At 73.3% G+C, this 228,090-nt stretch carries 200 protein-coding genes, 11 pseudogenes and 1 riboswitch (2 of these 212 cut by a window edge); of the genes and pseudogenes, 107 read left to right on the plus strand and 104 right to left on the minus strand.

Going from position 1 to position 228,090, the window contains the following annotated elements:
• On the plus strand, positions 1-105 hold the final stretch of the coding sequence (locus O7602_RS17980; protein WP_281590377.1) for a HAMP domain-containing sensor histidine kinase. It extends 1,284 nt beyond the left edge of the window; 105 of the gene's 1,389 nt are visible here — the last part of the coding sequence; its start codon lies off the left edge, out of view; its stop codon occupies positions 103-105.
• Between the two features lie 256 nt (positions 106-361).
• Here the strand turns inward: O7602_RS17980 and O7602_RS17985 are convergent, their stop codons facing one another.
• Together O7602_RS17985 and O7602_RS17990 are read right to left on the minus strand one after the other, a co-directional pair.
• The gene (locus O7602_RS17985) at positions 362-1,387 is read right to left on the minus strand and encodes an adenosine deaminase (protein ID WP_281583792.1); all 1,026 of its coding nucleotides are present in this window, start codon (positions 1,385-1,387) and stop codon (positions 362-364) included.
• Positions 1,384-2,089, minus strand: a pseudogene (locus O7602_RS17990) (methyltransferase domain-containing protein). The gene O7602_RS17985 and the pseudogene O7602_RS17990 overlap by 4 nt, the downstream one beginning before the upstream one ends.
• Positions 2,090-2,176: 87 nt before the next feature.
• Here O7602_RS17990 and O7602_RS17995 point away from each other — a divergent pair.
• Positions 2,177-3,160: an aldo/keto reductase gene (locus O7602_RS17995; RefSeq protein WP_281583793.1), complete on the plus strand. Its 984-nt coding sequence runs from the start codon at positions 2,177-2,179 to the stop codon at positions 3,158-3,160.
• Between the two features lie 91 nt (positions 3,161-3,251).
• Positions 3,252-3,440 (plus strand): hypothetical protein, encoded by a 189-nt coding sequence (locus tag O7602_RS18000; protein ID WP_281583794.1) that lies wholly within the window; start codon positions 3,252-3,254, stop codon positions 3,438-3,440.
• A gap of 89 nt (positions 3,441-3,529) precedes the next feature.
• On the opposite strand, the gene O7602_RS18005 is transcribed toward O7602_RS18000, so the two are convergent.
• The 7 genes from O7602_RS18005 to O7602_RS18035 form a co-directional block, all read right to left on the minus strand.
• Complete coding sequence (locus O7602_RS18005) at positions 3,530-3,733, minus strand: cold-shock protein (protein WP_088962828.1); 204 nt, start codon at positions 3,731-3,733, stop codon at positions 3,530-3,532.
• 265 nt (positions 3,734-3,998) lie between these two features.
• A complete protein-coding gene (locus tag O7602_RS18010; RefSeq protein ID WP_281583795.1) occupies positions 3,999-4,271 on the minus strand; it encodes a DUF4235 domain-containing protein in 273 nt (90 codons plus the stop codon).
• Positions 4,268-4,621 carry a DUF3618 domain-containing protein gene (locus O7602_RS18015; protein WP_281583796.1) on the minus strand — a complete coding sequence of 118 codons (354 nt, stop codon included), beginning with the start codon at positions 4,619-4,621 and terminating at the stop codon, positions 4,268-4,270. Before O7602_RS18015 ends, O7602_RS18010 begins: the two co-directional genes overlap by 4 nt.
• Entirely contained in the window at positions 4,618-5,052 is a 435-nt protein-coding gene (locus tag O7602_RS18020; protein ID WP_281583797.1) for a phage holin family protein, read from the minus strand. Before O7602_RS18020 ends, O7602_RS18015 begins: the two co-directional genes overlap by 4 nt.
• Before the next feature lie 320 nt (positions 5,053-5,372).
• Positions 5,373-6,569, minus strand: a complete 1,197-nt coding sequence (locus O7602_RS18025) for a mechanosensitive ion channel family protein (protein ID WP_281583798.1) — start codon at positions 6,567-6,569, stop codon at positions 5,373-5,375.
• 73 nt (positions 6,570-6,642) lie between these two features.
• A complete protein-coding gene (locus O7602_RS18030) occupies positions 6,643-7,464 on the minus strand; it encodes a DUF1206 domain-containing protein (RefSeq protein ID WP_281583799.1) in 822 nt (273 codons plus the stop codon).
• A 67-nt stretch (positions 7,465-7,531) separates the two neighbouring features.
• Positions 7,532-7,897, minus strand: coding sequence for a hypothetical protein (locus O7602_RS18035; RefSeq protein WP_281583800.1), 366 nt, complete (start codon positions 7,895-7,897; stop codon positions 7,532-7,534).
• Positions 7,898-8,029: 132 nt separating this feature from the next.
• Between O7602_RS18035 and O7602_RS18040 the strand changes: the two genes are divergently transcribed.
• Positions 8,030-9,256, plus strand: a complete 1,227-nt coding sequence (locus O7602_RS18040; RefSeq protein ID WP_281583801.1) for a cysteine desulfurase-like protein — start codon at positions 8,030-8,032, stop codon at positions 9,254-9,256.
• On the plus strand, positions 9,253-9,540 hold the full coding sequence (locus O7602_RS18045) for a GNAT family N-acetyltransferase (protein WP_281583802.1): 288 nt from the start codon (positions 9,253-9,255) through the stop codon (positions 9,538-9,540). The genes O7602_RS18040 and O7602_RS18045 overlap by 4 nt, the downstream gene beginning before the upstream one ends.
• Positions 9,541-9,586: 46 nt before the next feature.
• Here the strand turns inward: O7602_RS18045 and O7602_RS18050 are convergent, their stop codons facing one another.
• Positions 9,587-11,086: a glycoside hydrolase family 3 N-terminal domain-containing protein gene (locus tag O7602_RS18050; RefSeq protein ID WP_281583803.1), complete on the minus strand. Its 1,500-nt coding sequence runs from the start codon at positions 11,084-11,086 to the stop codon at positions 9,587-9,589.
• A gap of 139 nt (positions 11,087-11,225) precedes the next feature.
• Here O7602_RS18050 and O7602_RS18055 point away from each other — a divergent pair, with 139 nt between their 5' ends.
• From O7602_RS18055 to O7602_RS18070, 4 genes are all read left to right on the plus strand, one after another.
• Positions 11,226-11,348: a hypothetical protein gene (locus O7602_RS18055; RefSeq protein WP_281583804.1), complete on the plus strand. Its 123-nt coding sequence runs from the start codon at positions 11,226-11,228 to the stop codon at positions 11,346-11,348.
• A 56-nt stretch (positions 11,349-11,404) separates the two neighbouring features.
• Positions 11,405-13,036, plus strand: coding sequence for an ATP-dependent DNA helicase RecQ (locus O7602_RS18060; protein WP_281583805.1), 1,632 nt, complete (start codon positions 11,405-11,407; stop codon positions 13,034-13,036).
• Positions 13,037-13,099: 63 nt separating this feature from the next.
• Positions 13,100-13,603 (plus strand): hypothetical protein, encoded by a 504-nt coding sequence (locus O7602_RS18065; protein WP_281590379.1) that lies wholly within the window; start codon positions 13,100-13,102, stop codon positions 13,601-13,603.
• A gap of 104 nt (positions 13,604-13,707) precedes the next feature.
• The gene (locus O7602_RS18070) at positions 13,708-14,793 is read left to right on the plus strand and encodes a helix-turn-helix domain-containing protein (protein ID WP_281583806.1); all 1,086 of its coding nucleotides are present in this window, start codon (positions 13,708-13,710) and stop codon (positions 14,791-14,793) included.
• Between the two features lie 135 nt (positions 14,794-14,928).
• Here O7602_RS18070 and O7602_RS18075 read toward each other — a convergent pair whose 3' ends face one another.
• From O7602_RS18075 to O7602_RS18110, 8 genes are read right to left on the minus strand one after another with little or no spacing between them, the layout of a single operon-like run.
• Positions 14,929-15,918 carry a DNA topoisomerase IB gene (locus O7602_RS18075; protein WP_281583807.1) on the minus strand — a complete coding sequence of 330 codons (990 nt, stop codon included), beginning with the start codon at positions 15,916-15,918 and terminating at the stop codon, positions 14,929-14,931.
• Positions 15,902-16,870, minus strand: coding sequence for a glycosyltransferase family 9 protein (locus tag O7602_RS18080; RefSeq protein ID WP_281583808.1), 969 nt, complete (start codon positions 16,868-16,870; stop codon positions 15,902-15,904). The genes O7602_RS18075 and O7602_RS18080 overlap by 17 nt, the downstream gene beginning before the upstream one ends.
• A complete protein-coding gene (locus tag O7602_RS18085; RefSeq protein WP_281583809.1) occupies positions 16,867-17,568 on the minus strand; it encodes an SDR family oxidoreductase in 702 nt (233 codons plus the stop codon). Before O7602_RS18085 ends, O7602_RS18080 begins: the two co-directional genes overlap by 4 nt.
• Before the next feature lie 55 nt (positions 17,569-17,623).
• A complete protein-coding gene (locus tag O7602_RS18090) occupies positions 17,624-19,108 on the minus strand; it encodes a PfkB family carbohydrate kinase (protein ID WP_281583810.1) in 1,485 nt (494 codons plus the stop codon).
• 11 nt (positions 19,109-19,119) lie between these two features.
• The gene (locus tag O7602_RS18095) at positions 19,120-19,794 is read right to left on the minus strand and encodes an SIS domain-containing protein (RefSeq protein WP_281583811.1); all 675 of its coding nucleotides are present in this window, start codon (positions 19,792-19,794) and stop codon (positions 19,120-19,122) included.
• Complete coding sequence (locus tag O7602_RS18100; protein ID WP_281583812.1) at positions 19,794-21,011, minus strand: glycosyltransferase; 1,218 nt, start codon at positions 21,009-21,011, stop codon at positions 19,794-19,796. Before O7602_RS18100 ends, O7602_RS18095 begins: the two co-directional genes overlap by 1 nt.
• Complete coding sequence (locus O7602_RS18105) at positions 20,996-21,970, minus strand: glycosyltransferase (protein WP_281583813.1); 975 nt, start codon at positions 21,968-21,970, stop codon at positions 20,996-20,998. Before O7602_RS18105 ends, O7602_RS18100 begins: the two co-directional genes overlap by 16 nt.
• Positions 21,967-23,604, minus strand: coding sequence for an HAD-IIIA family hydrolase (locus O7602_RS18110; RefSeq protein WP_281583814.1), 1,638 nt, complete (start codon positions 23,602-23,604; stop codon positions 21,967-21,969). The genes O7602_RS18105 and O7602_RS18110 overlap by 4 nt, the downstream gene beginning before the upstream one ends.
• Before the next feature lie 125 nt (positions 23,605-23,729).
• Here O7602_RS18110 and O7602_RS18115 point away from each other — a divergent pair, with 125 nt between their 5' ends.
• Positions 23,730-24,167 carry an SRPBCC family protein gene (locus O7602_RS18115; protein ID WP_348651286.1) on the plus strand — a complete coding sequence of 146 codons (438 nt, stop codon included), beginning with the start codon at positions 23,730-23,732 and terminating at the stop codon, positions 24,165-24,167.
• 91 nt (positions 24,168-24,258) lie between these two features.
• Positions 24,259-25,026 carry a polyprenol monophosphomannose synthase gene (locus O7602_RS18120; protein WP_281583816.1) on the plus strand — a complete coding sequence of 256 codons (768 nt, stop codon included), beginning with the start codon at positions 24,259-24,261 and terminating at the stop codon, positions 25,024-25,026.
• Between the two features lie 28 nt (positions 25,027-25,054).
• On the opposite strand, the gene O7602_RS18125 is transcribed toward O7602_RS18120, so the two are convergent.
• Positions 25,055-26,653 (minus strand): NAD(P)/FAD-dependent oxidoreductase, encoded by a 1,599-nt coding sequence (locus O7602_RS18125; RefSeq protein WP_281583817.1) that lies wholly within the window; start codon positions 26,651-26,653, stop codon positions 25,055-25,057.
• A 72-nt stretch (positions 26,654-26,725) separates the two neighbouring features.
• Here O7602_RS18125 and O7602_RS18130 point away from each other — a divergent pair, with 72 nt between their 5' ends.
• The gene (locus O7602_RS18130) at positions 26,726-28,159 is read left to right on the plus strand and encodes an aldehyde dehydrogenase family protein (RefSeq protein WP_281583818.1); all 1,434 of its coding nucleotides are present in this window, start codon (positions 26,726-26,728) and stop codon (positions 28,157-28,159) included.
• 69 nt (positions 28,160-28,228) lie between these two features.
• Here O7602_RS18130 and O7602_RS18135 read toward each other — a convergent pair whose 3' ends face one another.
• A complete protein-coding gene (locus O7602_RS18135; protein WP_281583819.1) occupies positions 28,229-28,633 on the minus strand; it encodes a ChaB family protein in 405 nt (134 codons plus the stop codon).
• Between the two features lie 144 nt (positions 28,634-28,777).
• Here O7602_RS18135 and O7602_RS18140 point away from each other — a divergent pair, with 144 nt between their 5' ends.
• From O7602_RS18140 to O7602_RS18165, 6 genes are all read left to right on the plus strand, one after another.
• Positions 28,778-29,746 (plus strand): YihY/virulence factor BrkB family protein, encoded by a 969-nt coding sequence (locus O7602_RS18140; protein WP_281583820.1) that lies wholly within the window; start codon positions 28,778-28,780, stop codon positions 29,744-29,746.
• Between the two features lie 84 nt (positions 29,747-29,830).
• Positions 29,831-30,247 carry a DUF2795 domain-containing protein gene (locus O7602_RS18145; protein ID WP_281583821.1) on the plus strand — a complete coding sequence of 139 codons (417 nt, stop codon included), beginning with the start codon at positions 29,831-29,833 and terminating at the stop codon, positions 30,245-30,247.
• Positions 30,248-30,302: 55 nt separating this feature from the next.
• Complete coding sequence (locus O7602_RS18150) at positions 30,303-30,764, plus strand: SRPBCC family protein (RefSeq protein WP_281583822.1); 462 nt, start codon at positions 30,303-30,305, stop codon at positions 30,762-30,764.
• Positions 30,765-30,869: 105 nt separating this feature from the next.
• Positions 30,870-31,133, plus strand: coding sequence for a hypothetical protein (locus O7602_RS18155; protein WP_281583823.1), 264 nt, complete (start codon positions 30,870-30,872; stop codon positions 31,131-31,133).
• 161 nt (positions 31,134-31,294) lie between these two features.
• Positions 31,295-31,507, plus strand: coding sequence for a hypothetical protein (locus O7602_RS18160; RefSeq protein WP_281583824.1), 213 nt, complete (start codon positions 31,295-31,297; stop codon positions 31,505-31,507).
• A 132-nt stretch (positions 31,508-31,639) separates the two neighbouring features.
• Complete coding sequence (locus tag O7602_RS18165; protein ID WP_281583825.1) at positions 31,640-32,002, plus strand: DUF6401 family natural product biosynthesis protein; 363 nt, start codon at positions 31,640-31,642, stop codon at positions 32,000-32,002.
• Between the two features lie 60 nt (positions 32,003-32,062).
• Here the strand turns inward: O7602_RS18165 and O7602_RS18170 are convergent, their stop codons facing one another.
• A complete protein-coding gene (locus O7602_RS18170; protein ID WP_281583826.1) occupies positions 32,063-32,920 on the minus strand; it encodes a hypothetical protein in 858 nt (285 codons plus the stop codon).
• 200 nt (positions 32,921-33,120) lie between these two features.
• Here O7602_RS18170 and O7602_RS18175 point away from each other — a divergent pair, with 200 nt between their 5' ends.
• From O7602_RS18175 to O7602_RS18185, 3 genes are all read left to right on the plus strand, one after another.
• Positions 33,121-35,205, plus strand: a complete 2,085-nt coding sequence (locus tag O7602_RS18175) for a SpoIIE family protein phosphatase (protein ID WP_281583827.1) — start codon at positions 33,121-33,123, stop codon at positions 35,203-35,205.
• 39 nt (positions 35,206-35,244) lie between these two features.
• Positions 35,245-35,922, plus strand: coding sequence for an HAD family hydrolase (locus O7602_RS18180; protein WP_281583828.1), 678 nt, complete (start codon positions 35,245-35,247; stop codon positions 35,920-35,922).
• A gap of 102 nt (positions 35,923-36,024) precedes the next feature.
• Complete coding sequence (locus O7602_RS18185) at positions 36,025-37,311, plus strand: cation:proton antiporter (RefSeq protein ID WP_281583829.1); 1,287 nt, start codon at positions 36,025-36,027, stop codon at positions 37,309-37,311.
• Positions 37,312-37,364: 53 nt separating this feature from the next.
• Here O7602_RS18185 and O7602_RS18190 read toward each other — a convergent pair whose 3' ends face one another.
• Positions 37,365-38,330: an FAD-dependent oxidoreductase gene (locus O7602_RS18190; RefSeq protein ID WP_281583830.1), complete on the minus strand. Its 966-nt coding sequence runs from the start codon at positions 38,328-38,330 to the stop codon at positions 37,365-37,367.
• Between the two features lie 80 nt (positions 38,331-38,410).
• On the opposite strand from O7602_RS18190, the gene O7602_RS18195 reads away from it, so the two are divergent.
• Complete coding sequence (locus O7602_RS18195) at positions 38,411-38,632, plus strand: DUF3072 domain-containing protein (RefSeq protein WP_281583831.1); 222 nt, start codon at positions 38,411-38,413, stop codon at positions 38,630-38,632.
• An 87-nt stretch (positions 38,633-38,719) separates the two neighbouring features.
• On the opposite strand, the gene O7602_RS18200 is transcribed toward O7602_RS18195, so the two are convergent.
• The 3 genes from O7602_RS18200 to O7602_RS18210 form a co-directional block, all read right to left on the minus strand.
• Positions 38,720-39,220, minus strand: coding sequence for a metallophosphoesterase (locus tag O7602_RS18200; protein WP_281583832.1), 501 nt, complete (start codon positions 39,218-39,220; stop codon positions 38,720-38,722).
• Between the two features lie 123 nt (positions 39,221-39,343).
• Positions 39,344-40,123: an SDR family oxidoreductase gene (locus O7602_RS18205; RefSeq protein WP_281583833.1), complete on the minus strand. Its 780-nt coding sequence runs from the start codon at positions 40,121-40,123 to the stop codon at positions 39,344-39,346.
• Positions 40,120-41,955 (minus strand): glycoside hydrolase family 15 protein, encoded by a 1,836-nt coding sequence (locus tag O7602_RS18210; protein WP_281583834.1) that lies wholly within the window; start codon positions 41,953-41,955, stop codon positions 40,120-40,122. The genes O7602_RS18205 and O7602_RS18210 overlap by 4 nt, the downstream gene beginning before the upstream one ends.
• A 111-nt stretch (positions 41,956-42,066) precedes the next feature.
• On the opposite strand from O7602_RS18210, the gene O7602_RS18215 reads away from it, so the two are divergent.
• Complete coding sequence (locus tag O7602_RS18215) at positions 42,067-42,654, plus strand: general stress protein (RefSeq protein ID WP_281583835.1); 588 nt, start codon at positions 42,067-42,069, stop codon at positions 42,652-42,654.
• Between the two features lie 52 nt (positions 42,655-42,706).
• Here the strand turns inward: O7602_RS18215 and O7602_RS18220 are convergent, their stop codons facing one another.
• Positions 42,707-43,294, minus strand: coding sequence for a DUF1684 domain-containing protein (locus O7602_RS18220; RefSeq protein WP_281583836.1), 588 nt, complete (start codon positions 43,292-43,294; stop codon positions 42,707-42,709).
• Positions 43,295-43,416: 122 nt separating this feature from the next.
• Between O7602_RS18220 and O7602_RS18225 the strand changes: the two genes are divergently transcribed.
• Together O7602_RS18225 and O7602_RS18230 are read left to right on the plus strand one after the other, a co-directional pair.
• Positions 43,417-43,911, plus strand: a complete 495-nt coding sequence (locus O7602_RS18225; RefSeq protein ID WP_281583837.1) for a MarR family transcriptional regulator — start codon at positions 43,417-43,419, stop codon at positions 43,909-43,911.
• Entirely contained in the window at positions 43,911-44,897 is a 987-nt protein-coding gene (locus O7602_RS18230; RefSeq protein ID WP_281583838.1) for a pirin family protein, read from the plus strand. The genes O7602_RS18225 and O7602_RS18230 overlap by 1 nt, the downstream gene beginning before the upstream one ends.
• Positions 44,898-44,949: 52 nt before the next feature.
• Here O7602_RS18230 and O7602_RS18235 read toward each other — a convergent pair whose 3' ends face one another.
• Positions 44,950-45,078, minus strand: a complete 129-nt coding sequence (locus O7602_RS18235; protein WP_255292629.1) for a hypothetical protein — start codon at positions 45,076-45,078, stop codon at positions 44,950-44,952.
• Between the two features lie 144 nt (positions 45,079-45,222).
• Between O7602_RS18235 and O7602_RS18240 the strand changes: the two genes are divergently transcribed.
• Positions 45,223-46,812, plus strand: coding sequence for a phospholipase D-like domain-containing protein (locus O7602_RS18240; protein WP_281583839.1), 1,590 nt, complete (start codon positions 45,223-45,225; stop codon positions 46,810-46,812).
• Here O7602_RS18240 and O7602_RS18245 read toward each other — a convergent pair.
• The gene (locus tag O7602_RS18245) at positions 46,761-47,495 is read right to left on the minus strand and encodes a hypothetical protein (protein ID WP_281583840.1); all 735 of its coding nucleotides are present in this window, start codon (positions 47,493-47,495) and stop codon (positions 46,761-46,763) included. The genes O7602_RS18240 and O7602_RS18245 overlap by 52 nt on opposite strands.
• Before the next feature lie 298 nt (positions 47,496-47,793).
• On the opposite strand from O7602_RS18245, the gene O7602_RS18250 reads away from it, so the two are divergent.
• Together O7602_RS18250 and O7602_RS18255 are read left to right on the plus strand one after the other, a co-directional pair.
• The gene (locus O7602_RS18250; protein WP_281583841.1) at positions 47,794-48,594 is read left to right on the plus strand and encodes a SigB/SigF/SigG family RNA polymerase sigma factor; all 801 of its coding nucleotides are present in this window, start codon (positions 47,794-47,796) and stop codon (positions 48,592-48,594) included.
• Between the two features lie 1,209 nt (positions 48,595-49,803).
• Positions 49,804-51,672: pseudogene (locus tag O7602_RS18255) on the plus strand (ATP-dependent helicase C-terminal domain-containing protein); the annotation flags it as partial.
• A gap of 10 nt (positions 51,673-51,682) precedes the next feature.
• Here the strand turns inward: O7602_RS18255 and O7602_RS18260 are convergent.
• Complete coding sequence (locus O7602_RS18260) at positions 51,683-52,408, minus strand: protein phosphatase 2C domain-containing protein (protein WP_281583842.1); 726 nt, start codon at positions 52,406-52,408, stop codon at positions 51,683-51,685.
• A 213-nt stretch (positions 52,409-52,621) separates the two neighbouring features.
• Between O7602_RS18260 and O7602_RS18265 the strand changes: the two genes are divergently transcribed.
• The 4 genes from O7602_RS18265 to O7602_RS18280 all read left to right on the plus strand — a co-directional run bounded on the left by O7602_RS18265 (position 52,622) and on the right by O7602_RS18280 (position 56,764).
• Entirely contained in the window at positions 52,622-55,231 is a 2,610-nt protein-coding gene (locus O7602_RS18265; RefSeq protein WP_281583843.1) for a glycoside hydrolase family 9 protein, read from the plus strand.
• A 250-nt stretch (positions 55,232-55,481) separates the two neighbouring features.
• Positions 55,482-56,231, plus strand: a complete 750-nt coding sequence (locus tag O7602_RS18270) for a DUF5753 domain-containing protein (RefSeq protein ID WP_281583844.1) — start codon at positions 55,482-55,484, stop codon at positions 56,229-56,231.
• Entirely contained in the window at positions 56,219-56,419 is a 201-nt protein-coding gene (locus tag O7602_RS18275) for a DUF397 domain-containing protein (RefSeq protein ID WP_281583845.1), read from the plus strand. The genes O7602_RS18270 and O7602_RS18275 overlap by 13 nt, the downstream gene beginning before the upstream one ends.
• 24 nt (positions 56,420-56,443) lie before the next feature.
• Positions 56,444-56,764: a multidrug efflux SMR transporter gene (locus tag O7602_RS18280; RefSeq protein WP_281583846.1), complete on the plus strand. Its 321-nt coding sequence runs from the start codon at positions 56,444-56,446 to the stop codon at positions 56,762-56,764.
• Here O7602_RS18280 and O7602_RS18285 read toward each other — a convergent pair.
• Entirely contained in the window at positions 56,742-57,269 is a 528-nt protein-coding gene (locus O7602_RS18285; RefSeq protein ID WP_281583847.1) for a DinB family protein, read from the minus strand. The genes O7602_RS18280 and O7602_RS18285 overlap by 23 nt on opposite strands.
• Before the next feature lie 115 nt (positions 57,270-57,384).
• Here O7602_RS18285 and O7602_RS18290 point away from each other — a divergent pair, with 115 nt between their 5' ends.
• The 3 genes from O7602_RS18290 to O7602_RS18300 are packed head-to-tail and all read left to right on the plus strand — an operon-like array spanning position 57,385 to position 59,418.
• Positions 57,385-58,047: an HAD family phosphatase gene (locus O7602_RS18290; RefSeq protein WP_281583848.1), complete on the plus strand. Its 663-nt coding sequence runs from the start codon at positions 57,385-57,387 to the stop codon at positions 58,045-58,047.
• A gap of 38 nt (positions 58,048-58,085) precedes the next feature.
• Positions 58,086-58,832 (plus strand): hypothetical protein, encoded by a 747-nt coding sequence (locus O7602_RS18295; protein ID WP_281583849.1) that lies wholly within the window; start codon positions 58,086-58,088, stop codon positions 58,830-58,832.
• Positions 58,833-58,884: 52 nt separating this feature from the next.
• The gene (locus O7602_RS18300; RefSeq protein WP_281583850.1) at positions 58,885-59,418 is read left to right on the plus strand and encodes a GNAT family N-acetyltransferase; all 534 of its coding nucleotides are present in this window, start codon (positions 58,885-58,887) and stop codon (positions 59,416-59,418) included.
• A 12-nt stretch (positions 59,419-59,430) separates the two neighbouring features.
• Here O7602_RS18300 and O7602_RS18305 read toward each other — a convergent pair whose 3' ends face one another.
• From O7602_RS18305 to O7602_RS18325, 5 genes are all read right to left on the minus strand, one after another.
• The gene (locus tag O7602_RS18305; protein WP_281583851.1) at positions 59,431-59,688 is read right to left on the minus strand and encodes a UBP-type zinc finger domain-containing protein; all 258 of its coding nucleotides are present in this window, start codon (positions 59,686-59,688) and stop codon (positions 59,431-59,433) included.
• Positions 59,685-61,265: a Na+/H+ antiporter gene (locus tag O7602_RS18310; RefSeq protein WP_281583852.1), complete on the minus strand. Its 1,581-nt coding sequence runs from the start codon at positions 61,263-61,265 to the stop codon at positions 59,685-59,687. The genes O7602_RS18305 and O7602_RS18310 overlap by 4 nt, the downstream gene beginning before the upstream one ends.
• 37 nt (positions 61,266-61,302) lie before the next feature.
• Positions 61,303-62,268, minus strand: coding sequence for a TIGR03885 family FMN-dependent LLM class oxidoreductase (locus tag O7602_RS18315; RefSeq protein ID WP_281583853.1), 966 nt, complete (start codon positions 62,266-62,268; stop codon positions 61,303-61,305).
• Positions 62,269-62,366: 98 nt separating this feature from the next.
• A complete protein-coding gene (locus tag O7602_RS18320; protein WP_281583854.1) occupies positions 62,367-63,779 on the minus strand; it encodes an NADP-dependent succinic semialdehyde dehydrogenase in 1,413 nt (470 codons plus the stop codon).
• A 12-nt stretch (positions 63,780-63,791) separates the two neighbouring features.
• On the minus strand, positions 63,792-64,055 hold the full coding sequence (locus O7602_RS18325; RefSeq protein ID WP_281583855.1) for a DUF6343 family protein: 264 nt from the start codon (positions 64,053-64,055) through the stop codon (positions 63,792-63,794).
• A 184-nt stretch (positions 64,056-64,239) separates the two neighbouring features.
• Here O7602_RS18325 and O7602_RS18330 point away from each other — a divergent pair, with 184 nt between their 5' ends.
• Positions 64,240-65,085, plus strand: a complete 846-nt coding sequence (locus O7602_RS18330; RefSeq protein ID WP_281583856.1) for a GDSL-type esterase/lipase family protein — start codon at positions 64,240-64,242, stop codon at positions 65,083-65,085.
• A gap of 40 nt (positions 65,086-65,125) precedes the next feature.
• Here O7602_RS18330 and O7602_RS18335 read toward each other — a convergent pair whose 3' ends face one another.
• The 3 genes from O7602_RS18335 to O7602_RS18345 form a co-directional block, all read right to left on the minus strand.
• Positions 65,126-65,866 carry an EcsC family protein gene (locus O7602_RS18335; RefSeq protein ID WP_281583857.1) on the minus strand — a complete coding sequence of 247 codons (741 nt, stop codon included), beginning with the start codon at positions 65,864-65,866 and terminating at the stop codon, positions 65,126-65,128.
• 38 nt (positions 65,867-65,904) lie between these two features.
• Positions 65,905-66,054, minus strand: coding sequence for a hypothetical protein (locus O7602_RS18340; RefSeq protein WP_281583858.1), 150 nt, complete (start codon positions 66,052-66,054; stop codon positions 65,905-65,907).
• A gap of 92 nt (positions 66,055-66,146) precedes the next feature.
• Positions 66,147-67,025, minus strand: coding sequence for a peptidase M23 (locus O7602_RS18345; RefSeq protein WP_281583859.1), 879 nt, complete (start codon positions 67,023-67,025; stop codon positions 66,147-66,149).
• Positions 67,026-67,416: 391 nt separating this feature from the next.
• Here O7602_RS18345 and O7602_RS18350 point away from each other — a divergent pair, with 391 nt between their 5' ends.
• From O7602_RS18350 to O7602_RS18360, 3 genes are all read left to right on the plus strand, one after another.
• Positions 67,417-68,337 carry a PAC2 family protein gene (locus tag O7602_RS18350; protein WP_281583860.1) on the plus strand — a complete coding sequence of 307 codons (921 nt, stop codon included), beginning with the start codon at positions 67,417-67,419 and terminating at the stop codon, positions 68,335-68,337.
• 83 nt (positions 68,338-68,420) lie between these two features.
• Complete coding sequence (locus O7602_RS18355) at positions 68,421-69,218, plus strand: exodeoxyribonuclease III (RefSeq protein WP_281583861.1); 798 nt, start codon at positions 68,421-68,423, stop codon at positions 69,216-69,218.
• A gap of 20 nt (positions 69,219-69,238) precedes the next feature.
• The gene (locus tag O7602_RS18360) at positions 69,239-69,550 is read left to right on the plus strand and encodes an antibiotic biosynthesis monooxygenase (protein WP_281583862.1); all 312 of its coding nucleotides are present in this window, start codon (positions 69,239-69,241) and stop codon (positions 69,548-69,550) included.
• Positions 69,551-69,783: 233 nt separating this feature from the next.
• Here the strand turns inward: O7602_RS18360 and O7602_RS18365 are convergent.
• Both O7602_RS18365 and O7602_RS18370 read right to left on the minus strand, forming a co-directional pair.
• Positions 69,784-70,416 (minus strand): annotated as a pseudogene (locus tag O7602_RS18365) (class F sortase); the annotation flags it as partial.
• A 542-nt stretch (positions 70,417-70,958) separates the two neighbouring features.
• Positions 70,959-71,546: a hypothetical protein gene (locus O7602_RS18370; protein WP_281583864.1), complete on the minus strand. Its 588-nt coding sequence runs from the start codon at positions 71,544-71,546 to the stop codon at positions 70,959-70,961.
• Between the two features lie 149 nt (positions 71,547-71,695).
• Between O7602_RS18370 and trmB the strand changes: the two genes are divergently transcribed.
• The 3 genes from trmB to O7602_RS18385 all read left to right on the plus strand — a co-directional run bounded on the left by trmB (position 71,696) and on the right by O7602_RS18385 (position 75,676).
• Positions 71,696-72,322: a tRNA (guanosine(46)-N7)-methyltransferase TrmB gene (gene trmB / locus O7602_RS18375; protein WP_281590383.1), complete on the plus strand. Its 627-nt coding sequence runs from the start codon at positions 71,696-71,698 to the stop codon at positions 72,320-72,322.
• 82 nt (positions 72,323-72,404) lie between these two features.
• Positions 72,405-74,909, plus strand: a complete 2,505-nt coding sequence (locus O7602_RS18380; protein WP_281583865.1) for a DEAD/DEAH box helicase — start codon at positions 72,405-72,407, stop codon at positions 74,907-74,909.
• 119 nt (positions 74,910-75,028) lie between these two features.
• The gene (locus O7602_RS18385; RefSeq protein WP_281583866.1) at positions 75,029-75,676 is read left to right on the plus strand and encodes a hypothetical protein; all 648 of its coding nucleotides are present in this window, start codon (positions 75,029-75,031) and stop codon (positions 75,674-75,676) included.
• A gap of 97 nt (positions 75,677-75,773) precedes the next feature.
• On the opposite strand, the gene O7602_RS18390 is transcribed toward O7602_RS18385, so the two are convergent.
• Positions 75,774-76,241, minus strand: coding sequence for a cytidine deaminase (locus tag O7602_RS18390; protein WP_281583867.1), 468 nt, complete (start codon positions 76,239-76,241; stop codon positions 75,774-75,776).
• Between the two features lie 132 nt (positions 76,242-76,373).
• Between O7602_RS18390 and hrpA the strand changes: the two genes are divergently transcribed.
• The gene (gene hrpA / locus O7602_RS18395) at positions 76,374-80,369 is read left to right on the plus strand and encodes an ATP-dependent RNA helicase HrpA (RefSeq protein WP_281583868.1); all 3,996 of its coding nucleotides are present in this window, start codon (positions 76,374-76,376) and stop codon (positions 80,367-80,369) included.
• On the opposite strand, the gene O7602_RS18400 is transcribed toward hrpA, so the two are convergent.
• Entirely contained in the window at positions 80,366-81,295 is a 930-nt protein-coding gene (locus tag O7602_RS18400; RefSeq protein WP_281583869.1) for a LysR family transcriptional regulator, read from the minus strand. The two genes, hrpA and O7602_RS18400, sit on opposite strands and share 4 nt — an antisense overlap.
• 134 nt (positions 81,296-81,429) lie before the next feature.
• Between O7602_RS18400 and O7602_RS18405 the strand changes: the two genes are divergently transcribed.
• The 6 genes from O7602_RS18405 to O7602_RS18430 all read left to right on the plus strand — a co-directional run bounded on the left by O7602_RS18405 (position 81,430) and on the right by O7602_RS18430 (position 89,029).
• Positions 81,430-82,062: a succinate dehydrogenase cytochrome b subunit gene (locus O7602_RS18405; RefSeq protein ID WP_281583870.1), complete on the plus strand. Its 633-nt coding sequence runs from the start codon at positions 81,430-81,432 to the stop codon at positions 82,060-82,062.
• Between the two features lies 1 nt (position 82,063).
• Positions 82,064-83,998: a fumarate reductase/succinate dehydrogenase flavoprotein subunit gene (locus tag O7602_RS18410; protein ID WP_281583871.1), complete on the plus strand. Its 1,935-nt coding sequence runs from the start codon at positions 82,064-82,066 to the stop codon at positions 83,996-83,998.
• Positions 83,995-84,756, plus strand: coding sequence for a succinate dehydrogenase/fumarate reductase iron-sulfur subunit (locus O7602_RS18415; RefSeq protein ID WP_281583872.1), 762 nt, complete (start codon positions 83,995-83,997; stop codon positions 84,754-84,756). The genes O7602_RS18410 and O7602_RS18415 overlap by 4 nt, the downstream gene beginning before the upstream one ends.
• Positions 84,757-85,613: 857 nt before the next feature.
• Positions 85,614-86,798 carry a zinc-dependent alcohol dehydrogenase gene (locus O7602_RS18420; RefSeq protein WP_281583873.1) on the plus strand — a complete coding sequence of 395 codons (1,185 nt, stop codon included), beginning with the start codon at positions 85,614-85,616 and terminating at the stop codon, positions 86,796-86,798.
• A complete protein-coding gene (locus O7602_RS18425) occupies positions 86,795-87,772 on the plus strand; it encodes an SDR family NAD(P)-dependent oxidoreductase (protein ID WP_281583874.1) in 978 nt (325 codons plus the stop codon). Before O7602_RS18420 ends, O7602_RS18425 begins: the two co-directional genes overlap by 4 nt.
• Before the next feature lie 111 nt (positions 87,773-87,883).
• Positions 87,884-89,029 (plus strand): MBL fold metallo-hydrolase, encoded by a 1,146-nt coding sequence (locus tag O7602_RS18430; protein WP_281583875.1) that lies wholly within the window; start codon positions 87,884-87,886, stop codon positions 89,027-89,029.
• A gap of 6 nt (positions 89,030-89,035) precedes the next feature.
• Here O7602_RS18430 and O7602_RS18435 read toward each other — a convergent pair whose 3' ends face one another.
• The 5 genes and pseudogenes from O7602_RS18435 to O7602_RS18455 form a co-directional block, all read right to left on the minus strand.
• A complete protein-coding gene (locus O7602_RS18435; protein ID WP_281583876.1) occupies positions 89,036-89,710 on the minus strand; it encodes a PIG-L deacetylase family protein in 675 nt (224 codons plus the stop codon).
• Positions 89,707-90,636: a methionyl-tRNA formyltransferase gene (locus tag O7602_RS18440; protein ID WP_281583877.1), complete on the minus strand. Its 930-nt coding sequence runs from the start codon at positions 90,634-90,636 to the stop codon at positions 89,707-89,709. Before O7602_RS18440 ends, O7602_RS18435 begins: the two co-directional genes overlap by 4 nt.
• A gap of 90 nt (positions 90,637-90,726) precedes the next feature.
• Positions 90,727-92,238: a dGTP triphosphohydrolase gene (gene dgt / locus O7602_RS18445; RefSeq protein WP_281583878.1), complete on the minus strand. Its 1,512-nt coding sequence runs from the start codon at positions 92,236-92,238 to the stop codon at positions 90,727-90,729.
• A gap of 66 nt (positions 92,239-92,304) precedes the next feature.
• Positions 92,305-93,197 (minus strand): annotated as a pseudogene (locus O7602_RS18450) (IS5 family transposase).
• 131 nt (positions 93,198-93,328) lie between these two features.
• Entirely contained in the window at positions 93,329-94,591 is a 1,263-nt protein-coding gene (locus O7602_RS18455; RefSeq protein WP_281583879.1) for a nucleotide sugar dehydrogenase, read from the minus strand.
• Between the two features lie 169 nt (positions 94,592-94,760).
• Here O7602_RS18455 and O7602_RS18460 point away from each other — a divergent pair, with 169 nt between their 5' ends.
• From O7602_RS18460 to O7602_RS18470, 3 genes are all read left to right on the plus strand, one after another.
• Positions 94,761-97,217: a Tex family protein gene (locus O7602_RS18460; RefSeq protein WP_281583880.1), complete on the plus strand. Its 2,457-nt coding sequence runs from the start codon at positions 94,761-94,763 to the stop codon at positions 97,215-97,217.
• A gap of 188 nt (positions 97,218-97,405) precedes the next feature.
• Positions 97,406-97,840, plus strand: coding sequence for a hypothetical protein (locus O7602_RS18465; RefSeq protein ID WP_281583881.1), 435 nt, complete (start codon positions 97,406-97,408; stop codon positions 97,838-97,840).
• A gap of 132 nt (positions 97,841-97,972) precedes the next feature.
• Complete coding sequence (locus O7602_RS18470; RefSeq protein WP_281583882.1) at positions 97,973-98,611, plus strand: GNAT family protein; 639 nt, start codon at positions 97,973-97,975, stop codon at positions 98,609-98,611.
• Between the two features lie 47 nt (positions 98,612-98,658).
• Here O7602_RS18470 and wecB (O7602_RS18475) read toward each other — a convergent pair whose 3' ends face one another.
• Genes wecB (O7602_RS18475) through O7602_RS18490 form a run of 4 tightly spaced genes read right to left on the minus strand, consistent with a single transcriptional unit; the run spans position 98,659 to position 103,173 of the window.
• Entirely contained in the window at positions 98,659-99,783 is a 1,125-nt protein-coding gene (wecB, locus tag O7602_RS18475; RefSeq protein ID WP_281583883.1) for a UDP-N-acetylglucosamine 2-epimerase (non-hydrolyzing), read from the minus strand.
• The gene (locus O7602_RS18480) at positions 99,780-101,015 is read right to left on the minus strand and encodes a glycosyltransferase family 4 protein (protein ID WP_281583884.1); all 1,236 of its coding nucleotides are present in this window, start codon (positions 101,013-101,015) and stop codon (positions 99,780-99,782) included. Before O7602_RS18480 ends, wecB (O7602_RS18475) begins: the two co-directional genes overlap by 4 nt.
• On the minus strand, positions 101,012-102,139 hold the full coding sequence (locus tag O7602_RS18485) for an NAD-dependent epimerase/dehydratase family protein (RefSeq protein ID WP_281583885.1): 1,128 nt from the start codon (positions 102,137-102,139) through the stop codon (positions 101,012-101,014). Before O7602_RS18485 ends, O7602_RS18480 begins: the two co-directional genes overlap by 4 nt.
• Positions 102,136-103,173: an SDR family NAD(P)-dependent oxidoreductase gene (locus O7602_RS18490; RefSeq protein ID WP_281583886.1), complete on the minus strand. Its 1,038-nt coding sequence runs from the start codon at positions 103,171-103,173 to the stop codon at positions 102,136-102,138. Before O7602_RS18490 ends, O7602_RS18485 begins: the two co-directional genes overlap by 4 nt.
• A 202-nt stretch (positions 103,174-103,375) precedes the next feature.
• On the opposite strand from O7602_RS18490, the gene O7602_RS18495 reads away from it, so the two are divergent.
• The 5 genes from O7602_RS18495 (at position 103,376) to O7602_RS18515 (ending at position 108,974) form a co-directional block, all read left to right on the plus strand.
• Positions 103,376-104,518 carry an aminotransferase class I/II-fold pyridoxal phosphate-dependent enzyme gene (locus tag O7602_RS18495; protein WP_281583887.1) on the plus strand — a complete coding sequence of 381 codons (1,143 nt, stop codon included), beginning with the start codon at positions 103,376-103,378 and terminating at the stop codon, positions 104,516-104,518.
• Between the two features lie 16 nt (positions 104,519-104,534).
• On the plus strand, positions 104,535-105,617 hold the full coding sequence (locus O7602_RS18500) for a GNAT family N-acetyltransferase (RefSeq protein ID WP_281583888.1): 1,083 nt from the start codon (positions 104,535-104,537) through the stop codon (positions 105,615-105,617).
• Positions 105,618-105,744: 127 nt separating this feature from the next.
• Positions 105,745-106,374 (plus strand): sugar transferase, encoded by a 630-nt coding sequence (locus O7602_RS18505; protein WP_281583889.1) that lies wholly within the window; start codon positions 105,745-105,747, stop codon positions 106,372-106,374.
• Positions 106,371-107,507, plus strand: a complete 1,137-nt coding sequence (locus O7602_RS18510; protein ID WP_281583890.1) for a hypothetical protein — start codon at positions 106,371-106,373, stop codon at positions 107,505-107,507. The genes O7602_RS18505 and O7602_RS18510 overlap by 4 nt, the downstream gene beginning before the upstream one ends.
• 156 nt (positions 107,508-107,663) lie before the next feature.
• Complete coding sequence (locus tag O7602_RS18515; protein WP_281583891.1) at positions 107,664-108,974, plus strand: hypothetical protein; 1,311 nt, start codon at positions 107,664-107,666, stop codon at positions 108,972-108,974.
• Here O7602_RS18515 and O7602_RS18520 read toward each other — a convergent pair.
• Together O7602_RS18520 and O7602_RS18525 are read right to left on the minus strand one after the other, a co-directional pair.
• Complete coding sequence (locus O7602_RS18520) at positions 108,946-110,196, minus strand: glycosyltransferase (RefSeq protein WP_281583892.1); 1,251 nt, start codon at positions 110,194-110,196, stop codon at positions 108,946-108,948. The two genes, O7602_RS18515 and O7602_RS18520, sit on opposite strands and share 29 nt — an antisense overlap.
• A 1-nt stretch (position 110,197) precedes the next feature.
• The gene (locus O7602_RS18525) at positions 110,198-111,346 is read right to left on the minus strand and encodes a glycosyltransferase (protein ID WP_281583893.1); all 1,149 of its coding nucleotides are present in this window, start codon (positions 111,344-111,346) and stop codon (positions 110,198-110,200) included.
• An 83-nt stretch (positions 111,347-111,429) separates the two neighbouring features.
• Here O7602_RS18525 and O7602_RS18530 point away from each other — a divergent pair, with 83 nt between their 5' ends.
• Entirely contained in the window at positions 111,430-112,695 is a 1,266-nt protein-coding gene (locus O7602_RS18530) for a glycosyltransferase (RefSeq protein WP_281583894.1), read from the plus strand.
• Positions 112,696-112,709: 14 nt separating this feature from the next.
• Here O7602_RS18530 and O7602_RS18535 read toward each other — a convergent pair whose 3' ends face one another.
• The 5 genes from O7602_RS18535 to glgC all read right to left on the minus strand — a co-directional run bounded on the left by O7602_RS18535 (position 112,710) and on the right by glgC (position 118,885).
• Positions 112,710-113,660, minus strand: a complete 951-nt coding sequence (locus tag O7602_RS18535; protein ID WP_281583895.1) for an NAD-dependent epimerase/dehydratase family protein — start codon at positions 113,658-113,660, stop codon at positions 112,710-112,712.
• Between the two features lie 109 nt (positions 113,661-113,769).
• Positions 113,770-114,240, minus strand: a complete 471-nt coding sequence (locus O7602_RS18540; RefSeq protein WP_281583896.1) for a DapH/DapD/GlmU-related protein — start codon at positions 114,238-114,240, stop codon at positions 113,770-113,772.
• A 182-nt stretch (positions 114,241-114,422) separates the two neighbouring features.
• Positions 114,423-115,877 carry a lipopolysaccharide biosynthesis protein gene (locus tag O7602_RS18545; protein ID WP_281583897.1) on the minus strand — a complete coding sequence of 485 codons (1,455 nt, stop codon included), beginning with the start codon at positions 115,875-115,877 and terminating at the stop codon, positions 114,423-114,425.
• 100 nt (positions 115,878-115,977) lie between these two features.
• A complete protein-coding gene (gene pgm / locus O7602_RS18550) occupies positions 115,978-117,618 on the minus strand; it encodes a phosphoglucomutase (alpha-D-glucose-1,6-bisphosphate-dependent) (protein WP_281583898.1) in 1,641 nt (546 codons plus the stop codon).
• Between the two features lie 34 nt (positions 117,619-117,652).
• Positions 117,653-118,885 carry a glucose-1-phosphate adenylyltransferase gene (gene glgC, locus O7602_RS18555; protein ID WP_281583899.1) on the minus strand — a complete coding sequence of 411 codons (1,233 nt, stop codon included), beginning with the start codon at positions 118,883-118,885 and terminating at the stop codon, positions 117,653-117,655.
• 94 nt (positions 118,886-118,979) lie between these two features.
• Here glgC and glgA point away from each other — a divergent pair, with 94 nt between their 5' ends.
• The 3 genes and pseudogenes from glgA to O7602_RS18570 form a co-directional block, all read left to right on the plus strand.
• Positions 118,980-120,185 carry a glycogen synthase gene (glgA, locus tag O7602_RS18560; protein ID WP_281583900.1) on the plus strand — a complete coding sequence of 402 codons (1,206 nt, stop codon included), beginning with the start codon at positions 118,980-118,982 and terminating at the stop codon, positions 120,183-120,185.
• Between the two features lie 79 nt (positions 120,186-120,264).
• Positions 120,265-120,819, plus strand: coding sequence for a Uma2 family endonuclease (locus O7602_RS18565; RefSeq protein WP_281583901.1), 555 nt, complete (start codon positions 120,265-120,267; stop codon positions 120,817-120,819).
• A 125-nt stretch (positions 120,820-120,944) separates the two neighbouring features.
• Positions 120,945-121,037 (plus strand): annotated as a pseudogene (locus tag O7602_RS18570) (methyltransferase domain-containing protein); the annotation flags it as partial.
• Positions 121,038-121,182: 145 nt separating this feature from the next.
• Here the strand turns inward: O7602_RS18570 and O7602_RS18575 are convergent.
• Positions 121,183-122,280 (minus strand): helix-turn-helix transcriptional regulator, encoded by a 1,098-nt coding sequence (locus O7602_RS18575; RefSeq protein ID WP_281583902.1) that lies wholly within the window; start codon positions 122,278-122,280, stop codon positions 121,183-121,185.
• On the minus strand, positions 122,277-122,435 hold the full coding sequence (locus O7602_RS18580) for a hypothetical protein (protein ID WP_281583903.1): 159 nt from the start codon (positions 122,433-122,435) through the stop codon (positions 122,277-122,279). Before O7602_RS18580 ends, O7602_RS18575 begins: the two co-directional genes overlap by 4 nt.
• A gap of 170 nt (positions 122,436-122,605) precedes the next feature.
• Here O7602_RS18580 and O7602_RS18585 point away from each other — a divergent pair, with 170 nt between their 5' ends.
• The 6 genes from O7602_RS18585 to glgB all read left to right on the plus strand — a co-directional run bounded on the left by O7602_RS18585 (position 122,606) and on the right by glgB (position 130,058).
• Entirely contained in the window at positions 122,606-122,833 is a 228-nt protein-coding gene (locus O7602_RS18585) for a winged helix-turn-helix domain-containing protein (RefSeq protein WP_281583904.1), read from the plus strand.
• A gap of 136 nt (positions 122,834-122,969) precedes the next feature.
• Entirely contained in the window at positions 122,970-123,620 is a 651-nt protein-coding gene (locus O7602_RS18590) for a DUF433 domain-containing protein (RefSeq protein ID WP_281583905.1), read from the plus strand.
• Positions 123,583-123,996, plus strand: coding sequence for a hypothetical protein (locus tag O7602_RS18595; RefSeq protein ID WP_281583906.1), 414 nt, complete (start codon positions 123,583-123,585; stop codon positions 123,994-123,996). Before O7602_RS18590 ends, O7602_RS18595 begins: the two co-directional genes overlap by 38 nt.
• Positions 123,997-124,176: 180 nt before the next feature.
• Positions 124,177-125,772 (plus strand): FAD-binding oxidoreductase, encoded by a 1,596-nt coding sequence (locus O7602_RS18600; protein WP_281583907.1) that lies wholly within the window; start codon positions 124,177-124,179, stop codon positions 125,770-125,772.
• A 90-nt stretch (positions 125,773-125,862) separates the two neighbouring features.
• On the plus strand, positions 125,863-127,968 hold the full coding sequence (locus O7602_RS18605) for an alpha-1,4-glucan--maltose-1-phosphate maltosyltransferase (protein WP_281583908.1): 2,106 nt from the start codon (positions 125,863-125,865) through the stop codon (positions 127,966-127,968).
• Positions 127,956-130,058: a 1,4-alpha-glucan branching protein GlgB gene (glgB, locus tag O7602_RS18610; RefSeq protein ID WP_281583909.1), complete on the plus strand. Its 2,103-nt coding sequence runs from the start codon at positions 127,956-127,958 to the stop codon at positions 130,056-130,058. Before O7602_RS18605 ends, glgB begins: the two co-directional genes overlap by 13 nt.
• A 1,380-nt stretch (positions 130,059-131,438) precedes the next feature.
• On the opposite strand, the gene O7602_RS18615 is transcribed toward glgB, so the two are convergent.
• Positions 131,439-132,476 carry a phosphatase domain-containing protein gene (locus O7602_RS18615; protein ID WP_281583910.1) on the minus strand — a complete coding sequence of 346 codons (1,038 nt, stop codon included), beginning with the start codon at positions 132,474-132,476 and terminating at the stop codon, positions 131,439-131,441.
• Positions 132,477-132,678: 202 nt separating this feature from the next.
• Here O7602_RS18615 and O7602_RS18620 point away from each other — a divergent pair, with 202 nt between their 5' ends.
• Both O7602_RS18620 and yaaA read left to right on the plus strand, forming a co-directional pair.
• Positions 132,679-134,241 (plus strand): hypothetical protein, encoded by a 1,563-nt coding sequence (locus tag O7602_RS18620; RefSeq protein WP_281590385.1) that lies wholly within the window; start codon positions 132,679-132,681, stop codon positions 134,239-134,241.
• A gap of 21 nt (positions 134,242-134,262) precedes the next feature.
• The gene (yaaA, locus tag O7602_RS18625; protein WP_281583911.1) at positions 134,263-135,060 is read left to right on the plus strand and encodes a peroxide stress protein YaaA; all 798 of its coding nucleotides are present in this window, start codon (positions 134,263-134,265) and stop codon (positions 135,058-135,060) included.
• Here the strand turns inward: yaaA and O7602_RS18630 are convergent.
• From O7602_RS18630 to O7602_RS18640, 3 genes are read right to left on the minus strand one after another with little or no spacing between them, the layout of a single operon-like run.
• Complete coding sequence (locus tag O7602_RS18630; protein ID WP_281583912.1) at positions 135,057-136,667, minus strand: hypothetical protein; 1,611 nt, start codon at positions 136,665-136,667, stop codon at positions 135,057-135,059. The two genes, yaaA and O7602_RS18630, sit on opposite strands and share 4 nt — an antisense overlap.
• A complete protein-coding gene (locus O7602_RS18635) occupies positions 136,664-137,695 on the minus strand; it encodes a glycosyltransferase (RefSeq protein ID WP_281583913.1) in 1,032 nt (343 codons plus the stop codon). The genes O7602_RS18630 and O7602_RS18635 overlap by 4 nt, the downstream gene beginning before the upstream one ends.
• The gene (locus O7602_RS18640) at positions 137,692-138,819 is read right to left on the minus strand and encodes an FAD-dependent oxidoreductase (RefSeq protein ID WP_281583914.1); all 1,128 of its coding nucleotides are present in this window, start codon (positions 138,817-138,819) and stop codon (positions 137,692-137,694) included. Before O7602_RS18640 ends, O7602_RS18635 begins: the two co-directional genes overlap by 4 nt.
• A 56-nt stretch (positions 138,820-138,875) precedes the next feature.
• On the opposite strand from O7602_RS18640, the gene O7602_RS18645 reads away from it, so the two are divergent.
• The 5 genes from O7602_RS18645 (at position 138,876) to O7602_RS18665 (ending at position 143,030) form a co-directional block, all read left to right on the plus strand.
• On the plus strand, positions 138,876-139,643 hold the full coding sequence (locus tag O7602_RS18645; RefSeq protein ID WP_281583915.1) for an NAD-dependent epimerase/dehydratase family protein: 768 nt from the start codon (positions 138,876-138,878) through the stop codon (positions 139,641-139,643).
• Positions 139,640-140,452: a sugar phosphate isomerase/epimerase gene (locus O7602_RS18650; protein ID WP_281583916.1), complete on the plus strand. Its 813-nt coding sequence runs from the start codon at positions 139,640-139,642 to the stop codon at positions 140,450-140,452. The genes O7602_RS18645 and O7602_RS18650 overlap by 4 nt, the downstream gene beginning before the upstream one ends.
• Positions 140,449-141,255 (plus strand): glycosyltransferase family 2 protein, encoded by an 807-nt coding sequence (locus tag O7602_RS18655; protein WP_281583917.1) that lies wholly within the window; start codon positions 140,449-140,451, stop codon positions 141,253-141,255. Before O7602_RS18650 ends, O7602_RS18655 begins: the two co-directional genes overlap by 4 nt.
• A gap of 119 nt (positions 141,256-141,374) precedes the next feature.
• Entirely contained in the window at positions 141,375-142,028 is a 654-nt protein-coding gene (locus O7602_RS18660) for a hypothetical protein (RefSeq protein WP_281583918.1), read from the plus strand.
• Positions 142,029-142,076: 48 nt separating this feature from the next.
• Positions 142,077-143,030, plus strand: coding sequence for a TAXI family TRAP transporter solute-binding subunit (locus tag O7602_RS18665; protein WP_281583919.1), 954 nt, complete (start codon positions 142,077-142,079; stop codon positions 143,028-143,030).
• Positions 143,031-143,036: 6 nt separating this feature from the next.
• Here the strand turns inward: O7602_RS18665 and O7602_RS18670 are convergent, their stop codons facing one another.
• Both O7602_RS18670 and O7602_RS18675 read right to left on the minus strand, forming a co-directional pair.
• Entirely contained in the window at positions 143,037-144,488 is a 1,452-nt protein-coding gene (locus O7602_RS18670; RefSeq protein WP_281583920.1) for an ATP-binding protein, read from the minus strand.
• A 10-nt stretch (positions 144,489-144,498) separates the two neighbouring features.
• Positions 144,499-145,155, minus strand: coding sequence for a response regulator transcription factor (locus tag O7602_RS18675; RefSeq protein ID WP_281583921.1), 657 nt, complete (start codon positions 145,153-145,155; stop codon positions 144,499-144,501).
• Positions 145,156-145,239: 84 nt separating this feature from the next.
• Here O7602_RS18675 and O7602_RS18680 point away from each other — a divergent pair, with 84 nt between their 5' ends.
• Positions 145,240-145,578, plus strand: coding sequence for a DUF952 domain-containing protein (locus O7602_RS18680; RefSeq protein WP_281583922.1), 339 nt, complete (start codon positions 145,240-145,242; stop codon positions 145,576-145,578).
• A 68-nt stretch (positions 145,579-145,646) separates the two neighbouring features.
• Positions 145,647-146,189: an acyltransferase gene (locus O7602_RS18685; protein ID WP_281583923.1), complete on the plus strand. Its 543-nt coding sequence runs from the start codon at positions 145,647-145,649 to the stop codon at positions 146,187-146,189.
• A gap of 57 nt (positions 146,190-146,246) precedes the next feature.
• Here O7602_RS18685 and O7602_RS18690 read toward each other — a convergent pair whose 3' ends face one another.
• From O7602_RS18690 to O7602_RS18705, 4 genes are all read right to left on the minus strand, one after another.
• A complete protein-coding gene (locus O7602_RS18690; protein WP_281583924.1) occupies positions 146,247-148,001 on the minus strand; it encodes a CDP-glycerol glycerophosphotransferase family protein in 1,755 nt (584 codons plus the stop codon).
• A 186-nt stretch (positions 148,002-148,187) separates the two neighbouring features.
• Complete coding sequence (locus O7602_RS18695) at positions 148,188-149,471, minus strand: nucleotide sugar dehydrogenase (RefSeq protein ID WP_281583925.1); 1,284 nt, start codon at positions 149,469-149,471, stop codon at positions 148,188-148,190.
• Positions 149,468-151,048 carry a glycosyltransferase gene (locus tag O7602_RS18700; protein WP_281583926.1) on the minus strand — a complete coding sequence of 527 codons (1,581 nt, stop codon included), beginning with the start codon at positions 151,046-151,048 and terminating at the stop codon, positions 149,468-149,470. The genes O7602_RS18695 and O7602_RS18700 overlap by 4 nt, the downstream gene beginning before the upstream one ends.
• A complete protein-coding gene (locus tag O7602_RS18705; protein WP_281590387.1) occupies positions 151,045-152,586 on the minus strand; it encodes a glycosyltransferase family 4 protein in 1,542 nt (513 codons plus the stop codon). The genes O7602_RS18700 and O7602_RS18705 overlap by 4 nt, the downstream gene beginning before the upstream one ends.
• A gap of 286 nt (positions 152,587-152,872) precedes the next feature.
• Here O7602_RS18705 and O7602_RS18710 point away from each other — a divergent pair, with 286 nt between their 5' ends.
• Positions 152,873-154,048 (plus strand): hypothetical protein, encoded by a 1,176-nt coding sequence (locus O7602_RS18710; protein ID WP_281583927.1) that lies wholly within the window; start codon positions 152,873-152,875, stop codon positions 154,046-154,048.
• A 13-nt stretch (positions 154,049-154,061) separates the two neighbouring features.
• Here O7602_RS18710 and O7602_RS18715 read toward each other — a convergent pair whose 3' ends face one another.
• The 4 genes from O7602_RS18715 to O7602_RS18730 all read right to left on the minus strand — a co-directional run bounded on the left by O7602_RS18715 (position 154,062) and on the right by O7602_RS18730 (position 160,695).
• Positions 154,062-155,915 (minus strand): hypothetical protein, encoded by a 1,854-nt coding sequence (locus O7602_RS18715; protein WP_281583928.1) that lies wholly within the window; start codon positions 155,913-155,915, stop codon positions 154,062-154,064.
• A 75-nt stretch (positions 155,916-155,990) separates the two neighbouring features.
• Positions 155,991-157,247, minus strand: coding sequence for a nucleotide sugar dehydrogenase (locus tag O7602_RS18720; RefSeq protein WP_281583929.1), 1,257 nt, complete (start codon positions 157,245-157,247; stop codon positions 155,991-155,993).
• 79 nt (positions 157,248-157,326) lie between these two features.
• On the minus strand, positions 157,327-158,913 hold the full coding sequence (locus O7602_RS18725; RefSeq protein ID WP_281583930.1) for a glycosyltransferase family 4 protein: 1,587 nt from the start codon (positions 158,911-158,913) through the stop codon (positions 157,327-157,329).
• Positions 158,914-159,009: 96 nt separating this feature from the next.
• Positions 159,010-160,695: a glycosyltransferase gene (locus O7602_RS18730; RefSeq protein WP_281583931.1), complete on the minus strand. Its 1,686-nt coding sequence runs from the start codon at positions 160,693-160,695 to the stop codon at positions 159,010-159,012.
• A 414-nt stretch (positions 160,696-161,109) separates the two neighbouring features.
• On the opposite strand from O7602_RS18730, the gene wecB (O7602_RS18735) reads away from it, so the two are divergent.
• Genes wecB (O7602_RS18735) through O7602_RS18745 form a run of 3 tightly spaced genes read left to right on the plus strand, consistent with a single transcriptional unit; the run spans position 161,110 to position 165,782 of the window.
• Positions 161,110-162,207, plus strand: coding sequence for a UDP-N-acetylglucosamine 2-epimerase (non-hydrolyzing) (gene wecB / locus O7602_RS18735; protein ID WP_281583932.1), 1,098 nt, complete (start codon positions 161,110-161,112; stop codon positions 162,205-162,207).
• Between the two features lie 12 nt (positions 162,208-162,219).
• Entirely contained in the window at positions 162,220-163,644 is a 1,425-nt protein-coding gene (locus O7602_RS18740; protein ID WP_281583933.1) for a glycosyltransferase, read from the plus strand.
• Positions 163,641-165,782 (plus strand): glycosyltransferase, encoded by a 2,142-nt coding sequence (locus tag O7602_RS18745; protein WP_281583934.1) that lies wholly within the window; start codon positions 163,641-163,643, stop codon positions 165,780-165,782. The genes O7602_RS18740 and O7602_RS18745 overlap by 4 nt, the downstream gene beginning before the upstream one ends.
• An 81-nt stretch (positions 165,783-165,863) precedes the next feature.
• Here O7602_RS18745 and O7602_RS18750 read toward each other — a convergent pair whose 3' ends face one another.
• From O7602_RS18750 to O7602_RS18765, 4 genes are all read right to left on the minus strand, one after another.
• Positions 165,864-167,414, minus strand: a complete 1,551-nt coding sequence (locus O7602_RS18750) for a glycosyltransferase family 4 protein (RefSeq protein WP_281583935.1) — start codon at positions 167,412-167,414, stop codon at positions 165,864-165,866.
• 163 nt (positions 167,415-167,577) lie between these two features.
• Positions 167,578-168,609 carry a Gfo/Idh/MocA family oxidoreductase gene (locus tag O7602_RS18755; RefSeq protein WP_281583936.1) on the minus strand — a complete coding sequence of 344 codons (1,032 nt, stop codon included), beginning with the start codon at positions 168,607-168,609 and terminating at the stop codon, positions 167,578-167,580.
• Positions 168,606-169,718: a DegT/DnrJ/EryC1/StrS family aminotransferase gene (locus O7602_RS18760; protein WP_281583937.1), complete on the minus strand. Its 1,113-nt coding sequence runs from the start codon at positions 169,716-169,718 to the stop codon at positions 168,606-168,608. The genes O7602_RS18755 and O7602_RS18760 overlap by 4 nt, the downstream gene beginning before the upstream one ends.
• A gap of 132 nt (positions 169,719-169,850) precedes the next feature.
• Positions 169,851-170,483 carry a TetR/AcrR family transcriptional regulator gene (locus tag O7602_RS18765; RefSeq protein WP_281583938.1) on the minus strand — a complete coding sequence of 211 codons (633 nt, stop codon included), beginning with the start codon at positions 170,481-170,483 and terminating at the stop codon, positions 169,851-169,853.
• 154 nt (positions 170,484-170,637) lie between these two features.
• Here O7602_RS18765 and O7602_RS18770 point away from each other — a divergent pair, with 154 nt between their 5' ends.
• The 4 genes from O7602_RS18770 (at position 170,638) to O7602_RS18785 (ending at position 175,646) form a co-directional block, all read left to right on the plus strand.
• Positions 170,638-171,540 carry an ABC transporter permease gene (locus O7602_RS18770; RefSeq protein WP_281583939.1) on the plus strand — a complete coding sequence of 301 codons (903 nt, stop codon included), beginning with the start codon at positions 170,638-170,640 and terminating at the stop codon, positions 171,538-171,540.
• Complete coding sequence (locus O7602_RS18775; protein WP_281583940.1) at positions 171,533-172,333, plus strand: ABC transporter ATP-binding protein; 801 nt, start codon at positions 171,533-171,535, stop codon at positions 172,331-172,333. Before O7602_RS18770 ends, O7602_RS18775 begins: the two co-directional genes overlap by 8 nt.
• A 126-nt stretch (positions 172,334-172,459) precedes the next feature.
• Positions 172,460-173,959 (plus strand): bifunctional cytidylyltransferase/SDR family oxidoreductase, encoded by a 1,500-nt coding sequence (locus O7602_RS18780; protein ID WP_281583941.1) that lies wholly within the window; start codon positions 172,460-172,462, stop codon positions 173,957-173,959.
• A gap of 13 nt (positions 173,960-173,972) precedes the next feature.
• On the plus strand, positions 173,973-175,646 hold the full coding sequence (locus O7602_RS18785) for a CDP-glycerol glycerophosphotransferase family protein (RefSeq protein WP_281583942.1): 1,674 nt from the start codon (positions 173,973-173,975) through the stop codon (positions 175,644-175,646).
• A 25-nt stretch (positions 175,647-175,671) separates the two neighbouring features.
• Here O7602_RS18785 and O7602_RS18790 read toward each other — a convergent pair whose 3' ends face one another.
• Positions 175,672-176,610, minus strand: a complete 939-nt coding sequence (locus O7602_RS18790) for an alpha/beta fold hydrolase (RefSeq protein WP_348651287.1) — start codon at positions 176,608-176,610, stop codon at positions 175,672-175,674.
• A gap of 921 nt (positions 176,611-177,531) precedes the next feature.
• Here O7602_RS18790 and O7602_RS18795 point away from each other — a divergent pair.
• A complete protein-coding gene (locus O7602_RS18795) occupies positions 177,532-178,095 on the plus strand; it encodes a hypothetical protein (protein WP_281583943.1) in 564 nt (187 codons plus the stop codon).
• Between the two features lie 65 nt (positions 178,096-178,160).
• On the opposite strand, the gene O7602_RS18800 is transcribed toward O7602_RS18795, so the two are convergent.
• From O7602_RS18800 to O7602_RS18815, 4 genes are all read right to left on the minus strand, one after another.
• Entirely contained in the window at positions 178,161-179,006 is an 846-nt protein-coding gene (locus O7602_RS18800) for a C39 family peptidase (protein WP_281583944.1), read from the minus strand.
• A gap of 202 nt (positions 179,007-179,208) precedes the next feature.
• A riboswitch (cyclic di-AMP (ydaO/yuaA leader) is annotated at positions 179,209-179,350 on the minus strand.
• 418 nt (positions 179,351-179,768) lie between these two features.
• Positions 179,769-180,533 (minus strand): hypothetical protein, encoded by a 765-nt coding sequence (locus tag O7602_RS18805; RefSeq protein ID WP_281583945.1) that lies wholly within the window; start codon positions 180,531-180,533, stop codon positions 179,769-179,771.
• Between the two features lie 148 nt (positions 180,534-180,681).
• Positions 180,682-181,104, minus strand: coding sequence for a hypothetical protein (locus O7602_RS18810; protein WP_281583946.1), 423 nt, complete (start codon positions 181,102-181,104; stop codon positions 180,682-180,684).
• Between the two features lie 78 nt (positions 181,105-181,182).
• Positions 181,183-182,352 (minus strand): acyltransferase, encoded by a 1,170-nt coding sequence (locus O7602_RS18815; RefSeq protein WP_281583947.1) that lies wholly within the window; start codon positions 182,350-182,352, stop codon positions 181,183-181,185.
• A 146-nt stretch (positions 182,353-182,498) separates the two neighbouring features.
• Here O7602_RS18815 and O7602_RS18820 point away from each other — a divergent pair, with 146 nt between their 5' ends.
• Together O7602_RS18820 and O7602_RS18825 are read left to right on the plus strand one after the other, a co-directional pair.
• A complete protein-coding gene (locus O7602_RS18820) occupies positions 182,499-183,824 on the plus strand; it encodes a polysaccharide pyruvyl transferase family protein (RefSeq protein ID WP_281583948.1) in 1,326 nt (441 codons plus the stop codon).
• A gap of 40 nt (positions 183,825-183,864) precedes the next feature.
• Positions 183,865-184,500 (plus strand): alpha-ketoglutarate-dependent dioxygenase AlkB, encoded by a 636-nt coding sequence (locus tag O7602_RS18825; RefSeq protein WP_281583949.1) that lies wholly within the window; start codon positions 183,865-183,867, stop codon positions 184,498-184,500.
• A 107-nt stretch (positions 184,501-184,607) separates the two neighbouring features.
• Here O7602_RS18825 and O7602_RS30985 read toward each other — a convergent pair.
• The 6 pseudogenes from O7602_RS30985 to O7602_RS31010 form a co-directional block, all read right to left on the minus strand.
• Positions 184,608-186,689: pseudogene (locus tag O7602_RS30985) on the minus strand (DNA gyrase subunit A); the annotation flags it as partial.
• 441 nt (positions 186,690-187,130) lie between these two features.
• Positions 187,131-187,952: pseudogene (locus tag O7602_RS30990) on the minus strand (LAGLIDADG family homing endonuclease); the annotation flags it as partial.
• Between the two features lie 27 nt (positions 187,953-187,979).
• Positions 187,980-188,387 (minus strand): annotated as a pseudogene (locus O7602_RS30995) (DNA gyrase subunit A); the annotation flags it as partial.
• Positions 188,388-188,419: 32 nt separating this feature from the next.
• Positions 188,420-189,058: pseudogene (locus O7602_RS31000) on the minus strand (toprim domain-containing protein); the annotation flags it as partial.
• 30 nt (positions 189,059-189,088) lie between these two features.
• Positions 189,089-190,492: pseudogene (locus tag O7602_RS31005) on the minus strand (DNA topoisomerase); the annotation flags it as partial.
• 18 nt (positions 190,493-190,510) lie between these two features.
• Positions 190,511-191,986: pseudogene (locus tag O7602_RS31010) on the minus strand (ATP-binding protein); the annotation flags it as partial.
• A gap of 282 nt (positions 191,987-192,268) precedes the next feature.
• Here O7602_RS31010 and O7602_RS18840 point away from each other — a divergent pair.
• Positions 192,269-193,525: a hypothetical protein gene (locus O7602_RS18840; RefSeq protein ID WP_281583952.1), complete on the plus strand. Its 1,257-nt coding sequence runs from the start codon at positions 192,269-192,271 to the stop codon at positions 193,523-193,525.
• Between the two features lie 106 nt (positions 193,526-193,631).
• On the opposite strand, the gene O7602_RS18845 is transcribed toward O7602_RS18840, so the two are convergent.
• Both O7602_RS18845 and O7602_RS18850 read right to left on the minus strand, forming a co-directional pair.
• Complete coding sequence (locus O7602_RS18845) at positions 193,632-194,264, minus strand: class I SAM-dependent methyltransferase (protein WP_281583953.1); 633 nt, start codon at positions 194,262-194,264, stop codon at positions 193,632-193,634.
• Positions 194,264-194,701 (minus strand): Rrf2 family transcriptional regulator, encoded by a 438-nt coding sequence (locus O7602_RS18850; RefSeq protein WP_281583954.1) that lies wholly within the window; start codon positions 194,699-194,701, stop codon positions 194,264-194,266. Before O7602_RS18850 ends, O7602_RS18845 begins: the two co-directional genes overlap by 1 nt.
• Positions 194,702-194,851: 150 nt before the next feature.
• Here O7602_RS18850 and O7602_RS18855 point away from each other — a divergent pair, with 150 nt between their 5' ends.
• Genes O7602_RS18855 through O7602_RS18865 form a run of 3 tightly spaced genes read left to right on the plus strand, consistent with a single transcriptional unit; the run spans position 194,852 to position 197,678 of the window.
• Entirely contained in the window at positions 194,852-196,066 is a 1,215-nt protein-coding gene (locus tag O7602_RS18855; protein WP_281583955.1) for a globin domain-containing protein, read from the plus strand.
• A gap of 59 nt (positions 196,067-196,125) precedes the next feature.
• A complete protein-coding gene (locus O7602_RS18860; RefSeq protein ID WP_281583956.1) occupies positions 196,126-196,995 on the plus strand; it encodes an alpha/beta fold hydrolase in 870 nt (289 codons plus the stop codon).
• A 53-nt stretch (positions 196,996-197,048) separates the two neighbouring features.
• Positions 197,049-197,678 carry a hypothetical protein gene (locus tag O7602_RS18865; protein WP_281583957.1) on the plus strand — a complete coding sequence of 210 codons (630 nt, stop codon included), beginning with the start codon at positions 197,049-197,051 and terminating at the stop codon, positions 197,676-197,678.
• Between the two features lie 91 nt (positions 197,679-197,769).
• Here the strand turns inward: O7602_RS18865 and O7602_RS18870 are convergent, their stop codons facing one another.
• Positions 197,770-198,660 carry a DUF72 domain-containing protein gene (locus O7602_RS18870; RefSeq protein WP_281583958.1) on the minus strand — a complete coding sequence of 297 codons (891 nt, stop codon included), beginning with the start codon at positions 198,658-198,660 and terminating at the stop codon, positions 197,770-197,772.
• A 90-nt stretch (positions 198,661-198,750) separates the two neighbouring features.
• Between O7602_RS18870 and O7602_RS18875 the strand changes: the two genes are divergently transcribed.
• Together O7602_RS18875 and O7602_RS18880 are read left to right on the plus strand one after the other, a co-directional pair.
• Positions 198,751-199,665, plus strand: a complete 915-nt coding sequence (locus O7602_RS18875) for a hypothetical protein (RefSeq protein ID WP_281583959.1) — start codon at positions 198,751-198,753, stop codon at positions 199,663-199,665.
• Positions 199,666-199,674: 9 nt separating this feature from the next.
• A complete protein-coding gene (locus tag O7602_RS18880) occupies positions 199,675-200,376 on the plus strand; it encodes a Pr6Pr family membrane protein (RefSeq protein ID WP_281583960.1) in 702 nt (233 codons plus the stop codon).
• A 10-nt stretch (positions 200,377-200,386) separates the two neighbouring features.
• Here O7602_RS18880 and O7602_RS18885 read toward each other — a convergent pair whose 3' ends face one another.
• Both O7602_RS18885 and O7602_RS18890 read right to left on the minus strand, forming a co-directional pair.
• Positions 200,387-202,468, minus strand: coding sequence for a glycogen debranching N-terminal domain-containing protein (locus O7602_RS18885; RefSeq protein WP_281583961.1), 2,082 nt, complete (start codon positions 202,466-202,468; stop codon positions 200,387-200,389).
• Positions 202,465-202,848, minus strand: a complete 384-nt coding sequence (locus tag O7602_RS18890) for an SCP2 sterol-binding domain-containing protein (protein WP_281583962.1) — start codon at positions 202,846-202,848, stop codon at positions 202,465-202,467. The genes O7602_RS18885 and O7602_RS18890 overlap by 4 nt, the downstream gene beginning before the upstream one ends.
• A 131-nt stretch (positions 202,849-202,979) precedes the next feature.
• Between O7602_RS18890 and O7602_RS18895 the strand changes: the two genes are divergently transcribed.
• On the plus strand, positions 202,980-203,960 hold the full coding sequence (locus O7602_RS18895; protein ID WP_281583963.1) for a glycoside hydrolase family 88 protein: 981 nt from the start codon (positions 202,980-202,982) through the stop codon (positions 203,958-203,960).
• Here the strand turns inward: O7602_RS18895 and O7602_RS18900 are convergent.
• Positions 203,944-204,453, minus strand: a complete 510-nt coding sequence (locus O7602_RS18900) for a DinB family protein (RefSeq protein ID WP_281583964.1) — start codon at positions 204,451-204,453, stop codon at positions 203,944-203,946. The genes O7602_RS18895 and O7602_RS18900 overlap by 17 nt on opposite strands.
• A 245-nt stretch (positions 204,454-204,698) precedes the next feature.
• Between O7602_RS18900 and O7602_RS18905 the strand changes: the two genes are divergently transcribed.
• From O7602_RS18905 to O7602_RS18955, 11 genes are all read left to right on the plus strand, one after another.
• Positions 204,699-205,808 (plus strand): hypothetical protein, encoded by a 1,110-nt coding sequence (locus O7602_RS18905; protein ID WP_281583965.1) that lies wholly within the window; start codon positions 204,699-204,701, stop codon positions 205,806-205,808.
• Positions 205,809-205,831: 23 nt separating this feature from the next.
• Positions 205,832-206,653: an MEDS domain-containing protein gene (locus tag O7602_RS18910; RefSeq protein ID WP_281583966.1), complete on the plus strand. Its 822-nt coding sequence runs from the start codon at positions 205,832-205,834 to the stop codon at positions 206,651-206,653.
• Positions 206,650-207,612 carry a sensor histidine kinase gene (locus tag O7602_RS18915; RefSeq protein ID WP_281583967.1) on the plus strand — a complete coding sequence of 321 codons (963 nt, stop codon included), beginning with the start codon at positions 206,650-206,652 and terminating at the stop codon, positions 207,610-207,612. The genes O7602_RS18910 and O7602_RS18915 overlap by 4 nt, the downstream gene beginning before the upstream one ends.
• A 119-nt stretch (positions 207,613-207,731) precedes the next feature.
• Positions 207,732-209,279 (plus strand): hypothetical protein, encoded by a 1,548-nt coding sequence (locus O7602_RS18920; RefSeq protein WP_281583968.1) that lies wholly within the window; start codon positions 207,732-207,734, stop codon positions 209,277-209,279.
• A gap of 54 nt (positions 209,280-209,333) precedes the next feature.
• A complete protein-coding gene (locus O7602_RS18925) occupies positions 209,334-209,738 on the plus strand; it encodes a hypothetical protein (RefSeq protein ID WP_281583969.1) in 405 nt (134 codons plus the stop codon).
• 42 nt (positions 209,739-209,780) lie between these two features.
• Positions 209,781-210,737, plus strand: a complete 957-nt coding sequence (gene pip / locus O7602_RS18930; RefSeq protein ID WP_281583970.1) for a prolyl aminopeptidase — start codon at positions 209,781-209,783, stop codon at positions 210,735-210,737.
• 50 nt (positions 210,738-210,787) lie between these two features.
• Positions 210,788-211,621, plus strand: coding sequence for a metallophosphoesterase (locus O7602_RS18935; RefSeq protein ID WP_281583971.1), 834 nt, complete (start codon positions 210,788-210,790; stop codon positions 211,619-211,621).
• A complete protein-coding gene (locus O7602_RS18940; RefSeq protein WP_281583972.1) occupies positions 211,618-212,292 on the plus strand; it encodes a 4'-phosphopantetheinyl transferase superfamily protein in 675 nt (224 codons plus the stop codon). The genes O7602_RS18935 and O7602_RS18940 overlap by 4 nt, the downstream gene beginning before the upstream one ends.
• A gap of 74 nt (positions 212,293-212,366) precedes the next feature.
• Complete coding sequence (locus tag O7602_RS18945; protein WP_281583973.1) at positions 212,367-214,628, plus strand: catalase; 2,262 nt, start codon at positions 212,367-212,369, stop codon at positions 214,626-214,628.
• Positions 214,629-214,788: 160 nt separating this feature from the next.
• A complete protein-coding gene (locus O7602_RS18950) occupies positions 214,789-216,468 on the plus strand; it encodes a discoidin domain-containing protein (protein WP_281583974.1) in 1,680 nt (559 codons plus the stop codon).
• 102 nt (positions 216,469-216,570) lie between these two features.
• The gene (locus O7602_RS18955; RefSeq protein ID WP_281583975.1) at positions 216,571-217,947 is read left to right on the plus strand and encodes a glycosyl hydrolase family 18 protein; all 1,377 of its coding nucleotides are present in this window, start codon (positions 216,571-216,573) and stop codon (positions 217,945-217,947) included.
• A 61-nt stretch (positions 217,948-218,008) separates the two neighbouring features.
• Here O7602_RS18955 and O7602_RS18960 read toward each other — a convergent pair whose 3' ends face one another.
• Complete coding sequence (locus tag O7602_RS18960) at positions 218,009-218,767, minus strand: peptidylprolyl isomerase (protein ID WP_281583976.1); 759 nt, start codon at positions 218,765-218,767, stop codon at positions 218,009-218,011.
• Between the two features lie 242 nt (positions 218,768-219,009).
• Here O7602_RS18960 and O7602_RS18965 point away from each other — a divergent pair, with 242 nt between their 5' ends.
• Positions 219,010-219,825 carry a DUF72 domain-containing protein gene (locus tag O7602_RS18965; protein WP_281590391.1) on the plus strand — a complete coding sequence of 272 codons (816 nt, stop codon included), beginning with the start codon at positions 219,010-219,012 and terminating at the stop codon, positions 219,823-219,825.
• An 89-nt stretch (positions 219,826-219,914) separates the two neighbouring features.
• Here O7602_RS18965 and O7602_RS18970 read toward each other — a convergent pair whose 3' ends face one another.
• Together O7602_RS18970 and O7602_RS18975 are read right to left on the minus strand one after the other, a co-directional pair.
• Complete coding sequence (locus O7602_RS18970; RefSeq protein ID WP_281583977.1) at positions 219,915-221,333, minus strand: ATP-binding protein; 1,419 nt, start codon at positions 221,331-221,333, stop codon at positions 219,915-219,917.
• 35 nt (positions 221,334-221,368) lie between these two features.
• Positions 221,369-223,027 (minus strand): FAD-dependent oxidoreductase, encoded by a 1,659-nt coding sequence (locus tag O7602_RS18975; protein ID WP_281583978.1) that lies wholly within the window; start codon positions 223,025-223,027, stop codon positions 221,369-221,371.
• Positions 223,028-223,125: 98 nt separating this feature from the next.
• Between O7602_RS18975 and O7602_RS18980 the strand changes: the two genes are divergently transcribed.
• Entirely contained in the window at positions 223,126-223,599 is a 474-nt protein-coding gene (locus O7602_RS18980) for a DUF5709 domain-containing protein (protein WP_281583979.1), read from the plus strand.
• A gap of 19 nt (positions 223,600-223,618) precedes the next feature.
• On the opposite strand, the gene O7602_RS18985 is transcribed toward O7602_RS18980, so the two are convergent.
• The 6 genes in view from O7602_RS18985 to O7602_RS19010 are tightly spaced (at most 6 nt apart) and all read right to left on the minus strand, a layout consistent with a single transcriptional unit that may run on beyond the window.
• Positions 223,619-224,470, minus strand: coding sequence for a methyltransferase domain-containing protein (locus tag O7602_RS18985; RefSeq protein ID WP_281583980.1), 852 nt, complete (start codon positions 224,468-224,470; stop codon positions 223,619-223,621).
• Between the two features lie 6 nt (positions 224,471-224,476).
• On the minus strand, positions 224,477-225,274 hold the full coding sequence (locus tag O7602_RS18990) for an ABC transporter ATP-binding protein (protein ID WP_281583981.1): 798 nt from the start codon (positions 225,272-225,274) through the stop codon (positions 224,477-224,479).
• Positions 225,274-226,017 carry an ABC transporter ATP-binding protein gene (locus O7602_RS18995; protein ID WP_281583982.1) on the minus strand — a complete coding sequence of 248 codons (744 nt, stop codon included), beginning with the start codon at positions 226,015-226,017 and terminating at the stop codon, positions 225,274-225,276. Before O7602_RS18995 ends, O7602_RS18990 begins: the two co-directional genes overlap by 1 nt.
• Complete coding sequence (locus O7602_RS19000; protein ID WP_281583983.1) at positions 226,014-227,060, minus strand: branched-chain amino acid ABC transporter permease; 1,047 nt, start codon at positions 227,058-227,060, stop codon at positions 226,014-226,016. The genes O7602_RS18995 and O7602_RS19000 overlap by 4 nt, the downstream gene beginning before the upstream one ends.
• A complete protein-coding gene (locus O7602_RS19005; protein WP_281583984.1) occupies positions 227,057-227,929 on the minus strand; it encodes a branched-chain amino acid ABC transporter permease in 873 nt (290 codons plus the stop codon). The genes O7602_RS19000 and O7602_RS19005 overlap by 4 nt, the downstream gene beginning before the upstream one ends.
• Before the next feature lie 5 nt (positions 227,930-227,934).
• Positions 227,935-228,090 carry the end of an ABC transporter substrate-binding protein gene (locus O7602_RS19010; protein ID WP_281583985.1) on the minus strand. The gene runs 1,038 nt beyond the window's last position, so the window shows 156 of its 1,194 coding nt (coding positions 1,039-1,194); the start codon falls outside the window, past its right edge; it ends in the stop codon at positions 227,935-227,937.

The following is a 228,090-nucleotide window of genomic DNA, read 5'->3' on the forward strand; positions in this document are numbered from 1 at the left end:
CCGGACGCCGCGCCCCGTCAGGTCAACCGGTTCGGGCTGGTCGGCCGGATGGCCCGGGAGGCCCGGGAGCCGCGCGCCGGGCGGCGCTGGCCGCGTCCGCGTTGACGCCGTGGCTGTGCGGCGGCGCAAGTTCTCCTTAGGAGTGTGTTAACGACCGCCGTCACGGGGGCGCGGAATGTCAGGATCTCCGACAGAACCCATCAGTTCCGTCGGCCGGGACGCCCCGTAACACCTTCCGGCCGGCGGATCCGTGCGCGCGGCGGGAGTTCGGTCCCCCCACACCTCGCTCCCGTCGCGCGCCGCTCTCGTACGAGTCGCCGGCCGCTACGACTGTCCCGGCGGCCGGCGGCCGTACGGCCGCTCAGCGTGCCGCGCTCGCCAGGTACGCGTCGATGTCGGCGCTGATCCGGGCCGCCTCGGCCGGCGCCAGGAACGCGGCGGCCACCGCGTCCCGGGCCAGCGCGGCCACCCCGACCGGGTCGAGGTTCAGCAGCCGGGCGGCGACCGCGTACTCGTCGTTGAGCGTGGTGCCGAACATCGGCGGGTCGTCGGAGTTGATGCTGACCGGGACGCCGGCGGCGACGAGTTGCGGCAGCGGGTGCTCGTCGAGGCTGGCCACCGCCCGGGTCCGTACGTTCGAGGTCGGGCAGACCTCCAGCGGGATCCGCCGCTCGGCCAGGTGGGCCAGCAGCGCCGGGTCGAGCGCGGCGGAGATGCCGTGGCCGATCCGTTCGGCGCCCAGCTCGCGCAGCGCGTCCCAGATCGTCTCCGGGCCGGTGGTCTCGCCGGCGTGCGGCACCGAGCGCAGCCCGGCCGCCCGGGCCTGGTCGAAGTACGGCTTGAACTGGGGTCGGGGCACCCCGATCTCGGGGCCGCCGAGGCCGAAGCTGATCAGCCCGTCGGGCCGTTCGTCGAGCGCGATCCGCAGGGTCTGCTCGGCCGCCGGCAGCCCGGCCTCGCCGGGGATGTCGAAGCACCAGCGCAGCGCGATGCCGAAGTCGGCCTCGGCCCGCTTGCGGGCGTCCTCGATCGCCTCGCAGAACGCCGGCGCGGGGATGCCCCGGTGCACGTGCGAGTACGGCGTGACGGTCAGTTCGGCGTACCGGACCTGCTGGCGGGCCAGTTCGCGGGCCACCTCGTGGGTGAGCAGCCAGACGTCGTCGGTGTCCCGGATCAGGTCGACCACGCTCAGGTAGACCTCGACGAAGTGGGCGAAGTCGCGGAACGCGAAGTAGTCGGCGAGCGCGTCCGGGTCGGCCGGGACGGGGCTGCGCCCCTCGTGCCGGGCGGCCAGCTCGGCGACGATCCGGGGCGAGGCGGAGCCGACGTGGTGCACGTGCAGCTCCACCTTGGGCAGTCCGGCGATGAAGGTGGGCAGGTCGGTCACGAATTCTCCTCTGCGTGGGCGCCGGTGCGGGCCACCACGAAGATCCGGCGGAACGGGAAGTACACCTGACCCTGCCGCACCGGGTACGCCTCGGCCAGCGCCACGCCCAGCTCGGCGCGGAAGTCGGCCCAGCCGGCGGCGTCCAGCGCGGCGCGGACCGGGCGCAGGGCCGTGCCCTCCATCCAGGCCAGCACCGGGTGGTCGGCGCCGGCGGCGGGCAGCAGGTGCACGTAGGTAGTCTCCCAGGCGTCGACCGCGCAGCCCGCCCCGGTCAGCAGCGCGGCGTAGCCGACCGGCTCGTCGACCGGGGCCGCGCGCAGCAGCCCGGCGAGGGGTTCGCGCCAGCGGCCCCGCCCGGCGACCTCGTGCAACGCCAGGTGGGACGGCGCGGCGAAGTTGCCCGGCACCTGGAACGCCAGCCACGCGCCGGCGGGCAGCTCGGTGGCCCAGCGGGCGAGCAGGTCGCGGTGCTCCGGCACCCACTGGAGCACCGCGTTGCCGACGAGCACGTCCACGTCCGGCGCCGGCCGCCAGTCGCGGAGGTCGCGCACGCCGAACGTGACCGGGACGTCCAGGGCGGCGGCCCGCGCGATCATCTCGGGCGAGGAGTCCAGGCCGGTGATCCGGCTGCCGGGCCAGCAGGTCGTGGAAGGGGCGGGAGCGCTCGTCGCCGTAGCGCAGGTAGGTGCTCGGGTCCCACATGGCATTTCTCCAAACCGTACGTACGTCTTGTTGGAGACCGTACGGCCCGACGCGCGCGACGGCAACCCGCTCACTAGGCTCGACCGGATGGAACAGCGCAACTTCGACCGGCTCGGCCGGCACGTCGGCATCATCGGACTCGGCGCCTGGCAGCTCGGCGCCGACTGGGGCGACGTCAGCGAGGACGCGGCGCTCGACGTGCTGGGCGCCGCGGTGGACGCCGGCGTCACCTTCCTGGACACCGCGGACGTGTACGGCGACGGCCGCAGCGAACAGCTCATCGGGCGGTTCCTGGGTGCCCGCCCGGGGCACGGGCTGACCGTCGCCACCAAGATGGGCCGCCGGGTGCCGCAGACGCCGGAGGCGTACACCCTCGACAACTTCCGGGCCTGGACCGACAGGTCCCGGGCCAACCTGGGCGTCGACACGCTCGACCTGGTGCAGCTGCACTGCCCGCCCACCGCGGTCTTCGCCGACGACCGGGTCTTCGACGCCCTGGACACCCTCGTCGCCGAGGAGCGCGTCGCCGGGTACGGGGTCAGCGTGGAGACCTGCGAGCAGGCGCTCACCGCCATCGCCCGGCCCGGTGTGGCAAGCGTGCAGATCATCCTGAACGCGGTCCGGCACAAGCCGCTGGACGCGGTGCTGCCGGCCGCCGCGGCGGCCGGCGTGGGCATCATCGCCCGGGTGCCGCTGGCGAGCGGCCTGCTCTCCGGCCGGTACGACGAGCACACCACGTTCCCGGCGAACGACCACCGCACCTTCAACCGGCACGGCGAGTCGTTCGACGTCGGCGAGACGTTCGCCGGCGTCGACTACGACCTCGGCCTGGCCGCGGTGCGCCGGCTCGCGCCGCTCGTCGGCGACGACCGCACCATGGCGCAGTTCGCGTTGCGCTGGATCCTCGACCAGCCCGGCGTGACCGTGGTGATCCCCGGGGCCCGCTCCGCCGAGCAGGCCCGACGCAACGCCGAGGCGGCCGGCCAGCCGCCCCTGAGCGAGGCGGAGCGGGCCGCGGTGCGGGCCACCTACGACGAGCTGATCCGGTCGCGGGTGCACGACCGGTGGTGACCGGTCCGACCCGACCCGCCGGCGCGGCGCCGCCGGCCCCGCGCGACGGCGGGCATGCTGGATCGGGGCGCACGTCGGCGGAGGGGACGCGATGAGGGGTTGGTTCCGGCTCACCATGGGGCTGGTGGGCGTGGTGCTCGGTGCGCTCTGGACCGTCCTGGGGCTCGGCTACGTCGAGGGCAGCGCGCTCACCGACGTGCGGATCGGGGCCGTGGTCGGCCCGGCGCTCGTCCTGGTCGGACTCGTCGCGCTCTGGTGGGGCATGCGGGCACGCCGCTGAGCCGCCGCGGGTCGGCATGGAGAAGCCCCGCCTCCCGGTGGGAATGCGGGGCTTCGCGCGCCGGCCCGCCCGGCCGGCGCTCCGTCAGCTCAGATGGGGCGGACCTGCTCGGCCTGCGGACCCTTCTGACCCTGGGCGATCTCGAACTCCACCCGCTGGTTCTCCTCCAGCGAGCGGTAGCCGCTGGACTGGATGGCCGAGAAGTGGACGAACACGTCAGCACCCCCGCCGTCGACGGTGATGAAGCCGAAGCCCTTGTCAGCGTTGAACCACTTCACGGTTCCCTGCGCCATGTGCAACTCCTTCTAAAACTGGCGGCCGAGCACGCCGTGCGGCCGATTGGCCGTTTTCGAGCAGCGGCGCCTGAGGTGGCCCCCCATGCAGGGAACGTCTCTCAACCCACGCGTCTCGCAACAGCGTGAGACAGCAAACCACGTACGCAAAAACTTCGCACAGCCTACCGGACGAACGTCTCCGACATGTGACCTGAAGGTCGCCCGAAGCCACGCCGAAGACCCCTCCCCCAGCGTGCGGGGAAGGGGTCCGTTCCGGATCTGATCAGTCCGGCCAGTGCCCGGTCAGCCGTCGCACACCGACCGCGCCGCCCCGGTCCACGGCCGCCCGGACCGCCGAGAAAATCGCCCCCTGGAGGGCCGCGGCGGCGAGCACCTCGCCCCAGTGCCGGTCCTCGTCGGTGGCGCTGGGCGCGTCGTCGTCGCCCGCCGCCAGCTTCCAGACCTGCCGGAAGACCATGCCCGCGACCGCGCCGGCGGCCAGGCCGAGCAGCACGCCCACCGGCCGGTACGCCACCTTGCCGATCTTGCCGCTCACCCGCGCCTCCCTCGGATCACCAACAACACCACCACGGTCGCCACCGCGCCGGCCGCGACCGCCGCCCACGGCACCGGGCTGCGCCCGACCGCGCCGCCGGAGCCGTACGCCTGCGCCCGGACCGACCGGACCCGCTCCGCCGCCCGCCCGCGCGCCCGCGCCACGGTCAGCGCCGCCTGCTCGCGCATCCGCGCCTTGGCCTGCTCGGCGGAGTGCCGCACCAGCGCCTTCGGGTCGGCCCGGGCGGCCAGCAGCTCCATCGTCTCACCGAGTTCCACCCGGGTCCGGCGGATCTCCTCCCGGAGCGCCGCCACATCCCCGGTCCCGTTACCGGTTCCGTTGCCGGTCATGCCCGCCTCCCGTCCTTCACCGCGGCGGTGACCGTGTCGACGTCCGCGCGGACACTGCGGACCGCCGCCTCCGGCACCGGCGGGACGGCACGGCTGACCTGCTTCTTGCCCACGAGCGCGAGGATCCCGGCGAGCAGGAACAGCGCCACCGCCACGATCAGGGCGGCCAGCCACGCCGGCATGACAAGCGCCAGCAGCAGAATCACGGTGGCGACGAGCGCACCGGCGCCGTAGAGCGCCATCACCCCGCCACCGCCGAACAGACCGATCCCGATCCCGGCGTGCTTGCCCTTCTGGGTCAGCTCCGCCCGGGCCAGGGCCAGTTCGTCCCGCACCAGGCGGGTGACCTGCTCGGTGGCCCGTTGCACCAGTTCCGCGGTGGACGGCTCGGTCCCGGGCCGGGACGTGCTGGGACTCGCGACGTCAGCCATGCTGTCCTCCTTTCGTCATCACCGCGCTGTATGCCCGGAGTCGCCGCCCGTCAATCCTGCGCGGAACGGCCGGTCGGCCCGGCCGCCCGCCGCCGGAGCCCGGCGGCGGATGGCCGGAACCCGGGGCGTGGCCAGCAGGTCCCCCGGAACACGACCGATCAAACCCACTCGGCCCGAGACTCCGCGAACCGGTCCGACCGGCCGCGTACCGTCCCCGACTGGGACAACGCGCCGGGCGACGCCGGGGTCACGGACCCACCGGGCGCGCGGAGCCCCCGGCGCCGCGCGGGCGGCCGGGGGCTCCGATCGGGTACGCGGGGTCAGCGCCGGGCCTCGGCGTGGTCCTCCCGACCCACGAACGCCTCGCTGCGGGCCTCACCGTCGTCGCTGCCGCCGAAGACCCGCGCGTCGTCGGGGGCCTCGGTGTCGGCCGGCCGGCGCACCGACCGGCGCAGCGGCGCCACCTGCCAGGCCAGCGGACCGGTCGCCTCGCCCACCTCGGTGCGCAGCCGGGGCAACGCGGTCGGGCGGTGGTCGCGTACCCAGGCCACCAGGTTCTCCCGGACCAGGCAGCGGAGGTCCCAGAGGCTGCCCGCGTCGGCGGCGCTGACCACCGCGCGGACCTTGACCAGGCCGCCCGTGGCGTCGGTCACCTGGAGGACGCAGACCCGGCCGTCCCAGAGGTCGGTGCCCTCGCAGAGCCGCCGCAGCTCCTCCCGCACGGCCTGCACCGGGACCGCCCAGTCCAGGTCGAACTCGGCGGTGCCGAGCACCTTCGCCTCGGTCCGGGTCCAGTTCTGGAACGGCCGGCTGGTGAAGTACGAGGTGGGCAGGATCAGCCGGCGGTCGTCCCAGACCTGCACCACCACGTAGCTGAGCGTCATCTCCTCGATCCGGCCCCACTCCCCCTCGATCACGACCACGTCGTCCAGGCGCACCGCGTCGCTGAAGGCGAGCTGGAGGCCGGCGAAGACGTTGCCGAGCAGGCTCTGCGCGGCCAGCGCGGCGACCGCGGCCACCACACCGGCGGAGGTGAGCACCCCGGCGCCGACACCGCGTACGGACGGGAACGTCATCAGCATCACGCCGACGGCGAGGATCACGATCACCGCTATGGTCAGCCGGCGCAGCAGCACCACCTGGGTCCGCACCCGCCGGGCGTGCCTGTTGTTCGGCACGTCCGTCCGGAACCGCGCAAGCGCGGTGTCCTCCGCCACCACCAGCAGCGAGGCCACCAGCCAGGCGAGCGCGGCGATCATGGCCAGCACCAGCGTGTGCAGGACGAACCGCCGCCACGGGCTACCCACCGCGTAGAGCGTGGTGAACCGGATCGCGAGCTGCACGCCGACCACTGTCGCGGCGACCTGGAACGCACGGTGCGAGTGCTCGGTCAGCTCGGTCATCAGCAGTGAGCGGCGGCCCAGCCGGCGGGTGACCCGGTGGGCCACCTGTACCAGCACCAACGCGACCGCCGCCGCGACGAGCGCGGCGGCGACGGTCACCAGGTAGCTCTGCACGACATCTCTCCCTCCGCCCGGCGGAATCGGGCAAAGGCCCAATGGTGCCCGGCGGTCCGGATATCGACCAGGCTCAGACCTTGCGGTACCGGGACTGGAAGAAGCAGTAGACGCCGAACGCGGCGATGCCGAGCGCCATCAACGACAGCAGCCACGGGCCGTACGCCTGGTCGCGCAGCGTCCGCAGGGCGGCGTCCAGGCCGCGCGCCTTCTCCGGGTCGTACTTCACGGCCGCGACCACGATGAGCAGGCCGGTGATGGCAAAGACCGCGCCCCGCGCGGCGTACCCGACCATGCCGAGGCGACGGGTGAGCTGGTGTGTCTTGCGGCTCATCTCGCCGGTCTTGAGGTTGCGCTCGAACTTCTTCTTCAGGCCGTAGATCACCATGCCCACGCCGACCGCGGCGAGCACCAGACCGGCCAGGCCGACCAGCCACCGGCCGCCGTCGGAGGCCATCAGCTTCTCGGTGAGCTGCTGCTGCTGGTTCGAGGAGTTGGCGCTGGCGTCCCGGACCACCTTGATCGCGGTCCAGCCCAGCCAGGTGAAGACGATCACGCGCACGACCGAGGCGATCCGCTCGAAGATCCGCTCCTTGCCGGTCTTCGACTGGTGGCCGATCACCGCCTGGAACGCTTGCCAGATGGCCATGGCGAACAGCCCGACGGCGATCGCGACCAGGACGAACTTGCCGAGCGGCTGCTCGCCGAGCGTGCGCAGGGCGCCGTTCTGGTTGCCCTCCTCGCCCGACTTGCCGAAGGCGATCTGCAACGCCAGCCAGGCGAGGAGGAGGTGCACGATTCCGTAGCCGATGAACCCGACACGGGTCAGCAGTTCGAGCCAACGGCTGTTCTTGGCCTGGGCGGCGGTGGCGCCGGCGCTTCGGGTGACAGACATGCGCCCTCAATCTCCCGACGTGCGATTTTCCAAACGTCACCGCCCGCCGCCGCCCGGCCGAATCCGATCAGCTGTTGGGGTTGCGAGCCACCCGCAGCACGACGTTCTGGTCGGTGACGCTGTCCAGGCTGACCTGGAAGCCGCCCACCTCGGTGGCCTGCTGGCCCGTGGTGAGTGACAGCTGTTCCCCGGCCACCTCGACGGTGACCTGGTCGTCCTGGGTGCCGATGAGCTTGGCCTCGACGCCGAGGATGCTGGCGCTGGCTTCCACCCCACGGTCGAAGGTGATGGTGCAGGCGTCCAGGCCGCAGTCGGTGTCGGCGCCGTTCGAGCTGCATCCGGCGAGCAGCGCGGCGCCGAGGGCGAGACCGGCGAGCATCCCGGCGGCGCGTCGGGCGGAGGTCGGGGCGAGGGTGGCGCGTCGGTTCGTCACCTCCCCAAGGGTACGGCGCGCCGGCCACCGCCCCGGGGTGGCCGCGCGCGCCGAGGTGGGGTGTTAAGAAGGGGCCCCGCCTCTACCGAATGCGTTAAGAAGGGCCCCCGCCTTCCGCGCTAGGGTGCGGGAATGGCTTTTGATGTTGCCCGGGTGCGGCGCGGATACCCCGCGCTGGGCGAGGGTTTCGCGCACTTCGACGGCGCCGGTGGCACCCAGACCGCCGCCGGGGTGATCGAGGCGGTGGCCGACGCCATGCGTACCGCCATGGGTAACCGCAGCACCGCCTTCGCCCCCGGCCGGCGCGCGCTGGAGCTGGTCGCCGGCGCGCGGGCCGCGGTCGCCGACCTGCTCGGCGCGGACCCGGCGGGCGTGGTGCTGGGGTCGAGCGCCACCGCGCTCACCTACACGCTGGCCCGCACGCTCGGCGCGGGCTGGCGGCCCGGCGACGAGGTGGTGGTGTCGCGGCTGGACCACGACGCCAACGTCCGCCCCTGGGCGCAGGCCGCCGAGGCGGCCGGGGCGACGGTGCGCTGGGCCGAGTTCGACCCGGACACCGGCGAGCTGCCCGCCGGCCAGTACGCCGACCTGGTCACCGCGCGCACCCGGCTGGTCGCGGTGACCGCCGGCAGCAACGCGATCGGCACCGCGCCGGACGTGGCGGCGATCGCGAAGACCGCGCACGCCGCCGGCGCGCTGGTCTGCGTGGACGGGGTGCACTCGGTGCCGCACGGCCCCACCGACCTGGCCTCGCTCGGCGCGGACGTGCTGGTGACCAGCGCGTACAAGTGGTCAGGTCCGCACCTGGCGGCGATGGTCGCCGACCCGTCGTGGTGGGCGACGCTGCGCCCGGCGAAGCTGATCCCCTCGGCCGACGGGGTCCCGGACCGCTTCGAGTACGGCACCCCGAGCTTCCCGCTGCTGGCCGGCGTGGCCGCCGCGGTGGACCACCTGGCCGGTCTCGACCCGGCCGCGTCCGGCGACCGCCGGGAGCGGGTACGCGCCGGCCTGGCCGCCGCCCAGGCGCACGAGGAGGCGGTCTTCGACCGGCTGCTCACCGGGCTGACCGCCCGGCCGTTCGTCACCGTCTACGGCGCGCCGGCCCGGCGCTGCCCCACGGTGTCGTTCCGGCTGGCCGGGCAGGCTCCGGCGCGGACCGCGGCGGCGTTGGGCGAGGCGGGCTTCTGCCTCTCCTCCGGCGACTACTACGCCTACGAATACTTCCAGGCCATGGGGCTGCGCGACTCCGGCGGCGCGGTGCGGGCCAGCGTCTACCACTACAACACGGCCGACGAGGTGGACCGGCTGCTGGCCGAGATCGACCGGGTGGCCGACGACGAGAGGACGATGGTCAGGTGAGCTTCCTGGTCGAGGAGAACCCCGCGAAGCACCGCTTCGAGATCCTGGTCGACGACGCGCTGGCCGGCTTCAGCGCGTACCTGCCGCGCGGCGAGGTGCTGGTCTTCACGCACACCGAGGTCGACGACCGCTACCAGGGGCAGGGCGTGGGCGCCGCGCTCGTCGGCGGCATGCTGGACCAGATCCGGGCTCGTGGCGGTCGGGTGGTGCCCCGGTGCCCGTTCGTGGCCGCGTTCGTCGAGCGCCACCCGGAGTACGCCGACCTCGTCGTCGACGCGCCCTGAGACCCGGCCCGGCCGGGGGACCTCCCCACCCGGCCGGGCCGGGAGTTCACCTGGTGCCGGCCAGCAGCTCGGCGGCGGCCCGGGCCGCCGCCGCGGTGGCCCCGTGGGTGGCCAGGTGCACCCGGCCGGTGGCCAGCTCGGGCACGCCCAGCTCGACCACCACCGCGTCCGGGCGGACGGCGAGCGCCCGTGCCACCGCGTCCCGCATCCACTCGTGCCGGTGCAGGTCCCGCACGACGAGCACCAGCGGCCGGTCGGCCGGGCCGGTCGCCGGGTCGGCGGGGACGGCGTCGGCGGCGTACCGGGCGGTGGTGGTGCCGGGCGCCAGGTGGGCCAGGGGCGCGGCGACCCCCCACGGCGTCTCCTCGCCGATGGCGATGTTGCGGGGCGGCGCGAACTCGACCACGTGTGCCGGCCCGGCCAGCGGCAGCAGTCCGGCCTCGCCGGTGACCCGGACCGCCCGGCGGGCGGCGGCCAGGCCGATGGGTGAGTCGCCGGGGGACGCCGGGCCGGCGGCGCGGCGGGCGCGGGCGGCGACGCTCCACGCGGCCAGCTGACCGACCCGCTTGGCCGCCTCGGCCAGCCGTTCCTCGGGCAGCTCCCCGCTCGCCACCGCGGCCACGATCGCGTCGCGCAGCTCACGGGCGTCGGCCTCGGTGGCGCGTTCCCCGCCCACGCAGATGGCGTCGGCGCCGGCGGCGAGCGCGCGCACCGCCGCGCCGGCGAAGCCGTACCGGTCGGACACCGCCCGCATCTCCACCGCGTCGGTCACCACCACGCCGCCGAAGCCCAGCTCCTCCCGGAGCAGCCCGCCCAGGATGCGCGCGCTGAGCGTGGCCGGCAGCTCCGGGTCGAGGGCCGGCACCAGCAGGTGGCCGGTCATCACCGCCTGCGCCCCGGCGGCCACCGCGGCGCGGAACGGGGCCAGCTCGACGGCGTCGAGGCGGGCCCGGTCACCACCGATGCGGGGCAGGTCGTGGTGGGAGTCGACCCGGGTGTCGCCGTGCCCGGGGAAGTGCTTGGCGCAGGCGGCGACGCCGCCGGCCTGGAGGCCGCGTACCCAGGCGGCGGTGTGGCGGGCGACCAGGTCCGGGTCGGCGCCGAAGGAGCGCACCCCGATGACCGGGTTGGCCGGGTTGGAGTTGACGTCGGCGTCCGGCGCGTAGTCGAGCGTGACGCCGACGGCGGCCAGCTCGGCGCCGAGGTCGCGGGCGACCTCCTCGGTCAGCGCCGGGTCGTCCACCGCGCCGAGGGCGAAGTTGCCGGGCCGGGAGCTGCCCCGGGCCGACTCGATCCGGGTGACGTCGCCGGCCTCCTCGTCGATGGCCACGATCACGTCCGGACGTTCCGCCCGCAGGGTAGCGGTGAGCGTGGCGACCTGTTCGTGGTCGACGACGTTGCGGGCGAAGAGGACCACCGAGCCGAGCCCCTCGCCGAGCCAGCGGCAGACCCAGGGTGGTGGGACGGTGCCGACGAACCCGGGTTGCAGGACGGCGGCGGCGAGCGCCGCCAGGTCTCCGGTGGCTCCCATGTTCCGCTCGCTCATGTGCGGTAGTTCCCCCGTCTCCCCACGGACCCGCCACGACCGACGGGTGCTCACATGGTCACACCGCGCAGCTAAATAGTCAACAATCCTTACTGTTAGCCGCTGGCGTTCCCGGCCCGGCCCGTGGGAGAGTTCCGGCATGTCCGCCCTGCCGCTCGCCGACGCCACCAGCGCCGCCGACATCCCCGGCGTACGCCTGCTCGGCCTGGTGGTCGGCGCCCTGTTCCTGCTGATCGCGATCCGGGCGATGTTCCGCCGCTGACGGCCCGCCCCGCCCCCGGTTTCGGGTGGTGACGCCCGGGGTAGCTGTGGCCGTTGATGAAGCTGACCACGCACGCCACCAACCTGCGCCGCGCGGCGAAGAACCTGTTCGGCTGGACCGCGCTGCGGCCCAACCAACTGGCCGCCATGCGCGCCGTCATGAAGCGCCACGACGCCCTGGTGGTGCTGCCCACCGGCGCCGGCAAGTCGGCGATCTACCAGATCCCGGCCAGCCTGATCCCCGGCCCGACCGTGGTCATCTCCCCGTTGCTCGCGCTCCAACAGGACCAGATCGCGGCGCTCAACGAGCGGCAGCGGCCCGAACTGCGCGCGGTGCGGATCAGCTCGGACGAGAGCGCCGCGCAGCAGGCCGAGGCGATCGAGGAGATCCGGGCCGGCCGGGCGGAGTTCCTGTTCATCACGCCCGAGGCGCTGAGCAACCCGGACCGGCTCGCCGAGGTCCGCTCACTGGGCCCGGCGCTCGTCGCGATCGACGAGGCGCACTGCATCTCGTCCTGGGGCCACGACTTCCGGCCGGACTACCTGGCGCTCGGCCACCTGATCGACGGACTGGGCCGGCCCCCGGTGGTGGCGCTCACCGCCACCGCGTCCCCGCCGGTCCGCGACGACATCATCGCCCGGCTGCGGCTGCGCGAGCCCGAGGTGGTCGTCTCCGGGCTGGACCGGCCCAACCTGTTCCTCGAGGTGGCCTACTGCCCGACCGACGACTACCGGTGGCGGCGGCTGATCGCGCTGCTGCGCGACGACGAACGCCCCGGCATCATCTACGTGCCGACCCGGCGCGCCGCCGAGGAAATGGCCGGGCGGCTGACCGACGCCGGCTTCCCGGCCGAGTTCTACCACGGCGGCATGCCCACCGGCGCCCGCCACGAGCTGCACGAGGCGTTCCTCGCCGACCGGGTCCCGATCATGGTGGCCACCTCGGCGTTCGGCATGGGCATCGACAAGCCGAACATCGCCTGGGTGGTGCACATGGCGCTGCCCGACTCGCCGGACAGCTACTTCCAGGAGATCGGCCGGGCCGGCCGGGACGGCTCACCGTCGCGGGTCCTGCTGCTCTGGCGGTCCGAGGACGTCGGCCTCCAGCGCTACTTCAGCGGCGGCCTGCCGGACGAGCAGGAGCTGACCGACCTCGCCGCGGTGCTGCGGAGCAAGGCCCGCACCCGCAAGGAGCTGCGCGAGCTGACCGGGCTGGGCCCGCGCAAGCTCGGCCAGTATCTCTCCCTGCTGGAGCAGATCGGCGCCGCCGTGCCACGCGCCCGGCAGCGCGTCGGCGCGCCCCGGTACGCGCCGGACGCCGTCGAGTCCGGGCGGGCGGCGCGCGCCGAGGCCGAGCGGCAGCAGACCGTGACCCGGTCACGGACCGACATGATGCGCGCCTTCGCCGAGACCACCGGCTGCCGCGGGCAGGTCCTGCTCGCCTACTTCGGCGAGCAGATGACCGACGTCTGCGGCCACTGCGACAACTGCCACGCCGGCACCAGCGTGGCGAACGACGGCGCGGTCGGTCCGTTCCCGGTGCACAGCCAGGTCCGCCACGCCGAGTGGGGGTCCGGTCTGGTGCTCAACTACGAGGACGACCGGATGACCGTGCTCTTCGACGAGGTGGGCTACAAGACGCTGTCCGTGCGCGTGGTGTCCGAACAGGGCCTGCTGGAACTGGACTAGCCTGACCCGGGCACCGTGGCGGTGCCCGTCGACAACGACGACCACGGCGAAAGGAACCTGATCGTGATCGAGCAGCCGGCGTACACCCGTTTCGGCGTCTCCGACGAGGAATGGGGGTTGCTGGTGGGTCTGCCGCAGGCGGTGCTCACCGCGGCGGCGGCGGCCGAGTCCGACGGCACCCGGCGGACCATGGCCGAGAACGCCGCCGGGTTGGAGACCATCGCCGCCGGCCGCGAGTCGGCAAGCCCGCTGGTGGCGGCCGTGGCCGGCGAGGTCGTCTCCCGGGTCGGCGACCCGGAGACCGGCGCGGAGCTGCCGGTGATCACGCCGGACGACCCGACGGCGATGATCGAGGACGTGCTCGCCCGCGCCGGCCAGGCGTCCGCCCTGCTCACCGGCAAGGTGGATGAGGGGCAGTCCGGGGCGTACCGGCACTGGCTGGTGGAGATCGCCGACCAGGTGGTGGGCGCCGCCTCCACCGGCGGCATCCTGGGCATCGGCGGTGACGTGGTGAGCGACTCCGAGCGTCGCTTCCGGGACCGGCTGTCCCAGGTGCTCAACGACTGACCTGCCGTCTGCCTATGACGGACGTCACGCCCCACGGGTGGTCGCATTTCCGACCCGTGGGGCGTCGTCTTTGGTGAAGGGCAGACGAACCACGGGGGTCGTTCATGGACATCGCGATGCAACCGCAGGTCTTCGACACGGCGCAGGTGCCCGCCGCGGACCGGTTCGGGCTGTGGCTGGACATGCTCGCCCGCACACCGACGCTCATGCGGGTGCGCACCGAGCACGCCGACAACTTCACCGCCCGGGCCGAGTTCCTCGACCTGGGGCCGATGCAGCTCATCCGGCACCGCTACCCGTCGCTGGACGGGATCCGCACCCGCAAGCTGATCCAGCGCTCGGACGCGCCCTGCTACGTCCTCGCGCTGCCCCTGACCGGCACCGGGGTCACCGACCAGGACGGGCAGCGCGGCGTCTGCCCACCCGGCCACTTCACCTTCTACGACTGCGCCCGCCCGCAGGAGATCAGCCACCACGTCGACGGGGCCCGGGACCGGTCCGCCAGCTCGGTGGTGGCCCTCATCCCGTACGACGCGCTGCCGCTGTCGCACCGCCAGCTCGCCCCACTGTTCGCCGGCCGGATGTCCGGCGGCGAGGGCGTCGGCGCGCTGCTCGCCGACTACCTCATCCGGCTCACCGGCCACCCGGAGCAATACCACGCGGCCGACGCCGAGCGGCTCGGCGCGGTCGCGCTCGACCTGACCGCCACGCTGCTCGGCCGCCACCTGGTCTCCGAGGACGCCGTCCCCACCGAGGTCCGGCGCCGTGCCCTGCTGGCCCAGGTGCGCGCGTACGTCCGCCAGCACCTCGGGAACGGCACGCTGGACCCGGCCACGATCGCCGACGCGCACCACATCTCGGTGCGCTCCCTGCACCGGCTCTTCGAGTCCGAGGCGACCACGATCGCGGCGTACATCCGGGACGAACGGTTGGCCCGATGCCGCCGGGACCTCGCCGACCCGGCGTTGGGCGGCCGGTCGATCCAGGCGATCGCCGGCCGCTGGGGTTTCCGGGACAAGGCCCACTTCAGCCGGGCCTTCCGGGCGGCGCAGGCGGAGACGCCGCAGGCGTACCGCGCGCGTCACCTGGAACGGGCACGGATCGTCAACAACGCGGCGTCCGAAGTCAACCCGACCGGGACACACTGGACCCGGGCCGGCGCCGGGAACCCGGCGACGACCCACCGGTAACGGGGGGCCGCGGCGTGGCGCCCGCGGCGGTCCAGCCGCGGGCGACCCCGCCCCGGCGGTGGCCTCCCGCGCCACGCCGCACGGCCCCGGTTTCCGGCCCCGCCGCTTCCCCCCAGGACCGGCGGGGCCGGTCGGTCAGTCGGCCTCCTCCTCCAGCAGCGTCAACACCGACTTCTCCACCGCGTCGCGCGGCATCTCCGGCTGGACCGGCGCCAGCACCCCGTCGTGGTAGAGGTCGACCACGCGCGGGTCCACATACGACGTCCGGGCCACCGTCGGCGTGTTGCCGAGCAGCTCGGCAACCGAACGCATCACCGCCGCCACGGCCCGTCGACGGGCGGTGACGGACCGCTGCGGGCCCACCGTGGCCAGCTCGGTGGCGGCCAGCACGGTGGCGTGCCAGGTGCGGAAGTCCTTCGCGGTCATCTCCCCGCCACTGGCGTCACGCAGGTAGTCGTTCACCTCGTCGCTGCGCACGTCGCGCCAGGCCCGCCCGTCCCAGTAGCCGAAGAGCCGCTCCTGCGCGCGCCGCCGTCGACGCAGGTTGAGCAGCACATGGCACAGCTCCGCGTCCTCCACCCGGCGGACCTGTTCGATGCCGCCCTTGGCCGGGAACTCGAAGACCACGCACCCGCCACGGGACCGGGCGTGCTCCGGGCGCAGCGTGGACACGCCGAACGTGGGTTCCTCGCCGGTGGCGTACTGGTCGCTGCCGACCCGGAACGCCCCCATGTCGAGCAGCCGGGCGACGGTGGCCAGCACGCGCTCCCGCCGCAGCCCGCGCAGCGCCAGGTCGTGCGCGACCCGGTCACGCAGCACCGGCAGCCGGTGGGCCACCTCCAGCACGTGGTCGAACTTGGCCTCGTCCCGCTTCTGCCGCCAGCCGGGGTGGTAGAGGTACTGCTTGCGGCCGGCCACGTCGATGCCGGTGGCCTGGATGTGCCCGTTCGGGTACGGCGAGATCCACACGTCCCGCCAGGCCGGCGGGATGACCAGCTCACGCAGGCGCGCCAGCTCGCCGGCGTCGCCCACCGGCTCGCCCGTCGGGTCGAGGAAGAGCCAGCCCTTGCCGCGCCGCCGCCGACCGTAGCCGGGCCGGCCCGGATCGCTACGCCGCAACCGCACCGGAGACCCGTTCCACCTCGGCCACCGCCGCCACCACCTCGTCGACCCCGACGGCGGCCAACGCCGGGTGCGCTCCCGTCCCGCCCGCCGGATCCCGCTCGACTCCGCCGGCCTCGACTCCGCCGGCCTCGGTGCCGCCGAGCGCCCGGTGCCGGGGCCGGTCGGCCGGCGGACCCCAGTGCGCCGCCGGCACCGGCCCGAACAGCACCACCGAGGCGGTGCCGTAGCCGGTGGCGAGGTGGGCCACCCCGGTGTCGCCGCTGACCACCAGGCGCGCGCCGGCGACCAGCGCGGCCATCTCGGCCAGGCCGGTGCGGCCGGCCAGCACCGCCGTCGGCGGCAGTCCGGCGTCGTGGGCCACCCGGTCGGCGAGCGCCCGCTCGTCGGCCGAGCCGGTGAGCACCACCCGGTGCCCCCGCGCGGCCAGCGCCCGGGCCAACCCGACGAAACGGTCCGCCGGCCAGCGCTTCGCCGGCACCTTGCCGCCCGGGTGCAACACCGTCACCCCGCCGGGTACGCCGGCCACGGCCGGACGCCGCAGCGCCAGGTCGCCCGGTTCGGCCGGCAGGTCGTACGCGTGCAGCAACCGGCACCAGCGGTGGACCTCGTGCTCGTCGTCCGTCCAGGCCGGACCGTCCAGGTGGCCGGCCGACGGGTTCCGGTGGGCGAGCAGCCGGCCCGGCCGGGTGGCGGCCAGCGCCAGGTGCGACTCGGGCCCCCGGCCGTGCAGGTTGACCGCCACCTCCGGCGGCGGACCGGTCCAGGCGATCCGGCCCGGCCCCGCGGTGGGCAGCACCCGGTCCACCGCGCCGGTCAGCTCCGCCAGCGGCGCCAGCCAGGCCGGCGCGGCGAGCACCAGTTCCCGGCCGGGCAGCCCGGCGCGCAGGCCCCGCAGGGCCGGGACGGCGGTGGCCAGGTCGCCGACCCCGAGCGCGCGCAGCACCAGGATCACGGGTACGACGACTCCTGTTCGGCGCAGACCACCATCTCGCGGACCGCGCAACCGGCCGGTTGGGACAGCGCGAACATCACCGCGGCGGCGGTGTCGGCCGCCTCGTTGAGCACGGCGTCCGGGCCGGGACGGTACTGGGCGTCCCGCTCGTCGAAGAAGGCGGTGCGCATGCCGCCGGGGATCAGCAGGGTCACCCCGACCGCGCCGGCCAGCTCGGCGGCGAGCGCCCGGGTGAAGCCGACCACCCCGAACTTGGCCGCGCAGTAGGCGGTGGCGTCGCCGACCGCCTTGACCCCGAGCGTGGAGGCGACGGTGACGATGCTGCCCCGGGACGCCGTCAGGAAGGGCAGTGCGGCCCGGATCACCGCGGCGGTGGCGAGCAGGTCCACCGTGACGATCCGCTCCCAGGTCTCCGCCGGCACGTCGGCCAGCTTGCCGGGCACGTCCACGCCGGCGGCGGTGACCACCGCGTCCAGCCCGCCGGAGCGTTCCGCGAGGTCCCGGGTGGCGCTTTCGGCGGCGCGGGTGTCGGCCAGGTCGCACTCGGCCCAGGGCACCCCGTCGGCGGGGCGCTGCCGGTCCAGCACGAGGGGCCGGCCGCCGGAGCGGGCGACCGCGGCGACCACCGCCGCGCCGAGGCCGCTCGACCCGCCGGTGACCAGGACGGCGGGACCGACGCCGTGCGGGCCGGCGCTCATGCCGCTTCCCCCGGACGGGTGGGCGTGACCACGCCGGGCCGGACGCGTCGTATGTTCATCGTGCCTCCTTCGCCGTGGACCGGACGACCGTCGCGGGCCCGGTCTGCGCCGTCGCCGGGCGACCGGCCCGGCCGCGTCCGGCGCGGGCCGCCGCGATCATGTCGGTGGTGGACCGCCCGTCCAGGTACGGCACGACCACCGTGTGCCCGCCCCAGCGGGCCAGGATCTCCGACTCGGGCAGCGTCTGGGCGCCGCCGCCGCTGGCGTAGTCGCCGCCCTTGACCCAGATGTCCGGGCGCAGCCAGGACAGGGCCGCGTGCGGGGTGTGCTCGTCGAAGATCAGCACCGCGTCGACGCAGCCGAGCGCGGCGAGCAGCCGGCCCCGGTCGCCCTGCGGCACGACCGGACGTTCCGGTCCCTTCAGCCCGGCCACGCTCGCGTCGGAGTTGAGGCACACCACCAGGCAGTCGCCGAGCTGCCGGGCCGCCTGGAGGGTCGCCACGTGGCCGGCGTGCAGCAGGTCGAAACAACCACCGGTGGCCACCACCGTGCCGCCGGACGCACGTACCCGGGCCACCACCTCGCCCGCGGCCACCGCGCCGATCCGGTCCCCACCGGCCGTGACCACCGCCGGGGGCACGGCCCGGACCGGCGCCGGCAGCGCGGTCGCCACGCCCCCGCCGGCCACGTACGCGGACGCCTCGGTGACCGCCTCCTGCACCGCCTCGGACACCAGCGCGCCCCGGGCCAGCGCCAGGGTGGCGGTCGCGGCGAACCGGTCCCCCGCGCCGCAGGTGTCCCCCTCGGCGGCCGGCGCCGGCACCACCAGCGGGGTGGAACCGGCGTGGCAGAGCAACGCGCCGTCCCCACCGAGCGTCACCGCGACCGCGCCGGCCTGCCAGCGCCGGCGCAGCGCCTGCGCGCTGCGGGACGCGGTCGCCAGCCGGGAACCACCGGGCGGCGTCTTCGCCAGCTCCCGCGCCTCCGGCTCGTTCGGGGTGGCCAGATGGACCCCGGGCACGGCCGCCGGGCCGCGTGGGTGCGGGTCCCACACCACGGGCGCCCGGGTCGCGGCCAACGCGGCACGCAGCGCGGGCTGGCCGGCGACGCCCCGACCGTAGTCGCTGACCAGCACGGCGGACGCGGAGGCGAGCAGCCGCAGCACGGCCTCGCTCGGTTCACCGGGCACCCCGATGGCACCGCCCCGGTCGTGGCGCAGCAGCACCCGGCCGCGGACCCGCAGCCGGACCTTCTCCGGCGTGGCGCCGGCGAGCGGGAGCGCGTACAGCTGCACCCCGGCGGCGGCGAGCAGGGCGCCGAGCCGGGCCCCGCCGGCGTCGTCGGCCACGGCGGTGACAAGCGCGACCTCGGCGCCCTCCGCGGCGGCGAAGACGGCGGCGAGGCCGGCGCCACCGGGACGGTCGACAGACGTGGTCTCGTCCAGCACCGGCACCGGGGAGTCCGGGCAGAGCCGGTTCACCAGCCCCTCCACGTCCCGGTCCAGCAGCGTGTCACCGAGCACCACCACGGGTCCCGTCATGCTCGACCTCCTCATCGGGCCTGCACCTCCGGATCCGGGTCGCCGAGCACCACCTCGACGCCGCTTCGCACGTCACCGGCCGAGGGCCGGGCGGCGAGCGCCGCCGGCAACGCCCGGTCCACGTACTCACAGAGCACGTGCACGGCGACCAGGTGCAGTTCCTGCACCACCTGGCCGTCGGGCGAGTCCACCGCGAAGTGCTCGTGGCAGAGGTCGGCCAGGGGGTTGGGGGCCGGGCCGGTGAAGGCCCAGCAGCGCAGGCCGGTGGCGTGGGCTGCCCGGGCGGCGGTGAGGAGGTTGCTGCTGGCGCCGCTGGTGGACAGGAGCAGGAGGAGGTCGTCGGGGCGGCCGTGGGCGCGGACCTGGCGGGCGAAGACCTCGTCGTATCCGTAGTCGTTGCCGATGGCGGTCAGCGCGCTGGTCTCGGCGTGCAGGGCGATGGCGGACAGGGGTCGACGGTCGTGGCGGAGTTTGCCGACGAGTTCGGCGGTGAGGTGTTGGGCTTCGGCGGCGCTGCCGCCGTTGCCGGCCACCAGCAACCGGCCCCCCGCGGCGAGCCGGTACGCCAGCTCACCGCCCCAGCGGGCGAGCAGGTCCTCCGCCCCGTGCAGCGGCAGCAGCGCGGCGGCCAGCCGGGTCAGGTGCTCCTCCAGCACCGTCTGACCGGCCGCCGGCGTGGCCGCCATCAGGCGACCACCCGGGTGGGCCGGCGCACGGTGGCCACCTCCTCGTACAACTCGCCGAGGCGTTCGGCGGCGGTGGCCCAGGAGTAGCGGGTGCGGGCGCGGTCGAGCGCCGCGGTGGCGTAGGCGAACCGGCGGATCCGGTCGCCGAGCAGCGCCCGGATCGCCGCGCCGAGCGCCGCCGGATCACGAGCCGGGACCAGGTCGCCGGTTCGTCCCGGCACCACCGTGTCGGTCAGCCCGCCGACCGCCGTCCCGACCACCGGCACGCCGCACGCCATCGCCTCCAACGGGGTGAGGCCGAACGGCTCGTACCAGGGCGCGGCGACAAGCACGTCCGCCGAGCGGTACCAACGGGCCATCTCCTCGCGCGGCACCGCGCCGACGAGGCGCACCCGGTCGCCGATGCCGAGCGAGTCGGCGAGCGCGCGCAGCCGCACCGCGTACGGGTCGGTCTCCAGCAGCCCGGCCGGTGGCCCGCCGACCACCACGCACTCGGCGTCCGGCACGTCGGCGACGGCCCGGACGACGTCCTGGAAGCCCTTGCGTTCCACCAGCCGCCCGACGGTGAGGATGCGGGCCCGGCCGCCCGCCGGTTCGGCGACCGGGCCGAGCGGGCCGAAGGTCGACAGGTTCACCCCCGACGGCACCACGGTCACCCGGGACCGCGGCACCCCCATCCGGACCAGCTCGGCGACCTCGTCCTGGCACTGGGCGACGACCCGGTCCACCGAGCGGCCCAGGTCCCGCTCGTGGTCGATGCGTCCCGCCGGGCTGGTGTCCTGGGTGCCCTGGTGGCGACGCTTGACCGTGCCGAGCGCGTGGTACGTCTGCACCACCGGCACGCCGACCCGCCGGGCCGCGGCGAGCCCGGCCAGCCCGCTCATCCAGAAGTGCGCGTGCACCACCTCCGGCTGCCAGTCGCCGGTGCGCCACCTGTCGGCCAGCCAGTCGGAGAACGCCGGCATGTACGGCAGCAGGTCGTCCTTGGCCACCGGCTCGGCCGGGCCGGCGGGGACGTGCGCGACCTCGTACCCGTCCGGGGTATGGACGGAGGCCGGGAGGTCCACCGCGTCGAGTCGGGTGTAGACCCGGACGTCGTGGCCGGCGGCGGCGAGCGCGGCGGAGAGCTCGGCGACATGCGTGTTCTGGCCACCGGCGTCCTCCCCGCCGAGGACGGCGAGCGGGCTGGCGTGTTCCGAGATCATCGCGATGCGCATACTTCCTCCTCCAGCAGCCGGTCCCAGTCGGTGAGGAAACGCTCCAGGCCGTAGCGGTCGCGGGCGGCGGCCCGGGCGACGGCGCCCGCCCGCCGGGCGGCGGCCGGGTCGTCGAGCAGGGTCCGGGCGGCGTCGACGAGCACGTCGACCCGGGTGGAGAGCGCGCCGGCGTCGGGGGGCACGGCCTGCACCGCTTCGGTGGTGGCCAGGGCGATCACCGGCATGCCGATGGTCATCGCCTCGACGAGGCTGAGTCCGAGCGAGGTCCATCGGCACAGGTGCAGGTAGGCGCGGCGTTTGGCGAGTTCGGCGTGCATGGCGTGCTGCGGCACGTCGTCGTGGCTGGTGAGGCGATCCTCGGGCAGCCCGAGGTGGGCCGCGAGCCCGGCCACCTTCATCCCGTAGACGTCCAGCGGCGCCAGCTCGGCGAAGCGGGTGAGCAGGTCGGTGCCGGTGACCCGCCAGCGGCGTACCGGCTCGTTGATCACCACGGCGAGGCGGTTCAGTTCGCCGGTCCACTCGGTGGCGGGTGGGACGACGCCGTGGTCGACGACCGTGGTGCGGGTGGCGCCGGTGTCCCAGAACAGGTCGTTGAAGTGTGTGACGTGGGTGAGGAGCAGGTCGTCACGGTCGGCCATGGGGTGGCGGGTGTTCGGGACGTCGCCCTTGGGGGTGTTGTGTTCGACGTAGATCGCGGGCAGGTCGCGTCCCGGCCGGCGGCCCAGCCACTCGGTGGCGAGATCGAGTTCCTCGGGTCGTTGCAGGATGACCACGTCGACGTCGGTGGCGCGCAGGTCCTGCGGAGTGACCTCGACGGCGGTGTCGGGCCAGGGGTAGGTGCGGGCACGGCCCAGTCCGTAGGCGTCGCGTTGCGGGTTGACCGGGATGAGGTAGCGGTGCTTGCCGTGCACGAACGACGTGGTCCAGGAGCCGTGCACGTGCCAGAGCAGGATGTTCATCCGACCACCCCGAGCAACCGCAGCGCCTCCAGCACCCGACCCGGTTCGACCGCCGAGAGGCAGGGATGTCCGGGGACCGGGCAGACGGTGGCGCGGGTGTCCCGGCAGGCCGCCGCGGCGTCGCCGAGGCGGACGGTCGGCACCCGGTACGGTCCCCACTGGCCGAACGGGACGGTCGGGGCGAACAGGCTGACCACCGGCACGCCAAGCGCCGCGGCCAGGTGCGCCGGGCCGGTGTTGCCGACCACGAGCGCGCCGGCCCCGCCGACCACGGCGGCCAGCTCGTCCAGCCCGGTGCACCCGCCCAGGTCCACGCCGCCCGCCGCGGCCACCCGGGCGGTCAGCTCCCGCTCGTCCGGCCCACCCGTGACCACCACCCGGTAGCCGGCGGCGCCGAGCACCCGAACCATCCGGGTGGCCAGCTCGACCGGGCAGGCGCGGGTCTCCACCGAGGACCCCGGGTGCAGCACCACGTAGCCGGGCGGTCCGGCGGCGGCCGGCACCGGCGGCAACCGGTCGACGCGCAGCCGCAGTCGCGGTTCGTCGTGGTCGGGCAGGGCGAAGCCGGCGGCGGCGGCGAGGGACAGGGCGCGTTCCGGTTCGGGTACGCCGACCGGGACGCGGTGGCGCACGTCGAGCAGGGCGCCGGGGTAGTCGTCGCTGATCGCGCTGATCCGGGGCACTCCGGCGATGCGCAGCAGCAGGGCCAGGGGCAGGGGTGACTGGTGGAATGAGGTGAACACGACCGCCTCGTCGGCGCCGACGGCGGCCAGCCGGTCGGTCAGCGCGCGCATCGCGTGCGGGTCGACCGCCGGGGCGGGGGCGTCGATCCAGGGCAGCGGCCAGTCGATGATCTCGTCGACGCCGGGCAGCAGTTCGGCGGCGGCGCGTCCGCGCGGCCCGCAGAGCAGCACCACCCGGCGCGCGCCGGCCGCGACCGCCCGGATCCCGGGTCCGGTGACAAGCACGTCACCCGCCGCGTCGCTGCGCGCCACGAGCACGGTGCCCCGACTCGGGCCGCGAGCCGGTTCCGGCGCGGCCACCAGCCGCATCCGGGCCAGCACGATGTCCACCGCGTCCGGCAGGTCGGCGGCGACGGTCGGCGCGGCGGCGACCTCGGCGTCGCGGGTCGCAGGCGTGGGCACCAGCACCGCGGCGGCGCCGGCCGCCGCGGCGGCCCCCATGTCGGCGCCGATGTCCCCGATCAGCACGCACCGGCCCGGTGTGGTGCCGAGCGTGTGGGCGGCGGCGTGCACCAGGCCCGGCGCCGGCTTGCGGCAGGCGCACCGGTCCGGCTCCGCGTGCGGGCAGATCTGCCAGGTGTCGAAGGGCCCGAGCAGTTCCTCCACCCGGGCGTTCACCCGGCGCAGGTCGTCCGCGGTGAACAGGCCCCGGGCCAGCCCGGACTGGTTGGTCACCACGGCCAGTCGCAGCCCGGCCGCGCGCAGCCGGTCCAGCGCCTCGCGCGCGCCCGGCACCGGCCGTACCTTCTCCGGATCGCCGTTGTACGGCACATCCTCCACGAGCGTGCCGTCCCGGTCCAGCAGCACCGCGTCGTACAGGCCCCGGCGGGACCGGTCACCCGGGTCAACCCCGGCTGACCTGCACTGATCCCGCTCGTGGTCCGGCTGCACGGGCGGCGGGTTCCCGACCCCCCGAGGAGTAAACGTCGGCCCCGGTTACCCGCCGCCCCCGAGAAGCTAACCCGGCCGCCGTTAGCGAGCCCCTCGGCGGGGGTACCGGCTTGGGCGTGGCGGTAGTGGACAGGGTCATCGACGTTCCCCCGGAGCGGGTCTTCGCGGTGCTGGCCGACGGATGGACGTACAGCGACTGGGTGGTGGGCACCACGCACGTGCGCGACGTGGACGAGACCTGGCCCCGGGTCGGCAGCCGGCTGCACCACCGGGCCGGGCCGTGGCCGTTCTCCCTCCAGGACACGTCCACCGTGCTGGAGTGCCAGGCGCCGAGCCGGCTCGTGCTGCGCGCCGGGCTCTGGCCGGCCGGCGAGGCGATCGTGGTGTTCGCGCTGGAGCCGCTGGCGGACGGCCGGACCCGGGTGACCATCGGCGAGGACTTCGCCGTCGGCCCGCTGCGGTGGGCCCGGACCAAGCTCAACGACCTCGTCCTGCACCTGCGAAACAAGGAGACGCTGGCCCGGCTGTCCGACATCGCGACGCGGCAGCGGCCGGACGGTTGAGCGCACCGATCGCGGGGCGTCTGTGCGGACGCCACGAATCGGACTGGCTACCCTCTCAGATGAACCTGTCGGCCGACCGAGGAAGTCCGTGATGATCGAACCCGTGCAGTTGCCCTCCCCGTGGGCGGACGCGCGCCTGACTGTCGTCGTTCCGACCTACAACGAGGCGGGCAACCTCCCGGTGCTGGTCGAGCGCCTCCTCGCGCTGCCGCTGCCGGGGTTGAAGGTGCTCGTCGCGGACGACAACTCCCCCGACGGCACCGGCGAGGTCGCCGACAAGCTGGCCGTCGAGCACCCGGACCGGGTGCTGGTGGCGCACCGTCCGGGCAAGGAGGGCCTCGGCCGGGCGTACGTGGACGGCATCGGTCGCGCGATCGACGACGGCGCGGACTACGTCGCCCAGATGGACGCCGACCTGTCGCACCCGCCGGAGGCGCTGCCCGGCATGCTCGGCGCGCTGCTCTCCACCCAGGCGTCCGTGGTCATCGGCTCGCGTTACGTGCCCGGTGGGGAGCTGGACGAGAACTGGCCGCTCTACCGCCGCGCGCTCAGCGGCTGGGCCAACCTCTACGTGCACACCTTGCTGCGGGTGCGGATCCGCGACCTGACCGCCGGCTTCAAGATCTGGCGGGCGGACGCGCTGCGCGACATCGGGCTGGACCGGGTCCAGTCCAACGGCTACAGCTTCCAGGTGGAGATGCACTACCTCGCCACCAAGCTCGGCCACACCATCCTGGAGGTGCCGATCCGCTTCGAGGAGCGCCGCGACGGCGACTCGAAGATGACCACCGCCACCAAGATCGAGAGCGCCCTGATGCCGTTCATGCTGCGCACCCGCCACCGCAACATCGAACCCTGACCCCTCTCCGGGCCGGCACGCACGGGGGTCACGGGGTGGGGTAGATGGCGCGGTGGGCGGCGGCGATCGTGCGGGCGTACAGCCCGCCGGTGAGGGCGCGGTCACGGGCCAGGGCGGCGCGGGCGGCGTTCGCGCCCGGCGCGCCGTGCACCCCGCCGCCCGGATGGGCCGAGGCGCTGGCCAGGTAGAGCCGGTCCACAGGCGTGTCGGCGCGGCCCAGCCCGGGGATCGGCCGCAGGAAGAGCTGCTGGTACGCCGCCGCGGTGCCGCCGCCCAACGCGCCGCCGACCAGGCTCGGCTCGGCCGCCTCCAGGTCGGCGGGGCCGGCCACGTGCCGCCCGACGATCGACGCCCGGAAACCCGGCGCGGCCTCCTCCAGCACCTCCTCCATCCGCTCCACGTGTTCGGCCACCTCCTCGGCCCGCCAGTGCCGCCGGAACGGAAGATGGGTGTAGGACCAGAGCGACTCGGTGCCCGGCGGCGAGTGGCTCGGCTCGGCCACCGTCATCTGGCCGACGAGCAGGAACGGATCGCGCGGCACCTCACCTCGGGCCAGCGCCGCGGCGTACGTGGTGAGCCCGTCCATGTCCGCGCCGAGGTGCACGGTGCCGGCGCCGGCCAGGTCCCGGTTGGTCCACGGCATCGGCGCCGACAACGCCCAGTCGACCTTGAGCGTGGAGCCGTCCCACTTGAAGTGCGCCAGGTCCTCGACCAGTCGGGGCGGCAGCGCTGCGGCGCCCACCAGGTCCAGGTAGAGCGCCGGGGCGGGCACGTCGGCGAGCACGGCGCGGCGGGCCCGCCAGTCCGTCCCGCCCGCGGTGCGCACGCCCATGGCCCGCCCCCGGGCGGTGAGCACCCGCTCGACCCGGGCGCCGTAGGAGATCCGGCCGCCCCGCTCGACCAGGCGGGCCACCAGCGCGTCGGTGATCCGCTGCGCGCCGCCGACCGGCACCGGCCAGCCGACCTGCTGGCCGAGCATGGCCAGCAGCCAGCCGTACACCCCGGAGCCGGCCTCCTCCGGGGACAGGTCGGTGTGCAGGGCACAGCCGGCCAGCAGCACCGGCCCGCCGGCCCCGTCGAAGAGTTCGTCGCCGAGCTTGCGCACCGGGAGCACCAGCCGGCGGGCCAGCCGCAGCGCGCCGGCGACCCGGAGCTGGCGCAGCAGGCCCAGCCCGCCGCGGACCGGCGGGAACGGGCTGGTGATGGCGTCGAGCATCGGCTCGGCCACCCGGGTCCAGTCGGCGTACGCGTGCCGCCAGCGCTCCCCGTCGCCCGGGGCGAACGTCTCCAGCGACGCGGCGGTGGCGTCCAGGTCGCGGTTAATCACCGCGGCCCGCCCGTCCGGGAGCAGGTGCGCCAGCACGTCCGGGGCGTTCGTCCAGGACAGTCCGTGGCCCTCCAGTCCCAGCCCACCCAGCACCGGGGAGGCGAAGCCGAGCGGGTAGAAGGAGCTGTACAGGTCGCTGAGGTAGCCGGGGGCGGTCACCTGCGCGGAACGCACCGCGCCGCCCGGCGCCTCGGTCGCCTCCAGGACGAGGACGTCCCAGCCCGCGTCGGCAAGCAGGTTCGCCGCCACCAACCCGTTGTGTCCCGCTCCGATGACGACGGCGTCGGCGGTGGACCTCATCCGGATCGCCTACCCGGCCGGTCACCTGGCAAAACGCGTTTGCCTCGCCGGGACCGGGGCATGCACGGCCGCATGTACACCGTTGCGCAGCTCATAGGTGGGGTATGGGGCGCCGGGGGTGACGGCGGCGAGATGGTCGTCCACGATCCGGCCGACGGAACGGCTGTGGCCCGGGTCCCGGTGGCCTCCGCGGACGAGGTGGCCAAGGCGGTCGAGGCGGCCCGGGGGGCGGCGGCGGAGTGGGCGGCGACCGCACCGGCCGAACGCGCCGCCGCGTTGCACCGGGCGGCGGACGCGATCGAGGCGGCGGCCGAGGAGCTGGCCGTGGCGACCACCGCGGAGATGGGTAAACCGCTCGACGACGCGCGCGGTGGTGTGGCTGCGGGCATCGGCACGCTGCGACAGTACGCCGAGCTGGCCCCGGTGCGGGGCGGCCGGACGCTGCACGGCGACCACGCCGCGCTCGACTTCATGACGCCCGAACCGCGCGGGTTGGTCGCCGCGATCACGCCCTGGAACGACCCGGTGGCGGTCTCCTGCGGTCTGCTCGGCGCGGCGCTGGTGACCGGCAACGTGGTGCTGCACAAGCCGAGCGAACGCGCCCCGGCAACCGGGTGGCTGCTCGCCCGGGCGTTCGACTCGGCGTTGCCGGCCGGGGTGCTGTCGCTGCTCACCGGCGGTGGCGAGGTGGGCGCGGCGCTTGCCGGCCAGGACGTGGACGTGGTGGCCCACGTGGGTTCGACCGCCACCGGGCGGTCGATCGCCGAGGCGGCCGCCCGTACCGGGGCGAAGGTGCTGCTGGAGAACGGCGGCAGCGACCCGCTGGTGGTGGACGCCGACGTCGACCCGGTCTGGGCGGCCGGGCAGGCGGCGCTCGGCTGCTTCGCCAACGCCGGGCAGATCTGCGTCGCGGTGGAACGGATCTACGTGCACCGCGACGTGGCCGAGGACTTCGTCGACGCGCTCGTGGCCCGCGCCGGTGCGCTCACGATGGGCGCCGGCCGCGATCCGGGTACGCAGCTCGGCCCCCTCGTCGACCGCCGGCACCGGGACCACGTGCACGGGCAGGTCACCGCCGCGGTGGCGCAGGGCGCCCGGATACGCGCCGGCGGCGCGCTGCCGGACGGGCCGGGCGCGTTCTATCCGGCCACCGTGGTGGAGGGCTGCCGGCACGAGATGGCGCTGGTCCGCGAGGAGACGTTCGGCCCGGTCGCGCCGGTGGTGGTGGTCGACTCGTTCACCGAGGGGTTGCGGTGCGCGGCGGACTCCCCGTACGGCCTGGCCGCCACCGTGCTGACCGGTTCGATGAGCCACGCCCAGCGGGCCTGGCGGGAACTGCCGGTGGGCACCGTCAAGGTCAATTCGGTGTTCGGCGGCGCGCCGGGCGGGGCCGCGCAGCCGCGCCGGGGCAGCGGCCAGGGCTTCGGGTACGGCCCGGAACTGCTCGACGAGTTCAGCGCCGTGAAGGCGGTGCACCTGGAGGCGCCGGGCGGCGGCCACTGGTGAGCCGACACGGGCGGGCCCGGGACCGCACCGGTCCCGGGCCCGTTCCTGGTCCGGCGTACCCGCGGCGGGTCAGCGACCGCCGCGCGCCTTGCGGGTGGCGTTGTTGTTGGCCTTCTCGATCGCCGTCACCAGTTGCGGCTTGGTCATCCGGGAACGCCCGCGCACGTCAAGCTTCTTCGCCACCTCCATGAGGTGGTCCTTGGTGGCGTTGGCGTCCACTCCGCCGGCCGTCGGGGCCCGCCGGGCCGGTCCGCCGCCGGCGGCCTGCTTGTCGCTCGGCCCCTTGCGGCCCTTGGCCTCCCAGTGGTCGCCCACCTTCTCGTACTCGTGCTTGACGGCGGCGAACGCGACGCGGTGCGCACGTTCCCCCTCGCCGTACGTCTCGACCGCCGAGTCGTGCGTCTTCTCCCAGGTCCGCTGCGCCTTGGCCGGCGAGCGCTTCAACGTGCTGGGCATCACCTCGCGCCCGGGCATCTCGTCCACCTCCGTCTCGGTCCGGTGTCTCCTGTCGTTCCCGCCCGCTCCCGGGGCAAACCACCTGACGGTTTGTCGATTTCCGCTCCGGGGTACCGCCCGGCCACGCCCCGGTGGCGCACCCGGCGCGTGGAGGAGGCGGTCATGACGGCGACGACACCAGCCACGGTCGGCGGCCGGCGCTTTCCCCGGCGGATGCGCCAACTCAACTGGCGCACCTGGCGGGGGGTGCTGGTGCGCAGCAGCAAGGGCTTCGTCAAGGACAACTGCGCCGACTGGGCCGCCGCGCTCACCTACTACGGGGTGCTCGCGCTCTTCCCGTCCACGATCGTGGTGGTCGCCCTGGTCGGCCTGGTCTCCGACGGCCCGCGCACGGTGGACACGGTGATCGACCTGGCCCGGGAGATCGGCGCCGGCTCGGTGGTCGGCAACGACGCATTCGTCGGCGTGGTGCGCAACGTGGTCGAGCAGCAGGGCCCGGCGAAGGCGCTGCTGAGCTTCGGCCTGCTCGGCGCGCTCTGGTCGGCCTCCGGGTTCATCGGCGCGTTCACCCGGGCCTCCAACGCGATCTACGGGGTGGAGGAGGGCCGGCCGTTCTACCGCCTCCGCCCGTTGCAGATCGGCATGGCCGCGGTGACCCTGCTGCTGCTGGCGGTGGTCGCCACCGGGCTGATCGTCAGCGGCCCGGTCACCGACGCGGTGGGCGACCGGCTGCACGCCGGCGGCCTGACCCGGACCACCTGGTCGGTGACGAAGTGGCCGTTGCTCGCCCTGGTCGCGATGACGCTGCTGTCGTTGCTGTTCTGGATCGCGCCGAACGTACGGCAGCCGCGGTTCCGCTGGCTCACCCCCGGTGGCGCGCTGGCGCTGCTGGCCTGGGTCGCCGCCTCCTTCGGCTTCGGCCTCTACGTCGCCAACTTCGGCTCCTACGACGTGACCTACGGCAGTCTCGGCGCGGTGATCGCGTTCCTGGTCTGGCTCTATCTGTCCAACTGCGCGCTGATGCTCGGCGTGCAGCTCAACGCGGAGGTGCAGCGGGGCCGGGCGATGCAGGCCGGCGTCGAGGAGCCGGCCGAGCCGGTGCTGCCGCCGCGCGCTCCGGCCGACTCCTGAGTTGCCGTCCGGTTCCGGCCCGGATGCCGGGCTCCGGCGGACGGCCCCGGTTTACCGGCGGTCACCCGGGGCATCTGGATTGGCATGGAACGTGGCAGCAGCAAGCACTCGCCCAGGGTCGACGAGCAGATGAGCAGCGAGGTCAGCGGTCTGGTCCAGGGGCCGGGCGCGGGCGGCGCCAGGGTGGACGAGTTCCGCCAGCCCGAGCCGTCCGGCGAGGACCAGCCCGAGGCCACCACGGCTCCGGCCGGTGAGTTGCGCACCGGCTCCCCGCAGGGGATGAGTTCGGAGGACGTGGAGGCGCGCAGCCGCCTGGGCCGGTTCATCGGCATGGCGGCGTTGCCCGGCGACCGCGACACGTTGGTCACCAACGCGCGGGAGAACGAGGCGCCGGCGGACATCGTGGCCGCCCTCGAGGGCCTGCCGGAGGGCACCCGTTACCAGACGGTTTCCGAGGTGTGGGCCGCACTCGGGCACAGGAACGAGACGACGCGCTGGTGAGCGGACCGGCCCACGGTTCGCGACACGACACCGGCGGAACAGGAGGAACCCCGACATGAGCGGCGTTATGGAACACGTGGATGTGGACGTCCCGATCCGGACCGCGTACGACCAGTGGACCCAGTTCGAGGAGTTCCCGCACTTCATGGAGGGTGTGCAGGAGGTCCGGCAGCTCTCCGAGAAGATGACGCACTGGACCGTGGAGATCGCCGGCGTGAAGCGCGAGTTCGACGCCGAGATCACCGAGCAGCTTCCCGACGAGCGCGTGGCCTGGACCTCCACCGGGGGTACGCAGCAGGCCGGCGTGGTGACGTTCCACCGCCTCGACGAGGGGCACACCCGGGTCACCCTCCAACTGGAGTTCGAGCCGCACGGGGTGGTCGAGCAGGCCGGCGACAAGCTGGGCGTGGTCGACCGCCGGGCCAAGGGCGACCTGGAGCGGTTCAAGCAGTTCATCGAGCGGCGCGGTCAGGAGACCGGCGCCTGGCGCGGCTCGGTCGACCGGCCGACCCCCTGAGGCTCCGCACCCCCGCACCGAACGTCGACGGCCGCCGGATCACCGGCGGCCGTCGACGTGTCCGGGCGGCCGTTTGCGATCATCGACGCCGGGTACCGCAGGGGAATGACCGACAACGACAGCCACGTGTGGCGCGACGAGGACCGCACTCCCCTGCACGAGCTGGACCAGGCGATCGCCAGGTCGACCCTGGACGGCCAGGCCGACGACGCCACCGGCAACGACGCCGGCGAGGAGGCCGCGTTCGGCCACGGCCCGGAGGCGGTGGACCGGGGCGCCGGCCCGGAGGCGGAACGGCGGGAGATGACCGACGCCGACCGGGCGTACCGGCCGTCGACCACCGGCCGGACCGGGCCGGACACGCTCTGACCAGTCAGCTCCGGGCACCGGACCGGCGCCCGGAGCTGTTCCGGTCACGCTCGACCGAAACGACAAGAAGTGCGGTACGGACGGTCGGGGAAACGGACAGCCCATCCAGAATCGGCCGAACGGCTGACGGCGCTCCCGGGCACGCGCGTAAGAATTTCGGGATGGATCAGGGTTCCTCTTTCCTCTCCAAGCGTCAGCGCCGCCTCGCCTGGCTGGGCTTCCTGCTCGCCGCCGTCCAGGCTCCGGTGGCGGCGAAGTTCAGCGACGACAGCTCCTGGCTGTTCAGCGTGGTGGTCGCGCTGATGGTCGCGACCGTGATCATCGCCGACGACGGCGCCCGTCGCCGTCCGGCCGAGGCCCGCTCCTCCGACTGATCACCCGTTCCGTTCCGTCCGCCGTGGGCGGCTCGATCCCACCGTCCGAGGTCGCGAGGCCGGCCGGATGATCCGGGTATCGGCCGGTCGGCGGAGCCCACCCCGGTCCACCCGGGACTACCCTCGGTCACCATGCGCGTGTCGAACAACCGGGTCGCCACCCCGTCCGCGGCGGTAGCCGCGCGATCGACCCTCATCACGCTGACCACAGTCGTCGGCACCGCCGGCCTCGCCGCGGCCCGCGCCATTCCCGGGCTGCTCGCGGAGGTCGACCAGCACGCCGCCGGGGTACGCGACAGCCTGCACGGCGACCGCCGCCCACTGACCGTGGCGGCGCTCGCCGGATACGCCGAAGGGCTGCGGGACGCGGCCACGGAGCACGGCTGGACGCCGCCGGCCGAGCCGGTCGACTGGTCCGCCCCCGACTGGCTGCTCACCCGGTTGCTCGCGGTCTGCCTGCTGGCCCGCGCGCTGGATCCGCGCCAGCTGGCGTAGGCGCACCGGCGCGGGGTGCCCGCGATCAACCCGCGGACACCCCGTCACCGTCCGTCGCCGTCAGCCGCCCGGCCGGCGGAACTGCTCGGTCTGGTCGCCCATCTCGCCGGAGCGGTAGGTGCCCGCTCCCGACATCGACTGAGGTCCGGTCGAGGTGGGCTGTCCACCCCGGTCGGCCATCCGCCGCTCGTAGTCGCTGCGTCCGACCTGTTGCCCCTGCCGCTGCTCCCGGATCGCCCGGGATTCCTCCGCGGCCCGGTCCAGCCAGCCGTCCCAGCGGTTCTGCATGGGCCGGATCAGGCCGCCACCGACACCGACGATCAGGATCCCGGCCACGGTGGCGAGGAACGCGATGAGCACCGGCGTGGTCACCGTGGTGGCGATGCCCACCTGGTTCAGCGCGGCGATGATGCCGAGCGCCAGGATGAAGACCGCCGCCACATCCGCCAGCAACCGGCCGTACGAGAGCCCGCCGAGCGCACCGGAGACCAGGTCCCGGACAGCGTTGGCGATGGCGGCCGCGACCACCACGATGACGATCGCCACGAAGGCCCGCGGCAGCCAGGACACCACCCCGCGGATCAGGTCGCTGATCGCGTTGGGTCCCCACACCCCGAAGGCGAACTGCAGGGTGAACAGCAGGACCGCGTAGTAGGCCAGCCTGGCCAGGATGTCACTGGCGTCGTACTTGGTGCGTTCGAGGGCCCGTTTGATCCCGCCGCGTTCCACGGCGCGGTCGAACCCGACCCGTTCCAGTGCCGCGTCCACGATTTTGAGGACGGCTCGGGCGATGAGCCAACCCACCACGAGGATCGCGATGAACGCGATCGCCCTCGGTACGAAGAGCAGCACCGACCTCCAGAAGTCGGTCCAGGCCGCGCTGATGTCGACCTGGCCGACCGCGAGGGTTTTCGGCATGATGTCCCTCCTGTCGCGTGAACTGCGCCGCCCGCATACCCGGTGCTCTCGGCAGCACGCCGGGCCGGACCGGGGCAATTTCCCGACAACACCCGCCGAAAGGGCTCTGACCTGCCCTAACGTCCGCAGCTCGGAGGTCCGCAGCCCGGACCGGACGCATGATCGGAACCACTCGGCCACGCTCCGGTTAGGCTGCGGGCATGCCAGGCACCGTCGGTCGGATTCCCACGCCGTCCGCTCCCACGCCGGGAGCGAGCGCCCACCCGTGGGCCGGCACGCCGCTGGGCGTCCCGGAGAGCTGGGACCCGGCGGTCCGTGCCGTGGCGGACGTGGTGCTCTCCTCCCCCGTGCCGATGGCCCTGCTCCTCGGTGACGACCTGGTCCTGCTCTACAACGACGGGTATGCCGAGTTGATCGGCGACCGGCACCCGGCCGCGCTGGGGCGACCGGCGGCGGAGGTGTTCGCCGAGGTGTGGCGGGAGGCCGGCGCCGGCGAGGCGCTGGAGCGGGTGTACCGGCTGGGCGAGCCCTTCCTGGAGCGGGAGGCGGTGCTACCGGCCGACCGCCAGGCCGAACCGGCGGTGTTCACCCGCGGCCACTCCCCGGTCCGGGACTCCGCCGGCGACATCGTCGGCGTGCTCACCGTCTCCGCGCAGACCACCCAGCTGACCCGGCAGTTGCAGAGCCTGAGCGACTTCGCCGCGGCGCTCTCCGGCACGCTCACCCTGGACGACGTGGCCCGGGTGACGCTGCGCTACTGCCTGCACTCGTTCGACGCCGACCGGGTCTCCTTCGTGGTCGACGAGGGCGCCACGTGGCGGCTGGTCCGCCGGATCCGCGGGGAGCTGCTCGACGAGGCCGACGAGCGGCTGCCACCGCTGTGGCGCCGGATGGGCACCGACACGGCGATGCCGGCGGTGGTGACCGCACGCAGCGGCGTACCCTCGTTCGTCGCCGACGGCCAGCCGCTGCGCGAGGTCGCGGTGGACCGGCACGACGAGAAGATCCGGGCGATCGCCGCGCTGCCGCTGCGCTCGACCGTGGTCCGGGGCGCCCTCACCGTGGCCTACCAGGCGTCGCGGCCCTGGTCACCCGCGGAGCGGGCGCTGCTCGCCGCGTCCGCGGAGCTGATCGGCCAGGCCGCCGAGCGGGCCCGCCGGTTCGAGACCCAGCACGGCACCGCCCAGTTGCTGCAACGCAGCATGCTGCCGGAGCAACTGCCCGACCTGCCCCGGTTGCGCATCGCCGCCCGCTACGACCCGGGCGTCGACGGCAACGCCGCCGGTGGCGACTTCTACGACGCGTTCCTGCTGCCTACCGGCACGCTCGGCGTGGTGCTCGGCGACGTGGCCGGCCACGACGTGCAGGCCGCCGCCCGGATGGGGCAGGTACGCGCGGCGTTGCGCGCGCTCGCCCTGTCCGACCCCCGGCCGGACGCGGTGCTCGGCGGCCTGGACCGACTGGTGGCGAGCCTCGGCACCGAAGGCGGCACGCACGAACTCTTCGTCACCGTCGTGTTCGGCGTGGTCGACGCCGACCGGGAACTGGTCACGCTGGCGAGCGCCGGCCACCCCGCGCCGCTGATCCGGCGCGGCCGGTCCGACACCGGCCCGGCCGCGGAGTTCGTCGAGGTGCCGCCCGGCCCGCCGCTGGGCCTCGGCGGCCGGACCCGAACGGTCACCGTGCCGTTCCGCCCCGGCGACACGCTGCTGCTCTACAGCGACGGCGTGGTGGAGCGGCGCTGGCAGGACCTGGCCGCGGGGCTCACCGGGCTCGGCGCGGCGGTCAGCGCCGCGGGCGGCGGCGACCCCCGGGCGCTGTGCGCGGTGGCGACCGCCGCCGTGCCGGGGGCCACCGAGGACGACGTGGCGGTGCTGGCGGTGGAGCACGCGGTCCGGCCCAGCCGGTCGGCGGGCATGGAGGTGCCGGCCGAGCCGACCGCGCCGAGCCGGGTCCGGCACTGGTTGACCGCCCAGCTCACCGAGTGGCAGGTGCCCGAGGCGGTGGTCGGCGCGGCGGTGCTCTGCACCAGCGAGCTGACCACGAACGCCCTGCTGCACGCCGGCACCGCCGCCCGGGTCGAGATCGACCTGAGCGCCGAGCGACTGCTGGTCTCGGTCGCCGACTCGGGCACCCGGGGGCAGGTCACCCGCGCCCAGACGGACACGCTGAGCAGCCGTGGCCGCGGGCTCGGCCTGATCGAGGAGCTGAGCGACACCTGGGGCACCGACCCGACCGTACGCGGCTCGACGGTCTGGTTCGAGATTCTCATTCCCCCGGGGTGAGCGCGCGTCGGTCGCACCCCACGCGGGTAGGAGGCAGCCATGGCCGACGACAACCGCTACGGCGTCCTCTTCGACGTGGACGGCACCCTGATCGACTCGACGTACCTACACACGGTGAGTTGGTGGGAGGCGCTGCGCCAGGGTGAGCACCGGGTGCCGATGGCGCGGATCCACAGGTCCATCGGCATGGGGTCGGACAAACTCCTCGACCACCTGCTCGGCGCCGAGCGGGACCGGGACGCCGACGGGCGTCTGCGTGACGCGCACGACGCGCTCTACGCGGAGTACTGGGAGCGGCTGGGGCCGCTGCCCGGGGCGCGGGAGCTGCTGCGTGCCTGCGCGGACCGGGGCCTGCGGGTGGTCCTGGCCACCTCGGCGGCCGAACACGAGGCGGCCGTGTTGCGGGCGGCGCTCGACGTCGACGACGTGATCGACACGGTCACCTCCTCCGCCGACGCGGAGCAGAGCAAGCCCGCGCCGGACATCCTGGCCGCCGCGCTGGACCAGTCGGGCCTGGCCGCCGAGCGGGTGGTGTTCGTCGGCGACTCGGTCTGGGACGTGGTCGCCGCCGCCAAGCTGGACATCCCCTGCATCGGGCTGACCTGCGGCGGCACCGGCCGGGCGGAGCTGGCCGGCGCGGGCGCGGTGGCGGTGTACGAGGACCCGTCCGAGTTGCTGGACGCCCTGCCACAGAGCGCGATCGGGTCCCTCGGCTGAGCCGTCGGTCACCCGGGCGCGTCGACAGGCTTAGCCGGCCCCGGTTCGGGGCACTGCTGATCACCTCCGCCCGGCCGCCGGGCGGCGGTGAGGGGTGGGGTCGTGGAACCGGTCGATGTCGGGTTCGCTCTGCTGGGCGTCGGTGCGTTGCTCGCGGGCATCCTGCCCCGGATGCTGGAGAAGCGGCCGTTGTCCATGCCGATCGCGTTCCTCGGCCTCGGGATGCTCGTCTTCGCGCTGCCGACCGGGTTGCCGACGCCCGATCCGCTGCGCTGGTCGGAACTGACCACCCACCTCACCGAGGTCGGGGTGATCGTCGCCCTGATGGGCGCCGGCTTGAAGATCGACCGGCCGTTGAGCTGGGCTCGCTGGTCGTCGACGTGGAGGCTGCTGGCCATCGCCATGCCGCTGTGCATCGCCGCGGTGGCGCTGCTGGGGTGGTGGTGGGCCGGCCTGGTGCCGGCGGCGGCACTGCTGCTCGGCGCCGCGCTCGCCCCCACCGACCCGGTGCTCGCCTCCGACGTGCAGGTGGGTGAGCCGACCGACGCGGAGGACTCCGAGGACGAGGTACGCTTCGCGTTGACCTCGGAGGCGGGCCTGAACGACGGACTGGCCTTCCCGTTCGTCTACGCGGCCATCGCGATCGCCAGCACCAGCCTCGCCCCGTCCGACTGGTTCGGCGAGTGGCTCGCCGTCGACGTGGTCTACAAGCTCGCCGCCGGCGTCGGTGGCGGCCTGCTCGTCGGCTGGTTGCTCGGCAAACTGTTCTTCCGGGCCCCGAGCACGCTGCGGCTGGCCCGGCACTCCGAGGGCTTCCTCGCCCTGGCCGCCACGTTCCTCGCGTACGGGCTGGTGGAGGTGATCGGCGGGTACGGCTTCCTGGCCGTGTTCGTCGCCGCCCGGGCGATCCGGTCCGCGGAACGCACCCACGAGTTCCACTCCGTGCTGCACGACTTCGCCGAACAGGTGGAACGGCTGCTCACCGTACTGTTGCTGCTGTTGTTCGGCGGCGCGGTGATCAGCGGCCTGCTCGCGCCGCTCACCTGGCCGGCGGCGCTCGTCGGCCTGGCCCTGGTGCTGGTGATCCGACCGCTGGCGGGCTGGCTGTCGCTGCGGGGCGCGCCGGGCCGCCCGTCCGAGCACTGGGTGATCTCCCTGTTCGGCATCCGCGGCGTCGGATCGTTCTACTACCTGGCGTACGCCACCACGAAGGCGGAGTTCCCGCAGGCGAGACTGCTGTGGGCCACGGTCGGCCTGGTGGTGGTGGTCTCGGTGGTGGCGCACGGGATCGCCGCGACCCCGATCATGCAGCTGCTGGACCGGGCGGGTGACCGCACCCGCGACAGCTCGGAGACGGATCGGGCCGAACAGCCCGTCCCGGCCGGCTGAGCGACCGCCGGGTCAGGCGCCGTGCCGGCTGGGCATGCCCTCACGGCCCTCGCTCATGCCGAGCCCAACCGGCTCACGAGCGCGCGGCCCAGGTCGTGACCGGAACGCCAGGCGCTCTGCACCCGCGGGCGGCCGAACGCGTCACCGGCCAGCGCGATCCCGTCGTCGTCCAGGTGGAACGTGCCACCCTCGACGACCTTCGCCGGCCGGGCGTAGGTCCAGCGGTGCACGTGGATCGACGCGGCCGGCTCGGGCAGCCCGAGCAGGTCCCGGACGGCCTGCTCGATCTCCGGGCGGGCGGCGGTGGGCTGGAGCAGGTGCCCGGCGGCGAACTCCGGCGTGGTGTGCGCGACGAGCACCGGGGCGCCGTCCCCGCGCCGGTCGCCGTCGTCGCAGACCAGGCTCAGCACCGGGTGGTCGTTGACGAACGCGCCGCGGAAGTCGGGCCAGCGGCGGGCCGGGAAGTGCAGCACCCCGGACAGCGTGGACGACCAGCGTTGTGCCGCCGCGGCCCGGGTGGCGTCGACCAGCACCGGGTCGAGCAGCAGGGCGGCCTGCGGGCCCGGCATGGCGAGCACCACCGCCTCGGCCGCCCGCCCGTCCACCCGGGGCCCCGGCTCGACGGTCATGACCAGCCGGTTGTGGGCCACCGGAAGGTCGGCGGCGAGATGCTCGACGAGCGAGCGCAGCCCACGCGGGGCGGCCCAGCGCATCGGGCCGGTCACCTGCTCGCGCCCGCGTGGCCCGTACGCGACCAGGGTGTCGGTCCATTCCCGGACCAGCCCGGCGGCGTGCCAGTCCGCCACCACGGCGGCGAAGTCCGGGTCGTCGACGGTGAAGTAGGCGGCGCCGAGGTCGGCGGGCCGGCCGTCGAAGCGTTTGCTGGCCATCCGCCCGCCGGTGACCCGGGCGCGTTCCCGCACCTCGACCGGGATCCCGGCCCGGGCCAGTTCGGTCGCGCACGCCACCCCGGCGATCCCCGCGCCGACCACCACCACACCCGCCCGGTCCGCCGTCATCGGATGATCGTAGGCCGCGGCCGGCATGAACCCACCGGCACGGGGGTAGTGGTACACCTGTTCGAGGGAGGGTGATCGACATGGCCGACCGCGCCAACGACAGCACCAACGTGAATCCGGACGCCGCCGTCAAGGACCCGGACGACTGGGTCACCGGCGACGAGCCGCCGACCGCGGCCCAGGAGTCCTACCTGCACACGCTGGCCCAGGAGGCGGGCGAGACGGTGCCGGACGGGCTGACCAAGGCCGAGGCGTCCCGCCGGATCGACGAGCTCCAGGCGGAGACCGGCCGAGGGCGCTGAGGCCGGGGGCGATCAAACCGGGGACGCTCAGGCCGAGTCGCTGCAGGCCGAGACGTTGAGGTCCGGCGACCGGGGGCGACGCTCAGGTCAGCGCGGGGGCAGGCGGTGCAGCTCGACCCGGTCGAGCCGCCCCGCCGCCACCCGGGCGGTCAGGTACGTCGCGTGCGGCTGAGCCCGCCGGTCGGTGGGTGAACCGGGGTTGAGCAGCCGCAGCCCGCCCGTCGCGACGCTGTCCCACGGGATGTGCGAGTGTCCGAAGACCAGCAGGTCGCAGTCGCCGTACGCGGCGGCGCAGCGCTCCTCGCGGCCGGTCTTCGGGCCGGTCTCGTGCACCACGGCGACCCGCAGCCCGGCCAGCTCGACCCGGGCCACCTCGGGCAGCCGGGCGCGCAGGGCCGGCCCGTCGTTGTTGCCGTGTACCCCGACCAGTCGGCGTGACCGGGCCGCAAGCGCGTCCAGCAACGCCACGTCCACCCAGTCCCCGGCGTGCAGCACCACGTCGGCGGCCTCCACCGCCGCCCACAGCGCCTCCGGCAGATCCCGCGCCCGCTTGGGCACATGCGTATCCGCCATGATCACCAGCTCCACCGCCCCATCCTCCCACTCACTCCCCGGCCCCGCCGATCATGAGGTTGGCGGCACTCAGGGAGATCAGCTCCGCCGCCAACTTCATGATCACCGCGAAAAAGGGGTGAGGGGGCGAGGGGTGGGTTAGGCGCCCTGGCCCTGGTTCTGCATCAGGCCGCCGTCCATGAAGTAGGTCGAGCCGGTGACGTAGTCGGCGTCGCCGCTGGCCAGGAAGACGGCCAGCTTGGCGATCTCGGACGGCTCGGCGGCCCGCTTCCACGGGATGCTCTGCACCTGCTCGTGGAGGTACTTCGGGTCGTCGATCGCCTCCTGGTTGAACGGGGTCAGCACCATGCCCGGCCCGATGTTGTTCACGTTCATGCCCATCGGGGCCACCTCCAGGGCCAGGCTCTTGGCCAGCTCCAGCATGCCGCCCTTGCTGGAGTCGTAGTCCGCGCCGCCGGCCCGGGCCACCTCCTGGTGGATCGACGTGATGTTGATGATCTTGCCGCCGCCACCGGCGTCCCGGCGGTGCCGGACGAACCGCCGGCAGCAGAAGAACATGCCGTAGAGGTTCGTGCGGATGCACCGGTCCCAGGTCTCGGTGTCCAGGTCGACCACCGGGATGCCGGAGGCGTCCACGCCGGCGTCGTTCATCAGCACGTCCAGCCGGTCGAACTCGGCCAGCGCCTCGTCGAACATCGCGTCGACCTGATGCTCGACGCTGATGTCGCCCTGCACCACCACGGCCCGCCGGCCGGCTTTCTCGATCTCCGCCCGGGTGTGGTTCGCGCCGGCGTGGTCGTGCAGGTAGTGCACCACCACATCGGCGCCCTCCCGGCCGAACTCGATCGCGGTGGCCTGGCCGATGCCCGAGTCCGAGCCGGTGATCAGGGCGGTCTTCCCCGCCAGTCGTCCGGTCATCCGGTTGCTCCCTCCGTGCGGGCCGCGCCCATCGGCACGGTCGGTCGCTCGTGCGCGAACCGCGCCGCCGCGTCGGTGATCCGGCCCGCGGCGTTGATCAGGCCGATGTGCGAGAACGCCTGGGGAAAGTTGCCCAGCTGTTCGCCGGTGGCCTGGTCGATCTGCTCGGCATAGAGGCCGAGGTCGTTCGTGCGGGCGGCGAGCTGTTCGAACAGCCGCCGGGCCCGGTCCACCTCGCCCGCCTCGGCCAGGCAGCCGACCAGCCAGAACGAGCAGATCACGAAGCCGGCCGGGTCGTCGTCCCAGCGGCGCAGCAGCCCGTCGCGGGACAGCCGGCGTTCGATCACGTCCACGGTGGCGCGCATCCGCGGGTCGTCGGCGGGCAGGAAGCCGACAAGCGGCATGAGCAGCACCGAGGCGTCCAGGTCCTCGGAGTCGAACGCCCCGGTGTACGCGCCGATCCGCTCGTTCCAGCCCCGGGCGAGCACCGCCGCGCGGATCTCGTCGCGGGCCGCCGCCCAGCGGGCCACGTCCGCCGGCTCGCCGATGCGCGGACCGAAGCGGACCGCCCGGTCCAGCGCGGTCCAGCACTGCACCTTCGACGACACGTAGTGCCGCTCGGCGTCGCGTGCCTCCCACATCCCGGAGTCGGGCCGACGCCAGTCGCGCACCGCCCGATCGGCGAGCGTGCACAGCAGGTGGCGCACCTCGGGCGACATCGGATCCAGGTAATGCCGCATCAGCCACGCCGCGTCGAGCACCTCGCCCAGCACGTCGTTCTGCCGCTGCCGCCAGGCGTCGTTGCCGACGAGCACCGGTCGGCTGCCGTCGTACCCGGCCAGGTGGTCGAGGTCGTGCTCGGTCAGGTCCCGCTCCCCCTCGACGCCGTACATGATCGGCGCGGGGGTGTCGCCGAGCCGCCCCATGGCCCGGGCCACCCAGGTGAACTGCCGGTCCGCCTCGTCCGGGCAGGCGGCCCGCCACAGCGCCTGGAGGGTGAGGCTGAAGTCGCGGAGCCAGACGAACCGGTAGTCGTAGTTGCGGTTCCCGCCGGGCTCCTCCGGCAGCGCGGTGGTGGCCGCCGCGACCACCGCGCCGCTCGGCCCGTAGGTCATGCCCTGCACCACGAGCGCGCTGCGCCGGACCAGGTCCCGGAATTCACCCCGGTAGTCGTGCAGGTCCGCCCAGGAGCGCCAGCCGGCGACCGTGCCGGCGACCACGTCGGCGGCGTCGGGCAGCGCCGGCGCCCCGCCGGCGTACGTCGGGGCGTACCCGAGGGTGAAGTGGTGGGCGCTGCCGGCGCGGGCGGTGAACCGCCCGACGGCGGTCCCGTCGACGAAGGCCAGGCTGACGCCGGCGCGCAGCTCCAGCCGGCACGCGCCGGCGGTGGCGACGGTCACCCCGTCGCGTTCGGTGAGGTAGGCCCCGACCCGCCCGTACTCGAACCGTGGCGCGTAGTCGACGCGCATCGGCACCTCACCGTCGACGCCCTCGACGACCCGGGCGAGCACCCGCGGCGACCGCAGCCCGATGTCGTGGCCGCGGGCGCCGGGCTCCAGCGCCAGGGCGTCGGTGACGGCCACCGTCCCGGTCGGTGTGGCGAAGACGGTACGCAGCACCAGCGCGTCGTCCAGGTAGGACCGGGTGCTGGTGAACCCGCCCTCCGGACGGATCGCCCAGTGCCCGGCGTCGTCGTCGAGCAGCCGCCCGAAGACAGACGGCCCGTCGAACCGCGCCGGGCACCACCAGTTCACCGAGCCGGCGGTGTCCACCAGGGCGGCGCTGCGCCCGTCGGCGAGGAAGCCGTGCTCGCTGATCCGTCCGGTGCGCACGGTGGTGCCTACCCGACCGGGCCGCCGTCATGCCTGCCCGGATGCGTTCGGGTCGCCGCGTTACCGCTCGCCGGCGGCGGGAACGCGGCGGGTTGACGAAGGAGGATGCTCATGACCAGACCCTCGACTCCGACCGCGGCCTGGCGTCCCGGAATGCCGGGCGGCGACAACCTCCCGTCCGGTCCGGGCGGTCGCCCGACACCGCCGAGCGGGGACGGGTACGGCCCGCAGGCCGGCCGACCGACCGTGACGCTCGGCTCGTATCCGGACTATCCGTCCGCCCAGCGCGTGGTGGACTATCTGGCCGACAACCGGTTCCCGGTGGAACGGACCGCGATCGTCGGCACCGACCTGACCCTTGTCGAAACCGTGATGGGGCGGCTGACCACCGGCCGGGCGGCCCTTCTGGGCGCCGGGACGGGCGCCTGGTTCGGCTTGTTCATCGGGTTGCTCTTCGGCATCTTCACCGCGGGCAACTGGCTGGCCGTGATCCTGGTCGGCCTGGTGATCGGCGCGATCTGGGGCGCCGTGTTCGGCGCCGTCGCGCATGCCATGAGCGGTGGGCAGCGCGACTTCACCTCGGCCAGCTCGCTGCGGGCCGGCCAGTACGCGGTCACGGTGGACGCGGAGCTGGCGGAGCAGGCGCGGCAGGCGCTCGGCCGGATGCACCTGACGCCCACCGGCGTCACCGCACGCTGAGGCGGGTACGTCACCACGAGGGAGGGTCCCGCCGGGGCCCTCCCTCACCGGGTCAGTCGTGCCAGGCCCGCTCGCCGGCGCGCAGCGGCACGTCGACGCGGTTCTCCGGCGGGGCGAGCGGGCAGGCCCACCTGTCGTCGTACGCGCAGCTCGGGTTGTAGAGGTAGTTGGCGTCCAGCCGCACCCGCTCGCCGGGCAGCACGGTCAGGCCCCGTCCGAACGTGCCCTTCACCGTGTCGGTCAGGTAGCGCCCACCGCCGTACGAGCCGTCGCCGCAGCTCGCGTCGCGCAGGGGCACGAACAGCCCACCTCCGTACGCGTCGATCCACCAGAGCGTGAGCGGCCCCCACGGGGTCTCGGCGACCGCCACCCGGCGGTAGGCGACCACGCCGTCCGGGCCGCCGGTGTCGATGCTCAGCTCGCCCGAGGCGGGCCGCAGCGGGGCCTCGACCACGGCCGTCGGGTCGGGCGGATACCAGCGGAGTCCGGTGAAGCCGGCCCGGTCGGCGGGCGGCACCGGGCTGCTCGGGTGGGTGCGGAACAGCTCGTCCCGGGCGTCCCGGAACCCGCCCAGGTCGAGGTCGGACAGGTAGAGCCCGGCCACCCGCTCCCGCCAGTCGAGCACGTCGAGGTCATCCATCCCCCGACCCTAGCTGCTCGCTCGCTTCAAATTTCAAGCCTTCTCCTCTACGCGCTTATCTGCGTGAGCGAGGCCACGCATCAGCACATTGTTTAAATTTTAACTAGTGCTACTCTGGTGGCATGACGGAGAGCCTGGACGCGGAGCGGGCGGCCTGCTGGCGGGCCTACATCGAGTCGAGCCAGCGGCTGTTCACCCGGCTGGAGGACGACCTGCGCGCGGACAGCGAGCTGAGCTTCGCCGACTACCACGTGCTGGTGTTGCTCTCCGAGGCGCCCGGGCAGCGGCTGCGCATGGGCGAGCTGGCCGACCGGCTGGTGTTCTCCCCGAGCCGGCTGACCTACCAGATCACCACGATGCAGAAGCGCGGCCTGGTGGCCAAGCAGTCCTGCCCGGCGGATCGGCGCGGCAGCGAGGCCGTGCTCACCGCGGCCGGTCTGCTGGCGCTGCGCGAGGCCGCGCCGCACCACAGGCGCTCCGTGCGCGCCCACCTGATCGACGACCTCGACGACGCGGAGGTCGCCTGCCTCACCCGGGTCTTCGAGCGGCTCGGCCGGCGCCTGCGCGCCGACCGCACCGCGTCGTCCACCCCGGCCGACAACCAAGGAGCCCACTGATGCCCGCGATCACCGTCGACGACGTCCTCGTCCTGCCCCGCCTGCCGCGGCTGGAGGAGTCCACCGCCTACCGCCCGGTCCGCCGGGTCACCACCGCGCCCAGCGGCTACGAGGGCGAGGGCTTCCCGGTCCGCCGGGCCTTCGCCGGGGTCTCCCTGACCGATCTCGACCCGTTCATCCACCTCGACCAGATGGGCGAGGTGGACTACGCGCCGGGCGAGCCGAAGGGCACCTCGTGGCACCCGCACCGGGGCTTCGAGACGGTGACCTACATGATCGACGGGATCATGGACCACCAGGACTCCACGGGCGGCGGCGGCACCATCACCGACGGCGACACCCAGTGGATGACCGCCGGCAGCGGCCTGCTGCACATCGAGGCCCCGCCGGAGCACCTGGTGACGAGCGGCGGCCTGTTCCACGGCCTCCAGCTCTGGGTCAACCTGCCCCGGGTGGCCAAGATGAGCCCGCCGCGCTACCAGGACATCCGCGGCCGGGAGTCGGCGCTGCTGACCACCCCGGACGGGGGCGGCCTGATCCGGGTGATCGCCGGCGAGATCGCCGGGCACCGCGGCCCCGGCTCCACCCACACCCCGATCACCATCGCGCACGTCACGCTCCAGCCCGGCGCCGAGCTGAGCCTGCCCTGGCGGGCCGACTTCAACGCGCTCGTCTACGTGCTGGCCGGGCGGGGCACGGTGGGCACCGACCGGCAGCCGGTCCGCGTCGGCCAGCTCGCCGTGCACGGGCCCGGCGACGCGCTGCGGATCACCGCCGACCGGACGCAGGACGGCAACACCCCGGCGCTGGAGCTCTACCTGATGGGTGGGCAGCCGATCCGCGAGCCGGTGGCGCACTACGGCCCGTTCGTGATGAACACCCGGGCCGAGCTGATCCAGGCGGTCGAGGACTTCCAGGCCGGCCGACTCGGGGTGGTCCCGACCGGGCGGGTGCCGCACAGCGCCGGCCAGGGCGACCGCCCCTGATCGGGTACGAAGGCTCGGGCGCTCCGGTTCGCCGGGGCGCCCGGGCGGCGGCTCAGGAGACGGCGAAGATCCCGGCCACCCCGAGGATCACCATCAACAGGACCGCCACCAGCGCACCCCGCTCCCCCTCCACCGCCTGGTCGCGGTCGTCGGTCACGGTGTTCGTCGTCTCGGCGGGCATGTCGGTGCCTCCTTGAGTTCCGCGATCCAGGGGTCCGGCGCACCCCTGACGCGTACCCGTCGCCGCCGACCTGCTGCTTCGACGTGCGGGGCCGTGCCGGGGGTCCTACCGTTGAGGACGTCGTCGACCTCGGGAGGCTGGAACGTGACCCTGCGGGACTGGTTACTCACCGCACAGGAACGCGCCAACCCAGGGTCTGAGTTACCCGTCTGGACGAGCGGAAACCTTGCCGAGCCGTTGATTCACGGCAGCGCGTACTTTGACCGGCTGGTCAGTGAGGTGGAGGAGCTGCGCGCCGGTGACCACCTGTTCTTCACCGACTGGCGGGGCGACCCGGACGAGCGGATGCGCCCGGACGGGCCGACGGTGGCCCAACTGTTCGCCCGGGCCGCGCAGCGCGGGGTGATCGTCAAGGGCCTGCTCTGGCGCTCCCACCTCGACAAGCTCTCCTACAGCGAGGCGGAGAACCGCGACCTCAGCGAGACGGTCCGCGCGGCCGGCGGCGAGGTGCTGCTCGACCAGCGGGTCCGGCGCGGCGGCTCGCACCACCAGAAGCTCGTGGTGCTGCGCCACCCCGACGACCCGGGCCGGGACGTCGCGTTCGCCGGCGGCATCGACCTGTGTCACAGCCGCCGGGACGACGCCACGCATGCCGGCGACCCGCAGGCGGTCGGCATGTCTCCCCGGTACGGCCCGACCCCGGCCTGGCACGACGTGCAGCTCGCGCTGCACGGCCCGGTGGTCGGCGCGCTTGACACCACGTTCCGCGAGCGGTGGACCGACCCGATGCCGCTGAACTCGGAGAACCCGCTGGCCCAGCTCCGGGACCGGCTGCGCGGCTCGGACCTCACCCCGGACCCGCTGCCCGAGCAGCCGGCCGACCCGCCGCCGTGCGGCCCGCACCACGTCCAGGTGCTGCGCACCTACCCGGCGGTACGCCCGCGCTACTCCTTCGCCCCGGACGGCGAACGCACCGTGGCCCGCGGCTACACCAAGGCGGTACGCCGGGCCCGCCGGCTGATCTACCTGGAGGACCAGTACCTCTGGTCCACCGAGGTGGCCGAGTTGTTCGCCCAGGCGCTGTGCGAGCACCCGGAGCTGCACCTGGTGGCGGTCGTGCCCCGGCATCCGGACGTGGACGGCCGGCTGGCGCTGCCGCCGAACATGGTGGGCCGGGAGCAGGCGCTCTCGCTGTGCCGCCGGGCCGCACCGGAGCGGGTGCACGTCTTCGACGTGGAGAACCACGAGGGCACCCCGGTCTACGTGCACGCCAAGGTCTGTGTGGTGGACGACGTCTGGGCCAGCGTGGGCAGCGACAACTTCAACCGCCGGTCCTGGACCCATGACAGCGAGCTGTCCTGCGCCGTGCTCGACGACACCCGCGACGAGCGGGCGCCCGCCGATCCGGCCGGGCTGGGCGACGGCGCCCGCGCCTTCGCCCGAGACCTGCGGCTGCGGCTGTGGCGCGAACACCTGGACCGCGATCCCGACGGGGCGCAGGACCACGACCTGCTGGACCCGGCGGACGCGGTGGCGGCGATCGACGCGGCGGCGCAGGCGCTTGACGACTGGCACGCGGGCGGGCGGGTCGGCCCCCGTCCGCCGGGCCGGTTACGGCCGCACCGCGCCGAACGGCTGCCCTGGCGTACGCGGATCTGGGCGCTGCCGGCGTACCGGCTGGTCTACGACCCGGACGGCAGGCCGCTGCGGGCGCGACGCGCCGGCACCTGGTGAACCGGCGCCGCCTCGTCCGGCAGGCTGGGGCAGGCCGGGTAGGCGAAGGACACGCGGGGCGAGTAGAACCCCCAGCAGACGTGCAGCGGGTTGGCCGGGCGTAGCGCGTGGACCGGGTGTTCGGGGGCGAGGAACTCCACCGACTCGACCTCGAACGGCGACACCGGCTCGGCCACGTACGGATAGTCGGCGACGTGCAGTTCGCCGTCGCGGCGGGTGAGATAGCGGTGGTGGCCGCTGTGCGCCTCGGTGCCGGTGTGCCCGACCGCGGCGACGACCCGGATCAGCGGCCGGCCCTCGACCCAGGTCTCGGCGGTGAGTCGCCCGCCCCGCAGCTCGATCCGGGTCACCCCTTCCGCCGCCGGGGCGCCGCGCGCGGCGGCGTACTGCCGCACCCGGGTGCTGGACGCCAGATAGTGCGTCCACCAGCCGCCCGGGGTGCCGCCGTCCGGCGGCTCCATGTCCGCCAGCGAGACACCGAGGTAGGTGAGCGAGTAGGCGCCGAAGCCGGACGTCTGCGTCTCGTCGTCGACCACGTACTGGCAGGAGAACACCTGCCGCTGCGGGTGCGGGCGGACGCCGGCCGGGAGCAGCGCCTCGGCCGCGCCGGGGTCGGCCGGGAGCCAGCTGAACAGCAGCGTCCGGGCGTTGAGGACGAGTTGCGGCGCGGCGGGATCCAGCACGGTTCCTCCGTAGACGTGTTCTCCACGGACGCTACGGGCGGTCCCGTTGGCGGGACAACGACGGAAAGTCGACAGTGTGGTCCGACTGTCGGGTTCTTCCTTGACCGATCGGTCGATGACCTGAGACCGATTTGACCCGAGCCGGGCTTTTTCTACCCAGCCACACCATAAGTACATCGTACTTTCGGCTAGATTTTCGTTAGCCGATCAGGTTAGGGTTGCTCCCGAACGAACTACTTAAACCTCAAACTCAGCGTCTCCTCTTTTTCTCCGCGGACGAGGTGCAGGGAGGACCACCATGACCGCCCAGACGATCAACGCTCCCGCGAAGCTCGACCCCCGCTCGCTCACCGACAGCGCCGCCAACCTGCTCGACGCGATGGCCGCGCTGCCCGCCGACCACCCGTCGCGGGCCGCCCTGCGCGACCGCGCCATCGAAGCCTGGCTTCCGCTGGCCAACCACCTGGCCCACCGTTACAGCGGCCGGGGCGAGCCCAACGACGACCTGGCGCAGACCGCCGCGATCGGCCTGATCAAGGCGATCGACAAGTTCGACCCGTCCCGCGGCGTCGACTTCGCCGGCTACGCCATTCCGACCATCATCGGCGAGCTCAAGCGCCACTTCCGCGACCGCACCTGGGACATCCGGGTGCCGCGCCGGCTCCAGGAGCTGCGCCTGGCGATCTCCGACGCCAACAGCACGCTGCTCCAGACCCTCGGCCGGTCGCCGACGGTCGCCGACATCGCCGCCCACCTCAAGCTCACCGAGGAAGAGGTGCTGGAGGGCCTGGAGGGCGCCCGCGCCTACAACGCGGTGTCGCTGTCCACCCCGACCGGGGACGGCGAGCGCGCCACCGAGCTGGGCGACATGCTCGGCGGGGAGGACGGCGAGTTCGAACTGGCCGAGATGCGGGTCGCGCTCGGCCCGGCCCTGGCCACGCTCGACAAGCGCGAGCAGAAGATCCTCACGCTCCGCTTCTACGGCAACCTGACCCAGTCGCAGATCGCCGAGCAGATCGGCGTCTCGCAGATGCACGTGTCCCGCCTGCTGGCCCGGGCCCTGACGAAGCTGCGAGGCCACCTCGACGGCACCTACTAAAGCTTGGGTGTAAGGAAGGGGCCCTTATTAACGCCTGCGGTAGAGGCGGGGCCCCTTATTAACATCCCGCATCCGGCGCGGGCTACCTCATCGGAGGCGCGGGCGATCGTGCGTTCGCGGAGGTGTTAATAGGGGCCCCCGCCTCTACCGGAGGCGTTAATAAGGGGCCCCGCCTTGCGTCCGGGGGTGGGTGCGAGAGTGGGGGGCGTGCTCGCCGACGTCAACCTCGACCTGCCGGTCCGGCCGGTGCTGCCAGAGCTCGTCGCGGCGCTGCGGGAGCGGGGCGCCGGGGTGCTGGTGGCTCCACCGGGCACCGGCAAGACCACCACCGCGCCGCTCGCGGTCGCCGACGCGGTCGCCGGGCGCGTGGTGATCGCCCAGCCTCGGCGGGTCGCCGCCCGGGCCGCCGCGCACCGGATGGCCGCCCTGCTCGGCGAGCGGGTCGGCGACCGGATCGGGTACGCGGTACGCGGTGAACGCCGCGGCGGACCGCGTACCCGGGTGGAGGTGGTCACCACCGGCCTGCTCGTTCGCCGGCTGCACCACGACCCGGAGCTGCCCGGGGTCGACGCGGTCCTGCTCGACGAGTGCCACGAACGGCAGCTCGACGCCGACCTGGCGTTGGCGTTCAGCGTGGAGGCGCGGGCGACCCTGCGCCCGGATCTCTGGCTGCTCGCGATGTCGGCGACCCCACAGGCCGATCGGTTCGCCGCGCTGCTCGGCGGGGACACGCCCGCGCCCGTCGTACGGGCCGAGGCCGCCCTGCATCCGGTCGAGCGGGTGTGGGCGCCGCCGCCTCGCCCGATCGTCCCGTCGGGCGCGGGCCGGGTGGACCCGGCGCTGCTGGACCACGTGGCCGCCACGGTCCGCCGGGCGCTGCGCGAACGCGACGGTGACGTGCTCGTTTTCCTGCCCGGGGCGGGCGAGATCAACGCCGTCGCCGCGCGGCTGGGCGACCTGCGGGGCACGGTCGCCGTGCTGCCGTTGCACGGCCGGTTGCCGGGCGCCGCCCAGGACGCGGTGCTGAACCCGGCCGCCCGGCCGAGAGCAGCCCACGCGAGCGCCACCGACGCCGACCCGGCTGCCGCGGGCGCCGCCCACGCGAGAGCCGCCGCCACGGGCGTCGGCGCGAGAGCCGCCACGGGCGTCGCCCACGTGAGCGACCCCGGCGCGGGCGGCGCGGGCGGCGCCCCGACGGGCGCCGGTGGACGGCGGGTCGTGCTGGCCACGGCGGTGGCGGAGAGCAGCCTGACCGTGCCCGGGGTACGGGTGGTAGTGGACGCCGGGCTGAGCCGGGTGCCCCGCACCGACCTGGCCCGCGGGCTGGGCGCGCTCGTCACCGTGCCGGTGTCCCGGGCGGCGGCCACACAACGGGCCGGACGGGCCGGGCGGGAGGCGCCGGGCACGGTCTACCGCTGCTGGTCGGAGGCGACGCACGCCCGGCTCGCCCCGCAGCCGGAACCGGAGATCGCCACCGCCGATCTGACCGGGTTCGCGTTGGAGCTGGCCGCCTGGGGCGCGCCGGACGGCACCGGCCTGGCGCTGCCCGACCCACCGCCGCCGGCCGCGCTCACCGTCGCCCGGGAGACCCTCGCCACGCTCGGCGCGGTCGACGCGGACGGCCGGATCACCGCCCGGGGCCGGGCCATCGCGTCGGTCGGCGCCCATCCGCGTCTGGCCCGGGCGTTGCTCGACGGCGCGCCGCGGGTGGGCGCCGACCGGGCCGCCGAGGTGGTGGCGGTGCTGGCCGAGGAGACGCTCGGCGGCGCCGGGGACGACCTGCCGGCCCGCTGGCGCCGGTTGCGCGCCGCCGCCGACCCGCCCGCCACCGCCCGCTGGCGGACCGAGGTACGCCGCCTGCGGTCCGCCCTGCCCGCCGATGACCGGCCGGAGCGGACCAGCGGGAGAACCGACGACCGGCCGGAGCGGACCAGCGGCAGAACCGACGACCGGCCGGAGCGGACCAGCGGCAGAACCGACGACCGGCCGGAGCGGACCAGCGGCAGAACCGACGACCGGCCGGAGCGGACCAGCGGGAGAACCGACACCCGACCGGGGCGACGTGCGGAGGAGGCGGGCGGTCGACCGGGACGCCTGCCCGACGATCTGGCCGCGGGGCTCCTGGCCGGGCTGGCGTACCCGGAACGGTTGGCCCGGGTGCGGCGGGCCGGCGGATCGGCGTACCTGATGGCCGGCGGGACCGCCGCGGAGCTGGCGGCCGGGTCGGGGCTGGCCGGGTCGACGTGGCTGGCCGTCGCGGTGGCGGACCGCTCCCCCGGCGCGCCGGCCGCCCGGGTGCGGCTGGCCGCGCCGATCGACGAGGCGACCGCGCGGGAGGCCGGTGCGGCACTGCTGCGCACCGGGCGGGAGGTCGCCTGGTCCGGTGGGGACGTGGTGGCCCGGGAGGTGGTCCGCCTCGGCGCGATCGAGCTTGTCGACCGGCCGCTCGCCGCGCCCGACCCGGAGCTGGTGGCCGCGGCGGTGCTGGACGGGCTGCGGCAGGAGGGGCCGGGGCTGCTCCGCTGGACGCCGGAGGCGACGGCGCTGCGACGCCGGCTGGCGTTCTGCCGTCAGGCGCTCGGCGACGACTGGCCGGACGTATCGGACGCCGCGCTGCTCGCCGCCGCGCCCGCCTGGCTCGGGCCGGAGCTGGGCCGGGCACGCCGCCGGGGCGACCTGGCCCGGGTGGACGTGGCCTCGGCGTTGCGCCGGCTGCTCGACTGGCGGCAGGCGGCGCGGCTCGACGAGCTGGCGCCGGAGCGGCTGGCGGTGCCGAGTGGCTCGCGGGTACGGGTGGACTACGCGGACCCGGCGGCCCCGGTGCTCGCCGTGAAGCTCCAGGAGACGTTCGGCTGGCGGGACGTGCCGCGCATCGCCGACGGGCGGGTGCCGGTGCTGCTGCACCTGCTCTCCCCCGCCGGGCGGCCGGTGGCGGTCACCGCCGACCTGGCGTCGTTCTGGCGCGGCGGCTACCCGCAGGTGCGGGCGGAGCTGCGGGGGCGCTACCCGCGTCACCCGTGGCCGGAGGATCCGACCACGGCCGAGCCGACCCGGCGGGCCAGCCCACGCCGGCGCTGAGCCGCGCGGCTCACTCCTCGACGACGTCCGCGATCACCACGGTGACGTTGTCCGGGCCGCCGGCCCGTAGCGCGAGGTCGATGAGCCGGGCCGCGCAGGCCTCCCGCTCCAGGCCCTCGCTCAGCACCTCGGCGAGGGTGTCGGCGCGGACCACGTTGGAGAGGCCGTCGCTGCACAGCAGCCAGCGGTCACCGGCCCGGGGCACCATGGTCGCGTACGCCGGGGAGACCTGGTCGCCCTGCAACGCCTGGGTGACGACGGCGCGGCGGGGGTGGCTGCTCGCCTGGTCGGGGGTGATCAGACCCTGGTCGACGAGCATCTGCACGAAGGTGTCGTCGCGGGTGACCTGTTTGAGCACGCCCTCGCGGAACAGGTAGGCCCGGGAGTCGCCCACGTGCGCCAGCGCCAGGCAGCTGCCGGTGCGGGCGAACAGCAGCGCGGTGAGCGTGGTGCCCATGCCCTGGCGCTCCGGATCCTCCTCAACCGCCTGACGGATCCCGACGGTGGCCCGTTCGATGGCCCCCTGGAGCGCGGCGACGAGCGCGTCCTCCGGCGTCTCCGCGTCCAGCGGGGCGATCGCGTCGATCGCGATGCGGCTGGCCAGGTCGCCGGCCGCCATGCCGCCCATGCCGTCGGCGACCGCGACCAGCCAGGGGCCCGCATGCTGGGCGTCCTGGTTGCCGCTGCGGATGAGCCCACGGTCGCTCGCTCCGGCGGAACGAAGCTTCAGGGTCATGGGACGCAGCCTGCCAGGTCGAGGGCTCGGTTGTCTCTAGGAGATCACCATCATCGTACGTGGCGCGCAGAATCTCCCCGCGCACGGGCGTACGCCCGCCATCGGGGCGGATCGATTGACAGCGACGGAACGCGATGGAAACATCGGCCTGATATTGGGAGCGCTCCCAGCTCCCCGGCTCCCCCACCACCCCCGAGCACGGAAGGAACCTCCGTGACCCGATCCCGTCGTCGGCTGGTCGCGCTCGCCGCGACCACCACCTTGGCGCTCACCGGCCTCACCGCCGGCCCGGCCCTGGCCGAGGTGCCACCGGACGCCCCCGAGCAACTGCGAAACGGCGACTTTAGCGCCGGCGTCTCCCCCTGGTTCTCCTACAGCACCGGCGAGTTGGCGGTCACCGACGGCCAGCTCTGCACCACCGTCGCCGCCGGCACGGCGAACCCCTGGGACGCCGGCATCGGCCAGGACGCGGTGCCGCTGATCCAGGGCGCCGAATACGAACTGAACTTCGACGTCTCCGCCACCCCCGGCGCGGCCCTCAAGGCGGTGCTCCAGCTCGGCAGCGCCCCCTACACGTCGTACGCCAGCGTGGACGCCACCGCCACCACCACCGCCACGCACGTCACCACCACCTTCACCGCGCCGGCCGACGACGCCGGGGCCCAACTGATCTTCCAGATCGGTGGCAGCGCCCAGGCGCAGACGTTCTGCCTCGACAACGTGTCGCTGCGCGGCGGCGAGGCGGCCCCGCCGTACGAGCCGGACACCGGGCCCCGGGTCCGGGTCAACCAGGTGGGCTACCTGCCCGGCGGCCCGAAGCACGCCACCGTGGTCACCGACGCCACCGACCCGCTGCCGTGGCAGCTGACGTCGGCCGCTGGGGCCGTGGTCGCCAGCGGCAAGACCAGCCCGCGCGGGGAGGACCAGGCGTCCGCGCAGAACGTGCAGACCGTCGACTTCTCCGCGTACCGCAAGCCGGGCACCGGCTACACGCTGACCGTGGACGGCGAGACCAGCCACCCGTTCGACATCTCCGGCACGCTCTACGACCGGCTGCGCGCGGACTCGATGCAGTTCTTCTACGCCCAGCGCAGCGGCATCGCCATCGACGGCGACCTGATCGGCGACGAGTACGCCCGCCCCGCCGGACACCTCGACGTCGCCCCCAACAAGGGCGACACCGACGTGCCCTGCCAGCCCGGCGTCTGCGACTACACGCTGGACGTGCGCGGCGGCTGGTACGACGCCGGCGACCACGGCAAGTACGTGGTCAACGGCGGCATCGCCACCTACCAGCTGCTGAACTCGTTCGAGCGGACCAAGACCGCGGAGACCGCCGACGGCGGCGCGGCGCTCGGCGACAGCACGCTGCGGGTGCCCGAGCGCGGCAACGACGTGCCGGACGTCCTCGACGAGGCCCGCTGGGAGCTGGACTTCCTGATGCGCATGCAGGTGCCGGCCGGCAAGCCGCTGGCCGGGATGGTCCACCACAAGATCCACGACAAGAACTGGACCGGCCTGCCGCTGGCCCCGCAGGACGACCCGGAGGTGCGCGAGCTGCACCCGCCGTCCACCGCCGCCACGCTCAACCTGGCCGCCGTCGCCGCCCAGTGCGCCCGGCTCTTCGCCCCGTACGACGCCGCCTTCGCGGCCCGCTGCGGCGAGGCCGCGAAAACCGCGTACGCGGCGGCGAAGGCGCACCCGGCGATCTACGCCTCGGCCACCGACGGCACCGGCGGCGGCGCGTACGACGACACCAACGTCACCGACGAGTTCTACTGGGCCGCCGCCGAGCTGTGGCTGACCACCGGCGACAAGGCGTACCTGGCCGACGTCACCGGCTCGCCGCTGCACACCGCCGACGTGTTCACGCCCAACGGCGCGTTCGGCTGGCAGAGCGTGGCCGCGCTGGGCCGGCTCGACCTGGCCACCGTGCCGAACACGCTGCCCGCCGCGGAGAAGACCCGGATCCGTGCCTCGGTCACCGCCGCCGCGGACCAGTACCTGGCCACGGTCCGCGACCAGGCGTACGGACTGCCGCTGCCCGGCACCGCCGACGCGTACGTCTGGGGCAGCAACAGCAACATGGTGAACAACACGATCGTGCTGGCCACCGCGTTCGACCTGAGCCGGAACGCGAAGTACCGGGACGGGGCGTTGCAGGCCGCCGACTACCTGTTCGGCCGCAACGCCCTGAACATGTCCTACGTGACCGGTTGGGGCGAGCAGAACGCCCACAACCAGCACAGCCGCATCTTCGGCAACCAGTTGAACCCGGACCTGCCGAACCCGCCGGACGGCTCGCTCGCCGGTGGCCCGAACGCCGCCCTCCAGGACCCGTACGCGGCGAACCTGCTTGCCGGTTGCGCGCCGATGTTCTGCTACGTCGACAACATCAACTCGTACGCGACGAACGAGGTGGCGATCAACTGGAACTCGGCGCTGGCGTGGCTCGCCTCGTTCCTGGCCGACCAGGGTGACGCGGCGGCCGTGCCGGCGCCCACCTGCGCGGTCACCTACAGCACCCACGGGAGCTGGCCGGCCGGCTTCACCACCCAGGTGACGCTGCGCAACACCGGTAAGAAGGCGATCGACGGGTGGAGCCTGCGGTGGGCCTTCCTCGGTGACCAGAAGGTCAGCCACGCCTGGTCGGCGGAGGTCGACCAGGCCGGCGCCACGGTCACCGCGAAGAACCTGCCGTGGAACGCGAAACTGTCCCCCGGCACGTCCACCACGTTCGGCCTGAACGGCACCAGCGCCGGCGGCCCGAACCCCACCCCCAACCTGGTCACCCTGAACGGAAAGGCCTGCACCATCTCCTGACCGGGGGCTCCGTCGACCGTTCCGTCGATCCTGGAGTTGTGGCACCCGACGTCGCACAGGCGGCTCCTCGGGTGCCACAACTCCGGACCGGCGCGGCAACGAGTTCGATCATGAAGTTGACGGCAGTGCCAGTCCGATTTGTCGCCGTCAACTTCATGATCGCCGCTCTCCCGACATGACCCACCGCGCGCTACGACCAGAGTGCGGCGAGTGACAGCTAGGGTCGGCGGATCGGGCGGAGGAGGTTCGGGTGAACGACGCGCTGAGAATCGCAATGGCGGAGATCGGCGAGACCGCCGAGTCACTGGCCGAACGAATCGGGGTTGATCCCAAGACCGCTGGCCACTGGGTCAGCTCCGGTCGAGTGCCGCAGACCCGGCATCGGGCACAGGTCGCCGCCGCTGTACGCCGGGAGATCGGTGAACTCTGGCCCGAGGTGGTTCGCCGCCGGGAACCGATCTGGTTCCTGCCCTGGGCGGAGGTGGAGAGTCGGGCCGACACCCTCCGCTCGTTCCAACCGTCGGTGGTACCGGGCCTGCTCCAAACCGCTGAGTACGCGCACGCCGTGGTGAGCAGCGGACCGCTGGGCGTGGACGAGGTTGAAGGCTACGTGACCGCCCGCCTGGCCCGCCAAGCCGCCGTCTTCGACCGCCCCCGACCCCCACTGACCGTCTTCGTGATCGACGAGGCGGCGTTGCGCCGAGGCGACCCGGAGATCATGCAGCCGCAGCTCGACCACCTGGTAACCATGGCACAGCGGCCACGGATGCTGTTGCACGTGCTGCCGCTGCGAGCCGGCTTCCATCCCGGCCAGGCCGGGCCATTCGTGATCGCCGGCACCGAGGGCGGCGAGGACGTGGCCTACCTGGACGACCAGGCCGCCGGACGGACCACGAAGGACGTTGCCCCCCTCTGGCAGGTCTGGGACACTCTTCGATCAGTGGCACTGCCGCGCGACCAGACCATCCACCTCCTGAAGGCACGGCCATGGCTGACCTGACCGGCGCCCGCTGGCGCACCAGCACCCGCAGCAGCTCCAACGGCGGCGACTGCGTCGAGGTAGCCGACAACCTGACCGGCGTCGTCGCCGTCCGGGACTCCAAGGACCGCACCGGCGGCACGCTCACCTTCGCCCCACCGGCCTGGCACACATTCGTCGGTGCCCTCCGGGAGGTCGCCCGGAGCTGACCGGGCCACGGGTACGGTCCCGGCATGGCGTATCTGCTCCTGGCCCTCGCGATCACGGCCGAGGTGATCGGCACCAGCCTGCTCAAGGCGAGCGACGGCTTCACCCGACTCTGGCCCACGGTGGGCCTGGTGGCGTGTTACCTGTCCGCGTTCGGGCTGCTCGCCCTCGTGGTGCGGGACGTCCCGGTCGGCGTCGCGTACGCGATCTGGTCCGGGCTGGGCACCGCCGCCATCATGGCGGTCGGGGCGGCGTTCCTGGGCGAGCCGCTGAGCGTGGCAAAGGTGGTCGGGGCGGGCCTGGTCATCGCCGGCGTGGTGGTGCTCAACCTCGGCGGAGCGCACTGAGCAGCCGGAGCTGACCGATCTCGGCCGTGTTCTTCATCAGTTCGGCGTTGACCCAGCCGACCATGTGCGCGACCGTGAGCCCGGCGTCCGCCGACCACGGGAAGGCGGCGGGCCGCGCCAGGTCGTCGACGGTCAGGCGGTCGAGTTCGTCCGTCCATGCCATCCGCAGGCCACGCAGCCATGTGATGGTTTCCTCCCCCGGCCCCGGCCACACCACGTCCTCACGCCGTCGTGCGGGCCGCCCGACGAGGTGGTCGCCGGCGACCAACCACCACCACCCGAGATGCCAGGTGAGCCACGCGATCGTGGGTGCCGGGATCGGATCCGGCTCGGTGTCCGCCCAGTCGGGACGCCAGGCACCGTCCGCGTCGCGGCGCATCGTCCAGCAGAGCGCGGCCGGCTCCCCGAGGAAGTCGTCCGGTTCCAGCCGGTCGAGGTGATATGCGAACAACGACCAGGTCAGGTCGAACTGCCAGCGCAGCAGGGCGGGAGCGGTGATGGGCATCCGCAGAGAATGGCACGGCGGGCCCCACCGATCGACCGGTTAGCTGCGCTCCACAGCGCCGACCCTGGCAGAGCCGACGGGACGGGGCGAGCGGATTTCGGCGTACCCTGCACCGGTGACGCTTCCCCTGCCGGCCGGCGACTTCCGCGCGTACCTGTTCGACTGCGACGGCACGATCGTCGACTCGATGCCGGTGCACCACCGGGCGTGGAGCGCGGCGCTCGCCGAATGGGACTGCGAGCTGCCGGAGGACCTGTTCTACGCCTGGGGCGGCCGGCCGGTCGTCGACATCGTGGTCGACCTCAACGACCGGCACGGGCTGGCCATGCCGGTCGAGACGGTGGCCCGCCGCCGGGAGGAGCTGTTCCAGGGGCTGCTGCCCGGGGTGACCGCCGTGCCGGAGGTGCTGGCGCACATCGAGGACGCGCACGGGCGGGTGCCGTTCGCGGTCGTCTCCGGCAGCACCCGGGAGTCGGTGACCGCGTCGCTGACCGCGCTGGGCCTGCTGGACCGCTTCGAGACGCTTGTCTGCGCCGAGGACTGCGCCCGGCCCAAGCCCGACCCGGAGGGTTACCTGCTGGCCGCCCGTCGGCTGGGCGTCGACCCGGCCGGCTGCCTCGTGTTCGAGGACACCGACCTGGGCGTGGCGGCGGCGACGGCGGCGGGCATGGCGTCGGTCCGGGTGCCGCACCCCCGGGAGCGTGCGAGTTTCGCCGCGACGACCCGGAAGGCGGCGGGCGGCCCGGGACGGGACGACACCAATGTGGTCAATGAGTAAGGTGGACACCTACGCGCAGTGAAGGCGGGGGTCATCAGGTGGTCATGCCGGAGGGCGCGCCCAGCGACCAGGCAGGCGGCGGCGATCAGCGGCGGACGCTGTGGCGGCGGATGAGCCACCACTATCACCACCGGCTGGACGGGGGTGGCAGAGGTGCCGTGTTGGGGGCCGTCATCGGCTTGGTCGGTGTGCTTCTCACCATCGCGGTCACGACCGTCGTCACGCTGCGGGCCACGGACGGGAGCCGGAGTGGGACGCCACCCGCGGGGCCGGAGCCCCGCGCGAGCAACCCGGTCGACGCCGGGCCGGTGTCCCCGCCGGCGAGCCCGTCGGCCGCCCCGCAGGCGTCTCCGACGACCGGAGACCCGACGCCTTCGGCGACCGGGAACGCGACGCCGGGTGACAGCGTCCGGTGGAGCGGGCCGGTGCGGTTCGACGACGAGGGCATCGACCTCGACGCGAAACCACCGACGGTACGGATGGACTGGCCGGTCTTCGACTCCGACGTGCGGCGAATTTCCGCCGCCGAGGACGCTCCGCTGCACGCCGAGCAGGGATATCTCGCCCGCTGGCCGGGGCCGGGAACACCCACCCGGCAGCAGTGCGCCGACCTCGTCGCCACCCAGGGAAACGAACGCGTGCACATCCCGGTCGGCCGGATCGGCTGCCTGAGCACGAGCAAGGACCGCGTCGTCATGCTCACCGTGACCAGCTTCAAGGACGACACTTTCGCCGTCGCGGCGCGTGTCACGGTCTGGACCTCACCGGACGAGTCGGAGTCCTGACGACGGCACGGCCGGGGCGGACCGGTGGGCGTCGGTGTAGCAGCATGGCGGGATGACCGACGAGCGGAGGATCACCGTCCGGCCGGGCAGGCCGGGGGACGCGCCCGCCGTGCTGCGGCTGTTCGACAGCGCCATCGCGTGGCTTGCCGAACGCGGCCGGACCGGCCAGTGGGGCGTCGATCCGGCCTCGACCGACCCGCGGCGCATCGACCAGGCCGACGCCTACGCCGCCGGCGACGGCCTGTGGTTCGCCGAGATCGACGGCACCGAGGTCGGTGCGCTCGTGGTCGGCGCGGCGACGGAGTACGTGCCGCCGGCCACCGAGCCGGAGTTGTACGTCAACCTGCTGGTCACCGACCGGGCGTACGCGGGCCTCGGGATCGGGGCGCGGCTGCTGGCGCACGCGGCGGACCTGGCCCGGGAGCGTGGGTTGGGCCTGCTGCGGGTGGACTGCTACCGCAGCCCGGACCGGGCGTTGGTGCGCTTCTACGAGGGCTGCGGCTTCACCGCCACCGACCCGTTCACGGTCGAGCGGCCGGGCCGGACGCCGTGGCCGGGTCAGGTGCTGGCCCGCCGGCTCGACTGAGCGCGGCCGACGTCAGCCGATCTCCTCGTCCACGTAGCACCAGCGCCACGACTCGCCCGGCTCGATGGAGCGCATCACCGGATGCCCGCTCGACTCGAAGTGCTTCGTGGCGTGCTGGTAGACCGACGAGTCGCAGCAGCCCACGTGCCCGCAGCTCAGGCAGGAACGCAGGTGCACCCAGTCCCGGTTGCCGACCGCCACGCAGTCGGGGCACTCGGTGGTGGTGGCGGGCTCGGCGTCGCCCGCCTCGGCCAGGTGCTGGCAGCTCATTCGACAACCTCCTGTCGTAGCAGCGACTCCTCCAGGTCCAGATCACGATAGGCGCGGGTGAGCACCTCCTCCGGGATCTGGCCGGAGTCGCGGGCGGCCCGGAACACCTCCCGCTCGGTGTCGATCATCTCCTGCCGCAGTCGCGCGTACGCCTGGGAGGGGGTTTCCCGTGCGGTGCCGCCGAGACGTTCCCAGGCCAGGTTGGATCGGGACGTGGTCAGCCCGCGGAGGCGTTCCACCACCGCCGGCGGCGCGTCGTCGGCCATCGCGTCGAGCCGTTCCAGGGCGGCCCGGCTGGCCCGCTGCTGCACCCCGGCGGCGGAGAGCGCGTCCTGCACCGGGTCGTCCGGGGGCAGCCGCAGCTTCCGGGCCACCCAGGGCAGCGTGGCGCCCTGCCCGACCAGGGTGGCCACGATCACCGCGAAGGCCAGCCAGATCAGCAGCCCCCGGGGGTACGACCGGTCGTTGGCGAGGGTGAGCGGCAGGCCCAGCGCGGCGGCGAGCGTCACCACGCCGCGCATGCCGGCCCAGCCGATGACGATCGGGATCTGCACCGGCGGCGCGGCGTCGCGCTTTCGCACCCGGGGCACCAGCCGGGCCAGGTAGGTGGCCGGGAACAGCCAGACGAACCGGGCCAGGAAGACCGCGGCCAGCACCCCGACGGTGATCCCGGCGAGCGAGCCGAACGGCTCGTCGAGGTCGCGCAGCACCTCGGGCAGTTGCAGGCCGACAAGCAGGAACACCAACCCTTCCAGCAGGAACTGGATCAGCCGCCAGAACGCGGTCACCTGGAGGCGGGACGCGGCGGACATGAGCATCGGCAGCTTGTGCCCGATGCCGAGCCCGGTCACCACCACCGCGACCACCCCGGAGGCATGGATCTCCTCGGCGGCGAACACCACCGCGAACGGCACGATCAACGACAGCGCGTTGTCCAGCACCGGGTCGGTGACGAGCTTGTGCAGGTAGCCGAAGACCACCACGCCGAGCAGCCCGACGATGATGCCGCCGCCGGTGGCGACGAGCACCTCCCGGGCCACGTAGCCGAAGCTGACCCCGCCCGCGCTGGCGGTGGCGGCGACGATCGCCACCCGCAGCAGCACCAGCGCGGTGGCGTCGTTGACCAGGCTCTCGCCCTCCAGGATGGTGACGATCCGCCGGGGCAGGCCGACCCGACGGGCCACCGCGGTGGCGGCGACCGCGTCCGGCGGCGCCACCACCGCGCCGAGCGCCAGGCAGATCGCGTACGGCAGGTCGGGCAGGAACAGGTGCACGACGGTGCCCACCACGAACGCGGTGAAGATCACCAACCCGACGGCGAGCAGCAGGATCGGCCGCAGGTTGAGCCGGAACGCCGGCACCGAGGTGTTCACCGCCGCCACGTAGAGCAGCGGCGGCAGGATGCCGACGAGCACCAGGTCCGGTTCCAGCCGCACGTGCGGGAAGAACGGCAGGTAGGACAGCGCGAGGCCGAGCACCACGAGCAGGATCGGCGCGAGCAGGCCGAGCCGGCGGGCCAGGGCCGCGCCGAACGTGGCGATCGCCAGGAACACCACGACCTCGAACAGAGCGTCCATGGGGTACGAGCCTAGGCGTCGCCACCGTGGCGTGCGTTCACGCGGTCGGCCGCACCTTCGGCAGCACCTCGGCGCCGAACGCGTCCAGGAACGCCCCCTGCTCCTGCCCGACGTGGTGCAGGGCGATCTGGTCGAAGCCCAGCTCGACGTACTCCTCCAGCCAGCCGACGTGCCGGCCCAGGTCGGCGGAGACGTTGACGGTGTCGGTGACCCTCGCCAACGGCAGGTCCCTGCTGGCCTCGTCGAAGTGGGCGACGGTCTCCAGGTCCCAGCAGACCGGCGGGGCGAACACGTTGCTGCGCCACTGCTCGTACGCGATCGCCTCGGCCTCGGCCTGCTCGGGCGCCCAGCTCACGTGCACCTGGAGGTGCAGCGGCCCGCGCCCGCCGGCGTCCCGGTAGGCGTCGATCATCTGCCGGAGGTGGTCGACCGGCGCGTTGACCGTGATCAGCCCGTCGGCCCACTCGGCGCACCAGCGGGCGGTGGCGACGCTGACCGCGGCGCCGACGAGCGCGGGCGGCTCCTCGGGGCGGGTCCACAGCTTCGCCCGGTCCACGGTGACCAGACCGTCGTGGCTGACCTCCTCGCCGGCCAGCAGCGCCCGGATCACGTCGACGCACTCGCGCAGCCGGGCGCTGCGGACGTCCTTGCCGGGCCAGCGGTCGCCGGTGATGTGCTCGTTGCTCGCCTCGCCGGTGCCCAGCGCCGCCCAGAACCGTCCCGGGTACATGGCGCCGAGCGTGCCGATGGCCTGCGCGATGATCGCCGGGTGGTAGCGCTGGCCGGGCGCGTTGACCACGCCGAACGACAGGTTGGTGGCCTGGAGGGCGGCGCCGAGCCAGGACCAGGCGAAACCGGACTGGCCCTGCCGCTCGCTCCACGGGGAGAAGTGGTCGGAGCACATGGCGGCGTCGAAGCCGGCGGTTTCGGCGTGGATCACCGCCTCCAGCAGCTTCGCCGGGTGGATCTGCTCATGGGATGCGTGAAAGCCGAACGCCGTCATGCCCGGCACTCCTACCCACCCCGCCCGGGATGTAAGCAGGGGCCCCCGCTTAACGCCTCAGGTATGGGCGGGGCCCCCGCTTAACACCTCACCTCACCTCACTCGGCGTGCGCGCCGGCGCCCGCCCCGGCCTCCCCCGCGCCGATCCACACCGTCTTGGTGTTGCAGAACTCGCGCATGCCGGCGGCGGACAGCTCGCGGCCGTACCCGGAGTTCTTCACGCCGCCGAACGGCAGCTCCGGATAGGACGTGGTCATGCCGTTGATGAACACGTTGCCGGCGTCCAGGTCGGTGGCGAAGCGCTCCTGCTCGGCCGGGTCGGTGGTCCAGGCGTTCGCGCCGAGACCGAAGGCGGTGCCGTTGGCCACCTCGATCGCCTCGTCGTACGAGCCGACCCGGTAGAGCCCGGCGACCGGCCCGAACACCTCCTCGCCCCACATCCGCATCTCCGGCCGCAGGTCGGTGACCACGGTCGGCGGGTAGTACCAGCCGTCCCCGGACGGCTTCTCGCCGCCGCAGAGCACGGTGGCCCCCTGGTCGACGGCGTCGCGCACCTGGTCGTGCACCTCGTCCCGGCCGCGCTCACTCGCCAGCGGACCGACGTCGGTGGCGTCGTCCATCGGGTCGCCGACGCGCAGCGCCGACATCCGGGCGGCGAACTTCTCGGCGAACGCGTCGAAGACGTCGGTGTGCACGATGAACCGCTTGGCCGCGATGCAGGACTGGCCGTTGTTCTGGCAGCGGGCCGTGGTGGCGACCTCGGCGGCCCGGTCCAGGTCGGCCGAGGGCATCACCACGAACGGGTCGCTGCCGCCCAGCTCCAGCACGGTCTTCTTGATCTCCCGGCCGGCGATCTGGGCGATGGAGCGGCCCGCCGGTTCGCTGCCGGTGAGGGTGGCGGCCCGCACCCGCGGGTCGCTGAGGATCCGGTCGACCGCGTCGGAGCCGACGAGCAGCGTGGTGAACGCGCCTTCGGGGAAGCCGGCGCGGCGGAACACGTCCTCCAGGTAGAGCGCGGTCTGCGGGACGTTCGAGGCGTGCTTGAGCAGGCCGGTGTTGCCGGCCATCAGGGCCGGCGCGGCGAAGCGCATCACCTGCCAGAGCGGGAAGTTCCACGGCATCACCGCGAGCACCGGGCCGATCGGCTGGTAGCGGACGTACGCCCGCTTCGCCTTGACCGCGGTGGCGTCGGCGGGCTCGTCGGCGAGCATCCGCGGCGCGTTCCCGGCGTAGAAGCGGCAGGCGGTGGCGCACTTGGTGACCTCCGCCTTCGCGGCGGCGTACGTCTTGCCCATCTCGGTGGTCATCAGCCGGGCGGTCTCGTCCCGCTCGGCGTCGAGCAGGTCGGCGGCGGCGGTGAGCCACCGCGCCCGCTGGGCGACGTCGGTGTCCCGCAACTGCCGGAACGCGAGGTCGGCCCGTTCGATCGCGGCGTCGATCTGCTCCTCCGACATCGCGTCGTACGTCTTGAGCACCTGTCCGGTGGCGGGATTGGTGGTGGCGATGGGCATCTCGTACTCCTGTCACTCGAACAGCGAGTGCCGCACGCCCGGCTCCTCCCGGCGGCGTGCGGCGCGGCGGCGCTGGATGACGACCATATCGACCACCGCCACCACGGCGAGGATCGCGCAGACGACGCCCAGCCAGGCCAGGCCGGCGACGAACGCGACCACCGCGAGGACGGTCATCACCACCAGACCGAACAGCGCCAGTACGAGGCGCAGGTTCAGCGCGCTGTTCGCGTGGCCGACCGTGCCGCGGGCGCGGCGGGGCTGTGATCGGGTCATTCCTCCCGGCTACCCGGGCACGGCCGGGGCTAACCGGCGGACCGTGACCGGCGCCCGGCACCTGTCGCAGCATGCCCATGTGAACGACGGGGGTCGATGCAAGAAAGGCGACAGAACGCCCGTACGGACGGTCCCGGGCCATAGGGTCGACAGGCCGCTGGCGTGCCGCCGGACGGAGGACCGGATGCCTCGACGTTGGATCGCCGCGCTCGCCTGCCTCGCGGCGCTCGTCGCGCTTGCCTGCGACGGCTCGGGCGAGGCGTCGCCCCGCCCGTCCGGATCGACCCGCCCCGGCGACCCCCGGGTGCTGACCGCGCTCGGCGACTCGGTCACCACCGGCTTCGGCTCCTGCCTGGTGCTGGTGAGCTGCGAACGCAACTCCTGGTCGACCGGGGACAGCCTGCGGGTGGAGAGCCTCTTCCGGCGGTTGCGCGCGGACGCGCCGACGCTGCGCGCGCACAACCGGGCGGTGCCCGGCGCCCGTGCGGCCGGGCTCGCCGACCAGGCCCGATCCGCCGTACGCGACAAGGCCGACCTGGTCACCGTGCTGATCGGGGCGAACGACGTCTGCCGCGGCGACGTCGACGCGATGACCCCGACCGCCACGTTCCGGGAGCAGGTCGACACGGCGCTGGCCGTGCTGCGCAAGGGCCGGCCGAAGGCCCGAGTGCTTGTGGTGAGCATCCCCGACCTGTACCGCCTCTGGGCGATCGGGCACACCGAGAAGCGGGCCGTCCGGGCCTGGTCGCACGGCGTCTGCCCGGCGCTGCTGGCCGACGCCACGTCCACCGCGCCCGCCGCGACGGCCCGCCGGGCGCGGGTCCGGGACCGGATCGAGGCGTACGACGAGCAGCTCCGCGCCGCCTGCCGGGCGTACGGGTCGCGCTGCCGGTGGGACGGCGGCGCGGTGCACCGCCTCCGGTTCAGCCTGGATCAGGTGAACTCGCTCGACTGGTTCCACCCGAACGCGGCCGGTCAGGGCCGGCTGGCCGAGGTGGCCTGGACCGCCTCCGGCTGGGCCCGCGACTGAGCCCGGCCCGGCCGAACGCAGCGGGGCACGGCCCCACCGGTCAGGGCTGGCGCGGGCCGGGGAGCTGCCGGCCGGTGGCGCGGTAGAGCGCGCGGGCCCGGTCGGCGAGTTCCTTGGTGGCCGAGGAGTTGGCCCAGGTGCCGAGGATGATCGCGGCACCGGGAATCACCTTGGCGAACATCCGCTTGGCGGCGCGTACCCCGGCCATCCGGGCCAGCCGGACACCGAGTTGCAGCATCACCCGGCCCAGCGCCCGGTCGCCGGCCGAGCCGAACAGCGCGCCGGCCCGTTCCCGGCCGGCGGCCACGCCGAGCGCCAACCGGGCGGCCTCGGCGGCCTTGTGCACCCGCTGGAGCACCAGCAGGTCGGTGGCCCGATCGGGGTTCGTCGGGTCGGCGCCGTAGGCGGCGGCCACGTGCAGCACCAGCCGGGCCTGGGTCCAGGCGAGCACACCGACGTCAATCACCGCGCCGGGCAGCCCGGCGGCACCGGAGACCGCGCCGGAGAGCCGGGCGTGGTTGACGAACTTGCGGACCGCCAGGTCGGCCAACTGCTCGGGGGGCGCGTCCGGCCGCTGCGCCCGTTCCCGGGCGGCCCACTGCGCCGCCTCCGGCCCCAACCGGCGCACCGCTTCCAGGGCCAGGTGCTCCGGCGCGTACTGCGGGTCCTCGCGCATCCGGTCCCAGAGGGTGGCCGGGGGCCCTTCGGGCGCCTCCACCGGCGGGACCGGGACGGCGGGGACGGGGGTGGGCTCCCCGTCGACGGGGGCGGGGTCGGTCACGGGACGCTCCGGGGCTCGTCGTGCGGGGGTGGGGCCGGTCAGCGGCGGCGCGCCGAGGAGAGGCGGGTGGCGATCTGCCGCAGCCGCTCCTGGTTCTGCGGCTTGGCCATCTCGCGCCGCCCCCGGTCGACCAGTTGCTGGCCGCGCGGGGACCGCAGGAAGGTGGTGATCCGTTGCATCAGCGACATGGCGTCCTCCAGTCCGCGGTCCCCTTCATGTGTACCGGGAACCGGCAAGCCTCTGGTACCCGCACCTACGCGCCGGCAACCGTCCACTCCGGTCAGCCGAGGATTTCGGCCACCACCGTGCTCGCGTTCCACTCGTGCTGCGCGTACGCGTCGGGGAACGCCGAGATCTGCACCGCCTGCGCGGCGATCGACAGCGGCAGGTCCTGCCAGCCGGGGATCTCCTGCAGCGCGGACAGGAACGCCCTGGTCGCGTACTCGGGATCCATCAGCTCGGCGACGGTGCCCCAGCCGCTGCTGGGCCGCTGCTGGAACAGGCCGACCGAGTCGTGGTCCCAGCCGATGGCCTGGTGCGGGTAGTTCTGGGACTCGGGCAGCACGCCGCTGGCGTAGTTGAGCAGGGTGCTCTCCTGCATCGCGGTGGCCACCGCGATGACCAGACCTCGGCGCGGCACGCCCATCTCCCGGCCGGCCCGGACGATCTTCGTGGCGTTGTCCATCTGGGTGCGGTTGAGACCGGCGACCGGGACGATCCGGCGGGGCTTCGGCTTGCGCTTGACCGTGACCTTCGGCTTCGGCTTGGCGGTCGCCGAGGGACTGGCGCCGGGGGTGGCCGGGGCGGTGCTCGGGGCGGTGGTGCTCGGTTCGGCGGTGCTCGGGCGGGCCAGGCCACGCGAGGCGGCGCCGAGCGCGGCCCGCTCGGCGATCTCCGCCGTGGGGGCCGGCTTCGTCGTCCGGTCGGCCGCGCCGAAATCGATCTGGCTGACGCCGACCAGGCCGAGGCAGCAGGCGGCGCCGGTGGCGACCACCAGCCGGGCGCGGTGGTTCATCACCCCCCGCAGGCGGCGGGTACGCCGACTTCCGCCGTCCGGCGGCGAGGAAGCGGTTGTACGGTCGGTCGAGGGGGTATCGTCCGAACGGTCAGCCGGGCAGCCGGGGCCGTTCGGGTGTTCGGGGGTGCCGTCGTCACGCATCCGACGAGGCTAGACAGGGCAAACCGGGATCACCCAGACCCAAAAGGTGACCCCCGCCACACTATTTCCAAGATCATTCGGACATCGATGAAAGACCGCGCCCAGTGTGGCGTCAACGTCGCCGAACGGACGAACCTCCGGTCCGCCGCGAAGCCGACCCGGCGGGGCAGGAACGCCGCAGCCGCTCCCCGCCCCACCGATGATCGACAAACTCGTCCTTTCGGCCGATCCGGGATGGGCCGCCGGACCGGGGCGTAGCCGAATTGTGATCACCATCCGGGCTCCGGACGGGTCCGTAACGGAATGGACCACGTCCCCCGGTACGTTTGCCGAATCGGGGACGCCTCGCGCGCGCGGCGCTCCCGTACGCGTCGACAGGGAGGACCCACCGGTGCTCGACCCACACGAGCTCTACGAACTCACCGACGAGCTGCCCGACCTCGGCCAGCCGGTGCTGATCCAGGCGCTCACCGGCTTCGTCGACGCCGGCAGCGCCACCCGACTGGCCCGGGAGCAGCTCCTCACCGCGCTGGACGCCCGGACGATCGCCCGCTTCGACATCGACCAGATCTTCGACTACCGCTCCCGCCGGCCGGTGATGACCTTCGTCGAGGACCACTGGGCCGACTACGACGCCCCGACCCTCGAACTGCACCTGCTGAACGACGACGACGAGACCCCGTTCCTCCTGCTCACCGGCCCCGAGCCGGACGTGCAGTGGGAGCGGTTCGTGGCCGCCGTCGCCGGGCTGTCGGCCCGTCTCGACGTCCGGCTCACCGTCGGGCTCAACTCGATCCCGATGGCGGTGCCGCACACCCGACCCAGCGGCGTCACCGCGCACGCCACCCGGCCGGAGCTGATCGCCGGCCACGAGCCGTGGCTCCAGAAGGTGCAGGTGCCGGCAAGCGTCGGGCACCTGCTCGAATACCGCCTCGGCGAGCAGGGGCGCGACGCGCTCGGCTTCGCCGCCCACGTGCCGCACTACGTCGCGCAGACCGAATACCCGGCCGCCGCGGAGGCGCTGCTCGCCGCCGTGTCCCGGAGCACCGGACTGCTGCTGCCGAGCGACGGCCTGCGCACCGCGGCCGAGGCGATCCGGGTGGAGATCGACCGTCAGGTGGCCCAGACCGAGGAGGCGGCCACGCTGGTCGCGGCGCTCGAGGAGCAGTACGACACGTTCGCCCGTGGTCGCGGTGAGAAGAGCCTGCTCGCCGCCGAGACCGGCCCGCTGCCCACCGCCGACGAACTCGGCGCCGAGCTGGAACGCTTCCTCGCCGAGCAGACCCGCCCGGGCGACACCCCGGAACGCTGACGCGGGACGGGCCGGGCGACACCCCGGGACGCCGACGCCGGACGGGCCGGGCGAGCCGGGCCGGGATGCGGCAGGCTGGGGGCATGCGCCTGGCGACCTGGAACGTCAACTCGGTGAAGGCCCGTCTCCCCCGGCTGCTCGACTGGCTGGGCACCACGAAACCCGACGTCCTCTGTCTCCAGGAGACGAAGTGCCCGGACGGGGCGTTCCCCGTCGCCGAGGTGGGCGAGCTGGGATACGAGGTGGCCAGCCACAGCGACGGACGGTGGAACGGCGTGGCCGTGCTGTCCCGGGTCGGGCTGGCCGACGTCACGGTCGGGTTCCCCGGCGAGCCCGGGTTCCCCGAGCCCGAGGCCCGCGCCATCGCGGCCACCTGCGCCGGCCTGCGGGTCTGGTCGGTGTACGTGCCGAACGGCCGCGCCCCGGACGACCCGCACTACGCGTACAAGCTGGCCTGGTTCGCGGCGCTGCGCGACGCCCTGGATCCGGAGGTCGCCGCCGCCCTCCCGCTCGCCGTCTGCGGCGACTTCAATGTCGCGCCCACCGACGCCGACGTCTGGGACCCGGCGCTGTTCGCCACCTCCACCCACGTCACACCGGCCGAGCGGGCCGCCCTGGCCGCGCTGCGCGACCTGGGCCTCACCGACGTGGTGCCCACCCCGATGAAGGGACCGCACCCCTACACCTACTGGGACTACCGCGCCGGCATGTTCCACCAGAACAAGGGCATGCGGATCGACCTGGTGTACGCCACCGCGCCGTTCGCGGACGCGGTCCGCTCCGCGTACGTGGATCGGGAGGCCCGCAAGGGCAAGGGCCCCTCCGACCACGCCCCGATCGTGGTCGACGCCGACCTGGTGCCCGCCGTCGAGGCGCTCTGAGTCGCCGTAGGGTGGACAGCATGGCAGTCGTGAAGATCAACGCGATCGACGTCCCGCCCGGCGCCAGCGAGGAGTTGGAGAAGCGGTTCGCGGCCCGGGCCGGCGCGGTGGAGAACTCCCCCGGCTTCCTCGGCTTCGAGCTGCTCCGCCCGGTCGCCGGCGAGACCCGTTACTTCGTCTACACGAGATGGGAGACGGAGGAGGCGTACCAGGCCTGGGCGCAGGGCCCGTCACGGGAGGCCCACGCCGGCAACGTCGAGCCCCGCAAGCCGGTCTCCACCGGTGCCACCCTCCTGGAGTTCGAGGTGGCCCTCCAGGTCCCGACCCCCTGAGCACCCGGCCACGGCTCCGTGATCATGAAGTTGGCGGCGCTCATTGTCCGTCTCGCCGCTGCCAACTTCATGATCACCGGAGCCCGAGGGAGCCCAGCCGAGCTGAGCCCTTGAGCTCCCGCTATTCGAGACATGCGTTCAGCATCACGGGATCGATCATGAGACCGGCCAGATCTTGGTACGAATCCGCCCCCCAGAGGGGCCGTTCCGTACCAAGATCTCCCAGGGACGGGTCAGCGCGGACGTGTGGTGAGCAGAGAGGCGAAGACGATCACGTTGTCCTCGTAGCCGGTGCGTCCACCGAGCCACGTGCCGCCGCAGGTGATCAGGCGCAGTTCCGCGGGGCCGGAGTCGCCGTAGACCCGGGCGGCGGGCAGTTTCGCCTTGTCGAAGTACTCAACGCTGTCGACCGTGAACGTCACCACGCTGCGGTCGGCGCGGGTCACCTGGATCCGGTCGCCCGGTTTGAGCTGGCGCAACCGGTAGAACACGGCCGGCCCGCTCTTGGTGTCGACGTGACCGACGATGATTGCCCGGCCGGGTTCGCCCGGTACCGCGCCCCGGTCGTACCAGCCGGTCTGGTCGGTCTCGGTCAGTGGCGGCACGTCCACCGACCCGTCGCGCGCCTGGCCGACCGGGGTGATCGGCGCGGCAACCTTGATAGCCGGCACCGACAGGCGGACCGGGAGGCTGGCCGGTTTCCGGACCGGCGCTGGGGCCGCCCCGGACGCTCCCCCCGCACTCGACCCGGCCGACGCCTCGGCCCAGTCGAACGGCCCGGCGGTACGGCCGAGCCCCGCTCCGACGGCGAACACGCCGAGCAGCACCAGCACGACGGCAAGCGGTTTCGACCAGGGGCTCCGCCTCCGATCCCGCTCCGCCGGCGACCCAGCGGGCGGCGACCCAGCGGGCGGCGACCCAGCGGGCGGCGACCCAGCGCGCGGCGAACCGGCAGGCGACGACCCAGCGCGCGGCGAACCGGCGGGCGGCGGACCGCCGCGCGCTGGATCGGCGGGCGGCGGACCGGCGGACCGGGATCGCCCGGACAGCGGACCGGCCGAGGGCGGACTCCATGGACGGGATGCGGCAGGCGGTGGCATCCAGGGCCGCGACACGGAGGGCGGGACGTGCGCCGGACGGGACCGGGTGTCCGCGTCAACAGATGGTGGATCGGCAGGCGGCGGACTCCACGACCGTGGACCGGAGAGTGGCCCGGATCCCGCAGGCGCTGCATCGTCGGCAGCAGGACCAACCGGCGGGACAGCGCCGGCACGCGGGCCAACGGGCGGCCGGCCGGCGGCACGAGGACCGGCGGGCGGGGCGGCTGGTGGAGGCAGGGCGGCGAACGGCCAGCCGGAGCGCCGGGAACCGGCGGGCGGCGGAGCGTAGTGGTCGGCCATGGCGGGACTCAGCGCCGTGCGGCGTGCCGGCGGGAGGCGGCCACCCCGAGCCCGGCGCCGACCATGGTCAGCGCCAGCCCTACCGGCACCAGCAGGCCGCCGAGACCGGGGCCGGCGGTGCCGCCGAAGCCGGTCGCCGGGCCGCGGCTCGGGAAGTGGCTGGGCGGGTGGGTCGGCGGACGGGTGGGCTGCGCCTGTTTGACCACCTGGAGCATGGTGGACGCGGTCTCGCCGCCCGGGCACTCCAGCTTGACCCGGTAGTTACCGGGCCGGGTGCGCTCGTTGACCATCGGCGATGCGGTGAGCAGTCCGCGCTGCGGCTGCACCTGGATCCGGCCGAAGGCGTCGGAGACGACGATCGCCGGCACGGAGTTGTCCCGGCAACTGGCCCGGATGCCGACCAGGTAGCCAGGCTGCACCGTGCCCGGGGTGACCTCCACGAAGATCACGTCGCCGCCGGCCGGCTGCTCCGGCCCCGGTATCGACACCGGCTCGGCGGCGCGCGGCGCCGCCCGGCCGGGCGTCGCGCCGAGCAGCGGGAAGGCGCACGCGACGGCCGCGACCAGCAGCGCCACCCGTCCCCTGACCGACCCCATGATCCCTCCCGGCGTACGGGATGAATCCTCTCACCCCTGGCCGCACCGCACATCCGATCCGCGCCACGGTCGCGTAGGCTCGGGTCGCTGTGACCACCACCGACGCCCCCGCCGCCCGCATCCGCACCTTCCATCCGCGTCGCGGGCGGATGAGCGACCGGCAGCGCGACGCGCTGGCGCGGCTCTGGCCCGCGTACGGCCTGGAGATCGCCGCCCTCGACGGGCCGTGCGATCCGACGGCGCTGTTCGGCCGGCGGGCGCCGCTGGTGCTGGAGATCGGCTCCGGCATGGGCGACGCCACCGCCGCGATGGCGGCGGCCGACCCGAGCCGACACTATCTGGCGGTCGAGGTGCACACGCCGGGAATCGCCAACCTGCTGGAGCTGGTGGAGCGGCATCGGCTGGGCAACGTCCGGGTGGCCGAGGGGGACGCGCTGGACCTGGTCCGGGCCATGCCGGAGGGGTGCCTGGACGCGGTGCACGTCTACTTCCCCGACCCGTGGCCGAAGACCCGCCACCACAAGCGGCGGATCATCGCGCCGGCGCACGTGGCGCTGCTGCGGTCCCGGCTGGTGTCCGGCGGCACGCTGCACTGCGCGACCGACTGGGCCGAGTACGCGGAGTCGATGCGGGCGACGCTCACCGCCGACCCGGAGCTGGTCGACGTGCACGGTGGGTACGCGCCCCGCCCGGCGCACCGGCCGGTGACGAAGTTCGAGCGCCGCGCGCTGACCGCCGGCCGGGAGATCTTCGACCTGGTCCACCGGCGGCGCTGAGGCCGGAGGCCCGGAAACCGAGCCCGGAGCGCGGAACCCGGTTGGCGCGGCGGGGTGCCGCCCAGGCACGATGGGAGCCGCCATGACTCTCACCGCCGCGCTGCCGAAGACCGCCGACCCGGACACCCTCTACGACGCGTTCGCCTCCTGGGCGTCCGAGCGCGGCCTCGACCTCTATCCCCACCAGGAGGAGGCGGTCATCGAGATCGTCTCCGGCGCGAACGTGATCATGAATACGCCGACCGGTTCGGGCAAGAGCCTGGTGGCGATCGCGGCGCACTTCGCAGCGCTCGCCGACGACCGGACGAGCTTCTACACCGCGCCGATCAAGGCGCTGGTGTCGGAGAAGTTCTTCGCGCTCTGCGAGGTCTTCGGCGCGGAGAACGTCGGCATGCTCACCGGTGACGCAAGCGTCAACGCGGACGCGCCGATCATCTGCTGCACCGCCGAGATCCTGGCCAACCTGGCGCTGCGGGAGGGCCGCCGGGCCGACGTCGGCCAGGTGGTCATGGACGAGTTCCACTTCTACGCCGAGCCGGACCGCGGCTGGGCCTGGCAGGTGCCGATCATCGAGCTGCCGCAGGCGCAGTTCGTGCTGATGTCCGCCACGCTCGGCGACACCACCCGCTTCGTCGACGACCTGACCCGGCGTACCGGGCGGCCGACCGCCGTCGTCCGCTCGGCCGAGCGGCCGGTCCCGCTCCTCTTCTCGTACGCGACCACGCCGCTGCACGAGACGCTCGAGGAACTGCTGGAGACGAAGCAGGCCCCGGTGTACGTGGTGCACTTCACCCAGGCCGCCGCGCTGGAACGGGCGCAGGCGCTGATGAGCGTCAACGTCTGCACCCGGGCGGAGAAGGACATGATCGCCCAGGCGATCGGCAACTTCCGGTTCACCTCGGGCTTCGGCCGGACGCTGTCCCGGCTGGTCCGGCACGGCATCGGCGTGCACCACGCGGGCATGCTCCCGAAATACCGCCGCCTGGTGGAGACGCTCGCCCAGGCCGGCCTGCTCAAGGTCATCTGCGGCACCGACACGCTCGGCGTCGGCATCAACGTGCCGATCCGGACCGTGCTCTTCACCGGCCTGAGCAAGTACGACGGGGTGCGGACGCGGCTGCTCAAGGCCCGCGAGTTCCACCAGATCGCCGGCCGCGCCGGGCGGGCCGGGTTCGACACCATCGGCCGGGTGGTGGTGCAGGCCCCCGAGCATGTGATCGAGAACGAGAAGGCGCTCGCCAAGGCCGGCGACGACCCGAAGAAGCGCCGCAAGGTGGTGAAGAAGAAGCCGCCGGAGGGTTCCATCGGCTGGGGCGAGCCGACGTTCCAGCGTCTCGTCGAGGCCGAGCCGGAGCCGCTCACGTCCAGCTTCCAGGTCAGCCACTCGATGCTGCTCAACGTGATCGGCCGGCCGGGCGACGCCTTCGCCTCGATGCGGCACCTGCTCACCGACAACCACGAGGACCCGGCCGCCCAGCGTCGGCACATCCGCCGGGCCGTCGCCATCTACCGGGCGCTGCGGGCCGGCGGCGTGGTCGAGGAGCTGCCCGAGCCGGACGAGACCGGCCGGCGGGTCCGCCTCACCGTCGACCTCCAGCTCGACTTCGCGCTCAACCAGCCGCTGTCGCCGCTGGCGCTGGCCGCCATCGAGCTGCTCGACCGGGAGTCCCCGTCCTACCCGCTGGACGTGCTCAGCGTGATCGAGGCGATCCTGGACAACCCGCGGCAGATCCTCTCCGCGCAGCAGTTCAAGGCCCGCGGCGAGGCGGTAGCCGCGATGAAGGCCGAGGGCATCGAGTACGAGGCACGCCTGGAACTGCTCGACGAGGTGACCTGGCCCAAGCCGCTGGCCGAGCTGCTGACCGGCGCGTACGAGATGTACCGGCAGGGCCACCCGTGGGTCGCCGACCACGAGCTGGCCCCGAAGTCCGTGGTCCGCGACATGTACGAGCGGGCCATGACGTTCCCGGAGTATGTCCAGTTCTACGGGCTGTCCCGCTCCGAAGGCCTAGTCCTGCGCTACCTCGCGGACGCCTACAAGACGTTGCGGCAGACCGTGCCGGAGGACGCCAAGACCGAGGAGCTTGTCGACCTCATCGAGTGGCTGGGCGAGCTGGTCCGCCAGGTCGACTCCAGCCTGATCGACGAGTGGGAGCGGCTGCGCAACCCGTCCGACGTGGCCGAGGTGGCCGCCTCCCTGGACGACCGGCCGCCGGCGGTCACCCGCAACGCGCGGGCGTTCCGGGTGCTGGTGCGCAACGCGCTGTTCCGCCGGGTCGAGCTGGCCGCGCTGCGCCGCTGGGACCTGCTCGGCGAGCTGGACGCCGCGGACGGCTGGCACGCCGACGCGTGGGCGGACGCGCTGGAGCCGTACTTCGAGGCGTACGACTCGATCGGGGTGGGCCCGGACGCGCGCGGGCCGGCGCTGCTGATGATCGAGCAGGGCCGGGAGCGGTGGACCGTACGCCAGATCCTGGACGACCCGGAGGGTGACCACGACTGGGGCATCAGCGCCGAGGTGGACCTCGCCGCCTCGGACGAGGTGGGCGCGGCGGTCCTCCGGGTCACCGACGTCGGCCAGCTCTAGGACTACGCGAAAAAGGGCCGCCCGGGATGTCCGGGCGGCCCTTTTCGTGCCCTGGGCGATGTCAGCCCCGTCGATTAGAATGTATGTACTAAACGAGCTGTTGACCTGGGAGGATGCTCGTGACTGCGCCCACCTCCGCTGCCCCTGTCACCCCCTACGCCACCCTGCTCGGGTTCACCCGCTACGTGGACCGCACCGGCCCCACCAAGGCCACCTTCGTCGGCGGCCTGCGCCGCCAGCGGGCCAGCCGGCACGGCTTCAACCCGCACGGCCAGTTCGTCAAGGCGCTCAAGGCCGACGTCGCGTTCCACACCGGCGGCACCCACCTGGCCCAGGTCGCCGATGTGGTCAAGCCGCGCTGGCGCCCGCTCTACGAGGCGCTCACGCCCGGCGCGACCCGCTGGCTGCACTCGCTCGGTGAGCCGGCCGGCGTCGACCTGGCCCAGGCCCGGGAGGCGCTCGCGATGCTCGGCGACCTACCCGTGAAGATCAACCCCCAATTCGGCGTACGCTTCGCCGACGGCCGGGCCGAGGCGATCCGGCTGCACTTCGACGAGGCGCCGCCGAGCGAGGAGGCCACGCTCGCCACCCTGCACCTGATGGCCCGGCACATGGACGCCGTGCTGCCGCATGCGGAGCCGGTGCTTGTCGACGTGCGCCGCGGCGAGGCGCACCGGATGCCCGCCGACGCCAAGCCCGAGCAGATCGAACAGTGGCTGGCCGGCGAGGCCGCCGCGTTCCGCGCGATCTGGTCCACCGCCGCCTGACGCGCCGGCTCGCGGCGGGGTGGCTGTCCGGCGCCGGACAGCCACCCCGCCGCGAAGCGCGCGCCCGGAGACCTCCACGGTCACGCGCTGCCGCGCGTCAGTCCTCCGCGGCCTGGCGGCTCACCGGCACCACCGGCAGCGGCCACACCCCGGTCCGCGGGGCCGCCGGTGTCTCCACCTGGTGGTCGGCCCAGACGTAGGTCTCGGGCAGCAGGTCGGCCACCGGCACCGCGCGCAGGCCGTCCGGCGGCCCGACGATCACCCGGATCGCCGGGAAGTAGTCGAGCAGCACCTGCCGGCAGCGTCCGCACGGCGGGAGGACACCCCGACCCCGGTCCCCCACCGCGACGATCGTCTCCAGCTCGCCGGCGCCCTGGGTGGCGGCGGCGCCCAGGGCCACCACCTCGGCGCACGGCCCGCCGGTGAAGTGGTAGACGTTCACGCCGCTGAACACCCGGCCGTCGACGCTGCGCACGGCGGCGGCCACGGTGTGGTTGTCGCTGCGGCAGCGGAGCTTGGCGACAGCGGTGGCGGCCTGCACGAGCGCCCGGTCGGTGTCCCGCATGATCATCCCCGTCCCTCGTCGACCTCGTCGGCGGCAACTTTATCCGGGCGGACGGTCTGACCAGCGATGGCACGCCCACCGCCGGTAACCCGGGGGCGGTACGCCACGAGGCTGCCTATCCTTGGCGACGACATGCAGAATCCAGCCGTACCCGCCGCCCCTGATACCGCCCGCGACCTGCACCGCCGCCTCGCCTCCCTGATGTTCCGCGACCAGCGCCGGCTCCAGCGGCGGCTCGACGGCGTGCGGAAGCTGCGGGACCCGCAGCGGCGGGAGGCGGCGCTGGCCGAGATCGCCACCGAGGTGGCCCGGGCCGAGGCGCGGCTGGCCGCCCGACGGGCCGCGGTGCCGGCGGTCACCTACCCGGCGCAGCTCCCGGTCAGCGAGCGTAAGGACGACATCGCCGCCGCGATCCGCGACCACCAGGTGGTGATCGTGGCCGGCGAGACCGGCTCCGGCAAGACCACCCAGCTCCCCAAGATCTGCCTGGAGCTGGGCCGCGGCGTCACCGGCCTGATCGGGCACACCCAGCCCCGGCGGCTGGCCGCCCGCACGGTCGCCGACCGGATCGCCGAGGAACTCGGCGCCGAGCTGGGCGGCGTGGTCGGCTACAAGGTGCGTTTCGCCGACCAGGTGGGCGACACCAGCCTGGTCAAGCTGATGACCGACGGCATCCTGCTGGCCGAGTTGCAGACCGACCGGATGCTCCGGCAGTACGACACGTTGATCATCGACGAGGCGCACGAGCGCAGCCTCAACATCGACTTCATCCTCGGCTACCTGCGGCAGCTACTCCCCCGCCGGCCCGACCTCAAGGTCGTGATCACCTCGGCGACCATCGAGACCGACCGGTTCGCGAAGCACTTCGCCGACGCCGACGGCAACCCGGCGCCCGTGGTCGAGGTCTCCGGCCGCACCTACCCGGTGGAGGTCCGCTACCGGCCGCTGGTCGAGGTCACCGAGGCCGAGGAGGAGGACGAGGCCGACGAGGAGAACGTCCGCGACCAGATCCAGGCCATCGGCGACGCGGTCGAGGAACTGGCCGCCGAGGGCCCCGGCGACATCCTGGTCTTCCTCAGCGGCGAGCGGGAGATCCGGGACACCGCCGACGCGCTGGGCAAGCTGGTGCAGAACAAGCGCAGCCTGCTCGGCACCGAGATCCTGCCGCTGTACGCCCGGCTCTCCACCGCCGAGCAGCACCGGGTCTTCGCGGCGCACAGCAACCGCCGGGTGGTGCTCGCCACGAACGTCGCGGAGACCTCGCTGACCGTCCCCGGCATCAGGTACGTGGTGGACCCGGGCACCGCCCGGATCTCCCGCTACTCCAGCCGGCTGAAGGTGCAGCGGCTGCCGATCGAGCCGGTCTCCCAGGCCAGCGCCAACCAGCGCAAGGGCCGCTGCGGGCGCACCTCGGACGGCATCTGCGTCCGCCTCTACGACGAGGCGGACTTCGACTCCCGCCCGGAGTTCACCGACCCGGAGATCCTGCGCACCAACCTCGCCTCGGTCATCCTCCAGATGACCTCGATCGGGCTCGGCGACGTCGCCGCGTTCCCGTTCCTCGACCCGCCGGACCGGCGCAACGTCACCGACGGCGTCAACCTGCTGCACGAGCTGGGCGCGCTCGACCCGGCCGAGACCGACCCGGCGAAGCGGCTCACCGCGCTGGGCCGGCGGCTGGCCCAGCTCCCGGTCGACCCCCGGCTGGCCCGGATGGTCCTCGAAGGTGAACGCAACGGCTGCGCGACCGAGGTCGTGGTGATCGCCGCCGCGCTGTCCATCCAGGACCCGCGCGAACGCCCGGCCGACAAGCAGGCCCAGGCCGACCAGGCGCACGCCCGGTTCGCCGACAAGGAGTCGGACTTCGTCGCGTACCTGAACCTGTGGCGTTACCTGCGGGAGAAGCAGCGGGAGCTGTCGTCGAGCGCGTTCCGCCGGATGTGCAAGGCCGAACACCTCAACTACCTTCGGGTACGCGAGTGGCAGGACATCGTCGGCCAGTTGCGCCAGGTTCTGCGTACCCCGGACAAGGGTGAGGGCCGGCGCGGCGCCGGCGCCGACCTGCCGGAGGAGATCGACACCCCGAAGGTCCACCAGTCGCTGCTACCCGGCCTGCTGTCGCACCTCGGCCTCAAGGACGCGCAGAAGCACGAATACCTCGGCGCGCGGGGCGCGAAGTTCGGGATCTTCCCCGGGTCCGCGCTGTTCAAGAAGCCGCCGCGCTGGGTGATGGCCGCCGAGCTGGTGGAGACGTCCCGGCTCTGGGGCCGGGTGGCCGGTCGGGTCGAGCCGGAGTGGGTCGAGCCCCTCGCGCAGCACCTGGTGAAGCGCAGCTACAGCGAGCCGCACTGGGAGAAGAAACAGGCGGCGGTGATGGCCTACGAGAAGGTCACGCTCTACGGCATCCCGCTCGTCACCTCCCGCAAGGTGAACTTCGGGCGGATCGACCCGGCGCTGAGCCGGGAGCTGTTCATCCGGCACGCCCTGGTCGAGGGTGACTGGCAGACCCACCACCAGTTCTGGCGGGACAACCAGAAGCTCCTGACCGAGATCGAGGAGTTGGAGAACCGGGCCCGGCGGCGGGACATCCTGGTCGACGACGAGACCATCTTCGCCTTCTACGACCAGCGGATCCCCGCCGACGTGGTCTCCGGCCGGCACTTCGACACCTGGTGGAAGAAGACCCGCCGGGAGCGGCCGGACCTGCTCACGTTCACCCGCGAGCTGCTGGTGAACGCCGGCCGGGGCGGGCTGGACGAGGAGGACTACCCGGACGAGTGGCGGGCCGACGGCGTGACGCTGCCGCTGACGTACACGTTCGACCCGACCGCGCCCACCGACGGCGTCACCGTGGACATCCCGCTGCCGCTGCTCAACCAGGTGCCGGCGGAGAGCTTCGACTGGCAGGTGCCGGGGCTGCGCGAGGACCTGGTGATCGCGTTGATCCGGTCGCTGCCCAAACCGGTGCGCCGCAACTTCGTCCCGGTGCCCGACTACGCGCGGGCGGCGCTGGCCGCGATCACGCCCGGTGAGGAGCCGCTGCTGGCCGCGCTGACCCGGCAACTGCGCCGGATGACCGGCGTGACCGTGCCGCCGGACGCGTGGGACCTGGGCCGGCTGCCGCCGCACCTGCGGGTCACGTTCCGGGTGCTCGGCGACGACGACAAGCCGGTCGCCGAGGGTAAGGACCTGCCGGCGCTGCAACGCCAACTGCGCCAGGAGGTACGCCAGGTCGTCGCCGCCGCCGCGCCCGACGTGGCCCGCAGCGGGCTGACCGAGTGGTCGATCGGCGCGCTGCCGCGCACCATCGAGCAGGTCCGCGCCGGTTTCGCGGTGACCGCGTACCCGGCGCTCGTGGACGAGGGCGCCACCGTCGGGGTGAAGGTGTTCGACTCCGCCGGTGAGCAGGAGGCCGCGCACTGGGCCGGCACCCGGCGGCTGCTGCGGCTGACGCTGCCGTCACCGGCGCGGTTCCTCCAGGGGCGGCTGAGCAACGAGGCGAAGCTGGCGCTGTCCCGCAACCCGCACGGCGGGGTGCCGGCGCTGATCGAGGACGCCACCGGCGCCGCCATCGACAAGCTCATGGCGGACGCGGGCGGCCCGGCCTGGGACGCCGAGGGCTTCGCGGCGCTGCGCGAGCGGGTCCGCGCCGACCTGGTGGACACCGTGGTCGAGGTGATGGGCCGGGTCCGGCAGGTGCTGGCCGCCGCGTACGCGGTGGAGCAGCGGCTGGGCGCGACCCGGAACCTGGCCGTGGTGGCGGCGCTCGCCGACGTCCGCGCGCAGCTCGGCGGGCTGGTGCACGCCGGCTTCGTCACCGAGGCCGGGTACGCCCGCCTGCCCGACCTGCTGCGCTACCTGACCGCGATCGAACGGCGGCTGGACCGGCTGCCCGGCAACCCGCAGCGGGACAAACAGCAGCAGGACCGCATCGCGGTGGTGCAGAAGGAATACCAGGACATGCTTGCCGCGTTGCCGCCGGCCCGGCGCGGCTCGACGGCGGCCCGGCAGATCCGCTGGATGATCGAGGAGCTGCGGGTGAACGTGTTCGCCCAGGCGCTGGGCACCCCGTACCCGGTGTCGGAGCAGCGCATCTACCGTGCCATGGACGACGCCGAGGGGCGTTAGAGCGGTTCCACGCCGGGCGGGAGTCCGGCGGTGGCGGTGGCGTCGTGGACGTACTCCAGGAGGATGCGGCGCAGCTCGCGGCCGGCGTGGGTGGGCACCACGTCGCGGCGGCGGGCCACCGCGATGGTCCGGCGGACACCGGGCGGGACGAGCCGGGTGACCCGGATGCCCGGCCGGCGGACCACCACGATGCCGGGGACCAGCGCGACGCCGAGCCCGGCCTCGACGAAGCTGAGTACGGCGTCCATCTCCCCGCCGTCCACCGACAGGGTCGGTTCGAAGCCGGCCGCCCGGCACGCCTGGAGGGTCGCGTCGCGCAGGTCGTAGCCCTCACGGAACATGACCAGCGGCTGGTCGCGCAGGTCGGTGATGCGCAGCTCGCCGCCGGCCGAGGTGCCCGGCAGCGGGTCCACCGAGGCGACCACCAGGCTCTCGGCCAGGATCGGGTCGACGCGCAGCCCGGGGTCGGCGCCGGCCGACGGCATGATGACGAGCGCCAGGTCGAGGTCGCCGCGGAGCAGGTCGCGGACGAGGTCCTGGGAGCCGCCCTCCTCGACCCGCAGGTCGACGGTGGGGTGGGCGTCACGGAACCGGCGCAGCACCGGAGGCGCCAGCGAGGTGGCCAGGCTGGGCGTGGCGCCGAGCCGGACCCGGCCGCGACGCAGCCCGACCAGCTCCTGCACCTCGCGGGTGGCGGTGTCCACGTCGGCGAGGATCCGCTTGGCCAGCGGCAGCAGCACCTCGCCGGCCGTGGTGAGGGTGATGTTGCCCCTTACCCGCTCGAAGAGGGGGGCGCCCAGGTCGGCCTCCAGCGCGTGAATTTGCTTACTCAACGACGGCTGGGTTATGCCGACGACATCGGCAGCTTGAGTGAAATGTCGTACTTCTGCGACCGCCACGAAGTACCGGAGCTGATGGAGCTGCATCTACATAGCTTACGGCTATCAAGACTGCGATTTCGATGCATTGGACGCCTGATCGTACGGCTCCTAGCGTCGGTCATGTGGTAATCACGAAAACTCGGTCGCCCATCCGCTCGAACGTCGGCCTGAAGGTCGTCATGGCGGTGACGGGCATCGTCCTGGTGCTGTTCCTGATCGCGCACATGCTCGGCAACCTGAAGGTCTTCACCGGCGAGACCTCGTTCGACCACTACGCGCACTGGCTGCGCGACATCGGCACGCCGCTGCTGCCGGCCACCTGGTACCTGTGGATCCAGCGCACGGTCCTCACCGTGGCGGTGCTCGCCCACATCGGCGCCGCCGTCGTGCTCGCCATGCGGGCCCGGGCCGCCCGTCCGGTGGCGTACGCGCACCGCCGGAAGATCCACGTGAACTACGCGGCCCGCACCATGCGCTGGGGTGGGGTGATCATCCTGCTCTTCGTGATCTACCACATCCTGGACCTGACCACCGGTCACCTGAACCCGCAGGGCGACCCGGCCAACCCGTACGGCAACGTGGTCGCCGACTTCGCCCCGGAACGCTGGTACGTCACGCTCTTCTACACGCTCGCCATCGTGACCCTCGGCTTCCACCTGCGGCACGGCGCGTTCAGCGCGTTCCGCAGCCTCGGCCAGCAGACCCCGAAGGGCGAGCGCCGGGCCCGCGCCGCCGCGCTCGTCCTCGCCGTCGTGCTCTGCGCCGGCTACCTGGTGGTCCCGTTCGCCGTACTCACCGGATTGGTGGCCTGACATGGACCTCTACACCGACGGCGACCCGATCGCCGACACCCGGGCCCCGGACGGCCCGATCGAGACCCGGTGGGACCGGCACCGCTTCGAGATGAAGCTGGTCAACCCGGCCAACCGCCGCAAGATGACGGTGATCGTGGTCGGCACCGGCCTGGCCGGCGGCTCCGCCGCGGCGACGCTCGCCGAGCAGGGCTACCACGTGAAGTCCTACTGCTACCAGGACAGCCCGCGCCGGGCGCACTCGATCGCGGCCCAGGGCGGCATCAACGCCGCCAAGAACTACCGCAACGACGGCGACTCCGTGCACCGGCTCTTCTACGACACGGTCAAGGGCGGCGACTTCCGGTCCCGGGAGTCGAACGTGCACCGGCTCGCCGAGGTGTCCGTCAACATCATCGACCAGTGCGTCGCCCAGGGCGTCCCGTTCGCCCGCGAGTACGGCGGCCTGCTCGACACCCGCTCCTTCGGCGGCGCGCAGGTGCAGCGCACCTTCTACGCCCGGGGACAGACCGGCCAGCAGTTGCTGCTCGGCGCGTACCAGGCCCTGGAGCGGCAGATCGGCCTGGGCAACGTGGAGATGAACGCCCGCCACGAGATGCTCGAACTGGTCGTCGTCGACGGCCGGGCCCGCGGCATCGTGGTCCGCGACATGGTCACCGGCGAGATCAGCACCGAGATGGCGGACGCGGTGGTGCTCGCCTCCGGCGGCTACGGCAACGTCTTCTACCTGTCCACGAACGCCAAGGGCTGCAACGTCACCGCCTCCTGGCGGGCGCACCGCAAGGGCGCGTACTTCGCCAACCCCTGCTACACCCAGATCCACCCGACCTGCATCCCGGTCTCCGGCGACCACCAGTCGAAACTGACCCTGATGAGCGAGTCGCTGCGCAACGACGGCCGGGTGTGGGTGCCGAAGGCCAAGGGCGACGACCGCGGCCCGCGGGACATCCCCGAGGACGAGCGGGACTACTACCTGGAGCGGATCTACCCGTCCTTCGGCAACCTGGTGCCCCGCGACATCGCCTCCCGCGCCGCGAAGAACGTCTGCGACGAGGGCCGTGGCGTCGGCCCGACCGGCCTCGGCGTCTACCTGGACTTCGCCGACGCCATCGACCGGCTCGGGCGCACGGCCATCGAGGCCAAGTACGGCAACCTCTTCGAGATGTACGAGCGGATCACCGGCGAGGACCCGTACCGGGTGCCGATGCGGATCTACCCGGCCGTGCACTACACGATGGGCGGCCTCTGGGTCGACTACGACCTCCAGTCGACCATCCCGGGCCTGTTCGTGATCGGCGAGGCTAACTTCTCCGACCACGGCGCGAACCGGCTCGGCGCCTCGGCGCTGATGCAGGGCCTGGCCGACGGCTACTTCGTGCTGCCGAGCACGCTGGCGAACTACCTGGCCTCCGGCCCGCTGGAGAAGGTCGACGCCAGCCACCCGGAGGCGGTCGCGGCGCGTACCGACGTCGAGGACCGGATCAGGCGGCTGCTCGCGGTGAACGGCGACCGGACGGTGGACTCGTTCCACCGGGAGCTGGGCCAGATCATGTGGGAGCACTGCGGCATGGAGCGCTCCGAGGCCGGGCTGCGCAAGGCGATCGACGAGATCCGGGCCCTGCGGGAGCAGTTCTGGCAGCGGGTCCGCGTCCCCGGCGACGGCGAGGGGCTGAACCAGTCGCTGGAGAAGGCCGGCCGGGTGGCCGACTTCTTCGAGCTGGCCGAGCTGATGTGCGTCGACGCCCTGCACCGGGAGGAGTCCTGCGGCGGTCACTTCCGGGCCGAGTACCAGACCCCGGACGGCGAGGCGCAGCGCGACGACGACCGGTTCGCCTACGTCGCCGCCTGGGAGTACGCCGGCAGCGGCGAGCCGGTGCTGCACAAGGAAGACCTGACCTTCGAATACGTCCACCCCTCGCAGCGGAGCTACAAGTGAACCTGACCCTGCGCATCTGGCGCCAGTCCGGCCCCGAGGACAAGGGTCGGATGGTGACCTACCCGGTGCCGGACGTGTCCCCGGACATGTCCTTCCTGGAAATGCTCGACGTCCTCAACGAGCGGCTGATCCTCGACGGCGAGGAGCCGGTGGCCTTCGACCACGACTGCCGCGAGGGCATCTGCGGCACGTGCAGCCTCATGATCAACGGCGAGGCGCACGGCCCGCAACGCGGCACCACCGCCTGCCAACTGCACATGCGGCAGTTCTCCGACGGCGAGACGATCGACATCGAGCCCTGGCGGGCCCGCGCCTTCCCGGTCGTCAAGGACCTGGTGGTGAACCGGAACGCCTTCGACAAGATCATCGCCGCCGGCGGCTACGTCACCGCGCCGACCGGCAGCGCCCCCGAGGCGCACTCCACCCCGGTGGCCAAGGACGACGCGGACGCCGCGTTCGAATCGGCCGCCTGCATCGGCTGCGGCGCCTGCGTGGCGGCCTGCCCGAACGGCTCCGGCATGCTGTTCACCGCCGCCAAGGTCACCCAGCTCTCGCTGCTCCCCCAAGGCCAGCCGGAGCGCTACACCCGGGTGATCGGCATGGTGGACGCGCACGACGAGGCTGGCTTCGGCGGCTGCACCAACATCGGCGAGTGCGCCACGGCCTGCCCGAAGGGCATCCCGCTGAACACCATCGGCCGGCTCAACCGCGACTACCTCAAGGCCACCACCAAGCGCGCCGGCACCCCCGGCTCCTGACCTCCCACCGTCAAACCCCACCCGACCGCCGCGCCCCGCACCCCGGGACGCGGCGGTCGTCGTTTCCCGGGGTACGCCTACCCGGCGGTCATCCCGCCTGAGCCAACCCGGCGCGGCACGGTCCGGCCCGGCACGGCGCGGTCCGGCACGGCGCGGTCCGGCCCGGCGCGGCGCGGTCCGGCCCGGCACGGCGCGGCGCGGCGCGGTCCGGCGCGTAGAGCGCGTGGTGCAGCCCGGGAAGTTGGCTCCTCGGCCGCTACGAACTTGATGACGCAGATGCATCAGGCGGGCGGCGCAAAGGTCCGGGACACCGGCGGCGGGGGACCGGGGGCAGCAGGGTGTGCACCAGCTCGGCGAAGTGGTGGACTGCCAGGCTTGATCCACACCACTCCGGCGGAGTGGCGGTGTCGGACAGGCGGGGATACCGCCACTCCGCCGGACTGGTGTGGATCATCGGAGGTCCGCCGGCGCGGCCGGCGTGACCATGCGGGGCACGACACCGAACCGACTGATGCGAGCGCAAGGCTGCCTCAGAGTGACCGAAAGCCAGGGCGACGCAAGGGAGGGCGCGGCGTAGTCCACGGCGGAGGCGGCGGAGTGCGGCGATGAACCACCTGCGTCATCAAGTTCCTAGGCTGCCGCTGGCACACACCGACACGGTGCGGAGCCACGGGCTCCCGCCAGCACCGACGGCACTCGCATGCACCGGGACCGCGGGCACCGCCGGCACCGCGGGCACCGCCGGGACCGCGGGCACCGCCGGGACCGCCGACCCGCCGCTTCCCGGCGCCTCCGGTTCAAGTCACTTCACGCGGGTAGCAGTCCGATGGACGGCACCGAGGAGGGGACATTCAGGCATGAAGGCACTGACCTGGCAAGGCAAACGTGACGTCCGGGTCGAGGACGTCCCGGATCCCCGGATCGAGGCGCCGACCGATGCGATCGTCCGGATCACCTCGACCGCCATCTGCGGCTCCGACCTGCACCTCTACGAGGTGCTCGGGCCGTACCTCAAGCCCGGCGACGTGCTCGGGCACGAGCCGATGGGGATCGTCGAGGAGGTCGGGTCCGGGGTGACCCGGCTGAAGAAGGGCGACCGCGTGGTCGTGCCGTTCAACATCTCCTGCGGGCACTGCTGGATGTGCGAGCGGCAGCTCTACGCGCAGTGCGAGACCACCCAGGTCACCGCCGAGGGCAAGGGCGCGTCGCTGTTCGGCTACACCTCGCTCTACGGCTCGGTCCCCGGCGGCCAGGCCGAGTACCTGCGGGTGCCGCAGGCCCAGTTCGGCCCGATCACGATCCCCGACACCGGGCCGGACGAGCGGTGGCTCTACCTGTCCGACATCCTGCCCACCGCCTGGCAGGCGGTGAAGTACGCGGACACCCCGCCCGGCGGCACGCTCGCCGTGTTCGGCCTCGGCCCGGTCGGGCAGTTCTGCGCCCGGATCGGCCGCCACCTCGGCGCCGGCCGGGTGATCGGCCTGGACCTGGTGCCCGAGCGGCTGGCGATGGCCCGCCGGCACGGCATCGAGGTGCTCGACGTCAGCCAGCTCGACGACGTGCCGGGCGCGCTCATCGACCTGGTCGACGGGCGCGGGCCGGACGCGGTCATCGACGCGGTCGGCATGGAGGCGCACGGCGCGCCGGTCGGCAAGATCGCCCAGGCCGCCGCCGGGCTGCTTCCGGACAAGCTGGCCCAGCCGATGATCGACGCGGCCGGTGTGGACCGGCTCGTGGTGCTGCACGCCGCGCTCAAGGCGGTCCGGCGCGGCGGCACCGTCTCGATCTCCGGCGTGTACGGCGGCGAGCAGGACCCGATGCCGATGATGGAGATGTTCGACCGGGGCATCCAGCTACGCATGGGGCAGTGCCACGTGCGGCGCTGGGTGGACGAGATCATCCCGCTGCTGGAGCGCGACGACGACCCGCTGGGCGTGGAGGACCTGCGGACCCACCGGCTGCCGCTGGCGCAGGCGCCGCAGGCGTACGAGATGTTCCAGAAGAAGGAGGACGGCTGCGTCAAGGTCGTGCTCGCACCGTGACCCGGACGGTGGTCGTCACCGGCGCGACGAGCGGGATCGGCCGGGCGGCGGCCCGGGAGTTCGCGGGCCGCGGGGACCGTCTGGTCCTCGCGGCCCGGTCCGGGCAGACCCTGGAGCAGGTACGCCGGGAGTGCGTCGACGCCGGCGCGGCGGACGTGCGCGTCGTACCCACCGACGTCACCGGTCCGGACGCGCTCGACACGCTGGCGGCCACCGCGGTCGCCGGGTCCGGTCGGATCGACGTGTGGGTGCACACCGCGGCGGTGATGGCGTACGGGCGTTTCGAGGACATCCCGGCGGACGTCTTCGACCAGGTGGTCCGCACCGACCTGCTGGGCGCGGCCGGGGTGGCGCGGGTGGCGCTGCGGCACTTCAAGCGGGCCGGTGGGGGCACGCTGATCCTCACCGGGTCGGTGCTGGGCCACATCACCGCGCCCTACATGAGCGGTTACGTGACGAGCAAGTGGGGGCTGCACGGCCTGGCGCGGGCGTTGCAGCAGGAGTCGCGGGACCTGGCCGGGGTGCACGTCTGCCTGGTCACACCGGGCAGCGTGGACACCCCGGTCTATCAGCAGGCGGCGAACTACGTGGGGCGGATCGGGCGACCGCCGCTGCCGATCACCACGCCGGAGCGGGTGGCCCGGGCCATCGCGCACTGCGCCGACAAGCCGCGCCGGGAGATCTCGGTGGGCCGGGTGAACCTGTTCATGCGGGTCGGTTTCGCCGCGCTGCCGGCCGTCTACGACGTGCTGGTCGGGCCGTTGATGCGGGTCGGCGGGTTGACGAACCGGCCGACGCCCCCGAACCCGGGCGTCGTGTTCGAGCCGAATCCGGCCGGCGAGGCGGTGCGGGGCGGGTGGCTGCCCGACCTGGCCGGGCTGGCCCGATCGATCGGCAGCTCGGCGGGCTCGATCGTGTGGCGCCGGGTACGTCGGTCGCTCCCACCGGTCCGCTCCGGGTCCGCCGGGGAGTGACCCGTCCGCCCGGGCGAATCCCGAGCGGCGGCGACGGCGGGTTCGCGTGGGCGGGCGATGGGATGCGTGACTACCGTGTAGAACGCGGAACACGGCGGAGGGGCGGAAGCGATGCGGGAACCGGTGGAGCGGGACATCGAGCGGGCGGGCGGCGGGCGGGGGTGGCGGATCGCCGGCCTGGCCGCGGTCGCCGGCCTGGCGTGGGCGGCGCGGGACGTGCCGGCCCAGCTCGGCGGGCGGCTCACCGGCGCGCGGGCGGCCCGGGCGGCCCGGTCCCCCAGGTTCCGCGACGGCACGTTCCACAACCCGACCGGGACCAGCTCGGCGATGGTCGCCGACCCGGGCCGCAACCTGGTCCGCGAACTGATCTTCGGCAAGCAGAAGCGTCGGCCCGGCAGCGCCGTACCGTTGCTGCGCCCCGCCGACGCCACGCCGGCCGACCGGGACCGCGAGCTGAACGTGGTCTGGTACGGCCACGCCTCCACGCTCGTGGAGATCGAGGGGCACCGGGTGCTGCTCGACCCGGTGTGGAGCGACAGGTGCTCGCCGTCGGCGCTGGTCGGCCCGCGGCGCATTCACGAGCCGCCGGTCGGGCTGGACGAGCTGCCCCGCCTCGACGCCATCCTCATCTCGCACGACCACTACGACCACCTGGACATGGCGACGGTCCGGGGGCTCCTCGCCCACCAGTCCGCGCCGTTCGTGGTGCCGCTCGGGGTCGGCGCGCACCTGGACCGCTGGGGGGTGCCGGCGGACCGCGTCGTCGAGCTGGACTGGGCGGAAAGCCATCGGGTCGGTGGGCTGACCCTCACCGCCACCGCCGCGCAGCACTTCTCCGGTCGCGGGCTGCGCCGCGACGGCACGCTCTGGAGTTCCTGGGTGGTGGCCGGCGCGCGGCGGAAGGTCTTCTACACCGGCGACTCCGGCTACTTCGACGGCTACGCCGACATCGGCGCCGAGCACGGGCCGTTCGACGTGACGCTGATGCAGATCGGCGCGTACGACCGGGCCTGGCCGAACATCCACATGTTCCCGGAGGAGGCGGTCGCCGCCCACCTCGACGTGCGCGGCGAGCTGCTGGTGCCGGTGCACTGGGCCACGTTCAACCTGGCCCTGCACGACTGGTCCGAGCCGGTGGACCGGCTCTGGGCCGAGGCGAAGGCCCGGGACGTCCGGCTGGCCGTGCCGCGCCCCGGCGAGCGGGTGGTGGTCGACGAGCCGCCGGCGGTGGACGGCTGGTGGCAGGCGGTCGCCTGACCGGAGTCAGTCCGTCTCGACGCTGCGGATCACCATGAACGGCTCGGCGGCGTGGCGTCCGACCACCGTCCCCCAGTGCTCGGCGTGCACCCGCAGGGCGCGGTCGTTGCGCGGGTGCGGCCAGTCCCGCCACTCGGAGCGGTAGTGCCGGAACGCCTCCAGCTTGCGGTCGAGCGTGGCGGAGATGTCGACGAACCAGTTCGGCTGCCACCAGGTCACCGGCGCCGGCGTCCATTCGGTGCTCGACGTGGGCGCGTAGGTGAGCAGTCGGCGCACCGTCTGGCCGGGCACCGGCCGGGTGGCCACCGCCACCGACTCGAACACCGTCCGGTGATCCAGGTTGACGTCGGCCTGCACCGAGTACACCGTGTCCGGCTGGAACTCGGCGATCTGTCGCTCGACCACGCGGTTGACGTCCACGTGCGGCAGCGTGTCCAGGCGCATGTCCGGCAGGTCGAGGTGGACGTAGTCGCTGACGCCCAGCGTCTCGGCCGCCTTGCGGGCCTCCTGCTGTTTCTGTCGCAGGATCTCCAGGTTCCCGGCGTACTGGGTGGACGAGCCGTCGGTGACGCAGCAGATGCGTACCGCGTCGCCCCGGTCGGCGTGCCGGGCGAGCGTGCCGCCCATGCCGAGGATCTCGTCGTCGGGGTGGGCGGCGAAGACGAGCACCCGTGCGTTCATCCGAGCCTCACTCCCGACGGCAACAGCCCGCGCACGTCCGCGCCGCGCCGGGTCGGACCGTCCGCCAGGGTCGCCTCGGTGATCAGCAGCCCGCCGTCCCCGGTAGCCACCAGCACGCCGTCGGGCCGATGGCCCAGCACCGTGCCGGCCGCGGCGCCCGCCGGGGCCGGCTCGGGGCGGGCCGCCCAGATGGTCAGCCGACGGTCACCGAGCCAGGTGAAGGCGCCCGGGTAGGGCCGGGTCTGCGCCCGGACCCAGACGTCCAGCCAGGCCGACCGGGTGTCCCAGTCAATGATCCCGTCGGCCGGGGCGCGCCGGGGCCAGTGGCTCGCCCGGGTCGGATCCTGCGGGATCCGGGGCGCGGTCCCGTCGGCGATCCGGGGGAAGAACTCCCGCACCAGGTCGACGTGGGCGGCCGCGCACTTGTCGAAGAGGGTGGTGGCCGTCTCGTCCGCCGCGACGTCGACCACGGCCTGCCCGACGACGGCACCGGAGTCGGCGGTGGCGTCGGGTATCTCGAAGAGGGTCACCCCGGTCCGGGCCAGGCCGCTCAGGATGGCCCACGGGATCGGGGCCCGGCCCCGATGCCGGGGCAGCAGGGTCGGGTGCATGCCGAAGGTGCCACCCCGGGGGACGGCGAGCAACTCGTCCCGGATCAACTGCGACCAGCCCACCACCCAGAGCGTGTCCGGCGCGAGCCGACGGACGGCCGCCACACACTCGGGGTCGTTCACGTTGCGGGCCTCGATCAGCTCGGCCCCGTACCGGTCGGCCACCTCGTGGAAGGCGCACATGCCCGACACGTCCGGCCGGACCGGGCCGGGCAGCGTCACGACGCCCGCCACCTCGGCGCCCATCTCGGCGGCGGCTTCCAGGCAGTCCCTGCCGATGGTGTCGAAACTGACCCAGACAACCCGTTTCGTCATCGGTGCCCTCTCTTGCCGACCGTGTGCCGTCGACTCCGGATGGTAGGCACCAATTCCCTCGATATCGCGCAAAAACGCCGAAGCCCCCCCCTAGAGCACGAAGGCGTCGGTCCAGAGCGCGCCGGAACGCCCGGACAGGGCGTCGAGCATCGCGACGGCCTGGCCGTCGGTGAGCTGCGCGACGAAGTCGACGATGGCCCGGCCCCTGGCCCGGCCGATCCGATCCGGGGTACGCGGATGCAGCTCCGCCTCGGCCAGCTCCACCAGGTCGTGCAGCCGGCGGGGCAGCCGGGATTCCTCCTCCGGGTCGAGCAGCCACTCCCAGAGCGCCTCCACGAGCGTGTCCAGCAGCCGCGCCTGGCCGCGCTGGTGCAGGGCCAGGTCCGGTCGGGCCAGCACGAACCGGTGGTGGACGAACTTGAGCACCTGCACCTCGTGCCACTGCGCCTTGCCGAGCAGCACGTAACCGGACCGGACGTCCGGCTCGGCGGTCACCGTGATGGCGTCCACGAAGCGGGTGGACCAGCGGGCGGAGAACCGGGCGACGTACTGCTCCGCCTCGATCGAGCCGTCGAAGGGCAGCGCCAGCAACCCCTCCACCAGTTCCTCCCGCACGTGCTCGACCGCCGCGGCGAACGCCTCGTCGTCGGCGATCCAGCCGTCCTTGCGGTGCAGTTGGCGGCGGAGCCGCTCGATCGCCGCGCCGGGTCGCCGGCCGGCGGTGTCGAGCGCCGAGGCGGTGATCGACCGCAGGTGCCCGCACTCGCGCTGCCAGGCCATCAGCTCGGCGGCCACCGCGCCCTGCTGGAGCACCCCGACGCGATAGAAGTCCTCCACGTCGTGGATGGCGTACGCGATGTCGTCGGCGGTGTCCATCACGGACGCCTCCGGGGTCTGCTGCCAGTCCGGGATGCGCCCGGCGAACGGCTCCCGGGCCGCCCGCAGGTCGTCCAGCTCGGTCCGGTACGCGCCGAACTTCAGCGACCCGCTCTCCGGGTCGTCCGGCGGCGGCGCGGCGCCGCGGGGCGCCGGGTCGAGGTGCCGCGGGTGCGGGTCGGGATGGTCCAGCCGGGTCCACGGATATTTCAGCATCGCCGCCCGGACCGCGGCGGTGAGGTCCAGCCCGGTGGTCGCCGCGCCACGGATCTCGGTGCTGGTGACGATCCGGTACGACTGGGCGTTGCCCTCGAAGCCGTCGGTCAACCCGAGCCGCTGCCGGGCCAGCCGGTCCAGGACCCGCTCCCCCAGGTGCCCGAAGGGCGGATGCCCGAGGTCGTGCGCGAGCGCGGCGGCCTCCACCACCTCCGGGTCGCACCCGCCCAGCTTCTCCAGCAGGTCCCGGTGGGCCGGGTCGGCGGTCAGCCGCTCGGCGATCGCGCGGGCCACCTGGGCCACCTTCAGGCTGTGGGTGAGCCGGTTGTGCACGAGCAAGCCGGAGCCGCCGGGACTGATCACCTGGGTGACGCCGTTGAGCCGGGCGAAGAACGGCGACGAGACGATCCGGTCCCGGTCGGCCCGGAACGGGCCGGCGGCCAGGTCGCCGAGCGCCCGGGCGCTGCCCCCGAAGAGCCGCCGGGCCCGGGGGTCCGCAGGTGCCTCCATGATCGCCACGCTAGCGCAGGTGGCTGCCGTCGGGGCAGGTGCTCCTAGGGACTGTGTCGAAGTCGGTCACAGCCACTCGTTGATCGCGGCGATGTGCACGGTGGCCTCGTAGCGGACGGCGAGTTTGTCGAAGCGGGTGGCCACGGCACGGTGGCGTTTGAGGCGGTTGATGCCGCACTCCACGGCGTGACGCTGCCGGTACCGCTGGGGGTCGAAGGCCGGTGGCCGGCCGCCCTTGGACCCCTTCTTACGCCGGTTCGCGTCCTGGTCGGCCTTCGACGGGATCGTCGCGGCGATCCCACGTCGACGCAGGTAGCGGCGGTTGGCCTTCGACGTGTACGCCTTGTCGGCCAGGACCCGGTCCGGGCGGGTCCGGGGCCGGCCACCGCCGAGGCGGGGCACCCGGATCCCGTCGAGCACCGGGATGAACTGCGGGCTGTCCCCGCGCTGCCCGGCGGTCAACACGATCGACAGCGGCTTCTGCCCCTGCTCACATGCCAGGTGCACCTTCGTGGTCAGCCCACCGCGCGAGCGACCGAGCGCGTGGTCGTCCGGTTCGACCGTGACCCCGCCCGGCGGCTCGACCTGCAGATCCCCCTTTTACGCGCCCCCGCAGCGTGCTGATGCGCCCGAGCGACCGTCGAGTCCACCGACACGTCCCACACGACGCGTCCACCCCCGTCAGCCAGGGCCTGCAACACGGTCAGGATCTTCGCCCAGGTCCCATCGCGCTGCCAACGCCGGAACAGCGCGTACACCGCCGCCCAGGACCCGTAACACTGCGGGACGTCCCGCCACGGGGCGCCAACCCGTACCCGCCACCGAATCCCATCAATGAGCTGCCGTTTCGTCCATGTCGACGGCCGACCTGGCCGACGCCCCGCAGGCAGCAACGGCTCCAGCGCCGCCCACTGTGCGTCGGTCAGGTCATGCCGCCTCGTCACCGCTAGGCTGTCCACGAGGTCTCCGGTGTTCGGGTTCTGCTTGGTCGCTGAACCAGATACCGGAGACCTCGCTACATCTCGAACACCGACACGCCAAGACCCTCACCCAACAACTCAAGCCCCGGGCACCGACTTCGACACAGGCCCTAGAGACGCTCGACGGCCGGTCCGGCGCACCGGTTGCGGGCGTCGAAGACGTAGCGGGCCCGGCGGGACACCATGTCGTAGTCGAAGACGTCGTGGTCGGTGGTGACGACCACCGCGTCGGCGGCGTCGACCTCCCGTTCGGTCAGCGGCACGACGAGCACGCCGGCCGGGATCTGGTGCTCCTCCGCGTACGGCTCGGCGGCCCGGACGTCCGCGCCCAGGGCGCACAGCCGCCGGGCGACGTCCGCGGCGGGCGAGTCGCGCATGTCGCCGGTGTTCTTCTTGTACGCGAGGCCGAGCAGCAGCAGCCGGGCGCCGCTGATGGCGCGACCGCTGCGGTTCAACCCGGCCATGATCCGTCGCGTGACGTGTTCGGGCATCTCGTGGTTGACGTCGTTCGCCAGCTCGATGAAGCGGAACTGCCGGCCCAGCCGCCGCTTGACCTGCCAGGACAGATAGCAGGGGTCGATCGGCAGGCAGTGACCTCCGACGCCGGGGCCGGGCCGGAACGGCATGAACCCGAACGGTTTCGTCTCGGCCGCGTCGATCGCCTGCCAGACGTCGATGCCCAGGCCGTGGGAGAGCATGGTGAGTTCGTTGATCAGCCCCAGGTTCACCTGGCGGAACGTGTTCTCGATCAGCTTGGTCAGCTCCGCGACGCGGGTGGAGGACACCGGCACGGTCCGGGCCACGATCCGGCGGTAGAACCCGTCCACCCGCTCCAGCGCGTCGGCGTCCACGCCGGAGACCACCTTCGGCGTGTTCTCCAGCCGCCAGGTCGGGTTGCCGGGGTCGATGCGTTCGGGGCTGTAGCCGAGGTGGAAGTCGCCCGGGGCGCGCAACCCGCTGGCCGTCTCCAGGAGCGGACGGAGCAGTTCCTCGGTCGTGCCCGGGTACGTCGTCGACTCCAGCACCACCGTGGCACCCGGTCGCACGTACGGGCCGATGTGGATGCCGGCCTGCTCCACGTAGCTCAGGTCCGGGGTGCCGTCCCGGAGCGGGGTCGGCACCGTGATCACACAGACGTCGAAGCCCTCGGCGTCGGCGTACTCCGTGGTCGGGCGGTAGCGACCACTGCTGAGCGCGCGGCCGAGGCGGTCGGTGGGGATGTCCTCGACGAACGACTCGCCGGAGGCGAGCCGCTTGATCCGGTCGGCGTCGACATCCAGGCCGACCACCTCGAACCCGGCCTCGACGGCCCGCACGGCCAGCGGAAGGCCGACGTATCCCTGGCCGATGACGACTACCTTCTCAGCGTTCACCCGGACTCCCGACACGTAGGAAAACACCTGGTTGGAGGCTAGAGGGCTTTCTGCGGCCAGAAGTCCGTTTCCGGGATATCGGTCGGCGGCGGGACCGCCGCGGTGCGCGGCGTCCGACCCGAGCGGGCAGAATGCACGACGAACCCACCCGAGAAGGCGGATCAGGATCGTGACTCAGTCTGTGCACCAGCGGATCGCCGAGGAACTCGGCGTCGCCGAGCGCCAGGTGCGGGCGGCCGTGGAGCTGCTCGACGGCGGCGCCACCGTGCCGTTCATCGCCCGCTACCGCAAGGAGGCCACCGGCCTGCTCGACGACGCGCAACTGCGCACGCTCGAGGAGCGGCTGCGCTACCTGCGCGAGCTGGACGAGCGACGCGCCGCGGTGCTGGAGTCGATCCGCGGCCAGGGCAAGCTCGACGAGGCGTTGGAGGCGCAGATCCTCGCCGCGGACTCGAAGTCCCGGCTGGAGGACATCTACCTGCCCTACAAGCCGAAGCGGCGGACCCGGGCGCAGATCGCCCGCGAGGCCGGGCTGGAGCCGCTCGCCGACACGCTGCTCGCCGACCCGGCCCAGGACCCGAAGACGCTCGCCGCCGGCTTCGTCGACGCGGACCGGGGGGTGGCCGACGCGACCGCCGCGCTGGACGGGGCCCGGGCCATCCTGATCGAGCGCTTCGCCGAGGACGCCGACCTGATCGGCACGCTGCGCGAGCAGATGTGGTCGCGGGGCCGTCTGGTCTCCCGGGTACGCGAGGGCCAGGAGTCCGCCGGCGCGAAGTTCGCCGACTACTTCGACTTCGCCGAGCCGTACCCGAAGCTCCCCTCGCACCGGATCCTCGCCATGCTCCGGGGCGAGAAGGAAGGCGTGCTGGAGCTGACCATGGCCCCGGAGGCCGACGACGACGCCGACGCGGCCACCGGGCCCAGCCGGTACGAGGCCGCCGTGGCCGGCCGGTTCGGCGTCACCGACCGGGGGCGGCCCGCCGACCGGTGGCTGACCGACACGGTGCGCTGGGCCTGGCGTACCCGGATCCTCATCCACCTCGGCGCGGACCTGCGGATGCGGCTGTGGCAGGCGGCCGAGGAGGAGGCCGTCCGGGTCTTCGCCACCAACCTGCGCGACCTGCTGCTCGCCGCCCCGGCCGGCAGCCGCGCCACCATGGGTCTCGACCCGGGCCTGCGGACCGGGGTGAAGGTGGCGGTGGTGGACGCCACCGGCAAGGTGGTCGCCACCGATACGATCTACCCGCACGAGCCGCGCCGGCAGTGGGACGCGTCCCTGCACACGCTCGCCACGCTGGCCGCGGCGCACGGCGTCGAGCTGGTCGCGATCGGCAACGGCACCGCCAGCCGGGAGACCGACAAGCTCGCCGGTGAGCTGATCACGCGGCATCCCGAGCTGAAGCTGACCAAGGTGATGGTCTCCGAGGCCGGCGCGTCGGTCTACTCGGCCTCCGCGTACGCCTCGCAGGAGCTGCCCACGCTTGACGTGTCGCTGCGCGGCGCGGTCTCGATCGCCCGTCGCCTCCAGGACCCCCTCGCCGAGCTGGTGAAGATCGACCCGCGCTCGATCGGCGTCGGGCAGTACCAGCACGACCTGTCCGAGGTGAAGCTGTCCCGCTCCCTCGACGCCGTGGTCGAGGACTGCGTCAACGCGGTCGGCGTCGACGTCAACACCGCCTCCGCTCCCCTGCTGACCCGGGTCTCCGGCATCGGCGCCGGCCTGGCGGAGAACATCGTGCTGCACCGGGACGCCCACGGGCCGTTCCGCACCCGGGGCGAGCTGAAGAAGGTGGCGCGGCTCGGGCCGAAGGCGTTCGAGCAGTGCGCCGGCTTCCTGCGCATCCCCGGCGGCGACGACCCGCTCGATTCCTCCAGCGTGCACCCCGAGGCATACCCGGTGGTGCGCCGCATCCTCGCCAGCACCGGGCAGGACCTGCGCGCGCTGATCGGCCGGTCGGCCATCCTGCGCGGGTTGCGGGCCACCGACTTCGTCGACGACACGTTCGGCCTGCCCACGGTCACCGACATCCTCGCCGAGCTGGAGAAGCCCGGCCGGGACCCGCGCCCGGAGTTCCGCACCGCCACCTTCGTCGAGGGCGTCGAGAAGATCAGCGACCTCACCCCCGGGATGGTGCTGGAGGGCGTGGTCACCAACGTGGCCGCGTTCGGCGCGTTCGTCGACGTCGGCGTGCACCAGGACGGGCTGGTGCACGTCTCGGCGATGTCGCACACGTTCGTCAAGGATCCGCGCGACGTGGTGAAGTCCGGTGACGTGGTGAAGGTGCGGGTGCTCGACGTGGACGTGCCGCGCAAGCGGATCTCGTTGACGCTGCGGCTGGACGACGAGACCCCGGCCGGCGGGCGTGCGGCGGGCGGTGACGGCCGTCGTGAGTCCGGCGGTCGCAGCGGCGGTCCACGTGACGGCCGAGGCAGCGGTGGCCGGGGCGGCGCGGACCGCGGTGAGCGGCCGGGACAGGCCGGTGGTGGCCGAAGTGGACAGGGCAGCGGGCGGGAGGGGCAGCGCCGTGGCCAGGGCGGCTCGCCGCAGCGACCGGGGCGGGGCGCTCCGGCGCCGGCAAACGATGCCATGGCGGAGGCGCTGCGTCGCGCCGGTCTGGCCTGACCGGTCACCTCTTCCGGCCCTGTCGAGCTGATGGCGCGAACGACTCAGCGCGCTGATGTCACCAACGACTCAGCTCGACAGGGCCGCGAGGCGCGAGGGACGCATCCGCCCGCGCGGCACCCACACGGCCGGCGGGAAGGCAGCACCGCCGCGGGGCGGGAGGCGCCGCCGGGCGTACCCTCTCAGGCGTGGGTGCGGACGACGGCTCGGAGTGGCGGGAGCAGCGGGGGCACGCGGTGCGGGCGCACGCGGAGGCCGAGGCGCGGCAGCGCGCGGCCGAGCAGGCGCAGGCCGCGGAGCTGGTGGCCCGGTTCGCGGCCGAGGCGAGCCGGCGTCGCCTGCGCACGGAGCGGCTCACGGCCGCCACCTACGACGGTCGGGCCCGTTATCGCACCCACCTCACCGGCTGGTACGTCGACCGCGCCCGCAGCCGGGGGGTGGACACCGAGGGGCGGTTCTACCTGCTGACCGTGCCGGCCGGCCTGCGGTCCCGGCTGGTGGGGGCGCGGCCGGAGCCGTCGCCGCCACCCCTGGTCGTCGGTCGAGGTGGCCGGGACGGCGAGTCGCTGCCGCTGTCGGACCTGCTCGGCCAGCGCCTCGATGCGGGCGACGACTGGCCCTGAGCCGCTCTCGCGCCCGCCTCGACGCGCGGTCGGGCACGACCTGGGACCGGCCTGTCACGTTAACCCCTGGTGCGACCCGACCACGGGTGCCGACCGAGCAGACCGCGCCCAGGGGGCGACGAGAGGAGCACCATGCTGACCGGCCGTATCGTCGGCATCCGTCCGATGGAAGTCGACGACCTGCGCTTCCTCGCCGACCTGGCGAACCACCCCGGGGTCCGCAACTTCGTGGGGGGCTGGGAGTGGCCGATCTCGCCCGACGCACAGGCCGAGTGGTTCCAGTCCTCGCAGCGCGATCCGCGTACCCGCCGCCTGACGGTGACCGACGGCCCCAACGGCGAGCCGCTGGGGCTGACCGGCCTGTGGGACGTCGACTGGCACAATCGTGGCGCGCTGACCGCGATCAAGTTGATGCCAGGTCGAGCGCCCAAGGGCGCCGGCAGCGACGCGATAAAGTTGATCATGGCCTGGGCCTTCTACGACGTCGGCCTGCGCCGGCTGCACAGCACCATCCTCGCCTTCAACGGGCCGAGCTACGGCGCGTACGTGCGGCGATGCGGATGGCGGGTGGAAGGGCGCGAGCACGAGTCGGTCTTCCGCGGGGGCCAGTGGCACGACCTGCTCCGGGTGGCGGCGCTGCGCCCGGACTTCGACGCCCTGGCCGATGCGGCGGATTACGTGGAACGGGTCTGCGGTCCAATGCTGGGGCTGCCGCGTCAGCACCCGGTCGAACAGGAAACGTGGGCGACGATGCCGGCGGTTCAACGCTGAGTTTCGAGCGTCTCCGCAGCGGAGGTCCCGGTCACGCGCCGCCCAGGTCAGCGGCGGATGCCCGCCCAGTCGTGGTGGCGCCGCACGGTGGACAGGATGAAGTCGACGACCCGCCGGGACGTGTCGGGCACCAGGTAGTCGGCCGGGCATGGCACGCCGTCCGCGGCGACCTGCGCCACCGCCACCCGCACCGCCTCCACCGTGCCGGCCGGATCCAGCCCGGTCATGATCATGCCGCCGGCGTCGAGCGCTTCCGGGCGCTCGATCGACTCCCGCAGCGTCACCGCCGGGAAGCCGAGGATCGCCGCCTCCTCGCTGATCGTCCCGCTGTCCGACAGCGTGCACCGCGCGCGCGTCTCCAGGTGCACGTAGTCCAGCAGACCGAACGGTTCGTGGAAGGCGATCCCGTCCAGCGCGAGCCCATCCTCCGCGACGGACTCCAGCCGCTTACGGGTCCGCGGGTGGGTGGAGACCAGCACCGGCAGGTCCCACTCGTCGCGTACGGCCCGGAGGCAGTCCAGCAGGCGGCGGAGCCGGGCCGGCTGGTCCACGTTCTCCTCCCGGTGCGCGCTGACCACGAAGTACCCGCCGGGGTTCAGTTCGAGCTGGCGCAGGATCGTGGACGCCTCGATGTCGGCGCGGTAGTGCTCCAGCACCTCCCGCATCGGCGAGCCGGTGTGCAGGATCCGTCGCGGGTGCAGGCCCTCGGCGAGCAGGTTGCGCCGGGCGTGCTCGGTGTAGACGAGGTTGAAGTCGGCGACGTGGTCGACCAGCCGCCGGTTGGTCTCCTCCGGCACGTTCAGGTCGAAGCACCGGTTGCCGGCCTCCATGTGGTAGACGGGCACCCGCATCCGGCGCGCCATCAGCGCGGCGATGCAGCTGTTGGTGTCGCCGAGGACGAGCAGCGCGTCCGGCCGGAAGTCGGCCACGGCCTGCTCGACCCCGACGAGGACGCCGCCGAGCACGCGCCCCAGCGAGGAGGTGTCGACCTCGAGGAAGCGGTCCGGTTGCCGCAGGCGCAGCTCGGAGAAGAACACGTCGGACAGCGCCGGATCCCAGTTCTGCCCGGTGTGCACCAGCACGTGGTCCACGGTCCGGTCGAGCCGGTCCAGCACCCGGGACAACCGGATGATCTCGGGCCGTGTGCCGACCACCGTCATGACCCTGGTCATCGTCGCCTCCGTTGCGTGATCAGCTTGGCCATCATGTCCTCGATCTGGTCCACTCCCACCCGCAACGACATCCGGTCCTGATAGACACGGCTGGCCCGCGCGCCCATCCGGGCCCACTCCCCCGCCGGCAGCGCGGCGGCCTGGGCGAACCGGCTGGCCAGCGCCACGACGTCCTCGGGCGGGCAGGAGAACCCCACGCCGGCGGACTCGACCAGGCGGGCGGCGTCCCCGGGCGCGGAGGCGAGGACCGGCCGACCGCAGGCGAGCGCCGCCTGGAGCTTGGACGGCACCGTGCCCCGCAGCGCGGGCAGGTTACGCAGGCAGATGAGCTGCCAGTCGGCGGCGGCGTACAACTCGGCCATCTCCTGCGGCGGGCGGCGGCCGAGGAACCTGATGTTCGCCGCGTCCAGTTCCGCGACGAGCCGCCGGGCGGCGTCCTCCTCGATGCCGGAGCCGACCAGGACGAGGTCGATGTCCGGGACGGCCGCGGCGGCCCGGATCGCCGTCTCGATCCGCTGGAACGCCCCGAGGTTGCCGGCGAACATCACGACCGGCCGGCCCCGGTAGCCGACCTCCGCCCGCGCGGCCGGGGTGACCGGCACCGGCCGGAACAGCTCCTCCTCGGTCCAGTTGAGCACCACGCGCACGGCGCTCGGGTCCGCGCCCCGCTCGACCAGAAGCTCCGCCATCGAGTCAGAGAGTGCCACGATGCCGTCCACCGACCGGTAGACACGTGTCATGGCGGCGTGGAGCCCGCGGTCGAGGAGCCGCCCGGCGCGCCCCGCGGGGGCCATCGTGGAGCCGGTCACCGACTCCGGCCAGATGTCCTGCGCGTGCAGCAGCACCGGCACCCGGCGCAGCAGGCGCGGCAGCAGCGCGGCGGCCACGGCGGTGGGGGGTGGGTGATAGACGTAGAGCACGTCGAGGCCGGCGAGGAAGCGCCACCCCGCCACCGAGCTGGTGGCCGCGTACGACAGGTAGTTGGCGACCCGGCCGACCGCCGAACTGTCGTGCGACGGGTACACCGGCACCCGGCGCACGGTCACCTCGTCGACGGTCTCCACCGACCGCCAGCGCTGCCGGTAGCCGGGGTAGATCCGCCCGCCGGGATAGTTGGGGAAGGCGGTCAACGTCCGGACCTGGTGGCCACGGGCCGCCAGGGCGGCGGCGAGACCCGCGGGGATGAACGCCGGCTCCGGCGGATACCACTGGGTGACCAGGCCAACCCTCATCTCGCCGCGACCGCCGTCGCCACACGCTCGGCCTCGACCGTCTCGCGGTAGGTGTCGGGGCGCGCGGGGTCGAACACCTCGTTGGTCCAGAAGAGGGTCAGCAGCTCGTCCGCACCGACATTGGTGATCTTGTGCACCCACATGGTCGGCATGTCCACCACGACCGGTCGATCGCCACTGACGGCGAAGCGGACCACCTCGTCGTGGCCCACCCGGCGCAGCGCGATCTCGGCGCTGCCCCGCACGACCGCGAACCGTTCCACCTTGGCCAGGTGGAAGTGCTCGCCGCGGACGACGCCGGGGTGGCTGCTGGAGCAGAACGTCTGCCCCTGGCCGCCGTGCGACTTGACCACCTCGGTGAGTTCGCCGCGCGGGTCGGCGTGCCGGGGCAACGGCAGCGGATAGTGGTGCGGGAAGCAGTGCGACCGGTAGGTGTTGAACAGGCGCACGGCGTGCCGGTCCGGCAGCGGCGGCAGCTCGCCCCGGCGGTAGACGTCGGCGTAGCCGGCCAGCCGCCCGGCGAGTTCCCGCACGCCGAGGCGCAGCGCCGGCATGCGCGCGTCCCAGCCGCCGTCGGCGGGCGCGCCGAGCAGGTGCGCGGCGGCGTCGGTCACGTGCACGAGGTCCAGTTCCCGGTCCTCGTGCACCTCCGGCCGGCTACCGTCGGCCAGCAGCCGGCAGAACGTGGCGACGACCGAGTTGTAGAACGGCCGACCGTGCTCCCCGTAGAGGTTCGGCAGGCGCACGTCGACGAGGTCGACACCGGCGTCCGCGAGGGTCGTCGCGGCGAGCGCCTTACCGTCGCCGTAGGGCGTGCCGTTGCCCGCCTGGACGGAGTTGGCGTAGACGACTGTCGGTGGTGGGGCCGCGCAGCGGGCCAGGCCACGGGCGAGCGCGGCGGCGAGCCGGGCGTTGCCGTCGGCCACCTCCGCCGGGTCGCCGCGGTTGACGCCGGCGAGATGCAGGACCCGGTCGGCCCCGTCCAGCCGGGCAGCGAGCGCGTCGGGGTCGGCGAGGTCGGCGCGGGAGACCAGGACCGGATCGGGCAGGCCGAGGGCGCGCATCAGCACCCGCACGTGCCAGCCGAGGAAACCCGCGCCGCCGGTGACGGCGACGCGCGTCACGCCAGCACCGGATCCCGCAGCGCCAGCTCCGCCCGCACCTCGGGCAGGGTGAGCAGCAGATCGACGATCTGGGGTACGTCGAGCCGGGGCGCGTTCGCCGAGTTGAAGTCCTCCTCCGCGCCGAGGCCGAAATCGCCCTCGGACACGTACAGCGCGTAGTTGAGGCCACGGGCGTCGACGGGCACCCGGAAGAAGTCGCCGAAGTCCTCGGCGCGGGCCAGTTCCTCCCGGCTGGCGAGCGTCTCGTCCTGCTTCTCGCCGTGCCGGACGCCCACCACGTCCAGCTTCGCCGGCACGTCGAAGAGCTGGCAGAGCGCCTCGGCCAGGTCGCCGACGGTGCAGGCGGCGGCCTTGCGGATGAAGACGTCCCCGGGCCGGGCGTGCTGGAAGGCGTGCTCGACCAGACCCACCGAGTCGTCGAGCGACATCAGGAAGCGGGTCATCCGGGGGTCGGTGACGGTGGGCGCGCGTCCGGCCTTGAGCTGCTCGATGAAGAGCGGGATCACCGAGCCCCGGGAGTACATCACGTTGCCGTAGCGGACGCAGGAGACGACCGTGGCGCTGCGCGGGTTGTTCCGGGCGTAGGACTGGGCGACCTTCTCCATCAGGGCCTTGCTCATGCCCATCGCGTTGACCGGCTGGACGGCCTTGTCGGTGCTGAGCACCACGACGGAGCCGACCCCGTTGCGGTCCGCCGCCTCGATCACGTTGGCGCTGCCGAGCACGTTGGTGCGTACCGCCTCCAGCGGGAAGAACTCGCACGACGGCACCTGCTTGAGCGCGGCGGCGTGGAAGATGTGGTCGACCTCCCGGCTGGCGTGCAGCACGGAGTCGTAGTCACGGACGTCGCCGACGTGGTAGCGGACCCGCTGGTCGCCCAGCACCCGGCGCATGGCGTCCTGTTTGGCCTCGTCGCGGCTCAGCACGCGGACCTCGGCGACGCCGTTGGCCAGGAGCCGCCGCACCATCGTCTGACCGAACGAGCCGGTGCCGCCGGTGATCAGCACCCGTCGGCCGCTTATGGGGTAGTTCACTGATGCTCCCGTTGTCGTCTCAGGATTCGCTCTTGCGCACAACGAGGGCGGACCGGACCAGGATGCGGAAATTCTCCCTTCCATCCCCAAAAAGGGATATTCCTCTCAAGGTGCGCTGCCTCATCTCGGGCGACTCGTTAGCCCACCGGAACGATTCGCCGCTCCGGTCCACGCCGGGGCATCCGACAGTCGGAGGTCGCTCGTGCTTCACCCCGCCGTCGACCGCGTCCTGCTGTCGCCCCCCGACGTGGGCCCGCTGGAGGAGTCGTACCTGATCCAGGCGTTGCGGTCGGGCTGGGTGGCCCCGACCGGGCCGGATGTCACCGCGTTCGAGCGGGAGGTGGCGAAGCGGACGGGCCGCGCGCACGCGGTCGCCCTGTCCTCCGGCACGGCCGCGCTGCATCTCGGCCTGCTCGGGCTCGGCGCCGGGCCGGGAACGGTGGTCGTGGTACCCACTCTGACATTCGTCGCCACCGCCAACGCCGTGGTCTACACCGGGGCGGAGCCGGTCTTCGTCGACGCCGAGCCCGCGAGCGGCAACATCGACACCGGCCTGCTGGATCGGACGCTGCGCGAGTTGCGCCGGGAGGGTCGGCGGGTGGCCGCCGTCGTGCCGGTCGACCTGTTCGGAAGTTGCGCCGACCACCCCACGATCGCGCGCGTGTGCGCCGAGGCCGGCGTGCCGGCGCTGGAGGACGCGGCGGAGGCGCTCGGCGCGAGCCGGGACGGCCGCCCGGCGGGCTCCTTCGGCCGGGCGGCCGTGATCTCGTTCAACGGCAACAAGATCATCACCACCTCCGGCGGCGGCATGCTGGTCAGCGACGACGCGGAGCTGATCGAGCGGAGCCGCTACCTGTCCACCCAGGCCCGGCAGCCGGTGCCGCACTACCAGCACCACGACGTCGGTTACAACTACCGGCTCAGCAACCTGCTCGCCGCGCTCGGGCGCGCCCAGCTGCGCCGGCTCGACACCATGATCGGCCGGCGTCGCCGGATCCGCGAGGCGTACGCGAAACTCTTCGCCTCCAGCCCCGGCGTCCGCCTCCTCGCCGACGACGACCCGGGATCCAACTGCTGGCTCACCACCATCGCCGTCGACCCGACCGTCGCCGGTTGGCGCGCCGCCGACCTCGCCGCCCACCTCGACCGGGCCGGCGTCGAGACGCGGCCGATCTGGAAGCCGATGCACCTCCAGCCGCTCTTCGCCGGCGCGCGCTCGACGCTCAGCGGAGCCGCCGAACGACTCTTCGCCGACGGCCTCGCGCTGCCCAGCGGCTCGGCGACGACCGAGGAGCATGCCTCCCACGTCCTGCACACCATCGAGCTGTTCCTGGGCCGGGGCTGAGCGGTCGGCGACGGCGATGAACCTGGAGATCTGGAACGCGCACGACCCGGCCGACGCGGCACGTTGGGCCAGGGTGCACGAGCGCTGGCGGCGCCGGGAGGTCGTCGCGCATCCCGCGTACGTGCGGTTGTTCGGCGACCCGGCCGGCGCTCCGATGGCCGCGTACGCCCGGACGTCCGCGGGTTTCGTGCTCTACCCGTTCGTGTTGCGTCCGGTGGACGCCCCGCACCTGCGCGAGGCGGGAGCGGGCTGGCAGGACATCGCGAGCCCGTACGCCGCGAGCAGCGGGGGCCCGTTCCAGGAGGGTGTCTCCGAGGCGGAGGCGAAGGACTTCTGGGCGGCCTTCGACGAGTGGTGCCGCTCCCGCCGGGTCGTGACGGAGTTCGCCCGGCTGCACGTCTTCGGCGACCGGATCCTGCCGTACCCCGGGCAGGTGCGCCCCAGGCTGCCGAACGTGCTGCGCGACCTACGCGTCCCGGCCGACGTCAGGTGGCGGGAGTTCGAGCACAAGGTCCGCAAGAACGTGAACAAGGCCCGCCGGAGCGGGGTCGTCGTGGAGGCCGACCCGACCGGTGCCCGCCTGGACGACTTCCTGGCCGTCTATTCGGCCACCATGGACCGGCGCGGGGCCGAGGAGACGTACCACTTCTCCCGGGCCTTCCTCGAGGCCGTCATCCGCGAGCTGACCGGTCAGTTCGTCTTCTTCCACGCCCTCCACGAGGGACGCGTCGTCTCGTCGGAGCTCGCCCTGCTCTCCGCGGACCACATCTGGTCGTTCCTCGGTGGCACCGACGAGCGCGCCTTCGCGCTGCGCCCCAACGACCTGCTCAAGGTCGAGATGTTCGACTGGGCGGAGCGCCACGGACGGATCGGCTGCCTCCTCGGCGGCGGCTACCGGCCGGACGACGGCATCTTCCGCTACAAGCGTTCCTTCGCCCCGGACACGCTCCTGACCTACTGCACCGGCAGCCGGGTGCTGAACGAGCCGGCCTACGACGCGCTCACCGCCGCCCATCACCGGGAGGGCGTGCGGCGCGACCCGGGCTGGCAGCCGGACCCGACGTTCTTCCCCGCCTACCGGGCGCCGCTGCCTGACTAGCCCGACCGACGCGTGGTTCGCGAAAGCAGGCACGGCCGCGCCTTGCCCCTGATAGAACCATTATGAGCGAGATATCCGGTTACTTCGGCGCCGCCGGCGCCCCGACCGCCGCATGCGAGGAGTTCCCGTGAAGAGGACCGCGCCGGCCAAGCGCATGATCGACATCCTTGGATCTGTGGCGTTACTCGTCCTCCTCAGCCCGCTCCTGACCGTCATCGCGCTCGCGATCCTGGTGACCTCAGGCCGGCCCGTCTTCTTCCGCCAGGTGCGCCCGGGCCTGCACGGCCAGCCGTTCACCCTGGTGAAGTTCCGCACCATGCGGGAGCCCCGGGCCGGGGAGCACGCCTGGTACACCGACGACGTGCGCTCCACCCGACTCGGCCGCTTCCTCCGCCGCACCAGCCTCGACGAACTGCCGGAGCTGGCGTTGGTGGTCACCGGGCGGATGAGCCTGGTCGGTCCACGCCCCCTGGTCATGGAATATCTGCCCCGGTACAGCCCTCGGCACGCCCGCCGCCACGAGGTGCGCCCCGGCATCACGGGCCTGGCCCAGGTCCACGGCCGACGTGCGTTGACCTTCGGTCAGCGACTCGACCTGGACGTGCACTACGTCGATAACCACTCGGTCCGGATGGATCTCGGGATCCTGCTGCGCACCCTCGCCCAACCGTTCCAGCGCGGTGAGATCGTCGGGCAGCGGCCCGAGGACGCCGACGACGTCGGCCTGGTGCCACCGGTGCTGGAGCGGGCGCGGTGACATCCACTCCGCGCTGGGAGGTCGGTTCGGTCTTCCCGTTCCTGGTGCCACCGGGCGAGCCCGCCCCGCCCGGGCCCGGCACCCGGCTGTACGGCTCCGGACGGCAAGCTCTGCGCGCACTCGTGACGCACGGACGCCGCACCCTCGGCTGGCGCACGTTGCACATGCCCGCCTACTACTGCCCGGAAGTGGTGGACAGCGTGCGGGACCTCATTCCCGTACGACGTTACGACGCCGGGCCGTTCGGACCGCCGGCGGCGCCCCGGGCCGAGGCCGACGAGGTGGTGCTGACCGTGTCGTACTTCGGCGCGCCCCCGGACCTGCCCGACACTGACGCAGATTTGATCGTCGACGTCACCCACGATCCGGTCGCGCCCTGGCTCGGCGAGGTGACGGCCCGGGCGGACTTCGTCTTCGCCTCGCTGCGCAAGACCCTGCCGCTGCCTGACGGCGGCGCGGTGTGGGCCGGCCGCGCAGCCGAGCTGCCCCCGGCGCTGCCGCCCACGGAGGAACACCTCGCCACCGTGAGCCGCACCCTGTCCGCCATGTGCCTCAAGGCGGCCTACCTCGACGGCATCCCCCTGGACAAGGCCGACTACCTGGCACTCTTCGCCGAAGGCGAGGCCGGACTCCGCGCCACCCGGATCAGCGGCATCTCCGACTACTCGCGACACCTGCTCGCCGTGCTGCCGCAGGACGAGATGCGCCGGCGAAGGCTGATCAACGGGGAACGGCTCTCGGCCGGGCTCCGCGACGTGCCGGGGCTGGTCGCGCACCAGCGAAGCTTCGGCGTCCTGCTCGAATTCGCCGATGCTGCGCTCCGGGACCGGGTACGGGCCGACCTGATCGCCCACCACGTCTACCCGGCGATGCTCTGGACCCTGCCGCCGGAGGAGACGCCCGAATCTCAGGTGGCGCTCTCCCGCCGGTTGCTCTATCTGCACACCGACATCCGGTGGGACACGGCCGACATGGATCGGGTGGTCCATCGCGTCCGCGCCGGCTGCACGCCCGGCCCCACGTCCGCACCCGGACCGGCCCGACCAGTTCCGCGCCGACCGCCGCCTCGGGCTGGGGACTCCGGCCTCGGGACAACCACCGACCCGCTTCCTCCGTCGGTGTCCACGCGCTGACCAACCGACGGGATGTTTGAGACGATGACGACGACTTCGCCCGTGCGGGTGGCTTCTCAGGTCGGACCCGATGGGCCAGGAAATGCACCTCTCCGGCCCCGTCCGGTGCGAACCGGGCGGGTCAGCCTGCTGCCCCTGTGGGTCGCGAGCGCTTGGATGCTCGGCACCTTCGGTGCCTTCTGGCTGGGCCCGATGGCGCACCTGGTGGAGAACCCGGGGAAGCTCTGCGCGTTCGTGTTCTCCGCCACGGGCGCGTTCGCGGTGGGGTACCTGGCGTGTACGCGACGCGCGGCCGCGGAGGGCATGCCCGCACCCGACTCGCCCCGCATGCGCACGGTCCACCGCCTCGTCATCCTCGGCGCGATCCACTACGGCGCACTGGGTGTCGCCTATCTGCGCGAGTATGGAGCGACCGGACCGGGCAGCATCCTGGCCAGCCTCCAGGAGCCGGCCACCGCCTACGCGAACAAGTTCCAGATCTACGATGTGCAGCAGACGACCGGCGGGGCCAACCCCGCCGTGCAGGTGCTGACGCTGCTCGCGGTGTTCTCCACCGCGCTGGTTCCCCTCCTCGTGCTGTACTGGCGCGAGCTGTCCGTCGCGGCGCGAACGGCCGGGATCACCGGGATCGCCCTGTACAGCGTCTTCTTCCTCTACATCGGCACCCTCAAGGGCCTCGGTGACTTCGCGATCATGGCGGCGGCCGGTCTGCTCCTCGCGTCCGGTCGCCGTCGGGCCGGGCACGCGACCGGCAGCCGGCTGACCAGAAAGAGGATTTTGACCATCGTCCTGTTCGGGCTCTTCTGCTGGTACCTGATCAACACGCAGGCGGACCGGACAGACCTCTTCGGCACCACCGACAAGGCGCGGCCGAACGCGACCGTCGAGCAGGTCCTCGGACCGCACCTGGCGACCGGGGTGACGGCGATGGTCCTCTATCCGACACACGGCTACCTCGGGCTGGCCTACAACCTGGACACCCCGTTCGAGTGGTCCCGGGGTCTCGGCAGCACGGTCGCCATCTCGTCCTACGCCGCCCAGTACCTGAACGTCGACCCCGGCGAACACCCGTCGTATCTCGAACGGACTGAGGCGCGAACCGGCTGGCCGGCGGACCTGTACTGGGCCACCGTCTACCCGTGGCTGGCGTCCGACCTCTCGTTCCCGGGCACGGTGGGCCTCATGGCGTTGGTGGGCTGGGTATTCGCCCGGACGTGGCGGGAGGCCACCGTGCAGAAGCGGGTCCTGCCCGGCGTCATCTTCACGCAGCTGTGCATCCTGATCGCCTACATACCGGCGAACAACGCGCTGGGCACCCGCCCCGCCCTGATCGGCCTGGCCACGCTGTTCGCCTGCTACCTCGGCACCGGCGTCGTCAGGTGGCACCGACGGTTGCAGCAGGCGTACGCGCCGGTCCGGCCGGCGCTGCCACGGCCGCTCATCCGCGGGGGGGACGCGCACCGGTGACGGCGGTCGGTCCCCCGCCCGGCGTCTCCCCGGGAAACCCGGCGAGCCCGGCGAGGAACTGGCGCAACCGCGCTCCCTGCGCCGCCGGCCCCCGCTCCCGCCGGGCGAACGTCGCCCCGGCCGTGCCGCGCTCGCGCCGTTCGTCGGCGTCGAGCGCCAGCGCCCGGGCCAGCGCCTCCCGTAGGCCGGCGCCGTCATCCGTCTCGGCGAACATCAGGTGGCGCTCGTAGTCCGCCGGTATGCCGGGCAGCCGCGTCGTCACCACCGGAACACCGGCGGCGAGATATTCCAGCAGCTTCGACGGGAACGAGTACCGCACGAAGCCCTGCGCCACCGGGCGTGGGTTCACCAACACCGCGGCCCGGGCCAGCCGGGAGGCCAGTTCTTTCCGGCCGATCAACTGGGGCGGACGGACACGCGGATCGCGGGTGGCCTGGGCGCATAGCTCATCGGCCAGCTCGCCCCGGCCGAACAGGGCCAGCCGCAGGTCCGGATCGGGCAGTTCCTGGAACGCGCGCACGAGGCGGTCGACCCCGTACGCGCGGGTCAGGCCACCGGCGTAGACGATCTCGCGAAACGGCGTCTCGTCGCCGACGGTGGGCGTGGCGGGCAGCGGGTCACAGATGCCCTCCATCACCAGGCAGGGCAGCCCGGGGGCGAAATCGTCCGCCAGCGGCCGGGTCAGCGCGACGACACCGGAGCATCGGCGCAGCGCAGCACGCACCAGCGCGACGTCGATCCGACGAAGCAGCCGGACGAACGCCCCGTCGGTGGCCAGTGCGACTCCGGGCGGGTCGGTGAGCACCGGTACGACGTGGACTCCGCGGCGCCGCGCGACGAACGCCCCGCACCAGAGGAACGGCGCGTGAACGCCGTGGATCAGCAGCACGTCGCTGTCGGCCCGTTCGGGTCGGGCCCGCATCGCCGCCACGAAGCGGGTGAGGTGCTTCAGGCCGAGCAGGTTGACGAAGCCGAGAAGCTGTCCGTCCACATCGTCGAAGCGGAACCGCGCACGTCGGAACACGACCCGGCGGTTCCGCGGGTAGGTGGACACCGGCGCGGCAGACACCAGGCGGACCTGGCAGCCGGCGGCGCGCAGGCTCCGGACGAGGGCCCAGGCGAAGGTGTGCGTCTGGACCGACATGATCTCGTCCGTCGCCATGATCTCCCGCAGGACGGGGTCCGGCACGGTGAAGCCGAGCAGCGTCACCCGCAGGGCCATGTCAGCTCTCCAGGATCCGTCGGTAGGTCGCGTCGAGCGTGGTGAGCATCGTGTCCAGGCTGTAGTTCTCGCGAACCACTTTCTCGCCGATCGCGGCCAGGTAGGCCCGCTCGGCCGGATCGGCGAGCAGCGCCGCGAGCGCGGCGGCCAGTTCGTCGGGAGCGTCCGGCGGCACCAGCCGGCCACCGCCGAGGCGCAGCACCTCGGTGTTGCCACCGACCGCCGTCGCCACCACCGGCAGGCCGTACGCCATCGCCTCGAGCAGGGCGTTGGAAAGGTTCTCGTGCAGGGTCGGGAACACGAACAGATCGGCGGCGGAGAGTAGGTCCGGCACGTCGTCACGAGTCCCGAGCATGCGCAGGTCGAGCCCCGCGACGGCGCGCAGTTCGGCTTCGATCTCCGGGCGGTCGGGGCCGTCGCCGGCGACCAGGAGCACCGGACGCGGACCGCCCGATAGCCGGCGCAACGCCTCGGCGAGCGACCGAAAACCTTTCTCCCAGGTCAGCCGACTGACCGTGATCATCACGGTGGCGTCGGGCGGAAGACCGAGAGCCTTCCGCGTACGTTCCCGCGCGGCGTGCGGCCGCGACGGCACCGGGACGCCGTTCGGGATCACCCCCACGAAGCGTTCACCGACGGCACGGATGAAGGGACGCGCGGCAGCGTACTCGCAGACGGTGGCGACGTGCGTGGCCGCCCGCAACGTGAAGGGCTCGGCGACGCCCACCAGGAGCCGGCGCCTCCAGGTCGGCGGGCCGGTGAGATCTCGGACTGTGCCGTGCACGCTCACGAGCACGCGCGGCACACCGGCGAGCCGGGCGGCCAGCACCCCGTGGAAACCCTCGTTCTGCAGTCCGCGGACGTGGATCAGGTCGGGTCGCACCTGGCGGAGCATGGCGACCCAGTCGCGGAGGAGCCGTGGGTTGAGGCCGCCGTTCGCCCCTGGCTGATGCATCCGCACGAACTCGTACCGCTGACTCAGATGGGATGCCAGCACTCGCTCCAGTGTGGTCCGCGGACCGTTGGCGCCGATCCGGCCGGCGAAGTGCGCCACCACGACCGGTGGGCCGGACCGGTCGCGCCTCCTGATGCGGTCCATCGCCATCCTCCGAAACAATCGCGGCAGGCTTCCCAGCAATCGGTCAGCCATCAGAAAGTCACGTATAGTACTAACGACTTTACGGATGATCGGTGATGAATGTGGACACTAGGTCTGGCCGCAAATCGGGACCGGTGCGGACTTTCCTCGACGCGGACCAGAGCGGCGAGACGGGCCGCACCGCGGTGGCTCTGGCCGCCTACCGTTTCCCGCATGGCGACGCGCCGTCGAACCGGCTGCTCCAACTGGCTCGATCAGCCACCCCTGTCGGCGGCACGACCGTGGTGGTCAACGACTGGCCACCGGACGGGACGCTGCCGCCCACCACGCCCGATCTGCCGGCAGACGTCCGCCTGATCAACCTCCTACCTACCGGTGGCGGCCGCTGGCGGCGTTGGTGGCGGCGGCGCACCCGGTCCCGGCGGATGCTTCGGGCGCTCCGGGCGGCCGGAATCTCGCCCCGCCACGTCGACGCCGTCCACCTCCCGCTGGGCCTGTGGGACCTGGCCACCTGGGCCGTGCTGCGGGCCGGCCTGCGCTGCCCGATCACCGTCGACGTGACGGAACGCCACGATCCGGCACAGTTCGCCGGCGGTCGCCTGGGGCCGGGCTTCCTGCGGCACCGGTGGGCGTTCTTCCTGGCTGGCCGCCTGGCGGATCGGGTGATCGCCATCACGCACGCCCTGGAGCGGCATTTCGTCCGGGCCGGCCGGGCGACCCTCGTCGTGCCACCACAGATCGACGTCACCGCGTTCGCCGAGCCACGCCCGGCGTCCCTCGACAGCGGGCTACGACTGCTCTACGCGGGCTCGCCGACCAAGAAGGACCAGCTTGGCGTCGTCATCGCCGGCATCCTGTCGCTGCCACCTGGCCCACGTGCCCGGATCCACCTGGTGATCGCCGGCATGACCAGGGCGACAGCCGTCCGGACCAGCGACCTCACCGCGGAACACCTCGACGAGATCGGCGACGGGATCACGTTTCTCGGCCGGGTGTCCCGGGACGACGTGCTGGCCGAGCTGAGCCGCTCACACTTCTCCGTCCTGGTCCGCCCGCCGGCGGGCTACGCCCAGTTCGGGTTCCCCTCCAAGGTGCCGGAGAGCCTCGCCGCCGGATGCCCGGTCCTGCTCAACCACACGAGCGACCTCGCGCGCCACGTCGTCGACGGCGATGAGGGCATCGTTCTCGGCGGCTGCGAGGCCGGTGACGTCCGAGCCGGCCTCGAGCGCGCGCTCCAGCTCGACGACCCCGGCTGGCAGCGAATGAGCGCCGCCGCGCGGCGGCGCGCCGACGACTTCGACTACCGGCGCTGGCGGCCGGCGGTGAGTTCGTTCGTGATCGGGGACCCGGCACAGTCGGTCGACGCGCCGCCGGTCGATCGCCGGCTGAGCCGGAGCTGACCGCATCCGGGGCATCAGCCCAACGGCTGCTTGACGACATTGGTCTGGAACCACTCCGCCGTCTCCCGCAACCCCTCCTTGAGCGGAACGGGACGCACCTGCGGAAAAAGCTCCCGCAGGACCCGGTTGTCCGCCTCGGAGTGCCGCACGTCGCCGGCCCGTGGGGCCTGGTGCCGGCGGACGATCCGCCGCCCGACGATCTGCTCCAGCTCGGCCACGACCGTCAGCAGGTCCACCCGGACGCCGAACGCGAGGTTGACCGGGTGCGGATGCGACACCCGACGCCGCACCGCGTCCAACAGAATCGCGCAGACACCCCGGACGTGGGTGAAGTCGCGGGACTGCCGTCCGTCGCCGTAGATCTCGATCGGCTCGTCGCGCAGGGCCGCGTGGACGAAACGCGGCACCACCGCCGCGTAGGCGTGGTCGTGCCGTTGTCGGGGTCCATACACGTTGAAGAAGCGGAACGCCAGCGTGGGCAGACCGTAGGAAACCTGGTGGGCGATGGCGTACGCCTCGGTCGCCAACTTGCTCACCGCGTACGGACTCAGCGGGCCGGTCCAGGTCAGTTCGGGCTTCGGCAGCGTCGGGTTGGCGCCGTAGACGGAGGACGACGAGGCCACCACCACGTGACCCACGCCATGATGTCGCGCCGCCTCCAACACTCGAAGGGTGCCGGTGGCGTTCGCGTGGTGGGAGCTCACCGGATCCCGCAACGACCGTGGCACGCTGGGCAGCGCCGCGAGGTGAACGATCGCGTCACATCCGCGGACGGCGTCGTCGAGCACCTGATCGTCCAGGATCGACCCGGGAACAACTCGTACGTCGAGCCCGTCCAGATTGCTCATCGTGCCGGTCGCGAGGTCGTCCAGGATCCGGAGATCCGCGACGGCCGGATCGCCGACCGCGAGGCGGGCGAGGTTGGAGCCGATGAATCCCGCTCCTCCGGTGATGAGCAGTCGCACGAGCAGCCTCCTGAGCAGGGTCGGTACACCAGCCCAACGACCGGAGGCGGCAATCGTCGCGGATACTGTCAATTACCCCAAAAAGGTCAACTGTCTGGAGCGTGGGGGGTCAGGGGGTGCCGATCGGGCGCGCGACTCGGGGCACGACGACATCGGCCAGTGGCGCCAGTTCGGCCGGGGTTAGTCGTCGCTCCGGCGGATAGAGCGCGCGCTCGTGCGCGAGAATCGTGTCGATCGGCCAACGGAGACGGATCACCCGCGCTGGCGCGCCGGCCACGATCGCGTACGGGGGGACCGACCGGGACACCACCGCTCCGGCGCCGATCACCGCACCCCGCCCGATGGTCACCCCATGCAGGATGATCGCCCGGGTCCCGACCCATACGTCGTCACCGATCACGACGCCGCGATCGAGGTGCTCGTCGCCCGGTCCCTTGGCGATGTTCTTCATCGGCACGCCCACGCAGTCGATCCGGTGGTTGCCACCGCGGATGGTGACCTCGGGACCGAACATGACGTTGTCACCGATCCGGATGCGTGACCGCGCCGCCATGATCACCGGACGGTGGCCGAGGTCCACGTTGCGGCCAACCTCGATGGTCTCGTATGTGTAGACCCCGTCCGGGTCGAAGACGAAACCACCACCGTGCGCGGCGAACCGGTCGAGGACAGCCAACCGCCGGATCAGTCGACGGGCCCGGTTCCCGGCGGTGATGATGCGGTCCACCAACCGGGCCGTCGAACGCACTGGTCCGCTCAACATTATGGCGCTCCACCTCGCACGGCTACTCCGTCCCCTGGGAGAAACGACGGTCCGCCCGTCCGGTGACCGGCTGCGGCCCCGCCCTGCCGGCGCAGTGCCAAGCGGTAGCCGTAGAGGGCGGCCGGCAGCACGGTCACCAGATAGCAGCCGACCGCGGCGAACGGCACGGCCTCGATGCCGTACCAGCGCACCCCGTACCACTTCGCCGGCATCGAGACGATCAGGTATAGCAACCAGCCGCCCAGTTGGGGCGCCAGGACGCCCGCCGCGTTCTGCACCATGAAGCGAGGCGAGATCGCCGCGAGCAGCACGACCCAGGTTGCGAGCCCGACGAGCAGCCAGCGGGTGCCGCCCAGCGGCTGCCCCAGCCACATCGCGAAGGCGCGCTCCCCCGCGACGACAAGCAGCACACTGGGCACCAGTGCGCTGACCACCGAGACCAGCGTCATCCGGCGAGCGGTGCGGCGTACCCAGTCCAGCCGACCGGCGGCGAGCGCATCCCCGTTGATCGTCCACAACGGCACATTGACGATCGTCACGACCATCGCGACCTGCGCGAACAGGCGGGCCGGCACGGAGTAGTCGGTGACGCTCGCCAACCCCAGCCGGTGCGCGACGATCAGCGGGTCGGCGTTCATGGCCAGCGACATCACCACGGTGAGCGCGAAGAACAACCCGCCGAGCCGCAGCAACTCGCGAGTGACCTGCCTGTCGATCCGCCCGCGCCACGGCGCCAACTCCGGCATCCGGCGGCCGAAGGTCCAGGCCGTGTTCGCGACGTTGCCCAGCACCGGACCGGCCACTGCCCCGCCGATCACCACGGCCGGCGGCAGGCCCGCCCCGATGGCGCCGAGGGCCAGCGGCAGGCCCAGCGCCGCCCCCACCCCCTGCCAGATGTTGCTGCGGCCGACCTGCTGGTACGCGTACTGCACCCGGTTCACCAGGCTCAGTGGGATGTTGACGACGAAGAACGTCAGGCAGGTCACCGCGACGATCCCGGCCTCCGACCGGCCCACCGCGCCATCGGTGTTGAACAGCGAATCCCAGTGGATCGAACCGGCCGCCAACCAGAGCGTGAGCGTGGCGACCGCCGCGATTCCGGTGAGCACCAGGTAGGCGCTGGCGATGTATCCCCGGGCCCGCGCGGCGTCACCGCTCGTGTAGCACGGGGCCAGCTTCGTCATCAGGCCGTTGCCCAACCCGAGGTCGGCGAAGGCCGCCATGCCGGTGAGCGCGGTGACGGCCATCCACAGGCCGTAGCGTTCGCTGCCGACGTAGGCCAACGCGGCCGGCACCATGACCAGTGGCACCACCACGCCGGCACCCCGGCTGAGGGCGGCGGTGGCGATCCCGGAGATCATCCGCCGGGTACGCGCCCGGTCGGCCTCCACCGCTCCCGGCGGCGGCGACGAGGGTACGGCCGCAGGCGGGGCAAGGAGGCGTCGCGGAGTCATCCGCCGGTCCCCTCCTGACGCCGCCCGTGGCCCGCTGTCCTCCGGCGACGACGCCGGCGCGGGCTCGACATCCGCTCCAACGAGCGGACGTCGGAGCCGGTTACGCGCCGAGCACGCCGTCGACCAGCGACTTGGCCTCCTCCTGGATCCGGGCGAGGTGCTCCGGACCCTGGAACGACTCGGCGTAGATCTTGTAGACGTCCTCGGTGCCCGACGGGCGGGCGGCGAACCAGCCCGACTCGGTGGTCACCTTCAGCCCGCCGATCGCGGCGCCGTTACCCGGCGCGGCGGTCAGGACCGCGGTGATCGGCTCGCCGGCCAGCTCGGTCGCGGTGACCTGCTCCGGCGACAGCTTCGCCAGGACCGCCTTCTCCTCCCGCCCGGCCGGTGCGTCGATCCGCGCGTAGGCCGGCGCGCCGAACCGGTCGGCCAGCTCGGCCCAGTGCTCGCTGGGGGTGCGCCCGGTCACCGCGATGATCTCGGCGGCGAGCAGGCAGAGCAGGATGCCGTCCTTGTCGGTGGTCCAGGTGCTGCCGTCGCGGCGCAGGAAGGACGCCCCGGCGCTCTCCTCGCCACCGAAGCCGACCGAGCCGTCGAGCAGGCCGGGCACGAACCACTTGAAGCCGACCGGCACCTCCAGCAGCGTCCGGCCCAGGTCGGCCGCGACCCGGTCGATCATCGAGGAGGAGACGAGCGTCTTGCCCACCGCCGCGGTCGGGCTCCACCGGTCCCGGGTACGGAACAGGTGGCCGATCGCCACCGCCAGGTAGTGGTTGGGGTTCATCAGCCCGGCGTCGGGCGTGACGATGCCGTGCCGGTCGGCGTCGGCGTCGTTGCCGGTGGAGACCTGGTACTTGTCGCGGGCGGCGATCAGCGAGGCCATCGCGTTCGGCGAGGAGCAGTCCATCCGGATCTTGCCGTCGCCGTCCAGGGTCATGAACCGCCAGGTCGGGTCCACCTCCGGGTTGATCACCGTGAGGTCGAGGCGGTGCCGCTCGGCGATCTCCCCCCAGTAGGCCACGCTCGCCCCGCCCATCGGGTCGGCGCCGATGCGCACCCCGGCGTCCCGGATCGCGTCGATGTCGAGCGCGGCGGGCAGGTCGTCGACGTAGTGGGCGAGGAAGTCGTACTCCCCGGTGGTGTCGGCGGCGCGGGCCCGCGCGTACGGGATGCGCTTCACCTCCTTGAGCCCGGCGGCGAGGATCGCGTTCGCGCGGTCCTGGATCCACTTCGTGACGTCGGTGTCGGCGGGGCCGCCGTTGGTGGGGTTGTACTTGAATCCGCCGTCGGACGGCGGGTTGTGCGACGGGGTGATCACGATGCCGTCGGCGAGCCCCGAGGTGCGGCCCCGGTTGTGGGTGAGGATGGCGTGCGACGCCGCGGGGGTCGGGGTGTAGCCGTCGCGGCTGTCCCGCAGCACGGTGACGTCGTTGGCGGCCAGCACCTCCAGTGCGCTGACCTCGGCCGGCGCGGAGAGCGCGTGGGTGTCCCGGGCGAGGAACAGCGGGCCGTCGAGGCCCTGCTCCCGCCGGTAGTCGCAGAGCGCCTGGGTGACGGCCAGGATGTGATCTTCGTTGAACGCGTTGCGCAGGCTCGACCCGCGGTGCCCGGAGGTGCCGAAGGAGACCTGCTGCGCCGGGTCGCTCGGGTCCGGGTGCTCGGCGTAGTAGGCGGTGACCAGCCGGGGCACGTCGACCAGGTCGGCGGGCTCGGCGGGCTGTCCGGCGCGGGGGTGGGCCACTGCGGGGTCCTCCTCGATGGATGGGTGGGGCCGGTCAGGGCTCGATGCGCTGACCCTTGCCGATGACGACGACGCCGTTGTCGGAGACGGTGTAGCGCTGGCGGTCCCGCTCCAGGTCGACGCCGATCTCGGCGCCCTCCGGGACGGAGACGTTCTTGTCCAGGATCGCCCGCCGGACGACCGCGTGCCGGCCGATCTCGACACCCTCCATCAGGACGGCGCCGTCGACGTGCGCCCAGGAGTGCACCTTGACCTTGGGCGAGACGATCGAGTTCTCCACCAGCGAGCCGGAGATCACCGAGCCGGGCGAGACCATCGAGCTGACCGCCCGGCCGACCCGCTCGCCCCAGGCGTGCACGAACTTGGCCGGCGGGTACGGCGGCTGCTCGGTGTAGATCGGCCAGTCGAAGTTGTAGAGGTTGAACACCGGGTGCACGTTGATCAGGTCCATGTGGGCGTCGTAGAACGAGTCGAGCGTCCCCACGTCACGCCAGTAGCCGCGGTCCCGGTCGGTGCTGCCCGGCACCTCGTTGTCCTTGAAGTCGTAGACGTTCGCCTCGCCGCGCTCGACGAGCATCGGGATGATGCTGCCACCCATGTCGTGCTTGCTGGTGCGGTCCTCCGCGTCGCGCTCGACCGCCTCGCAGAGCGCCTTGGTGGAGAAGACGTAGTTGCCCATCGAGGCGTAGATCTGGTCGGGCGCGTCGGGCAGTCCCACCGCGTCGGTGGGCTTCTCCCGGAAGGCCCGGATCTGCTTGCCGTCGGCGCCGACCTCGATCACGCCGAACTGGTCGGCCATGCCCAGCGGCTGCCGGATCCCGGCCACGGTCACCCCGGCGCCCGAGGCGATGTGGTCCTCCACCATCTGCCGGGGGTCCATCCGGTAGATGTGGTCGGCGCCGAAGACGATCACATGGTCCGGCTGCTCGTCGTTGATCAGGTTGAAGCTCTGGTAGATCGCGTCGGCCGAGCCGGCGAACCACCACGGGCCGCGGCGCTGCTGCGCCGGCACGGGCGTGACGTAGTTGCCGAGGAGCGTCGACATCCGCCAGGTCTTGGTGATGTGACGGTCCAGGGAGTGGGACTTGTACTGGGTCAGCACGACGATCTTGAGAAAGCCGGCGTTCGCCAGGTTGGAGAGGACGAAGTCGACCATGCGGTACATCCCGCCGAAGGGGACGGCCGGCTTCGCCCGGTCGGTGGTCAGGGGCATGAGGCGCTTGCCCTCCCCGCCGGCCAGGACGATCGCGAGCACCTTGGCAGCCATGGTCAGACGCTATCCACCCCGCCGCGACTTCACCACTCGGACGGCGCAGTTGCGCACCCGGTGAGATCCGGCGGACTGCACTAAGGTGCCGGGCATGGCACCGTTGCGCGTCGACCTGCTCACCCGTGAATACCCGCCGGAGGTCTACGGCGGCGCCGGGGTGCACGTGGAATACCTGGCCCGCGAGCTGCGCCGGCTCGCCGAGGTGCGGGTGCACTGCTTCGGCGCGCCACGCGACGAGCCCGGCGTGACCGCGTACCCCGAACCGGCCGGGCTGGCCGGCGCGAACGCCGCGCTGCGCGTCATGGGCGTCGACCTGGAGATGGCCGACGGCGCCGCCGGCACCGACGTGGTGCACAGCCACACCTGGTACGCGAACCTGGCCGGACACACCGCGAAGCTGCTGCACGGGGTGCCGCACGTGGTGACCGCGCACAGCCTGGAGCCGCTGCGCCCGTGGAAGGCCGAGCAGCTCGGCGGCGGGTACGCGCTCTCCTCCTGGTGCGAGCGGACCGCGTTCGAGGCCGCCGACGCGATCATCGCGGTGAGCGAGGGCATGCGGCGGGACGTGCTCACCGCCTACCCGGGGGTCAACCCGGACCGGGTCCGGGTGGTCTACAACGGCATCGACACCGCGCAGTACGCCCCGGACGCCGGCACCGACGTGCTCGACCGGCTCGGCATCGACCCGGCCCGGCCCAGCGTGGTCTACGTCGGGCGGATCACCCGGCAGAAGGGGCTGCCGTACCTGCTGCGGGCGGCCCGGGAGCTGCCCGCCGACACCCAGCTCGTGCTGCTCGCGGGCGCGCCGGACACCCCGGAGATCGGCGCGGAGGTCGAGGAGTTGGCCGCCGAGCTGCGGGCGAAGCGCTCGGGCGTGGTCTGGGTGGCGGCGATGCTGCCCAAGCACGAGGTGATCCAGGTGCTCACCCACGCCACGATCTTCGTCTGCCCGTCCGTCTACGAGCCGATGGGCATCGTCAACCTGGAGGCGATGGCCTGCGAGACGGCAGTGGTGGCCACCGCCACCGGCGGCATCCCCGAGGTGGTCGCGGACGGCGAGACCGGGCTGCTGGTGCCGATCGAGCAGGCCGGCGACGGCTCCGGCACGCCGCTGGACCCGGAGCGCTTCGTGGCCGACCTGGCCGACCGGATGAACGAGCTGCTGGCCGACCCGGCGCGGATCGCGGCGTTCGGCGCCGCGGGCCGGCGGCGGGCGGTGGAGCGCTTCTCGTGGTCGGCGATCGCCGAGCAGACGCTCACCCTCTACCGCTCGGTGCAAGGAGGGGCCCCCGCTTAACGCATTCGGTAGAGGCGGGGCCCTCTTTTAACAGGTGTCGACCGGGCCGTGGCCGTGTCGAGGCCGGTACGGTGCCGGGATGAGCGCGGACGCGGTTGGCAGATCGATGCCCCCGACCGTGTCGCTCGACGATCTGACCGCCATGATGGTCGCGGACGAGCACCATCGATACGAGATCAGCCCTGAGGGAGTGCTCTCGATCTTCCCGCCGCCGGGATACGCCCATGCGGTCGTCGCGACCCGGCTCCTGCTCTGGCTCGCCCAGGGCGGCGTACCGGCGGATCACATCGCCCAGGCCGTCGGGCTGCGCATTCCGGGCCGGCGTGGCGGTGTCGGCGGACGCATCCCGGATCTGGTGGTCTGGAGCAAGGCGCAGGCCGACGGGGTGTGGCTGCCGACGGCCGACGTCCTTCTCGTCGTCGAGATCGTCTCGCCCGGGTCCGAAGGCATCGACACGGTCACCAAGCGGAGCGAGTACGCTGCGGACGGCATCCCGCAGTACTGGATCGTGGAGCAGGACCCGGCGCAGACGGTCGCCATGCACCGGCTGGACGGCGAGCGCTACGACGTGCGGGCGACCATGCCGCTCGCCTGGGTCCTCAACACCGACCCGGCCGAGTACGACCTCGGCTGATCCTGCCCGGTCTGGCCGCCACGACAGATCTTGGAAGCAAATGGCCCCCAGAGGGGCCGAAGTCTTCCAAGATCTCGGGGGCAGCCGGCAACTTGACGGGCTGGGCACCCCGCGCGGTTCTCGACGTGGGCTGCGGGGCCGGGTCGCTGGCCGCCCTACTCACCCGGCATTGCCACACGGTCGTCGGCGTCGACCAGGCCGAGGCGTCTCTCGACGTCGCGCTGGCCACGGACAGAGCCGGCCGGGTCTGCTGGATCCGCGGGGAGGCCACAACGCTGCTGGCGCTCAACACCGGGTGCTCGACGTGCGGCCGGCACCCGACCGTCCCGACCGGGAGTTCGGGTTCGTCGCGCGGCGGGCAGGCTAGACGCGGAGCGCTGCGGCCAGGCTGGTCAGGCCGGGCGGGGCGGCCGGCGACCGCGCCACCACGGCGACCAGATCCCGAGCCGCCGGCCGGTCGTGCACCTCGCCGCGCGCGGTGCGCTCGGCCTCCAGCAGCGCCCGTCCCGCGCGGAGTCCGTCCCCGGCGCGGGCGTGCATGCGGGCCACGTCCAGCAGGTACGCGGCGCGGTGCTCGGCCGGCAACCACCGCCACTCGTCGCCGGTGGTCAGCCGCTCGTGGCGTACCGTCGCGGCCCTGACCTCGCCGAGGGCCGCCTCGGCGACCACTCCCGCGGCCTCGACCGCCGCCCCGTCGCCGGCCTGCGCCGCCCGGTCGAGCAGCTTGCGGGCGGCGGGCCCGTCCCCACGGCCGGCGGCGGCGAGCGCGGCCTGCGCGAGCAGCGCGCCGCGCAGTCCGGGGTCGCCGACGCGGCCGGCGGCGACGAGTGCGGCCTCCAGCGCGGATCGCCACCGGCCGGCCGATCGCAGGGCCTGAACCAGCGGTACGGAGGCGACGGCGACGAGCCGCGCGTCGGAGGCGGAGCGGGCGACGGCGATCGACCGGTCGGCGGCCAGCCAGGCGAGTTCCACCCGGCCCAGCTTCACCAGGACCAGGGCGACCAGCCCGTACACCGGAACCAGCAGCGCGTCGGCCGCCGGGCCCGGGTCGGCGGCGCGGGCGTCGTCGAGCAGGTCGGGCAGGATCGCGAGCAACGGCGGGTAGCGGGCGTGCCGGTAGCTCTGCTCCGCATACTCCAGTCGGGCGCGCAACCGCGCGGGGTCGCTCGGCGCGGCGGCGGCCGGGAGGTGGTAGCGGGCGAGGGCGGCGCGCAGGCGCTCCAGGTCGGTCCGGGCCGGGGCCGACCGGCGCGGCTGCTCCGGGAGCAGGACGTCCAGGTCGATCCGGAGCGCGTCGGCGATCTCGCGGAGGTTCGATACCCGCTCCAACCGGCGTACTCCGCGTTCGACCTTGTCCACCCAGCTCTTGGACTTGCCGAGGCGGTCGGCGAACTGCTGCTGCGTCAGGTTGCGGCGCACCCGCCACTGGGCGACCCGCCGGCCCACCGGCAGCTCGTTCACCGAACCAACCCGAGCACAAGCAGTCCGAGTACGAGCAACGCCACGGTCACGCCGTAGGCGTACTGCCGCCGGGTGAGCGCCGGGCGCTCGGGCGGGCGCGGCCCGGGCACCCGGTCACCGTCCGGTATCCGTCCCTCATACGGTCGCTCACGCATCCACGCCTCCGTCAAGGTGCAGCCGGATATGAAGATCGGGAAGTTCCGTTGCTGACGAGAGCATCCCGACCACCTCAACTTAGAAGGCATAGCCTGCACAGTCAACAGAGCATGCACGGCGTGTCACTCCGAGTGCGAAGATCGAGTCGCTGACGAGAGGTGGCACCACCATGCCGCAGACACCGCTGTATGAGCAGATCATCGCCGATGTCACGGCCTCGATCCGTGCGGGCACCCTGCAACCCGGCGACAAGCTGCCGTCCATCGCCGAGCTGCGCGAGCAGTACCAGTCGAGTGCTTGGCCGGTTCGATATGCCCTGCGGATCCTGGACGAGCGGGGCTGGATCATCACGCACCAGGGCAAGGGCTCATTCGTCGCGCCGCAGCCACCCGCCTAGCGGCCCGGCGACTCCGGCTGCACCGCGTCCGCCACGTCGGTGTCGAGCACGACGCCGAGCGGCGGCGCGGTTTAGCCTGACGGGGCCGCAGATCCTGCGCTCGGTGTGGGATCCTCGACGAGGAGGAGGTGAGGGCATGATCGACCGATTCACCGTGCCGCTACTGACTCCGCTGGAGGCGTCCGAGCACCTCCAGGTGCCGGAGCGCACCATGCACCGCTGGCTGAGCGAGAACGCCGCCGGGCATCCCTTGGTGCACAGCATCAAGCCGCAACGCCGAGGCCACCCTTCGGTGCCGTTCGTGGCTCTGGTCGAGGCATACGTGCTGCGCTCACTGCGCAAGCTCGGCCTCCCCACGGACAAGATCCGAGCCGCCGCGACCGACATCCGACGGCAGTTCGACACCGAGTACGGGTTGGCGAGCCGGCGCATCGCGACCGACGGCGTCGACGTCTTCATCCACTATCTGGACACTGACGAGCTGGCCCGCGCAGGTGACCGGCAGATGCCCCTGCGCCAGGTCATCAACGACTACCTCCGCTACATTGCCTGGGCCGACGACGACGAGTTCCCCACCAGGCTCACCCTTCGTCGATACGATCCCGCGATCGCGGAGGTGGTGATCGACCCGCGTTTCGCCTGGGGCGCACCGATCATCGAAACCGCGAAGGTCCCCGTTTCCGCCGTGCTGGGCATGTGGAGAGCTGGAGAACCACTCGATGTCGTCGCCGACGAGTACGGTCTGACCGTTGACCAGGTCGAAGCGCTCGTCCGGGTCGCCGCCTGAGTTCTTTGCCGATCGTTGTCTGGGCAAGGGCGCGCCGCGCCTCCTGATCACCAGGGGCTGGCTCATCCACCTCATCGGCGATCACTTCCATGACGATGCGCAGCACGTCAGCGACCCGGACTGGATCGAGTACGGCCTGAGTCGAGGCTGGGCGCTCCTCACCCAAGATCTGCGCATCTCCACCCAGATCGAGGTGCATACTCTGCTCCGCCGGTTCAAAGCGTGCATTCACTGCCTGGACAGCTCCGAGCTACCGGTGCAGGTGCGGGCTGATCGCTTCGACGCCCAACGCGGAGCCATCCACCAGACGGTGCTTGACCGGCGTACCGGCTTCTTCGTCATCCACGAGAAGGGGCCACCCCGACGCAAGCGGTGAGCCTTTGGTCAAGCCTTCTCCGCCAATCCTCCCGTGCTGTTTCCGCTCGGGCGTCCGCCGCCCATACGGGTCGCCACAACAGGTGAAAGCCGCTCAACCCGCACGAGAAGTCACCACTCCCGCCGAATCATGAGCGGAGAGGTGATCGCCTCCCGGAGCTGCGGGTGTGAGGACAGCGGAATGATCAACAGGCGGGATGTGCTGCGGGCCGGGGCGGCGGGCGCGTTGGGGACCGGTCTGGTGGGTGTGCTGTCACCGGCCACCGCCGCCACCCCGGACCCGGAGGCGGCGGAGCGGGTCAGCCGGCGGGACTGGGAGCGGCTGGCGCGTGCGCTGTCGCCGGCCTCCACTCTCTACCGGCCGTCGGACGCCAGCTATCCGCCGTTGGCGCTGCCGTTCAACCACAGGTACGCCGGCACCCACCCGGCGGGCATCGTGACCTGCGCCAACACCCGGGACGCCCGGACCGCGATCCGCTGGGCCCGCGCGGTGGGGCTGCCCACGGTGCCGCGCTCCGGGCTGGGCCACAACTACGCCGGCTACTCGGTCACCCCCGGCCTGTTGCTCAACATGGCCCGGATGAAGGGGATCGTCACCAACCCGCTGCCGGCCACCCTGCCGGCCCGGGCCTACGGGCCGATCAAGGTCACCCACGGCGCGGGCACCCTCACCGTGGGAGCCGGGGTCATCAACGCCGACCTGCACCCGCTGCTGGAGGACCGGGGCATGTTCGTGCCGACGGGCCGCTGCCCCAGCGTCGGCGTGGCCGGGCTGGTGCTCGGCGGCGGCATCGGGTTCAGCGACAAGATGTTCGGCCTGACCTGTGACCGGCTGGTCTCGACGACGGTGGTGCTCGCCGACGGTCGTGTGGTGGAGGCCAGCCAGGAATCGCACCCCGACCTGTTCTGGGCCTGCCGGGGCGGGGCGGGGAACAACTTCGGGGTGAACACCTCCTTCACGTTCCAGTACGAGCGGTTCGAGGGGAACGTCGGCGTCTACCGGTTGCGCTGGAGCCTGGACTCGGTGCTGCCGGTGCTCGCCGCCGCGCAGCGGGCCGCCGTGGACACCCTGCACGACAGGCGGTTCCACCTGCGCGTCGGCATCGGGACGAACGGGTTCACCCGGGAGCAGATCCGGGCCAACGCGAACGTCAACGCCATCGGCCAGTTCTACGGCCCGGTCGAGGAACTGCGCGCCATCCTGGCCCCGCTGCTCGACATCGGCACCGCCGAGGAGCGCGCCCGCAACAGCGCGGCGGTGCGCGAGGTCACCCCCGCCGAGGCGAGCGCGCTGCTGAGCGCCACCACGCCGGTGGAGAAGTTCGCCGCCAAGTCGGCGGTGCTGCACCTGGCGACCCTGCTCACCGACGACCAGGTCGCCGCCGCCGCCGCGCGGCTGCTGGACTGGCCGGGCAGCGGCAACCCGGACGGGGCCGGGTTCGCGATGTTCGCCCTCGGTGGCGAGATCAACCAAGTGCCACCGGACGCCACGGCGTTCGTGCACCGCGACGGCGTGTTCATCTTCGCCGCCGAGACCTCCTGGGCGGACTACGACTCGCGTCGCGTCGCCACCGCCAACCTGAGCTGGCTCGACGAGTTCTACCGCGACATCTTCGGTGCCACGCCGCCCCGGCACGCCTACCAGAACTTCCCCGACCCGACGCTGCGGGACTGGCGGCGGGCCTACTACGGCACCAACTACCCCCGCCTCGTCCGGGTGAAGCGGAGATACGACCCGACCGACTACTTCACCTATCCGCAGGGGATCGGGAGCTGACCGGCGGCGCGCGCGCCGGCCGCCGACCCGGATCCGGTGCTTCGGCGGCGCACCCGAGCGCGAGACGATCTCGCGCAGTAGGTTGGGCGGGTGACTGGACGGTTCCCGATCGAAGACGTCTCCCCCGTCGTCGCCTGCGGTCGCTACCCGGCCAAGGCGGTGGTCGGCGAGGTCGTACCGGTGTCGGCCCGCGCCTACCGCGAGGGCCACGACGCGCTCGGCTGCAATGTGGTCTGGCTCGGCCCGGACGGCGCGGCCCGCCCGTTCACCCGGATGCGCCCCGGCGAGCCGGGGCAGGACCGCTGGCACGCCACCATCCGTCCGGACGCGGTCGGCGAGTGGCGGTTCACCGTCGAGGCGTTCCAGGATCCCTACCTGACCTGGCAGAACGCGGTGACGAAGAAGCTGGCGGCCGGGCAGGGCGCGGCCGAGCTGGCGAACGACCTGGCCGAGGGCGTCCGCGTGCTGACCGCCGCGCTCGACCTGGTGCCGAAGGCCGAGCGGAAGCGGGTACGGGCAGCCGCGAAGGCGCTGCGCGACGAGAAGGCGGACCTGCCGCGCCGGGTCAGCGCGGCGCTCGACCTGGCCGACCTGCTCTGGGCGCACCCGGTGCGCGAGTTGGTCACCACGGGCGACGAGCGCACGCTGTGGGTGGACCGGCCGCGGGCACTCTTCTCCGCCTGGTACGAGTTCTTCCCCCGCTCCGAGGGCGCGATCGCGGCCACCGCGGACGCGCCGGCCCGCTCCGGCACGTTCACCACCGCGCTCGACCGCCTGCCGGGGGTGGCCGCGATGGGTTTCGACGTGCTCTACCTGCCGCCGATCCACCCGATCGGCCGGGTCAACCGCAAGGGCCGCAACAACGCGCTCACCGCCGGGCCGGACGACGTCGGCTCGCCGTGGGCGATCGGCGCGGCCGAGGGCGGCCACGACGCCATCCACCCCGACCTGGGTACGCCGGAAGACTTCCGCGACTTCGTCACCGCCGCCGCCGAGCAGGGCCTGGAGGTGGCGATGGACCTGGCGTTGCAGTGCGCGCCAGACCACCCGTGGGTCACCGAGCACCCGGAGTGGTTCACCACCCGCGCTGACGGCAGCATCGCGTACGCGGAGAACCCGCCCAAGAAATACCAGGACATCTACCCGCTGAACTTCGACAACGATCCGGAGGGCATCCGGGCCGAGATCCTGCGGGTGGTCCTGCACTGGGTCGGCGAGGGCGTGCGGATCTTCCGGGTCGACAACCCGCACACCAAGCCGTTCGACTTCTGGCACTGGCTGATCGCCGAGGTCAAGCGCGTCGACCCGGACGTGCTGTTCCTGGCCGAGGCGTTCACCCGCCCGGCGATCATGCACGGGCTCGGCAAGATCGGCTTCACCCAGTCGTACACCTATTTCACCTGGCGGACGGCGGCGGCCGAGATGCGGGAATACTGCGAGGAGCTGGTCGCCTCGGCCGACTGGATGCGGCCGAACTTCTGGCCCAACACCCCCGACATCCTGCACGAGTCGTTGCAGCACGGCGGCCCGCCGATGTTCAAGATCCGGGCGGTGCTTGCCGCGCTGCTCTCCCCCTCCTGGGGCATGTACGCGGGGTTCGAGCTGTTCGAGCACACCGCCCGCCCCGGCGCGGAGGAATACCTCGACAACGAGAAGTACGAGCTACGCCCCCGGGACTGGGACGGCGCGCTGGCGCGGGGGCGGTCGCTGGCGCCGTTCATCACCACGCTCAACCGGGTCCGCCGCGACAACCCGGCCCTGCACCAGCTCCGCAACCTGCGTTTCCACGACATCGACAACCCGGCGCTGCTGTGCTGGTCGAAGCACGACCCGGACACCGGCAACACGGTCATCGTGGTCTGCTCGTTCGACTCCCGCACCGTGCAGTGGGGCAACACCACCCTGGACATGCCGGCGCTCGGCTTCGACTGGCACGAGCGGTTCACCGTGCGCGACGAGCTGACCGGCGCGGAGTACGACTGGGGGCAGCGCAACGCGGTGCGCCTGGACCCCTACCTGCAACCGGCGCACGTGCTCACCGTGCGCCGCCCCACACCGCCGCCCGCCGACGAGCCGGCACACCCGGCCGCGCCCGACCTGACCGTCGAAGACGTACCCGCCGACCTGTCCGGCGGCACCGCACCCACCGCACCTACCGCATCGGCCGAGAAGGGCGACCCACGATGGACCAGCTGATCGCCGGTGAGGCGCACGACCCGCACGCCGTGCTCGGCGCGCACCCGGCCGACGGGAGCACCACCATCCGGACGCTACGCCGGGGCGCGGGCGAGGTGACCCTGCTCGTCGACGGCGACCGGCATCCGATGAAACGGGTGCACGACGTCGGCGTGTTCGAGGCGGTGGTCCCCGGCGAGGTGCTCGACTACCGGGTCGAGGTGGACGGCGCGACGCTCGACGACCCGTACCGCTATCCCCCCACGCTCGGCGAGCTGGACCTGCACCTGATCGGCGAGGGGCGGCACGAACGGCTCTGGGGGGCGCTCGGCGCCCGGGTCTTCGACGAGGGCGTGGCGTTCACGGTGTGGGCGCCCAACGCGCGCGGCGTGCGGCTGGTCGGCGACGTCACCGGCTGGGGGCCGGACGACGGCTGGCCGATGCGTTCGCTCGGGTCCAGCGGCGTGTGGGAGATCTTCGTGCCCGGCATGCCGGCCGGCAGCCGCTACAAGTACCGCATCCTCGGCCCCGACGGGCAGTGGCGGGACAAGGCCGACCCCCTCGCCGCCCGCGCCGAGGTGCCGCCGGCCACCGCGTCCGTCGTCCACCATTCCCGGTACGAGTGGGGCGACGCCGACTGGATGGAACGCCGGGCGGGGCGGCAGCCCCACCAGGAGCCGATGAGCGTGTACGAGGTGCACCTCGGCTCGTGGCGGCCCGGCCTGAGCTACCGCGAGCTGGCCGAGCAGCTCACCGCGTACGTGCTCGAAACGGGCTTCACCCACGTGGAGTTCCTGCCGGTGATGGAGCACCCGTTCGGCGGCTCGTGGGGCTACCAGGTCACCGGCTACTACGCGCCCACCGCCCGCTTCGGCGACCCGGACGACTTCCGCCACCTCGTCGACAAGCTGCACGCCGCCGGCATCGGCGTGATCCTCGACTGGGTGCCCGCCCACTTCCCCAAGGACGAGTGGGCCCTCGCCCGCTTCGACGGCACCCCGCTCTACGAACACCCCGACCCGCGCCGCGGCGAACACCCCGACTGGGGCACGTACGTCTTCGACTTCGGCCGCAACGAGGTACGCAACTTCCTGGTCGCCAACGCGCTCTACTGGCTCGACGAGTTCCACGTCGACGGGCTGCGGGTCGACGCGGTCGCCTCGATGCTCTACCTCGACTACTCCCGGCAGGACGGGCAGTGGGCCCCCAACGTGCACGGCGGCCGGGAGAACCTGGAAGCCATCGCGTTCCTCCAGGAGGTCAACGCCACCGTCTACCGGCACCACCCGGGCGTGCTGATGATCGCCGAGGAGTCCACCGCCTGGCCGGGGGTCACCAAGCCGACCTCGGACGGCGGGCTGGGCTTCGGCTTCAAGTGGAACATGGGCTGGATGCACGACACCCTGCTCTACACCTCGAAGGACCCGATCTACCGCCAGCACCACCACCATCAGCTCACGTTCTCCCTGGCGTACGCCTGGAGCGAGAACTATGTGCTGCCGATCAGCCACGATGAGGTGGTGCACGGCAAGGGCTCGCTGACCGGCAAGATGCCCGGCGACACCTGGCAGCGGCTGGCGAACGTGCGGGCGCTGCTGGCGTACATGTGGGCGCACCCCGGCAAGCAACTGCTCTTCATGGGCTGCGAACTCGCCGACGACCGGGAGTGGAGCGAGGAACGCGGCCTCGACTGGTATCTGCTGCACGACCCGGCGCGGGCCGGCGTGCAGCGGCTAATCGCCGACCTGAACCGCGCCTACCGGGCCACGCCGGCACTGTGGGCGCAGGACACCGACCCGGCCGGCTTCCGCTGGATCGCCGGCGACGACGTCGCCAACAACGCGGTGTCGTTCATCCGGATCGCCCCGGACGGGCAGACGCTCGTGTGCGTGGCGAACTTCTCGGCGACGCCGCTGGAGGACTACCGGATCGGCCTGCCGGCGGGCGGGACGTGGACCGAGGCGTTGAACACCGACGCCCACCACTACGGCGGTTCCGGGGTGGGGAATCTCGGCGAGGTGCACGCGGAGAACATCCCGTGGCACGGCCTGCCCGCGTCGGCGTCCCTGCGCGTCCCCCCGCTGGGCGTCCTCTGGCTCCGCCAGGACTGACAAGGCGACCGCCCTGGCGGGAAAGTGGGCCGCCAGGGCTCGATCTTAATGTCGGGCGAGGCTGATGAGCGAGACGAGAAGCAGGAGAGATCCGACAACAAGCCCTGCAGCCGGAAAGATCAACGACTGACCGATGACCATTTGTCGCCGGAATATCCCGACCACGGAGATCAGAATTATCCCCAGGCCAACGATTATTCCCACTTCTGGTTGAGGATTCTCCCGCACCCCGGCAGCGATAAAATTCCCTTGCTCTACCACGCTATCACCTGCCGTCGCCACGTCGGTCCCGCCGAAACACCCACGCCAACACTCACCCCTACACCAATCGTCGGCTCACTTTAGCCGTCAGCAAGTTGTCAGCTTTGCCGCCGAGGGCCCCGCCCCCGCATTCGAAGGTATCGAGGGGCGCCGAGCAGCGTCCTCGTGGAGTACATCACCGCGCCGAAGCCGACAAACACTGTAACGATCCACGTCAATTTACCGATGACGACGACAGCGAACTCAAGCGTGGCACTGGCCGGGCGACCGTAATTACAGGTGCCGGCTTCCCGGTCACGGCAACTCTCTCGCAACTCGACCAACCGCCCCCGATCTTCGGGGGTCACGATCGACGGACCGACCCGGACGGCACGAGAGTGACCCGTCTGGCTCGATATCTCGCCGTCACACCACCACCAGTAACCGAAGCCGTAACGGCTCACGGGACCTACCCGCTGACATTCACCGACGATAACGTGCACCGGCCTCTCCCCCGGGCCCTGCAATGTTCCGCCGCTTCCGGGGAAGAGGCTCACCAGGGTCATCCCTCCCAGGAAGACGAGCGCGCCGGTCAAAGCTGTCAACAGGGCGAGCGATGCGGACAACAGGCGGTACCCCACCGGGCCCAGAGCGCGCCAACGCCGCATCTCGCGACCGTAGATCCGATCAAGCCCGGAGTCCGGACGGCGTGCCCACCCCGTCACGAAGAACGCCTCCATCTCTCGCCCATCGCTCGCACGTCTGCACCTGCCGCTGACCGCGCGCCAAACGTAGTCGAAGGCGCACAGCGAACTGTCGGAGAACCGGCTCCGGGTCCACGAACATGCGTGCCGCCAACTTCATGATCGCCCCAGCCCAGACCGGAATGGCGGCCGAGATCTTGGAAGGAATTGGCCCCTGGAGGGGCACTTTCCTTCCAAGATCTCTCCGGCTCCCGGCATGCGGGAGATTTCGTCCGCTTTATGGGAGCAGCCGGGCGGGTGGCTGACGGTCAGGTCATGCAAGCGGTCTCCGGGTGCCCTCTTTGGTCCGGTCGGCGTTCACGACGGTGGCGGCAGCACAGGGCGCCCGCTTCGTCGCCGCCGACTTCATGATCAGCGAGGTCGTCCGGGAGCGGCGTTAGACGAGGTCGGCTTCGCGGAGGAGTTTCCACAGGCCGGCGCCGTCGGGGGCGCTCAGCCACTTCTGGCCGACCGGGCCCGATGACGCGCGGCCGGCGGGGGCGGGCAGGCTACCGGCCAGCACCGCCTGGGTCGGCGACAGCCGCCGGATCGCCACGCCCGCCACGTTGTCCGGGTGGGCGGCGGCGAACTCCCGGTAGATCTCCTGGTCGTGCTGCCCGTCGTCGCCGATCAGCAGCCACCGCACCTCGGGGAACTCGCGGGCCAGCCGGGCCAGCGTGGCCCGCTTGTGTTCCCGCCCGCTGCGGAACCAACGGTCGGCCGTCGGCCCCCAGTCGGTGAGCAGCAGCGGCCCGGCCGGGTAGAGGTGGCGGGACAGGAACCGGGTGAGCGTCGGCGCGACGTTCCACGCGCCGGTGGAGAGGTAGAAGACCGGCGCGCCGGGGTGGGCGGTGACCAGACGCTCGTAGAGCACCGCCATGCCGGGCACGGCGTTGCGGGCGTGCTCGTCGAGGACGAACGTGTTCCACGCGGCGAGCATCGGCCGGGGCAGCGCGGTCACCATGACCGTGTCGTCGATGTCGGACAGGATGCCGAACCGGACGTTCGGGTCGAGGATGCGGACCAGCGCCTCCACCGGTTCGGCGTCGGCTACCCGCAGGCGTACGCAGCCCCAGCCGGGGGTGAAGTCACCCTCGACGACGGTGTCGACGAAGCCGCTGCGGTCCGCGGTGACCTCCTTGCGCACGCCGTTGACCTCGATGGTCACCCGGGCGTGCTTGGCCGGCAGGGTGGCGAAGCTGCGCCAGCCGCGGACCTTCTCCAGCCGGCCGCGACGGGTGTCCGGGCGGCCCAGCAGCACCCGGCAGAGCACCCGCGCCCAGCCGGGGGCGCCGTACCCGGCGTACGCGATGATGTTGGGCTGCCACCCGGTGCGCCGCAGCCGGCGCTCCACGAACCCGTGCAGCGCGTCCTCGATGCGCGCGGCGCGGTGCAGTTGCGGCACGGCGAGTTCGTCCGGTGGTGTGGGTGGCACGTAGCAACCCTGCCACACCCGGCGGGGCCCGGCCACGCGAGTGATCTGGACCGATCCGGCCGGGAACGCGCCGGCTGGCGTGTCAGACTGCGGTCGGGGCGACGACGGGGGCGGGGCCGTGTCGACAGCGAAGCGCAACCCGACAGCCAAGCGCAGCCCGACAGCGAAACGGCGCGACCCGACAGCCAAGCGCAGCCCGGACGTGCCGGCGCTCGTGGCGCTGCTGCTCGGCGTGGCCGGGGTCGGCTACCGGCTGGTGCTGATCCTGCTCACGGTGCCGGCCTCGAACAGCGACGAGGCGACGTTCGGCCTGGCCGCGCTGCACATCGCCGGCGGGCACGAGCGGCCGGTCTTCCTCTACGGGCAGCGCTACATGGGCGTGCTGGAGTCGTATCTGGCCGCGCCGCTGCTGGGCTGGGCCGGGCCGAGCTGGCCGCTGCTGCGGCTGCCGCTGCTCGCGCTCTACGCGATCTTCCTGTGGTTGGCGTACCGGTTGACCCGCCGGATCTTCTCCGGATGGCTGGCCGTGGTCGTGGTGGGTCTGCTGGCGCTCGGCTCGGAGCGGGTGGTGCGCGACCAGCTCACCGCCGTCGGCGGTCGGCCCGAGGTGAAGCCGGCGGTGCTGGCGTTGCTGCTGATCGCGGTCGCGCTGGGCGAGCGGCGGGTGCGGCACCGCTGGCTGGCCACCGGGGCGTTCGGGCTGCTCGCCGGCCTGGCGCTGTGGTCGGACTGGCTGATCGCGCCCTACCTGCTGGTGGCGGTGGTGGCGCTGGTCCTGGCCGTCCCCCGGGACCTGGTCGGCTGGCCGGGCGTGCTGCTCGTCGCCGGTTTCGCGGCGGGGATCGCCCCGGTGGTGAAGGACAACATCGTGGCGCCGGCCGGGCAGGACTCGCTGTCGGTGTTCCGGGAGATCAGCACGAAGGAGGGGGTCGCGCCGTCGCTCGCGGAGCGGCTGCACGGCGGGCTGCTGGAGGGGGTGCCGCTGGCGTCCGGGCTGTGCCCGATGGACGGCTGCGCGCGCTGGGCGCAGTGGTTCGGCGCGCTCTACCCGGTGCTGCTGCTGGCCGCCGCCGGGCTCGGCGTGGTCGCGTACCGCCGGGCCGTCGACCCGGCGGCCCGGGTGCGGGCGGTGGCGATCCTCGCCCTGGTCGTCGGCGCGGCGTTGACGCTGCTGGCGTACGTGCGCAGCCCGCTCGCCGCGACGGATCCGCTGGCGAACGCCCGCTACCTGTCGGTGCTCCAGATCTCGCTGCCGGCGGTGCTGTGGCCGCTGTGGCTGGCCGCCGCGCACGCGCCGCGGGCCACCGCGTCCGTCGCGGCCCGGCTGCGGGGCGTCGCGGCCACCGGTGTGCTGGCCGCGCTGACCGTCGCCACGCTCGCCGGCACGCTGGCGTTCGTGGCCGGCATGCCGGGGGTACGGGCCGAGGAGCGGTCCGCCCGCCGGCTCGCCGACGCGGTGCTGCGCGCCGACCTGCGTGAGGTGTACGGGGACTACTGGACCTGTGGCCGGCTGATCTTCAACACCGGGGAGGCGGTGGCCTGTGGCGTGCTCGACGGCGACCTGCGGCCGGGGCAGAACCGCTACCCGGCGTACTGGCGGCGGGTGGGCCTGGCGGCGCGGCCCGGGTACGTGCTGGCGGCCGGCTCACCCGCGGAACGCGCGTTGCGGCGGCTGCTCGGCGGGCGGGCGGACGCGGCGGTGGTGGCCGAGGTCGACGGCACCCGCGTGTACCGCCCGGAGCACGCGGTGCGGCCCTGGCGCTGAGCCGGCCCGTACGCTGTGCCGATGCTCATCCTGCTGCCCCCGTCCGAGGGGAAGGCCGAGGCCGGCGCCGGTCGGCGGCTGGACCTGTCGCGGCTGTCCCTGACCGAGTTGAACCCGGCCCGGGAGGCGGTGCTGACCGCGCTCGTCGACCTGTGCGCCGGCCCGGACGAGTCGGCGGCGCGTGACGCGCTCGGGCTGAGCGAGGGGCAGCGCGGCGAGCTGCGACGCAACGCCCGGCTGCGGGCGGCGGCCACCGCGCCGGCCGGGCGGCTCTACACCGGGGTGCTCTACGAGGCGCTGGACCTGCCCACGCTGCCGGCGGCGGCGCAGCGGGCGGCCCGCCGGTCGGTGCTGATCAGTTCCGGCCTGTGGGGCGCGCTCCGGCTGACCGACCGGATCCCGCCCTACCGCTGCCCGATCGGGGCGCGGCTGCCGAGCGTCGGGGCGCTGTCGGCGTACTGGCGCTCGGTGTTGGGGCCGGCGATGACGGCGGCGGCCGGCGCCGGCCCGGTGCTGGACCTGCGCTCCGGCGCGTACGCGGCCACGTGGACGCCGCGCGGGGCGGTCGCCGAGCGCACGGTGACGGTGCGGGTGCTGCACGAACGGGTCGTGGACGGGACGCCGACCCGGTCGGTGGTGAGCCACTTCAACAAGGCGACGAAGGGCCGCTTGGTCCGTGACCTGCTCCTCGCCGGTGCCCGGCCGCGCGGCGCGGACGCGCTCGTGGGGGCGTTGCGGGAGCTGAAGTACACGGTCGAGGAGGCGCCCCGGGCGACCGGTCGGCCCCGGCAGGTGGACGTGGTGGTGGCCGACCTCTAGAGCGACACCCGGTAGAGCCGGCCGACGGTCGCGCACGGGTCGGGCGTGACCCGGGCGGCGGCGGCGAGCAGCGTCAGGGGCTCGGTGCTCCGCCGCACCACGTCCGCGGCGGAGCCCGGGGGCACCGGCGGCAGATAGAGCTGACCGATGTCGTAGGTGGCGATCCACTGCCGTCGCCGCGCCACCGACAGTTCGTCGAAGTTGCCCGGGAGGTTCGCGGTCCACCTGCCGGTGAGGGCGGTGTGCCGGGCCATGACGGTGCCACTGCGCATGGCCATCGTGTGGTCGCCGTGGCAGCGGCGCAGCTCGCGTTCCACCGCGCCGCCGCCGAGGCTGTCCGGATCCGCGGGCACGGTGGCGAGCTGGTAGCCGAGTGCCCACCCGGCCGGCAGCACCAGCAGCGCCGCGCCGGCGGCAGCCCCCGCGCGCGGCCCGGCCAGCCACGCCGGGACCGGGGTCCGGCGGAGCAGCACGACGGCCGTCAGCACGACCAGCAGCACCACCAGGCTGAGGTAGCGCCGGTCCACGTAGCCGGTGCTCAGCTCCGCGATGCTCACCTCGGCGACGAGGACCGCGCCGGTGACCAGGAGGAGAAGCAGCCAGCGCGGCGCGCGGCGGACCGGCAGCCACCGGCGCAGGAGGAGCAGCCCGATCCCGGCGGTGGCCACCACCGTCGGCGACAGGATGCCGGCCTTGACCACCGACAGGGCCATCAGGGGCACGTTGCCGACGACCCGGGCCAACCACCCGAGCGGGTCGTCCGCGTAGGTGGGGACCTGGTCCACGTCGACCACGTCGGAGACGTAGAGCTGCGGCACGGCCGCCGCGACGATGCGGTTGTCCGCCGGGAACGGGGTACCGAAGTGCGCCAGCCCGTAGATCGCCCACGGTGTCAGCACGAGCGCGAAGACACCGCCGGCGAGCAGGAGCCACCGCCAGTCCCGGCGGCGGGTCAGGATCAACAGCGCCGCCAGCAGCGGCATCACGACGAGGGCGCCCGGCCGGGTGAGCACCAGGCCGCCGGCGGCGGCCCCGGCCAGCGGCCAGGCCGGCGCGGGCCGCCGGGCCGCCGCCAGCAATGCGAGGAGCAGCAGGCCGAGCAGGAGCCCGGCCAGCGGGAAGGTGCGCGCCGCCAGCACCTCGTCGAGGTACGGGGTGAAGCCGAGCAGGCCCACGGTGACCACCGGACCGAGACCGCGTACGCCGATCCGGCGGCCCAGCGCCGACAGCGTCGCGGCGGTGCCGAGCACGCAGCCGACGGCGGCCACGAGACCGGCGTGCGGGCCGAGCCGGGTCACGGCCGCGGTGAGCCCGAACAGCACCGGCCACAGCGGTCCGTTGCCCATGACGTACGGCTCGGTGGTCTGGTAGCTGTGCCAGGAGTTGATGCGGAGGAAGTCCCGGCCGACGTGACGGGACTGCTCGTAGTAGGCCCACGAGTCGGGGCTGTACGGCGGCCCGTCCCAGTAGGTGACAAGCAGGACGGCGAGCGTCCCGAGCAGGACCGCCCAGCCGGCCGCGGCCAGCCACCTGGGCACGACCAGCCGCGGACGGGCGTCGACCGGCGCCGGGGCGGACGGGTCCGCGAGCCGGGTGGTCGCGCTCACGACCCCAGACCGATCGGCGCCGAGTCGGCTCGCTCGCCGGTCATCTGTGCGCGCAGGTACGGCCCCGGCGGCCCGGCTACGTGGCCGGGCGCTTCCGCCGAGTGGCACACCACCCGGTCCCGCACCGAGTACGTCGGACGGGCCCGGACCTCGACGAGGATGCGGGCGAGGTATTCCCCGAGCACCCCGAGGATGAGGAACAGGCCGGTGAGGCCGCCGGACACCAGGATCGCCAGGGTGGTCCAGCCCTGGATGAGGTCGGACTTGACGAGGAACACCGTGACCGCGTAGATGATCCCGGCGATCGACAGCGCCCCGAACCCCAGCGACAGCCGGTGGGCCAGGCGCAGCCCGAACCCGGAGAACGACAGCAGGACGTCGAAGGCGAGGCTTGTCGTCTCCCGGTCCAGGCGGCGCGGCCGGACCGCCGGGTCCACCACGGTCGGGGTGTAACGGAGATGTTCGTGCCGGTGCCCGAGGACCGCGTACAGGGCCTTGCGGTAGCGGACCTTCTCCCGCATGGCGAGCATCGCGGTCAACGTACGCCGGGAGGTCAGGCGCAGCCGTTCGGTGCGCAACGGGGTGTCCAGGTCGCTGTAGCGGTTGACCAGGCGGTAGAAGATCCGGCTGCGCAGCGACCCCTCGTCCCCGCTGGCGGTGACGATGTCGCAGCCGCGGGTCGTGGCGACTTCGTGCATCAGCGCGAGGGTGTCCAGCGGGAAGTCCGTGACCGGGCTCTCCACCTCGTAGACCCAGTCCCCCATCGCCTGGTCGAGCCCGGCCTTGATCCCGGCCTCCACGCCGTGGCGGCGGGCCAGCCGGATCACCACCGCGTTCAGCCGGTGCCGGGTGGCGCAGGCCGTCACCACCGGGGTCGGGTCGTCGAGCGAGTTGTCGTCGACCACCACCAGCTCGTGCAGCTCGAAGTGCGCGGCCAGCCACGGCCCCACCCGGTCCAGGAACGCCTCGAGGGCCGGCGCCTCGTCGCGGCAGTACAGCACCACGCTGACAAAGGACTTGTGTCTCACAGAGCATCATCCAGGTCGTAGATCGTGTTCACCTTGCCGCCGAACAACGTGACGAACGACGGTCGCTCGCGCTCGACCCGGATGAGCGTCGGGCGGGAGTCGTCGACCTCCGCCGCGCGCAGCACGGCCCGGACCGCGAACATGCTCTCCATGTGCCGCAGCCCGTCCGCGGTCGGCAGGAACCGCCGGGTCAGCGCCTGCATGTACGGATAACTGCTGACCGGGCGCGCGGGACACGTGCCGCAGTTGGCCAGCGCGGTCGGCAGGCAACCCGGTACCCGGCTCTGGCAGGCGAAGGTGGGCACCCCGTCGGCGCTGGTCAGGCGCGGTGAGTAGGCCACCGCGTACAGGCTGTGCCACGGGCTGAGCCCGAACGGCATGAGCGAGAAGAACGGCCCGTCCATCACGGTGATCGCCACGTCCCGGTGCGCCGGCGCGTCGAGCAGGACCATCTCGCACAGCTCGTACTTGAGCGGCACCGGGGTCAGGCCGAATGCGGCGAGCAGGGCGTTGGTGCCGGCGTATGTCGCGTTGACCACGCGGCCGGTGGTGATCCGGGTGCCCGACCGCAGCGTCACCTGCCACTCCGCGCCGTCGCTGCCCGCCTCCGCCACGGTGTCGCCGAGGAACCAGCGGAGCCGGTCCGCGTAGGCCTCCAGTCGGCCCAGCAGCGCCGTGCGCAACGCTGGCGCGTCGAAGCTGAACTCGTCGGTCTCGTACGCCGCCTCGACGCTGCCGTCGAGGAAGAACTCTCCCGGGTCGATCCGCTTCGCCGGCACCCCCACGGTGGCGCAGAACTTCTCGAAGTGGGCGGCGTCCACGAAGGAGCCTTCCGCCGCTACCGCGTACAGCGAGCGGAAGTGATGGTTGACGGCGGTGGGGAAGTCGCGGAGGAAACGCTCGTAGTAGCCGGCCGAGCGGAGTGCCGTGTAGACGCTACGCGGGTAGTGGTAGCCGTTGTGTCCGCGGGCCTGGTTGACGAGGCTGGCTCGCACCAGTGGGCGCCGGTCCACGTCGACCACCGCGACGGACAGCCCCTGGAGGAGCAGCCGCCGGGCCGCCCACAGGCCGAAGACGCCGGCGCCGAAGACCACCGCATCAATGGGAATCCGTCCCTTTGTCACGCGCAGACGCTAACATCTCGCTTGACCTATTTAAGTGATTTGATACGAGGTGAGGGATGCTCACAGGTTTGGTGGGCTGTACCGGTTTCGTCGGCGAGAACCTCGCCCGGCAACGCGCCTACGACCTCCAGGTCCGTCGCGCCACCGTCGGCGCGATCGACGGGCGACGGTTCGACCGGTTGGTGATCAGCGCGGCGCCGGGCCTGAAGTGGCGGGCGAACGCCGAACCGGACGCCGACGCGCTCGCCGTGGACACGCTGATCGACCACCTGCGCACCACCACGGCGGACGAGGCGGTGCTCATCTCCACCGTGGACGTCTACCCCGACCCCCGGGGGGTGGACGAGGCCACTCCGGTCGAGCCGGCCGACCACCCGCAGGCGTACGGCCGCAACCGGCTGCGGCTGGAGCGGTTCGTGCAGAAGCACTACCCGCGCAGCATGGTGCTCCGACTGCCTTCCCTGTACGGCCCCGGCCTGCGGAAGAACCTCATCTACGACCTGGTCAACGGGCGGACCGAGGAGTTCTGCCACCGGGCGTCGACATTCCAGTTCTACGACCTCCAACGGCTGACCGCCGACCTGGACCGCGCCCACGCCGCCGCGTTGCCGGTGCTCAACCTGGCCACCGCGCCGCTCGCCGCCGACACCGTGGCCCGGGAGGTCTTCGGACGTGCGCTGAGCTGTGACACGGTGCCCCGAATCGACTACGACATGCACACCCGGCACGCCGAGGTCTTCGCCGCCGACGGGCCGTACGTCTGCCGCCGGGACGAGGTGCTCGCCGGGCTGCGGGCGTTCGCCGGAGCGCGGGTGCCGGCATGAGAGTGGCGTTCAGCAACATCGCCTGGGAGCCGGAGGACGACGAGAAGGTCGCCGACGTGCTGCGGCGCACCGGGGTCGAGGGCATCGAGGTGGCGCCCACGAAGGTCTGGGCGGACCCGGCCGCCGTCTCCCCCGTCCAGGCCCGCGACTACGCCCGCTCATGGGCTCGCGCCGGCCTGCCGGTGGTCGCCGCCCAGTCGCTGCTCTACGGGCGGCCCGACCTCACCCTGTTCGGGCCGGAACGGGAGGAGTTCGTGTCGTACCTGGGCCGGGTGGTCGACCTGTGCGCCGCGATGGGCGCCACCGCCCTGGTCTTCGGCAGCCCTCGCAACCGCCGTCGCGACGGCCTGCCGGTGGAGGCGGCCGACCGGATCGCCGTCGACGTCTTCGACCGACTCGCGCGCCGGGCGGTCGCGGCCGGGACGACCATCTGCCTGGAGGCCAACCCGGCGGTGTACGACACCGACTACCTGGTGCGGGCGGCGGAAGCCGCGGCTCTTGTGGCCGCCGTGGACTCACCCGGCCTGCGGCTGCACCTGGACAGCGCCTGCATGGCCCTGGCCGGGGACGACCCGACGGCGTGCGTGAACCGGTTCGCCCCGCTGCTGCGGCACACCCACCTCAGCGAGCCTCACCTGCGGCCGGTGGGCGACCCGGATCCACGTCACCGCGACTTCGCGGCCGCCCTGCGCGGCGTGGGCTACGACCGGCACCTCAGCGTGGAGATGCGTCCGGCCGAGGGCGACCGGCTGGCGGCCGTCGAGCGGGCCGCCCGGTACGCCGTGGCCCTGCGCGGTGACCGGTCATGACCGACACCCGCGAACTGAGCCGCCCCGATCGACAGGTGCCGCGCCACGAGCGACACGACTTCGCGCCCCGCCGTAGCCGCTACGCGGTGGTGGTCCCAGTGATCAACGAGGGCGAGCGGCTGCGCGCCCAGTTGCGCCGGATGCACGACTGCGGCCACGGTCTGGACGTGCTGATCGCCGACGGGGGCAGCACGGACGGCTCGGTGGACGACGACTTCCTGGCCGCCCACGGCGTGCGGTCACTGCTGGTCAAGACCGGGCCGGGTCGGCTCAGCGCCCAGCTGCGGATGGCGTTCGCCGCCGCTCTGGACGACGGCTACCAGGGCGTGATCACCGTGGACGGCAACGGCAAGGACGGCGTCGAGGCGATCACCCGGTTCGCCGCCCGGCTGGACGAGGGGTACGACTACGTGCAGGGCTCCCGGTTCGTCCGGGGCGGCCGGGCGGTGAACACCCCCTGGTCGCGTTACCTGGGCATCCGACTGCTGCACGCGCCGATGCTGTCGGCCGGCGCGCGGAAGTGGTACACGGACACCACGAACGGCTTCCGGGGCCACTCGGCGCGGCTGCTGACCGATCCCCGGGTGGGCGTGTTCCGGACCGTCTTCGACGCGTACGAGCTGCTGACGTATCTACCGGTGCGCGCCGCCCGGGCGGGCCTGCGGGTGTGCGAGGTGCCGGTGACCCGGGCCTACCCCCGCGGGGCGGTGCCCACGAAGATCACCGCCTGGTCCGGCAACCGGGACATGCTGGCCGTGGCCGCACGCGCGGCGACCGGCCGGTACGACCCGAAGCCAGGATAGGGAACGGCTCGGCGGCGGTCAGCCGCAAATTTTGCTCAAGGCTCGGGCGCAGCGGTTCCCCGGCCGGCCGTCGGGGGCCACGGTAGAGGCACCACGACGCCGACCTAGGAGCTGTGCCGATGCTCTCCGAGCCCACCACGCTGCTCGACCGGCCCCGCCCGTCGTCGCCGCCCCCGCCGCTTGACTGGCTGACCCTGGCCGGCGCCTTCGAGGTCGCCTGCCTGGTGCGCTGCACCCCGCCCCCGGCCGCCGACGTCCGCCGGCTCGACAGCGATCCGTACCGGGGCGGGACCGCCGAGTTCAACCGGGAGGACGCGGCGCGCCGGATGCGGCAGCTGCTGCGCCGGCTCGACGTGCCGGTGGAGCACGAGCTGACCACGGGTGGGCTGCGCCGTCGCTACGAGCTGCACCGGCTGTCGGTGCCCCCGGGGCACCGGTCGGCGTACGCGAACCTGCTCGCGGCGGGGTGGCGGCAGGGGCGGCGGGAGTTGCTCGGCGGGCCGGTCCCCGGCGCCTCGACGGCGCGCCGGCTCTGGCGTCCCCGGCTGGCCGCGGCGGCCTGGCGGGCGGCGCTGCTCGCCGGCGGCCGGCACGTACGCCGGCACTGCCTCGGCATCCGGCTTGCGGACCGGGACCTGGCGGCGGTGCTGGTGCGCGGCGCGGCGCTGCTGGAGGTGCCGGCGGTGCTGCGCCCGGGGTCGGGCTGCTTCCTGGTGAGCGTCTCCAACGGCGAGCACCGGGTACGCATCACCGAGAGCGCCGCCCTGGGCTGACCACGGCGGGGTTGCGCGGCGGCGGGTGCACGGCGCAGAGTGCAGCCCGTGAGCCGACACTGGTCTGTGCGCGGCCGGCGCCGGACCGCGGCCCCGCTGGCGCTGCTGCTGCTCGTCACCGTCGGCGTGGCCGGCTGCCGGGACGAACCCGCGAGCCGGGTGCCGATCCGGATCGCCACCGGCAGCCCCACCGCCGTCTACCACGCCTTCGGCAAGTCGCTCGCCGCCCTGCTCAACCGGGAACTACCAGGGGTGCGGGCCGAGGTGATGGTCACCGCCGCCTCCGCGCAGAACGTCCGGCTGGTCGGCGCCGGTGACGCGGAGCTGGGCTTCACCCAGGCCGACGTGCTGCCGGCCCGCGAGCCGGAGCACCCGGCGGTGCTCGCCGTCGCCCGGGTCTACGACGACCTGCTGCACCTGGTCACCACCGCCGACGGCCCGATCCGCACGCTCGCCGACCTGCGCGGCCGTCCCGTGTCGGTGGGCGCCGACGGTTCCGGCACCGAGATCACCGCCACCCGGCTACTCGCGGTGGCGCAGCTCGGCGGCGACCGGGTACGCCAGGAGCACCTGGGCCTCGACGACTCGGTGGCCGCCCTGCGGGAGGGCCGGATCGACGCGTTCTTCTTCTCCGGTGGCCTGCCGGTGCGCGGCGTCGCCGACCTGGCCCAGGAGACGTCGCTGCGGATGGTCGACCTGGGTGAGTGGACCGAGCCGCTGCGACGCGCGTACGGGCAGGTCTACGTGACCCGGGACATTCCCCGCTCGGTCTACCGGACGGAGCCGGTCAGCACCGTGGCGAACCCGAACTACCTGATCGTCAACGCCAACCTCCCCGCCGAGCTGGTGCGCGAGGTGACCCGGCTGCTGATGGATCGCCGGGAGGAGCTGGCCGCGGCGCACCCGGCGGCCGGTCGGATGAGTCCCCGGTCGGCGATCGTCACCACTCCGCTGCCGCTGCACCCGGGCGCGGCGCAGTGGTATCGCGACACCAAGCCCTGATCGGGGTCAGCGCCCGACGGGTTCGCCGTGGCGCTCCGGCGCGGAGGGCCGGTCGGGCGCATCGGGCTCGTCGAACGCGTCCGGGTCGTCGGGCGGCGCCGGGAACCACAGCTCGGCGACCAACCCCCGGGGGTCGCCCTGACGCATGGTGAGCCGGCCGTCGGACGCGTCGACGAGCACCGCGGCGATGGTCAGCCCCAGACCCGCGCCGTCCACGTTCTGCGCGTCCGGCGCCCGCCAGAACCGCTCGGTGGCCTGGCCGAGTTGGCTGGCCGTCATGCCGGGGCCGGTGTCCCGCACGGTGAGCGCCGTCCCGCCGTCGGCGGGGCGTACCGTCACCGTCACCTCTCCCCCGGCGCCGCTGAACTTCACCGCGTTGTCGATCAGGGCGTCGAGCGCCTGGTCGATGGCGGTCGGCACGGTCCGGGCGTACGCCGGCCCGTCGCCCGCGTCGAGCCGGAGCGTGACCGCCCGGTGCCGGGCCAGCGGCAGCCAGGCCGCGACCCGGGACGCGGCCGCCGCACCGGCGTCCACGGTGACCCGCTGGTTCTCCTCCCGCTCGGCTCGGGCCAGGGTGAGCAGCGCGTCGAGCACGGTGGCCAGCCGGTCGGTCTCCTCAAGCGCCAGCCGGTGCTCGGCCCGGCCGTCCGGGTCGGTCAGGCTCGGCCCCAGTTCCTCCACCCGCAGCCGCAGCGCGGTCAACGGGTTGCGCAACTGGTGGCTGGCGTGCGCGACGAAGGCCCGCTGCCGGTCCATCACGTCGGAGACCGCGTCGACCATGTCGTTGAAGCTGGTCGCCAGCCGGCGCAGCTCGGGCGGGCCGAGCCGGGGTCGGACCCGGGCGGTGCGGCGCCCCCCGGCGATCTCGTGGGTCGCGGTGTCCAGCTCGGTGACCGGGCGCAGCACCCAACCGGCCAGCCCGAACGCGGTGGAGACGCAGGCCAGCACCGCGAGCAGGCCGATGCCGGCAAGCGTCACCCACCACAGGGTGACGGCGCGGCGCACCCGGTCCGCCGGGGTGGTGGTGACCACCGCGCCGAGCACCTCACCACCGTCGTTGATCGGGACCGCCGTCACCAGCGGCCCGTCCACCCACGGCCAGACCGACTCCGGGCCGCTGAACTGCTGCCCGGACAGCGCGGTGTCGAGCGCCGGGCCGGTGCCCGCGCCCGGCTCCCACCGGGTCGAGGCGGCCACGGTACGGCGGTCCCGGTCCACCACGGCCGCGCCGATGCGGTAGAGGTCGTCGTAGGCGGTCAGCTCCCCACCCAGCGGGCCGGGGCTGCCGCCGCGCAGCGCCGGGCCGGCGAGCGAGGCGAACCGGGTGGCGTCGGCGAGCCGGTCGGCGCGGACCCGGTCGGTCTCCCGGGAGGCGAGCGTGACCGCCAGCGGGGTTTCCAACGCGATCAGCACCAGCACCATCAGCAGCAGATAACTGATCACCAGCCGGCGGCGCATCGGGACCCCCTCACACGCCGCGGAGCCGGTAGCCGACCCCGCGTACGGTCTCCACAAGCGTCGGGTCGCCGAGCTTGCCGCGCAGCGACCCGACGTGCACCTCGACGGTGTGCCGGTCGGCCCAGGTGGTGCCCCAGACGTCGAGCAGGATCCGGTCCCGCGGGACGGCCACCCCGGGCTGGCGGGCCAGCGAGAGCAGGATGTCGAACTCCTTGCGGGTCAGCGTCACCGCCTGCCCGGCCACGCTGACCGTCCGGCCGCCCACGTCGATGCGGACCGTGCCCGCCTCGATCAGGTTGCGTTCCGGGACGGTGTGCGACGCCCGGCGCAGCACCGCCTCGATCCGAGCCTGCAACTCCACCATCGAGAAGGGCTTGACCACGTAGTCGTCGGCGCCCAGCCGTAGGCCCAGCACCCGGTCGCGTTCCTCGCCGCGGGCGGTCACCGCGATGATGCCGATCTGGCTGCTGCGACGGCGCAACTCACGGCACAGGTCGGTGCCGTCGCCGTCGGGCAGGGTCAGGTCGAGCAGCACCAGGTCGCAGGGGGCGGCGGAGAGCGCGGCGGCGGCGGTGGCGGCGTGTTCCACCTCGTAGCCGCGCCGGGTCAGCGCGGACGACAGCGCCGCGGCGACCCGACGGTCGTCCTCGACCAGGAGGATCCGCACCCGTGCCTCCGTCCGCTTGAGGAGTTGCCCAGGGAATGGTGGCAGACGCGCCGCCCCGGCGCGAGGGCGCTCTAGGCTGCGGTGGTGATCTACAAGATTCTCGCCGACGACGAGTGGCGGGCGGCGCGGGCGGCCGGAAGCTTCGCCGGCACGGCCATGGACCGGCAGGACGGCTACCTGCATCTTTCCGCCGCCGACCAGGTGGTGGAGACCGCGCGCCGCCACTTCGCCGGGGTCACCGGCCTCACCCTGCTCGCCGTGGACGAGGCGCCGCTCGGTGACGCGCTGCGGTGGGAGGCGTCCCGCGGTGGCGCGCTCTTCCCGCACCTGTACGGCGTGCTGCCGGTCGACGCGGTGGTGACGGCCCATCCGCTGCCGGCGGACCGGCCGGCCGCCGACGCGGTGGCCGAACTGCTCGCCTGAGCCGCTCGTTATGCTGCGTCGAGCCCGCCCGACGGCGCGACGCGCGCCCTGCCACGATGCGAGTTGAGATGACTGACAGCAACGACCCGTCCGCCTCCGTCTTCGTCCACCCGACGGCCGACGTGGAGTCCGGTGCCCGGGTCGGCGACGGCACCAAGGTCTGGCACCTGGCGCACATCCGGTCCAGCGCCCGGGTCGGCGCCGGCTGCGTGATCGGCCGCAACGTGTACGTCGACGCGACCGTCACCGTCGGCGACCGCGTCAAGATCCAGAACAATGTCTCGGTCTACCAGGGCGTCACCATCGAGGACGAGGTCTTCGTCGGCCCGTGCGCGGTGTTCACCAACGACTTCCGGCCGCGCGCCCAGAACCCGGACTGGACGATCACCCCGACGCTGGTCCGCCGGGGCGCATCGATCGGCGCCAACGCCACGCTCGTGTGTGGCATCGAGGTCGGCGAGTACGCGATGATCGCCGCCGGCTCCGTGGTGACCCGGGACGTCAAGCCCTACCAGCTGGTGGCCGGCAACCCGGCCCGGCCGAAGGGCTGGGTCGACGCCAAGGGCGAGGTCGTCTCCCGGGACGTCGACAACCCGCCGCACCAGGGCTGAGCACGCGACGGGGGCGACGACCGGTCCGGTCGTCGCCCCCGCGTGTCGGCGGGTCGGTCAGCCGCAGAGCCGCCCGATCTCGTCCCGGAACCGGTCCATCGGGTTCGACCCGGCCGGGCCGAGCAGGTATTCCTTCAACTCCCGCCGCGCCTCGGCCATCGGGTCGTCCCCACCCCGGGTCACGTCGAGGATCTTGGCCAGCTCGCCGCCGTCCGCGGAGAGCAGGTACGCCGCCCGCGCCGTCGGGAACTGCCGCCGGAAGTCGTCCTCGGGCAGACCCGCCGGGTTGGCCACCACGTACGGCCGCTCGCTCTGCACGAAGTCGGAGACCACACTCGACACGTCGCTGACCAGCAGGTCGGTGACGTTGAAGCAGTCGAACAGCGACGGCGTGCGGCCGGTCACCACCAGGTGCGCGGCGCCGTCGAGCGAATCGGGATCGGTCTCGCCCCCGGCCGCGCGGATCCGGGCGACGATCCGCTCGTGCGCCGCCTTCGCCTTCGGCGAGCGGGTGCCGGTCAACGGGTGCGGCTTGTAGACCACCCGAAGGTTCCCGGCGGACAGCAGCCCGGACACGATCCGCTCCCCCATCAGCACCAGCGACGTGTGGAACGGGTCGTCGTCCAGCCAGCCCTCCCAGGTGGGGGCGTAGAGCACGGTGAACAGGTGGTCGGCGGCGCCGGAGCCGAACGTGTGCACGCCGGCGAGCTGCGGGCGGCCGACCTCCACGATGTCGCGGTCCAGCACGCCGACGCCGGCCCGGGCGTACCGCTCCCGGCCCGCCGGACCGGCCACCCACACCTCGTCGTACACCTTGCTGTAGGGGTTGACGCTCGCCGCCTTGTCGCTGTCGCCGTGGCCGACGAAGACGTGCTTCACGCCCGGCTCACGCAGCAGGTGGATGTTCGCGCCGACGTTCGCCGCGTACAGCGCGACCCGCAGCGAGCCCAGGTCGAGGTTCATGAAGTCGACCCCGGCCGGCACGCAGATCACCGGCAGCCGGGTGTCCGCCAACTGGGGGAACGCTTCCGCGGCCCGCAGCAGCACCACGGCGCGCCGACCGGTCGCCGCCAGCGGCGCGAGCCACATGTTGGCCTGGTAGACGTCCTTGGCCGGGCCGGCGAAGTAGAGCGCCACCTCGGGCTTCTCCCGGGCCAGCCAGTCGTGCACGGCGGGCAGCACCCCCGGGCTCGTGCCCCGGCCCCGCAGCACGGTCAGCGCCAGCACCGCGGCGGTGACCAGACCCGCGGCCAGGGTGACCAGGCCGGTGACCACCACCGGGGTGACCCGGTCCGCCGCGGCGGCCACCACGGCCGCCGGCACCAGCAACACGTTGAGCAGTGGCAGCCGCAGCCCGGCGAGGTGCCGCGCCCAGGCCGGCGGGACCGGGACGCGACGCAGCGCGCCGAGGTCGATGTTGCGGGTGAACGCCGGCGGGTCGACCCGCCCCTCGACCGACTTGGTGACCGCGGTGGTGCCCACCGCCAGGGTCCAGAGCGCGGCGGGCAGCAGCAGCACCGCGATCGTGCCGGCCACCCCGGGACGGACCGCGGCGATCACCAGCAGGGCCACCGACAGGTCCCGCACCAGCCGCCGGAACGTCCACCCGACGCCGGCCTTGGCGAGCAGCTGGGCGGTCCCGCCGTACCGGGTGGCGAGCGCCAGCTCACCGCCGAGGGCGACCGCCGCGGCCACCGCGTACGGGAACACCAGGCCGAGGACGCCGGCGAGGATCATGACGCCGTACCCGAGAAGCGTCGCGCCCACCGCGGCCAAACCCTGCTGGCTGCGTAATCTGCTGAACAACGGCATGCTCCCTGTCTGCCCGGCAATGTCGGCGAGGCCCGATACCGACGGCTGCGACCCTAAACGGGTTAGGTGACGCAAGTATTGCGGGGGTGTCCGGCAGGTGAACGACGGACGACCGCTTTGCTCGTGTTCGGGGCACGACGCGGCGGGCCCCGACCGAGACGGCCGGGGCCCGCCGCACAGTTGGGGTCAGCCGCCGATGACCACCCGGCGGACGCCGGTCCAACGGGCCGGGTCGGTGACCCGCCGCCCGTCCACGAGCACCGTCACGCCCGGCAGGTCCGCCGGGGTGAGGTTGCGGTATTCGGCGTGGTCGGCCTGGATCACCGCGGCGCCGACCGGCTCGCCGTCGTAGCCGGGCAGACCGTGCGCCGCCAACTCCTCGTTCGAGTACATCGGGTCGGAGACGTAGGGCGTCGCGCCCCGCCGGCGCAGCGCCTCCACGGTCGGGAAGACACCGGAGAACGCGGTCTCCTTCACCCCGCCCCGGTAGGCGGCGCCCAGCACCAGCACGCCCACGCCGGTCAGGTCGCCGTACGCGGCGGCGAGCAGGTCGACCGCGTAGTCCGGCATCGCGGCGTTCGCCTCCCGCGCCGAGCGGACCACGGTGGCCGCCGGGTCGTTCCACAGGTACATCCGCGGGTAGATCGGGATGCAGTGGCCGCCGACCGCGATGCCCGGCGAGTGGATGTGGCTGTACGGCTGCGTGTTGCACGCCTCGATGACCTTCGTGACGTCGACGCCCACCGTGTCGGCGAAGCGGGCGAACTGGTTCGCCAAGCCGATGTTCACATCCCGGTAGGTCGTCTCGGCGAGCTTGGCCAGCTCGGACGCCTCGGCCGAGCCCAGGTCCCACACGCCGTTGGGCTGCTTCAGGTCGGCCCGCTCGTCGAAGTCGAGCACCGCCTCGTAGAACCGGACGCCGTGCGCGGCGGAGGACTCGTCGATGCCGCCGACCAGCTTCGGGTAGCGGCGCAGGTCGGCGAAGACCCGACCGGTGAGCACCCGCTCCGGGCTGAACACCAGGTGGAAGTCCGTGCCCGCGGTGAGACCGGAGCCCTCTTCGAGCATCGGCGCCCAGCGGTTACGGGTGGTGCCGACCGGCAGCGTGGTCTCGTAACTGACCAGGGTGCCCGGCTTGAGGCCACGGGCGATCGCCCGGGTGGCGTCGTCCATCCAGCCGAAGTCCGGCACGCCCTCGGCGTCCACGAACAACGGCACCACCACCACGACCGCCTCCGACTCGGCGACCGCGGCGGCCGTGTCGGTGGTGGCCGACAGCAGCCCGGCGGCCACCGCCTCCTTCAGCTTGACGTCCAGGTCGGTCTCGCCCGGGAAGGGCACGGCACCGTCATTCACCAGCTGGACGACCCGCTCGGAGACGTCGGCCCCGAGCACCCGGTGCCCCTTCGAGGCGAACTGCACGGCGAGCGGCAGGCCGATCTTGCCGAGCGCGACGACGCAGATGTTCATGACTGCTTCTTTCCTCCAATGGGGAGCCTGCGTCGCAGGCCGGTCATCATGCGGCGCAGCGTCACCGGGAAGACGACAAGCACCAGGTCGCCCTTGCGGTTCGTGCTGCTGGTGATCACGTGCAGCCGGCCGTCCTCCCGGTGCACCGACCGCTGCACCATCGACGGGTACGGGCCGCGCACCGGGGTCGCGGCGGCGTCGCCGCCGCGGGTGACGGTCACGCTGACGACCCGGCGTTCCCCGCCGGGTTTCACCCCGGCGAGCAGGTCCCGGGCGCGGAACGACATGGTCACCGTCGCGCCCAGCGGGTCGGCCTCGATCGACTCGACCGTGCCGGCCGTCCGCCCGGCCGAGACGGCGACCCCGCCGTCGGCCAGCACGGCCAGATCCGGGTGCGGGCCGCGCGCGGTGATCCGGACCACCCGCTCCCCCGCACCGTCGACGGTCCAGCGTACGGCCATCGTCTCCAGCCGGGCCAGCCACTTCGACATCGACACGGTGATCTCGTACCAGTCGTCGGAGAGCCCGCACCGGCCGTCACCGAAACCAGGGTAGCGGGCGAACCAGCCGTCGTCGCGGAGCACCGGCTGCGGCAACCCGTGCCGCACGTCCTGGCGGATCACCGCCACCAGGTCGGCCAGGCTGCCGTACGCGGCCACGCCGAGCCGGACCCGGGTGGTCACCGGCAGCGCGCGCCGGATCCGCTCGGTGAGGTGCTCGGTGACGAGCCGCCCGACCCCCGTGCGCACCCGCTCCTGCGTGGTGCGGTCCAGTTTCAGAAAGTCGGCCTGGACCAGCTTGGCGATCTCCCAGGTGAAGTGGCGGAGCAGGACCGCGTCGCGCCGTTCGCCCGGCTCGATGTGCGCGGCGACGAACGCGACGATCCGCTCCGCGCAGCCGAGCCGCGCCACGTGCGTGCTGCGGTAGGTGATGTTGCTCGAATTGGCGCGCTTCACCGCGTAGTAGTAGTCGTAGTCGGCGAGCACCGAGATCCGCCCGGCCCGCAGGCACGCCTCCAGCGTGAACGGCTGGTCGCTGCCGACCGGCATGTCCTCCGGGAAACGCAGGCCGTACTTCTCCACCAGCTCCCGGCGGAACAGCTTGGTGTTGGACAACGCGAACGGCAGGGCCGAGGCGAACAGGTCCACGTCCGGCTGGGTGGTGGCGAAGATCGCCTGGTGCACGTAGCGCTTGTTGACCCCGACGAGCCGCCCGAGCAGCACGTCGGAGCCCCACCTGTCGGCCGCGGCCACCATCCGTTCCAGCGCCTCCGGACCCAGGTGGTCGTCGGAGCCGATGAAGAAGACGTACCGGCCGGTGGCCTGCTCCAGCCCGCGGTTGCTCGGCGCGGCCGGCCCGCCCGAGTTGGGCTGGTGCAGCACCTTCACCGTGCCGGGGTAGCGGGCGGCGAAGCGGTCCAGCTCCTCGGCGCTGCCGTCGGTCGAGCCGTCGTCCACCGCCACGACCTCCAGCCGGTCCAGCCCGATGGTCTGCTCGACGAGCGAGGTGAGGCAGGTGGTGAGGTCCGGCATGGTGTTGTAGACGGCGGTCACCACCGTGACGTCGGGCTGGGTCACCTTCCGACCCCGGCGGCGAGCACCGGCGCCGGGCTGGTCCCGTCGGCGGCACGCGGCGGATGCTCCGGCAGCAGCCGGGAGTAGACGCCGTCGAGGACCTCCGCCTGCGCCGCCCAGGTCCAGTTGGCCAGCAGCCCCGGCTGGTCGTACGCGGCCCGGTAACGCTCCCGGTCGGCCAGCACCGCCCGCACCGCCCGCACGTAGTCGGTGACGTCCTCGGCGGTGAACACCTCGCCCTGCCCGGTCGAGCGGACGGTCTCCGCCATGGTGCGGACGTCGGAGACGACGAGCGGCAGCCGGGCGTGCGAGTACTCGAAGAACTTGGTGATCAGCGCGATCTCGTGGTTGGGCCAGTGCTGGATCGGGATCACGCCGACGTGGGCGCCGGAGAGGAACGGCACCACCTGGTCGTGCGGCACGTAGGGCAGCACGTGCACCCGGTCGCCGACGCCCAGCTCCCCGGCCCGGGCGACAAGCCCGCGCACGTAGTCGGAGCCGGGCTTGTTGACCACCAGGGCGACGTGCGCCCCGGCCAGCTCCGGCAGGGCCTCGATCATCACCGCCAGGCCGCGCTTGGGTGCGGCGACCCCGCTGTAGACCAGCAGCGGCACGTCCGGCCCGAGGCCACCGCACCGGAGACGGATGTCCGGCGCCTCGACCCGGCCGCCGGTCACCTCGTCCACCGCCGGGGCGTTGAGCACCACCGCCGGTCGTTCGGCCAGGCCGTGTTCGGCCTGGAGCAGGTCGGCCAGCCCGCCGGAGACGGTCATGGTCGCGTCCGCGTACGGCACGAACTCGCGTTCGTGGGCCATGTTGCCGGGCAGCCAGCGGGCGTTGTCGCGCCACGGCTGCACGCCGGGCAGGTATTCGTGGGCGTCCCAGACCAGGGCGACCCGCCGCCCCACGGCCGCGGCGCGGATCTTGGCGCGGGCGCCGACGCCGAGCATGCGGAAGTCGTTCGCGTGGATGAGGTCGGGCTGGAGCTTGTCGATGGCCGGACCGTAACCCAGCTCGTAGTCCCACAGGCCCGGCTCCAGCCGCCGCCACGCCCCGCCGCCCTGCACCCGCTGCCAGAACAGGGTGTAGGCGCGGTCCCACGGCCCGTCGAGCTTGCGCGTCTTGGCCCGGCCGAGCTGCCGCTGGCGCAGCGACACCCACCGGCGGGTCAGGCCGGAGAGGCGCTCCTGCGCGCGCAGCAACTGCCAGCGCAGCGCCGGCCGACCGGCCGTGGTCAGCTCGGCCCGGCGGACCCGCAGGTCGGCGCGCCAGGCGCGGACCTCCTGCGCGCGGTGGGCGGCGACGCCGGTGGGCGGGTACGCCAGCGGCGCCCGCAGCCACGACCGGCGGAACTCGTGTGGCCGCCTGGCCATCGGCAGCGGCACCTTGAGCAGGCGGACCTCGGCCGCGCCCAGCTTCCAGGTCCTGGGCACGCCGCCGGGGGCCCGGCCGAGCAGGATGACCTCCCAGCCGGCGTCGGCGGCGGAGCGGGCGGCCTTCTGGACCCGCGAGTCCCCGTCCACTGCGTTGTCCACCAGCATGACGACCCGTCCCCGGGTGCGCTTCGTCATGTCTGCGCCCTCAGCTCCCATTACCGCCCGTCTCCGTCCCCTCGGCCCCACGGCCCGAGGACCCCGGCGAGTCTACGACAACGCAACGGGCGTATCGGGCCCGCCGCCGTCGTGTCCGCGGTACCGATACACCTGTTGCTAACCTCCATCCCTGGCCGGCGCGGGCGAGGGCGCGCGCCCGACCCGACCGGCGTCCCGGCGCCCCCGGGGACGCGCTGCCGGCGACCCGCTCGACTTCCCTGCGAACAGGACGAAAATGGACATGGTGACGACAAGCGAGCGCCCGCCGTCCGCGCCGGAGCCGGCCGACCCGCCGGCGCCGGGCGGGCCCGCCGCGCGGATCCGCGCCGCCGTCCGGTACGCCCTGCCCGCGCTCGTCGGCTGGACCGTGGTACGCCTGCTCGGCCTGCTCAGCATCTGGCTCTGGGCCCGGAGCACCGGTCGCGGCACGGTCGGCGAGCTGACCCGCTCCGACGGCGTCTGGTATCTGGGCATCGCGCGCGACGGTTACGACGGCGCCGCGCAGTTGCACAGCAACATGGCGTTCTTCCCGCTGTACCCGGGCCTGACCGCCGGGCTGGACACGGTCACGCCGTTCGACCTGCGGCACACCGCCCTGCTGGTGTCGTGGGTGGCGGGGTTCGCCGCCGCCTGGGGGCTGTTCGCCGTCGGCGCCCACGTGTACGACCGCCGCGTCGGGGTGGTCCTCGCCGTGCTCTGGGGCGTGCTGCCGCACGCCGCGGTGCAGCTCATGTCGTACAGCGAGGGGTTGTTCACGGCGCTCGCGGCGTGGTCGCTGTACGCGCTGCTGCGCCGGCACTGGCTGACCGCCGGCGCGCTCTGCCTGCTCGCCGGCCTCACCCGGCCGACCGGTTCCTCACTCATCGGGGTGGTCGGCCTGGCCGCGCTGATCGCGGTGATCAGGCGTCGGGACGGGTGGCGACCGTGGGCGGCGATGCTGCTCGCGCCCGCCGGCTGGCTGGGCTACCTGGCGTGGGTCGGCTGGCGCACCGGCCGCCCGGACGGCTGGTTCCGGATCCAGGGCGAGGGTTGGGGTTCCTCCTTCGACCTCGGCGTGAACACCGTCCAGCGGGCCCGTGAGGTGCTCAGCAAGCCGTCGGAGCTGGAGTTCTACGTGGTCACGCTGGTGGCGGTGCTGGCGATCATGCTGTTCGTGCTCAGCCTGCTCGACCGGCAGCCGTGGCAGTTGCTGCTCTACAGCGGGCTGCTGTTGCTGACCACGCTCGGCGCCGCCGGCTTCTACCACTCGAAGGCCCGGTTCCTGCTTCCCGCGTTCCCGCTGCTCCTGCCCGCCGCGGTGGCGCTGGCGCGCGCCGGTCGGGCCCGGGCGGCGACCGTGCTGACCACCCTCGCGCTGGTGTCCGCCTACTTCGGCGGCTACCTGCTGCTGGTCTGGCGTTTCTCGCCGTGACCCGGCGGCGGGCTCAGCGGGTGTACCCGCGGACGTCCCAGAGCCACACGTCGTCCACCCGGGCACCGGGCCCGTACAGCGCGTCGAGCACGGCACGCAGCCGCGCCGCGCGGGGGTGCGCCGCCGGCAGCGCCAGCGCGTCGGCCCGCCAGTAGCGTGCGTCGGCGAGCGCCCGCTCCCGGTCCGCCGGGCCGGGATCCGGGGACCGCGTCCCCTTGTCGACGGCGGTGAGCAGCATCGCGGTCGGTTGCGGCCGGACCCCCCACCGGCCGGTCGGGTCGGTCTTCGACACCGGGCCCAGGAAATAGCCCTGCGGCACGGCGAAACCGGCGTGCGCGGCGGAACTCCACCACACCGACGTCATGTTGTCCACCGGGACGGGCACCAGGGTCCGGCCCGGGGTGACGTGGTCCCGCCAGGCACCCGAGGTGACGAACGCCGGCACCGGCGCCCGGCGCTGCACCGGCAGCGGCGTCGGCGCCACCGGCACCAGCGCCGCCAGCAGCGCGGCGCCGCCGAGCGCGGCGACCAGCCGGTCCGCCGGGGCCGACCGCCGGGCGAGCCCCGCCAGCCGGTCGACGGTGAGCGCCAGCAGCACCCCGACGGCCGCCGTGGTGATCAACCCGAACCGGGCCACCACGAGCGAGTCGAACACCGGCAGGTTCTGGACCAGGGCGAAGGGCGCGGGCACCGAGGAGTGCCGGGGGCCCCAGGTCCACCTGGTGCCCATGGAGAGGATCGCGGCCACCACCGCGACCAGGGCAAGCACCCGGACCAGCGGCTGCCGGCGCTGCCAGAGCACGGCCGCGACCAGCAGGATCACCAACGGCCAGCCGAAGCTGCTCGCCTCCTCGGTGGTGTTGGCGACCAGGCCCCGGACGCTGCCCGGACCGCCGCCCACCGACTCGGTGGCGTAGGTGACGTACGACTTCAGCGCCAGGACGAACTGGTCCGGCGAGCCCGGGTGACCCACCCGGTGCTGCGGGCCGGCGAACTGCATCCACAGCGGGTACGCGCCGGCCAGCAGCACCAGCAGCCCGGCGACGGCGATCCCGCCGGTCAGCGGCCGGGCGGCGGCCACCACCCGCCGCGGCCGGACCAGCAGCCAGCCCAGCAGCCCGGCCAGGCACGCAAGCGCGGTCAGGAAGAGAACCTCCAGGCCGATGAAGAACTGCGCCACGACGAGCACGCCGAGCACCAGCCCGTCGCGGCGCACCCGGCCACCACGGGCCAGGCACACCACCCGCCAGACGAGGAACGGCACCAGCCACTGGGCGGTGATGTGCGGGTGGCCGTTGCTGTGCGACACGAGCGCCGGGGCGAAGCCGCAGAACAGCCCGCCGACCCCGGCAGCGAGGTGACGCCGGACCAGGTGCCGGGAGAGCACGTGGTACCAGGCGTAGGCGGTGCCGGCCAGGTTGAGCGTCACGAACAGCAGGTACGCCGCCGGAGCGCCGGCGAGCACCGTCACCGGGGTGAGCAGCAGGCCGGGAAGCTGCATCCCCACGTTGCTCATCAGGTTCACCCCGTCCGGGGCGTTCTGGAGCGTGGTGAAGAACGGGTTCTCCAGGTGCGTGACGGCGTGCGCCGCGTACGCCAGCATCCACTCGTTGAAGCCCTGGTCGGTCGGCCGGCTGCCGAGCAGCCGGCCGGGCACGTCCAGCCAGCCCCGACCGGTGACCAGCACCGCGCCGGCCAGGTAGACCAGGGCCGCCGCCACGTCGTACCGCCGCGGCCCGCCGGCCGGGGCGTCCGCGGGCCGGTCGGCCGGGACCGGGCGGTCCGCGACGGCGGCGGGCCGGTCGTCGGCCGGGCCGGCGAGGGCGGGGCCGTGCGGGCCTCGGGCGTCGGACCGGAAGTCAGTCATGACGCCCGATGCTACGAGCGACCGTGATGCCCTTAGCGTAACCGGGACATCACGGAGTGTCGCGACACCTGCGGGTCAGAGCCGGTGCGCGGCGTCGCCCGTCGTCACGCCCCGGGTGTCGAAGAACCGCTTGGCCCGCCCGACGAGCGCGTCGACGTCGTACGAGCGATGGTTCTGCACCAGAATGACCAGGTCCGCCGCGGCGACGGCGGCCTCCAGGTCCTCGGCGCGGGGCACGCTGCCACCGAGGGCCTGCCAGTGCTCCACGTGCGGGTCGTGATAGCTGAGCTTCGCGCCGAGGCCGTGCAGCAGGCGGGCCAGCGGCACGGCCGGCGACTCGCGCTGGTCGGCGATGTCCGGCTTGTAGGTCACGCCGAGCAGCAGCACCGAGGAGCCGTTCGCGGCCAGGCCGGCGTCGTTGAGGATGTCCTGCGCGCGGCGGACCACGTACGACGGCATGGTCGCGTTGATCTCCTGGGCCAGTTCCACGAACCGGAACGGGTAGCCCAACCGGGCCCGCACGTTGTGGCTGAGGTAGTTGGGGTCGATCGGGATGCAGTGCCCGCCGACGCCCGGCCCCGGATAGAACGCCTGGAACCCGAACGGCTTGCTGCTCGCCGCGTTGATCACGTCCCACAGGTCGATGCCGAGTTGGTGGCAGAACCGCGCCATCTCGTTGACGAGCGCGATGTTGACGTGCCGGTAGGTGTTCTCCAGCAGCTTGGCCGTCTCCGCCTCGCGGGTGCCCTTGGTGCGCACCACCGTGTCGACGAAACGCCCGTAGAACGCCGCCGCCCGGTCGCCGCAGGCCGGGGTGTGGCCGCCGACCACCTTGGGGGTGTTGCGCGGGCCGAAGCGCTCGTTGCCCGGGTCGATCCGCTCCGGGGAGAAGGCCAGGTGGAAGTCGGTCCCGGCACGCAGGCCGGACTCCTCCAGGATGGGCCGGACGATCTCGTCGGTCGTCCCCGGGTAGGTGGTCGACTCCAGCACCACGAGCATGCCGGCGCGCAGGTTGCGGGCCACCGCCCGGGTGGCCGACTCGACGGCGGCGAGGTCCGGCCCGCCGTCCTCGGACAGCGGCGTCGGCACGCAGATCACCGCCGTGTCCGCGGTGGCGATCTCGGCCTCGTCGGCCGTCGCCCGGAAGCCGGCGGCCAGCATCTCGGCGATGTCGGCGTCGGCGAGGTCGTCGACGTGGGACCGGCCGGCGTTCAAAGCGTCGACCACGCTGCCCTTGACGTCGAACCCGAGCACCGAGGCGCCGGCGCGGACGGCCTCCCGGGCCAGCGGGAGCCCGACGTAGCCCAGGCCGAGAATCACCACATCTGTCATTTCATGTCCCTTGTGCGTCGCTGGTCCGGCGGAGGAGGGGTGGGCGCGCCAGCCGTGGGCATGCTACCCGCTGCCACCCTCACACCCGGGTCAGCTCGTCCGTGGCGGGCCGCCCGTCCGACGCCGGCAGCGCCGGGCGCCGGCCCGCCGGAGCCAGCCGGTGGTAGAGGCCGTTCTGCACCTTGGCCTGCTCCTCCCACGTCCACGCCGCGAGATCCATCGACGCGTACGCCGCGCGGTAACGCTGCGGATCGGCCACCACCGCCTCGATCGCCCGGACGTACTCGTCGGTGTCGTCGACCCGGAAGACCTCGCCCTGCCCGGTCTGCCGCACCGTCTCGGCCATCGTCTCGACGTCGCTGACCACGATCGGCAGCCGCGCGTGCGAGTACTCGAAGAACTTGGTGATCAACTGGATCTCGTGGTTGAGCCAGTGGTGGATCGGGATGACCCCGACCGTGGCGGTGGAGAGGAACCCGACCACCTCGGCCGGCGACACGTACGGCAACACGTGCAACCGGTCGGCCACCCCCAGCTCGCCGGCCCGCTTCTTCAGGCTGGTCAGGTAGGGGCCGTCCGGCGCGTTCACCACGAACGCCAGATGCGTCCCGGGCAGCCGGGGCAGGGCCTCCACCATCACGCCCATGCCGCGGTGCGCCGCCGCCGCGCCGCTGTAGACCACGAGCGGCACGTCCGGGCCGAGCCCGCAGGCGCTGCGGATGTCCGGGCCGGTGCCGGCGGCGCCGAGCGCGTCGGCCGCATGCGGGGTGTTCAGCACGACCGAGGGCAACTCGGGCAGGTCGTGATCCCGCCGGAGGAACTCGGCGAGCCGCTCGGACACCGTGATGACGGCGTCGGCGTGCCGGGCGTACTCGTGCTCGTGGGCGCGGTTGGCCACCATCCACCGGGCGTTGTCCGCGCGCGGCTTCACCCCGGGCAGATACTCGTGGACGTCCCAGATCAGCTTGATCGTGCGGCCCTTGGCCGCCGCGCGGATCTTGGCGCGGGCGCCGACCCCGATCATCCGGAAGTCGTTGGCGTAGATGATGTCCGGCTTGAGCTCGTCGACCGTCCGGCCGAACGCCAGCTCGTAGTCCCAGAGCTGCGGCTCCAGCTTGCGCCACGCCCGGTCGCCACGCAGCCGGAGCTGCGCCCAGGTGTAGACGCGGTCCGACGGGGTGCTCAACGTCTTACGGCTCGTCTGCCCCCGGGTGAGCTGCCAGTGCCGGAACGAGACCCACTTCCGGGTCACCTTGGCGGCCAGCTCCTGCGCGCGCAGGCCCTGCCGGGCCAGCGCCGAACCACCGCCGGCCAGCGCCGCCCGGCGCACCCGCAGGTCGGTCTGCCAGGCCCGCACCTCCTGCTGACGGTACGCCGCGACACCCGTCGGCGGGTACGCCAGCGGCCCGCTCAGCCAGCGCCGGCGGAACTCGTGCCGGCGCTGCCGCAACGGGCTCGCCATCCGCAGGAGCTGCACCTTCGCCGCCCCCAGCTGCCAGCTCTGCGGCTGCCCGTTCGGGGAGCGGCCGAGCAGGATCACGTCCCAGCCGGCGTCGGCGGCGGACATCGCGGTCTTCTGCACCCGAGAGTCGCCGTTCACGCCGTTGTCGACGAGTATCACGATCCGGGCGGGCGCCGACGGCGCACCTTCCCCCGTCGCGGCCATTGCCTTTTCTCCTCTGTCTCGAGGCCCATGCGACGCCGGCGTCACCGGTGCGCGGGTGCCCAACAGCTCTCGACCGGGCGACGCCTGCGGCGCCGCTCAGTTACCACCCGACGTACGAACGGTCCTATCCGTCACCAGCTGGTCGAACTGGCGCTCGACCGGTGGCCAGTCCCAGGTCGCGACCGCGTGCTCGGCGGCCGACTCACCCGCCTTGCGCCAGGAGTCCTCGGTCGCGGTCACGGCGAGGATCCGCTCGGCGGCCTCCGCCGGACCGTCGACCACCCAGTCCGCCGGGAACAGGCTGCGGGCCGAGGCCGGACGGCCGGCGAAGAACGGCCAGTCCCGCACCACCGGAACCGCCCCGCTCGCCGCACCCTCCACCAGGCCGCAGTGGAAGCTCTCCCGCACCGAGCTGCTCAGGATCACGCCGACCCGGGACAGCGCCGCCGGCACGTCGTCCACCTGACCGACCCGGACCACCGCACCGGCCGGTTCGAGCTCGGCGATGTCGGCCAGGAAGCCGTCCCAGTAGCGTCGACTGTCCGGGCTGGCGTCCGCGTCCAGGTCGCGCCCGAACAGCAGCAGCCGGTATCGCTCGTCGTGGGCCCGCAGGTGACGGAGCACCTCCACCGCCCACCGGGGATCCTTGGCGACCGCCTTGATGCCGACCAGGCCGAGCGTGAAGCGGGCCTCGTCGTCCTTGGGCCGGCCGAAGGCCCTCAGGTCCATCGCGTTGCTGATCACGTGCAGCCGGGTGCCGGCCGCGGTCACCGCCGGCACAGCCGCGACGGTGAGGTCACGCAGGTGGTCCGAGACGAAGATCAGGTCGTCCACCCGGGAGAAGTCGACCAGGTGCGGCCACACGGCGAACGCCTCGAAGCTGTGCAGCCGGACGATCACCCGGGTCGACCCCGGGTCGAGCAGCGAGAACAACACGGCGAGCGCGGCGCACCAGTCGACGAAGACCACGTCCGCCCACTCGACCTGCGGGGCGAGCCACTCGGTGACCTTGTCGCCGTACGTCGTGTCGCCGGCGAGGATCTGCTGCGCCATCGCGCGCCGGTTGTTCAGCAGCGGCACGTGGGTGCCGTCCTCGCCCGGGTCCAGGAACCGCAGCTCGACGTCCGGCCGCTCGTCGAAGTGCCGCCGGATGAGGTCGAGGAAACCGTGGTTGCCGTAGGTGACCATCAGCAGGCGCAGCGGTCGGTCGGTCGGCGGCGGGGCCGGCTCGCCCCGTCGACCCCGGGGCGCGGAGAGAGCCCGCACCGCGGCGCTGGCGTGCCAGGGCGCCAGGAAACCCCGGGCATCATCGGCGAGCGGTGAGGTCAGGCGGTCGAAGTGCAGCCGCCGGTCGAACAACTGCCGCTGGGCGGCCTCGACGAAGCCGACGGCGCCGGCGACGTCGCCCCGGCCGAGGCGGGCGTCGGCGAGCGCCAACTGGGCGGCGACGGCGGCCGGAAGGCTTGGTGGCGTGCCGGCGTCGAGCTCGGCGACCGCCTGCCGGGCCAGGATCTCCGCCCGCAGCTTGGGACTTGCGACCCGGCGCAGCGCCGCGGCGGACACCCGGGCCGCCCGCTCCGGCTGCCCGGCCGCGAGCAGCCGGGTGTGCAGCAGGTCGGCGAGCCGGCCACGGGACCGGTCGGACAGGCCGGGAGCGGTGACCGCCGCGCCCCACAGGCCGGCGACCGCACGGGAGCGCATGGCGGCCGGCGAGGTCGTCGCCCGCACCGCGGCGCTCGCCGCCCGGCGGGCCGACCGCTTGGCGGCACGAGGAAGACTCATTCCGGAACCTCCGTCCGAACCGTCGGGTCGCGAGGCACATCGAAAGCCATCGGGCGCGGGCCCCCTGCTGCCGGAACGGTCGCCAGAGCGGTGACGGACGGTTGGTCGGGACGAGTTTGCCACAGCGCTCGACACACCTCCAAACCGACGTTCGCTCCCGGAACAGGCGCTCAACATCTGGCATCATGTGGCACGGTCGAGGCCGAACGGCACGAACGTGACGAGGCGTCCGACCAGTCCATCCGGCGGCGACGGACCCGGGGCCCGGCGGGCGGGGTGGCCCGCACGCCGACGGTGGCTAGACTTCTGGGGCCGGCGACGACCCCGCCGCCCCTCCCCCGCAGCGCCCCGCACCGACATCCGTATGCCCCGAGTTCAGGTGGAACACCCCGAAGTGAAGGTCGTGACCGCGTCGTGAAGGTTGTCAGCATCGTCGGAGCCCGACCGCAGCTGGTGAAACTGGCGCCGATCGCCGCCGCCTTCGCCGAGACCACGCACCACCACGTCATCGTGCACACCGGGCAGCACTACGACGCCGACCTCTCCGACGTGTTCTTCTCCGGCCTCGGCATCCCCCGGCCCGACGTGCACCTCGGCATCGGCTCGGGCAGCCACGGCGAGCAGACCGGCCGGATCCTCGCCGCGCTGGACCCGGTCTTCGCCGCCCAACGGCCCGACTGGGTGCTGGTCTACGGCGACACCAACTCCACCCTGGCGGGCGCCGTCGCCGCGGTGAAGCTGCACCTGCCGGTGGCACACCTGGAAGCCGGCCTGCGCTCGTTCAACCGGCGGATGCCCGAGGAGCACAACCGCGTCCTCACCGACCACGCCGCGGATCTCCTGCTCGCCCCCACCGAGGAGGCCATGGGCCACCTGCGCGCCGAGGGGCTGGGGTCGCGGGCGACGCTCGTCGGCGACGTGATGGTCGACGTCTGCCAGCGCGTACGCGACCGGGTGCACGCCGACGGCAAGCCCCCCACCGGGCTGCCCGAGGGCGTCGACCCCCGCTCCCCGTACCTGCTCTGCACCCTGCACCGGGCGGAGAACACCGACGACCCGCGCCGGCTGGCCGCGCTCGTCGCGGCGCTCGCCGCCCTGCCCGTCCCGGTGGCGCTGCTGGCCCACCCCCGGCTGGTCGGGCGCGCCGCCGAACAGGGCCTGAAGCTGGAGCAGGGCGCGATCCGGGTGGGCCGGCCGCTGCCGTACGCCGAGATGGTGCGCGCGGTGCTCGGCTCCGTCGGGGTCGTCACCGACTCCGGTGGCCTGCAGAAGGAGGCGTACCTGCTCGGCCGGCCGTGCACGACGCTGCGCGCCGAGACCGAGTGGGTGGAGACGCTGCACGACGACTGGAACCGGCTGGTGGCCGACCCGGCGGCGCTGGACGCCGACACCTGGGCGGAGACGGCCACCCGCCGCGCCCCGACCGCGCCGCAGGGCACGCCGTACGGCGACGGCCACGCCGCCCGGCGGGTGGTGCGTGTCCTGACCGGCTCCGATTCGACGAAAGAGTAGTTGTAGGCAACGATGCGCCATTCCCTCCCCTCCGCGCTGGGCCGCCTGAACCGTGTCGTCCGTCCCCGTTCCCGGGGCGACGCCCGGCCGCACGTCATCTACCTCGCCATCGGCTTCCCGCCGGCGGCGAAGAGTTCCGCCTACCGGCTGCGGGAGACCGCCAACCAGTTCGCCGCGCTCGACTGGGACGTCACCGTCGTGACCATCTGCGAGGAGGCGTGGGAACGCGAGTACGGGCTGGACCACAGCCTGTCCGCCGGCGTCGACCCGCGGATCCGGGTGGTCGAGCTTCCGCTGGTCCGCGAGGACCTGGAGACGGACATCCGCAACTTCTCCGAGGCCCGTTCGCTGCGCCCCCGGGAGTGGATCGAGCAGCAGCGCAAGCGGGACCTGGCGGTCTTCCCCGAGCCGGTGTTCGGCGGGTGGCGCTTCGCGCTCGAGAAGGCGGTGCTGCGGATCCACCGCGAGCACCCGGCCGACCTGCTGGTGGCCAGTTGCGCGCCGTACGTGAACCTGGCGCCCGCCTGGCGGCTGTGGGAGGAGCACCGGGTGCCCTACGTGGTGGACTTCCGCGACGGCTGGTCGCTCGACGTCATCACCGGCGAGGCGGCGTTCCCGGAGAGTTCACCGGCGGGGCGGTGGGAGAAGAAGGTGCTGGAGCAGGCGGGTGCGATCTGGTGTGTCAACGACCCGATCGCCCGCTTCTACCAGGAGCGCTACCCGTCCCGGGCGGACCGGGTGCGGGTGGTGCGCAACGGCTTCGACCCCGACGGGGTGCCGGCGGTTGAGCACCGGGCCGACCCGGAGGCGGGCCTCACCTTCGGCTACCTCGGATCGATCAACTTCTCGCCGGTCCTGCTGGACGAGGTCCTCACCGGCTGGCGGATGGCGCGGCGCGACGATCCGCTGATCGCCCGCAGCACGTTCGAGGTGCGGGGCCACATCGGCGCGGGCGCGCTGCGTGAGGCGAACGCCCACATGGAGATGCTGCGGGCCGCCGAGCCGGACGGCGTGGTCTTCGGCGGTCCGGTCGCCAAGGCCGACGTGGCCGGCACGTACGCGCGCTGGGACGCGCTGGTCCTGATGCTTGTCGGCGGCGCCTACGTCACCTCCGGCAAGGTCTACGAGTACGCGGCGAGCGGGCTGCCGGTGCTGTCCGCCCACGAGGTCGACCACGACGCGGCCCGGGTGCTGGCCGGGCACCCGCTGTGGACCGGGGCGGTGGGGTTGGAGCCGGTCCGGCTGGCGGAGAGTTTCCGCGCGGCCGGGCGGCTGGCGGTCAGCGCCACCGAGGCCGACCGGTCGGCGGCGCGGGCGCACGCCCACCGGTTCACCCGGGGCGCGCAGCTCATGCCCGCCGTCCGCGCGGCGACGGAACTGGCAGCCGTGCCGAACCCGCCGACCGGGACGGTCGCAACCGGAGGTGGACGGTCATGATCGAGATGCTGATCATCGCAGGCGCGGCGCCACGCCAGGAGGCCGTGCTGTCCGAGGCGCTCGGGCGGTTCCGGGCGCAGGGCGTCCGGGTCCGTCTGGTCTGCGGGTTCCCGCTGGAGCTGACGTCGCTCGACACGTCGTCCGCCGAGGTGTACGCCCTGCCCAAGGCCGAGGAGGATGCCCGGCTGAAGCGCCTCGTCGCCGGCGTGGAGCCCAGCCGGGCGCTCTGGCTGGTGGCCCGGCGGGACCGGACGGTCCGGGGGTGGGCGCGCAGCGCCGACATCCTGGTCTCCCTCGACTCGCTGTCCGTGCACACGGTGTGGGAGCTGGCGCAGCGCAACCTGCGGGCCGACGCCTGCCAGGGGTTGGGGCCGGCGGGTCGCGCGGCGCAGGCCCGGCTGGACGGCACGGCCCGGCGCCGGAGCGCGATGGCCGCCGCGACGTCCGCCCGGGCCGGCATCGTGGTGCGGGACACCCGGCAGAGCGCGGCAGTCGTGGCCAAGCGGTCGCTGCGGGCGACGATGGCGCCGGCGGTCATGCGCAGCGCCACCGGCGCCCGGTTCTGGCGTACGGTCGTCTCCGCGCCCGCCCTTCCGGACCGGGTCCGCGGCGGGCTGGCCTACCAGGTCCACCTGCGACTGCTGACGGTGGACCGGGCGGACCAGGCGGTCGAGGTGTCGGCCGCGGCGGTGCGCCGGATGCACGACCGCCGGGCCCGGGTGGACCTGCTGACCCGGGAGGCCAAGAAGGAACTCGGCATGGGTCTCGTCCCGGTGGGCCTGCGGGAGGCGGTGACCGCACAGCTCGCGCTGGCCGACGAGCTGCTCGGCAAGAAGAGCGCGCACAAGGCGGGCCAGGCGGTGCATCAGGCGCTCCGGCTGCTCCACCACCGGGTGCCGCAGCTCGAGCAGGCCGGGTCGCCGATGGTCGCCGACGCCGACGGCTACCTGAAGCCGCTGCTGGACAGCGCCGCCGGTCAGGCCCTGCTGCGACAGCACGGCCGGGCGACGCCGGCCGCGTCCACGCCGAGCGGGCGGCCGTTGCGACTGCTCGTGCTCGCCCGGGACGCGAGCCGGGACCACTACCTCGACCAGATCCGCCAGCGGTACGAGCTGGCGCCGGACACCGAGCTGCGCTACGTGCGGCTCGACGACGACCCGGTCAGCGAGCGGTTCGCCCAGGAGCGGGGCGCGCTCATCGAACACCGGCTCGGCGGTGACCAGGCCACGCCGTTCAGCAAGCGGGTGCAGGCGTGGCTCCAGCCGCACCTGGACTGGGCGGACACCGCGCTCGTCGACTCGTGCGCCGCCGCCGCCCTGGTGACCCTGAACGATCCGGGCGACACCCGGGTGGTCGTCCGGCTGCACAACTTCGACGTGACGGGCATCTGGGCGCAGCTCGTCGACATGTCCCGGGTGGACGACCTGGTCTTCGTCTCGGACCACCTCCGGGACCTGGCGCACGCGGCGCTGCCGCAGCTACGGTCCGGTCGGGGGCCGACGGAGCACGTGCTCGCCCCCGGGTTGGACCTGCGGGCGCACGCGCTTCCGAAGCCGCCCGAGGCGCGTTTCACGCTCGCCGTGGTGGGCGCGGACACCGCCGCGAAGGATGCGCGCTGGGCCGTCGCCGTGCTGCGTCTGCTCCGCGCCGAGGACCGGCGTTACCGGCTCCTGCTGGTGGGCGACGGCCCGGACTCGGTGACCGGCACGGTGAACAAGCGGCACCAGGCGGAGCTGGTGCACGACCTCGCGGAGCTCGGGTCCGCGGTCACCTACCTGGACGAGGTGACCGACGTGCCCCAGGTGCTGACCGGGGTCGGGGTGATCCTCAGCAGTTCCACCCGGGAGGCGTTCCACTGCGCGCTCGTGGAGGGCGCGGCCAGCGGCGCGGTGCCGGTCGTCCGGGACTGGCCCTTCCTCGCCGACCTGCCGCACGGCCCCCGCACGCTCTTCCCGGCGGACTGGGTGGCCGAGACGCCGGACGACGCGGCGAAGCGGATCCTGACCGCCACGTCGAGCGACGAGACGTGGCGCTCCGAGGGCGCGGCGGCGGCCGACCACGCGCTGTCGACCTGGGACTGGGCCGTGGTGCATCGCGGCTACGACGAGCTGTTCGGGCTCACCGGCCGACAGGGCTGACGACGGCAGAAGGCCCACCCCGGTCCGCCGGGGTGGGCCTTCTGTGTCGACGTCGGCGGACATCCACCGGCGTGGGGTGGGTCAGTGCAACACCGGATCCGCCGGCTGGCGCACCGGCGGCGCGACGTCCGGCCGCAGCCGGCGGTAGACGCCGTCGAGCACGGCCGCCTGAGCCTCCCAGGTCCAGCCGTCCAGCAGCCCCGGGCGGTCGTACGCCTGGCGGTAACGCTTCGGGTCGGCCAGCACCTCCCGCACGGCCCGCACGTAGTCGGGGACGTCCTCGGCGCGGAACACCTCGCCCTGGCCGGTGGAGCGGACCGTCTCGGCCATCGTGCGTACGTCGCTGACCACGATCGGCAGCCGGGCGTGCGAATATTCCAGGAACTTCGTGATCAGGGCGAGCTCGTGGTTGGGCTTGTGGTGGATCGGGATGACCCCGGCGTCGGCCGGTGCGAGGAACTCCGACACCTGCCAGTGCGGCACGTACGGCATCAGGTGCACCCGGTCACCGACCCCGGCCTGCACGGCGCGTTCCCGCACCGCCTCGGACTGGGCGTTGTTGCCGCTCGGGTGCAGCGTGACGAGCGCGATGTGCACGTCCGGGAGCTGCGTCAGGGCGTCCACCATGGTGTCCAGGCCCCGGGACGGGTTCACCCCACCGCAGTAGACGAGCAGCGGGGTGTCCGGGCCGATGCCGCACCGCGCGCGCAGGTCCGGCACGGGCGTGTCGTGCCGGGCGTCGTCGGCGACCCGGGCCGGGGCGTTCAGGACCACGTCCGGCAGCGCCGGGAGGTCGTGCACCTCCCGCAGCAGCTCGGCCAGTGTCGAGGAGACGGTCACCACCGCGTCGGCCCGGGGGGCGTGCTCCGCCGTGTAGGCGATCTGCGCGGGCAGCCAGCGCGGGTTGTCGGGTCGGCCGAGGACGCCGGCGACGTACTCGTGGGCGTCCCAGACGACCCGGGTGGCCCGGCCGCGCGCCCGGGCCCGTTCGGCGGCGCGGACGCCGACGCCGGCCATCCGGAAGTCGTTGGCGTGGATCAGGTCGGGCTTGAGGTCGTCGATCACCGGGCCGAAGGCGAACTCGTAGTCCCACAGGCCGGGGTCGAGCCGCCGCCAGGACCGCGGCCCCATCACCGTCTGCCAGAACCGGATCGACAGCTTGGTCAGCGGCAGGTCCGGGTTCTGCTGGTTGGCGCGCAGCCGCTTCAGCTCGCCGGAGCGCAGCCGCGCCCACCGGGTGCGGATCTTGGTGCTGGCACGGGCGGGCAGCAGCAGCGCCCTGCCGACGAGGTAACGCCCCCGCGACCCGGCCCGGCGGACCTCGTCCAGGTGCGCCTGGCGCTGCCTCAGCTCCAGCCGTCGGGCCTTGAGCGCGTTCAGCCGTTGGGTGGCGTAGCGGCCCGGCCGGTACGCCAGTGGGCGGCGCAGCGACCGGCGCAGGTGCAGCGGGTGCTGGGCCAGCGGTCGCGGCACCGTGAGCAGCCGCACCTGCGCGCCGCCGATGCTCCAGGTCTCCTCCGGTGACGCTTTGCCGAGAATCCCGAGCAGGATCACCTCCCACCCGGCTTCGGCGGCGGAGCGCGCCGTCTTCTGCACCCGGGAGTCGCCGTGCACCCCGTTGTCGACCAACATGACGACCCGCCCTCGTGGGCGGGTGCGGTCCGGGTCCATCCCTGTCCTTTCGCGGTGTGCCGGGCCACCCGGCCGGGCGGGTGCCGGCCGGATGCCGGCGACCCGGGGATGACTTCGCGGCAGCGGCGGAACGTCGCCGCCGCCGCGGAAGCCGAAACTGGCGTCAGGCGGCGCTGCCGGCAGACTGCCGGGCCGCGCCCTGGGCCGGCGTGACCGAGACGACCTTGCCGTCCGCGGCGGACTCCAGCAGCCCGGCGGCGACCTGCACGGTACGCAGGCCCTGCCGCAGCGTCACGATGTCGCTCTGCTTGCCCTCCACCGCGTCCCGGAACCGCTCGTGCTCGACCAGCAGCGGCTCCCGCTTCGGGATGGCGTAGCGCACCATGTCGCCCTCGGCCACGCCACGGAAGGCGCGCAGCGCCTCCCACTCGGTGTCGATGGCGGCGTTGGCGTAGAAGGTGAGGTCGGCGGTGAGCGTGTCGGCCACGAAGCAGCCCTTGTCGCCGGTGACCACCGTGGACCGTTCCTTGAGCGGGCTCAGCCAGTTGACCAGGTGGTTGACCATCGTCCCGTCGGAGAGCTGCCCGACCACCGCGACCATGTCCTCGTGCAGCCGGCCGCTGCGGGAGACCGTGCGGGCGGCCACCGAGGTGTATTCCCGGCCGGTGACCCAGGCGGTCAGGTCGATGTCGTGGGTGGCCAGGTCCATCACCACGCCGACGTCGGCGATCCGGTGCGGGAACGGGCCCTGGCGGCGGGTGACGACCTGGAACACCTCGCCCAGCTCGCCCGCCTCCAGGCGGGTACGCAGGCTCTGCAACGCCGGGTTGTAGCGCTCGATGTGGCCGACGCCGGCGACCAGGCCGGCGGCCTCGAACGCCTCGACCAGTTTGGTGGCCGCCTCGACCGACTGGGCCAGCGGCTTCTCGATCAACGCGCTGACACCGTTGGCGGCCAACTCCAGGCCGATCGGCTCGTGCAGCGCGGTCGGGCAGGCCACCACCGCGTAGTCGACACCCAGGGCGAGCAGGTCGCTCACCTCGGGCACGACCGGCGCGCGCAGCGTGCCGGTCGTGTCGCCGACCGGGTCGACCACGCCGACCAGCTCGACACCGTCCAGGCTGGACAGCACCCGGGCGTGGTTGCGTCCCATGGCGCCGAGGCCGATGAGCCCGGCCCGCAGCTTCCCGCTCATCGGGTCACCCCTCCGGCCAGGTTCGCGCCGTCGGCGATCCGCTCCAGCTCGGCCGCGCTCAGCGACGGGTGCACCGGCAGCGAGAGCACCTCGGCGGCGGCCCGCTCGGTCTCCGGCAGGTCCCACGGGCCCGGCGTGCCGGCCTCGGTCAGGTAGGGCTTGAGCCGGTGGATCGGCGTCGGGTAGTAGACCGCGTTGCCGATGCCCAGCTCGGTGAGGCGGGCCTGGGCGGCGTCCCGGTCGCCCCGCACCCGCACCGTGTACTGGTGGTAGACGTGCTTGGCGCCGTCGGCGACCGGCGGGGTGACCATGCCGGTGATCGCGGAGTCGAGGACCTTGGCGTTGGCCCGGCGCTGCTCGGTCCACCCGTCGAGCTGGCCGAGCTGCACCCGGCCGATGGCGGCGGCCACGTCGGTCATCCGCATGTTGGCGCCGACGATCTCGTTGGCGTACCGCTGCTCCATGCCCTGGTTGCGCAGCAGCCGCAGCGTGCGGGCCAGCTCGGCGTCGGCGGTGGTGATCATGCCGCCTTCGAGCGAGTGCATGTTCTTGGTGGGATAGAAGCTGAAGCAGCCGGCGGTACCGAAGGCGCCGACCGGGGTGCCGTTCAGCTCGGCGCCGTGCGCCTGGGCGGCGTCCTCGACCACGGCCAGGCCGTGCTGCTGCGCGATCGCCATGATCCGGTCCATCGCGGCCGGGTGGCCGTAGAGGTGCACCGGCATGATGGCGACGGTCTTCGGCGTGATCGCGGCGGCGACCGCCTCCGGGTCGACGCAGAAGCTGCCCGGCTCGATGTCCACGAACACCGGCTCGGCGCCGACCAGCCGGACCGCGTTGCCGCTGGCGGCGAACGAGAACGACGGCACGATGATCTCGTCGCCGGGGCCGAACCCGAGCGCCATCAGGCTGAGCTGCAACGCCGAGGTGCCGGAGTTGACGGCGACGCAGTGCCGGCCGGCGACCAGGTCACCGAACTCCTCCTCGAACGCCGCGACCTCCGGGCCCTGCACGACCCGGCCGCTCCGCAGCACCCGGACAGCCGCCTCGATCTCGGCCTCGCCGATGATCGGTCGTGCTGGGGGAATGAACTCTGGATGCGGCCCGACCATGGGCTTCCTCCTGTCGACGCGTGGTGCACGGGGGACGTTTCGGGGATGGTAGCGGTTTGTGACGAAAACCTGGCGATCGCGATGATTGTCCGACCGGATGTGACCCACTGTTCATGATCGCGCCGGGCGGGCTCAGATCTCCACCTCGTCGCGAGCGGGCCTCACGCATGCTACCCGCAGCGCCGCGACGATCGCGGTGGCCATCCGCGGCACCTCGGCGGTCTTCAGCGGGGCCCGGGAGATGGCCATCCGCCAGTAGATCGGACCGACGATCAGGTCGACCGCCGCACGCCTGTCGGTGTCCGCCGAGAGTTCGCCGCGCTCGACCGCCCGGCCGATCAGGATCCGGCCCACGGCCTGCTGGTAGTCGTCCAGGGCGGCCTGGAGCTTCTCCCCGATCTGCGGGTTGCGGGCCGCCTCGGCGAGCAGGTCCGGAATGATCTGCGCGGCCAGTCGGTGACGCAACGCACGCGCCATCACGTGCAGCAGGATCTCCAGGTCACCGAGCAGGCTCCCGGTGTCGAGCAGGGGCAGGTTGCGCCCGGCCACCGCGGAGACCATGTCCAGCACCAGATCGAGCTTGGAGCGCCACCGGCGGTAGATCGCGGTCTTGCTCACCCCGGCCCGCCGGGCCACCGCCTCGATCGACAGTCGCCCGTATCCGACCTCGGCCAACTCCTGCATCACGGCGGTGCGGATGGCGCTGGTGATCTCCCCACGCAGCACCGCCGCGCCGGCCGGGGCACGCCTCTTCTCGGTCGTCACGTGGAACAATGTAGCGCAACGACGGTACGGTTGCGTCCCGACGTTCGGTGGACTACCTTCCATGCAGCAGCGAGGCGGCTCCTCCCCGCCCGGCCACGCTGGACGACTTCACCGCACTGCTCCCCATCAGCACGAAAGATCGGAGCGCCTGACCATGGCCGACACCGCGGTGGCCGACCCCGAATCCGGACTGAGCCGGGCCCAGCTGGCCCGCCGGTACGGGCTTCGGGTGGCCGGGGAACGACCGCCCCTGGCCGAGTACGCCCGCCGGTTGTGGGCGTACCGGCACTTCATCACCGCGTACTCGCGGGCGAAGGTCGCGTCCTCGCTGAGCAACACCCAGCTCGGCCAGCTCTGGCAGGTGCTGACCCCGCTCACCAACGCGGCGGTCTACTACCTGATCTTCGGCCTGATCCTGGCCCAGCACCGGAACGTGCCGAACTTCATCGCGTACCTCTGCACCGGTGTGTTCATCTTCATCTTCACCCAGACCGCGGCGTCCAACGGCACCAACGCGATCAACGGCAACCTGGGCATGATCCGGGCGCTCCAGTTCCCCCGCGCCGCGCTGCCGATCACGGTCACCCTGGTGCAGCTCCAGCAACTGCTGATGTCGATGGTGGTGCTCGCCGCCATCGTGCTGCTCACCGGCGAGCCGATCACCTGGCGCTGGGTGCTGCTCGCCCCGACGCTGCTGCTCCAGACGATCTTCAACATCGGACTGACCATGGTCACGGCCCGGCTCGGTTCCAAGGCCACCGACCTCAAACAGATCATGCCGTTCGTGATGCGCACCTGGCTGTACGCCTCCGGCGTGCTCTACCCGGTGGCGCTCATCCGCGAGCACCTGCCCGGATGGGCGGCGAACATCCTGGAGTGGAACCCACCACTCGTCTTCATCGAGCTGGCCCGCTACGCGCTGCTCGACTCGCACCAGCCCAACCTGGTGAGCTCACCGCTGAAGCTGTGGTCGCTCGGCCTGTTCTGGGCCGTCGTGATGGGTGTCGGCGGGTTCGTCTACTTCTGGCGCGGAGAGAAGGAGTACGGCCGTGGCTGAGCAGACCCTGCCGGCGGGCGCCGGCACCGTGACCGACTCGGGCCGGGTCCCCACCGTCGTGGTGGACGACGTGCACGTGATCTACCGGATCCACAAGGGCGCGTCCAGCGGCACCACCCCGGTCTCCGCGCTGAAGCGCCTCGCCTCCCGCACCAAGGCGCCGAACATCCGCGAGGTGCACGCCGTCAAGGGCGTGAGCTTCACCGCCTACGAGGGCGAGGCGATCGGCCTGATCGGCAGCAACGGCTCCGGCAAGTCGACGCTGCTGCGGACCATCGCCGGCCTGCTCCCGCCCGCCCGCGGCGCGGTCTACACCCACGGCCAGCCGTCCCTGCTCGGCGTGAACGCCGCGCTGCTCAACGACCTCTCCGGCGAGCGCAACGTGGTGCTCGGCTGCCTCGCCATGGGCATGGCGCCGGACGAGGTCAAGCGGCTCACCCCGGAGATCATCGAGTTCTCCGGCATCAACGAGCGCGGCGACTTCGCCTCACTGCCGATGCGCACCTACTCCTCCGGCATGGGCGCCCGGCTGCGCTTCGCCATCGCCGCGGCCAAGAAGCACGACGTGCTCCTGATCGACGAGGCGCTCGCCACCGGCGACCGGAAGTTCCGCGCCCGCAGCGAACAGCGGGTCCGCGAACTACGCGCGAGCGCCGGCACGGTCTTCCTGGTCAGCCACTCGATCGGCTCGATCCGGGACACCTGCGAGCGGACCATCTGGCTGGAGAGCGGCGTGCTGAAGATGGACGGCCCCACCAAAGAGGTCTGCGACGCGTACGAGAACCAGAAGTAGCCCACCGGAGCGCACCGGCCCGGGCTCCGGCCCGGACGGTGCGCTCCGTCGTACGCGTTAAGGTTTGCTGGGCCGTCGGTCAAAGTTCACCAACCGGTCACCCTTCCACCAGAGTGAGGTACGGCAATGACGCAGGACCACACCACCGCACCGGACGCCGCGCCGGCGAACCCGGCACCCTGGCGACCCGCGCGTACGGTGGCCGTGATCCTCGCCGGAGGCACCGGGACCCGCCTCGGCCTAGGCATCCCGAAGCAACTGCTGAAGATCGCCGGCAAGCCGATCATCGAGCACACGCTCGCCGTCTTCGAGGCCGCGCCGGAGATCGACGAGATCATCGTGCTGATGGCCACCGGCCACGTCCCCGACGCCGAGCGGATCGTCGTCGACGCCGGCTTCCGCAAGGTCACCAAGGTGATCGAGGGCGGCGACACCCGCAACGACACCACCCGGATCGCGCTCGACGCCGTCGGCGAGGGCGACGTCAACATCCTCTTCCACGACGCGGTCCGCCCGCTGGTCAGCGCCCGGATCGTGCGCGAGTGCGTGAACGCGCTCTGGAGCTACTCGGCGGTCGACGTGGCCATCCCCTCCGCCGACACGATCATCCAGGTCGACGCGGACGAGTGCATCACCGACATCCCGGTCCGCTCCCGCCTGCGCCGCGGGCAGACCCCGCAGGCGTTCCGCTCCGGCACCATCCGGGAGGCGTACCGGCGGGCCGAGGGCGACCCCGACTTCGCCGCCACCGACGACTGCGGCGTGGTGCTGCGCTACCTGCCCGGCACGCCGATCAAGGTGATCGACGGCTCGGACGAGAACATCAAGGTCACCCACCCGGTCGACGTGCACCTCGCCGACAAGCTCTTCCAGCTCGCCGCCGCCCAGGCGCCCCGGCTCACCCACCGCGGCTACGCCGAGGAGCTGACCGGCCGGACCATCGTCGTGTTCGGCGGCAGCTACGGCATCGGCCACGACCTTACCGAGCTGGCCCGCCGCTACGGCGCCCAGGTCTTCCCGTTCAGCCGCTCCACCACCGGCACCCACGTCGAACGCGCCGAGGACGTGGCCGCCGCGCTGAAGACCGCCTTCGAGGCCACCGGCCGGATCGACCACGTGGTGGTCACCGCCGGGATCCTGGAGAAGGGCGCGCTCGCCGAGATGGACGACGAGACGATGGACCGCCTCCTGCACGTCAACTTCGTCGGGCCGGTCACCATCGCCCGGCAGTCGCTGCCCTACCTCCAGCAGACCAAGGGCCAACTGCTGCTCTACACGTCCAGCTCCTACACCCGGGGCCGGGCCCGCTACGCGCTCTACTCGGCCACCAAGGCCGCCCTGGTCAACCTGACCCAGGCGCTCGCCGACGAGTGGGCGGAGTTCGGCGTACGGGTCAACTGCGTCAACCCGGAACGCACCGCCACCCCGATGCGGACCAGGGCGTTCGGCGAGGAGCCGGAGCACACCCTGCTCGCCTCCGAGGCGGTCGCGCAGGCGTCCCTGGACGTGCTGATCTCCGAGCTGACCGGCCAGGTGGTCGACGTCCGGCGGGCCCCCGGCGAGCCGGTGGCCGCGGTGCCGGCGCAACCCGGCCCGCACCGGTCCGAGCTGACCACCGACGCCTGACGGGACGAACCAGATGCGTGGGGACCTGGTCCGGAAACTGCTCGCCCGGGTGCTGACCAGCGGGCTGGCGGTGCTGGCGTTCCTCCTGCTGGCACTCACCGGCGCCACCGCCGCCGGGCTGGCCGTGGCGGTCGCCGCGCTGGCCGCCACCGCCTGGGAACGGCGGGTCCGGCCCAGCGCCGACGGCCTCGTCGAGACGGTGCTGGTGGCCGCCGGGATCCTGGTCGGCTACGCCCGCCGGGCCGACGACGGGTTCGACCCGGCGCTGGCCGTGACCGCGCTCGTCCTGCTCGGCCTGGTGCTGCTCGTCGGGCCGCTGCGCCAGGCCGCCGCGCTGGAGATCCGGGCGGCCAACCTGCCGGTCCGCTCCTGGGCGCCACCTGTCGCCGCCCGGCTCGGCGACGCGCTGCTGGTGCTGCTCGCGCTGGTGGCGCTCGCCGCCGCGCCCGCCCTGCCGGCCTGGCTCCCGCTCGTCGCCACGCTGCTCGTCGGCGCCGGCTGCGCCGCCGTCGCGCTCGACCTCGCCCGCCGCCGGTTCCGGCCGCCGGCCGGCGGTGGCCCGATCGGCCGGGCGCTGCGCCGGCACCAGCCGGAGTTCGTGCTGCACTTCTCCGCCCCGCCCGGCTCCGAATACCAGGTGACCATGTGGCTGCCGTACCTGGAACGGATCGGCCGGCCGTTCCTGGTGGTGCTGCGCGAACCGGAGTTCCTGCCGACCGTGGCCGCCGCGACCCGCGCCCCGGTGGTCCTCTGCCCCACGCTGAAGGCCCTGGACGAGGCCCTGGCGCCCAGCCTGCGGGTGGCGTTCTACGTCAACCACGGCGCGAAGAACGCCCACTGCATCCGGTTCCACCAGCTCACCCACGTACAACTGCACCACGGCGACAGCGACAAGGCCCCGAGCGCCAACCCGGTCTCCGCGATCTTCGACAAGATCTTCGTAGCCGGGCAGGCGGCCATCGACAGGTACGCCCGGGCCGGCGTGGAGATCCCCGCCGAGAAGTTCGTCGTGGTCGGCCGCCCCCAGGTCGAGGAGATCGAGGTACGCCGGGAGCACGCGCCCGCGTCGGCGCACCCGACCGTCCTCTACACCCCGACCTGGACCGGGCACCACGCCGACGCCAACTACTGCTCGCTGCCGGTGGCCGAGACGCTGATCCGCCGGCTGCTCGACCGCGGGGCGGCGGTGATCCTGCGCGCCCACCCCTACACCGACCGGAACCCGGCCTCGGCCCGGCAGCTCGCCCGGCTCACCGAACTGCTCGCCGCCGACCGGGCGAGGACCGGCCGGCCGCACCTGTGGGGCGCGGCAGCCACCCGGGAGCTGACGCTCACCGAGTGCGTCAACCGCGCCGACGCGCTTGTCTCCGACGTCTCCGGGGTCATCTCCGACTGGCTCTACTCCGGCAAGCCGTACGCGGTCACCGACACCGGCGCCGACGGCGCACACTTCGTCGAGCGGTTCCCCCTCGCCGGCTCCGGCTACGTGCTGCGCCGCGACATGTCCAACGTGGACGAGGTGCTCACCGCGCTGCTGGACACCGACCCGAAGGCGGCCGACCGCTGGGCCGCCCGGACCCGCTACCTGGGCGACTTCCCCACCGACGGCTACGCCGAGGCGTTCCTCACCGCCGCCCGGCGCGAGCTGGAGCCGGACTTCGCCGTCCCGGCGCCGCGCACGCCGTAGGCCGGTCGGTCCCCCCGAACCGGTCCTAGAGGTACGGGTCGAGCAGCGCGAGCACCGCCGCGGGATCCTCGACGTGCGCGTTGTGGCCCAGCCCCGGCAGCGTGGCCACCGGAACGCCCAACTCCTTGAGCTGCGCGTCGGTCACCATCGGGTCCCGCTCGCCCCGGGCCAGCAGCACCGGCACGTCGACGGCGGCGAGCAGGGCCGGCAGCCGAGGCGCCCCCACCGCGAACGCGGCCGGATCCATGGCCAACCGCCAGCGCCCGTCGCCCCGGCGTAGTCCCGCGTCGACCACCGGATGGTCCGGAGCGAACAGCCCGGCGAGCCCGGACACCCGCAGGTAACGACGGGCCGCCTCGTCACGGGTGGCGAACCAGGTCACCGGCCGGGCGGCCAACTCCTCCGCCTTCGCCAGCTCGGCCGGCGACCAGGCCACCTTGATGCCGAGGCCGACCACCGCGTCCACCGGCAGGCCCCGCCGGCGCGCGGCCAGCGCCAGCGCCACCACGCCACCGAGCGAGTGCCCGAGCAGCACCAGCCGGTCGTTCGGGCCGAGCCGGACCGCCCCGAACCCGTCCACGACGCGCTGAGCCAGGGCCGCGAAGGAGTACCCGGTCACGGTGGCGCCCTCATCGACGGCCCCGGGCGCGGCAGCGACCTCATCGGCGTCTCCCGACGCGGCGGCGACACCGAGCGCGGTCGCGACCCCATCGGCGCCTCCCGACGCGGCGGCGACACCAGGCACGGCCGCGACCCCGTCGGCGTCTCCCGACGCAAGGGCGGCCCCGCCTGTGGCAGCCCTCGGGGGCAGCGGCGGCGACCAGCCGTGTCCAGCCAGGTCGGGGGCGAGCCAGCGTCCTGGCCAGTGACGCTCCAGCAGTGGCGCCCACGGCAACCACACCTCGCCGGTGGCCCCCATGCCGTGTAGGAGCACCAGGTGACGGGTCCCCCTCGCATCGCCCATACGGCGCAGTCTGCCACCGGACGGACACGGTGCGCGAGAGCGGACACCGACGTCACGCGCGCGCGACGCATCGTGCCCGGGCCTCGGCGGCGACGCCGGCTGGACGCCCACCCTGCGCGTCACCCCGCCGGTGCCGGGGCGCACCTATGACCGACTCCGGTCCGACGGTCGCGCACTCCACTCGTGGCCCGGGGCGGAGCGCGGGTGGAACGCTTGGCCGTCTCGGGCGTGCTGAGGCGTCCGTAGCGTTCCAGTCGTCGCCTGAACGGCGCGCGGGTGGAACGCTATGGCCCTCTCGGGCGCGCTGAGACGTCCACAGCGTTCCAGTCGTGGCGCGGGTGGAGCGTGGGTGGAACGCTATGGACGTCTCGGGCGCGCTGAGACGTCCACAGCGTTCCAGTCGTGGCGCGGGTGGAGCGTGGGTGGAACGCTATGGACGTCTCGGGCGCGTTGAGACGGCCATAGCGTTCCAGTCGTCGCCTGAACGGCGCGCGGGTGGAACGCTATGGACGTCTCGGGCGTGTTGAGGCACCCGTGGGCGTTCCCCGTTAGTGGGCTTGGGGGTGTTGACGGCGTGTGGAATCCGGTTGCCATGTGTCGTCGGGTGTTGCGGTTGGGTGGGGTGTCCGGTTCGGGGGTGGTGGGTGGCACTCTGGCGGCGGAATCGTCGCGGGGGTGCGGGCGTTGTAACCCGGTGAACGATCGAGCAAGGCCAGCGCCCGTCGCGGCGCGGCCGACCCGGCCCCCGGGAATGACGGTGGGCAGCCGGTCGTTACACAGTCACTCCGGCCCACCCGCGATGCGGCCCTGGCCCCGCGGACCACGTCGGATCCCCCCGAAACGCTGTGAGCGCCTGACGGTGCTCGCCCGCGCGCCACCCTCCCACGGTGCGTGTGTCGACCCCCGGAATGGAGCCCCCTGATGAACACGATCCTGCGCAAGAGCGTCCTGGGTATCGCTGGTCTGGCGTTCACCGGTGGTGTGTTCGCCGGTCCGATCGCCGCTCACGCCGACACCCCCACCCACACCACCGCCGCCAAGCCCGCCGCCGCCGCGGCCGTGGCGCAGGCCGAGGGCAAGCAGTCGACGATCACGCTCAACGGCGAGCAGACCGCCAACGTCAAGGCGATCATCGCCGCGACGAAGAAGGCGGGCCTGCCCGAGCGGGCGGCGGTCATCTCCATCGCCACCAGCCTCCAGGAATCCAAGCTGGAGAACCTGGGCCACCTCGGCGACACCAACGACCACGACTCCCTCGGCCTGTTCCAGCAGCGCCCCTCCTCCGGCTGGGGCACCCCCGAGCAGATCACCGACCCCGAATACTCCACCCTGGCCTTCCTCAAGGGCTTGAAGCAGGTCGACGGCTGGCAGGACATGCCCCTGACCGAGGCCGCCCAGACCGTCCAGGTGAGCGCCTACCCCGACGCCTACGCCCAGTGGGAGAACCAGGCCACCGACCTCGTCACCAAGCACTGGAACAGCTGACGAACAACGCTGAAGGCCGGCACCCGCAACAACGGGGTGCCGGCCTTCACGCGTACCCGAAAAGGTCAGGCGGAGTAACCTCGCGTGGCCATCCAGTTCGCCAGGTCGGCCGTGGCGACCCAGTACGACGGCAGCGACGGGTCGGCCGAGTCGGCGATGCGTACCGTCCGGCCGTCGTTCTTGTAGCCGATCACGGCGACATAGTGGCCGCCCGGGAACGAGTGCCAGCCGCCGTTCGTGTCGGTGGCGTCGCCGACGATGTTCGAGACGACCGCCCGGCCGTTGCTGACCGCGTTGACGACGTCGGCCCGGAGCCGGTCGACCTGGCCGGGGGTGGCTGCGCCGGCGATCATGCGGGTCCGGTACGGGTCGCCCTTGACCTGCTGGTTGAGCACCCGGGTGGTGTCCTCGGCCGAGTTGGTGCCCATCTCGGTGGTGCCGAGCGCGACGGCCAGCGTGTCCTGGCTGCGCTCGATGCCGGCGGCGCTGAGCGCGTTCCGCACGGCGGCCGGACCGCAGTAGTAGTAGGTGGTCTGGGCCTGGTAGTCGTAGTCGAGCACCTTGCTCGACGGTGGCTTCGGCTTGGCCTTCGGCGTGGTGTCCGGGTCGGCGGACTTGGCCGCGACCTTCGCCACGGGCGAGGCCGTGGGAGAGGGCTTGGGCGACGCGCTCGGCGAGGCGCTGGGCGACGGGACGGCGACCCTGGCCTCGCTCCGGGTCGCGGCGTCGTTGAGGCGGGAGCCGAGGTCCGCCACGGCGGCGGTGTCCCGCTGAGCCGGGGCGCCGTCGGTGGCGGTCAGGGTGGCGCCGGCGCCACCGGCCAGCACGAGGGCCGCCGCCGAACCGGCGATGATCTGGTACGGGCGCTCGGTCGCGAGCCGCCGCAGTTGACGCTTCAGGTGGTGCTTCACGGATTCCTCCACGGGGGTGGGCGGCACACGCCGGCCCTACGCGCGGAGGGACTCACGCGCGCTGACGGGCTGGACGGCCGCGGGTGATGGCCCGGGACGCCGGGCGGATCAGGGGTCGGGTACGCGTCGCCTCAGGCGCGCGCCGGCCCCCGCAGGCCGTGGAGGCGGGGGGACGATCGGGGGTTGGTTGACACGAGGAGGTAGCTCCTTCCGTGGCCGCCGACCGGGTTAGCTGACGGATTCGGGCGGGAAGTACGCCCTACCGCGGGCCGTGGGCTCCGCGGATTCACCCCGGTGTTGCTGTGGGTCCCCGGTTCGTATGCACGATTAGGCGGGTCGGCACGGCGACGCCATCGGCGATCGACAACCGCACCGGACGCGCCGACACTACCGATGGGTACGACACATGCCAAGCGCTCCCACCTGCGGAAACGTGCTTGGCGACTACAATTTCGGTGCAGCCGATCACTGACGTGACTCAATGGGACAAGGGGCTTCGACGACGCCGGCCGGCGGAAACCGGACGTCCGGCGGGAGGAAAAACGGACTCCGGCCGCGAAGCAGGACATCGGCTCGGACGGCACACCGGGCCGGTGACCCGGCTCACCGCGTTCGGTAACGATTCGGCCGAGGCAGCCACTCAGCCGAGGCAGCCACTCAGCCGAGGCAGCCACTCAGCCGAGGCAGCCACTGAGCCGAGGCAGCCACTCGACCCGGGACCGCCGCCCGACCCGGGACCGCCGCCCGACCCCACACCGCCGCTCAGCCGACGCGGGCCGGACGCCAGCGGGCGCTGCGCACCGGGGCGGGCACCGGGACACGGGTCGCCGGCGCGGCCCGGAACGCCGGCGCGGGCCGAAGCGCCGTCGCGGCGGCGTACGCCTCGGCGGCGAGCGTCCGGGCCGACTCGGCGGCCAGTTCGGTGTCCCGCCACGCCAGCCGTTCCCGCTCGGCGGCCGTCTCCCAGGCGGCTCGGCGGCCGTCACGGACCGTCCGGGCCAGCACGATCTCCTGCGTCGCCGGGTGGTGGCAGGGGTCCCACCCGTTGCGGCCGGCCAGCACGTCGGCGAGCTGGCGGGCGGTCAGGTCGCCCCGCCAGTGCGCCGCCATCGCGGCGTGACGGAGCCAGCGTTCCCGCGCCGCGTACTCGGACGGGGTGCGAGGCGTATGTGGTTCGGGCAGGGCGGCGGTGCCGGCCAGGCGGCGGGCGGCCGAGTCCGCCTCGTCGTACGCCGCCCAGGCGCGCTCCGCCTCGTCCTGGGCGGCCAGCCACCGCTCGCGGCGACGCCTGGCGGTCTGGGCGGCTCCGGCGGCGGCCACCGCCACCTCGTCGGCGTACCGGGTCAGGTCGGCCCGGTGCAGTGCCTCGACGTCTGCCGGGTCGGGTTCGGCCTCGGTCACGGCGTCTCGTTCGGGGCGGGCGACCAGGACGGTGAGCAGGACGAGGGCGAGCACGGTCAGGGCCGACCAGATGGCGGCGGCCTCGGGGACCGCGGTGAGGAAGTTGAGGAGAACGGTCTGTGACATCGGCGGGCACCTCACGGGAGACGGTGACGGGGAATTCCGCACGGCCGGTCGGGGCGGGGGGGCGCGACCGGGATCCGGACGCGGCCGGGCCGCCGAGGGCGGGTGCGGGTGAGGTTCGGGTGGGCGGCGGGGGCGGGCCCGCGGCGGGTCAGTGCGCGGGCGGGGCCCGCGGGCCGGCCGGTGCCGGCGGCGGACCCGCCGGGACCGGGTGCCGACCGGCGGGGCGGACGGCGTCGCCCTCCGGCTCAGGCTCCGGGACGCCGGTGGCGACGGTCTGCCGCTCGGTGGCGGCGTCGTGCGCCACCCGCGAGCCGGCATCGCCGCGGAACGTCGAGCCGGCATCGCCGCGGAACGTCGAGCCGGCATCGCCGCGGAACGTCGAGCCGGCGTCGGCGCGGAACGTCGAGCCGGCGACCGGGCCAACCGAGCCGCCCGGCGCCGGCAACGAAGCGGCAGCCGGCAGCGTGGCGGCGCCGAACGAGAAGGCGACGACCACGGCCAGGCTGGCAAGCATGCGTGCGGCCCAGCGCGCCACCCACCACACGGGACAGGTGAGCGCGATCGGAAGCACGGGTACAAATTACCCGCGATCCCACCACCACGCACCGTCACCCGGCGTGTCGCAACGCCACCGATCAGCGTGGACCGGTCAGTCGGGTCGGCGCGACTCGGCGTACTCGATCGGGCGGTCGGCGTCGTCGGCGGCCGGCCGGGGTGCGGGCACGGCCGGGGCGGTGGCGGCGCGGGCCCGGCGCGACGGGCCGAGGAGGCGCATCATCGGCACCTCCACCCAACGGTGCAGGGCGGCGGCGAGCGCCAGGGTGAGCAGCAGGAAGCCGAGCACCGCGAGCGGGCCCCGCCACCCGGGCAGCCCGGTGCCCCAGTCGCCGGTGAGCCGCAGGATGGTCACCATGACCAGCACGTGCACGAGGTAGAACGCGAACGAGACCTCGCCGAGCCAGACCATCGGGCGGGACCGCCACGGGGTCCGCCGGCCCCGCACGTCGGCGTCCGCCGCGGCGGTGATGACCAGCAGGTACGCCACGGCGAGCAGCGCCGCCCAGAACTCGGCCCGGATCCACAGCGCGGCGACCACCCAGGTGGTCACGAAGAGCGCGCTCGCCACCGTCAGGTTCGGGCCGCGCCAGCGGTTGCGGCGCATCAGCTCGGCGGCGGCGGCGCCCATCCAGAACTCGAAGGAGCGGGTGACCGGGAAGATCTGGGTGAACCACCACCGCTGTTCCTCGGGCACCAGGTGCTGGCCCGGCCAGAGCGCCAGGATCAGCAGCGGCGCGGCGACGAGCACGGCCGCCAGCACACCGGTACGCGCCCGGCGCAGCCACGGCACCACGAGCGGCAGGCACAGGTAGAACGCCAGCTCGCAGGAGAGCGACCAGCTCACGTTGTTGACGCTGTAGAAGTAGCCGTTGAGCGGGATCCACGCCTGGACCAGGAAGAGGTTGCCGATCGCGGCCCACGGCAGGACCGGGTCGGCGAACCAGGCCGCCACGGCCAGCGCCGCCACGAACGTCACCACGTGGTTCGGATAGATCTTGGCGAACCGGCGCCGTAGGAACGTTCGACCGCGCTCGCCGTCCCGGTACGACCAGACCAGCACGAATCCACTGAGGATGAAGAAGAACTCGACGCCGGAGAGCCCGAGACTGAAGGCGCGGTCCACCACCGCCTTCAGGTCCGGCTCGGCGACGATCCGCATGGTGCCGGCGTGGAAGCCGAACACCAGGAGAGCGGCCACCCACCGGAGCCCGGTCAGCGACGGCAGCCGCGGAGCGCGGGTGGTGGTCGGCGCACTTGTCATCCCGGGGACCCTACCCGTGGCGGGCGGCCCGCCGCCGCGCGGCGGCGGCCGGCCGGGGCCCGGGGAACGCCGGATAAGCTTTCCGTTCCCGCACGTGCGGGGCCGGTCCCGGCCTCGCCGGGCCCGCACGGAAGGTGAGCGACCGGATGCACCAGCGGATCCTGCTCCGCGCCCGCAAGGGCCCGTTCGACGTCCTGACGCCGGAGGAGACCTTCGCCGGCAACTGGATCGGCGACAACAGCGGCAACCTGGTGTTCAGCCACGCCGCGCACAAGCTGCTGGCCACCGGCACGGCGCAGATCACCCCGAACCGGGCACCGGCCGACCCGCGCGACGCCGACGAGATCAACGAGCGGTACGACGTCTTCGTGGTGCCGCTCGCCAACGCCTTCCGCCGCAGCTTCGTGCGCCGCCTCAACCCGCTCACCCGGCTGATCGAGCGCCTGAAGATCCCAGTGGTGGTCCTCGGCGTCGGCGTGCAGACGAACGTCGACGGGGACCGGGAATACCTGCGCCAGATCGACGAGCCGGTCAGCGCGTTCTGCCGGGCCGTGCTCGACCGCTCGCACAGCATCGGGGTACGCGGCGAGATCACCGAGAGCTATCTGCGTACCCTCGGCTTCTCCGCGGTGGAGCAGATCGGCTGTCCGTCGATGTTCCTGCACGGCGACGAGTTCCGGCTGGCGAAGAAGCGCCCCGAGCTGACCACCGACGCCCGGATCGCGCTGACCATCTCCCCGTACGTCGCCTCCATGGCCAAGGTCGTCCGCCACCACCGGGAGCGCTACCCGAACCTGTGCTACATCCCGCAGGACCTGCGGACCCTCGGCACCCTGCTCTACGGCGACGCGCCCGAGCACCGGGGCAAGCGCAGCGAGATGCCGCTGCACACCTCGCACCCGCTCTTCGTCGAGGACAAGGTGCGGATGTTCGTCGACCCGTGGACCTGGATGTCGCACCTGTCCGGCTTCGACTTCAACTTCGGCACCCGGATCCACGGCACCATCACGGCGCTGCTCGCCGGCACCCCCGGCTACCTCTTCGCCCACGACTCGCGCACCCTGGAACTGGCCCGCTACTTCGACATCCCGTACCGGATCATGCGGGACGTGCCGGCCGACGTCGACGCCGCGGACCTCTACGCCGAGGCCGACTACACCGCGCTGATCGCCGGTCACAAGGCCCGCTTCGACACGATCACCGCGTTCCTGGCCAAGCACGACCTCGGCACGTCGTTCGCCGACGGCGACAGCGCCGCCCGGTTCGACAAGCAGGTCGGGGAGACGGAGTTCCCGCCGGCCGTCGGGCCGGCCGCCGCCACCGCGCCGGCCGAGCTGCTGACCCGCATCGAGCGGCTCCGCGACGAGAACCGCACGCTCGCCGAGACGATCGACGGGCTCCGCGCCCAGGGGTTGCGCCAGCGGATCAAGCAGGCCGTCCCGGACCCGGTCCGCCGCATGCTGGGTCGCTGACGATCGTACGCATGTTCGACCACGGGCTACGATGGCGGGCGTGTCCGACGTCGCGTACCAGCCCTCGATGCTCGACCTCACCCCCGACGGCCCGGCCCTGGGCCCGCTCGCGGGCCGGTTGCGCCGCCACGAGCTGAGCCGGGGGGCCTGGGTCGACCACCTGCCCGGCTGGGTGCGCGGCTCCGACGCGGTGCTCGACACGCTGCGACACGACGTGCCGTGGCGGGCCGAACGCCGCACCATGTACGACACCGAGGTCGACGTGCCCCGCCTGCTCTGCTGGTACGCTGCCGGCCGCTCGCTGCCGCACCCGGTGCTCACCACCGCCCGCGACACGCTCACCCGGCACTACGCGCCCGAGTTGGGCGAGCCGTTCGTCACCGCCGGCCTGTGCCTCTACCGCGACGGCCGGGACAGCGTGGCCTGGCACGGCGACACCCAGGGCCGCTCCGCGCACACCGACACCATGGTCGCCATCGTCTCGTTCGGTTCGCCCCGCCCGCTGCTGCTGCGCCCGCGCGGCGGCGGCGCCGGCCTGCGCTTCCCGCTCGGCCACGGCGACCTGGTGGTGATGGGCGGTTCCTGCCAGCGCACCTGGGAACACGCGGTGCCGAAGACCACCCGGCCGGTGGGTCCCCGGGTCAGCGTCCAGTTCCGCCCCGCCGGGGTGGCCTGACCCCCACCCCCTTTTTTACCTGCTGATTCACGGAAACAGTGGCCATCCTGGACGGGATGGCCACTGTTTCCGTGAATCGGCGCGCGAAGGGTGGTGCCGGGGGCGGGTCAGTCGCGGTCGATGTGGTGGCCCACCACGGTGGGGCCGAGCATCACGGCGAAGCCGGAGCCGTCGCGGCGCGGATCCGCCGGCGGCAGGTCCACCGGGTCACCGTTCGCCGTCGCGGCCACCGGCCGCGGGCCGATCCAGGCCACCGACAGATCCAGCTCACCCTTGAGAAGCCGCTGCGCGCGCACGCCGCCGGTCGCCCGTCCCTTCGCCGGGTACGCCTTCAGCGGCGTCACCTTGACCGTGGCGCCCGTCGACGTGACCACCATCGGCTCGCCGTGCTGCGGATCGTCGGTGCGCACCGCGCCGAAGAAGACCACCCGCGCCCCGGCCGGCAGGTTGATGCCGGCCATCCCGCCGCCCTTGAGGCCCTGCGGGCGGACCAGGGACGCCGGGAAACGCAGCAGCGACGCCTCCGAGGAAACGAACGCCAGCGCCTCGGCGCCGTCGGTCAGCCAGGTCGCGCCGACCACCTCGTCGCCGTCGCGCAACGAGATCACCTCGAACTCGTCCGAGCGGACCGGCCAGTCGGGCGAGCACACCTTCACCACGCCCTGCCGGGTGCCGAGCGCCAGGCCGGGCGACCCCTCGGCGGACGGCCCCAGCGGCGCCAGCCCGACCACCGTCTCCCCCGGCGCCAACGGCGCCAACTCCGCGGCCGACATGCCGCCCCGCAGCGACACCGTGCCGGCCTGCTCCGGCAGCACCGGCAACGGCAACACGTCGATCTTGAACGCCCGACCGGCGCTTGTCACCAGCAACACCCGGCCCCGGGCGGTGGAGTGCACCACCGCGCGTACCGCGTCGTGCTTGACCCGGCCGCTGCGCCGGCGCGCCTCGGCGGCCTCCTCCGACTCGGCCGCGGTCCGCGCGACCAGCCCGGTGGCGGACAGGATCACCTGGCACGGGTCGTCGGCGACCTCCAGCGGACCGGCCGGCACGGAGGCCGCCAGCACCTCCTTCAGATCGCCGTCGACGAGGGTGGTGCGCCGCTCGGCGCCGAACTGCTTCCCCACCGAGGCCAACTCGTCGGAGACCAGCTTCCGCAGCACCTTCGGGTCGTCGAGGATCTTCGACAGCTCGGCGATCTCACCGCGCAGCTTCTCCTGCTCGGCCTCCAACTCCAGCCGGTCGTACTTCGTCAGCCGGCGCAGCGGCGTGTCCAGGATGTAGGTGGCCTGGATCTCGGAGAGCTTGAACCTCTGCATCAGGCCGTCCTTGGCCGCCTGGGCGTCCTCGCTCGCCCGGATCAGCTTGACCACCCGGTCGATGTCGAGCAGGGCGATCAGCAGGCCGTCGACCAGGTGCAGCCGCTCCTCCCGCTTGCGCTTGCGGTAGGCGCTGCGCCGGGTCACCACCTCGTAGCGGTGCGACAGGAACACCTCGAGCAGTTCCTTGAGCCCGAGCGTACGCGGCTGGCCGTCCACAAGCACCAGGTTGTTCACGCCGAACGACTGCTCCAGCGGGGTGAGCCGGTAGAGGTCGGCGAGCAACGCCTGCGGGTTGACCCCGACCTTGCACTCGACCACCAAACGGGTGCCGTTCTCCCGGTCGGTGAGGTCCTTGACGTCGGCGATGCCGGTCAGCCGCTTGGTCTTGTTGACCTCGTTGGTGATCGCCGCGATGACCTTCTCGGCGCCGACGCCGTACGGCAGCTCGGTGACCGTGATGGCCTGCCGGCCGCGGCTGCCCTCCAGCGGGCCGATCTCGACCCGGCCGCGCATCCGCACCACGCCGCGCCCGGTCTCGTACGCCCGGCGCACCTCGTCCAGACCGAGCAGCAGCCCACCGGTGGGCAGGTCGGGGCCGGGCACGAACTCCATCAGCCGGTCGAGGGTGGCGTCCGGGTGGTTGATCAGCCAGCGGGCGGCCTGGACCACCTCGCCGAGGTTGTGCGGGATCATGTTGGTCGCCATCCCGACCGCGATCCCGGACGCGCCGTTGACGAGCAGGTTGGGGAAGGCGGCCGGCAGCACGGTGGGCTGGGTGAGCGAGCCGTCGTAGTTGGGCTCGACGTCGACGGTGTCCTCGCCCAGCTCGCCGACGAGCAGCATCGCCTCGCGGGACATCCGTGCTTCCGTGTTGTGATTGACGAAGCCCCCGGCCAGGAAGGAATGGTCGGCGGACTCGACTCGTACGGAGTAGACCTCTGCCGGCTCATCGGGAGTCACGGAAACGACACGCTCGAACCGGTACCCCGAGTCCATGATTGGCAAAATGGTCGCCAGGATCTCAGTGTCCTTGATTCGGTCGATGATCGGGAGCCGTTCAGTCTCCCACCGCTCGATGCGATCAAAGTTGTGCTGGGTCAGCCATTTACGTCCGCTGCCCCGTCGGTCGAAGTCGAGGGCATCCCGCACGTAGTCGGCGACAAAGGGGACGTGATCCTGACTGAGTCGGTGCGGGCGCAAGGGCGCGTGGCCCAGCACACCGGCCAGAACTGCTTGCTTAGTACGCAGGAAGCCGACCCGGGTCGCGAAAGCCTTGATGTTTCGTAGCCCAGACACCACCAGGCGGTGCTCCACCGAACCGCTGGGGCGGGTGTACTGCCGATGGCAGGCGACAACGCCGAACTCTGCCAGCAACTCCTGAACCTCGCGGGTCAGCCGCTCACTGAAGCTTGTGTACTGGATGGTGAAGCTGGTGGTGTTGGCGACCCGGACCCCGCCATCGCCCTCGAACAGGGCCATCAGGAACGCTCGCTTGACACCCCATCCGCCGGTCCAGACGAACTCGGGTACGAACTTGTCCCTGGCCTGATGACCGATCAACTCGGCGAGCGGACTTGCCCGGAAGGCGTCCATGCCCCCGGCGGACTCCTGGACGTCCAACTCACGGACGCGCCGACGGTCTCGGCGGGTATGCCGTTCGCTGACGTAACGTCGCCCACCGATGACCTGGTCGTAGGCGTGCAGGACCTCATCGAAGAAGTGCTCGTCGGTGTTGTTGAACCCCGCCCGGGACTCGCTCGCAAAGCCTTCCGACACCCAGGCGCCACCCAACACGCCCAGCATGTATTCCCGCGCGGTGGGGATGACCTGACTCCAGGCATTCCGAGCGAGGCAAACCACCGCGCCCGGAGCCAGTTCGTCGAGTCGCCTCCATTGGAGAACCGGAACGCCCATCGGGGCGTCGAGGCAGAGGACCAGATGATTTTCACTGCCCCGCAGCGAGAAGCCGGTCTCCGTGGTAAGACGCAGCGTCGGATGAACTCCTGAGTTGAAGACCTTGTTGACCCGAACGGCCTTGCCGTCCTTGTCCAGGACCTCGAAGTCGGCATCCGCCTCGCTGTCCGGCGGAAGATTCACCACATCACGAATTCGCGGGCTGGTCCCGTCGGCCATACGGATCCGGGTATCGCCTACCACGCAGTAACGCGCCGCCGCCGGGCCGTCGTCCGGTGACCCAAAATTTCCATGCCCGTCGATGAGCGGGGTGTTGAGTGAGAAGTCCTGCGCCAACCGCACCATGGCGTCGTAGATCGCCGTATCGCCGTGCGGATGGTACTTACCCATCACGTCACCGACGATGCGGGCACTCTTCACGTGCCCACGGTCGGGGCGGTGGCCCTGCTCGTACATCGACCAGAGGATGCGCCGGTGCACCGGCTTGAGCCCGTCCCGGGCGTCCGGCAGGGCGCGGGAGTGGATGACCGAGAACGCGTACTCCAGATAGGAGTCGGACACCTCGGTGACAAGCGGGTTGTCGAAGACCCGTGCGCCGGCCTGGTCGAAGGCGGAGAGGTCCGCCTTGGCGCGGTCGTCCTTGCGGCGTGCCATGGTGCAGCTTCCTTCCGAAACGAACGCGGTGGTCAGGCGTCGATGGCGTCGCGGTCGACGCGGTCGGCGGAGTCGATGAGCCAGTTGCGGCGGGGCTCGACCTTCTCCCCCATGAGCAGGTCGAGGATCCGCTCGGCGGCCTCGACGTCGTCGAGCGTGATCCGGCGGACCGCCCGGGTGGCCGGGTTCATGGTGGTCTCCCACAACTCGTCGGCGTCCATCTCGCCCAGACCCTTGAACCGGGGGATCGGCGTGACGATCTGCTTGCCGGCCTTCTCCAGCTTGCGGACCGTCGCCTCCATCTCGGCCTGGGTGTAGGTGTAGACGGTCTGCGCGTTGCGCCCCTTCGTGGTGATCTTGTGCAGGGGCGGCATCGCCGCGTAGAGCCGGCCGGCCTCGATCAGCGGGCGCATGTAGCGGGCGAAGAGCGTGATCAGCAGCGTGCGGATGTGCGCGCCGTCGACGTCCGCGTCGGCCATGATGAGCACCCGGCCGTAGCGCATGGTGGACAGGTCGAACGTGCGGCCGGAGCCGGCGCCCAGCACCTGCACGATCGCGGCGCACTCGGCATTGTCCAGCACCTGCTGGAGGTTGGCCTTCTGCACGTTGAGGATCTTGCCGCGAATCGGGAGAAGCGCCTGATATTCCGACGTTCGCGCCACTCGGGCGCTGTTATGCACGAACACCCCGGCTTCCAGCGCGAAGTTGTGGTAGCCCTCGACTGTCAGGTCATAGACGTCAGCCGTCTCACTCAGATGCTCGACCGATGCCACGCTGTGGTTGACGAGCGCGGCTGCCTCTCGCAGGCGCGCGTAGTCGCCTTCGTGCAGAGCCAGTAGCCGATCGAATCGCAGGCCGGTGCGCGCGGTCCGCTTTCGCTCGGCCTCATAGGCGGCGGCCATCTCCGCGTCGGGCATGGACACCAGCGGCGCGAGTCGTCGCAGGGCAGCTACTCGTCGCCCGTCCTTCTGCTGGGCGGCCCGCTCGGCGCGCGGGACGTTGGCCACATAGCGAGCGCGCCCAGCCTGAATTCTGGCGAGGTGACCGGTGGCTGGGTCCGTCATCCGGCCCGCCATCCGACGCGAATGTGCCCGGCGGAACTCCGGATTGTCCTCGTGCCAGGCCCGGACGGCATTGCGCTGACGCTCGCGTTCGGCCGGATCCGCGAACTGCTCAGTGGTCTTCTGACTCCGCCACGCACGCAGGTCCTGGTCTTGCCACTGGCGTACGGAACGACGACGCCACTCTTCGCGGCGAGCCGGGTCGGTGAAGAACAACCGCACCCGCTCGGCGGCCGCGAGCCGGTGCTCGGGACGGGACCAGTATTCGTGCTGGCGCTCGCGCATACGCTCGGCGTAGGCGCGCTTCTCGTCATCGCTGAGCGCGGAATACCACTCCTGGAACCTCTGCTCGATCTTGGCGCGGAACGCGGGCGACTCGTTGAGCGCGAACAGCCGGGCCAGGCATGCCTCCCGGAAGGCAGGATCCCGCCACTGCGCGGTCAACATCGCCGAGCGGAACTCCCGCCCACCGTTCTCGAACCACTCCCGCCACGCCGCATGAACGTGGTCGCCCATCATGGCGGCGTGCAGGGCGAAGTGATCCGCCGGGGTCATCCGCCGCAGGTTGCGCGGATCGTTGTTGCGCTTGTTGATGTCGATGTGGTGCCTGACGTTGCCGTTCGCGGCGCTGTCCCTGCCGTGACGGAGGTTCCATCCGTCCGCGAGGTAGTGGGTGTAGACCCACTCCGCGCGGTCGTTCATCCAGACCCGCTCGTAACCATTCAGATTGTGCCCCTCGGCCTTGCTGGAGAGGCGTCGGTAGAGCGGCATCAGCGAGTCGCCAGGCGTCAGAGCATCGGCTCGGCGGTAGGAGCCGTCGCGCAGCCGGAAGAGGTGGTCCGGTGTGCATCGGACCGACTCGCCGTTGTCGAGGGTCACCCGGACCAGTGCGGCGTCCCGCTTGGTGAGCCGAGGTTCCTGAAGCGGTGCGAGCACCACCCGGCCGGCCTTGTTGGTCGTGTAGCCGAAGTGGGTGACGCCCTGAGCCCAGTCGGCTGCGAGGTCAGCGAATGACCGGGCCTCGCCAGAGGCGAGTGCGACCATCGTTTCGCCGGTGAAACACCCGAGGGCGCTGTCGCCTTCCACGATGAACAGCTCGCTGCGGTCGACGCCGGTGGCGCGGCAGTCGACAAGCTTGGCCGGCATGGCCGCGCCCTCCAGCGCGGTCTTGCGGCGGGCGGCGTCCTTCTGCTGCTTCTGGGTGAGCCGGACCCGGGCCGCGTCGACGATCTTCTGGAGCACGGTGCGGGCCTCGGCCTTGGTGCGCCGGTCGTCCAGCCAGCTCTTCAGGTGCGCCTCGACCAGCCCCTGGAGCACCTTGGTGATGCCGGCGGTGGAGAGCTCGTCCTTGGTCTGCGAGGTGAACTGCGGCTCCGGGATGCGGACGTGCACCACCGCGGTCATGCCCTCCAGGACGTCGTCCAGGGTGGGCGCGTCCTCCTTGGGCTTGAGCAGGCCACGGGCGCTGCGGGCGGCCTCGGCGAGGGTGCGGGCCAGGGCCCGCTCGAAGCCTTTGCGGTGGGTGCCGCCGTGGGCGTTGCGGATGGTGTTGGTGAAGCACTCGACGGTGCGTTCGTAGCCGGTGCCCCAGCGGAACGCGATCTCGACCTCGGCGCGACGCTGCACGTTGGACTGCATGACGCCGTTGGCGTCGGCGGCGTTCTCGCGGTAGGTGCCCTCACCGGTGACCAGCAGCGTGCCGGAGACCGGGCGGTCGCCGGCCGGGGCGAGGAACTCCACCATGTCGGTCAGGCCGTCGGGGAAGTGGAAGCGCTCCTCGGCGGTCTCCTCGCCGGTCTCGTCGCGCAGCCGGTAGGCCACGCCGGGGACGAGGAAGGCGGTGTTGCGCAGCTTGAGGCGGACCGCGTCGACGTCGAGCGCGGCACCGGTCTCGAAGTAGCGGGGGTCGTGCCACCAGCGGATCGAGGTGCCGGTGCGCTGGCCGCGCTTCATCGCGCCGACGACCTGGAGGCCGGGGCCGGGGGTGAACGGCGCGTCGGGGCCGTCTCCGTCGAAGACCCCGGGCACGCCGTGGCGGAACGACATCGCGTGGATCTTGCCGCCGCGGCGGACGGTGACGTCGAAGCGTCGGGACAGGGCGTTGACCGCGGAGGCGCCCACGCCGTGCAGGCCGCCGGAGGTCTTGTAGCCCGAGCCGCCGAACTTGCCGCCGGCGTGCAGCCGGGTGAGCACCAGCTCGACGCCGGAGATGCCGGACTTGGCGTGCACGTCGGTGGGGATGCCCCGGCCGTCGTCGTCGACCTGCACCGAGCCGTCGGCGTGCAGGATCACGTCGACCTTGGTGGCGTGGCCCGCGACGCCCTCGTCGGTGGAGTTGTCGAGGATTTCGTTGACGAGGTGGCCCACGCCACGGCTGTCGGTCGAGCCGATGTACATGCCGGGGCGCTTGCGGACGGCGTCGAGGCCCTCCAGGTGGGTCAGGTCGTCGGCTCCGTAGAGCGTCTCAGGCTGTGCGGTCAACTGGTCGTACTCCCAGGTCTCGGCGGTGTGGTGCCGTTCACCGTGCGATGCCCCCACGGCGATCGCCGGGCGCGGCGCGCCGCAGCGAGCGTAGCCCGGCACCCCGACAGGTCCGACGCACCCGGTGGGGTGCGTTGTCCGGTTGACCAGCGGGGCGCGCCGGGGGCGAGGGCCCACGGTATGAGGAGGCGTCCGTGCACGACAACGATCCGACCCGCCGGTTGTCTTCCCGGTCCGGGTCGGGCCGATGTCCAGCCATTGACGCCCGTCACACGTGCGTGATCTGATCGCCCCCTTGAAGAATCTTTCACATTTCGATGGGTGAGGGGTGTGGTCGGCATGACCGTGTTCCGTCGTTCCGTGCTCGCGGCGGCGCTGGCGCTCGCCACGGTGGGGCTGCCGGTCGCCGCGGCGCCCGCCGCGCCCGCCGCCGCGGCGCTGCCCACCGCCGCGGTGGCGTTGGGTGACAGCTTCATCAGCGGCGAGGGCGCCGGCGCGTACGCCCCGGTGGTCGACGTCAACGGCGTCGCGCAGGGCTTCCCCGGCTGGTCGGCGGCGAACGCCAACGCCTACTTCTGCCACCGCTCACCGAACGCCTCGCTGTTCCAGGCCGACCTGCCGGGGATCGCCGCGCGGTTCAACCTGGCCTGCTCCGGCGGGCAGCCGTACGACATCGCCAACGCCTCGGCCACCCGGGCCAAGGGCCGGCAGGTGGCCGCCCAGCTCGACCAGCTCCGGTCGGTGGCGCGCACCCACGACATCGACCTGGTGCTTGTCGGCCTCGGCTCGAACAACAGCTCGTTCACCTTCGGCAGCGTGGCGGAGAAGTGCGCCAACCGGTTCATCGCCGACGCCTGGACCGGCTGGTGGGAGTTCTGGGCCTACCTGGGCGGGCCGGTGGAGCAGAAGCCCTGCACCGACGCCGACCTGGGCACCGCCGCGCAGTTCTCCGCCGCCACCGCGGAGACCACGGCGGCGCTGCGCCAACTGCTCACCACGCTCGACGAGGTCGACGCGGACGGCCAGCACCGGATCGTGTTCCAGGACTACACCAACCCGCTGCCGCCCGAGCTGGCGCAGAGCTACTGGAGTGAGGACAACCGGGACGACACCCGGGACAAGTTCCGCGCCCTGGGCGCCGAGCGGTACGCGGCCGGCTGTCCGATCCACCGGGCCAGCCTGGCGCCCGGGCAGCGCTTCTCCCAGGGGCTCGGTTCCCTGGTCGGGTCCGTACGCGACACGCTGGCCGCCGAGTTCCCGGCCGACGACCTGGTCTACCTGAACGTGCAGCGGGCGTTCGACGGCGCCCGGCTCTGCGAGTCGGCGGGCAGCCCGGCCAACGCGCTGGCCACTCCGATCCGGCTGATGGACGGCCCGAGCGGCGTCTTCGTGACCAGCCTCTCCGGCAAGGACAAGCTCGACATCCAGCGGATCGCGAACGCCTGCGGGACCTACTTCCAGACCTGCCAGGAGTCGTGGCACCCGAGCGCCGCCGGCCACCGGGTGCTCGGCCGGTGCCTGAGCGGGGCGGCGACGACGGGCGCCCGCACCGTGGCCTGCGTCCGCGCGCCGGACGGCACGATCACGGTGCGCTGAGGCCGCGGGCCGGCGTTCCCGCTCCGGGTACGCCGGCCCGCGCCGGCGCGGCGAGCCGGTGGGCCCACCGCGCGGCAGCACCGCCACGCGCCGCGCCGGGCGGCGGTCAGCTCCGGATCGCGGCGCCGAGCACGTGCGGCGAGGCGGGCACCGGGATCCCCCGCTCGGGGAAGCGGAACCGGTCCAGTTCGGTCACGGTGAAGCCGGCGGCCCGGATCGCGGCCACGGTGTCGCGGCCGGTGTGACAGCCGGCGCAGAACAGCGGCCACAGCGTCCGGTCGGCGAGGCGCTGGGCCCGGCGCAGGCCCCGCGTCGACGCGACCACGTGCTCGTAGAAGCGCAGTTCGCCGCCGGGTCGCAGGACCCGACGCGCCTCCCGTAGCGCGACCGCCTGGTCGGGCACGGAGCAGAGCACCAGCGAGAACACCACCGCGTCGGCGGCGCCGTCGGCGACCGGCAGCGCCTCGGCCAGACCGGCGGCGACGGTCACCGGCACTTCGGCGGCGGCCCCGGCGGCGTGGGCGAGGGCGCGTAGCAGGGGTTCCGGCTCGACGGCGAGCACCCGGGTCACGGCCGGCGGGTAGTGCGACAGGTTACGCCCGTTGCCGGCGCCGACCTCGACCACCCGGCCGCGTAGCCCGGCCACCAGGCGGCGTCGGTGCGCGGCGACGCCGATGGCGTCCATGGCGACGCTGGCGCGCGCGAACTGCCGGGCGAAGATCGGGTGGGAGAAACCCATCAGCGGGCCGCCGGTGGGGCGCCGAGGCTGAGCAGGAGCGGGCCGGCCGCGCCGTCGACCAGATCGCCGAGGCGAGTCCCGTCGAGCACGGCGAGGAACGCCGCCTGCGCGCGGCGCAGTTCGCCGCGCAGCCGGCAGCCGGTGACGAGCGGGCAGGCGGGTTCGGCGCAGTTGACCACCTCGTCGTCGCCCTCGAAGGCCCGGACCACGTGCCCGACGGTCAGCTCGCCGGCGTGCTCGGCGAAGGCCACCCCGCCGGAACGGCCCCGGATGGTCACCAGCACGCCGAGTCGCTGGAGCCGCTGCACCACCTTGGCGACATGGCTGCGGGGCAGCGCGAGTCGGGTGGCGAGCTCGTCGACCGTGGCGCGGACCGGGGACGCGGCGGTCAGCATGGCGATCCGCAACGCCATGTCGGTCGACCGGTTGAGCCTCACGCACCGACCCTAGCCACTGGACGCCGAATGTGACACGGGTCGATTCGGGTGACCCACGCCATGCTCACGCCGGGACTTTGGACCCTGAAGAGGACTCCGTCACTCCTGTTTCGTGGAGGTCGACCTGATGGACGCCCGAAGGAGACAGTCGTGCTCTCGGAATCCTCCGCCGCCGTGGTGACCGCGACCCTGCCCGCCGTGCGGGCGCACGGCGAGGCGATCACCGGCCGGTTCTACCGGCGGATGTTCGACGCCCACCCGGAACTGCTGGACCTCTTCAACCGGGGCAACCAGGCGACCGGACAGCAGAAGGCCGCCCTGGCCGCCGCCGTGGTCGCGTACGCCGGGCACCTGACCGGGGACTCCGCCGGCCCGCCGTGGGGGCCGGTGCTGGATCGGATCGCGCACAAGCACGCCTCGCTCGGCATCACCGCCACCCAGTACCCGATCGTCGGCCGGCACCTGCTCGCGGCGGTCGGCGAGGTGCTCGGCGACGCCGTGACGCCCCCGGTCGTCGCCGCCTGGGACGAGGTCTACTGGCTGCTCGCGTGCGAGCTGATCGCCCGGGAGGCACGGCTGTACGCCGGGGCCGGCGTGCCCGAGGGCGGTCCGGTGTGGCGGGACTGGCGGGTCACCGGCCGGGCCCGGGAGACCGCCGACGTCGTCTCGTTCACCCTGGCCCCGGCCGGCGGTGCCGCCGCTCCCGGCTTCGTTCCCGGCCGGTACGTGTCGGTCGCGGTCGACCTGGAGTCCGGCCAGGGGCGGCAGATCCGGCAGTACAGCCTCTCCGGCCGGCCCGGCGCGGACACGTGGCGGATCACCGTGAAGCGGGTCCGCGGCGAGGCGGGCGCGCCGGACGGGATGGTCTCCGGGCATCTGCACGAGCATGTGGCGGTCGGCGACACGCTCCGGCTCAGCCCGGCGTTCGGCGAGGTCGACGCGGCCGGCGGCGACGGGCCGCTGCTGCTGGTCAGCGCCGGCATCGGACTCACCCCGGCGATGGCGGCGCTGGCGCACCTGGCCGATCAGGACCCCCACCGCGAGGTGACGCTTGTGCACGCCGACCGGACCGCCAGCACGCACGCGTTGCGCCACGAACTGCCCGCGCTGCAGGAGCGGCTGCCGAACCTCACGGCCCGGCTCTGGTACGAGGACGCCGCCAGCGGCGACCTGCCCGGGCTGAAGGCGGAGGTACGGTCCGGGCTGGTCGAGCCGGAACGGATCCCGGTCACCGCCGGGGCCACGGCGCACCTGTGCGGCCCGATCGCCTTCATGAACCTGGTCCGGAGCAACCTGCTGGGGCGGGGCGTGCCGGCCGGACGGATCGCCTACGAGGTGTTCGGCCCCGGGATGCTGCCCGGCTGACCGGCCGGCGGTGCGGCACCGGCCGACCGTTGCTACCCGCCGGTAGCTACGCTGGGCCGGTGAGTGTCGAGTACGCGCAGGAGTACGTGGACGTCGACGGCGCCCGGATCGGGGTGCAGGTCTATCCGGAGCCGGCCGGGCGGTCCGGCGCGCCGGTGGTGGTGATCTGGCCGGCCATGGGCGTCCGGGCCCGCTACTACCGGCCGTTCGCCGCCGCGCTGCGCGAGGCCGGGCTCGCGGTGATCGTGGCGGACCTGCGCGGCACCGGAGAGAGCACCCCCACCCCGGCCCGCACCTGCCGGTACGGCTACGCCGAGCTGGCCGGCGACGTCGGCGCGGTGCTCGACGCGCTCAAGCCACGGCTGGACGGCCGGGTCCGGGTGCTGCTCGGGCACTCCCTCGGCGGGCAGGTCGCGGTGCTGCACCAGGCGCTGCACGACGCCGGCCGGGTGGACGGGCTGGCGCTCGTGGCGGTGGGCCTGCCGTGGTGGCGACGGTATCCCGGTCGACGCGGCTGGGGTGTGCTGCCGTACACCCAGGGCATCGCGGCGGCGGCCCGACTGCTCGGCGTCTGGCCCGGCTGGGGCTTCGGCGGCCGGCAGGCGCGCGGTGTGATCCGCGACTGGGCGCACACCGCCCGCACCGGGCGGTTCCCGGCGCTCGACGGGGTCGACGCGGAGGCCGCCGTGCGGCGGATCCGGACGCCCGTGCTCGCGGTGAGCGTCGACGACGACCAGTACACGCCGCACGACACGCTCGACCACCTCTGCGACAAGCTGACCGGCGCGCCGGTCACCCGGCACCGGTACACCGTCGCCGAGGCGGGCGCCGCGCTGGACCACTTCACCTGGGTCCGGGCGGCGGCGCCGCTCGCCGCCCGGGTGGCCGCGTTCGCCGACACGCTGCCGACCCGCATCCCGGGGGCGTGAGCGGGTCCAGGACGGGTATGCCGCACCGCCCGAACACGGCGGAGGGGGATCAGATGTCCGAACGGCACACCACGTTGCGCTCGATGCACGACCTGGGCCTGGCGGCCTGGTTCGGCGGCTCGCTGATGGGAGCGCTCGGCGTCAACGGCGCAGCGGCACGAATCGACGACACGACCCAGCGGCTGCCGGTGGCCTCGGCCGGCTGGTCGCGGTGGACCCCGGTGAACGCGGCGGCGATCGGCGCGCACCTGGCCGGCGCGGTCGGCGAGCTGGTCACCGAGAGCCCGCGGATGGCCCGGCAGGCCGGCGTGGGCAAGGCGAGCGCGGTGAAGACCGCGCTCACCGTCGGCGCGCTCGCGGTGACCGGGTACAGCAAGATGGTGGGCATGCGCCTGGAGCGGGCGGGCGGGCCACCCGTCGACGGGACCACCGAGCCGAACCACCACACCCCGGCCAATGTCGCCGCCAGCCAGCGGCAGATGAAGCTGCTCCAGTGGGCGATCCCGGCGTTGACCGGCGCGCTGGTCGTGGTGACGGCGTACATGAGCGAACAGCAGAAGCCGACCCAGGTGTTCCGCGGCATGCTCGATCGCGCCGGCGGGCTGATGTCCGCGCCGAAGACGGTCGGCAAGGTCGCCGCGATGGGCGCGGCCACGCGGCACATGGCCGGGGCCACCCGCTGACCACCGCGTGGCCGGCGGCCCACATCGGGGTGGGTCGCCGGCCACGCGGTGCCCTGCTCGGGAGCCGGTGCCGCCCCCGTCCCGGGCGGCCTCAGGCGCGCGCGGTGGCGGGAACCACGCCGAGAAGCCCGGCGAGGCGGGCGGCGTCCCGCTGGGCCTGGTCGCCGCAGCAGTTGTTCATCAGCACGTGCAGCTCGGCGCACTTGTCGGCCAGCTCGCGCAACAGCACCGACCAGTGCCGCAGCTCCCGCTCGCCGTAGGCGTAGCGGAACCGCTCCTGCTTGTCGCCGCTCTCCCAGGCGTCGCTGTGCCCGTGGAAGCGGACCACCGCGAGGTCGGTGGTGGCGACCAGGATCGGCGGCACCGAGGAGGCGTGCCCCTGCGGCATGTCCACACAGCCGTAGCCGAGCCCGTTCTCGCGCAGGAACGTCACGGTGTCCACCACGGCGTCCTCGGCGAACCAGGAGGAGTGCCGCAGCTCGACGGTGACCGGGAAGGGCCGGCACCGCCGCGCGGCGGCCAGGATCCGCCGGCGGGCCGCGTCGCCGCGGGCCAGCCAGGGCGGGAACTGCAACAGCACGGCGCCGAGCCGGTCGGCCGCCGCGAGCGGCGCCAGCGCCGCGTGGAATCGGTCCCACAACTCGTCGTACGCCCCGGCGGACAGGTCCCGCCAGCGGATCCGGCTCGGGCCACCCGCCGGTCGCAGGTCCTTCGGCAGCGCCTCGACCGGGGTGTGGTGGCCGGTGAAGAGCCGGAACGCCTTGACGTCGAAGGTGAAGCCCGACGGGGTCGCGTCCGCCCAGCCCGCGGTGGTCTCCGGCGCCGGCACGGCATAGTACGAGGTGTCCACCTCGACCAGTCCGAAGTGCTCGGCATACCAGCCCAGCCGGCCGGCCGGGGTGTTGGTCCCGCCTGGATACCAGCCGGAGCGGACCAGCATCTGGTCGGCCCACGAGGACGTGCCCACCTTGATGACACCCATGTCATTCAGTTCACCCCGAACCGGACGTACCGGCAACCGGAGAGGCCGGTGTGTGACGCGCGGGCAGGTGACGGCGCTGAGGGTCACGAGATGGACGCACCCCGCCTGGATCAGGAGACCGTCGAGTGGTTGCTCGCCGGTGCTGCCGGCGACTCCCGGCCGGCTGCGCCCCGGGCGCTCGTCCGGCTCCTCCACGCCGTGCGGGCCGCACCCGGCAACGGGGAACTCGACGGCGAGGCGGCCGTCCTCGCGGCCTATCGAGCGGCGCGTGTGCAGAGCACCGGACCGGACTCAGCCGTCGGGCCGGTCGCCGGTTACGGCCGGCGGACGCGCGCGGCGGCACGGCGTGACCCGGGCGGCCGTCCGATCCGACGATTCGCCGCCGGGCTGCTCGGCGCCAAACTCGCCATCGCCACCCTGGCCGCGACGCTCACCGGTGGCGTCGCGCTGGCCGCCGTGACCGGGAACCTGCCCGGGGGCGTCGAGGTCGACGGGCAACCCGCGACGCCCGGCACAGGTGCCGCGCCCACGGCAGGCGCCACACCCACCGCCGGTGCCAGACCCACCGCCGGCGCCAGACCCACCGCCGGCGCCAGACCCACGGCGTACCCGAGTCCTCCGGCCGGCAGCGGCCCTTCCGGCAGGGCGACCGACACGTCCGCACCGGCCCGACTCTGCACCGCGTACCGAGCCGTCGCCGAGGGTGAGCGGGGTCCCGCCCTGGAGACGCCGGCCTTCGCCGGTCTGGTCGCCGCCGCCGGCGGCCCGGACCGGGTGCCCGGCTACTGCGCCGGCCTGCTCGACGGCTCCGGTTCGCCCGGGCCGACCGCCACGCCGTCGGGTGCGGATCCGACCGGCCAGTCCACCGGTCCACCGACCGGAGGCGTCCCCACCCCCGACGTCGTGGTTCCGTCAACCCGTGCCCACGATTCCGCCCACCGGTCGGTGACGGCTCGGACGCCGCCGCCGTCCGGCCGGCGGGCCGATGGACGAACCGGCTGGTAACTTGCCCCGGTGACCCCCCGGCGTCGCCGACCGGCGATCCTCCTCCGCCTGGCCGTGGTGCTCGCCGTGCTGGCCGGCATCGTGCTCACCGCGCTCGGCCCGGCCACCGTGACCGGCCTGCTGCCGTACTTCACGATCCAGAGCAACGTGGCGGTCGGCGTCCTCGCCGGCTACGCCGCCTGGTGCGCGTCGCGCGACCGGCCGGAGCCGCCGAGTGCGCTGAAGGGCGCGGTGACGCTCTACATCACCATCACCGGCACGGTCTACCACCTGGTGCTGGCCAATCCAGCCAGCCCGTTCGCCATGGCGCAGCCGCACCGGGAGCCGGGCGAGTGGTGGGGCAACCAGCTCCTGCACACCGTGGTGCCGCTGCTCGCCGTGGCCGACTGGGCGCTGTTCGACAGGCGTGGCCGGCTGCGCCCGCGGTACGCCGCCTGGTGGCTGGCGTTCCCGCTCGCCTACCTCGGGTTCGCACTGGTACGCGGCCTCGTCGTGGACCGCTACCCGTACCCGTTCCTGGACGCCGGGCAGCTCGGCTACGACGGCGTCGGGGTCAGCGCGCTCGGGTTCGCCACCGTGTTCTGGCTGCTGGGCCTGCTCTTCGTGGGCGTCGACCGGCTGCTCGCCCGGACGTCCCGGGCCGACCCGCCGCCGCAACCCGAGGCGAACGGACCGGCGACCCGGGAGCGCAGCGGCTCCGGCTCCGGCTGAGCGGGCGCGGTCAGGCGGCGCGCCGGCCCGCTCCCCCGCCGGTGCGCAGCCGCCGACGACTGCCTCGTTCCCGGCCGTACGAGTCGGCCCGGCCCCACCGGCCCGGGACGTCGAGCAGCTCGATCTTTCCGTAGCCGGCGGGGATGGCCGGGTCCACCAGCAGGTTGTCCCCGCACGGGCGCAGTCCCAAGATGGTCGCGAGCAGCATCAGCAGGCCGCCGGAAGCCCACGACTGCGGTCGCCCGGCCGCCGGAAGCTGGACCGGGTACCTGGTGAGCCGGCGCGGATAGCCGGCGATCACCTCCGGCACCGACCCGCCGAGCGTCTCCGCCACGGCGAGCACACCGGCGGCGACCTGGGCGGCCTCGGCGTCGTAGCCGTACCGGCGCAGACCGGCCGCGACGAGGGCGTTGTCCGAGGGCCAGACCGCGCCGAGGTGCGCGCCGACCGGGTTGTACGGCCGTTGCCCCTCCGCGTAGGTGCGCACTCCCCAGCCGGAGAAGAGGTCCGGCCCGCACAGGTGGGCGGCGAGCGAGTCGGCCCGCTCGGGTGCGACGATGCCGCTCCAGAGCAGGTGTCCGAGGGCGGAGGTGAGCGCGTCGACCGGCTCCCCGTCCGGGGTGATGGCCAGCGCGTGGTAGCCCCGGTTCGGCAGCCAGAAGTCCCGGTCGAACCGCTCCCGCAACCGGGCCGCGTCCGCCTCCAGCCGCTGCGCGTACCCCGGGTCGTTCCAGAACTCCCGGGCCAGCCGGGCGCCCCGGATCCGCGCGTCGTACGCGTACCCCTGCAGTTCGCAGGTGGCCCGCGGGAACGGCGGCACGACGCCGTGCCGGTCGACGATCGCGTCCGGCGAGTTGCGCCAGGTCTGGTTGGCCACCCCGTTCGTCGTGTTGCGCGGCTGGTAGCGCAGGTAGCCGTCGCCGTACGGGTCGCCGTACTCGGTCAGCCAGTCCAGCGCCATCCGGGCCGGGTGGCGCAGTTGCCGGACCAGGTCGGCGTCGCCGGTCCAGCGTTCGTACTCGTCGAGCAGGACGACGAAGAGCGGGGTGGTGTCCGCCGCGCCGTAGTAGAGCGCGGTGGGCTTCTCGCCGAACGCGGCCGTCTCGCCGTACCGCAGCTCGCCGAGGATCTTGCCGGGTTCCTCGTCGTGGTAGTCGTCGAGCTGGCCGCCCTGCGCGAACGCGAGCATGCGCAGCGTCGGCGGCGTCAGCTCGGGCGTGAACGGCAGCGTCTCCAGGCAGGTGATCAGCGCGTCCCGGCCGTACAGGGTCATCGCCCAGGGCAGCCCGCCGACCGGCACCCGCTCGGCGTACGCGAGCGGGGTGTAGCGCAGCGCGGCCAGGTCGGCCAGGGCCTGCCGGTACGCGGCGGCCAGGGGCGCGCGGTCGGCGACCAACTGCGGCGCCTGGTCGAACCACCGGGTCAGGTCGTCGGCCATGCTCTGCCGGACCTGTTGGCGGTGGGCCTCGATGTCGGTCCGCAGGTCCTGTTCGCCGGCGCCCTGGATGACCATGTGCACGTGCAGGTCGGTGCGCCAGGAGCCGTTGGGCTCGATCCGGAGTCGGAAGGTCATCCCCCGGGAGTCGACCTCGACCGGGGCGGTGCTGGCGACCACCGTCTCCCGGGTGAACCGTTCGCGCTGGTAGCGGATCCGCAGCTCACGGCGCTCCGGGTCGGCGGTGGCGGCCGGGCGGCGCGGGCCGGGTTGATGGATCTCGGCGGTGTCGGCGAAGTCGCTGCCGATCTCCATCCGCACCGTGAACTCGGCGGGTTCGGCGGAGTGGTTCAGCACCGTGATCTCCTCGTGGAACGACTCACCGAGGGAGCGGTACCGGATCACCGAGATGTCGGCGTCGACATAGTGGCTGGCGGCGCCGGGCACCAGCACGAAGCGGGCCTCGAAGTAGCTCAGGTCGTCCCGGGACAGCGCCTGCAACCGCTCACCGTCGATCGTCAGGATCCAGCGGGACAGGAACCGGGTGTCGAAGGAGAACAGGCCGATCGGCACGCACGGCTCCGCTTCCATGTCGCCCTGCGCGTCGCCCGTGGCGAAGGCGTTGCCGGCGAGGACGGAGACGAGTTCCTGCTTCATCGCGCCGCCAGCCGGTGCGGGGAACCAGCGACGTCCCGGGGGTGCCGTGCGTCCGGCGGGCCGGGGAAGATGCGGCGCAACATCGTCAACAGTCGTAGGTTGCCCTGCCCGCTGATGTCGTTGCGCAGGATCGCCGCGGCCAGGTGCAGGCGGCCCGCGGCGATCCGGTCGAACACCTCCCGGTCGGCCCGGATCACCAGGTCCGCCGCCTCGGCCGAACGGGTCACCCCGACCTCCTGGTGGTCGATGGTCAGATACCAGTGCTCGGTCCGGCCGCCCTCTCCCAGGTCCAGGCGGATCGTGCCGGAGGTGGTCTCGGGCAGCTCGGGGTGATGGCCGGCCGCTCCCCGGGCCAGGTACTCCGCGGCGGAGGCGCTCATCGATCCCTCCCTCGTCCGTGGCGGCGGCCGATGCCGGACTCCGCCCGAGGCGCTGGGTTCCCGCCGCCCGGGTGGGTCCAACTCACCCGTTCCGGGTGAGACGGGCCGGCGGAGCGGGTACCGGCAGGGCCATGTCGATCACCGGGAACGCCGCCACCGACCGGGTGCTGCTGGCGCTGCTGACCATGCAGCGGGAGTCGTGGGAGCAGGGGATCCTCGGGCAGGCGCTGCTGGACCTGGGCCGGCCCGAGGTGGCGACGCTCGTCGCCGACGCCGCGGTGACCCGGCAGCGGCCGGACGGCCGGCTCGGTGAGCTGGCCGGCTCGGTGGGCGCGGTGAACGGCGCCGCGTGCGGCGAGGTGGTCCGGCACGCGGCGGACACCACCGGCGAGCCGAGGTACGCCGCCGCGCTGGCCGCGCAGCTCGACTGGTTGACGCGCCGGGCGCCCCGGGCCGTCGACGGCACCCTGTTCCACCTGCTGGACGGGCGTCAGGTGTGGGCCGACACGGTCTACATGGTGGTGCCACTGCTCGCGTTGACCGACCGGACGGAGCAGGCCGCCGCGCAGGTGGCGGGGCACCGGCGCCGGTTGCACGACGCGCGCACCGGCCTGTACGCGGCCCGCTGGGACGAAGACCGGGGCGAGCTGGACCGGCCGGGGCCCTGGGGAACCGGCAACGGCTGGGTGGTCGCCGGGATCGCCCGGGCGCTGCGCCTGGCGCCGCGGTGGCCGGCGGGGACGCGCGCCGAGCTGGCCGGGCACGTGGAGGAGGTGCTGACGGCCTGCCTGAGGCACCGCACCGACGACGGGCTCTTCCCCGACGTGCTCGACGATCCCGGCACGTTCCGCGAGGCCAACACCGCCCAACTGCTCGGGTACGCGGCGCTGACCGGGGTGGCCGACGGGTGGCTGCCGCCGTCGTGGCTCGACACCGGGGCGGAGCTGCTCGCCGCCGCCGGCCGGCGGGTGGACCGGTACGGGCGGGTGACCGGCGTCAGCGGAGCGCCGGACTTCGCCGGACCGGGCACCTCGCCCGAGGCGCAGGCCTGCCACCTGCTCGGGCAGGCCGCGCTGCGGCGCGCCCGGGCGGCGGTCAGTCCCGCCGGATGAGGCCGCGCACGTACGCCGCCTGCCCGACGTGCTGAAGGTCGTCGTCGAGCACGCTCACCAGCCGTACGCCGAGCGTGACCGGCGGGTCCCAGTTCTCGTCCACCACCCGGTCCAGATCGCCCGGACGCAACCGCCGCAGGTATGCCAAGCTCCGTTCCACCACCGCCCGGTGGTAGTCGAGCAGCACGCCGCCGTCATCCGGCCGCACCGCGGCGATCTGTTCGGGGCCGTGGCCGTAGCCGGTGTCGTCGGCGTCGGGGCGCAGGCCGCACCGCTGCGCCCAGTCGCCGGTGGCCCAGAGCTGCTTCTCCCCGAGCAGGTCCGCCACGTGATGATCCTGGATCCGGGTCAGGTGCCAGATCAACCAGCCGACCGGGTTCGCCCCGTCGGCCGGGGCCTGCCGAAGCTGCTCCGGGTCGAGCCCGTCGAGCGCACCGGCGACCAGGTCCGGCAGCCGCCCGTACGCCTCGGTCAGCAGGTCGTTCACGTCCACCGCGCCTCACTCCCCCACCGTCTCGTTGCCGTCCCCCGGGTGCAGTACCGCCGAGCGCGTCCGGCAAACATCGCCGCCGGGAGTCATCCGGTGGTCGGGCCCGCCTCGGGTTTCGCACCATCTGCTACCACCTGTGGCGGTCCGCACCGAATCGGCGCAAGCTAGTGAAAGAGCAGCTCAGAGCCTATCTGGTCACCCGAAGACGTGCGGCTGGAGCGCGTAGGCGCACGTCGAAGGAGATCGTCATGGCCGCACCCGTGATCCGTTCCGTCACCGCCGACCAGACCGTCCTGACACCCGGGCAGTCGACCACCGTACGGGTCGACGCCTACCATCCCGACTCCCGACTGCTGACCCTCCCCGGCCGGGTCAGCGACCCCACCGGGGTGGCCTGGGACAGCCCGGTCCGGCTGGACCTGAGCGTGCCGCTGACCGTGCAGCTCGGCAGCGCCTCACCGGGTGTGACAGTCACGCCCGCCGACGCCGACCCGACCCGCTTCACGGTCGGCGTACTGGCCGGCCCGGGCACGGTGACGCTCACCGCGACCGCCCGGGACGGCGCGGGGCGCGCCGGCACCGGCAGCGCCACCCTGACGGTGCCACTGCTGGTCGGCATGTCCGCCGAGAAGGGCGCACGGACCCGGCGGGTGGTCGCCGACTATCCGGGCATCCGCTACATGCGTGACTACGGCACCGACGGCCCGGACGCGGACGCGCTGCCGGAGCTGCCCCCGCTGAACGCCGGGAAGTTCGCCGACGCGCCGTCGGCCGTCATGCACGTCTCCTGGAAGGACGACGTCGAGCAGCTCGCGGGCTGGCTCGACGAGGTGCGCCGGCCGATCTACCTGACCTGGTACCACGAGCCGATGGGCGACGTGACGCCGGCGACGTACCGGGCCACCGCCGCCCGGGTGAGCCAGATCCTGGCCGCGCATCCCCAACGGCGTTGGGTGCTGGGGCACGGCCCGATCGTCACCCGTTACTGGCTGGACGAGGGGCGCGGCAACCCGACCGACTGGGTCTACCCGGGCATGACGCACTACGGGGTGGACTGCTACTCGCAGGACACCGCCGCGTACTGGCCCGCCTCCCGGATGTTCGGGGTGGCCTTCGGCAAGGTGCGCGCCGCCGTCCCCGGCGTCCGGCTGCTGGTGCCCGAGTACGGGTTGAGCCGGACCACCGCCGACACCACGGGCGCGGGCCGGGCCCAGGCGCTCCGGGACCACGTCACCTGGCTGCGGCAGCAGCACGACGTGGACGCGATCGCGTACTGGAACAACTCGACGGGAGTGCCGTTGGGCGACCCGCCGTTGGAGTCGACCGCCTGGCGCGATCTCCAGCTCGGCTGGGCTTAGAATGACCTGATGGGGCGGAGCCGGTGACGAGCGTGGCCGCGACGGGCCACGGCCACGCCTGCCTCGCCTACGACGACCCGGCCACGTGGCACGCCCGCACGGTCGAGCAGGTCACCGTCGGTCTCGCGGCCGGTGAGCAGGTCTGGGTGGTCGGGCCGGAGGAGCCCGGTGCCGTGACCCGGCGGCTGGGGTCCGTCCCCGGCTTCGACGCCGCGTTGGGTCGCGGCACGGTGCGGCTGTTCGCGACCGGCGACGCCTACCGGCACGACCGGGCCGTCGACGCTCGGCGACAGGTCCGGGCGTACGCGCGGGCCACCGCCGAGGCGCTGGCCGCCGGCCACACCGGCCTGCGGGTGGTGGCCGACGCGACCGCCCTGGTCCGTGACGCCGCCCGGCGCGACGCGTTCGCCCGCTACGAGCACCAGGTGGACCGCTGGATGCGGCACCGGCCGATGTCGGCGGTGTGCGCCTACGACCGCCGGGCGCTCGGCGACGCGGCGGTCGCCGAGCTGGCCTGCCTGCATCCGGAGAGCAACGCCGACGTGCCGTTCCGGCTGCACGCCGGCGACGGTGACGCGGTGGTGGCGCTCGGGGGCGAGCTGGACCAGACTCACCACGCGCTCTTCGCCGCCGCCCTGGACCGGGCCGACCCGCGACCGGTCGCCGGGCGGCTCGTCGTCGACGCGGCCGACCTGCGCTTCGTCGACCACCGCGCGCTTCTGCGCCTGCGCGACCATGCCCGCCGGCACCGCGCCGCCGTGGTGCTGCGCACCCGCCGCCCGGCCGTGGCCCGGCTGGTCGAGCTGCTGGGCCTGACCGAGGTACGGGTGGAGGTGCTCCGATGAGGACCGGTGCGGCGGCCGGGCACGTGGGCTACTTCCACGAGGCGATCCTCTACGACTCCGACGAGCACCTGCTGGCTGTGGTGCTGCCGTTCCTGACCGGCGGCGTCGAGGCCGGTGAGCCCACCGTGGTGGGCCTCGGCGCCCGCAACGCCGACCTGGTGCGTCGGGCGTTGCCGGCCGGCGCCGGGGTCACGTTCCTGCCCGGCGGGGACGTCTACGCCCGGCCCACCGGGGCGATCCGCGCCTACCGGGAACTGCTCGCCGGGCACGTGGCGGCGGGCGCGACGCAGATCCGGATCGTCGGCGAGCTGCCGCCGGTGGTGTTCGGTGCGACCTGGGACTGGTGGGCCCGCTACGAGTCGGCGATAAACCACGCGTACGACGAGTTCCCGCTCTGGAGCATGTGCGCGTACGACCGGCGGGTCGCGCCGCCGCACGTGCTGGCCGACGTGGCGCGCACCCATCCCCGGATCGCCGGGCCGGACGACGCCCACGAGCCGACCGGCGTCTACACCGAGCCGGTGAGCTACCTGGCCGAGCACCACCCGGCCCCGCTCGACCCGCTCCAGCACACCACGCCCGCGGTCGACCTGACCGATCCGACGCCGGCCCGCGCCCGGGAGGCGGTACGCGCCGCCGACCACGGCCTGCTTTCGCCCGACGGCGTCGACGACCTGGTGATGGCCGTCAGCGAGGTGGTGTGCAACGCGCTGCGGCACGGGACGACGCCGGTGCGCGTGCGGGTGTGGTGCGCGGCGGACCGGATCGTGGTGACCGTCCACGATCGCGGTCCCGGCCCCAAGGACCCGTACGCCGGTCTGCTGCCGGCGGGCGACGGCAGCGAGGGCGGCCTGGGGCTCTGGATCACCCACCAGAGTTGCGACCACGTGACCTCGCACCGCGACGCCGACGGTTTCACCATCCGACTGACGGCGGGGAATGCCCACTTCCCGGTCTGACCGACCGACCAACCGGCGGTCCCGGGGCGGGGCGGGGTCAACGGCGCGCGCGGACACGGTACCGTTGCGCCTCATCGTGCCCCGCGGCCTGGCGCTGGCGAACCGACGGAGGATGGCGCATGTCCAACGGTGAGGAACCGTTCGCACCCCACGACGACGTGTCCGCGCGGCCACGGTTCGACCCGGCCCTGCGCGGCTACGACAAACGGCAGGTCGACAGGTACGTCGAGCAGATGGACGGCGAGGTCAGCTCCTTGACCGCCGCCCGGGACCGGGCGTACGCACAGGTCCGCGAGTTGACCGCGCAGATGCAGCGGGCGCAGGCCGAGGCGGTCGAGCTGCGCGACCGCCCGACGCCTGTCGACCGGGCTTCCTTCCGGGACCTCGGCCCGATGGTCGACCAGATCCTCGATCTGGCCGAGAAGCAGGCCGGCCAGATCACCGAGATGGCCACGAAGCGCGCCGACGACGTCCACGCGCAGGCGGAGAAGGTGCTGGCCGCGGCCCAGGAACAGGCGGCCCGGGACCGGCGCGAGCTGGACGAGGAGCTGTCCACCCGCCGGGCCGAGCAGGAGCGGGCGGACGAGGAGCGGCGGGCCGTCGCACAGGCGGAGCTGACCGCCGCGCGGGAGCTGGCGGAGAAGCTGCGCACCGAGGGTCAGGCCGTGCACGACCGGGCCCAGCAGGAAGCCAAGCGGATCTCCGAGCAGACCACCCAGCAGGTCGAGCAGGCCCGGTCGGCGTCCGAGGCGCTGGTGAAGGCCGCGCGCACCCAGATCCAGCAGGAGGTGCAGGCCAACCGGAGCAAGGCGCAGCAGGAGCTGGCCCAGTGGCAGGCCACCATGGCCCGCGAGCTGGACGAGCGGCGGGCCGCCGCCGAGCAGGAGCTGGCCGACCGGGCAACCGCCGCGGAACGGGACATCGCCGCGCTTGTCGCCGAGGCCCAGCAGTACGCGACCGAGGTGCGGGAGCGGGCCGACGAGGAGAACGCCGCGCACCAGGAGCAGCTCGCGGTCGTGCAGCGGGAGGTCCAGCAGCGGCAGGAGGCGCTTGCCCAGCTCAAGACCGAGCTGGAGACCGTCGGCCAGCAGTTGGCGGAGACCCGCGGGGAGATCACCGAGATCGAGCAGGCCGGCGCCGAGCTGGAGGAGCGGCTGGTCGGCGTACGCCGGGACCTGGCCACCGAGACCAGGCGGCTGGAGGAGGCGCGGCGGGCGGCGGACCTGGCGGAGCAGCACGCCAAGGAGACCCGGGCCCGGGTGCAGCGGGAGGCAAAGCGGGTGGCCGACCTGGCCGCGGCGGCGGTGATGGCGGCTGCCGCGGGTGGCAGCGAGACCGCCGAGTATCCGCAGGTGCTCGCGCGCCCGGCCGCTTCCGTCCCGGCGGCGGCCGAGCCGGCGCGCGGCGAGCGGTCCGACGCCGAGCGGACGGACACCGGGCGGCCTGACACCGGGCGGCTCGACGCGGAGCGGGCGAACTCTGAGCGGGCGAACTCTGAGCGGGCGGAGTCCGAGCGGGCGGAGTCCGAGCGGGGCGAGGTCGACCGGCCGAGCGCCGAGCCGTTCATCGAGCGGCTGGACGGGCCGAGCTTCGACGCGTTCGCGGTGCGCACGCCGGCGCCGCGTCCCGTCCCCGACGAGGACACGGACGTCCGCACCCCAGCCTGACGGTAAGGAGGGGCGCTTGCCACCTGCCTTTGCCATATGCAAATATGTGGATCAATGGCGGCCTTGATCCGGGGGTTGATGAGCATGCGCAAGGCGTCCTCGATCGGCGCGGCGGTCGTCCTGACCGTCGCCGCGGCGGGTGTCGCGGTGGTGGGCGCGGGCGCGCCGGCGAGCGCGAGCTGCGGCCACTCCCACTCCAACGTGGACAACAAGTTCGGCCAGCTCTTCAACGCCACGAACGTCAACATCCGCACCGGTCCGCACACCAGCTGCGGATCGCTCGGCTACGGCCAGCTCTCGCACGGCGTCGACTTCCACTGCTTCGCCAGCGGCGACCGGGTCAGCGCCAACGGGCACACCACCTACACCTGGACCTACCTGAAGGACACCACGACCGGCGTGTCCGGCTGGGCCGCCGACGCCCTGCTCGACAACCTCGGCGCCAACGTCGCCTGCTGACCGGCCCGCCCGGCGGGCGCCGGACGGGCAGAATCATCTGGCATGACCGGAGCCGCCCTCCACCCGCCCGTCGAGCCGTACGCCACCCACCGGATCCCGGTCGGCGACGGCCACGTCCTGCACGTGGAGGAGGTGGGACGGCCGGACGGCGTACCCGTGGTGTTCCTGCACGGCGGGCCCGGCGGCGGCCTGGTGCCGGCGGCGCGGCGGTTCTTCGATCCACGGCGCTACCGGGCGGTGTTGTTCGACCAGCGCGGAGCGGGCCGCAGCACCCCGTTCGGCGAGCTACGGGCCAACACCACCTGGCACCTGGTGGCCGACCTGGAGACGATCCGGCAGCGCCTGGGCATCGAGTCGTGGCTGGTCTTCGGCGGGTCGTGGGGGGTCACCCTCGGCCTGGCGTACGCGCAGACCCACCCGGACCGGGTGACCGGTCTGGTGCTGCGCGGCGTGCTGCTGCTGCGGCGCAGCGAGCGGGACTGGTTCTACCAGGGCGGCCTGCGCCACCTCCAGCCCGAGGAGTGGGAGCGGTTCGTCGCCCCGGTCCCGCCGGCCGAGCGCGATGACGTGCTGGCCGCCTACCACAGGCGGTTGCACGGCGCGGACGTCCACGAGGCCCGGGCGTACGCGCGGGCCTGGGGGCGGTGGGAGGCGGTGAACTCGTCGCTGCGGCCCGACCCGGAGGTGCTCGCCCACTTCACCGACGACGCCCAAGCGCTGCCAATCGCCCGGATCCTGTCGCACTACGCGGTGCACGGCGGCTTTCTCGCCGAGGGTCAACTGCTCGACGGGGTGGACCGGATCCGGCACCTGCCCGCCGTGATCGTCAACGGCCGGTACGACCTGTGCTGCCCGCCGGTGTCCGCGTACGACCTGGCCCACCGGTGGCCTGCGGCGGAGCTGCGGATCGTGCCGGACGCCGGCCACTCGGCGGCCGAGCCGGGCATCGCCCGGGAGTTGCTGCGCGCCGTCGACCGGGTCGCCGATCTGACCGGTTGACCGGGCTCCACGCCTGGCCTTCCGGGAGCGCCACTGGCAAGATCGACCGGGTGACGGCTGGGCTGTACGCGGTCAGCGACCTCCACGTGTCGTACGCGGAGAACCGCGCGGTGGTGGACGGCCTGCGGCCGGAGACGGCCGACGACTGGCTGATCGTGGCCGGTGACGTCGGCGAAGCCTTCGCCGACATCGAACGCACCCTGCGCGACCTGCGCGACCGGTTCGCCCGGGTGATCTGGGCGCCCGGCAACCACGAGTTGTGGACGCACCCGGCCGACCCGGTGACGCTGCGCGGGGTGGCGCGCTACGAGGCGCTCGTCGCCATGTGCCGCGACCTGGACGTGCTCACCCCGGAGGACGACTACCAGGTGTGGCGGGGCGCGGGCGGGCCGGTCACCGTGGCGCCGCTGTTCCTGCTCTACGACTACTCCTTCCGGGCGCCCGGGACGACGACGAAGGAGGAGTCGCTGCGCGTGGCGTACGCCTCCGGGGTGGTGTGCACCGACGAGATGTTGCTGCATCCCGACCCGTACCCGGATCGGGAGTCGTGGTGCTGGGCGCGACTGGCGGCGACCGAGCGGCGGTTGGCCGCCGCGGACCCGGCGTTGCCCACGGTCCTGGTCAGCCACTGGCCGCTGGTGCGCCAGCCCACCGACGTGCTCTGGTATCCGGAGTTCGCCCAGTGGTGCGGCACCGACCGCACCGCCGACTGGCACGTGCGGCACCGGGCCGCCGTCGCGGTCTACGGTCACCTGCACATCCCGCGCACCACCCACTACGACGGGGTGCGGTTCGAGGAGGTGTCGCTCGGCTACCCGCGCGAGTGGGGTCGCCGGGGCGGTGACCCCCGACCGATGCGGCGGATCCTCGGCGGTGCCGGGTGATCGAGGCGCTGCTACCGGCGGCGGTGGTGGCCGTGGAGGCGTTCGCCGACGTGCCCGGCGAGACGCCGTACCCCGGGGAGGAGGACCTGGTCGCCCGCGCGGTCGAGGGTCGCCGTCGGGAGTTCGTCACCGCCCGCCGCTGCGCCCGGGAGGCGCTGGGCCGGCTCGGGTACGCGCCGGCGCCGATCCTTCCCGGCCCGCGCCGGGAGCCGGTCTGGCCGTCCGGGGTGGTGGGGAGCATCACCCACTGCGCCGGCTACCGGGCGGCGGTGGTGGCGCCGGCCACCGCGCTGGCCGGGTTGGGCGTCGACGCCGAGCCGCACGGGCCGCTGCCCGACGGCGTGGCCGAGGCGGTCACCACCGCCGGGGAGCCGGCGCACCTGGCCGCGCTGCGCGGCGCCGACCCCGCGACGCACTGGGACCGGCTGCTGTTCAGCGCCAAGGAGTCCGTCTACAAGGCGTGGTACCCGTTGACCGGCCGCTGGCTCGGGTTCGAGGACGCGGAGTTGACCATCGCTCCGGGCGGCCGGTTCGCCGCCCGGATCCTTGTCGACGGCGCCCGGGCCGACGGCGGGCCGCCGCTGCGCGTGCTCGACGGTCGATGGCTGGTCGCCGGTGGGCTGGTGGTGACCGCCGTGGTCGTGCCGCACCCCGGCGACCCGTCCGGGTGATCCGTGTTTGTCCTCTCCCGCCACGGGTAGGGCCCTGAGGGCTTGATAAATCGCCCCAGGGAGGACAAAGCCTGATGGAATCCAGCAAGCCCGCCCAGGTCGTCAAGGATGTCGTCGAGGCCGCCGTGGAGAAGGTCGGCGACGCGCTGACGCCGGATGTCCCGGGCGCGCCGGGCAGCGCGCCACCCTCGCTGGAGGAGCCGACCACCCCGCACGGCCCGCTGCCGCCCTCCGACGAGCAGGGCGCACCGGACACCCGCACCCCGACCGGCGCGGAGACCGGCGTGCCGAAGAGCGCCAAGGGGCAGCAGGGGGCGTACCTCACCACCGCCAACGGCGCGCGGCTGCGCGACACCGACCACTCGCTCAAGGCCGGTCCGCGCGGCCCGGTGCTGCTCCAGGACCACCACCTGCGCGAAAAGATCATGCACTTCGACCACGAGCGGATCCCGGAGCGTGTGGTGCACGCCCGGGGCGCCGGCGCGCACGGCGTCTTCGTCGCCAACGGCGCCGCCGAGAAGGTCACCCGCGCCGGCTTCCTGAAGAAGGGACGCGAGACACCGGTCTTCGTCCGCTTCTCCACGGTGCTGGGCTCGCGCGGGTCGGCGGACACGGTCCGTGACACCCGGGGCTTCGCCACCAAGTTCTACACCGACGAGGGCACGTTCGACCTGGTCGGCAACAACATGCCGGTGTTCTTCATCCAGGACGCGATCAAGTTCCCGGACATCATCCACGCCGGCAAGCCGCACCCGGACCGGGAGATCCCGCAGGCGCAGAGCGCGCACGACACGTTCTGGGACTTCGTCTCCCTGCACACCGAGGCGCAGCACCACACCATCTGGAACATGTCCGACCGGGGCATCCCGCGGTCCTACCGGACCATGGAGGGCTTCGGCGTGCACACCTTCCGCCTGGTCGACGACGCCGGGGCGACGGTGCTCGTCAAGTTCCACTGGAAGCCGAAGCTCGGGGTGCACTCGCTGGAGTGGGAGGAGGCGCAGCTGATCAACGGCATGGACCCGGACTTCCACCGCCGCGACCTCTACGACGCCATCGAGGCCGGCGCGTTCCCGGAGTGGGAGCTGGGCATCCAGGTCTTCCCGGACACGCCGGAGGAGACGTTCGCCGGGGTCGACCTGCTCGACCCGACGAAGATCGTCCCGGAGGAGCTGGCGCCGGTGCAGCCGATCGGCACGCTGACGCTCAACCGGACGCCGCGTAACTTCTTCGCCGAGACCGAGCAGGTGGCGTTCCACCTCGGGCACCTCCCGCCGGGCATCGACGTCACCAACGACCCGCTGCTCCAGGGTCGGCTCTTCTCCTACCTGGACACGCAGCTCACCCGGCTGGGCGGGCCGAACTTCACCCAGATCCCGATCAACCGGCCGCACGCCGACGTCAACGACATGCTGCGGGACGGCTTCCACCAGCACGCGGTGCACGCCGGGGTGGCCCCGTACCGGCCGAACTCGCTCGACGGCGGCAACCCGTTCCCGGCCGGTGACCGGGAGCACGCCTTCGTCGACGTACCGGTGACGGTGGCGGAGGCGCCGAAGGTCCGGGCGGCCCCGGCCTCCTTCGACGACCACTTCAGCCAGGTCCGGCTCTTCTGGGCGAGCATGTCTCCGGTGGAGAAGGAGCACATCGTCCGGGCGTACACGTTCGAGTTGGGCAAGTGCTACCACCAGGCGATCAAGGAGCGGCAGCTCCAGTGCCTGGCCAACATCGACCCGGTGCTCTGCGAGCGGGTCGCCACCGGCCTGGGCCTGCCCGCGCCGCAGCCCACCGTGCCGCTGGCCGAGGTGCAGCCCAGCCCGGCGCTGTCCCAGGTCGGCCGGGAGTGGCCGGCCGACGGGCGGATGGTCGGCATCGTGGTCGACGCGGACCGCGACCTGGACGACGTCGGGCAGGTCCAGGGGGCGGTGTTCGCCGCCGGCATGGTGCCGCTGCTGATCGCCGCGCACGGCGGCACCGTCGGCGGGCTGCCGGTGCAGCGTACGTTCGCCACCGCCCGCTCGGTCGAGTTCGACGCGGTCCTGCTGGCCGGGGCCCCGGCGCCGGCGCCTGACGCGCTGCCGGCCCGGGACGCCAAGGCCGGCGCGGCGGGCTCCCCCACGGTCGACCCCCGGGTGCTGCTGCTGGTCGAGGAGGCGTGGCGGCACGCCAAGGCGATCGGCGCGTGGGGCGCCGGCACGGAGGTGCTCCAGCGGGCCGGGGTCGCCGGCTCGCCGGGCGTGGTCAGCGGCGGCTCCGGCGCCGAGGTGCTGGAAGCCGTGCAGGGGCTGATGGCGGCGCACCGGGTCTGGGAGCGGTTCCCCGCCTCGGTCGGCTGAGTCTCCTCCGCGTGACGCGGGGCGGTCCCGGACGGGGCCGCCCCGCGTCGTCGTCTGCCCCCGGCCGCGATGTTTCATCGACTTGTCTAAGTATTGCGATTCGATGTCGCGTACTGCCATGATGACCGTCATTTCTTCCTCCCTCGAAGGAGCGGTCCCCATGGCGCCCACCCGCCGTACTCTGATCCGGTCCGTGGTGGCCGGGTCCGCGCTCGCCGTGCTGCCTGATCTGCCACCCCTCACCGCCCGGTCCGCCGCCGCGGCCAGTCCCCCCGGCGACGTGGTCGGCAAGGTCACGGTCGGCTACCAGGGCTGGTTCAGCTGCCCGGGTGACGGCGCCCCGATCGGCGGCTGGTGGCACTGGAGCCGCGACCGCTTCCAGTCCCCCGCGCCGTCGAACACCACGATCGTGTCCTGGCCGGACATGCGGGAGTACGCCCGCGGCTACCCCACCGCGTACCCGAACCTCGGCGACGGCCGGCCGGCCACGCTCTTCTCCTCCTACGACCAGCAGACCGTGGACACCCACTTCCGCTGGATGCAGGAGTACGGCTGCGACACCGCGGCGTTGCAGCGGTTCAACCCGTTCGGCGACGAGGGGCCCACCCGCGACGCGATGACCGTCAAGGTCCGCTCGGCGGCGGAGCGCTACGGCCGCAAGTTCTACGTCATGTACGACGTCACCGGCTGGACGGCCATGCAGTCGCAGCTCAAGGAGGACTGGACGACCAGGATGTCGGCGCACACCGCCTCACCGGCGTACGCCCGGCAGAACGGCCGGCCGGTGGTGTGCGTCTGGGGGTTCGGCTTCGCCGACGACGGCCGTCCCTTCGCGCCCGCCGCCTGCCTGGACGTGGTGCGGTGGCTCAAGGCGCAGGGCTGCTACGTCATCGGCGGGGTGCCGACCTACTGGCGGCAGGGCATCAACGACTCCCGGCCCGGCTTCGCCGAGGTCTACCACGCGTTCGACATGCTGTCGCCGTGGATGGTCGGCCGCACCGGCACGCTCGACGGGCTGGATTGGTTCCACGCCAACGTGAACGTCCCCGACCTGGCCGACTGCGCCGCCCACGGCATCGACTACCAGCCCTGCGTGATGCCCGGCGACCTGTCCGCCGGGCACCGCCGGCACGGCGACTTCTACTGGCGGCACCTCTACCACATGGTCCGGCTCGGGTCGCAGGGCCTCTACGTGTCGATGTTCGACGAGTTCAACGAGGGCAACCAGATCTCCAAGACCAGCGAGACCGCGGCGGCCACCCCGGCCGGCGCCGGCATCCGGGCGCTCGACGAGGACGGCACGTTCTGCTCGGCCGACTACTACCTGCGCATCACCGCCGACGGCGGCCGGATGCTCAAGGGACAACTGGCGCTCACCCCGGTGCGCCCCACCCCGCCGGTTACCGGCGGCGGGCAGCCGTCCGGCGGCGACCTGGCGGCCGGCCGGCCCGCGTCGTCGAGCAGCCAGCAGAACGGGCCGTTCAGCGCCGGCAACGCGGTCGACGCCGACCCGGGCAGCTACTGGGAGTCGGCTAACGGGGTGTTCCCGCAGTGGTGGCAGGTCGACCTCGGCGCCGCCCGGTCGGTGGCCCGCGTGGTGCTCGCGCTGCCGCCGGGATGGGAGGCGCGTACCCAGACGCTGTCCGTGCAGGGCAGCACCGACGGGGCGAGCTTCGGCACGCTGGGCGCGTCGGCCGGGGTGCGGTTCGACCCGGCCGGCGGCAACCAGGCGACGCTGACCTTCGCCGCCACCTCGATCCGGTACCTCCGCGTGCTCATCACGGCGAACACCGGCTGGCCTGCGGGTCAGCTCGCTCGACTGTCCGCGTACGCAGCATGACCCATCGAAGTCTCTCGTTGACGGCTTAGTTAATAGTCTTTAATATTTGGTTCACCTCGAGGAACACCCCCTGTCCGCCCCCGTCCCCGGGAAGGCCCCTCGATGCCCAGACCCCACCTCCGGCGTCGCCTCGCCGCCGGTGCGCTCGCGCTGGCCACCGCCGCCGCCACGCTCACCCTCGCCCCGTCCGCCGCCGAGGCGGCCGTGCTGCCCAACGGCTTCAAGAGCGTCGGCTACATGCCGTCCTGGAGCGGCAGCGTCAACAGCATCCAGTACGGCAAGCTCACCCACGTCAACTACGCCTTCGCGCTACCCAACGGCGACGGCAGCCTGCGCGCGGTGGAGAACCCGAGCAAGCTCTCCTCGCTGGTGTCGCTCGGCCACGCCAACAACGTCAAGGTGTCCATCGCCATCGGCGGCTGGAACGACGGCGACGACTCCGCGTTCGAGGCGCTCGCCGCCAACTCCGGCGCCCGCGGCGCGTTCGTCACCAACGTGGTCAACTTCGTCAACCAGTACAACCTCGACGGCGTCGACATCGACTGGGAATACCCCGACCCGGGCGCCTCGGCGAACAACTACACGCTGCTGATGCAGCAGCTCGGCAGCGCCCTGCACAGCCGCGGCAAGCTGCTCACCGCCGCCGTGGTCGCCGAGGGCTACTACGTCAACGGGGTGCCCACGGCGGTCTTCGGCGCCGTCGACTGGCTGAACATCATGGCGTACGACGGCGGCAGCCCGCACGCCAACTACGACTGGGCGATCGCCAGCGTCAACGGATGGAAGGCGCGTGGCCTGCCCGCCGCCAAGGCGGTGCTCGGCGTGCCCTTCTACAGCCGGCCCGGCTACTACACGTACGCCGCGCTCGTCGGCATGGACCCGGCGAACGCCAACCGGGACTGCACCACCGCCGGCGGCGTCCAGCAGTGCTACAACGGCCTGCCCACCGTCAAGCGCAAGACGCAGTGGGCCAGGGCGAACGCCGGCGGCATGATGAACTGGGAGCTGTCCCAGGACACCACCGGCGCGACGTCGTTGGTCACCGCGATCTACGACGCGGCCACCGGTGGCGGCACCACCCCGCCGCCGTCCGGGCGCACCGGGCCGGTCACCGGCATCGGCGGCAAGTGCGTCGACGTCGCCGCCGCCAGCAGCGCCAACGGCACCGCGGTCCAGCTCTACACCTGCAACGGCACCGCCGCGCAGAGCTGGACCGTCGGCGGCGACGGCACCCTGCGGGCGCTGGGCAAGTGCCTCGACGTGACGAGCGCCGGCACCGCGAACGGCACCAAGATCCAGATCTGGGACTGCAACGGCACCGGCGCCCAGGTCTGGCAGGCCCAGAGCAACGGCACCCTGCGCAACCCGGTGTCGAACCGGTGCCTGGACGCCACCGACAACAGCTCCGCCGACGGCACCCGGCTCCAGATCTGGGACTGCTTCGGCGGCGCCAACCAGGTCTGGCGACTGCCCGCCTGACACCGCCCGCGACACCGGCCCGACGGGGCGGCCACGAGGCCGTCCCGCCGGGCCGCCGGTGTCAGCGGCCCCGGGTGGCCCGGCAGATCTGCACCGGGTGGGCCGGCGCGCCGTCGACCGGCGCCGGGTCCTCCGGCGTGGCCGCGATGCCGCCGGCCGCGATCCGGTCCAGGGTGGCCAGCCCGGCGGCGTCGACCCGGCCGAAGACGGTGTAGTTCGGCCGCAACGCCGAGTCGGCCTGGACCAGGAAGAACTGGCTGCCGTTGGTGTCCGGCCCGGCGTTCGCCATGGCAAGCGTGCCGCGGGCGTAGAGGCGGCGTACCCCGGTCGGGTCGGTCGGCGCGGGCGGCAGGTCGGTGGGAAGCTCGTCGCGGTACCGGTAGCCCGGGCCGCCCTCGCCGGTGCCGGACGGGTCGCCGCACTGGAGCACCGTCAACGTCGGGTACGCGGTGAGCCGGTGGCACGGCGTCCGGTCGTAGAACCGGTGCCGGGTCAGATGCAGGAAGCTCTGCACGGTGCAGGGCGCCTGCTCGCGATCGAGGACCAGCCCGATCGGCCCCTGGTTGGTGCGCAGCGTGACCCGTACCGTCCCCCGGGCCGGCGTGCGACGCGGGTCCGGCGGCAGCGGCACCGGCCGGGCCGCCGGCTCGTCCGGCGTCGGCGTGTACGCGCACGGCCCCTTGGTGGGCGTCGGCTCGGCGGCCGGCGCGGCGCTCGCGGCGACACCGGCGGTGGCGACCAGCGCGGCGGCGGTCACCGTCACCCCGGCGAGGCGGGCCAGCAGCGATAAGGCGGCGTGCGGTCGGGTTTCGCTCGACACGTGGGTCCTCCCTGGACTCGTGGCACCAGAACGACCGGAGTCTATGGATCCGGTGCTCCGATGTCGACGAAAGTGGGTTGCCGGGGCGCGGCGACGTCCGAGAAGGGTCGGCGCACCCCACCCCTGAGGCCGTGATCAAGGAGATCCGCGAGCCGGGTGGGGCACGAGCGGCGGTGGGAGGGGGTCGGATACGGTGGGCCCGGCCGGGAGGGGGTCGGATGCGACTGCACGTCGGGTGTGCCATGTGGACACATCGGGCCTGGCCGGGTCGACTCCTGCCGACGCACGAGCGACTTCGGGCGTACGCCGGCTGGTGCGACGCGGTCGAAGGGAACACCACCTTCTACGCGACGCCGTCCCGGGAGACGGTGGCGTCCTGGGCCGAGCAGACCGACCCGGACTTCGTTTTCCTGCCGAAGCTGCCGAAGGCTGTCACCCACGAACGCCGGCTCACCGGCGGTGAGGCCGAACTGCGGGCGTTCCTGGACGCGATGGAGCCGCTCGGGCCGCGGGCACACCTGCTCTGGGTGCAACTGCCCGGCTCGTTCGGCCCCACCGACGTGCCCGACCTGGACCGGTTCCTGCGTGCCCTGCCCGCCACCCACCGGTACGCGGTCGAGGTCCGCCACCCCGCCTTCTTCACCGAGGACGCCGCCGCCCGCGCGCTGGCGGCCACACTGCGCCGGGCGGACGCGGAGTGGATCCCGTTCGACACCACCGCGTTCTTCCGCACGCCGCCGACGAGCGACGCGGAGCGGGAGGCGTGGACGCGCAAGCCACGCCTGCCGTCGCGTACCGAGGCGCTCACCGACCGGCCGGTGGTGCGCTACCTGGGCCGGGACGACCCGGCCGCCACGGTGGCGGGCTGGCAGCCGTGGCTGGACGTGGTCACCGGCTGGCTGCGCGAGGGTCGCTCGCCGACCGTGTTCGTGCACACGCCCGACAACACGGACGCCCCCGACCTGGCCCGCCGGTTCCACGACCAGGTCCGCGCCCGCCTGCCCGAGTTGACGCCGCTGCCCGAGCCGACGCCGGTCGGCCCGGCCACGCTGTTCTGACTGCCCCGCGCCTTTGGGTGCGGTTGTCGTCGCCCCGGCGACCACAGGAGCACCCAAAGCCCGCGGTCAGGCCAACGGCCCGCGCCGGCTCAGGCGGAAGCGAACGGCAGCAGCACCATGAACCGGGTGTCGCCGGGCTCGGACTGCACCCGGATGTCGCCGTGGTGCTTGTTGACCACGATCCGGTACGAGATGTCCAGCCCGAGACCGGTGCCCTCGCCGACCGCCTTGGTGGTGAAGAACGGCTCGAAGATGCGCGGCCGGACCTCCGGCGGGATGCCCGGGCCGGTGTCGCGGATCTCGACGGTCAGCCGGTCGTCGGTGCGCCCGGTCCGCACCGTCAGCGTGCCGTCGCCGGCCATCGCGGCGAGCGCGTTGTCGATGAGGTTGGTCCAGACCTGGTTGAGTTCGGCCGCGTACGCCGCGATGGTGGGCAGGTTCCGGTCGTACTCCTTGACCACCCGCACGCCGGCCGGGATCTTCGCCTGGAGCATGACGAGCGTGGCGTCGAGCAGGTCGTGCACGTCCACCGTCTGGTAGGGCGCGCGGTCGAGTTGGGAATACTGTTTCGCGGCGCCGACCAGCCCGGAGACCCGGGTGACCGCGTCGTCGATCTCGCCCATCAGCAGCTCGGTGTCGATCGTGTAGGTGATCCAGTGCACGGCCGACTCCAGGTCGTCGCCGCCGACCGCGGCGTCGACCTGGGCGAGCCAGCCGGTGTCGAGGCCGCCGGCCACGAGCGTCGGCGCCAGCTCCCACGCCCCGCGTACGCCATGGTCGTCGAGCCAGTCGGCCAGCTCGTCCTCGGCGTCGCTCGCGGCCAGCGGCGACAGCGCGGGCGCGGCGGCGGCCCGCTTCACCGCCTCCTCCTGCAACGAGACGAGGTCGTGCAGGCGCCGCCCGTCGAGCCGGCCGTCGGCGATCATGGCGAGCTTGTGCCGCATCTTCGCCACCCGGCCGCGCAGCGCCGCGGTGGCCCGGACGGCCGCCGCCGCCGGGTTGTTCAGCTCGTGGGTGAGCCCGGCCGAGAGAGCGCCCAGGGCCAGCAGCCGTTCCCGCTCCCCCACGATGGTCTGCGAGTTGCGCATCCCGACGAACAGCCCCTCCAACAGGTGGGTGGCCATCGGGAACCAGCCGCGCATGGCCTCCGCGATGATCTCGGCGGGCAGGGCGAACACGGCGACGTCGGTCACCGCGCGCAGGCTGTTGCGGTAGCGCTGCTCGGCCGGGTCGCCGACGTACGCCTGCATGGCGCCGCCGTAGACACCACGGTGGCTGGTGCGGCTCACCTCCACCTCGTCGCCCTGCACCCGCTGGTGCATCGCCACGGTGCCGTCGAGCAGGACGTAGAAGCAGCTCGCCGGCTCGCCTTCGACGTAGACGGCCTCGCCGGCGCGGCGCCGCTCCACCCGGCCGTGCTCGGCCAGATGGGCGAGCTGCTCCGGGGTGAGCGACTCGAACAGGAAGAGCTGCCGCAGCTCGTCCGGGGCGAGCCGGTCGGTGGTCATACTGCCTCCCTCGTCCGCGGTGAGCCGGTCGTCGCTCACTGCGCCTCCAGGTATCGGTGCACGAGCGAGACCGCCATCGCGCCCTCACCCACGGCCGAGGCGACGCGCTTCACCGAGTCGGCCCGCACGTCACCGGCGGCGAACACGCCCGGCATGCTGGATTCCAGGTGGTACGGGTCGCGCGGCAGCGACCAGCCGGCCGGCCGCTGGCCGCTTCGGGTCAGGTCCGGCCCGGTCAGCACGAAGCCCCGGCCGTCCCGGACCACCGCGCCGTCGAGCCAGTCGGTGTGCGGCTCCGCGCCGATGAACACGAACAGCCACGACGTGTCCACCTCCCGGGTCTCGCCGGTGCGCATGTCGCGCAGCGTCACCCGCTCCAGGTGCTCCTGGCCGGCGCCGCCGACCACCTCGGTGCACGGGTGGACCTCGATGGTGTCGATCCGGGCGATCTGGTCGATCAGATAGCTGGACATCGAGCGGGTCAGGTCGTCACCGCGGATGAGCAGGTGCACCCGGCGGGCGTACCGGGAGAAGTGGACGGCGGCCTGACCTGCCGAGTTGGCCCCGCCGACGATGTAGACGTCCGCCCCGGAGCAGCTCGGCGCCTCGCTCGCCACCGAGCCGTAGAAGCAGCCACGACCGGTCAGCTCGGCCAGCCCCGGCGCCGGCAGCATCCGGTAGGAGACGCCGGTGGCGAGCACCACGGTGTGCGCGGCGACGCTGCTGCCGTCGCTGAACCGCAGCACCCGCGCCCCGCCGGCGTTCTCCAGCGACACCACCTCCCGGGCGCTGAGCAGTTCCGCGCCGAAGCGCAACGCCTGCCGGCGGGCCCGGTCGGTGAGCTGCGCGCCGGACACGCCGTCTGGGAAACCGAGGTAGTTCTCGATCCGGCTGCTCTGCCCGGCCTGCCCGCCGGTGGCCCGCCGCTCGATCAGCACCGTCCGCAGCCCCTCGGAGGCGCCGTAGACGGCCGCCCCGAGGCCGGCCGGCCCGGCGCCGACCACCACCAGGTCGTAGAAGTCGGCAGCCGGCGTGGTGGCCAGCCCGACCTGCGCGGCCAGGTCGGCCGCCGTCGGCTGCACCAGCGACTTGCCGTCCGCGGTCACCACCAGGGGTACGTCGTTCGCGGTCACGCCCGCGGCGGTGAGCAACTCGGCGCCCTCCGGCTCGTCGGCGAGCACCCAGCGGAACGGCACCAGGTTGCGGGCCAGGAAGTCGCGGGCCGTGAACGACGGCGCGGACCAGCGGTGCCCGACCACCCGCAGCTCCGGCGCGGCCGTGGTCCCGCCGGCGGTCCACGCCTCCAGGAGTTGGTCCAGCACCGGATAGAGCTTCTCCTCCGGCGGGTGCCACGGCTTGAGCAGGTAGTGGTCGAGGTCGACCACGTTGATCGCGTTGATCGCGGCGTCGGTGTCGGCGTACGCGGTGAGCAGGACCCGGCGGGCGGCGGGGAACAGGTCCATCGCCACTTCGAGGAACTCGATGCCGTTCATCTGCGGCATCCGGTAGTCGGCGATCAGCACCGCCACCTGCTCGCCGCGCAGCTTCAACTCGCGCAGCGCCTCCAGGGCCGCCTCGGCGGAGTCGGCCCGCACCACCCGGTAGCGGTCGCCGTAGCGGCGCCGGATGTCGCGGGCGACCGCCCGGGAGACGGCCGGGTCGTCGTCGACGGTGAGGATCGCGGGGTTGGGCATGGCGTCCAGTGAAGCACCCCTGGCTGCCCATCCGCACCACCGGCGGCCACGGGCCCTTCCGTCGACGGGATTTCTGCGCTGAGATGGCGGAGCAGGACATGACCGGGAAGGGGTCCACCATGAGCCAGGCCGAGCAGGTCGGTGACGAATGGAACGTCGCCGAGGACGACGGCGTGCTTGATGCCTCGGACACCCTCGACGACCGGGGCGGTGACCCGCTGGACACCGGCATCGCCGCCGCCGACCGCTGGACGGCGGCGAACCGGTTCGGCACCACGCCCGCCGAGGAGCGGGCCGGCGACTCGCTCGCGCATCTGCTCGCCCAGGAGGAACCGGACGTCGACCCGTACGCCGAGCCGGCCGACGACGAGGACGAACTGAGCCGCCGGGGCTACGAGCGGGAGGCGCGGACGGGTCGCCTGGTCGCCGACGACCAGGGTTTCGGCGAGGACGAGCAGGCCGACTCGGTGGCCTGGGACGTCGGCATCGACGGCGGCGCGGCCAGCGCCGAGGAGGCCGCGGTGCACGTCGTCGACGATCCGTTCGGCCCGGGCGACGGCCCGCTGCGTTGACCGCCGGCCCGCGGGGGCGTCACCGCCGTCCCGGGCCGGGCCGCCGACCCCGGGTCGAGACGAACTGGTACGACATCGCCGCGAACGCCGGATCGCGCAGCAGCCGGCGGAAGGCGTCCAACTGGCCGGCGGACAGCCCGGCGTCGAGCAGCTCCGGTTCGAGCTGCCGGGAGTTCGTGCCGTAGAGCGAGATGCCGAGCGAGCCACCGGGCCAGCTCCGTGCGTGGCTGACGCTGTCCACCTCGACCAGGCCCGCCGACGCCAGCTCGGCGTGCACGTCCTGCGCCCAGGCCAGGTCCGCGCCGTGGCTCTGGAGGATGCCGAGCATCGCGTCCGTCACCTGGGCGAAGAGCTTCGCCGCGTCGTCGCTGGGCGCGGTCAGCACCCGCAGCGGCGCGGTGCAGTCGAACTCCTCGACCACCAGCCAGCCGCCCGGGGCGAGCGCGCCGGCCAGGGTACGCAGGACCCGGCGCCGTTCCGGCAGGTGCAGCAGCACCAGCCGGGCGTGGACCAGGTCGAAGTCGTCCCCGGGCGGCGGCTCGTGACGCACGTCGTGCCGCCGTACGTCGAGGTTGCCCGCCGGGCGCAGGTGCGTCAGGTCGAGGTCGGTGGCCAGCACCCGACCGGCCGGGCCGACCGCGGCGGCCATGGCCCGGGCGACCGAGCCACCGCCGGCGCCGACCTCCCAGCACCGGCCGCCCGGGGCGAGCAGCGGCGCGGCGATCCGGCCGGTGGTGATCGGATCGAGGAACGATTCGAGCGCGTGCAGTTGGGGCACCGCATCGGCGGCGCCGGTGTCGAAGGCGTAGTCGGTCTCGGAGGCGTGGTCGGACTCGGGGGCGTGGTCGGTCTCGGGGGTGTCGGTCGGCATCGCTCCTCATTCCGGTCGCGGTCGGTCGGTTCGCGCGCCCGGAGCTGCCGCCAACCCGGGCCGGGGCCGGGGAGCCGGTGGCTCCGCGACCGCGGCGACGCTCAGCAGCGCCGCCACCGCGCCCGGGTCGGCCCGGGACTCGTCGGCCGGCCGGTCGTAGACCACCCGGCCGTACTCCAGCACGGCGATCCGGTCGGCGACCTCGATCGCGTACCGGATCTGCTGCTCGACCAGGAGCACGGTCATGCCGGCCCGCGCCAGCGAGCCGACCAGGTCGCGGACCCGGACGGCCAGGTCGGGCGCGAGCCCCTCGCACGGCTCGTCGAGCAGCAGCACGCGGGGCTGGCCGAGCAGGGCGCGGGCGATCGCCAGCATCTGCTGCTCGCCGCCGGAGAGTTGGTCGCCGCGGTGCCGCAGCCGTGCCGAGAGCCGGGGCAGCAGCTCCAGCACCCGGGCGACGGTCCAGCCCTCCCCGCCCGGGGTGGCCGCCCGCCACGGCGCGGCGGCCAGGACGAGATGCTCGGCCACCGTCAGCCGGGAGAACACCCGCCGGCCCTGCGGCACCAGCCCCACCCCGGCGCGGGCGATCCGGTGCGGTTGCCGGCCGGCGACCGGCACGCCGCCGATCTCGATCCGCCCAGCCTGCGGCCGGACCAGGCCGGCCACACAGTGCACGAGCGTGCTCTTGCCGGCGCCGTTGCGACCCACCACCGCCTGCACGGCGCCGGGCCGCACGTCGAGATCCACCTCGTGCAGCACCGTGCCACCGGCGTAGCCGGCGCAGAGCGCTTCGATCCGCAGCATCACGTCACCCCTTCCGCGTACGCCTGACGGACCGGGCCGGACGCGCGGATCTCGGCGGGCGACCCGGTGGCGAGCGTCCGCCCGTCGCGCAGCACGGTCACCGTGTCGCAGAGCGCGTAGACCAGGTCCAGCCGGTGTTCGACAAGCAGGACCGCGACCGCGCGGGGCAGCTGGCGCAGGAACTCCAGCAACCGGCCGACCTCCACCGTGGACAGCCCGGCGGCCGGCTCGTCGAGCAGCAGCAGCCGCGGCCGGCCGGCGAGCGCCACGGCGATCTCCAGTTGCCGGCGCTGCCCGTGGGCGAGCTGCCCGGCGGGCGTCGCGGCGAGGTCGCCGAGCCCCACCCGGTCCAGCAGAACGTCCGCGGTGCGCCCGGCCGCCCGCCGCCGGGCCGCCGGATGCCACCGACCGGGCCGCTCGGCCCGGGGCAGCGCGGCGACGAGCGCGTTCTCCCGGGCGGTCAACGAACTCCAGACGGCGGGACGCTGGTGGATCCGGCCGACGCCGCGCCGGGCCCGGGCGGACGGACCGAGCCCGGTGACGTCCCGCCCGGCCAGCCGGAGCCGGCCGGCGGTCGGCCGGGTGGCGCCGGCCACCACGTCGAGCAGCGTGGTCTTGCCCGCGCCGTTCGGCCCGATGAGCGCGTGCCGCTGGCCGGGCGGGATCCGCAGGTCGACCGCGTCCAACGCGACCAGCGACCCGTAGCGCACGGTGACCGCCTCGGCGGTGAGCAGGGGCGTCACGCGCGTACCCCGGTCGTGACGGCGCGTCTTTCCGCGTCGGCGGGGTGCGCGTCCGGGGTGGCCGGCCGATCGCGCCGGGCCGCCGGCCGGGCGGACCGGACGGTGGGCAGCAGGTGCGCGGCCACGACGAAGGCCAGCCCGAGCAGCAGCGGCCCCTGCCCGGGCAGCGCGCCGAACAGCCAGTCCCGGGCGGCGACGACGAGCACCGCGCCGACGAGCGCGCCGCCGATCGAGGCGGTGCCGCCGATGACCACACCGAGCAGCAGCAGCGCGGAGGTGTCGAAGCCGAAGTCGGCCGGCGAGACGTACTGCTGGGCGGTGACCAGCAGCGAGCCGGCCGCGCCGGCGACCGCACCGGCGGCGACGTGGACGCCCGCCACGTGCGCCGGCACTCGGTGCCCGCTGGCCCGCAGCCGCGCCTCGTCGTCGCGGCCGGCGCGCAGCAGCAACCCGACGCGGGTCCGTAGCACCAGCAGCACCAGGCCGGCGAGCGCCGCGACGGCCACGAGCGTGTAGAGGTAGCGGGCCCGGTCGGTGGCCAGCACCGGCAGCCCCCACCACGGGCGCGTCGGGGCGATGCCGGCCAGCCCGTCGGTGCCGCCGGTCACCGAGGTCCACCGCCCGGCGACGACCACCGCCAGCTCACCGATCGCCAGCGTGATCATCAGGAGCACCACCCCACGGGCCGGGAGCACGAGCGGCAACGCGAGCGCGGCCAGCGCCGCGCCCGCCGCCGCCGCGACGAGCAGGTGCACCGGCCCGACGTCGGAGAGCTGACCGCCGGCCACCGCACCGGCGTACGCGCCGGCCGCGTACGGCGCGGTCTGCCCGAGCGTGGGCAGCCCGGCGACGCCGGTCAGCAGCGCGACGCTCACCGCGACCAGGCCCAACGCCAGCGTGCGGGCCAACAGCGCCACGGTGTAGTCGTCCACCGCCCAGGGAGCGGCGACCAGCCCGGCGAGCACCGCCACGGCGACGGCCACCCGCAGCGTCCGTACCGCCCGCTCCCCCACGGCGGCCAGCCGCAGCGCCCGCTCCCTCATGTCGCCCTCCGCGCGGGGGCCAGGCCGCGGGCCCGGACCGCGAGGACGACCGCCATGGCGGCGAAGAGCAGGAACGGGGCGGCGGACGGGACGAGCGCCACGCCGAGCGTCTGGATCTGGCCGACCGCCAGCGCCGCCAGCAGCGTGCCGGTCATCGAACCGAGGCCACCGAGGACCACCACGACCAGGGAGAGCAGCAGTACCGCGTCGGCGGTGCCGGGCCCCGGGCGGATGATCGGCGCGCCGAGCACACCGGCGGTCCCGGCCAACGCGCCGGCCGCGGCCAGCACGCCGACCCGGACCACCGCCGGGCTCACCCCGAGCGTGGCGACCATCTCGGCGTCGTCGACCGCCGCCCGCACCAGCATGCCGGCCCGGGTGCGGCGCACCACCAGGTGCAGCAGGCCGGCGAGCAACCCGGCCACCACGATGAAGACCAGCCGGTACGCCGCGTAGCGGTGACCCGCGAGCGCCACCGACCCGTCGAGCGCGGCGGGTACCCGTACCGGCGGGTCGTCCGGGCCGAACGCGGCCACGAGCAGGCTGCCGCCGGCCAGCGCGACGCCGAAGGTGAGCAGCGCCTGGGTGAGGTGCCCGGCCGTCACGACCCGGGTGAGCAGCACCGCGATGAGCGCGCCGGCGGCGGTGGCGGCGGCAACGCCGACCGCCAGCGCCAGCGCCAGGCTGGGCCACCCGCCGTCCAGCAGCGCGGCGGCGGTGTAGCCGCCGATCGCGAAGAGCGTGCCGTGGGCGAGGTTGAGAATGCCGGCCACGCCGAAGCAGAGCACCAGCCCGGCCGCGGCGACGAACACCAGCAGCCCGTAGGCGACCCCGTCCAGGGCCGGGACGACGTACGGGTCGATCGGCACGCCGGTCAGCCCCCCACGGTGGCGAGGTCGCCGACCACCGTGTTGGACAGCGCCCGCCCGTCCGGGCGGACCTGGCGCAGATACCACTTCTGCACCGGCGCGTGGGTGGTCGGCGAGAACTGCCAGGTGCCGCGCGGGCTGCTGATCTGCCCGAGCTGGCC

Source organism: Micromonospora sp. WMMD1128 (genome assembly GCF_027497235.1).
Taxonomy (GTDB): Bacteria; Actinomycetota; Actinomycetes; order Mycobacteriales; family Micromonosporaceae; genus Micromonospora.

Bases quoted from the DNA above. Each gene is read 5' to 3' on its own strand.
- O7602_RS18645 (WP_281583915.1), top strand. From the start codon at position 138,876: ATGCTCACAGGTTTGGTGGGCTGTACCGGTTTCGTCGGCGAGAACCTC.
- O7602_RS18955 (WP_281583975.1), top strand. From the start codon at position 216,571: ATGCCCAGACCCCACCTCCGGCGTCGCCTCGCCGCCGGTGCGCTCGCG.
- O7602_RS18390 (WP_281583867.1), bottom strand. From the start codon at position 76,241: ATGCGGGACACCGACCGGGCGCTCGTGCAGGCCGCCACCGCTGTCGCC.
- O7602_RS18380 (WP_281583865.1), top strand. From the start codon at position 72,405: ATGACTCTCACCGCCGCGCTGCCGAAGACCGCCGACCCGGACACCCTC.
- O7602_RS18920 (WP_281583968.1), top strand. From the start codon at position 207,732: ATGTCCAACGGTGAGGAACCGTTCGCACCCCACGACGACGTGTCCGCG.
- yaaA (WP_281583911.1), top strand. From the start codon at position 134,263: ATGCTCATCCTGCTGCCCCCGTCCGAGGGGAAGGCCGAGGCCGGCGCC.
- O7602_RS18135 (WP_281583819.1), bottom strand. From the start codon at position 28,633: ATGCCCGGGCGCGAGGTGATGCCCAGCACGTTGAAGCGCTCGCCGGCC.
- O7602_RS18695 (WP_281583925.1), bottom strand. From the start codon at position 149,471: ATGAACATCTGCGTCGTCGCGCTCGGCAAGATCGGCCTGCCGCTCGCC.
- O7602_RS18655 (WP_281583917.1), top strand. From the start codon at position 140,449: ATGACCGACACCCGCGAACTGAGCCGCCCCGATCGACAGGTGCCGCGC.
- O7602_RS18355 (WP_281583861.1), top strand. From the start codon at position 68,421: ATGCGCCTGGCGACCTGGAACGTCAACTCGGTGAAGGCCCGTCTCCCC.
- O7602_RS18580 (WP_281583903.1), bottom strand. From the start codon at position 122,435: ATGCGTGAGCGACCGTATGAGGGACGGATACCGGACGGTGACCGGGTG.
- O7602_RS18745 (WP_281583934.1), top strand. From the start codon at position 163,641: ATGATCGAGATGCTGATCATCGCAGGCGCGGCGCCACGCCAGGAGGCC.
- O7602_RS18360 (WP_281583862.1), top strand. From the start codon at position 69,239: ATGGCAGTCGTGAAGATCAACGCGATCGACGTCCCGCCCGGCGCCAGC.
- O7602_RS18220 (WP_281583836.1), bottom strand. From the start codon at position 43,294: ATGGATGACCTCGACGTGCTCGACTGGCGGGAGCGGGTGGCCGGGCTC.
- O7602_RS18090 (WP_281583810.1), bottom strand. From the start codon at position 19,108: ATGACGGGACCCGTGGTGGTGCTCGGTGACACGCTGCTGGACCGGGAC.
- O7602_RS18440 (WP_281583877.1), bottom strand. From the start codon at position 90,636: ATGACGAAACGGGTTGTCTGGGTCAGTTTCGACACCATCGGCAGGGAC.
- O7602_RS18750 (WP_281583935.1), bottom strand. From the start codon at position 167,414: ATGTTGGTCGACAACGGGGTGCACGGCGACTCCCGGGTGCAGAAGACG.
- O7602_RS18005 (WP_088962828.1), bottom strand. From the start codon at position 3,733: ATGGCGCAGGGAACCGTGAAGTGGTTCAACGCTGACAAGGGCTTCGGC.
- O7602_RS18315 (WP_281583853.1), bottom strand. From the start codon at position 62,268: ATGACGGCGTTCGGCTTTCACGCATCCCATGAGCAGATCCACCCGGCG.
- O7602_RS18225 (WP_281583837.1), top strand. From the start codon at position 43,417: ATGACGGAGAGCCTGGACGCGGAGCGGGCGGCCTGCTGGCGGGCCTAC.
- O7602_RS18585 (WP_281583904.1), top strand. From the start codon at position 122,606: ATGCCGCAGACACCGCTGTATGAGCAGATCATCGCCGATGTCACGGCC.
- pip (WP_281583970.1), top strand. From the start codon at position 209,781: ATGACCGGAGCCGCCCTCCACCCGCCCGTCGAGCCGTACGCCACCCAC.
- O7602_RS18720 (WP_281583929.1), bottom strand. From the start codon at position 157,247: ATGACAGATGTGGTGATTCTCGGCCTGGGCTACGTCGGGCTCCCGCTG.
- O7602_RS18215 (WP_281583835.1), top strand. From the start codon at position 42,067: ATGACCAGACCCTCGACTCCGACCGCGGCCTGGCGTCCCGGAATGCCG.
- O7602_RS17995 (WP_281583793.1), top strand. From the start codon at position 2,177: ATGGAACAGCGCAACTTCGACCGGCTCGGCCGGCACGTCGGCATCATC.
- O7602_RS18790 (WP_348651287.1), bottom strand. From the start codon at position 176,610: ATGGGCGATGCGAGGGGGACCCGTCACCTGGTGCTCCTACACGGCATG.
- O7602_RS18755 (WP_281583936.1), bottom strand. From the start codon at position 168,609: ATGAGCGGGAAGCTGCGGGCCGGGCTCATCGGCCTCGGCGCCATGGGA.
- glgC (WP_281583899.1), bottom strand. From the start codon at position 118,885: ATGGCTGCCAAGGTGCTCGCGATCGTCCTGGCCGGCGGGGAGGGCAAG.
- O7602_RS18435 (WP_281583876.1), bottom strand. From the start codon at position 89,710: ATGAACGCACGGGTGCTCGTCTTCGCCGCCCACCCCGACGACGAGATC.
- O7602_RS18565 (WP_281583901.1), top strand. From the start codon at position 120,265: ATGAGCGCGGACGCGGTTGGCAGATCGATGCCCCCGACCGTGTCGCTC.
- O7602_RS18895 (WP_281583963.1), top strand. From the start codon at position 202,980: ATGTCGATCACCGGGAACGCCGCCACCGACCGGGTGCTGCTGGCGCTG.
- O7602_RS18130 (WP_281583818.1), top strand. From the start codon at position 26,726: ATGTACACCGTTGCGCAGCTCATAGGTGGGGTATGGGGCGCCGGGGGT.
- O7602_RS18055 (WP_281583804.1), top strand. From the start codon at position 11,226: ATGTCCGCCCTGCCGCTCGCCGACGCCACCAGCGCCGCCGACATCCCC.
- O7602_RS18070 (WP_281583806.1), top strand. From the start codon at position 13,708: ATGGACATCGCGATGCAACCGCAGGTCTTCGACACGGCGCAGGTGCCC.
- O7602_RS18685 (WP_281583923.1), top strand. From the start codon at position 145,647: ATGACTGACAGCAACGACCCGTCCGCCTCCGTCTTCGTCCACCCGACG.
- O7602_RS18430 (WP_281583875.1), top strand. From the start codon at position 87,884: ATGCGGGAACCGGTGGAGCGGGACATCGAGCGGGCGGGCGGCGGGCGG.
- O7602_RS18545 (WP_281583897.1), bottom strand. From the start codon at position 115,877: ATGACTCCGCGACGCCTCCTTGCCCCGCCTGCGGCCGTACCCTCGTCG.
- O7602_RS18520 (WP_281583892.1), bottom strand. From the start codon at position 110,196: ATGGCCCTGCGGGTGACGCTGCTCGGCTTCACCGTGCCGGACCCCGTC.
- O7602_RS18840 (WP_281583952.1), top strand. From the start codon at position 192,269: ATGACCGTGTTCCGTCGTTCCGTGCTCGCGGCGGCGCTGGCGCTCGCC.
- wecB (WP_281583883.1), bottom strand. From the start codon at position 99,783: ATGACCAGGGTCATGACGGTGGTCGGCACACGGCCCGAGATCATCCGG.
- O7602_RS18980 (WP_281583979.1), top strand. From the start codon at position 223,126: ATGACCGGGAAGGGGTCCACCATGAGCCAGGCCGAGCAGGTCGGTGAC.
- O7602_RS18180 (WP_281583828.1), top strand. From the start codon at position 35,245: ATGGCCGACGACAACCGCTACGGCGTCCTCTTCGACGTGGACGGCACC.
- O7602_RS18875 (WP_281583959.1), top strand. From the start codon at position 198,751: ATGGACGCACCCCGCCTGGATCAGGAGACCGTCGAGTGGTTGCTCGCC.
- O7602_RS18660 (WP_281583918.1), top strand. From the start codon at position 141,375: ATGCTCTCCGAGCCCACCACGCTGCTCGACCGGCCCCGCCCGTCGTCG.
- O7602_RS18235 (WP_255292629.1), bottom strand. From the start codon at position 45,078: ATGCCCGCCGAGACGACGAACACCGTGACCGACGACCGCGACCAGGCG.
- O7602_RS18905 (WP_281583965.1), top strand. From the start codon at position 204,699: ATGGCCGCACCCGTGATCCGTTCCGTCACCGCCGACCAGACCGTCCTG.
- O7602_RS18140 (WP_281583820.1), top strand. From the start codon at position 28,778: ATGACGGCGACGACACCAGCCACGGTCGGCGGCCGGCGCTTTCCCCGG.
- O7602_RS18040 (WP_281583801.1), top strand. From the start codon at position 8,030: ATGGCTTTTGATGTTGCCCGGGTGCGGCGCGGATACCCCGCGCTGGGC.
- O7602_RS18975 (WP_281583978.1), bottom strand. From the start codon at position 223,027: ATGCCCAACCCCGCGATCCTCACCGTCGACGACGACCCGGCCGTCTCC.
- O7602_RS18710 (WP_281583927.1), top strand. From the start codon at position 152,873: ATGGACATGGTGACGACAAGCGAGCGCCCGCCGTCCGCGCCGGAGCCG.
- O7602_RS18770 (WP_281583939.1), top strand. From the start codon at position 170,638: ATGGCCGACACCGCGGTGGCCGACCCCGAATCCGGACTGAGCCGGGCC.
- O7602_RS18865 (WP_281583957.1), top strand. From the start codon at position 197,049: ATGTCCGAACGGCACACCACGTTGCGCTCGATGCACGACCTGGGCCTG.
- O7602_RS18145 (WP_281583821.1), top strand. From the start codon at position 29,831: ATGGAACGTGGCAGCAGCAAGCACTCGCCCAGGGTCGACGAGCAGATG.
- O7602_RS18690 (WP_281583924.1), bottom strand. From the start codon at position 148,001: ATGCCGTTGTTCAGCAGATTACGCAGCCAGCAGGGTTTGGCCGCGGTG.
- O7602_RS18990 (WP_281583981.1), bottom strand. From the start codon at position 225,274: ATGCTGCGGATCGAAGCGCTCTGCGCCGGCTACGCCGGTGGCACGGTG.
- O7602_RS18060 (WP_281583805.1), top strand. From the start codon at position 11,405: ATGAAGCTGACCACGCACGCCACCAACCTGCGCCGCGCGGCGAAGAAC.
- O7602_RS18870 (WP_281583958.1), bottom strand. From the start codon at position 198,660: ATGGGTGTCATCAAGGTGGGCACGTCCTCGTGGGCCGACCAGATGCTG.
- O7602_RS18015 (WP_281583796.1), bottom strand. From the start codon at position 4,621: ATGACCGGCAACGGAACCGGTAACGGGACCGGGGATGTGGCGGCGCTC.
- O7602_RS18480 (WP_281583884.1), bottom strand. From the start codon at position 101,015: ATGAGGGTTGGCCTGGTCACCCAGTGGTATCCGCCGGAGCCGGCGTTC.
- O7602_RS18410 (WP_281583871.1), top strand. From the start codon at position 82,064: ATGGACCTCTACACCGACGGCGACCCGATCGCCGACACCCGGGCCCCG.
- O7602_RS18650 (WP_281583916.1), top strand. From the start codon at position 139,640: ATGAGAGTGGCGTTCAGCAACATCGCCTGGGAGCCGGAGGACGACGAG.
- O7602_RS18340 (WP_281583858.1), bottom strand. From the start codon at position 66,054: ATGTCGCTGATGCAACGGATCACCACCTTCCTGCGGTCCCCGCGCGGC.
- O7602_RS18020 (WP_281583797.1), bottom strand. From the start codon at position 5,052: ATGGCTGACGTCGCGAGTCCCAGCACGTCCCGGCCCGGGACCGAGCCG.
- dgt (WP_281583878.1), bottom strand. From the start codon at position 92,238: ATGGAGGCACCTGCGGACCCCCGGGCCCGGCGGCTCTTCGGGGGCAGC.
- O7602_RS18715 (WP_281583928.1), bottom strand. From the start codon at position 155,915: ATGACTGACTTCCGGTCCGACGCCCGAGGCCCGCACGGCCCCGCCCTC.
- O7602_RS18155 (WP_281583823.1), top strand. From the start codon at position 30,870: ATGACCGACAACGACAGCCACGTGTGGCGCGACGAGGACCGCACTCCC.
- O7602_RS18590 (WP_281583905.1), top strand. From the start codon at position 122,970: ATGATCGACCGATTCACCGTGCCGCTACTGACTCCGCTGGAGGCGTCC.
- O7602_RS18500 (WP_281583888.1), top strand. From the start codon at position 104,535: ATGAACCTGGAGATCTGGAACGCGCACGACCCGGCCGACGCGGCACGT.
- O7602_RS18400 (WP_281583869.1), bottom strand. From the start codon at position 81,295: ATGCAGCTCCATCAGCTCCGGTACTTCGTGGCGGTCGCAGAAGTACGA.
- O7602_RS18105 (WP_281583813.1), bottom strand. From the start codon at position 21,970: ATGAACATCCTGCTCTGGCACGTGCACGGCTCCTGGACCACGTCGTTC.
- O7602_RS18280 (WP_281583846.1), top strand. From the start codon at position 56,444: ATGGCGTATCTGCTCCTGGCCCTCGCGATCACGGCCGAGGTGATCGGC.
- O7602_RS18175 (WP_281583827.1), top strand. From the start codon at position 33,121: ATGCCAGGCACCGTCGGTCGGATTCCCACGCCGTCCGCTCCCACGCCG.
- O7602_RS18300 (WP_281583850.1), top strand. From the start codon at position 58,885: ATGACCGACGAGCGGAGGATCACCGTCCGGCCGGGCAGGCCGGGGGAC.
- O7602_RS18370 (WP_281583864.1), bottom strand. From the start codon at position 71,546: ATGGGGTCGGTCAGGGGACGGGTGGCGCTGCTGGTCGCGGCCGTCGCG.
- O7602_RS18740 (WP_281583933.1), top strand. From the start codon at position 162,220: ATGCGCCATTCCCTCCCCTCCGCGCTGGGCCGCCTGAACCGTGTCGTC.
- glgB (WP_281583909.1), top strand. From the start codon at position 127,956: ATGGACCAGCTGATCGCCGGTGAGGCGCACGACCCGCACGCCGTGCTC.
- O7602_RS18470 (WP_281583882.1), top strand. From the start codon at position 97,973: ATGCTGACCGGCCGTATCGTCGGCATCCGTCCGATGGAAGTCGACGAC.
- O7602_RS18085 (WP_281583809.1), bottom strand. From the start codon at position 17,568: ATGAGCGCCGGCCCGCACGGCGTCGGTCCCGCCGTCCTGGTCACCGGC.
- O7602_RS18890 (WP_281583962.1), bottom strand. From the start codon at position 202,848: ATGAGCGCCTCCGCCGCGGAGTACCTGGCCCGGGGAGCGGCCGGCCAT.
- O7602_RS18525 (WP_281583893.1), bottom strand. From the start codon at position 111,346: ATGGCTGACCGATTGCTGGGAAGCCTGCCGCGATTGTTTCGGAGGATG.
- O7602_RS18190 (WP_281583830.1), bottom strand. From the start codon at position 38,330: ATGACGGCGGACCGGGCGGGTGTGGTGGTGGTCGGCGCGGGGATCGCC.
- O7602_RS18150 (WP_281583822.1), top strand. From the start codon at position 30,303: ATGAGCGGCGTTATGGAACACGTGGATGTGGACGTCCCGATCCGGACC.
- O7602_RS18925 (WP_281583969.1), top strand. From the start codon at position 209,334: ATGGCGGCCTTGATCCGGGGGTTGATGAGCATGCGCAAGGCGTCCTCG.
- O7602_RS18160 (WP_281583824.1), top strand. From the start codon at position 31,295: ATGGATCAGGGTTCCTCTTTCCTCTCCAAGCGTCAGCGCCGCCTCGCC.
- O7602_RS18795 (WP_281583943.1), top strand. From the start codon at position 177,532: ATGAACACGATCCTGCGCAAGAGCGTCCTGGGTATCGCTGGTCTGGCG.
- O7602_RS18805 (WP_281583945.1), bottom strand. From the start codon at position 180,533: ATGTCACAGACCGTTCTCCTCAACTTCCTCACCGCGGTCCCCGAGGCC.
- O7602_RS18250 (WP_281583841.1), top strand. From the start codon at position 47,794: ATGACCGCCCAGACGATCAACGCTCCCGCGAAGCTCGACCCCCGCTCG.
- O7602_RS18000 (WP_281583794.1), top strand. From the start codon at position 3,252: ATGAGGGGTTGGTTCCGGCTCACCATGGGGCTGGTGGGCGTGGTGCTC.
- O7602_RS18815 (WP_281583947.1), bottom strand. From the start codon at position 182,352: ATGACAAGTGCGCCGACCACCACCCGCGCTCCGCGGCTGCCGTCGCTG.
- O7602_RS18100 (WP_281583812.1), bottom strand. From the start codon at position 21,011: ATGCGCATCGCGATGATCTCGGAACACGCCAGCCCGCTCGCCGTCCTC.
- O7602_RS18515 (WP_281583891.1), top strand. From the start codon at position 107,664: ATGCTCGGCACCTTCGGTGCCTTCTGGCTGGGCCCGATGGCGCACCTG.
- O7602_RS18785 (WP_281583942.1), top strand. From the start codon at position 173,973: ATGCGTGGGGACCTGGTCCGGAAACTGCTCGCCCGGGTGCTGACCAGC.
- O7602_RS18320 (WP_281583854.1), bottom strand. From the start codon at position 63,779: ATGCCCATCGCCACCACCAATCCCGCCACCGGACAGGTGCTCAAGACG.
- O7602_RS18725 (WP_281583930.1), bottom strand. From the start codon at position 158,913: ATGGCCGCGACGGGGGAAGGTGCGCCGTCGGCGCCCGCCCGGATCGTG.
- O7602_RS18760 (WP_281583937.1), bottom strand. From the start codon at position 169,718: ATGGTCGGGCCGCATCCAGAGTTCATTCCCCCAGCACGACCGATCATC.
- O7602_RS18345 (WP_281583859.1), bottom strand. From the start codon at position 67,025: ATGCGTGACGACGGCACCCCCGAACACCCGAACGGCCCCGGCTGCCCG.
- trmB (WP_281590383.1), top strand. From the start codon at position 71,696: ATGAGCGACCGGCAGCGCGACGCGCTGGCGCGGCTCTGGCCCGCGTAC.
- O7602_RS18915 (WP_281583967.1), top strand. From the start codon at position 206,650: ATGAGGACCGGTGCGGCGGCCGGGCACGTGGGCTACTTCCACGAGGCG.
- O7602_RS18325 (WP_281583855.1), bottom strand. From the start codon at position 64,055: ATGACCCGATCACAGCCCCGCCGCGCCCGCGGCACGGTCGGCCACGCG.
- O7602_RS18120 (WP_281583816.1), top strand. From the start codon at position 24,259: ATGATCGAACCCGTGCAGTTGCCCTCCCCGTGGGCGGACGCGCGCCTG.
- O7602_RS18600 (WP_281583907.1), top strand. From the start codon at position 124,177: ATGATCAACAGGCGGGATGTGCTGCGGGCCGGGGCGGCGGGCGCGTTG.
- O7602_RS18820 (WP_281583948.1), top strand. From the start codon at position 182,499: ATGCACCAGCGGATCCTGCTCCGCGCCCGCAAGGGCCCGTTCGACGTC.
- O7602_RS18845 (WP_281583953.1), bottom strand. From the start codon at position 194,264: ATGGGTTTCTCCCACCCGATCTTCGCCCGGCAGTTCGCGCGCGCCAGC.
- O7602_RS18670 (WP_281583920.1), bottom strand. From the start codon at position 144,488: ATGCGCCGCCGGCTGGTGATCAGTTATCTGCTGCTGATGGTGCTGGTG.
- O7602_RS18195 (WP_281583831.1), top strand. From the start codon at position 38,411: ATGGCCGACCGCGCCAACGACAGCACCAACGTGAATCCGGACGCCGCC.
- O7602_RS18420 (WP_281583873.1), top strand. From the start codon at position 85,614: ATGAAGGCACTGACCTGGCAAGGCAAACGTGACGTCCGGGTCGAGGAC.
- O7602_RS18985 (WP_281583980.1), bottom strand. From the start codon at position 224,470: ATGCCGACCGACACCCCCGAGACCGACCACGCCCCCGAGTCCGACCAC.
- O7602_RS18885 (WP_281583961.1), bottom strand. From the start codon at position 202,468: ATGAAGCAGGAACTCGTCTCCGTCCTCGCCGGCAACGCCTTCGCCACG.
- O7602_RS18050 (WP_281583803.1), bottom strand. From the start codon at position 11,086: ATGAGCGAGCGGAACATGGGAGCCACCGGAGACCTGGCGGCGCTCGCC.
- O7602_RS18095 (WP_281583811.1), bottom strand. From the start codon at position 19,794: ATGGCGGCCACGCCGGCGGCCGGTCAGACGGTGCTGGAGGAGCACCTG.
- O7602_RS18125 (WP_281583817.1), bottom strand. From the start codon at position 26,653: ATGAGGTCCACCGCCGACGCCGTCGTCATCGGAGCGGGACACAACGGG.
- O7602_RS18705 (WP_281590387.1), bottom strand. From the start codon at position 152,586: ATGCTGGTGGACAACGCAGTGGACGGGGACTCGCGGGTCCAGAAGGCC.
- O7602_RS18730 (WP_281583931.1), bottom strand. From the start codon at position 160,695: ATGAGTCTTCCTCGTGCCGCCAAGCGGTCGGCCCGCCGGGCGGCGAGC.
- O7602_RS18305 (WP_281583851.1), bottom strand. From the start codon at position 59,688: ATGAGCTGCCAGCACCTGGCCGAGGCGGGCGACGCCGAGCCCGCCACC.
- O7602_RS18945 (WP_281583973.1), top strand. From the start codon at position 212,367: ATGGAATCCAGCAAGCCCGCCCAGGTCGTCAAGGATGTCGTCGAGGCC.
- O7602_RS19000 (WP_281583983.1), bottom strand. From the start codon at position 227,060: ATGAGGGAGCGGGCGCTGCGGCTGGCCGCCGTGGGGGAGCGGGCGGTA.
- O7602_RS18310 (WP_281583852.1), bottom strand. From the start codon at position 61,265: ATGGACGCTCTGTTCGAGGTCGTGGTGTTCCTGGCGATCGCCACGTTC.
- O7602_RS18260 (WP_281583842.1), bottom strand. From the start codon at position 52,408: ATGACCCTGAAGCTTCGTTCCGCCGGAGCGAGCGACCGTGGGCTCATC.
- glgA (WP_281583900.1), top strand. From the start codon at position 118,980: ATGGCACCGTTGCGCGTCGACCTGCTCACCCGTGAATACCCGCCGGAG.
- O7602_RS18275 (WP_281583845.1), top strand. From the start codon at position 56,219: ATGGCTGACCTGACCGGCGCCCGCTGGCGCACCAGCACCCGCAGCAGC.
- O7602_RS18205 (WP_281583833.1), bottom strand. From the start codon at position 40,123: ATGACCGGACGACTGGCGGGGAAGACCGCCCTGATCACCGGCTCGGAC.
- O7602_RS18950 (WP_281583974.1), top strand. From the start codon at position 214,789: ATGGCGCCCACCCGCCGTACTCTGATCCGGTCCGTGGTGGCCGGGTCC.
- O7602_RS18165 (WP_281583825.1), top strand. From the start codon at position 31,640: ATGCGCGTGTCGAACAACCGGGTCGCCACCCCGTCCGCGGCGGTAGCC.
- O7602_RS18330 (WP_281583856.1), top strand. From the start codon at position 64,240: ATGCCTCGACGTTGGATCGCCGCGCTCGCCTGCCTCGCGGCGCTCGTC.
- O7602_RS18970 (WP_281583977.1), bottom strand. From the start codon at position 221,333: ATGACCACCGACCGGCTCGCCCCGGACGAGCTGCGGCAGCTCTTCCTG.
- O7602_RS18285 (WP_281583847.1), bottom strand. From the start codon at position 57,269: ATGCCCATCACCGCTCCCGCCCTGCTGCGCTGGCAGTTCGACCTGACC.
- O7602_RS18170 (WP_281583826.1), bottom strand. From the start codon at position 32,920: ATGCCGAAAACCCTCGCGGTCGGCCAGGTCGACATCAGCGCGGCCTGG.
- O7602_RS18405 (WP_281583870.1), top strand. From the start codon at position 81,430: ATGGCGGTGACGGGCATCGTCCTGGTGCTGTTCCTGATCGCGCACATG.
- hrpA (WP_281583868.1), top strand. From the start codon at position 76,374: ATGCAGAATCCAGCCGTACCCGCCGCCCCTGATACCGCCCGCGACCTG.
- O7602_RS18780 (WP_281583941.1), top strand. From the start codon at position 172,460: ATGACGCAGGACCACACCACCGCACCGGACGCCGCGCCGGCGAACCCG.
- O7602_RS18965 (WP_281590391.1), top strand. From the start codon at position 219,010: ATGTGGACACATCGGGCCTGGCCGGGTCGACTCCTGCCGACGCACGAG.
- O7602_RS18030 (WP_281583799.1), bottom strand. From the start codon at position 7,464: ATGTCTGTCACCCGAAGCGCCGGCGCCACCGCCGCCCAGGCCAAGAAC.
- O7602_RS18230 (WP_281583838.1), top strand. From the start codon at position 43,911: ATGCCCGCGATCACCGTCGACGACGTCCTCGTCCTGCCCCGCCTGCCG.